This is a genomic window from Pseudomonas sp. GL_103 (assembly GCF_057835175.1).
The window spans coordinates 3362435-3593120 of record NZ_CM174420.1 but is presented as its reverse complement, the minus strand read 5'-3'; the positions used below and the strand labels follow the sequence as shown (position 1 = coordinate 3593120).

General features: G+C 59.9%; 181 protein-coding genes, 1 tRNA gene, 7 pseudogenes and 2 riboswitches (2 of these 191 cut by a window edge). Of the genes and pseudogenes, 83 read left to right on the top strand and 106 right to left on the bottom strand.

Annotated elements, in window-relative coordinates:
* Positions 1–427: the end of an OprD family porin gene (locus AC3IP0_RS16140; protein ID WP_489327813.1), read on the top strand. 881 nt of this gene lie to the left of the window's left edge; the window shows 427 of its 1308 coding nt (coding positions 882–1308); the start codon falls outside the window, past its left edge; its stop codon occupies positions 425–427.
* A 73-nt stretch (positions 428–500) separates the two neighbouring features.
* Here the strand turns inward: AC3IP0_RS16140 and AC3IP0_RS16135 are convergent, their stop codons facing one another.
* Positions 501–989 carry a MarR family winged helix-turn-helix transcriptional regulator gene (locus AC3IP0_RS16135; RefSeq protein WP_489316109.1) on the bottom strand — a complete coding sequence of 163 codons (489 nt, stop codon included), beginning with the start codon at positions 987–989 and terminating at the stop codon, positions 501–503.
* A 214-nt stretch (positions 990–1203) separates the two neighbouring features.
* Between AC3IP0_RS16135 and AC3IP0_RS16130 the strand changes: the two genes are divergently transcribed.
* The 4 genes from AC3IP0_RS16130 (at position 1204) to AC3IP0_RS16115 (ending at position 6790) form a co-directional block, all read left to right on the top strand.
* Positions 1204–2034 carry a p-hydroxycinnamoyl CoA hydratase/lyase gene (locus tag AC3IP0_RS16130; RefSeq protein ID WP_046038330.1) on the top strand — a complete coding sequence of 277 codons (831 nt, stop codon included), beginning with the start codon at positions 1204–1206 and terminating at the stop codon, positions 2032–2034.
* Positions 2035–2117: 83 nt separating this feature from the next.
* On the top strand, positions 2118–3566 hold the full coding sequence (locus AC3IP0_RS16125) for an aldehyde dehydrogenase (RefSeq protein WP_489325283.1): 1449 nt from the start codon (positions 2118–2120) through the stop codon (positions 3564–3566).
* 90 nt (positions 3567–3656) lie between these two features.
* A complete protein-coding gene (locus tag AC3IP0_RS16120; RefSeq protein WP_489325282.1) occupies positions 3657–5540 on the top strand; it encodes a feruloyl-CoA synthase in 1884 nt (627 codons plus the stop codon).
* Between the two features lie 8 nt (positions 5541–5548).
* Positions 5549–6790, top strand: coding sequence for a thiolase family protein (locus tag AC3IP0_RS16115; RefSeq protein WP_489327812.1), 1242 nt, complete (start codon positions 5549–5551; stop codon positions 6788–6790).
* Between the two features lie 382 nt (positions 6791–7172).
* Here the strand turns inward: AC3IP0_RS16115 and AC3IP0_RS16110 are convergent, their stop codons facing one another.
* From AC3IP0_RS16110 to AC3IP0_RS16065, 10 genes are all read right to left on the bottom strand, one after another.
* Positions 7173–8204 carry an IS110 family RNA-guided transposase gene (locus tag AC3IP0_RS16110; protein WP_489325280.1) on the bottom strand — a complete coding sequence of 344 codons (1032 nt, stop codon included), beginning with the start codon at positions 8202–8204 and terminating at the stop codon, positions 7173–7175.
* Between the two features lie 145 nt (positions 8205–8349).
* The gene (locus tag AC3IP0_RS16105; RefSeq protein WP_489316106.1) at positions 8350–8775 is read right to left on the bottom strand and encodes a GNAT family N-acetyltransferase; all 426 of its coding nucleotides are present in this window, start codon (positions 8773–8775) and stop codon (positions 8350–8352) included.
* 403 nt (positions 8776–9178) lie between these two features.
* Positions 9179–10312 carry an aminotransferase class V-fold PLP-dependent enzyme gene (locus AC3IP0_RS16100; RefSeq protein ID WP_489325278.1) on the bottom strand — a complete coding sequence of 378 codons (1134 nt, stop codon included), beginning with the start codon at positions 10310–10312 and terminating at the stop codon, positions 9179–9181.
* 252 nt (positions 10313–10564) lie between these two features.
* Positions 10565–12781, bottom strand: a complete 2217-nt coding sequence (locus AC3IP0_RS16095) for a DUF3604 domain-containing protein (protein WP_489325276.1) — start codon at positions 12779–12781, stop codon at positions 10565–10567.
* 39 nt (positions 12782–12820) lie between these two features.
* Entirely contained in the window at positions 12821–13819 is a 999-nt protein-coding gene (locus AC3IP0_RS16090; RefSeq protein ID WP_489325274.1) for a HupE/UreJ family protein, read from the bottom strand.
* Positions 13819–14721, bottom strand: coding sequence for a peptidyl-prolyl cis-trans isomerase (locus AC3IP0_RS16085; RefSeq protein WP_489325272.1), 903 nt, complete (start codon positions 14719–14721; stop codon positions 13819–13821). The genes AC3IP0_RS16090 and AC3IP0_RS16085 overlap by 1 nt, the downstream gene beginning before the upstream one ends.
* 245 nt (positions 14722–14966) lie before the next feature.
* The gene (locus AC3IP0_RS16080) at positions 14967–16139 is read right to left on the bottom strand and encodes a helix-turn-helix transcriptional regulator (protein WP_489325270.1); all 1173 of its coding nucleotides are present in this window, start codon (positions 16137–16139) and stop codon (positions 14967–14969) included.
* Positions 16140–16269: 130 nt separating this feature from the next.
* Complete coding sequence (gene cysN, locus AC3IP0_RS16075) at positions 16270–18162, bottom strand: sulfate adenylyltransferase subunit CysN (protein ID WP_489325268.1); 1893 nt, start codon at positions 18160–18162, stop codon at positions 16270–16272.
* Positions 18162–19229, bottom strand: a complete 1068-nt coding sequence (gene cysD, locus AC3IP0_RS16070) for a sulfate adenylyltransferase subunit CysD (RefSeq protein ID WP_489325266.1) — start codon at positions 19227–19229, stop codon at positions 18162–18164. The genes cysN and cysD overlap by 1 nt, the downstream gene beginning before the upstream one ends.
* A complete protein-coding gene (locus tag AC3IP0_RS16065) occupies positions 19171–19641 on the bottom strand; it encodes an SRPBCC domain-containing protein (RefSeq protein WP_489325264.1) in 471 nt (156 codons plus the stop codon). The genes cysD and AC3IP0_RS16065 overlap by 59 nt, the downstream gene beginning before the upstream one ends.
* Before the next feature lie 209 nt (positions 19642–19850).
* On the opposite strand from AC3IP0_RS16065, the gene AC3IP0_RS16060 reads away from it, so the two are divergent.
* From AC3IP0_RS16060 to AC3IP0_RS16030, 7 genes are all read left to right on the top strand, one after another.
* Positions 19851–20966 carry a DUF1214 domain-containing protein gene (locus AC3IP0_RS16060; protein WP_489325262.1) on the top strand — a complete coding sequence of 372 codons (1116 nt, stop codon included), beginning with the start codon at positions 19851–19853 and terminating at the stop codon, positions 20964–20966.
* On the top strand, positions 20963–22132 hold the full coding sequence (locus AC3IP0_RS16055) for a sulfotransferase family protein (protein ID WP_489325260.1): 1170 nt from the start codon (positions 20963–20965) through the stop codon (positions 22130–22132). Before AC3IP0_RS16060 ends, AC3IP0_RS16055 begins: the two co-directional genes overlap by 4 nt.
* A gap of 32 nt (positions 22133–22164) precedes the next feature.
* Positions 22165–22953 (top strand): SDR family oxidoreductase, encoded by a 789-nt coding sequence (locus AC3IP0_RS16050; RefSeq protein ID WP_489325258.1) that lies wholly within the window; start codon positions 22165–22167, stop codon positions 22951–22953.
* Positions 22954–22965: 12 nt separating this feature from the next.
* Positions 22966–23934, top strand: coding sequence for a DHH family phosphoesterase (locus AC3IP0_RS16045; protein ID WP_489325256.1), 969 nt, complete (start codon positions 22966–22968; stop codon positions 23932–23934).
* Positions 23935–24123: 189 nt separating this feature from the next.
* Complete coding sequence (locus AC3IP0_RS16040) at positions 24124–24945, top strand: ABC transporter substrate-binding protein (protein WP_046038301.1); 822 nt, start codon at positions 24124–24126, stop codon at positions 24943–24945.
* On the top strand, positions 24942–25787 hold the full coding sequence (locus AC3IP0_RS16035) for an amino acid ABC transporter permease (protein WP_489325253.1): 846 nt from the start codon (positions 24942–24944) through the stop codon (positions 25785–25787). Before AC3IP0_RS16040 ends, AC3IP0_RS16035 begins: the two co-directional genes overlap by 4 nt.
* 34 nt (positions 25788–25821) lie before the next feature.
* The gene (locus tag AC3IP0_RS16030) at positions 25822–27219 is read left to right on the top strand and encodes an LLM class flavin-dependent oxidoreductase (RefSeq protein ID WP_489325251.1); all 1398 of its coding nucleotides are present in this window, start codon (positions 25822–25824) and stop codon (positions 27217–27219) included.
* Between the two features lie 46 nt (positions 27220–27265).
* Here the strand turns inward: AC3IP0_RS16030 and AC3IP0_RS16025 are convergent, their stop codons facing one another.
* Entirely contained in the window at positions 27266–28438 is a 1173-nt protein-coding gene (locus tag AC3IP0_RS16025; RefSeq protein ID WP_489325249.1) for an acetyltransferase domain-containing protein, read from the bottom strand.
* An 891-nt stretch (positions 28439–29329) separates the two neighbouring features.
* Between AC3IP0_RS16025 and AC3IP0_RS16020 the strand changes: the two are divergent.
* Positions 29330–29443 (top strand): annotated as a pseudogene (locus tag AC3IP0_RS16020) (tetratricopeptide repeat protein); the annotation flags it as partial.
* A gap of 314 nt (positions 29444–29757) precedes the next feature.
* On the opposite strand, the gene AC3IP0_RS16015 reads toward AC3IP0_RS16020, so the two are convergent.
* Together AC3IP0_RS16015 and AC3IP0_RS16010 are read right to left on the bottom strand one after the other, a co-directional pair.
* Complete coding sequence (locus AC3IP0_RS16015; protein ID WP_489316090.1) at positions 29758–29976, bottom strand: GDCCVxC domain-containing (seleno)protein; 219 nt, start codon at positions 29974–29976, stop codon at positions 29758–29760.
* 7 nt (positions 29977–29983) lie between these two features.
* On the bottom strand, positions 29984–30214 hold the full coding sequence (locus tag AC3IP0_RS16010) for a heavy-metal-associated domain-containing protein (protein WP_489316089.1): 231 nt from the start codon (positions 30212–30214) through the stop codon (positions 29984–29986).
* 76 nt (positions 30215–30290) lie between these two features.
* Between AC3IP0_RS16010 and merR the strand changes: the two genes are divergently transcribed.
* The 4 genes from merR to AC3IP0_RS15990 all read left to right on the top strand — a co-directional run bounded on the left by merR (position 30291) and on the right by AC3IP0_RS15990 (position 32412).
* A complete protein-coding gene (gene merR, locus AC3IP0_RS16005; protein ID WP_489316088.1) occupies positions 30291–30689 on the top strand; it encodes a mercury resistance transcriptional regulator MerR in 399 nt (132 codons plus the stop codon).
* Between the two features lie 188 nt (positions 30690–30877).
* Complete coding sequence (locus AC3IP0_RS16000) at positions 30878–31264, top strand: YkvA family protein (RefSeq protein WP_489316087.1); 387 nt, start codon at positions 30878–30880, stop codon at positions 31262–31264.
* A gap of 514 nt (positions 31265–31778) precedes the next feature.
* Positions 31779–31937, top strand: coding sequence for a hypothetical protein (locus tag AC3IP0_RS15995; protein WP_489325247.1), 159 nt, complete (start codon positions 31779–31781; stop codon positions 31935–31937).
* A 220-nt stretch (positions 31938–32157) separates the two neighbouring features.
* Complete coding sequence (locus AC3IP0_RS15990; protein ID WP_489316086.1) at positions 32158–32412, top strand: hypothetical protein; 255 nt, start codon at positions 32158–32160, stop codon at positions 32410–32412.
* Positions 32413–32755: 343 nt separating this feature from the next.
* On the opposite strand, the gene AC3IP0_RS15985 is transcribed toward AC3IP0_RS15990, so the two are convergent.
* Positions 32756–33652, bottom strand: coding sequence for a serine hydrolase domain-containing protein (locus AC3IP0_RS15985; RefSeq protein ID WP_489316085.1), 897 nt, complete (start codon positions 33650–33652; stop codon positions 32756–32758).
* A 531-nt stretch (positions 33653–34183) separates the two neighbouring features.
* Between AC3IP0_RS15985 and AC3IP0_RS15980 the strand changes: the two genes are divergently transcribed.
* On the top strand, positions 34184–34534 hold the full coding sequence (locus AC3IP0_RS15980) for a BON domain-containing protein (protein ID WP_489316084.1): 351 nt from the start codon (positions 34184–34186) through the stop codon (positions 34532–34534).
* A gap of 318 nt (positions 34535–34852) precedes the next feature.
* On the opposite strand, the gene AC3IP0_RS15975 is transcribed toward AC3IP0_RS15980, so the two are convergent.
* The 4 genes from AC3IP0_RS15975 to gfa all read right to left on the bottom strand — a co-directional run bounded on the left by AC3IP0_RS15975 (position 34853) and on the right by gfa (position 38682).
* A complete protein-coding gene (locus tag AC3IP0_RS15975; protein WP_489316083.1) occupies positions 34853–35956 on the bottom strand; it encodes a polyamine ABC transporter substrate-binding protein in 1104 nt (367 codons plus the stop codon).
* 166 nt (positions 35957–36122) lie between these two features.
* Positions 36123–37016, bottom strand: a complete 894-nt coding sequence (gene puuE, locus AC3IP0_RS15970) for an allantoinase PuuE (RefSeq protein ID WP_489316082.1) — start codon at positions 37014–37016, stop codon at positions 36123–36125.
* On the bottom strand, positions 37016–37888 hold the full coding sequence (locus AC3IP0_RS15965; RefSeq protein ID WP_489316081.1) for a GNAT family N-acetyltransferase: 873 nt from the start codon (positions 37886–37888) through the stop codon (positions 37016–37018). Before AC3IP0_RS15965 ends, puuE begins: the two co-directional genes overlap by 1 nt.
* 215 nt (positions 37889–38103) lie before the next feature.
* Positions 38104–38682 carry an S-(hydroxymethyl)glutathione synthase gene (gfa, locus tag AC3IP0_RS15960; protein ID WP_489316080.1) on the bottom strand — a complete coding sequence of 193 codons (579 nt, stop codon included), beginning with the start codon at positions 38680–38682 and terminating at the stop codon, positions 38104–38106.
* Positions 38683–39763: 1081 nt separating this feature from the next.
* Here gfa and AC3IP0_RS15955 point away from each other — a divergent pair.
* Entirely contained in the window at positions 39764–40057 is a 294-nt protein-coding gene (locus AC3IP0_RS15955) for a metal-sensing transcriptional repressor (RefSeq protein ID WP_038983794.1), read from the top strand.
* Positions 40058–40135: 78 nt separating this feature from the next.
* Here AC3IP0_RS15955 and AC3IP0_RS15950 read toward each other — a convergent pair whose 3' ends face one another.
* Complete coding sequence (locus AC3IP0_RS15950) at positions 40136–41452, bottom strand: MFS transporter (protein WP_489316079.1); 1317 nt, start codon at positions 41450–41452, stop codon at positions 40136–40138.
* 264 nt (positions 41453–41716) lie between these two features.
* Here AC3IP0_RS15950 and AC3IP0_RS15945 point away from each other — a divergent pair, with 264 nt between their 5' ends.
* The gene (locus AC3IP0_RS15945) at positions 41717–41869 is read left to right on the top strand and encodes a YHYH domain-containing protein (RefSeq protein ID WP_020797664.1); all 153 of its coding nucleotides are present in this window, start codon (positions 41717–41719) and stop codon (positions 41867–41869) included.
* A 48-nt stretch (positions 41870–41917) separates the two neighbouring features.
* Here AC3IP0_RS15945 and AC3IP0_RS15940 read toward each other — a convergent pair whose 3' ends face one another.
* From AC3IP0_RS15940 to AC3IP0_RS15915, 6 genes are all read right to left on the bottom strand, one after another.
* Entirely contained in the window at positions 41918–42370 is a 453-nt protein-coding gene (locus AC3IP0_RS15940; RefSeq protein ID WP_489316078.1) for a chromate resistance protein ChrB domain-containing protein, read from the bottom strand.
* An 83-nt stretch (positions 42371–42453) separates the two neighbouring features.
* Positions 42454–43809, bottom strand: a complete 1356-nt coding sequence (gene chrA / locus AC3IP0_RS15935; protein ID WP_489316077.1) for a chromate efflux transporter — start codon at positions 43807–43809, stop codon at positions 42454–42456.
* Entirely contained in the window at positions 43802–44746 is a 945-nt protein-coding gene (locus AC3IP0_RS15930) for a chromate resistance protein ChrB domain-containing protein (RefSeq protein ID WP_489316076.1), read from the bottom strand. Before AC3IP0_RS15930 ends, chrA begins: the two co-directional genes overlap by 8 nt.
* Positions 44747–45036: 290 nt before the next feature.
* Positions 45037–45894, bottom strand: a complete 858-nt coding sequence (locus AC3IP0_RS15925) for a TauD/TfdA dioxygenase family protein (RefSeq protein WP_489316075.1) — start codon at positions 45892–45894, stop codon at positions 45037–45039.
* Between the two features lie 195 nt (positions 45895–46089).
* Positions 46090–47133 carry an AraC family transcriptional regulator gene (locus AC3IP0_RS15920; RefSeq protein ID WP_489316074.1) on the bottom strand — a complete coding sequence of 348 codons (1044 nt, stop codon included), beginning with the start codon at positions 47131–47133 and terminating at the stop codon, positions 46090–46092.
* Positions 47134–47572: 439 nt separating this feature from the next.
* Entirely contained in the window at positions 47573–48610 is a 1038-nt protein-coding gene (locus tag AC3IP0_RS15915; RefSeq protein WP_489316073.1) for an AraC family transcriptional regulator, read from the bottom strand.
* Positions 48611–48721: 111 nt separating this feature from the next.
* On the opposite strand from AC3IP0_RS15915, the gene AC3IP0_RS15910 reads away from it, so the two are divergent.
* The gene (locus AC3IP0_RS15910) at positions 48722–49759 is read left to right on the top strand and encodes an alpha/beta fold hydrolase (protein ID WP_489316072.1); all 1038 of its coding nucleotides are present in this window, start codon (positions 48722–48724) and stop codon (positions 49757–49759) included.
* A 64-nt stretch (positions 49760–49823) separates the two neighbouring features.
* Here the strand turns inward: AC3IP0_RS15910 and AC3IP0_RS15905 are convergent, their stop codons facing one another.
* Together AC3IP0_RS15905 and AC3IP0_RS15900 are read right to left on the bottom strand one after the other, a co-directional pair.
* Positions 49824–50303, bottom strand: coding sequence for a 2,4'-dihydroxyacetophenone dioxygenase family protein (locus AC3IP0_RS15905; RefSeq protein WP_489316071.1), 480 nt, complete (start codon positions 50301–50303; stop codon positions 49824–49826).
* A gap of 108 nt (positions 50304–50411) precedes the next feature.
* Positions 50412–51284, bottom strand: a complete 873-nt coding sequence (locus AC3IP0_RS15900; RefSeq protein ID WP_489319787.1) for a TauD/TfdA dioxygenase family protein — start codon at positions 51282–51284, stop codon at positions 50412–50414.
* A 773-nt stretch (positions 51285–52057) separates the two neighbouring features.
* Between AC3IP0_RS15900 and AC3IP0_RS15895 the strand changes: the two genes are divergently transcribed.
* The 6 genes from AC3IP0_RS15895 (at position 52058) to AC3IP0_RS15870 (ending at position 60735) form a co-directional block, all read left to right on the top strand.
* Positions 52058–53308, top strand: a complete 1251-nt coding sequence (locus AC3IP0_RS15895; protein WP_489325244.1) for an OprD family outer membrane porin — start codon at positions 52058–52060, stop codon at positions 53306–53308.
* Positions 53309–53468: 160 nt separating this feature from the next.
* Positions 53469–54830, top strand: a complete 1362-nt coding sequence (locus tag AC3IP0_RS15890; protein WP_489325242.1) for a spinster family MFS transporter — start codon at positions 53469–53471, stop codon at positions 54828–54830.
* An 85-nt stretch (positions 54831–54915) separates the two neighbouring features.
* Positions 54916–55890 carry a cupin domain-containing protein gene (locus AC3IP0_RS15885; protein ID WP_489325239.1) on the top strand — a complete coding sequence of 325 codons (975 nt, stop codon included), beginning with the start codon at positions 54916–54918 and terminating at the stop codon, positions 55888–55890.
* A gap of 96 nt (positions 55891–55986) precedes the next feature.
* Positions 55987–57093 (top strand): NAD/NADP octopine/nopaline dehydrogenase family protein, encoded by a 1107-nt coding sequence (locus AC3IP0_RS15880; protein WP_489325237.1) that lies wholly within the window; start codon positions 55987–55989, stop codon positions 57091–57093.
* Complete coding sequence (locus tag AC3IP0_RS15875) at positions 57093–58091, top strand: 3-hydroxybutyryl-CoA dehydrogenase (RefSeq protein WP_489316066.1); 999 nt, start codon at positions 57093–57095, stop codon at positions 58089–58091. Before AC3IP0_RS15880 ends, AC3IP0_RS15875 begins: the two co-directional genes overlap by 1 nt.
* 1192 nt (positions 58092–59283) lie before the next feature.
* Complete coding sequence (locus AC3IP0_RS15870; protein ID WP_489325235.1) at positions 59284–60735, top strand: DUF1254 domain-containing protein; 1452 nt, start codon at positions 59284–59286, stop codon at positions 60733–60735.
* Between the two features lie 365 nt (positions 60736–61100).
* Here AC3IP0_RS15870 and AC3IP0_RS15865 read toward each other — a convergent pair whose 3' ends face one another.
* Together AC3IP0_RS15865 and AC3IP0_RS15860 are read right to left on the bottom strand one after the other, a co-directional pair.
* Positions 61101–63533 (bottom strand): SAM-dependent methyltransferase, encoded by a 2433-nt coding sequence (locus AC3IP0_RS15865; RefSeq protein WP_489325233.1) that lies wholly within the window; start codon positions 63531–63533, stop codon positions 61101–61103.
* 2 nt (positions 63534–63535) lie between these two features.
* Positions 63536–64267: a protein-L-isoaspartate(D-aspartate) O-methyltransferase gene (locus tag AC3IP0_RS15860; RefSeq protein ID WP_489325231.1), complete on the bottom strand. Its 732-nt coding sequence runs from the start codon at positions 64265–64267 to the stop codon at positions 63536–63538.
* A gap of 271 nt (positions 64268–64538) precedes the next feature.
* Between AC3IP0_RS15860 and AC3IP0_RS15855 the strand changes: the two are divergent.
* A pseudogene (locus tag AC3IP0_RS15855) lies at positions 64539–65968 on the top strand (IS1182 family transposase).
* 283 nt (positions 65969–66251) lie between these two features.
* Here AC3IP0_RS15855 and AC3IP0_RS15850 read toward each other — a convergent pair.
* The 6 genes and pseudogenes from AC3IP0_RS15850 to AC3IP0_RS15825 form a co-directional block, all read right to left on the bottom strand.
* Positions 66252–67307: pseudogene (locus AC3IP0_RS15850) on the bottom strand (alpha/beta hydrolase family protein).
* A gap of 289 nt (positions 67308–67596) precedes the next feature.
* Positions 67597–69024 (bottom strand): GGDEF domain-containing protein, encoded by a 1428-nt coding sequence (locus AC3IP0_RS15845; protein ID WP_489316121.1) that lies wholly within the window; start codon positions 69022–69024, stop codon positions 67597–67599.
* Between the two features lie 146 nt (positions 69025–69170).
* The gene (locus AC3IP0_RS15840; RefSeq protein WP_489316120.1) at positions 69171–70130 is read right to left on the bottom strand and encodes an alpha/beta fold hydrolase; all 960 of its coding nucleotides are present in this window, start codon (positions 70128–70130) and stop codon (positions 69171–69173) included.
* Positions 70131–70146: 16 nt separating this feature from the next.
* Positions 70147–71559, bottom strand: coding sequence for an NAD(P)-binding protein (locus tag AC3IP0_RS15835; protein ID WP_489316119.1), 1413 nt, complete (start codon positions 71557–71559; stop codon positions 70147–70149).
* 213 nt (positions 71560–71772) lie between these two features.
* Positions 71773–72214 (bottom strand): annotated as a pseudogene (locus tag AC3IP0_RS15830) (diaminopimelate epimerase).
* Between the two features lie 230 nt (positions 72215–72444).
* On the bottom strand, positions 72445–74163 hold the full coding sequence (locus AC3IP0_RS15825; RefSeq protein ID WP_489316118.1) for an ABC transporter ATP-binding protein/permease: 1719 nt from the start codon (positions 74161–74163) through the stop codon (positions 72445–72447).
* A 199-nt stretch (positions 74164–74362) separates the two neighbouring features.
* Between AC3IP0_RS15825 and fhuF the strand changes: the two genes are divergently transcribed.
* Positions 74363–75052 (top strand): siderophore-iron reductase FhuF, encoded by a 690-nt coding sequence (gene fhuF / locus AC3IP0_RS15820; protein WP_489316117.1) that lies wholly within the window; start codon positions 74363–74365, stop codon positions 75050–75052.
* A gap of 38 nt (positions 75053–75090) precedes the next feature.
* Here the strand turns inward: fhuF and AC3IP0_RS15815 are convergent, their stop codons facing one another.
* The gene (locus tag AC3IP0_RS15815; RefSeq protein WP_489325229.1) at positions 75091–76743 is read right to left on the bottom strand and encodes a cyclic peptide export ABC transporter; all 1653 of its coding nucleotides are present in this window, start codon (positions 76741–76743) and stop codon (positions 75091–75093) included.
* 309 nt (positions 76744–77052) lie between these two features.
* Between AC3IP0_RS15815 and AC3IP0_RS15810 the strand changes: the two genes are divergently transcribed.
* Positions 77053–79113, top strand: coding sequence for a TonB-dependent receptor (locus AC3IP0_RS15810; RefSeq protein WP_489325228.1), 2061 nt, complete (start codon positions 77053–77055; stop codon positions 79111–79113).
* Between the two features lie 318 nt (positions 79114–79431).
* Here the strand turns inward: AC3IP0_RS15810 and AC3IP0_RS15805 are convergent, their stop codons facing one another.
* The 5 genes from AC3IP0_RS15805 to AC3IP0_RS15785 all read right to left on the bottom strand — a co-directional run bounded on the left by AC3IP0_RS15805 (position 79432) and on the right by AC3IP0_RS15785 (position 89054).
* Positions 79432–81750, bottom strand: coding sequence for an arylsulfatase (locus tag AC3IP0_RS15805; RefSeq protein WP_489325227.1), 2319 nt, complete (start codon positions 81748–81750; stop codon positions 79432–79434).
* Positions 81751–81974: 224 nt separating this feature from the next.
* Entirely contained in the window at positions 81975–84338 is a 2364-nt protein-coding gene (locus tag AC3IP0_RS15800) for a LuxR C-terminal-related transcriptional regulator (RefSeq protein ID WP_489325225.1), read from the bottom strand.
* Positions 84339–84741: 403 nt separating this feature from the next.
* Positions 84742–86115, bottom strand: a complete 1374-nt coding sequence (locus AC3IP0_RS15795) for a DUF1329 domain-containing protein (RefSeq protein ID WP_489325224.1) — start codon at positions 86113–86115, stop codon at positions 84742–84744.
* A 35-nt stretch (positions 86116–86150) separates the two neighbouring features.
* Positions 86151–88031: a DUF1302 domain-containing protein gene (locus AC3IP0_RS15790; RefSeq protein WP_489316062.1), complete on the bottom strand. Its 1881-nt coding sequence runs from the start codon at positions 88029–88031 to the stop codon at positions 86151–86153.
* A 114-nt stretch (positions 88032–88145) separates the two neighbouring features.
* On the bottom strand, positions 88146–89054 hold the full coding sequence (locus AC3IP0_RS15785) for a LysR substrate-binding domain-containing protein (protein ID WP_489316061.1): 909 nt from the start codon (positions 89052–89054) through the stop codon (positions 88146–88148).
* A gap of 148 nt (positions 89055–89202) precedes the next feature.
* Here AC3IP0_RS15785 and AC3IP0_RS15780 point away from each other — a divergent pair, with 148 nt between their 5' ends.
* Genes AC3IP0_RS15780 through AC3IP0_RS15770 form a run of 3 tightly spaced genes read left to right on the top strand, consistent with a single transcriptional unit; the run spans position 89203 to position 91728 of the window.
* Entirely contained in the window at positions 89203–90291 is a 1089-nt protein-coding gene (locus tag AC3IP0_RS15780) for a 2Fe-2S iron-sulfur cluster-binding protein (protein ID WP_489325222.1), read from the top strand.
* A gap of 5 nt (positions 90292–90296) precedes the next feature.
* Positions 90297–90803, top strand: a complete 507-nt coding sequence (locus tag AC3IP0_RS15775; RefSeq protein WP_489316059.1) for a hypothetical protein — start codon at positions 90297–90299, stop codon at positions 90801–90803.
* Positions 90804–90837: 34 nt separating this feature from the next.
* Positions 90838–91728, top strand: coding sequence for a sterol desaturase family protein (locus tag AC3IP0_RS15770; protein WP_489316058.1), 891 nt, complete (start codon positions 90838–90840; stop codon positions 91726–91728).
* A 117-nt stretch (positions 91729–91845) separates the two neighbouring features.
* On the opposite strand, the gene AC3IP0_RS15765 is transcribed toward AC3IP0_RS15770, so the two are convergent.
* Positions 91846–92547 carry an EthD domain-containing protein gene (locus AC3IP0_RS15765; RefSeq protein WP_489316057.1) on the bottom strand — a complete coding sequence of 234 codons (702 nt, stop codon included), beginning with the start codon at positions 92545–92547 and terminating at the stop codon, positions 91846–91848.
* Between the two features lie 282 nt (positions 92548–92829).
* On the opposite strand from AC3IP0_RS15765, the gene AC3IP0_RS15760 reads away from it, so the two are divergent.
* A complete protein-coding gene (locus AC3IP0_RS15760; RefSeq protein ID WP_489316056.1) occupies positions 92830–93036 on the top strand; it encodes a hypothetical protein in 207 nt (68 codons plus the stop codon).
* A gap of 4 nt (positions 93037–93040) precedes the next feature.
* On the opposite strand, the gene AC3IP0_RS15755 is transcribed toward AC3IP0_RS15760, so the two are convergent.
* Both AC3IP0_RS15755 and AC3IP0_RS15750 read right to left on the bottom strand, forming a co-directional pair.
* On the bottom strand, positions 93041–93676 hold the full coding sequence (locus AC3IP0_RS15755) for a response regulator transcription factor (protein ID WP_102672425.1): 636 nt from the start codon (positions 93674–93676) through the stop codon (positions 93041–93043).
* Positions 93677–93686: 10 nt separating this feature from the next.
* Positions 93687–95960: a PAS domain-containing sensor histidine kinase gene (locus tag AC3IP0_RS15750; RefSeq protein WP_489316055.1), complete on the bottom strand. Its 2274-nt coding sequence runs from the start codon at positions 95958–95960 to the stop codon at positions 93687–93689.
* A gap of 230 nt (positions 95961–96190) precedes the next feature.
* Here AC3IP0_RS15750 and AC3IP0_RS15745 point away from each other — a divergent pair, with 230 nt between their 5' ends.
* From AC3IP0_RS15745 to AC3IP0_RS15735, 3 genes are all read left to right on the top strand, one after another.
* Positions 96191–97813: an acyl-CoA synthetase gene (locus AC3IP0_RS15745; protein ID WP_489325220.1), complete on the top strand. Its 1623-nt coding sequence runs from the start codon at positions 96191–96193 to the stop codon at positions 97811–97813.
* A 118-nt stretch (positions 97814–97931) separates the two neighbouring features.
* Positions 97932–99704, top strand: coding sequence for an acyl-CoA dehydrogenase C-terminal domain-containing protein (locus tag AC3IP0_RS15740; protein WP_489325218.1), 1773 nt, complete (start codon positions 97932–97934; stop codon positions 99702–99704).
* 86 nt (positions 99705–99790) lie between these two features.
* Complete coding sequence (locus AC3IP0_RS15735) at positions 99791–100747, top strand: LysR family transcriptional regulator (protein ID WP_489325217.1); 957 nt, start codon at positions 99791–99793, stop codon at positions 100745–100747.
* Here the strand turns inward: AC3IP0_RS15735 and AC3IP0_RS15730 are convergent.
* The 10 genes from AC3IP0_RS15730 to AC3IP0_RS15685 all read right to left on the bottom strand — a co-directional run bounded on the left by AC3IP0_RS15730 (position 100729) and on the right by AC3IP0_RS15685 (position 113342).
* Positions 100729–101406: a TetR/AcrR family transcriptional regulator gene (locus AC3IP0_RS15730; protein ID WP_489325215.1), complete on the bottom strand. Its 678-nt coding sequence runs from the start codon at positions 101404–101406 to the stop codon at positions 100729–100731. The two genes, AC3IP0_RS15735 and AC3IP0_RS15730, sit on opposite strands and share 19 nt — an antisense overlap.
* Entirely contained in the window at positions 101403–103031 is a 1629-nt protein-coding gene (locus tag AC3IP0_RS15725; RefSeq protein WP_489325213.1) for a methyl-accepting chemotaxis protein, read from the bottom strand. The genes AC3IP0_RS15730 and AC3IP0_RS15725 overlap by 4 nt, the downstream gene beginning before the upstream one ends.
* 66 nt (positions 103032–103097) lie before the next feature.
* Positions 103098–104249 (bottom strand): acyl-CoA dehydrogenase family protein, encoded by a 1152-nt coding sequence (locus AC3IP0_RS15720; protein WP_489325210.1) that lies wholly within the window; start codon positions 104247–104249, stop codon positions 103098–103100.
* Positions 104250–104267: 18 nt separating this feature from the next.
* On the bottom strand, positions 104268–105356 hold the full coding sequence (locus tag AC3IP0_RS15715; protein WP_489325208.1) for an enoyl-CoA hydratase/isomerase family protein: 1089 nt from the start codon (positions 105354–105356) through the stop codon (positions 104268–104270).
* A 2-nt stretch (positions 105357–105358) separates the two neighbouring features.
* Complete coding sequence (gene mmsB, locus AC3IP0_RS15710; RefSeq protein ID WP_489325206.1) at positions 105359–106249, bottom strand: 3-hydroxyisobutyrate dehydrogenase; 891 nt, start codon at positions 106247–106249, stop codon at positions 105359–105361.
* Between the two features lie 89 nt (positions 106250–106338).
* Positions 106339–107847 carry a CoA-acylating methylmalonate-semialdehyde dehydrogenase gene (locus AC3IP0_RS15705; RefSeq protein ID WP_489316046.1) on the bottom strand — a complete coding sequence of 503 codons (1509 nt, stop codon included), beginning with the start codon at positions 107845–107847 and terminating at the stop codon, positions 106339–106341.
* Positions 107848–107950: 103 nt separating this feature from the next.
* Positions 107951–109654 (bottom strand): AMP-binding protein, encoded by a 1704-nt coding sequence (locus AC3IP0_RS15700; RefSeq protein WP_489316045.1) that lies wholly within the window; start codon positions 109652–109654, stop codon positions 107951–107953.
* A gap of 288 nt (positions 109655–109942) precedes the next feature.
* Positions 109943–111193, bottom strand: coding sequence for an OprD family porin (locus AC3IP0_RS15695; RefSeq protein ID WP_489325204.1), 1251 nt, complete (start codon positions 111191–111193; stop codon positions 109943–109945).
* Positions 111194–111366: 173 nt separating this feature from the next.
* Entirely contained in the window at positions 111367–113016 is a 1650-nt protein-coding gene (locus AC3IP0_RS15690) for a cation acetate symporter (protein WP_489325202.1), read from the bottom strand.
* Positions 113013–113342, bottom strand: a complete 330-nt coding sequence (locus tag AC3IP0_RS15685; protein ID WP_489316042.1) for a DUF485 domain-containing protein — start codon at positions 113340–113342, stop codon at positions 113013–113015. The genes AC3IP0_RS15690 and AC3IP0_RS15685 overlap by 4 nt, the downstream gene beginning before the upstream one ends.
* 388 nt (positions 113343–113730) lie before the next feature.
* On the opposite strand from AC3IP0_RS15685, the gene AC3IP0_RS15680 reads away from it, so the two are divergent.
* Together AC3IP0_RS15680 and AC3IP0_RS15675 are read left to right on the top strand one after the other, a co-directional pair.
* Entirely contained in the window at positions 113731–114681 is a 951-nt protein-coding gene (locus tag AC3IP0_RS15680; RefSeq protein WP_489319786.1) for a LysR family transcriptional regulator, read from the top strand.
* 306 nt (positions 114682–114987) lie between these two features.
* Positions 114988–117111 carry a TonB-dependent receptor gene (locus AC3IP0_RS15675; protein WP_489316041.1) on the top strand — a complete coding sequence of 708 codons (2124 nt, stop codon included), beginning with the start codon at positions 114988–114990 and terminating at the stop codon, positions 117109–117111.
* On the opposite strand, the gene AC3IP0_RS15670 is transcribed toward AC3IP0_RS15675, so the two are convergent.
* From AC3IP0_RS15670 to AC3IP0_RS15615, 12 genes and pseudogenes are all read right to left on the bottom strand, one after another.
* Positions 117099–117605 (bottom strand): thiol-disulfide oxidoreductase DCC family protein, encoded by a 507-nt coding sequence (locus AC3IP0_RS15670; RefSeq protein WP_489319785.1) that lies wholly within the window; start codon positions 117603–117605, stop codon positions 117099–117101. The genes AC3IP0_RS15675 and AC3IP0_RS15670 overlap by 13 nt on opposite strands.
* Before the next feature lie 51 nt (positions 117606–117656).
* On the bottom strand, positions 117657–117863 hold the full coding sequence (locus AC3IP0_RS15665) for a co-regulatory protein PtrA N-terminal domain-containing protein (RefSeq protein WP_489316040.1): 207 nt from the start codon (positions 117861–117863) through the stop codon (positions 117657–117659).
* A gap of 83 nt (positions 117864–117946) precedes the next feature.
* Positions 117947–118600 (bottom strand): hypothetical protein, encoded by a 654-nt coding sequence (locus tag AC3IP0_RS15660; RefSeq protein ID WP_489316039.1) that lies wholly within the window; start codon positions 118598–118600, stop codon positions 117947–117949.
* Between the two features lie 279 nt (positions 118601–118879).
* Positions 118880–119158, bottom strand: a complete 279-nt coding sequence (locus AC3IP0_RS15655; protein WP_489325199.1) for a DUF2790 domain-containing protein — start codon at positions 119156–119158, stop codon at positions 118880–118882.
* A gap of 257 nt (positions 119159–119415) precedes the next feature.
* Positions 119416–119538 carry a hypothetical protein gene (locus tag AC3IP0_RS15650; RefSeq protein WP_489325197.1) on the bottom strand — a complete coding sequence of 41 codons (123 nt, stop codon included), beginning with the start codon at positions 119536–119538 and terminating at the stop codon, positions 119416–119418.
* Positions 119539–119626: 88 nt separating this feature from the next.
* A complete protein-coding gene (locus AC3IP0_RS15645; RefSeq protein ID WP_489325196.1) occupies positions 119627–123862 on the bottom strand; it encodes a DUF5801 repeats-in-toxin domain-containing protein in 4236 nt (1411 codons plus the stop codon).
* A 196-nt stretch (positions 123863–124058) separates the two neighbouring features.
* A complete protein-coding gene (locus AC3IP0_RS15640) occupies positions 124059–124952 on the bottom strand; it encodes a LysR family transcriptional regulator (protein WP_489316035.1) in 894 nt (297 codons plus the stop codon).
* An 81-nt stretch (positions 124953–125033) separates the two neighbouring features.
* Positions 125034–126059 carry an alpha/beta hydrolase gene (locus AC3IP0_RS15635; protein ID WP_489325195.1) on the bottom strand — a complete coding sequence of 342 codons (1026 nt, stop codon included), beginning with the start codon at positions 126057–126059 and terminating at the stop codon, positions 125034–125036.
* 81 nt (positions 126060–126140) lie between these two features.
* Positions 126141–127211, bottom strand: coding sequence for an alpha/beta hydrolase (locus AC3IP0_RS15630; RefSeq protein ID WP_489325194.1), 1071 nt, complete (start codon positions 127209–127211; stop codon positions 126141–126143).
* Between the two features lie 2 nt (positions 127212–127213).
* Entirely contained in the window at positions 127214–127999 is a 786-nt protein-coding gene (locus tag AC3IP0_RS15625; protein ID WP_489325192.1) for a carboxymuconolactone decarboxylase family protein, read from the bottom strand.
* A 75-nt stretch (positions 128000–128074) separates the two neighbouring features.
* Positions 128075–128566, bottom strand: coding sequence for a (R)-mandelonitrile lyase (locus tag AC3IP0_RS15620; protein ID WP_489316031.1), 492 nt, complete (start codon positions 128564–128566; stop codon positions 128075–128077).
* Between the two features lie 40 nt (positions 128567–128606).
* Positions 128607–128702 (bottom strand): annotated as a pseudogene (locus tag AC3IP0_RS15615) (flavodoxin); the annotation flags it as partial.
* 547 nt (positions 128703–129249) lie between these two features.
* On the opposite strand from AC3IP0_RS15615, the gene AC3IP0_RS15610 reads away from it, so the two are divergent.
* Both AC3IP0_RS15610 and AC3IP0_RS15605 read left to right on the top strand, forming a co-directional pair.
* Positions 129250–130272: an IS110 family RNA-guided transposase gene (locus AC3IP0_RS15610; RefSeq protein WP_489315948.1), complete on the top strand. Its 1023-nt coding sequence runs from the start codon at positions 129250–129252 to the stop codon at positions 130270–130272.
* A gap of 287 nt (positions 130273–130559) precedes the next feature.
* On the top strand, positions 130560–130910 hold the full coding sequence (locus AC3IP0_RS15605) for a DUF6124 family protein (RefSeq protein WP_489325191.1): 351 nt from the start codon (positions 130560–130562) through the stop codon (positions 130908–130910).
* Between the two features lie 145 nt (positions 130911–131055).
* Here the strand turns inward: AC3IP0_RS15605 and AC3IP0_RS15600 are convergent, their stop codons facing one another.
* From AC3IP0_RS15600 to AC3IP0_RS15580, 5 genes are all read right to left on the bottom strand, one after another.
* Positions 131056–132795 (bottom strand): dipeptidase, encoded by a 1740-nt coding sequence (locus tag AC3IP0_RS15600; RefSeq protein WP_489325189.1) that lies wholly within the window; start codon positions 132793–132795, stop codon positions 131056–131058.
* A gap of 160 nt (positions 132796–132955) precedes the next feature.
* On the bottom strand, positions 132956–133255 hold the full coding sequence (locus AC3IP0_RS15595) for a hypothetical protein (protein ID WP_489325188.1): 300 nt from the start codon (positions 133253–133255) through the stop codon (positions 132956–132958).
* A gap of 167 nt (positions 133256–133422) precedes the next feature.
* A complete protein-coding gene (gltS, locus tag AC3IP0_RS15590; RefSeq protein ID WP_489325187.1) occupies positions 133423–134637 on the bottom strand; it encodes a sodium/glutamate symporter in 1215 nt (404 codons plus the stop codon).
* Between the two features lie 224 nt (positions 134638–134861).
* The gene (locus tag AC3IP0_RS15585; protein WP_150723586.1) at positions 134862–135422 is read right to left on the bottom strand and encodes a lipid-binding SYLF domain-containing protein; all 561 of its coding nucleotides are present in this window, start codon (positions 135420–135422) and stop codon (positions 134862–134864) included.
* Positions 135423–135751: 329 nt separating this feature from the next.
* On the bottom strand, positions 135752–139078 hold the full coding sequence (locus AC3IP0_RS15580) for an Ig-like domain-containing protein (RefSeq protein WP_489327810.1): 3327 nt from the start codon (positions 139076–139078) through the stop codon (positions 135752–135754).
* Between the two features lie 733 nt (positions 139079–139811).
* On the opposite strand from AC3IP0_RS15580, the gene nirB reads away from it, so the two are divergent.
* From nirB to AC3IP0_RS15560, 4 genes are all read left to right on the top strand, one after another.
* Entirely contained in the window at positions 139812–142373 is a 2562-nt protein-coding gene (gene nirB, locus AC3IP0_RS15575; RefSeq protein ID WP_489316026.1) for a nitrite reductase large subunit NirB, read from the top strand.
* Positions 142373–142765, top strand: coding sequence for a nitrite reductase small subunit NirD (gene nirD, locus AC3IP0_RS15570; RefSeq protein WP_489325185.1), 393 nt, complete (start codon positions 142373–142375; stop codon positions 142763–142765). The genes nirB and nirD overlap by 1 nt, the downstream gene beginning before the upstream one ends.
* Positions 142766–142866: 101 nt before the next feature.
* The gene (locus AC3IP0_RS15565; RefSeq protein WP_489316025.1) at positions 142867–143307 is read left to right on the top strand and encodes a CBS domain-containing protein; all 441 of its coding nucleotides are present in this window, start codon (positions 142867–142869) and stop codon (positions 143305–143307) included.
* A 94-nt stretch (positions 143308–143401) separates the two neighbouring features.
* On the top strand, positions 143402–145021 hold the full coding sequence (locus tag AC3IP0_RS15560) for a methyl-accepting chemotaxis protein (RefSeq protein WP_489316024.1): 1620 nt from the start codon (positions 143402–143404) through the stop codon (positions 145019–145021).
* A gap of 173 nt (positions 145022–145194) precedes the next feature.
* On the opposite strand, the gene AC3IP0_RS15555 is transcribed toward AC3IP0_RS15560, so the two are convergent.
* Positions 145195–145282, bottom strand: a tRNA-Ser gene (locus tag AC3IP0_RS15555).
* Positions 145283–145405: 123 nt separating this feature from the next.
* Here AC3IP0_RS15555 and AC3IP0_RS15550 point away from each other — a divergent pair.
* On the top strand, positions 145406–146077 hold the full coding sequence (locus tag AC3IP0_RS15550; RefSeq protein WP_057714309.1) for a Bax inhibitor-1/YccA family protein: 672 nt from the start codon (positions 145406–145408) through the stop codon (positions 146075–146077).
* Between the two features lie 60 nt (positions 146078–146137).
* Here the strand turns inward: AC3IP0_RS15550 and AC3IP0_RS15545 are convergent, their stop codons facing one another.
* Positions 146138–146467 carry a YceK/YidQ family lipoprotein gene (locus AC3IP0_RS15545; protein WP_489316023.1) on the bottom strand — a complete coding sequence of 110 codons (330 nt, stop codon included), beginning with the start codon at positions 146465–146467 and terminating at the stop codon, positions 146138–146140.
* Positions 146468–146523: 56 nt separating this feature from the next.
* Positions 146524–146961, bottom strand: coding sequence for an Lrp/AsnC family transcriptional regulator (locus tag AC3IP0_RS15540; RefSeq protein WP_046038550.1), 438 nt, complete (start codon positions 146959–146961; stop codon positions 146524–146526).
* Between the two features lie 136 nt (positions 146962–147097).
* On the opposite strand from AC3IP0_RS15540, the gene AC3IP0_RS15535 reads away from it, so the two are divergent.
* On the top strand, positions 147098–147991 hold the full coding sequence (locus AC3IP0_RS15535) for a DMT family transporter (RefSeq protein WP_489319783.1): 894 nt from the start codon (positions 147098–147100) through the stop codon (positions 147989–147991).
* A 15-nt stretch (positions 147992–148006) separates the two neighbouring features.
* On the opposite strand, the pseudogene AC3IP0_RS15530 reads toward AC3IP0_RS15535, so the two are convergent.
* Positions 148007–148703 (bottom strand): annotated as a pseudogene (locus AC3IP0_RS15530) (hypothetical protein).
* 68 nt (positions 148704–148771) lie between these two features.
* Complete coding sequence (locus tag AC3IP0_RS15525) at positions 148772–150397, bottom strand: NADP-dependent glyceraldehyde-3-phosphate dehydrogenase (RefSeq protein WP_489325184.1); 1626 nt, start codon at positions 150395–150397, stop codon at positions 148772–148774.
* A gap of 265 nt (positions 150398–150662) precedes the next feature.
* On the opposite strand from AC3IP0_RS15525, the gene AC3IP0_RS15520 reads away from it, so the two are divergent.
* From AC3IP0_RS15520 to AC3IP0_RS15510, 3 genes are all read left to right on the top strand, one after another.
* The gene (locus AC3IP0_RS15520) at positions 150663–151049 is read left to right on the top strand and encodes a c-type cytochrome (protein ID WP_347907022.1); all 387 of its coding nucleotides are present in this window, start codon (positions 150663–150665) and stop codon (positions 151047–151049) included.
* Between the two features lie 22 nt (positions 151050–151071).
* Positions 151072–152466: a D-arabinono-1,4-lactone oxidase gene (locus tag AC3IP0_RS15515; protein ID WP_489316021.1), complete on the top strand. Its 1395-nt coding sequence runs from the start codon at positions 151072–151074 to the stop codon at positions 152464–152466.
* A gap of 74 nt (positions 152467–152540) precedes the next feature.
* Complete coding sequence (locus tag AC3IP0_RS15510; protein ID WP_489319782.1) at positions 152541–153749, top strand: DSD1 family PLP-dependent enzyme; 1209 nt, start codon at positions 152541–152543, stop codon at positions 153747–153749.
* 100 nt (positions 153750–153849) lie between these two features.
* Here AC3IP0_RS15510 and AC3IP0_RS15505 read toward each other — a convergent pair whose 3' ends face one another.
* Complete coding sequence (locus AC3IP0_RS15505) at positions 153850–154794, bottom strand: SphA family protein (protein WP_489316020.1); 945 nt, start codon at positions 154792–154794, stop codon at positions 153850–153852.
* A gap of 208 nt (positions 154795–155002) precedes the next feature.
* On the opposite strand from AC3IP0_RS15505, the gene AC3IP0_RS15500 reads away from it, so the two are divergent.
* The 11 genes from AC3IP0_RS15500 to AC3IP0_RS15450 all read left to right on the top strand — a co-directional run bounded on the left by AC3IP0_RS15500 (position 155003) and on the right by AC3IP0_RS15450 (position 165647).
* Complete coding sequence (locus AC3IP0_RS15500) at positions 155003–156043, top strand: AraC family transcriptional regulator (RefSeq protein ID WP_489316019.1); 1041 nt, start codon at positions 155003–155005, stop codon at positions 156041–156043.
* A 90-nt stretch (positions 156044–156133) separates the two neighbouring features.
* Positions 156134–157021: a Dyp-type peroxidase gene (locus tag AC3IP0_RS15495; protein WP_489325182.1), complete on the top strand. Its 888-nt coding sequence runs from the start codon at positions 156134–156136 to the stop codon at positions 157019–157021.
* 16 nt (positions 157022–157037) lie between these two features.
* Positions 157038–158006, top strand: a complete 969-nt coding sequence (locus AC3IP0_RS15490) for a Gfo/Idh/MocA family protein (protein ID WP_489325180.1) — start codon at positions 157038–157040, stop codon at positions 158004–158006.
* Between the two features lie 219 nt (positions 158007–158225).
* On the top strand, positions 158226–158978 hold the full coding sequence (locus AC3IP0_RS15485; RefSeq protein WP_489316016.1) for a GntR family transcriptional regulator: 753 nt from the start codon (positions 158226–158228) through the stop codon (positions 158976–158978).
* Positions 158975–160705: a fumarate reductase/succinate dehydrogenase flavoprotein subunit gene (locus AC3IP0_RS15480; protein ID WP_489325178.1), complete on the top strand. Its 1731-nt coding sequence runs from the start codon at positions 158975–158977 to the stop codon at positions 160703–160705. The genes AC3IP0_RS15485 and AC3IP0_RS15480 overlap by 4 nt, the downstream gene beginning before the upstream one ends.
* A gap of 24 nt (positions 160706–160729) precedes the next feature.
* A complete protein-coding gene (locus AC3IP0_RS15475) occupies positions 160730–160975 on the top strand; it encodes a 4Fe-4S dicluster domain-containing protein (RefSeq protein WP_008050632.1) in 246 nt (81 codons plus the stop codon).
* A gap of 256 nt (positions 160976–161231) precedes the next feature.
* Complete coding sequence (locus AC3IP0_RS15470; RefSeq protein ID WP_489325176.1) at positions 161232–162638, top strand: ABC transporter substrate-binding protein; 1407 nt, start codon at positions 161232–161234, stop codon at positions 162636–162638.
* A 138-nt stretch (positions 162639–162776) separates the two neighbouring features.
* A complete protein-coding gene (locus tag AC3IP0_RS15465) occupies positions 162777–163565 on the top strand; it encodes an ABC transporter permease (RefSeq protein WP_489325174.1) in 789 nt (262 codons plus the stop codon).
* Positions 163565–164413: an ABC transporter ATP-binding protein gene (locus AC3IP0_RS15460; RefSeq protein ID WP_489316013.1), complete on the top strand. Its 849-nt coding sequence runs from the start codon at positions 163565–163567 to the stop codon at positions 164411–164413. The genes AC3IP0_RS15465 and AC3IP0_RS15460 overlap by 1 nt, the downstream gene beginning before the upstream one ends.
* Positions 164410–165372: a HEAT repeat domain-containing protein gene (locus AC3IP0_RS15455; RefSeq protein WP_489325172.1), complete on the top strand. Its 963-nt coding sequence runs from the start codon at positions 164410–164412 to the stop codon at positions 165370–165372. The genes AC3IP0_RS15460 and AC3IP0_RS15455 overlap by 4 nt, the downstream gene beginning before the upstream one ends.
* Complete coding sequence (locus AC3IP0_RS15450) at positions 165369–165647, top strand: DUF971 domain-containing protein (protein WP_489325171.1); 279 nt, start codon at positions 165369–165371, stop codon at positions 165645–165647. The genes AC3IP0_RS15455 and AC3IP0_RS15450 overlap by 4 nt, the downstream gene beginning before the upstream one ends.
* A 69-nt stretch (positions 165648–165716) precedes the next feature.
* On the opposite strand, the gene AC3IP0_RS15445 is transcribed toward AC3IP0_RS15450, so the two are convergent.
* From AC3IP0_RS15445 to AC3IP0_RS15420, 6 genes are all read right to left on the bottom strand, one after another.
* The gene (locus AC3IP0_RS15445; protein ID WP_489316010.1) at positions 165717–166436 is read right to left on the bottom strand and encodes an AAA family ATPase; all 720 of its coding nucleotides are present in this window, start codon (positions 166434–166436) and stop codon (positions 165717–165719) included.
* Positions 166436–167179 carry an ABC transporter permease gene (locus tag AC3IP0_RS15440; protein WP_489316009.1) on the bottom strand — a complete coding sequence of 248 codons (744 nt, stop codon included), beginning with the start codon at positions 167177–167179 and terminating at the stop codon, positions 166436–166438. The genes AC3IP0_RS15445 and AC3IP0_RS15440 overlap by 1 nt, the downstream gene beginning before the upstream one ends.
* An 11-nt stretch (positions 167180–167190) precedes the next feature.
* Positions 167191–168396 (bottom strand): YcaO-like family protein, encoded by a 1206-nt coding sequence (locus tag AC3IP0_RS15435; protein ID WP_489325170.1) that lies wholly within the window; start codon positions 168394–168396, stop codon positions 167191–167193.
* Between the two features lies 1 nt (position 168397).
* Positions 168398–169189, bottom strand: coding sequence for a nitroreductase family protein (locus AC3IP0_RS15430; protein WP_489316007.1), 792 nt, complete (start codon positions 169187–169189; stop codon positions 168398–168400).
* Positions 169170–170051 (bottom strand): McbB family protein, encoded by an 882-nt coding sequence (locus tag AC3IP0_RS15425; protein WP_489325168.1) that lies wholly within the window; start codon positions 170049–170051, stop codon positions 169170–169172. Before AC3IP0_RS15425 ends, AC3IP0_RS15430 begins: the two co-directional genes overlap by 20 nt.
* Before the next feature lie 78 nt (positions 170052–170129).
* Entirely contained in the window at positions 170130–170312 is a 183-nt protein-coding gene (locus AC3IP0_RS15420; protein ID WP_414872959.1) for a hypothetical protein, read from the bottom strand.
* 478 nt (positions 170313–170790) lie between these two features.
* On the opposite strand from AC3IP0_RS15420, the pseudogene AC3IP0_RS15415 reads away from it, so the two are divergent.
* The 5 genes and pseudogenes from AC3IP0_RS15415 to AC3IP0_RS15395 form a co-directional block, all read left to right on the top strand.
* Positions 170791–170886 (top strand): annotated as a pseudogene (locus tag AC3IP0_RS15415) (gamma-butyrobetaine hydroxylase-like domain-containing protein); the annotation flags it as partial.
* 165 nt (positions 170887–171051) lie between these two features.
* Positions 171052–171669, top strand: a complete 618-nt coding sequence (gene lexA, locus AC3IP0_RS15410; protein WP_347906995.1) for a transcriptional repressor LexA — start codon at positions 171052–171054, stop codon at positions 171667–171669.
* Positions 171669–172286 (top strand): translesion DNA synthesis-associated protein ImuA, encoded by a 618-nt coding sequence (gene imuA, locus AC3IP0_RS15405; RefSeq protein ID WP_489325166.1) that lies wholly within the window; start codon positions 171669–171671, stop codon positions 172284–172286. Before lexA ends, imuA begins: the two co-directional genes overlap by 1 nt.
* Positions 172287–172293: 7 nt before the next feature.
* The gene (locus tag AC3IP0_RS15400; RefSeq protein WP_489325163.1) at positions 172294–173709 is read left to right on the top strand and encodes a Y-family DNA polymerase; all 1416 of its coding nucleotides are present in this window, start codon (positions 172294–172296) and stop codon (positions 173707–173709) included.
* Positions 173685–176783, top strand: a complete 3099-nt coding sequence (locus tag AC3IP0_RS15395) for an error-prone DNA polymerase (RefSeq protein WP_489325161.1) — start codon at positions 173685–173687, stop codon at positions 176781–176783. Before AC3IP0_RS15400 ends, AC3IP0_RS15395 begins: the two co-directional genes overlap by 25 nt.
* Before the next feature lie 120 nt (positions 176784–176903).
* Here the strand turns inward: AC3IP0_RS15395 and AC3IP0_RS15390 are convergent, their stop codons facing one another.
* From AC3IP0_RS15390 to AC3IP0_RS15360, 7 genes are all read right to left on the bottom strand, one after another.
* Entirely contained in the window at positions 176904–177566 is a 663-nt protein-coding gene (locus AC3IP0_RS15390) for a flavin reductase family protein (protein WP_007973324.1), read from the bottom strand.
* 12 nt (positions 177567–177578) lie between these two features.
* Positions 177579–179066, bottom strand: a complete 1488-nt coding sequence (locus AC3IP0_RS15385) for an amidohydrolase family protein (protein WP_489316000.1) — start codon at positions 179064–179066, stop codon at positions 177579–177581.
* Positions 179063–180259: an amidohydrolase family protein gene (locus AC3IP0_RS15380; RefSeq protein ID WP_489315999.1), complete on the bottom strand. Its 1197-nt coding sequence runs from the start codon at positions 180257–180259 to the stop codon at positions 179063–179065. The genes AC3IP0_RS15385 and AC3IP0_RS15380 overlap by 4 nt, the downstream gene beginning before the upstream one ends.
* A 166-nt stretch (positions 180260–180425) precedes the next feature.
* Complete coding sequence (locus AC3IP0_RS15375) at positions 180426–181493, bottom strand: extracellular solute-binding protein (RefSeq protein ID WP_489315998.1); 1068 nt, start codon at positions 181491–181493, stop codon at positions 180426–180428.
* A gap of 16 nt (positions 181494–181509) precedes the next feature.
* The gene (locus tag AC3IP0_RS15370; RefSeq protein WP_057714357.1) at positions 181510–182298 is read right to left on the bottom strand and encodes an ABC transporter permease; all 789 of its coding nucleotides are present in this window, start codon (positions 182296–182298) and stop codon (positions 181510–181512) included.
* On the bottom strand, positions 182295–183212 hold the full coding sequence (locus AC3IP0_RS15365; RefSeq protein ID WP_489315997.1) for an ABC transporter permease: 918 nt from the start codon (positions 183210–183212) through the stop codon (positions 182295–182297). Before AC3IP0_RS15365 ends, AC3IP0_RS15370 begins: the two co-directional genes overlap by 4 nt.
* A 1-nt stretch (position 183213) precedes the next feature.
* A complete protein-coding gene (locus tag AC3IP0_RS15360; protein WP_489315996.1) occupies positions 183214–184299 on the bottom strand; it encodes an ABC transporter ATP-binding protein in 1086 nt (361 codons plus the stop codon).
* A 140-nt stretch (positions 184300–184439) separates the two neighbouring features.
* On the opposite strand from AC3IP0_RS15360, the gene AC3IP0_RS15355 reads away from it, so the two are divergent.
* The 3 genes from AC3IP0_RS15355 (at position 184440) to AC3IP0_RS15345 (ending at position 187874) form a co-directional block, all read left to right on the top strand.
* A complete protein-coding gene (locus AC3IP0_RS15355) occupies positions 184440–185129 on the top strand; it encodes a GntR family transcriptional regulator (RefSeq protein ID WP_489315995.1) in 690 nt (229 codons plus the stop codon).
* A 226-nt stretch (positions 185130–185355) separates the two neighbouring features.
* The gene (locus AC3IP0_RS15350; RefSeq protein WP_489315994.1) at positions 185356–187467 is read left to right on the top strand and encodes a hybrid sensor histidine kinase/response regulator; all 2112 of its coding nucleotides are present in this window, start codon (positions 185356–185358) and stop codon (positions 187465–187467) included.
* Positions 187468–187640: 173 nt separating this feature from the next.
* Positions 187641–187874 carry a hypothetical protein gene (locus AC3IP0_RS15345; RefSeq protein ID WP_223514375.1) on the top strand — a complete coding sequence of 78 codons (234 nt, stop codon included), beginning with the start codon at positions 187641–187643 and terminating at the stop codon, positions 187872–187874.
* A 275-nt stretch (positions 187875–188149) separates the two neighbouring features.
* On the opposite strand, the gene AC3IP0_RS15340 is transcribed toward AC3IP0_RS15345, so the two are convergent.
* From AC3IP0_RS15340 to AC3IP0_RS15320, 5 genes are all read right to left on the bottom strand, one after another.
* The gene (locus AC3IP0_RS15340; RefSeq protein ID WP_489315993.1) at positions 188150–189229 is read right to left on the bottom strand and encodes an SMP-30/gluconolactonase/LRE family protein; all 1080 of its coding nucleotides are present in this window, start codon (positions 189227–189229) and stop codon (positions 188150–188152) included.
* On the bottom strand, positions 189226–190371 hold the full coding sequence (locus AC3IP0_RS15335; RefSeq protein WP_489315992.1) for a sterol desaturase/SRPBCC family protein: 1146 nt from the start codon (positions 190369–190371) through the stop codon (positions 189226–189228). Before AC3IP0_RS15335 ends, AC3IP0_RS15340 begins: the two co-directional genes overlap by 4 nt.
* Before the next feature lie 106 nt (positions 190372–190477).
* The gene (locus AC3IP0_RS15330) at positions 190478–191341 is read right to left on the bottom strand and encodes a LysR family transcriptional regulator (protein WP_489315991.1); all 864 of its coding nucleotides are present in this window, start codon (positions 191339–191341) and stop codon (positions 190478–190480) included.
* Positions 191342–191480: 139 nt separating this feature from the next.
* Positions 191481–191795: an SCP2 sterol-binding domain-containing protein gene (locus tag AC3IP0_RS15325; RefSeq protein WP_007976511.1), complete on the bottom strand. Its 315-nt coding sequence runs from the start codon at positions 191793–191795 to the stop codon at positions 191481–191483.
* Between the two features lie 64 nt (positions 191796–191859).
* Entirely contained in the window at positions 191860–192570 is a 711-nt protein-coding gene (locus AC3IP0_RS15320) for a histidine phosphatase family protein (RefSeq protein WP_489315990.1), read from the bottom strand.
* 201 nt (positions 192571–192771) lie between these two features.
* On the opposite strand from AC3IP0_RS15320, the gene sohB reads away from it, so the two are divergent.
* Positions 192772–193794 (top strand): protease SohB, encoded by a 1023-nt coding sequence (gene sohB, locus AC3IP0_RS15315; RefSeq protein WP_489315989.1) that lies wholly within the window; start codon positions 192772–192774, stop codon positions 193792–193794.
* Between the two features lie 143 nt (positions 193795–193937).
* Here the strand turns inward: sohB and AC3IP0_RS15310 are convergent, their stop codons facing one another.
* Positions 193938–194525, bottom strand: coding sequence for a hypothetical protein (locus AC3IP0_RS15310; RefSeq protein WP_489315988.1), 588 nt, complete (start codon positions 194523–194525; stop codon positions 193938–193940).
* A 293-nt stretch (positions 194526–194818) separates the two neighbouring features.
* Here AC3IP0_RS15310 and AC3IP0_RS15305 point away from each other — a divergent pair, with 293 nt between their 5' ends.
* Complete coding sequence (locus AC3IP0_RS15305; protein ID WP_489315987.1) at positions 194819–198697, top strand: dermonecrotic toxin domain-containing protein; 3879 nt, start codon at positions 194819–194821, stop codon at positions 198695–198697.
* Between the two features lie 51 nt (positions 198698–198748).
* On the opposite strand, the gene AC3IP0_RS15300 is transcribed toward AC3IP0_RS15305, so the two are convergent.
* Both AC3IP0_RS15300 and AC3IP0_RS15295 read right to left on the bottom strand, forming a co-directional pair.
* On the bottom strand, positions 198749–199243 hold the full coding sequence (locus AC3IP0_RS15300) for a DUF934 domain-containing protein (RefSeq protein ID WP_489315986.1): 495 nt from the start codon (positions 199241–199243) through the stop codon (positions 198749–198751).
* Positions 199227–200885 carry a nitrite/sulfite reductase gene (locus tag AC3IP0_RS15295; protein WP_489315985.1) on the bottom strand — a complete coding sequence of 553 codons (1659 nt, stop codon included), beginning with the start codon at positions 200883–200885 and terminating at the stop codon, positions 199227–199229. The genes AC3IP0_RS15300 and AC3IP0_RS15295 overlap by 17 nt, the downstream gene beginning before the upstream one ends.
* Before the next feature lie 523 nt (positions 200886–201408).
* Between AC3IP0_RS15295 and AC3IP0_RS15290 the strand changes: the two genes are divergently transcribed.
* On the top strand, positions 201409–202494 hold the full coding sequence (locus AC3IP0_RS15290) for an ABC transporter substrate-binding protein (protein WP_489325158.1): 1086 nt from the start codon (positions 201409–201411) through the stop codon (positions 202492–202494).
* A gap of 6 nt (positions 202495–202500) precedes the next feature.
* Here the strand turns inward: AC3IP0_RS15290 and AC3IP0_RS15285 are convergent, their stop codons facing one another.
* Entirely contained in the window at positions 202501–202719 is a 219-nt protein-coding gene (locus AC3IP0_RS15285) for a DUF2970 domain-containing protein (RefSeq protein ID WP_347906962.1), read from the bottom strand.
* 263 nt (positions 202720–202982) lie between these two features.
* On the opposite strand from AC3IP0_RS15285, the gene AC3IP0_RS15280 reads away from it, so the two are divergent.
* Positions 202983–209549: an NEL-type E3 ubiquitin ligase domain-containing protein gene (locus tag AC3IP0_RS15280; RefSeq protein WP_489325156.1), complete on the top strand. Its 6567-nt coding sequence runs from the start codon at positions 202983–202985 to the stop codon at positions 209547–209549.
* Positions 209550–209668: 119 nt separating this feature from the next.
* Here the strand turns inward: AC3IP0_RS15280 and metH are convergent, their stop codons facing one another.
* Complete coding sequence (metH, locus tag AC3IP0_RS15275; protein ID WP_489315982.1) at positions 209669–213379, bottom strand: methionine synthase; 3711 nt, start codon at positions 213377–213379, stop codon at positions 209669–209671.
* 156 nt (positions 213380–213535) lie between these two features.
* Here metH and AC3IP0_RS15270 point away from each other — a divergent pair, with 156 nt between their 5' ends.
* Complete coding sequence (locus tag AC3IP0_RS15270; protein ID WP_489325154.1) at positions 213536–215845, top strand: fatty acid cis/trans isomerase; 2310 nt, start codon at positions 213536–213538, stop codon at positions 215843–215845.
* 189 nt (positions 215846–216034) lie between these two features.
* Entirely contained in the window at positions 216035–216619 is a 585-nt protein-coding gene (gene nfuA / locus AC3IP0_RS15265) for a Fe-S biogenesis protein NfuA (protein WP_007912592.1), read from the top strand.
* A gap of 143 nt (positions 216620–216762) precedes the next feature.
* On the opposite strand, the gene cobM is transcribed toward nfuA, so the two are convergent.
* From cobM to AC3IP0_RS15245, 4 genes are all read right to left on the bottom strand, one after another.
* Complete coding sequence (gene cobM / locus AC3IP0_RS15260; protein WP_489325152.1) at positions 216763–217509, bottom strand: precorrin-4 C(11)-methyltransferase; 747 nt, start codon at positions 217507–217509, stop codon at positions 216763–216765.
* 83 nt (positions 217510–217592) lie between these two features.
* The gene (locus tag AC3IP0_RS15255) at positions 217593–218006 is read right to left on the bottom strand and encodes a cobalamin biosynthesis protein (protein WP_489315979.1); all 414 of its coding nucleotides are present in this window, start codon (positions 218004–218006) and stop codon (positions 217593–217595) included.
* Complete coding sequence (locus tag AC3IP0_RS15250) at positions 218003–218710, bottom strand: CbtA family protein (protein WP_489315978.1); 708 nt, start codon at positions 218708–218710, stop codon at positions 218003–218005. The genes AC3IP0_RS15255 and AC3IP0_RS15250 overlap by 4 nt, the downstream gene beginning before the upstream one ends.
* Positions 218711–218721: 11 nt before the next feature.
* Entirely contained in the window at positions 218722–218913 is a 192-nt protein-coding gene (locus AC3IP0_RS15245; RefSeq protein WP_223542775.1) for a CbtB domain-containing protein, read from the bottom strand.
* Positions 218914–219034: 121 nt separating this feature from the next.
* Positions 219035–219260: riboswitch (cobalamin riboswitch) on the bottom strand.
* A gap of 180 nt (positions 219261–219440) precedes the next feature.
* A riboswitch (cobalamin riboswitch) is annotated at positions 219441–219653 on the top strand.
* Between the two features lie 103 nt (positions 219654–219756).
* On the opposite strand from AC3IP0_RS15245, the gene cobW reads away from it, so the two are divergent.
* From cobW to AC3IP0_RS15225, 4 genes are all read left to right on the top strand, one after another.
* Positions 219757–220827 (top strand): cobalamin biosynthesis protein CobW, encoded by a 1071-nt coding sequence (cobW, locus tag AC3IP0_RS15240; RefSeq protein WP_489325149.1) that lies wholly within the window; start codon positions 219757–219759, stop codon positions 220825–220827.
* A 3-nt stretch (positions 220828–220830) separates the two neighbouring features.
* Complete coding sequence (gene cobN, locus AC3IP0_RS15235; protein WP_489325148.1) at positions 220831–224694, top strand: cobaltochelatase subunit CobN; 3864 nt, start codon at positions 220831–220833, stop codon at positions 224692–224694.
* A gap of 46 nt (positions 224695–224740) precedes the next feature.
* Positions 224741–225748 carry a magnesium chelatase ATPase subunit I gene (locus AC3IP0_RS15230; protein WP_489325147.1) on the top strand — a complete coding sequence of 336 codons (1008 nt, stop codon included), beginning with the start codon at positions 224741–224743 and terminating at the stop codon, positions 225746–225748.
* A 119-nt stretch (positions 225749–225867) separates the two neighbouring features.
* Complete coding sequence (locus tag AC3IP0_RS15225) at positions 225868–226413, top strand: vWA domain-containing protein (protein WP_489325145.1); 546 nt, start codon at positions 225868–225870, stop codon at positions 226411–226413.
* Between the two features lie 148 nt (positions 226414–226561).
* Here the strand turns inward: AC3IP0_RS15225 and AC3IP0_RS15220 are convergent, their stop codons facing one another.
* On the bottom strand, positions 226562–227785 hold the full coding sequence (locus AC3IP0_RS15220) for an NADH:flavin oxidoreductase/NADH oxidase family protein (RefSeq protein ID WP_489325144.1): 1224 nt from the start codon (positions 227783–227785) through the stop codon (positions 226562–226564).
* A 76-nt stretch (positions 227786–227861) separates the two neighbouring features.
* Between AC3IP0_RS15220 and AC3IP0_RS15215 the strand changes: the two genes are divergently transcribed.
* The 4 genes from AC3IP0_RS15215 to AC3IP0_RS15200 form a co-directional block, all read left to right on the top strand.
* The gene (locus AC3IP0_RS15215; RefSeq protein WP_489315972.1) at positions 227862–228266 is read left to right on the top strand and encodes a MerR family transcriptional regulator; all 405 of its coding nucleotides are present in this window, start codon (positions 227862–227864) and stop codon (positions 228264–228266) included.
* Between the two features lie 267 nt (positions 228267–228533).
* A complete protein-coding gene (locus AC3IP0_RS15210) occupies positions 228534–229382 on the top strand; it encodes a transporter substrate-binding protein (RefSeq protein ID WP_489315971.1) in 849 nt (282 codons plus the stop codon).
* 51 nt (positions 229383–229433) lie between these two features.
* Positions 229434–230096 carry an amino acid ABC transporter permease gene (locus AC3IP0_RS15205; protein WP_150756924.1) on the top strand — a complete coding sequence of 221 codons (663 nt, stop codon included), beginning with the start codon at positions 229434–229436 and terminating at the stop codon, positions 230094–230096.
* Positions 230097–230104: 8 nt separating this feature from the next.
* A protein-coding gene (locus tag AC3IP0_RS15200; RefSeq protein WP_150723636.1) for an amino acid ABC transporter permease crosses the window boundary here: on the top strand, positions 230105–230686 show its 5' portion. It continues 81 nt past the right edge of the window; the window shows 582 of its 663 coding nt (coding positions 1–582); its start codon is at positions 230105–230107; its stop codon lies off the right edge, out of view.

Genomic DNA, 230686 nt, shown 5'->3' with positions numbered 1-230686 from the left:
CGGCGGGCACCGGGTGAGCCTCGGCTACATGCACGCCAGTGGCGACACGGCGACGCCGTACATCTCAGGCACCGAGTTGATGGGCATGAGTGAGCTGACCATGAGTTCGGACTTTCTCAATGCGAAGGAGCGCACCTGGCAGGCCATCTACGACTATGACTTCGTCGCATCCGGCGTGCCCGGGCTGAAGGGGCGGTTGCGTTATGTGCGCGGCGACAATATCGAGTTGGCCGCTTTCAATGCCGAGGACCGCAAAGAGCGCGAGTTTCAGATGGAGCTGGGTTATGTGATTCAGAGCGGCCCGCTGAAAAACGTCGGTCTGTTGGCGCGCAAGTCGATCTACCGCAATGACTTCCCGGCCGGCGCGGCATTCCGCGATGAAAACCAGACCCGCTTCCTGGTGCTCTATACCTTGCCGATCTGGTAAGCCCGGGTCCTTCGACGTTCTCCGCCGGCCGTCCCTTTTTTTGTGGGGAGGGGGGCGTGCCGGCAGCGTGCGTTCAGTCCTGGTAAACCTTTCTCAGCAAGCGCAGCAGCTCCTCGCGCTCTTCGCCGGTCAGCGATGAAGTGGAGTCGAAATCGCTTTGCGCGGCGATCTGCTTGAGCTCCTTGAGCAAGGTTTCGCCGGTCTTGCTCAGGAAGATTCCGTAGGAGCGTTTGTCCGGCTTGCAGCGCACCCGCACCGCCAGCGCGCGGCTTTCCAGTTTATTGAGCAGCGGCACCACCTGCGGCGGCTCGATGGCCAGGGCCCGGGCCAGGTCGGCCTGCATCAGCCCCGGATTCTGGTCGATGATCGCCAGGGCCGAGAACTGCGCGGGGCGCAGGTCGTGGGCTGACAGGCGACCGATCAGGTTCTGGAACAGTTTGAGTTGGGCGCGCCGCATCGCGTAGCCGATCAGGTCATCCAGTGCCGAATCCAGCGGTGCCTGCATCTCGGCGGTGGCGGACGGGGACTCGCTCAGGTCGGCGAGGGGAGAAGGCTTGGCCATTGCGGGTGAATCCTGAAGAGGTGGAGGTTAATAAGTGTATCTAGTTTGCCGGGGTTGGCCGCTGATAGCTATGCCCGTCGTTCATGGCGGTAGGGTCGGAGGATATTTCCGGGTGGGTAAAAAAATGGTTAATTCGATTAATAGTTAATTGACATAACTATATCGATCCTTTAGTTTCCAGTCATCTTCAAGCCAAGAACAAGAGAGCATCGCCATGAGCAACTACGAAGGTCGCTGGACAACCGTCAAGGTCGAGATCGAAGAAGGCATCGCCTGGGTCATTCTCAATCGCCCGGAAAAACGCAACGCCATGAGCCCGACACTCAACCGGGAAATGATCGATGTGCTGGAAACCCTGGAGCAGGATCCGGCGGCCGGCGTGTTGGTGCTGACCGGTGCCGGCGAAGCCTGGACCGCGGGCATGGACCTCAAGGAATACTTCCGCGAAGTGGACGCGGGCCCGGAGATCCTCCAGGAAAAGATCCGCCGCGAAGCCTCGCAATGGCAATGGAAACTGCTGCGCATGTACACCAAGCCGACCATCGCCATGGTCAACGGCTGGTGCTTCGGTGGCGGCTTCAGCCCGCTGGTGGCCTGTGACCTGGCGATCTGCGCCGACGAAGCGACCTTCGGCCTCTCGGAAATCAACTGGGGCATCCCGCCGGGCAACCTGGTGAGCAAGGCCATGGCCGACACCGTGGGCCATCGTCAGTCGCTGTACTACATCATGACCGGCAAGACCTTCGGTGGGCAGAAAGCCGCCGAGATGGGCCTGGTCAACGAAAGCGTGCCCCTGGCGCAACTGCGTGAAGTCACCGTGGATCTGGCGCGCAACCTGCTGGAGAAAAACCCGGTGGTGCTGCGTGCGGCCAAGCACGGCTTCAAGCGCTGCCGCGAGCTGACCTGGGAACAGAACGAAGACTACCTGTACGCCAAGCTCGACCAGTCGCGCCTGCTCGACACCGAAGGTGGCCGCGAGCAGGGCATGAAGCAGTTCCTCGACGACAAGAGCATCAAGCCCGGTCTGCAGGCCTACAAGCGCTGAGACTGATCGCCGGGTGCCTGTCCGCCCCGGCGCGCTGTATCGCTCGAATGCATTCCCGATAAAGACAATAAAGAGGAATCACCATGCTGGACGTGCCCCTGCTGATTGGCGGCCAGTCGCTGCCTGCCCGCGACGGTCGGACCTTCGAACGCCGCAACCCGGTGACCGGCGAACTGGTATCGCGGGTGGCCGCCGCCACCCTGGAAGATGCCGATGCCGCGGTGGCTGCGGCCCAGGCAGCGTTCCCCGCCTGGGCCGCCCTGGCGCCCAATGAACGTCGCAGCCGTTTGCTCAAGGCCGCCGAGCAGTTGCAGGCGCGCAGTGCCGAGTTCATTGCAGCGGCCGGTGAAACCGGGGCCATGGCCAACTGGTACGGTTTCAACGTGCGGCTGGCGGCCAACATGCTGCGTGAAGCGGCGTCGATGACCACCCAGATCAATGGTGAAGTCATCCCCTCGGATGTGCCGGGCAGTTTTGCCATGGCCCTGCGCCAACCCTGCGGTGTGGTGCTGGGTATCGCCCCGTGGAATGCCCCGGTGATTCTCGCCACCCGCGCCATCGCCATGCCGCTGGCGTGCGGCAACACCGTGGTGCTCAAGGCTTCGGAGCTGAGCCCGGCGGTGCACCGGTTGATCGGCCAGGTCTTGCAGGATGCCGGGTTGGGTGATGGCGTGGTCAATGTCATCAGCAATGCCCCGGCGGATGCCGCGGCGATTGTCGAGCGACTGATCGCCAATCCGGCGGTGCGGCGGGTCAACTTCACCGGCTCGACCCATGTCGGGCGTATTGTCGGCGAGCTCTCGGCGCGCCACCTCAAGCCGGCCTTGCTGGAGCTGGGCGGCAAGGCGCCGTTGCTGGTGCTCGATGATGCCGACCTGGATGCGGCGGTAGAGGCAGCGGCCTTCGGCGCGTACTTCAATCAGGGACAGATCTGCATGTCCACGGAACGACTGATCGTCGATGCCAAGGTCGCCGACGCCTTTGTCGAAAAGCTGGCGGCCAAGGTCGAGACCTTGCGCGCCGGTGATCCCGCGCGGGCGGATTCGGTGCTCGGATCGCTGGTGGATGCCAGTGCCGGAACGCGCATCAAGGGGTTGATCGACGATGCCCTGGGCAAGGGCGCGCGGCTGGTGGTCGGCGGGCAACTGGACGGCAGCATTTTGCAGCCGACCCTGCTCGATGGTGTCAACGAGACCATGCGCCTGTATCGCGAAGAGTCCTTCGGCCCGGTGGCGGTATTGTTGCGCGGGGAGGGCGATGAAGCGTTGCTGCGCCTGGCCAACGATTCCGAGTTCGGGTTGTCGGCGGCGATTTTCAGCCGTGACACCGGGCGCGCCCTGGCGCTGGCCCAACGGGTCGAGTCGGGCATCTGCCATATCAATGGCCCGACCGTGCACGACGAAGCGCAAATGCCCTTCGGCGGGGTCAAGTCCAGCGGCTACGGCAGCTTTGGCGGCAAGGCGTCCATCGAGCATTTCACCCAGTTGCGCTGGGTCACCTTGCAGCATGGACCGCGGCATTACCCGATCTGAACAGCAGAAATAACAATAAAAAAGGCTGCAGCCACCACCATGCCCATTCGTGCGGCTTGGTGGTAGCGTGCCTTGATGGAGAACAAGCACGTGAGTTCCGAATTCAGATCGCAACCCCACACCGAGGCCGGCGCGCCGCGCTACCGTCACGTGTCCATCGGTCGCGCAGCGGTCGAGGTGACAGAGCAGCAGGGCGCGTTGCACATGCGTTCCCTGGAGCCATTGGCCGACTATCCGCCGCGATTGCTCGACCGTCTGGTGCATTGGGCCAAGGTGCGTCCCGAGCAGACCTTTATCGCCGCCCGCCAGGCCGACGGTGACTGGCGTCGGGTCAGTTACGCGCAGATGCTCGACAGTGTCCGGGCCATCGCCCAAAGCCTGTTGAGCTACGGTCTGTCGGCAGACAAACCGCTGGTGCTGCTCTCGGGCAACGACATCGAGCATTTGCAGCTGGCGTTCGGCGCCCTGTATGCGGGCATTCCCTACTGCCCGGTGTCGCCTGCCTATTCGCTGCTGTCCCAGGATTTCGCCAAGCTGCGGCACGTCTGCGACCTGCTGCAACCCGGCCTGGTGTTTGTCAGTGATGCCGCGGCCTACCAGCGTGCCATCGAGGCGGTGCTGCCGGCCCAGACGCCTTTGATCACCGTGCGTGGCCAGGTCGCGGGGCGTCGCCAGGTGAGCTTCGCCAGCCTGCTTGAGCAGCCGGGCGGAGCCGAAGCCGAAGCCGCGTTTGCCGGCACGGGGCCGGACAGTATCGCCAAGTTCCTGTTCACCTCCGGCTCAACCAAGCTGCCCAAGGCGGTGATCACCACCCAACGCATGCTGTGCGCTAACCAGCAGATGCTGTTGCAGACGTTTCCGGTGTTCGGCGAAGAACCGCCGGTGCTGGTGGACTGGCTGCCGTGGAACCACACTTTCGGCGGCAGCCATAACGTCGGCATCGTGCTATACAACGGTGGCAGCTTTTACCTGGACGACGGCAAGCCCACGGCGCAGGGGTTCGCGCAGACCCTGCGTAACCTCAAGGAAGTGTCGCCCACCGCCTACCTGACCGTGCCCAAGGGCTGGGAAGAACTGGCGTCGGCACTGGAGCAGGACGCGGAGCTGCGGGAGATCTTTTTCAAGCGCATCAGTCTGTTTTTCTTTGCCGCGGCCGGTCTGTCGCAAAGTGTCTGGGATCGCCTCGACCGGATCAGCGAACAGCACTGCGGCGAGCGTATCCGCATGATGGCGGGTCTTGGCATGACCGAGGCTTCGCCGTCTTGCACCTTCACCACCGGGCCATTGTCCATGGCCGGTTATGTCGGCCTGCCGGCGCCCGGTTGTGAGGTGCGCCTGGTGCAGGTGGACGGCAAACTGGAAGGGCGCTTTCGTGGGCCGCACATCATGCCCGGCTACTGGCGGTCACCGCAGCAGACCCTCGAAGCGTTCGACCCGCAGGGCTTCTACTGTTCCGGTGATGCGCTAAAACTCGCCGACCCGCGCGATCCGCAATCGGGGCTGATGTTCGACGGGCGCATCGCCGAAGATTTCAAGTTGTCATCCGGGGTGTTCGTCAGCGTCGGGCCTTTGCGCAGCCGTGCGGTGCTCGAAGGTTCGCCCTATGTCCAGGACCTGGTGGTGACCGCGCCGGATCGTGAATGCCTGGGAGCACTGGTCTTTGCGCGGATGTTTGAATGTCGACGACTGTCAGGGCTGGCGGCCAGTGCCAGCGACACTGAGGTGTTGGCCAGCGCGCCGGTACGAGAATGGTTCGCCGACTGGTTGCAGCGGCTCAATCGCGAGGCCACGGGCAATGCCAGTCGCCTGGAGTGGATCGCCTTGCTCGACGAGCCGGCGTCCATCGACCGGGGGGAAATCACCGACAAGGGCTCGATCAATCAGCGTGCGGTATTGCAGTGGCGCGCGGAGCAGGTCGAGGCGCTGTATCGCGGGCTCGATCCGGCCATCCTGCGCGCCGGGGCGAAGTCGTGAGCGAAGCCCTGAACACAGGCGGGCAGTACTCGGCCTTTGCCGATGCGGCGATTTTCGATGCGGTGCGAACGCCGTGGGTGGACCTCGGTGGGGCACTGGCCGAGGTGTCGCCGATCGACCTGGGCATCAAGGTCGGGCGCGAAGTACTGGCGCGCGCGCAAGTCGATCCGCTGGCGGTAGACAGCGTGCTGGCGGGGTCGATGGCCCAGGCCAGCTTCGATGCCTACATGCTGCCACGGCACATCGGCCTCTACAGCGGCGTGGCGCAATCGGTTCCGGCACTGGGGGTGCAGCGTATCTGCGCCACCGGTTTCGAACTGCTGCGCCAGGCCGCCAGGCAACTGGATGACGGCGTGCAATTGGCCCTGTGCGTGGCCACCGAATCGATGTCACGCAATCCGATTGCGGCCTATACCCATCGAGGTGGCTTCCGCCTTGGCGCGCAAGTGCAGTTCAAGGATTTTCTCTGGGAAGCCTTGTACGACCCGGCCCCCGGGGTGGACATGATCACCACCGCCGACAACCTGGCACGGCGTTATGGGCTGAGTCGCGAAGCGGTGGACGCCTACGCCTGTGCCAGTCATCAGCGGGCGTTTGCAGCACATCAAGCGGGCTGGCTGGCACCCGAGATCGTTGCCGTGGGGCATCAGGTGTTTGAACTGCAAGGCTATCAGCCACGGGGCATCCGCCTGTCACGCGGTGTCGACACGGTGAGTGAAGACAGCCACCCACGGCCCGGAGACATCGCGGCGTTGGCCCGGTTGCGCAGCGTGCACGAAGGCGGGGTGCAAACCGCCGGCAACAGTTGTGCGGTGGTCGATGGCGCGGCAGCGGCCCTGGTCGGGCGCGCTTCGGCCTGTCGGGATACACCGTTGGCCTTGTTGCGGGCCAGCGCGGTGGTCGGGGTGGCGCCGGAGTTCATGGGCATTGGTCCGGCTCCGGCGATTCGCCTGCTGTTGCAGCGCAGCGGCTTGAACCTGGAGCAGATCGACCGCTTTGAAATCAACGAAGCCCAGGCCGCCCAGGTCCTGGCGGTGGCTCAGGAACTGGAGCTGGATCGTTCGCGTCTGAACGTCCAGGGTGGTTCGTTGGCACTCGGCCACCCCTTGGCCGCCAGCGGCTTGCGTCTGGTGCTGACCCTGGCCCGACAACTGCGTGAGCACAATCTGCGTTACGGCGTCGCCGCGGCCTGTGTTGGCGGCGGGCAGGGCATGGCGCTGTTGATCGAGAATCCGGCCTGGCGGGCCTGAGGTTTCGTCGGCTGACGGGCAATCTGTGTTTTCCGGTAATGACCGGTTCTGGCCGAGAGGTGACATGCGACAAACAGGTGTTTTTGCATCTCACGCGCATGTGATCAACGTCCGTATATGGACTCCTCCTCATTGCAAGCCCCTTCGCTTTGGCCCCCGTGCCGACTGCACACGTATATTCGGCCTCTGACTTCGGCATCGATTCGATGCAGGGCCATGATGGGCTATTCGCGCGTCGGCTCCCAATCGCTTCTACGTGCTTTACGCACCTGGACATTTGAGGGTTTTGCCGACGCCGGTTCGACCGGTTTGCCATCGTTCGGGTTGCTTAGCAATCTGGGTAGACGGTTTGTTTACTCGCTGGACGTGACGGTTTGGTAGATCAGGCCGCAGCCCGATCCGGTTGGTAATCGGTCCCGTTGCGCAGCATCGCCCAAGCCATGCGTGCGGTTTTGTTGGCCAGCGCGATAGCGGCCACATTGGGATGTGATCGCTCGGCCAAACGAACAGCCCACTGGCTGAGCCGATCGTCTTTGGATTTGGCTGTACGCAGGGCCGAGCGTGCACCGTGGATCATCAGTGTTCGCAGATAAGCATCGCCACGTTTGCTGATGCCAAGTAGCCGATCTTTACCACCGGAGCTGTGCTGCTTCGGCGTCAGTCCCAGCGAAGCGGCCAACTGTCGGCCATTAGCAAACTGACTGGCATCACCGATGGCAGCAACGAGCGCGGTGGCAATCATCGGGCCGACACCACGCAGCTGTTGCAAACGGACGGTCGTTGGCTCACTTGCCGCGATCGTAGATATCTCGCCATCGAGTTCGCTCACGCGTTCATCAAGTACGCGCAGGTCGTCCCACAAGCCATTCAGAAGACGACGAAAGCGTGCCGTCAAACCGTTATCTGCATCTTCCAACCAGCACGGTATTGCGCGACGCAGCATCAGTATTTCCTTCGGCGCAACGAGGCCGTACTCGGCGATCAGCCCACGAATCTGATTGGCTTTGGCCGTCCGCTGTTCGATCAAGCCGGCCCGGATGCGATGCGTCGCCTGGATATCTTGTTGTTCGATGGTCTTGACGGCGACGAAGCGCATGCTGGGGCGACTCATCGCTTCGCAGATCGCCTCGGCATCGTTGGCGTCGTTCTTGTTGCTCTTGACGTACGGTTTGACGAACTGCGGCGCAATCAGCCTCACCCGAAATCCACGTGCTTGTAGTTGCCGCGCCCAATGGTGCGCACCGCTACAACTTTCCATGCCGATCTCACAGCCCGGTTCGATCTTCTCCAGCACCGTTTGCAGCCAGCGATCACGAGGTAAACGTTGTCGCCAGACTGGCCGCTCATGACAATCCACGCCGTGGATCTGAAACACGTTCTTGGCCAGGTCGACCCCAATGCGCATAAGCTTCATATGTGGACTCCTTCTCACTGTTGACTGTGGTTCGCACTTTCAGTCTGGCACTCAAGATGCCGAGGTGAGGAGGAGTCCATCCCATTGCTTCTGGCCGATTGTGGTCCCCAACGAAAGCAGCTATCGGGCCAAGATCAAAACGCTGTCAGCACAACGACTTCTGGTAATAGAGCCGGATATGTCCCGGTGGATAGTCTGCCAGGCGTCCGAATTCGGAGTAGCCAAGTTTTTGATAAAAACCGGGTGCCTGAAAGCTGAAGGTCTCCAGCCAGATACCAGTGCAGTTCTTTTTCTGAGCGATATCTTCGGCCATGCGCATTAGCCGTTCTCCGATACCTTGGCCACGCATCGACTCGGGAACGCTGACAAGATCAATGAGCAGCCAGCGATATGAGATCTTGCCGTATAGCCCGCCTATAACTTCGTTACTGTCAGGGTCTCGTAGCAACAGGGCAAATGTTTCATGGGCGTCGTCCCCACCGTTGGCCAGATTATGTGCCAGTAACGGAGTCAATATTCCTGACCGCTCTGCTTCAGTCGCATTTTCCGAAAGCTGGATTTCTACAGACATGTCGCTCTCCCTGAGCTATGGGTAACTGGGTCAACAAGGTAGTCCATTTCTGTCGCCCCATGGTGAATCAGTAAATGCATCAATCGTCCGTTTTTTGATGGGCTGAATGACTGCTCTGACCGATTTTTTCCTGTCACCACCGTCCGCCTTGGGTCGATCCAAGTCATGCAGCCGCCGATCATCCGCCCCGTGAAAGGCTTCGTTGGAACCCTTTTCTGATAGCGCTGAAGGGCGCACGTGTCAGTAAGACGCATGCACGGGCTTTCCCTTATGGTTCTAACATGACGTCCGGGCGACCAGCGTCATGTTCGTCGAAGATCATCGCCATGGGCCGGCAGTGCCCAGGGCAGGATGCCTTCCTGGAATTCACAAGTTCGGTATGTGCTGCGGGCAAGATGAGGGCTTAGTTAACCATCACCTCGTCCAGTGCCTGCTCGAGGGTGCTGACCGTGCGCTCGATATTGTGCAGCTTTTCGAGTCCGAACAGACCGATGCGGAAGGTCTGGAAGTCGGCCGGCTCGTCGCATTGCAACGGCACTCCGGCGGCGATCTGTAGGCCGTGGTCGGCAAATTTCTTGCCGCTCTTGATGTCGGCATCATCGGTGTAGCTCACTACTACGCCAGGGGCCTGAAAGCCGGCTGCGGCCACGCTTTTGATGCCTTTGCCGGTCAACATTGCGCGCACCCGATCGCCCAGAGCCTGTTGTTCGCCGCGGACCTTGTCGAAACCGTAGGCTTGCGTCTCTTTCATCACTTCGTTAAATCGCGCGAGGGAATCGCTGGGCATGGTCGCATGGTAGGCATGTCCGCCCTGTTCGTAGGCCTGCATGATCTGAAGCCACTTTTTCAGGTCGCAGGCGAAGCTGCTGCTATGCGTCTGCTCGATGCGCTCGAGGGCCAAAGAACTGAGCATCACCAGGGCGCAGCAAGGGGAGGCGCTCCAGCCTTTCTGCGGTGCGCTGATCAGCAGGTCGACTGCGCATTTGTGCATATCAACCCAAAGCGTGCCTGAGGCGATGCAGTCCAGCACGAACAGGCCACCCACCGCATGCACGGCGTCGCCGACGGCCCGCAGGTACTCGTCGGGCAGGATAATCCCTGATGAGGTTTCAACGTGGGGAGCGAAGACAATCTGCGGCTTCTGCGCTTGAATGGCTGCCAGCACTTCGTCCAGAGGGGGTGGGGCGTAGGCAGCCTGGCGACCAGTGTCGACCGGTCGGGCTTTCAGCACCGTGGTGGCCGCCGGGATGTTGCCCATCTCAAGGATCTGGCTCCAGCGATAACTGAACCAGCCGTTGCGTATCACCAGGCATTGCTGGTCGGTGGCAAACTGTCGCGCCACCGCTTCCATGCCGAATGTGCCGCTGCCCGGGACCACCGCAACAGCCTGGGCGTTGTAGACCTGTTTCAGAGTCCTGGAAATGTTCTTCATCACGGCTTGAAATGACTGCGACATGTGGTTGAGCGAGCGGTCGGTGTAGACCACTGAGTACTCGACCAGCCCCTCGGGATCGATACTGGGATATAGCTTTGACATGGGGTGACTCCTTTGGCAGAGATGTCAGTGGCATCGACCCTGCCCTAAGCCTTGGCAAATGACAAGATTGCTCGGGATTGAACTGCGACTTCTGTCGAGCGGCAGGCATCATCAGGTCGATTACTGGACGTAGCAATGCTCGCAGGTGGCTGCTGAGTTGTGGGAGGGTGGGCCTTAAAGGTTCCTACCTCCTTACGTTCGGTCGATAACGACCAGTTACGAAGGGCGGCAGCCGGCCAGAAGGCTTCGACGCTACTTGACCTCCTCAACCTCATAATTCACATAGCCGAACTCGTTGCTGCGAGCCGCCATGTATTTGCCGTTTTGCTCGAATACTGTGGCCTCGAAGGGTGTACCGCCGAGTGTTGTCACTAGATGCCCGTCCTTGATTTCATATTTGGCCGGTACGCCAAACTGGCCGTCATGCAGCATGTTCAGGTATTCCCCTTGCGTCGGTGGCTTGCCATCGACGCTGGTGACCAGGCGTTGGCCTTCTGTGCCATAGACGATCTCGAACGTCTGGCCGGTGACGGTATTGCGCACCTTGATGGTTTTGCCTACCACGTAGGCTTGCAACTGCTCGTTAGTGAGCACTTTGGCGCCTTCGGTTTTCAGCTGGTCGATGGTTTTTCCAGCAGCGACAAGCTTGCTGTCCTCAACTGTCGGCGTGTACCAGATCGGCGAAGTCCAAGCACGTTCCTGGACGGTGGCCGAGACGTCGGCCGGTGGCGGTACTTGCAGTTTGGCCGCGTCATAGGTGCTCCAGCGCGGGGTCGGAATCTGTAGCACGCGAGCGTAGTAGAACGCGTGCTGGGCCGGATCGAAATCCGGATCGACCCAGACTTTTTTCAGCTCGGTGGCACCAATGGTATTGGTGTAGGTCGCCTTGGAAACATCGACCGTGGAGCCCACCGGTGGGACTTTGCCGCTGGCCTGGTCCGGTTGGCGATCACCGGACCAGGCGACGTCGTAGACCTTCTCGAAGGTCTGGCCGTTTTTGGCCCAGCCCTTGATGATCTGGATTCGGTCTAGGTTGCCATCGTCGACATCCTTGACCGCCCACACCACGAAGGACGGCGTCTGTTTATCCTGTTTTGCCGGCAAGTCGCCGCCCATGGGAACGCCCTTGGCGTAGGCGGCATGCACCCAGTCTTTTTCATTCCACAAACTGCTGTCGAAGCCCCAGCCACCAAACATGCGCACGGGGATGCGCACGCCGCTGGTGCCATAGACTTCTTTACGCTTCATGGCATCGAAGATCGATTCACGGGTGTTTTCTTCGGCCCAGACACCGGCCAAACCGGAGGTGCTGGTTTGCAAGGCCAACAAGCCCGAGTTCTGTTTGCCGGAAAGACGCGCCGCCGGGGTGCTGTCGGTAAAGCCGTGGGAGCCGAAGTTGTAGCTCTGCGAATAAGGAATCACCCCATTGTGCGAGTCGCTGGCGCCGACCACGCCCATTTTGTAAGGGTTGTATCCACGAGCCTGCTGCAAAGCCATGCCGTTTTGCCAGGCTTGCCTGATGTAACTGCCATTGAGTTTCGACGTGCTGTTGTCGATGCCGAGCAGGAAACTCATGATTTCATAATTGGCAAATTCGTCTGTCGGCGACAGTTCGGGGTGGGTTTCCGAGGTGCCCTTTACCTGATGAATTTCGGTGAGGGATTCATTGCGCATCCGCGTCTCGGCCCAGGCGGCATCGATGGGGCGGCCACGGTCATCTACGTCCACCGGAAACATCAGGCCGTTGCTGAGGTTGGCATTGTGGGAGATCGCCAGCACCTCGTTGCCTTTTTTGCGTTGATCGTCCATCCAGCCCCACAAATCCTCCGGCTTGTCCGAATCGAGGGCAGTGAAGGGCATGTCCGGCACCTTCTTCGAGTCGCGGAAAAACACATTGCGGTGCATGTTTTGATTGTTGGGGGCTGAGGTCCATTCATAGGCGACAAACGTGGTGAACTTGCCGGGCTTGTAGTACTTGTCGGCGATGGCGATGTTCTGCTGCCAGATGTTGCCGGCAACCTTCGGATCAATCAGCTCCTTGATCGGGTGGCTCAAGCTGCCGGCGATCCATTTGAACACCCGGTTGAAATCTTCCGGGGTTTTGACAATCAGCTTTTGCGCGATGGGCAGCTTGCTGAAGTCTGACTTCGGATCGTTGGCCAGGGCGATCACGCCCACGTATTCCGAGTGGTCGGTCACGCCATGGAAATCCAGCGGGCGACCCTTGAGTTGCACTTCAAACCCCATTGGATGCTTGATCGGCATCCCAAGTGAGAATTGGTACGTCTGCTCGGGATCGACCTGGTGGTTGCCGATCAGGTAGGCATCGATCGACCAGGAGCTGTGCGAGTGCGTCTGGCCAAAGTAAACCTCGCGATCCGGGTTGCCCTCTGCCAATGCCAGCGTGCTGACAGTTAACACGGCGCAACCGAGCAGTGTTGGCGCGGTGAAGTGTGTAGGGGTTTTCATATTCCACGTCTCCGGAATACGGCAATGACAGGGTGCAACTCAGGACAGGAAACTCGAGACTCTTTCGAAAAACCAGAAGGCAGCCAGCGTGCCCAACCCGTAAGAAGCAATCGGTCGGGCATACAGGACTGCAGGCCGTGGCAGTCGACAGCGCAGCAGCAGTGCGCGCAGGCTCAACACGACGGCGACGAACATCAGCTGGCCGATCTCGACGCCGACATTGAAGGTGAACAGCGCCAGCGGCAGGTCGCGCTGCGGCAAACCGATTTGCGCCAGCGCACCGGCAAAACCGAAGCCATGCAACAAGCCAAAACAGAACGCCACCACCCATGGCCACTGGAGGGTGAAACTGGTTTCGTCACGGTTCTTGCGGGCGATTTCCACTGCCAGCAACAGAATGCTCAGCGCAATCGTCGCTTCCACAGGAGGGCCGGGCAGCCGCACCGCACCCAGTGTAGCGAGTGCCAGAGTGACGGAATGGGCGAGGGTGAATGCGGTGATGGTCTTCACCAGTATCCAGCCATTACCCACCAGCAGCAGGAGACCGAAGACGAACAGCAGGTGATCGAAGCCCCCCAGGATGTGTTGGATGCCATGAACCAGAAATGCACCGGCCACCGAAAACGCTCCCGGCGTGGCAGCGATCTCTATCCAGGGCTGCGCAGGGTGGACGAGGGTGGTCGTCAGGCTGCCGTCCAGGCGCGACACACGCACCAGCACATCGGTGATGCTCGCTTGCAGGCCGATGAATGCAATACGTTGCCCGACCAGTCCTGCGGGGCCGGCATCAATGACCCGACGCTCGATCAGTGAATCGTTCAGTTCGCTTTCCACGGGCTCAACGACAGTACGCACACCTTCGGCAAACCGGAGCGCAATCGGCAACCGCATGCCTGAAAGCACCGGCGTGCGCCAGAGTACGTCATAGCGCCCGGCGGCCGTTTCGTTGAGTTCCAGGTAAGCGGGGCGCGACTCATGGGCCATGGCCGTCAGCCCCACGAACCAGAGCACCAACAGCAGCCATACCGTGCACCGCATCACGGCTGCTCCTTGTGTGTGGCGGCAACCGCACCGGCGGAAGCAGGTACCATCACCACGACCTCATAGCGTGCTTTCAGTGCATCGAAATTTGCGCGTTTCGATGCGCTGCGTTGTTCGGACAACCAATCGGACTTGACCTGCCGGGCCACGGCTTCGAAGGGCGGAGGAGGTGATTTGGCCAGTGCATCAATCCACACCAGATGCCAGCCAAAACCCGACTCCACAGGCCCCACCCACCCCCCCGGCGTTTGCTTGAACAATGAAATGGCGAACGTTGAACCAAAGACCCGTGCCACCTGATCCCGGGATTGTTCCGAGTAGGCGTTTTTAAACATAAAGGCATCGCCTTCACCACTGTTCTTGTCAGACAGCCCACTGAGTGCGGACTGAGCCTGCGCTTGCGCATCCGCACCACGTTTGTCGAAGGCGAAAAACAAATGATGGAAGGTCAAAAGTGGCGGCGGGGCATATTGGTCCTGATGCTGGATATACCAGGCCTCAAGTACACCGGGTGCCGGTTCGCGAAGTGACGCTACATCCTCGGCGAGGAAGTCCATTTTTTGTGCCAGTCGGCGGCGAATAATAGTGTCGTCTTTATCCAGGCCAAGTTTCAGTGCTTCGCGATAGAGGATTTCCTCTTTCACATATTCCTCAATCAGGCCCTGCAACTGTTGCTCCGATGCGGGTCGCTGCCATCGTGCCAGCCAGGAAATCGCGATCCGCTGAACAACTTCAGGGGTGATTTCGATGCGTTGCGGATCTTGATCAAGGGTTGAACGGTGTAAACCTCCGTACAACACAAAGAGTGCAAAGCCGGCGATCAGAAAGTGCAATAGCGGCTGGCGGAGGCATCGCTTGATTAACGAAAATCGAGATTCTTTCGCTTCGCAGAAGTTCATGACTTATTGCCCCACGCCATACTGCGAATGGTTTTCGCAGCAGAATGGAGTATTGCTGCTGCATCGGAACTTTCCACCAAGGCTAATCACGATAAGCACTATGGCTTAGTAGCAATCGGATTAACCAATTCCCCAAGGCCGTCCAGTCTTCTTTCTATACAGTCCGGGACGGAGCGCATGTCGCCATTTTCACCCGTCAGCGTGTCTTCCGGTGCAACAGGTTGGTGCGGGCTGCGATATGACCGCTACCCCAACGACGCCACGCTATTGAGCAAAGTCTTGACCAGTTGCGCCTGGCGCGTGGCGCCAGTCTTGGCGAACACACCGCGCAAGTGGGCGCGCACGGTGTTGCGCGAAACCCCGAGCGCCTCGGCCGTCTCATCGAGGGTCTGGCCGTCCATGACCAGCATGGCCACTTCGGTTTCCGTGCGGGTCAGTTGGAACAAGCTGCGCAGCAGGTCCCGCGAGGCTTGTGGCGAGTCGGCGGGATCGCGGATGAACACCACCACTGCCGGGCGTCGGGCGCTGTTGTGGGTCTGGTAGTTCATGGCTATCGGGCGCAGCAGCAGGTTCAGAGGCATCTCGCCACTGGGCCGCGACAGGGTCAGGACTTGCAGGTCGTCGAGGCCGCGCGGGCGCTGTTTCAACACCGCCTGGATGGCCTGCTGCAGTGTGCGGTTTTCATGGCCGGCGAAGGCACAGAGCTTGTCGTGCTTGCACTCCAGGCCGTCATGGCTGTCGAACAGGCGCTGGGCGGCACGGTTGCAGCGCATCATCCGGCCGTTCTCGTCGAGGATGGCCGTACCTACCATCAGGCGGTCGATGGTGGCCGCGTAGAGCTGGCGTTCGGCATCCAGTTGATCCACCGCCGAGTGCAGGTCCACCGCCTGTTGCAGGTGCGGCAACAACAGGCGGATCAGGTTGATCTGCACCGGGGTGAAGGCTTCGCTGGCGTGGTCGCGGCAGGCGAACAGCGCGCAGTGCATGCCGGCGGCGGTGCGCATGTTGGCCACCAGCACATCGCGCAGGTCCAGGGGCTGCAGGTAGTTGCGGTAGAAATCGTGGGCCAGCCAGGCCTCTGTGCCGAGCACCTGGTCGGCACTGGCCACCTGGTCTGCGGGCCAGTCGAGGAACGGGCAGATCGAATAGAAGTGCTCGCTGTAGGAGGGCTCGCCGGGCAACAGGGCGCCATGCACCGAGGCGTTGACGATCAGCCCGGGGCGTTCATGGTCGGGGTTGCGCAGCACCAGGGTGAAGAAGCTGACGGCGAAGCGCTGGCGCAGGGCTTCGAGCAAACTGGCCCAGGGCGTGGGCTCCAGCGTGCCGTGGTAGACCAGCCCGAGCAGGCTGCTGAGCTCGGCAGAGGGGATGTCGATGCTGGCGTGTAGGTCCGGGCAGGTGGAAAAGGGCAGGGTCATGCGCGCCTCTTTGGCTGCGTGTTGTCATGGACGAGTATCGACCGGGGTCACGACGGCAAAATCGTCCGTTTGGCCTAGGCACTGACGGGCGCAGCGCATGCCCAAGAGGCAAGGCTGCGCCCGGTGGCCGTTACAGCGCCAGCAGGGCTTCGACAATGCGTTCGGCGGCGGCCTCGGCAGACTCGTGCTGGGTGTCGATATGGATATCCGGCGCCACCGGCGGCTCGTAGGGCGAGTCGATGCCGGTGAAGTTCTTCAGCTCACCGCGCCGGGCCTTGAGGTACAGGCCCTTGGGGTCGCGCTGCTCGGCCAGGGCCAGCGGCGCATCGATGAAGATCTCGAGGAAGTTGCCGTCGCCGGCCAGGCTGCGGGCCATGTCACGCTCGGCACGGAACGGCGAGATGAACGAGACCAGGGTGATCAGCCCGGCATCGAGCATCAGCCTGGCTACCTCCGAGACCCGGCGGATGTTTTCCACCCGGTCGGCTTCGGTAAAGCCCAGGTCGCGGTTCAGGCCATGGCGCACGTTGTCGCCGTCGAGCAGATAAGTGTGGCGGCCCAGGGCATGCAGCTTGCGCTCGACCAGGTTGGCGATGGTCGACTTGCCCGCGCCGGACAAACCGGTAAACCACAACACCCGTGGCGACTGGCCCTTGAGCGCGGCGTGGGCTTCGCGGTTGACGTCGATGGCCTGCCAGTGCACGTTCTGCGCACGGCGCAAGGCGAAGTGCAGCATGCCGGCGCCGACCGTGCGATTGCTCAGGCGGTCGATGACGATGAAGCCCCCGGTATCGCGGTTGTCGGCATAGGCATCGAAGGCGATCGGCCGGTCCAGGTGCAGGTTGCACACGCCAATGCCATTCAGCTCCAGGGTCTTGGCCGCCAGGTGCTCGAGGCTGTTCACATCGACCCGGTGCTTGAGGTTGGCGCAGCTCATGCCGACGGTGCGGCAACCGATCTTCATCAGGTACGGGCGGCCCGGCAACAGGGGCTGTTCGTCCATCCACACCAGGGTCGCTTCGAACTGGTCGGCCACTGCCGGTGGGGCGTCGGCCAGGGCGATCACGTCGCCGCGGCTGATGTCGATCTCGTCCTTGAGGGTCAGGGTCACGGCCTGGCCGCACAGGGCTTGCTGCTGTTCCCCGGCGCTGCCAAGGATGCCGGTGATCTCGCTCAGCTGGCCCGAGGGCAGCACGCGGATGCGCTCGCCGACGCGCACGCTGCCGGCCACGACGTTGCCGCAGTAGCCACGAAAATCCAGATTGGGACGGTTTACCCACTGTACGGGCAGGCGGAACGCTGCCTCGACTTGTCGAGCCTGCTCCAGAGGGACGTTCTCCAGATGCTGGAGCAGGGTCGGCCCCTGATACCAGGGGGTGTTCGCACTGGCTTCGAGCATGTTGTCGCCACGTAGCGCAGAGAGCGGGATGCACTGGATATCATGCAGGCCGATCTGCGCAGCGAAGGCGCGATACTCGGTTTCAATGCGTTCGAACACCGCTTGTGAAAAACCCACCAGGTCCAGCTTGTTGATGGCGACAACGACCTTGCGAATGCCCAGCAGCGACACCAGGTAACTGTGTCGGCGGGTCTGGGTCAGCAAGCCTTGGCGGGCGTCGATGAGGATCACCGCCAGGTCGGCGGTGGACGCGCCGGTGACCATGTTGCGGGTGTACTGTTCGTGGCCGGGGGTGTCGGCGACGATGAACTTGCGCTTGTCAGTGGCAAAAAAGCGGTAAGCCACATCGATGGTGATGCCTTGCTCGCGCTCGGCGCTCAGGCCGTCGACCAGCAGGGCGAAATCCAGTTCGTCGCCCTGGGTGCCAAGTTTTTTCGAGTCGGCCTCGAGCTGGCCAAGCTGGTCTTCGAACAGCACCTTGGATTCATACAGCAGGCGGCCGATCAGGGTGCTCTTGCCGTCGTCGACACTGCCACAGGTGATGAAGCGCAGTAGCTGCTTGTTCTGCTGTTGTTGCAGGTAGGGCGTCAGGTCGCCATTGCGTGCATCGGTGATCGCGTTCATCAGAAATACCCCTCTTGTTTCTTCTTCTCCATGGACCCGGCCGAATCGCTGTCGATCAGCCGGCCCTGGCGTTCCGAGGTGCGGCTGACCAGCATCTCGCTGATGATCGCCGGCAGGTTGTCGGCGTCACTGTCGATGGCGCCGGTCAGCGGATAGCAGCCCAGGGTGCGGAAGCGCACCTTGCGCAGTTCCGGGGTTTCTCCGGGCCGCAGCGGCAGGCGTTCGTCATCGACCATGATCAGCGTGCCGTCACGGCGCACCACCGGGCGCTCCTTGGCGAAATACAAGGGCACGATGGGGATCTGTTCCAGGTAGATGTATTGCCAGATATCCAGCTCGGTCCAGTTCGACAGCGGGAATACCCGCAGGCTTTCGCCCTTGCGCTTGCGGGTGTTGTACAGGCGCCAGAGTTCCGGGCGCTGCTGCTTGGGGTCCCAGCGGTGCTGCTCGGAGCGCAGGGAAAACACCCGCTCCTTGGCCCGCGACTTTTCTTCGTCGCGGCGGGCACCGCCGAAAGCTGCATCGAAACCGTAGTGGTCCAGGGCCTGCTTCAGGCCCTGGGTCTTCCACACATCGGTGTGCACGGCCGAGCCGTGGATGAAGGGATCGATGGCCTTTTCCACGCCTTCCGGGTTTATATGCACCAGCAGTTCCAGGCCCAGGCGTTCGGCGGTCTGGTCGCGAAAGGCGATCATTTCGCGAAACTTCCAGGTGGTGTCCACGTGCAGCAGGGGGAAGGGCGGCTTGCCCGGGGCGAAGGCCTTCATCGCCAGGTGCAGCATGACCGCGCTGTCCTTGCCGATGGAGTAGAGCATCACCGGGTTTTCACACTCGGCCACCACTTCGCGGATGATCTGGATGCTTTCCGCTTCCAGCCATTGCAGATGAGTCAACATCGGATACCTCCTCGTGTTCTGCCGGGATTGGCGCCGGCTGAACACCACGGTAGGTAAAGCACCGCCGGTGCCTCTTCGTCTGCTCGGACGAAGAGGCACCGGCGGTTGAAGGTCACGCGACGGACGCGTACAGCGTCTCGGCTCGGATCTTGAGGGCGTGGGCAACGGCATCGAACCCTTGCTTGACCCAAGCGCCATGATCGGTCATGACCTGGTCGGCGGTGGCGCCGAGGAACTGGTCGGTGGTGTGGTAGCGGCAACTGGCCGCGCCGGTGTGCTCGATGTGCTGCTCGCGACGGGCAGCGTCGGGATTGCCGGCGTTGGCATACATCTCCCAGGCGAGTAACCGGTGAGGCTCGCAGTCCGCCAGGTACTCGATCACGTGCAGCAGTTCGCCTGGCCGCCCCGGATTGGTCAGGAACAGGTTGACCGGTTCGCCCAATTGCAAGCTCGACTCGACCTTGACCGTGTAGGGGTTCCACTGCGGATAACGCACCAGGTCGATCAGTACCGACCAGACAAATTCCGCCGGTGTGGCGATGTCCACGGTCACTGAACGGACCAGATTTTTCTCTGCGGTCATGGGTAACTCCTCTGAGGATGATTCCGCGCCGCGAACTGCGGCGGGAAGTAAGCCATGGGCTCAGGCGCGATCCTCGCCACTCTTGGTGGATGGCTCCTCGTCCGTGCGGACTAGCAGGCGATTTAGTCCGCTTGGACGAAGAATCGGCACGCTGGTGCTCCCTAAGGTCACTGGCAGCGGCGGACTTTCCGCCAACAGAGGAGACCGACATGGTTACAGACAGGATCGATCAGGAGGTAGTCAGCGGCGAAAGCTGGAACCTCTTCTGTGAGCAACTGCGGCGTAGCGGCGAGCAAATATTGCGCGCCGAGGCTCCGGCCGACGTGCAGACCCGCGCCGAAGGATTTCGCTATCTCACGCGTTTGCTGCGCATTGCGCTGGAAATGCACCTGGAATTTGCTGATCCGGACTTCCCGGGCTTCATCACCCCATCCCATGAAACCGCGAAAATTGGCGCCGACAACCCCGATAACTTGTATAGCTATGCGCGCCTCAACGGCGCGCACGAGTACCGGGTCAGCGGCCAGCGCGGCAGTGTTGCCTACCTCAGTTTCGGTTCCCAGAAGGGGGGCTATGAGACGGATGGCAAGATGATCCAGACCGGCTTTCTCGATGCAGGAATGTTGCAGTCGGATGCCGAAGGCAACTTCGAAATCATCCTCAGCCAGCACCGGCCTGGCATCGGTAACTGGCTGCGGCTCGAACCACAGAGCAATGCCCTGATTGTCCGCCAAACCTTTCTGGACCGTAGCAGCGAGCAGCCGGCACAACTGCGCATTGAACGCCTGAATGCCCGTCAGACACCCGAACCGCTGGATGCGCCGCGCTTGCAACAAAGCCTGCAGCGGGTGGGAAGTTTCGTCGAGAACACCGCGCGGTTATTCGCCGACTGGGCTCAGGGTTATCAGAAGCACACCAATCAACTGCCCGCCGCCGACCAGGCACTGTGCCAGTCGGTGGGGGGCGACCCGAACATTTTCTATTACCACTCTTACTGGGCTCTGGCTGATGACGAGGCATTGCTGATCGAGGTCGATCAGGTGCCCGACTGCGATTTCTGGAATGTGCAGATCAACAACTACTGGATGGAGTCGCTCGACTACCGCTACCACCGCATCTGCCTGAACAAGCATTCGGCGCAGCTTGCGGCGGACGGCAGCCTGCGCATGGTCCTCAGCCACCGTGACCCGGGTCTGGCGAACTGGCTGGAAACTGCCAGCCATCCGCATGGCACCCTCTGCCTGCGATGGGTGGGAGCAAAGCAACCGGTGCAGCCAACGACACGCGTGGTCAAACTCAATGATCTGAAGGAGCTTGTGCGATGAGTGCCGATGACTTCGCCCTGGATACCTTGCTGGCTGAAGCCTGCGCACGTGCCGGCGGCCTCGACGATTTCGGTCCCGGCGATTTTCGCCAGGGCCTGGTGGTGCTGGCCGCCGCCCTGGAGAAAGAAGCGCGGCTATCACTGTCGGGGCGCGGACTGTTGCGTGAAAAACTGCTGGCGCAACTGGTCAACCGCCTGATCATCGAGGATCACTGTCGGCGTCACCCGGAAATCCTCGAACTGCAAATCAACGACCCGTTGGTGATCGTCGGCCTGCCGCGCACCGGCACCACGCTGCTGCAACGCACCCTGGCGGTGGACCCGCAATTCAGCAAGGCGCAGTGGTGGGAAACCCGCTACCCGGCGCCCCTGAGTGGGGAGACCCTGGAGCAGCCGTTGCAGCGCCTCGGCCGGGCGCGCGCCGAAGTGACGGCGATGATCGAGTTTCTTCCGCAGCTGCTGGCCATCCACCCACTGGACGCCGAGCAGCCCGACGAAGAGTTCATGTTGATGGAGCACTCGTTCCTCTGCGCCATGGACTCCTACGTCAACGTCCCCAGCTACACCGCCTGGCTCGACCGGCAGGACCAGACCCAGGTCTACCGTTACCTCAAGCGCTGCCTGCAGTTCCTGCAATGGCAGCAGGCACGCCGTGGCATCGCCCCCGGCCGGCGCTGGTTGCTCAAGAGCCCGCAGCACCTGCATACCCTGGAGCTGTTGTTCGACGTGTTCCCCGGGGCGCAGGTGGTGCTCACCCATCGCGAACCGGCCAGGACCATTCCCTCGCTGGCCAGCTTCATCCATACCCTGTGGCAGCTGTACAGCGACCAGGCCGATGCCGAAGCCGTCGGCGAGCAGTGGAACCGGCGCATGGCGCGGGCCTTGCGCCATGCCATGGCGGTGCGCGAGGGCATGCCGGCCGAACGCTTTCTCGATGTGCAGTTCGAAGACACCCTGGCCGCGCCCCAGGCCGTGGTCGAGCGCATCTATCGCTTCGCCGGCCTTGAATGCACGCCAGAGGTTCAGGCAGCGATGGGCAAATGGTTGTCCGCCAACGGCCGGGAAAAACGCGCTGCCCATCACTACAGCCCTGACCAGTTCGGCCTCAGCGACGCGCTGCTGCAACGTGACTACGCCGAGTACCGCGCCCGGCATCTGCAAGCCTGAGCCTGTCCCAAAACAATAAGAGGATTCATCCCATGCTGCTTAAAGACAAAGTCGTGATGGTCTCGGGCGTCGGCCCCGGGCTGGGTATCAAACTGGCCCTGGAGGCCGCGCGCGAAGGGGCGCGGGCCGTGGCCATCGGCGCCCGCGACATGGGCCGCCTGCTTGAGGCGCAACAGCGCATCAAGGCGGTCGCCGGGCATTGCCAAGTGCTGTGCGTGGCCACCGACATCACCGATGTGCAGGCCTGCAATCGTTTCGCCGAAGCCACCCTCGAGCAATTCGGCCGTATCGATGCGCTGATCAACAGCGCCTTTTCCCATGGCGGTTTCCAGGCGGTGGACGAGGCGGACAACGACCCGCTGCGCGAGGCGCTGGAGGTCAACCTGCTTGGCTCGCTGAACATGAGCCGCGCGGTGCTGGCGCCCATGCGCGCGCAGGGCGCGGGGGCGATCGTGATGATCAACACCCTGGGGGTGCGCAAGCCGTATCAGGGTGGGGCGGCCTATGCCGCGTCGAAAAGCGCCCTGGCGGCCAGCGTGCGCTACCTGGCCAGCGAGCAGGCGGCCCACGGTTTGCGGGTCAACGCTCTGGCCTGTGGCTGGATGTGGGGCGAGCCGGTGCAGGCCCTGGTACGCCAGACGGCTGCCGCCCGGGGAGTCAGCGAAGAACAGGTGCGCGCCGAGTTCAGTGCCGGCATCCCTGGCGGGCGCATGCGCAGCGACGAGGAGTGCGCACGCGCTGCGTTGTTTCTGGCTTCGGACTACGCCAGTGCGATCAATGGCGCGCAACTCGATGCCAACGGCGGCGAAGTCATGTACTGAGGAGCAGGGCAGATGAACACAATCGATCACTGCGCCTTCAACGGCGATGCCGACGGTCTCTGCGCCCTGCAGCAGTTGCGCCTGGCGGGCGAACTGAGTCCGCAGGTACGCCTGGTCAGCGGGGTCAAGCGCGACATCGAGTTGTTGCGCCGGGTCCAGGCCGGGCCCGGCGAGCGGGTCACGGTGCTGGACGTGGCCCACGAGCAGAACCGCGAGGCCACCCGGCGCCTGCTCGACGCCGGCGCCCGGGTACGCTACTTCGACCACCACTTTGCCGGCGAACTGCCGCGGCACCCGGCATTCGAGTCTTTCATCGACACTGCCGCCCAGGTGTGCACCAGCCTGCTGGTCAACACCTATCTGGACGGGCGTCATCACCGCTGGGCGCTGGCCGCCGCCTTTGGTGACGGCCTGGCCGGGCCGGCACGGACGCTGGCGGCGCAGCATGGACTGGACAACGATGAAGTGAAGGCCCTGGAGGAGTTAGGCCTGCTGCTCAACTACAACGCCTATGGCGACAGCCTGTCGGACCTGCACTTCGAGCCGCTGGCGCTGGCCGCCGAGCTGCTGCCTTACCACGACCCGCTGGATTTCATCCGCCACAGCGCAAGCTTCACCACCCTGCGCATCGGCCACGCCGCCGACATGGCTGCAGCCGCAGGCCTTGAACCCTGGCACGAGGGCCGGGGCGCGCAGCTTTATCGCCTGCCCGCGCAACCCTGGGCGCGGCGGGTCAGTGGCGTGTTGGCCAACCAACTGGCGGCCGGTGCGCCGCGCAAGGCGATCGGCTTGCTCAGCGCCAGGGCGGACGGTGACTGGGCGTTCAGCCTGCGGGTACCGGAAGAGGCCGGACTGGCAGCGGATGCCTTCTGCCGGCAGTTTCCAACGGGGGGCGGGCGCAAACGTGCTGCCGGGATCAATCGTCTGGCGGACGAGCAGTTGAAGGAAGTCGCCGCACGCCTGCTCGATTGCTATCGATGAAGAAAGAGCAACGCCCCGAACGGATCGGTCGGGGTGTTGCTTGCCACCAAGCGTCAGCGGTGCAAGCGCCTGGACCGCTGGATCCAATATAGCTTGAACGCAGTCTTATATTCCATAAATGAAGTACAAAGTATTTTAATAGTGCGTTTTAATCTATTCAGCATTTTGAATCGATTGGAGCACTTGTCTGTGAACACTAAGGCGCTTTTACCTTTTGGCTTGGCATTACTCGCTACATGCTCGACGGCTTTCGCGGGCGCCACTCTGGATCGCGTAACCAGCAGCGGGGAGCTGACCGGCGTTCTGATGGAAAGCTATCCGCCATTCTCCTTTCTCAATGAACAGAACCAACTGGACGGGTTTGACGTGGATGTCGCCAAGGCCGTTGCGCAACGGCTAGGGGTCAAGTTGAAGCTGCAGACACCGTCCTGGGATGTCATCGCTGCCGGACACTGGAACGGACGATATGACATCTGCGTCTGCTCGATGACCCCGAGCAAGGCACGGGCCGAAGTGTTCGACTTCCCGGTGGAGTATTACCAGTCCCCGGCCGTGATCGTGGTGAATGCCAAAGACAAGGACATTGTCACAGGCAAGGATCTGTCAGGTAAAAAAGTCGGTGTGATCAGCGCGTCGACCTATGAAGCCTATTTGAACAAGGATCTGGTGATCGAGGGCGCCGAGGACAAGCCGTTGAGTTATCCATTCGAAAGCGTCCAGGTCGCGCCCTACGACAACGAAACGGTAGCCTTCCAGGATCTGGCCTTGGGCACGGGCGTGCGCCTGGATGCCATGGTCACCAACCTCATCACCGCTCGCGAACGCATCGCCCAGGATCCTCGCTTCAAAATTGCCGGCGACACGCTGTATGCAGAGCCCAACGTGGTAGCGATCGAAAAGGGCGATCCGCAATGGAATGCCAAAGTCACTGAGGTCGTCACCCAGCTCAAGGCCGACGGCACATTAAGCAAGATTTCACAGAAGTGGATCGGTGCCGATATCAGCCAATGACAGCCCTCAATCCACACCCGGCCAAGGCGGCTGTCGCCCCCGAAACCCAGACGCGTCGTTTCAGCCCGCTACTGGGTTTTCGCACTCGCCTGTATTTGACCTGGGCAGTGCTGTTCGGCCTGTGCGTCATGTTTTTCATGAGCTTCGATCTGAAGTTCTCGATCATTGTGCAGAAGTTGCCCAACCTGGTCGGCCTGCATTTGGGGCCTGACGGTTTCTTGCAGGGCGCCGCGCTGACGCTGTTTTTGTGCTTCTGCTCGATCTGGCTTTCGTTGCTCCTTGGCTTCGTGACGGCGTTGGCGCGCCTGTCTCGCAGTGCAGTGGCTTTCGGCATTGCCAGTTTCTATGCGTCTTTTTTTCGCGGTACTCCGCTGCTGATCCAGATCCTGCTGATCTACCTGGGTCTGCCGCAGTTGGGTGTTGTTCCTGGCGCCATCAGCGCGGGGATCATTGCGCTGTCGCTCAATTACGGTGCCTACCTCAGCGAGATTTTTCGTGCCGGCATCATGGCTGTAGCACCCGGACAGCGCGAAGCGGCGATGGCTCTGGGTTTGAGGCCTGCGGCAACGTTTCTGCACATCGTCCTGCCGCAAGCCATGCGCACGATCATTCCCCCGACAACCAGTCAGTTCATTTCAATGCTCAAGGACTCCTCGTTGATATCGGTGATGGGCGTCTGGGAAGTGATGTTCCTGGCGCAGTCGTACGGTCGCTCGTCCTACCGCTACATCGAAATGCTCACCACCGCGGCCGTTATCTATTGGCTCCTGTCCATTGGACTGGAGTTGATACAGAACCGTCTTGAACGCCACTACGGCAAGGGCTTCAAGCATCAGCACTGACCCGCCCGTTTAATGACTTTTTACAGGTACTACGATGTCCGATCCAAAACCTCTGTTGTTTGCGTTATACGAGCAAGCCAGTGTTGGCTGTGGCGGCGCACCAAGCCTCTGGACGCATCCGGCAGACGAGCGACTGACCATCAACTCGCTGGGCTACTGGTCGAACCTGGCACGCATCGCCGACCAGGCTCATCTCGACATGCTGTTTTTTGGTGATGTGCTGGGCTTCTACGATGTGTTCGGCGGCAATGCCGACGCGGCCATGAAGTGGGCGGTGGAAGCACCGGCCAACGATCCGTTGATGATCATCCCGGCATTGGCCGCCGTGACGGAAAACCTCGCCTTCGGTGTCACAGTGACCACCAGTTACGAGCATCCTTTCACCCATGCCCGGCGCTTCAGCACGTTGGATCACCTGACCAATGGCCGGGTCGGGTGGAACATCGTCACCTCCTACCTGACCAGCGCCGCCCGCAACTTCGGCCTGGAGCAGATGATCAAGCACGATGATCGCTATGAACGCGCCGAAGAATTTCTCGATGTGGTCTACAAACTCTGGGAAGGCAGCTGGGCAAACGATGCCGTGGTGGCCGACAAGTCTCGCCAGGTCTATGCCAAGGGCGATCGCGTGCGACCGATCAATCATGTTGGCGAGCATTATCGGGTGGCCGGGCCGCATTTGACGTCCCCGTCACCGCAACGCACACCCTTGCTGATCCAGGCCGGTTGGTCAGGCCGTGGTCGTGAGTTTGCGGCCAAGCACGCCGAACTGATTTTCATCGCCAAGTCCAACCCACTGGAAATTCGCCAGGGACTGGAAGATATATGGACGCAGGCCAGGGCACGGGGGCGTCACGCTGAAGATGTTAAATCATTGACGGTACTGCGCATCGTCACGGCCAGGACCGAGATCGAAGCCCAACGCAAATATGACGAACTACAAAGCAACTATCACTTGCAGGCGCAACTGGTGAGTTATGCCGGTGATACCGGTATCGACATCAGCCGCTACGCGGACAGCGACGCGTTGTCCACTCACACCGAAGGCATGACTTCTTATGTGATGCGTCCCGATGGCAGTGGCAAGCCCCTGACCGCCGGCGATGTCAAACAGCGCTTTGCCAACGTCACTCGGGGCAGTGATCTGATTCTGGTGGGAACCCCGCAACAAGTGGCCGATCGCATCGAAGAGCACGCCCGTATTTCTGGCACCAGCGGCTACATGCTCAACCCGTTGATCAGCCCTGGCAGTCTTGAGGACTTCGTTGAGTTGGTCATTCCTGAACTGCAAAAACGTGGTTTGTATCGTACCCAGCCACAGAGCGGTACTTTCCGTTCGCGGTTACGGGACGATGGCGCTAACCATTTACCGGATTCTGCTTACGGCGCCTCATTCCGCTTTGATAAAGCTTTTCAGGACGGGACATCTTGAAAAAAAGGGACTCTCCAGGGGCCCCTTTATTGAGCAATTGTCCTGATCAGAAGTATTTGAGCCATCTGATATCGCGACGGCGTGCCTTCAATGCCGCGAACCAGCGCACGGGTAAATACAGGGATAAAGCCAAGAGCACCGCCGTCAGCCACACAGCCAAAATGCTGTCGAAACCGAAAAAAACTCCCTGGTTCAATCCGAACAACGCCACGCTGACCAGATACAGTGCCTTGAGTACGTAAAGGTGGAGCAAGTAGAAGAACATCGGCGCCGCGCCAAAGACTGCCAATGCATTGACCCACTTGCGTTGTCGGGCCCGTTCCAGGGCACGAAGCAGTAACAGGCCCATGCCCAGCGTCAGCGAAAGGAACAGCAGGGAGGGTGGGTATTTTGTAATGTTGAAGAAGCTCATGAGGGTTTGCGTGATGCCTTCATGGGCGACCCAATGCGCCTCGCCATAACCATTGACCGCTCGCAGTGCGATAAATCCGATCAATGTCCCGGCCCCTGCAAGCAGCAGATTACGTTGACGCTGCGCGGCCAAAACCTGGCCAGCAAACCAGGGGCCGATACTGTATCCAAGGGCGATCACACCGATCCACGGCAGTACAGGATACGAGGTGCGCAGACGCAAGCTGTCGGAGAATTCGATCCAGCCGCGATCATGCAGAATCGCCCAAGGTATATGCATGGGCGAACCCGTCGCGAAGTGCACATTATCCAGCAGGTTGTGCCCGGCCACGATCACCAGACCCAGGCAGCACAGCATGGACCTGGGTAACCAGACCAGTCCGGCCAGGGCAATCATGCAGATGCCAATGGCCCAGATCACTTGCATGTAGATGGCCGTAGGCGGGAACTGAAAGGTCCAGGCGAAATTCACCAGGGTGAACTCCAGCAGTACCAGGAACAGACCGCGCTTGAATAAAAAGGCTGACACATCGCCCTTGCCCTGGTGCCTTTGGCCATACAGGTAAGCGGAAAGTCCGGTGAGCAGTATGAAAACCGGCGCACACAAATGAGCAAGTGTGCGGCTGAAAAATAGCGCCGGCTCGGTGGACTCAATGTCCATCGGGTCTGCTAACTGACGGTGCAAAAAGAACGTTTCGCGCACGTGATCCAACAGCATAAGGAGGATTACCAATCCCCTCAGGGCATCAATGGACAGCAGGCGTTGGTTCAAGCTTGTGATGGGTGGGATGTGAGTAGACGTTGTCATCGAATGTCGCAAGCAGGGAGTGGATGGCTCTGCCAGTGGCGACTGACAGCTCATGTTTATGTAAGATATAACATAACATGTATGCCTGCTTCGTGGGCATTCGCATGGGGTGGCTGATTCGGTGTCATCGGCACGTCGAGGAGGGCGGCGTTTGCATGTTGCCTTCAACGTCGGCGAGGAGGGCGAAAGCGAGGCGCCCGTATCTCGTCGACGTTTTTAGCCTGCGGGGCGTCGCACTAGCGACGATAGTAGCGGCGATCGTCCTCGTAGCGGTACCGCATGGCCCGGTCCTGGTGGCGCTCCCAATCACGGCGGCGTTCGGCTTCTCGGCGGGCTTGCTCTCTGCGCCAGTTATCTCTATGCCAGTCGTCCCGGCGCCAATCGTCCCTACGAGAGTGCCAGCGGTCGTCATGCCAGTATCGGTCGTCATGGGCAAGCAACGGCCCTGGCTGCTTGCCGGCCATACTGGCCAAGGTCGGCCAAGGGTTGCCGGCAGCCTGGACCGGAACCTGAACTACCGCGACTTCAGGTGCCAAAACAGGGGTTGGGGTCTTCATCTGTGTGGCTGATGCCGAGCCCACTGCCGCGAACGCGAACAGGCCGAAGAGCACCATCCGTGGGTCATGGAATTTCATGAGCGAAGACAACCTCTGATTGATTTCTGGACGTGTGGCCATCCGGCTGCGGGGGAGCCTGCGAGTTCGCGCTTAGCGAGCGGATGTGCCTATCCACATAGACCGATAAATAGGGAAAAGTTCTAGGGGCCGCTGCTTAAATAGCTAACTGCGTCAGTGCGCGGCCCCTTTGAGGTTTGCTGGCTTGATGGCTGCTCCTGGCTGTTTTCTACCCTGCGTCAAGTGCAGCAACAGATCATGCTTAGATGTTGGGGGGGGGAAATGCCGAATCTGGTTTCCTGATCGTTCGCCGGGGCATCAGCCTGCACCCGGCAAATGCAAGAAGTTGCGATATCGGGTTCCCTCAGGGGCCTACCTGGTGCGCAGTTGAGTTTCTGAGTGTCCACTTCTGGCTAGGGGGGGCCGTCGACCGGTTGAATCCACAACCCTTTGCAGTCACTCCCCCAACGACTGCGATCGGGACAAAGCTACCTGTCGAAAACGGTATCAAATGCGGATTGACCGACCGTCACCAATTGGATCAAAGCCAATACAGGAGCGCAATGGTATACAACCAGCCGATGCTGAGGGTGATAGTCAGGTAGACCACCACGAGCACCAGAGAGTGATTCCACATGACACTGACCTCCCATAACCACGGTTTGAGGCGCGTTAGGGGCGTCTGATAAACCGAATAAACTTAGGTCAAGCCGTACCACAGCATCCGCGCTGCTCCTGAATCGGCGGGCACTTCACCGTGCCAAACGAACAGAACACACAGCAGTCACCGGGGTTCGGGCGTAGCAGGGTTTTGCAACTGCCACATTCGTAGAAGAACTGGCAGGCATCCGTGGGCATGGCTTCCTGCTTGGCGAAGCCGCAATGCGGGCAGGTCAACACGGATTCGAGGATGACGGCGCTCATGGTTGCCTCACTTGTGCACGGTGGAGGGATAACCCGCCTTCGTCGTCGCCTTGGTCAACGCCTCAGGATCGGCTGTATTGGGGGCATAGGTGACGATGGCCATTTTCTCGGCGAAATTGACCTTGACGATACTCACGCCGGACAACTGCTCCGGCGAACTCTTGACCGCGATCGGACAGACCGGACAGGTCATGTTCTGAACGTCGAGCCTGACGGTTTCCGCTGGAGCCTGAGCCATCGTTTTCTCCATTGAATCGATCTAATCTAGAGTCACTCTACACTCCGTACCCGGGTACAGAATCAAGGGGCGTGTGATGGCGACAGGGCTGAGTATCGGCAAGTTGGCGGAAGCTGCCGGGGTGAACATCGAGACTATTCGCTATTACCAGCGACGTGGCTTGCTGGATGAGCCACCAAAGCCGCTCAGCGGTTATCGATGCTATCTACCGGAGCAGGTCAAACGGCTGCGCTTCATCAAAAGGGCGCAGGCGCTGGGATTCACGCTGGATGAGGTGGGCACATTGCTGACACTTGATGCGGCCTGCACTTGTCGCGAGACTCGGGCACTGGCCGTGCACAAGCTGGCCCTGATCGAGCAAAAGATGGCCGACCTTGCCGCAATGCGGCAGGTGCTGGGCGGACTGGTGCAGGAGTGCGATGCAGGCGACGGCGGGGCAGCTTGCCCTATCATCGATGTGCTGAACAGGGAGTGATGCCTGGTTGCAGGGCGTCATGCACAGGTGTCAGGCCAGCAACCCGTGCAGTGCAATCGTAAGGCCGCTCGCCAGAGGTCAGGAATGACCGCTTGCCTGTCGGGAAGGGCTGCAATCGACCCGGAGCAGTCAATCACCTAAGGCGCTACTCTTGCAGGCACGCTCCTTCAGGTGCTGAAAATTACGACATGAAACGCATACTTGATCGTTTACGTGGCTGGGCCAGAAAGCTAAAGCGGCAAACCATGGTTCTCTGGTTTTGCTATCAGCATCCGCATACACCCTGGTTACCCAAATGGATTTCGGTTTTTGTTGTGGCGTATGCGCTGAGTCCAATCGACCTCATTCCTGATTTCATTCCTGTGCTTGGATACCTGGACGACGTGATAATTTTGCCGCTTGGCATTCTGCTCGCTATACGGCTGATGCCAGCGCAGGTGCTCGAGGACTGTCAGCTCAAAGCGAGTGAGTGGGAGAAAAACCATGTTAAGCGGCCAGTGAACAGGTTTTCTGCAGTGATCGTTGTATTAGTTTGGCTCGTTGCTGTGAGTACTTTGGGGGCTTACTTCCTCTGATTAGAAGTAGGCTCCCCCACTGAGCGGTCTTGTTTCAATGACTCCTGCTGGCCGATTTCTGTCTTCTACGATCGGCTGAAACCGACTGAAGCGGCCCTTCTCGACCAGTTAAATCCACGTCGCCTCAGGGCAAACAGTTCCTACCAAAAGCGGTCGGTGAAACAGGGTCGCTACTCTCGCCATGAATGGGGTACTACACCCCACCCAGCCAGGCGTTCACCACCAAATTTGAGGAATATTCCCCTCGCCCTTTCTCTCGCTTGAACCTCTCAGACGCAGCTTGTTAATTCATTTGAATTTTTTCTTCGCCCTTTTGAAATGGCTCATTAGTTGCACCGCCCTTGGTACCCGCAACAGCTGTCGTCCCGGACATCAAGGAGACGGCGGGGCTCGCCGGATTCGGCATGACGCGAGGGGTGAAAAATGAAACGAGCGACACCACCGAGCAGTTCCATCGCCTTGCTGCCCAAGTCAAGCCCGTGGTGCGAGTTCCACGCAAATGTGAGGATGGGTGATGGCTTCTACTAATAGATCAATTGCTCGAATCACCAAGCGGCCGATGCCCCTTTACAAGCAACTTGCTGAGTTGGGCCTGTTGTTTATCGCATTGGTGATGACGCTGGCGTTGTCCGTTGTACTGGCGATGGAGTTGACCCTTGGAGCAGTGCTATGACGAGTCCGGTAAAAGTGGATGAGAGCCCCGCTGATTGTATTGTCTTTAGACGAAGCACGCGCAGTGATCGGGGCCAGCCTGAACATCGATACTGCGCAGCTAAAAGTGTGCCGTATCTGGCCCGACAACTGACAGGTTGGTCGACAGAGGTACGCTCTGCGTGACTTTGGCCAAGCGAGTACCACTGCGTTACGAATAACGTACTGAAAGGAACCCCGCCATGCCGATGATCGACAGCGAACACCTCAAGCCAGGCCTGCGCCCGGTACAGATAGCCGAAGCAGCTTGGTATGAGGCATTGGTGGCCCGCGAAGTCGCCGCTCCCGAAGATTTACCCGCCGCCCGTGAAGCGGCCGATAGGGCACTCAAAGCGTATACCGATGCCTGCGTGGAGTTGTATGGCTATATTCAAAGCACGGTGCAAAACGCCGAAACGGAGGCCGTACAAAAAGGTAGCCCAGTATCCCGAACCTAGGGCCGAACAGAAGGTGCTGCTTCAGGGGGGAGCCTGCTGAGGACTTGTGCTTCAAAGTTCACCCCGCGCTGGGCAGCGCACGAAACGAGGGATGCGGATTGATCGAACCGGGAGGAATCTGCGATGAGTATCCAAAATCGCAAACTCACAGATTTCATCTTGAAGGCCGGCCCGTTTGAGGCTACGCATCGGTTTCAATGGGCTTGAACTTCACTACCTCCTCGCCAAACCATTCGTTGATTCGATCAAGATTGAATGACCGCTTGTGGCCGACTGTTGCCTCGCGAAAGGCAGCCTTCCAAAGCGGACACTCGAAAAAGCATCAGGCAGGCCCTAACTGGATTTAGGCGCCTTCAGCACCCTCATGTAAGGCTTGCATCAATCTTCGAACGACGCGGGCTTCGACGGCGCCTTCACTGGCGCCCGTCTCAAAACCAGCGCAACAGGCTGATGCGTTGCCATCGCAGATACGGTAAACGGCAATGACACTGCCAGGCCCGCAGCCTGTGTGTCCGCATAGGGTAAAGCCACCTTCAATCGAGCCCTGCATCAAACCAAGGCCATATCCCGGTGTAATCCATGGGCGCCCTGGAATCGGGCCGCCCAATGTTTTTGCTGTCTGCATTTCCTGGAGCAAGCCTGGGGGGAGGAGGTGTCCGGCGAGAAGTCGATCCAGGAATAGCGCTGCTTGCGAAATTGGGCCGATCAGCAAGCCGTGATATACCCAGGCGGGGTCATAATTTGATGTGTTTCCAAGGTGGGAATCTTGTAAGTCTGCTCGCGTTTTAGCGAAGCGAACGCTCGACAGACCCAAAGGCGTCAGTGCACATCGACTCACTGCCTCTTCAAGCGCCAGATCAGTTACCCGTTCAATAAGCCTGCCTATGAGAAAGTAGCCTACATTCGAGTAACGCCATCCGGTTCCGGGGCTATATCGAAGCCGAGCACCATCAAGGCGTTGCATCATTTCACCTGCCGACCAAGCTGCCTCATTGTTAGCGACGGCGGCGTGATAATCCGCAAGTTCGCCATAGTCAGCGAGGCCTGCCTCATGCCGCAATAGCTGGCGCAACGTGAAAGGTTGGTCAAGGATCGGGTCATCCAATCCGACCAGCCCATCACGCACCAACGATAGGGCGGTCGCGGCCAAGGCTGTTTTCGTAAAGCTCCACCATGGCGCCATCAGTTCCGATCGGTCAGCCGTTAGTGACTGACCATTCGATACAAGTGAACTCAGCATTGACTTCCCTGGAATTTTGAACGGATCGACAGCTCAACAAGATATCCCATTCAGCCTTATCCTGAGACTGTTGGGCCTGTTGTACTGTTTGAACGGCTGCTATTGACCGATTCTGTTGAAAAAGTCGGCCATGGTTTGCGCATCAGAAAAGTACGCGCCCGAGATTGAAATCTTTACTTTTGGCAGAGGCTTCCGGACTCGGATTTCACGTACCAGCGCGCAAAAAAGGCGTTTTCACCAGCCAATGAGCAGGCAGTTTGGGCGGACCGACTTTTTCAACAGAATCGACCGATTGTGGTCTGCTAAGTGCTCTGTAGGTGTTGCGCCTGGCACAGAGCGACCAAGGCGGACGTTCACGGGGACAGCGCTCTGACCGCAGGCAACGGCCGTACTATAATTAATTTCTGTCAATGTTTGCGTGGTGAGCGCTCCAAAACGAATCAGGTATCCATAGCGTTCACCTGAAAGGCAGAGGGCGGCACAGCAAATGGGATGGACAGTACGTCTGATTACGCGAGAGAGGGTTCAGCCATGAAAATTCACTCTTTCCAGCATTACTCTCATGGTCTGGAAATGGCCGTTCACGATGCATGGATTACCGCCAAGGTGAAGTCGGCCCTGGCATTTTCCGATCCGGCCCTTAGCCTGCATATCAATGTCAAAACCCATGCGGGCATAGTGGGGTTAAGCGGCCGCGTCAACACTCATAGACAGTGTGAACAGGCCATTGGGCTGGCCCGTTCGGTTCATGGTGTCGCCGAAGTCGATGCCAGCGACTTGCAGACCCATGTGTTCACGCCAGGGAGTTTTCCAGAAGCGCCCAACGCCGAAGAGAGCACTGAGCGCCGGCCACAATCGTCAACAAAGATGGACGACAAATGATAATGGCAACTTTGTAAGCGCCGCGCTCCCAGTCGGGAACCGAGGGTGGAGGGAAGCTGAATGCCTGTGTGCCCCAGAGTGAATCGCCCATGGTTTCGTGGACATTTCCGACTGGCTGTAATGGCCGATAGCTGCCCGTCGTGAATGGCGGTTTCCGCCCCGGCCAACCGGCCTGACGCAAGGTGTAGAGCAAGGTGGCGGCATTTAGCCCTGGCAGCGTGCCGATTGCCCTTGGTGGTATCGGCAGCCAGCAAGACATTGATGATGGCTTCTTCTACAGACTTCGGTCGCGGCCAGAAATAACTCGCTGATGTCGGCTCAGTTGCCGTTCTTGATATTGCTCCAGGAGCGCGTACGGATACGATCCACCGCATGGGACTGCGGTTGCAGGGTGAACAGCGTGGCTATCACCTGCGCAGAGGGGTAGATGTTCGGGTTGTCTTGCACCTCGGCCGAGACCAGCGCGTTCGCGTTTTTGTTGGCGTTGGCGGTGAGCGCCAGATCGGTGGCAGGCGCAATCACTTCCGGGCGCAGCATGTAGTTGATGAAGGCCAGCCCATGCTCCGGGTGGCTGCCGTCTTTCACCAGTACCAGGTTATCGGACCACAGCGGTGCACCTTCGACGGGGATACTGTATTCGATTTTCACGCCTTTTCCGGCTTCGTTGGCGGCTTGCTTGGCACCGAACACCGCGCCGGACCAGGTCAGGGCCACACAGATATCGCCATTGGCCAGGTCGCTGCCGATCTTCGACGAATTGAAATAGGTGATGTACGGGCGCAGCTTCAGCATCAGCGCTTCGGCTTTTTTGTAGTCATCGGGGTTGCTGCTGTTGGGAGGAAGACCAAGGTAGTGCAGGGCGATCGGCATGATCTCGGCGGGCGCGTCCAAAATTCCCACCCCACATTGACTGAGTTTGGCCAGGTTCTCCTCCTTGAACAGCAGGTCCCATGAGTGCACCGGTGCCTGCTCACCGAGGACGGCGCGGACCTTTTCAACGTTGTAGCCGATCCCGTCGGTGCCCCATAGGTAAGGTACGGCGTACAGGTTGTCAGGGTCGTTCGCGCGAAGCTTTTCCAAAAGCACCGGGTCGATGTGTTTCAGATTGGGCAGTTGGCTGCGGTCCAGCTTCTGCAAGGCTCCGGCCTTGATCAGGGCGGGGAGGATGAAGTTACTGGCCACCACCACGTCATAACCGCTATGGCCGGTCATCAGCTTGGCTTCCAGTACTTCGCCGCTGTCGAAGGTGTCATACACAGGCTCAATACCCGTGTCGCGCTTAAAATCCTGAAGGGTGGTCGGACCGATGTAGTCGTACCAGTTGTACACATGCACGGTGGGGGCATCAGCTGCTGCGGTGGTTATCCAGGCCGACAGACAGGTGCTGATTCCGAGGTTCAAAGACGAGCGGTAACGACACAATGTGACACTCCTGGCCTGCTTCAGGACCATGATGTTCGGGAGAGGACAGGTTAGTGATGCAGGCCGTAGCGGCCTATTACCAAGGTGGGTTACTCGAAAGGGGTAGTGATTGGAGGGTGATGTTGATACACCCGCGTGGCTCAGGCCGTTCCGAACCACTCACCACTCAGGCGGGGAATTGGGCTATCCAGTGCCTGGCAATCTCTTCGCGCCGGCAGATCCACACCGCGTCGTGGCCTTGCACGTAATCGAGAAAACGCGCCAGCGCCATTGCACGACCAGGATGGCCACTGATCCGCCCATGCAGGCCGACGCTCATCATCTTCGGGTGTTGCGCGCCTTCCAGCCACAGCAGGTCAAAAGCATCCTTGAGCAGCTGGAAGAAGTCTTCACCGCAGGCGAAACCATTGGGCAGCAGATAGCGGGCGTCGTTGTTGACCAGTGTGTAAGGGATCACCAGGTGGGCGGGCGTGCCTGGGAGCCAATAGGGCAGATCATCGTTGTAGGCGTCCGAGCTATAGAGAAACCCGCCTTCCTCACGCAACAGGCGGCGGGTGTTCTGGCTGACCCTTCCTGTGTACCAACCCACGGGGCGTTTGCCGCAGATCTGCTCGATCACGTCGAGGGTGAGGCGAATATGGCGCCGCTCCTGGTCTTCAGGCATGTCGCGATAGTCCAGCCAACGGTAGCCATGCCCGGCAATCTCATGCCCGGCAGCGCAGAGCGCATGGCCAATCGCCGGGGTGAGTTCCAGTGCCCGGCCGACGGCGAAGGCGGTCAGCGGCAGGCCCCGGGCGCTGAACAGCTCAAGAATGCGCCACACACCTGCGCGCGATCCGTATTCGTACATGCCCTCGACGCTCAAGTCCGGTTCCCCCACACGCGGCGGGCGGCCCGGTAGCTCGTGAAGCCAGGCCTCCGACTGGGCATCGCCATTGAGGATGCATGACTCCGCGCCCTCTTCGATGTTGAGTACGAACTGGACCGCGACGCGCGCCTCACCGGGCCATCGCGGGTGGGGTGGGCAGCCGCCATAACCGATGAGGTCGCGAGTGGACATCAGCCCAGCTCGAAGGTCGTGACGCCGAACACACGTTCGTGCGCGATCGCCGGAGGAGGGCCGAGGTACATGCGTGCGCAGCCGAAAACCTCGATCATGCCCTGTTGGTGCACGAGCGCCATCGCGGCGGGGTTATTCTCCGGGGCATCGAGAAACAGCGGGCCACCCTCGGCAAAATCCGCCAGGCGCGCGTAGAGGGCATTGGCTGCCAGGGCGTCATCGGCGAACAAGGGGCCGATCTTGTAGCCTTTCCGGCAGCGCCTTACCACGCCATAGCCGTTTAGCCGACCCTCGCGCCGGCAACCCACGGCGAGTGCATCGGCCTGGGCTATCCACCCGCTCAGGAAGCTTGCGCGCGCGGCGGGGAAGCAGGTGCGGTCGTAATCGACAACCTGATCGAACGGGAAGGTGGCCAACGGGACAATGTCCTGGCCGTCTACCTGCGAGGTCGTCGGGCGTTCGGTGAGATTGGCACGAAAACGCATGTTGCGATGGGAGAAGACGAAACCACCCTTGGCGTAGTAGTCCTGCATCGCGAAGACGCCGTCCATGCCGATGCTCGCGCCTGGGCGCAGGCGGGCGAGCAGTCGCTCGCGGCGTGCGTGCCAGAGGGTATTGCCCAGGCCTTGACCGCGATACTCAGGCCGGACGATGAAAAAACCCATGAAACCGAATTCGCCATTGTAGGAGGTGATGGCACCGCCGCCGATCAATTCGCCGCCCTGGTACGCTGCGATGAAGGCGGCAGGGTCCGTAGCCCAGAACAGCTCGGCATCGTGAAGGCCGGGATTCCAACCCTCACGGGCAGCCCAATCGACGAGCTCGTCCAGCTCGGGACGGGTCATGTTGCGTATGACCAGCTGATTCGACACCGCGAAGTTCTCCTCAGTCGCTAATCGAGCGTGTGGTCCATCCCCACTCTGAACCCTTTCGGTATAGCTTCAACCCGAGTATTGATCCAGGTCGTCACGTCACCTGCAGGCGCCTGGCCTGCCCGCGGCGCAGCTTTCGCGGGCAAGCGGGGGCGCACAACATCAAAGGTGAATCGCAGCCGCGGTCCGGAAAAGAAACCGCGGCGACCGATCAATCAGGCGGCGGGGAGCAGGCCTTTCTGTTTGGCGACATGAGTCGCCAGTGCGTCCATCAAGTCCGGGGACAGGCAGTCATAGGGTTCCAGGCCCATCGAGCGCAGGCGCTCGCGGATAGCCTTCATTTGCGTTGGCGGTGTGCCGGTTTCGATGATGGAGGACACGAACGCCGCGAATCCCGGCGCAGCCCATCCGCTCTGTGGCGAAAGCTCGGTGTGGACGAAGTCCAGGCCATAAAACGCATGGTCCTTGTTTTCGATGCGCCCAAAGAGATGGGCGTGACACTGCTTGCAGGCGTGGCGCTGGATGGTGGCGGATTCGTCGACAATCGCCAGTTTTTCGCCGTGGGCAATGACGCTGACCTTATCTCGAGGCACCACGGCGATGACGGCGAATGTCGCGTTTTGTGGTTTCCAGCATTTGCTGCAGCCGCACGCGTGGTTATGCAGGGTTTGTGCGTCGATCTTGACCTCGACCTTGTCGGTCGCACACAGGCATTGCAGGGTGCCACCTGTGAAATTCGCGGCGGCGGGTTGGATACCCTTGTCCAGTGCAGGGTGAAGTTGCAAGGTACTCATGCTGGCGTCTCCGTTTCAGGGTGTCAGACAAAGGTGCCTGGGGCTGTGCCCCAGACCGGTAGTTCATCGGAACTCGATGACGGCGCGGATCGATTTGCCTTCATGCATCAGATCGAACCGCGGCGGATTTCGAAAAGGACACAGTGCATAAACGAGCGACCTCCTTCGGTGCGACCGGTCGGTTACCCAGATCAAGAATAGTCTGCGATGACGCCTCGAGTGCGGCCAGGGCCAGCGCAAGGGCGAGTGTGCCGAATTCAGAACGCCGGCGTGAGCCAGGCGCGTATCCCAGTTGAACATATCAAGTGTGTTTTCACACAGCCTGGACCCATAGCGGACATGCTGAACGGCCACTACGGTGTCGGCAATCCCAGTCGATGTGCTTCGTCGCTCACATTCATCTTTGCGCCCTTGAGCGCCGGCTGATGGCCGAGCAGGCGGGTGGCAGGTTCCAGGCTGTCATCCGCAGGCACGAGTAATGCCTGCAAGCTCTCTGGATCGATAACACCCCAGTTTGATAAATCGAAACAACCGCTACCGCTGCATACGGCTTGGTAGACGATTCGTGGGGCGCTGCTCGCGCCTGTGTCGCACGTGCCTCCAATGAAATCGACGTTGCTGTACCGTAGGAGTGTCGAACGCGGACCTCGTTCTACACGCAGTATGACGTCAGCGCCTTCAGTCGATCGTAATGGCAGGGTCGTGTCGACACTCATAGTGACTGTGGCTTTACCACACTGGAAAACTTGTTCGGCCAGAACCGATTGAGAAGCCATTGTGAGCAGGAGGGAAAAGGCGGCGATCCGTAGCATGCTGGTAGCTCAGAAATATACAAAAAACGGATGCTAGCAAACCTGTCTGTGTACCAGATGGAGTCCACACACGCCCAAGGGTTTTCAGGTCTGCTACTGGCCGATTGCTGCCTGTCGTGAGGGGGCACAGTAGACCCATAGCTGCCTGTCGCAGTAGCCAGAAATTGATCGCCCAGATTAATACCCATGTGCAGACGGATACTGGATTGCTTGCATCCTCCATGGGGGGATAAGATTCGCGTTATTCATGAATCGCGAAGACTCAAATTATGAGTGAGCACGAACACAGCCATCCCCACACCCACCAAAGTCACGAAGCGATCATCAAGCGTCTCAAACGGGCGGACGGCCATTTACGCGGCATCATCACCATGATCGAAGAGGGGCGTCAGTGCGTGGACATCGCCCAGCAGCTGCATGCTGTTGAAAAAGCGGTGTGCCAAGCCAAGCGCACGCTCATTCAGGATCACATCGATCACTGCCTGGAGGACACCGTCTCGGCGTTGAACAATGGTGAGCGCGCACCACTGGAAGCCTTCAAGCAGATCACCAAGTACCTCTAGGTCTGCCATGCCCGCGCTACAAGCGCTACGGTTTCTGGTCTGAAGACTGACCAACCAGCCTTGGCAAATCTTAGGGACTTACGGTCGTCTATCTGGCCATCGGCGATGCTGATCATCGATCACGTACGGGTGTTCGTGATCCACACCATCCTGCCCGTCGAGGTGAGTGTGATCGACCGGCAGGTTCTCATGGGTGTGTTTGATCGACTCTTGGTCATGCGCAGGACGCCAGATCACGATACTGACCACCAGTGCGCAACCTGCCACGACAGCGAGCCCAACAAACGACGCCGTGAGGCTGATGTTGGCACCCAGCCATCCCGCCAGCGGGTAGGTAATCAACCAGCAGGCATGGGACAGTGCAAATTGGGCGGCAAACAGTGCCGGGCGATCTTCGGCATGTGCCGAGCGACGCAACAGCCGACCGCTCGGGGTCTGGGCCAGGGAATAGCCCACGCCGAGTACCATCCACAGAGGCAACAGGAAGTTGTAGGTGGTCAGGTTGATGCCAATTGCCAAGCCTGCGACCAGGATTCCTCCGCCAGACAGCATGGCTGTCCGGTCTTTGATGTCTTTCAACAGCCGAGGCAAGACCAAAGCCGCGATCATCGAGCCGCCTCCAAACGCGGCCAGCGCCAATGCCGTAGAACTTTGCGGTAGAGCGAAGCGCGACTGTACCAGCACGACTGTGTTGACGATAACCATGGCGCTGGCGGCCGCAACCGTCAGATTCAGAGCCAGCAGCCCTCGCAGCCGGGGCGTTGCCAGGAATATGCACATGCCACGGGTGGTTCGTTCGTAGATGCTGCGTCGTGGTGTTTTCTTCGCCTTTGGCAGTAGCACTGTGCCGACCAAGGCCGCTGAGGCAAGGAAACCAATGACAGTGCCTGCGAACAGGTTGTGGAAGCTGATCACCGTCAGCAACGCGGCGGCGAGCATTGGGCTGGCGACACTTTCAAGATCGTAGGCCAGACGCGATAGCGATAAGGCGCGGGTGTAGTCGTCTTCATCCGGCAGGATGTCAGGGATGGTCGCCTGGAACGTCGGGGTGAACGCCGCCGAGGCCGACTGAAGGACGAAAATCAGCACATGGATTTGCCAGACCTCCGTCACGAACGGCAGAGCCAACGCGACCAAGGCTCTTACTAAATCCAGCGAGACCAACATTGTTCGCCGGGGTAGACGTTCTGCAAAAGCCGCTGCAATCGGCGCAACGCCGATGTAGGCCGTCATTTTGATCGCCAACGCTGTACCGAGGACAGCGCCCGCTTGGGCGCCTGCAAGATCGAATGCCAGTAGGCCTAGCGCGACAGTGGCAAGACCAGTCCCTACAAGTGCAATCACCTGGGCCAGGAAGAGGTGACGGTAGGTTCGGTTGGCCAGGATTTTCAGCATGAGAAATCTCACATGAAGAGGCGAACGCCCATCTGGTTGTCGAGCTTTACTCGAAAAAGAGAGCGACGAGTTTCTCGTTTATAGATGTTTTGTATCCCCCCTAGGGGGATATAAAGCCATCCTAAACCAGAGGCAGGGACAGCTCAAGAAACAGGCGCTCAGCCGTTCATCGAATGTCAGGGAGAGAGTAAGGAAGTCACTTGTCCAGTGAAGGCAATTAGCCATACGCTGCGAAGCGTGAGAGGTCTCACGGATGTAAAAAACATGAGCATGGAGCAAGCCCTGATGAAACTGTCTGCCATTTTGATCGCCGCTTTACTTTCGATTACGTCCGTTGCTGCCTTCGCGCACAGCGGCGGTACTGATTCAAAAGGTTGCCATCGCAACCATAAAACGAACGACTACCACTGCCACTAAACGGCAAAAGCCCAGCTTGAGGCTGGGCTTTGATGCAAGCTGGCTTTCTCACATTTGTGGAGGCCAGTTATGCGATTCACCTTGGCATTCCTTGCACCATGCATAGAGTGCGTCGTACAGGATCAGTCCATGCGCAAGCATTTCATGATCATCGGAGTATCGCTGCGACAGTCCCAGTGAGATGGCGTACAACCCAGCCGATTGCGGAGTCAGATCCAGGCGGGAGGTATCAGCTCCACGGACGATCCTGGCCAACTGCTGCAAAGCGGGCTCACTGAGCTGGTACTTTTTCAGAAAAGCGTCGAAGCTGCACAGCTCGCCCTCATGAGTCAGTTCTACGCCGGGAATGTCGTAGGGCGCAGCGTCTTTCTCCGCCGCTAAACGCAGCACGTCACCACTGGGCACGTATAAAAACTCGGGCTGCGGATCGATAAAGCGAGCGATCAGCCAGGGACAGGCGATGCGGTCAATCTTGGGCCGTTCACGGGTAATCCACCTCATGGAACACCTCCTGCCTAGCTCGGTAGGCTGGGTGATCTGGCGAGCCCGGTGCCCGCCAAAGACTGTTAATCCACTCGTACGGTCTAGCGCAGCAGATGTACTGCCAAACCGACGAGCGCGCAGGCCATCAGGACCTGGATGACGCCTCGCTTGAAGCGGAACAAGGCAATCGCCGCTGCAATGGCGATCAGTGCAGAGGGCCAGTCGAGGCTGCCGCTGAAGCCTTTCGGCCAAAGTACGTGATAGCCGAAGAAACACGCCAGGTTAAGGATCACACCGACGACGGCCGCCGTAATGGCGGTGAGCGGTGCGGTGAATTTGAGTTCGTTGTGGGTCGACTCTACCAGCGGGCCACCCGCAAGGATGAACAGGAACGAGGGCAGGAAGGTGAACCAGGTCACCAGGGCGGCGGCCACAGCTCCCGCCAGAAATACTTGATCGGCGCCGAATACTTGCAAGACATAGGCTCCGACAAAACCGACGAAAGCCACGACCATGATCAGTGGCCCCGGTGTGGTTTCTCCTAGAGCCAGGCCGTCGATCATCTGCGTCGGCGTTAGCCAGCCATAGTGACCGACCGCGCCTTGGTAGACATATGGAAGTACAGCGTAGGCCCCACCAAAGGTCAGCAACGCGGCCTTGGTAAAGAACCAACTCATCTGTGTCAAGGTGCCTTCCCAGCCAAAGAGGGCGGTCAAAATCCCCATTGGCAACGCCCACAGTGCGGCGCCGATCAGTGCGAGCGGCACCAGTTTTAACCAACTGAATCGGGCATGCTCAGGGGATGGCGTGTCGTCATCGATCAACGCCGGGCCATAAGACTTTTTGGCGGCGCTATGGCCGCCAGCTCTGAACTTCTCGGGCGCCAGGCGTCCACCGACATAGCCGATCAAAGCTGCACCCAACACGATCAGCGGGAATGGGACATTGAACGCGAAGATTGCGGTAAATGACGCCGCCGCTATTGCCCACAGCCAATTATTCTTCAACGCCCGAGAGCCGATTCGATGGGCCGCCTGCACCACGATAGCTGTCACGGCGGGCTTGATCCCATAGAAGAGTCCGGCCACAACGGGCACTTCGCCGAAGGCGATGTACATCCACGACAGAGCAATCAGGATAAACAGTGAGGGCAGTACAAACAAAGCACCGGCAATAACTCCGCCCCAGGTTCGATGCATCAGCCAACCGATGTAAGTCGCCAATTGTTGAGCCTCTGGCCCAGGCAGCAACATGCAGTAATTGAGGGCATGCAGAAAGCGTCGTTCGGAGATCCAGCGCCGACGCTCCACCAGTTCCTGGTGCATGATCGAGATCTGTCCGGCTGGCCCGCCGAAGCTGATGAAACCCAGCTTCAACCAGAACCAGAAAGCCTCACGCAAACTGATCGGCTTTGGCCTCGACAATTCCTCTACAACCGGTGCGAAAACCTTATTCATTGGGTTGTTCCTCTTTTACAAACCCGGCGAGCAGGCCGTCGAAGATGGCACTCGCGGCAGCCAGCAGATGGTCGTCGTGGGGAATGGTTTCGCGCAGACCAGCCAGTACACGTTCGATGCCAGCAGCCTCCACCGGCTGAATGCCCCCGATATCGAGGTAGTGCACCAATGCGGCAATCCGGTTCAGGCCTGGCTCCTGAAGTTCAAAACTGGCTTGCAGGGTTTCGAAGGTCACGCGGTTGCCGACATGACTGAAGGTCGCATCATCGAAGTCAAAACCCAGTGCATCTACCGGGCAGTCCTGTGGCGTGTTCAGCCAGAGGATCTGAGCATGGGGGTCAATGAAGCGGCGAATTAACCAGGCACACGCCAGCCGGTCGACCCAGGGACGCTTACGTGTTGCCCAGATACGGCCCTGATAGTCGCCAGGATTGAGTGCCGCTATTGGTTGGTTACTGCTGTGTGGCTCATCCGGTGACAGGGCTCTACTGACCGCCGTCTCTAGCTCCTGCAACGCCGAATCGATCTGCTGCTTCGGCTTGCCTGGGAAGTAATCGATGCTTACCAGTTGATCGTAGGCTTTGCGCAGCTTACGAATTTGTTTGGTCGTCGCCAGCGCATTTTCAGCATTCAGCTGTCCACGGCATTCTTCGATCTCCGCACGAAGCTTGCCGTAGTCATCGCTACGGTCGAACCACTCGACAAAGCGCTCACCATCAGGATCGACGACGGGCAGGACGAACGCGGTGCCATTGATGGCAAGGATGTCACGCTCTACAGACGCCAGCACTTCACGACAGAAACCGGTGTCAGGCAACAGGTAGGCGCCATCGCGCAAGACCGCAGCACCTGAAGCTTTCAAGGCACGCCAAGCTCGCATGCGTTCGGTGGCATTCGCGGTGGGTAGGCCTAGAATCAAAGTCAGCCATTTTTTCATGTAGAGATCGCAACTTATTATGTAATAGGTATTACATTATCTCTGTTTTGCATGTTTGGAAAGCTGTCCTTGAGAACCGAGGATTTTGGCAAGCATGGATGGCGACGCTGGGATAGGCGCAAACAGCGCCCATACGCGCGCGATGGTGACAGTGCCAAAAGGCAAATCAATGCGCTCTAGGTATTGGGGTTACAGGCAGCTTTTGGCCGATTGATGCCTGTCGGAAAGGGCTGCAATCAACCCAAAGGAGACGCTCAGCAGCATCCCCGGGCCCTGGGCCGTTTTACTGGTCAGTAGGGTTTATCGCCGATAATGGCCGCGCGTTCCATCTTGCGATGGCAGGGTGGATAGTCCATCACTGCATAGTGCTGGGTGCAGCGGTTGTCCCATATCGCCACGCTGTTTTTCTTCCAGCGCCAACGGACCTGGTACTCGGGGTTGTAGGCCTGGCTAATCAGGTACTTCAGCAGGTCGACGCCTTTTTGGTTGTAGTCCTGGCCGACACGGACACGTCCCTGGCTGTGGTAGTTCACGAAATGCGTAGCGTAGGCATTGACGAACAGCACCTTCTCGCCCGTTTCGGGATGGGTACGCACCACCGGATGCTCGGCATCCGGGTATTGCGCCTTCATCGCCAGGCGCTTCTCCTTTGGCATGGCGGCGGCAAAGGAGGAATTGAAGCTGTGGTTGGCGATCAGGCTGTCGATATCCTGCTTCACATCTATGGGCAGGTTGTCATATGCCAGCACCATGTTGGCCCACATGGTGTCGCCACCGGTCGGGGGGCATTCGATGCAACGCAGTACAGCGCCCATCGGAGGCGATTCACGCCAGGTGGCATCGCAGTGCCACGCATTCTCGTAGCGATCCGCCGGATTCTCCGGGGTCTTGTAGATTTGCACGAGACCGGGAGCTTGCGGATGGCTGGGGAGCATCGGATGGGTTTCAAGCTGGCCGAGGCGCATGGCAAATGCTTCGTGATCGCGGCGCGAGAGCTTGTCCAGATCCTGGTCGCGCAGGAACAGCACCTTGTATTTCAATAGTGCCGCGTAAATTTCATTGAACAAGCCATCATCGCGAACTGCGTCACCCAGGTTCACGTTGTGCAGTTCCGCGCCGATGGCACAGGTCAGTTGTTCGACTCGCATGGCGTCTCCGTTTCGATGCTTTATCGCCGGACCGTGGGCGGGGCAGGTGAAATCGTGCCTTGATACACGGTGGCGTTTTTTATTGTTGATCCAGTCTTTGCGGGTTCGGTAAGTGGGGGTACGCGTGCCCGGCATACGCTCTTGCCCGATCAGCAGAGCGATTGCGGTCCCATGGTAGATTGCTCGATAGCGACGTCATGGGCATTGCGGGACAAACTCTTCGCGTATTGGGACAGCGGACTGTTTCTGCGCGCTGCGCCACACCGCCGGCGGCATGCCGAACTGGTTGATGAACCAGCGGGTAAAGGAGCTCGCCATGGAGAAGCCGAACATGTCGGCAATGTGGCTCAGCGAGTGATTCGGGTTTTCCAGATAACGCAGTACCAAGGCACGGCGCACATCGTTGATCAGGTCGCTGAAGGCACAGCCGTGGTCCTTGAGGCGACGTTGCAGGGTGCGCACGTTCATGCCCTGGGACTGGGCGATCTGCTCTATGGTGGCGCGGCCCATGGGCAACAGCAGGTAGATGGCCTTGCGCACTTCGAACAGCGTCGAGGTGCTCTTGGGGCTTTGCAGCGAGTCAAGGTAGCTCCGGGCATGACGGGCCATGGTCGGGTCGGCATTGAGGTTGATCATGTCGAGGCTGGCGACAGGGCAAACGATGCCATTGAACTCGCTGCCGAATTCCAGGTTGCAGCCGAAGACGCGTCGATGCAGGTACAGGTTGTCCGGCGGCTGGTGCATGAAGTTGACGCTGTAAGGGCGCCAGTGCGAGCCGAGCAGGGCCGAGCACAGACCGAACGTCACGCCGATGGCCAGCTCCGTGGCCTGGCGACTGGGCATCGGCGACTCGGTGACCATCTCTTCACGAATGATCACCATCTTGCCGCACTCTTCAACGAAGATGGCCAGCGAGTCGTTCATCAGATGACGGTAGCGCACCATCACCTGCAGCGCTTCGCGCAGGGTGCGTTGATGGCTGAGCAGCAGGCTGACCACGCCGAAGTCCGAAAACTGGCGCGACTCGGCCATGCTCAGGCCGAAGGTCTGGCAACCGCTGGCGATGGCCGAATCTTCCAGCAGACGCACGGCGGCATCGATGGGAATGCGGGATTCGGGGTCTTGCAGCTGAGCCTTGTTCAGGCCTGCGACTGCCATGACGTCGAGCGGGTCGAATCCCAGGTCCTGGGTAGCTTCCAGGTATTTGGTCAAAACGGCAGCGCGAACAAGCGTGGGCATCTGTAGGACTTCCCTCGGCTGATGGTGACGTTTCATTGAAAATGTGTTGCGCGATCAGGCGCTGGTCTGATGACGTCTGCGCTGCTTCCGGGGCGATCCCGGTGGAGGACTGCAAGTAGCGCGATCAGATCCAGGATCGTATTTTTTGCATCACCATCGAATTGGTTGCTGGACCCGAATTCACGAACCGCTGGAGCCATCAAGGACCCAGGATCCTGGGCGGTCTACGTGTATCCGGCAGGTGTTGTGGCCCCCATCAACGGAGCAGGGGCCACTGACCCATAGTAGGTTGCACGAGAGTCATGCTATGAGCATTACGGGACATAATTTTCGCGTATTGGGACGCTGCGCAGGGATGGCGGGGTCAGATACGTCGGGTGTGCGACGCTCAGGCAATGTGGCTGGCCAGCAGGCTTGAGTCGCCCATGAATCTGTTTTTTTACTCAGGCGACAGGGGGCCGGATGCCGTCTTGCTCGCTCGGTAGGAGACGGCCCAAGCCGAGGGTGTCTTGCCAAAACGGCTGCGGAACCAGCGTGAAAAGTCACCGGCAGAGGAAAAGCCCAGGAGTTCGGCGACCTCATACAATCGGCGCTTGCTGTTGGCCAGATACTCTTCGGCGAGTTCGGCGCGTACAGCGTTGATGATCGTCGTGACACTCTCTCCCTCGGCCGCCAGGTGTCGGTTGAGGGTGCGTCGGTGCATCCCGAGATGCTGGGCCACGCCATCGACAGAGCACAGTCCGCTTGGCAGCAGCATCTTGACGATCTGGCGTACCCGCTGCGCCGGTTCGTCGCGCAGGTTGGCCAGCTGCATGTCCAGCGATCGCTTCACCTCGCGATGCAACGCGGGGTCGGCCGTGGGAATAGGTATGTCCAGATCGCGCCGACGGCAAACGATGGCATTGAATTCCTGGGAAAACTCGATATTGGTACCCAACACGCGCTGGTGCACTTCGAGGCTGGAAGGTCGGTCGTGAGTGAAACTGACCCTTACCGGCCGGAAGGCATGTCCGCTCAGGATGCTCAACGTGCGAAGCATTATACCGGTTGCCTGTTCAATCGCCTGGCGCCAGACGCCACGATGGCCCTGCATGTTCACACCCACATGCAGCAGGGTCAGGTCGCCTGCATCCTCGAGCCACAATTGCACGCCGGCGTTATGCAAGCGCGTATAGCGAAAGCACGATTGCAACGCTGCGCGAAGTGTTGGCTCTTCGCGGATGAGCAGCGCGAGCATGCCAAAGTTGGAAAGGTGCCTGGTTTCCGCGAGCAGCAGTCCGAAGGCCTCCTGGCCGGACAGGCGGGCTGACTCCTCCAGCAGCCAGCCTACCGAATCGCTGCTGATCATGATGTTCGGATCATCGAGGACACTGGCCGGTAGCCTGGTCATGCGCAACATGCGAAATGGATCGAGCCCCACTGAACGGGCAACCAGCTCAAAGTCGGTAAGGCTGGCGCTTCGCGTCAAGGTATACATGCTTGGCCTCGTGTCCCAGTTTCACCAGATTGTGTCCCGGGAAGCTTAGTGCAGGACACCTGCCCAGGGCTACCTTCACGCCGACAACGACAACAAAGATGGAGGTAGATAATGGACACGCGCACCGCTACAGGTATCGGTCAGCCGCTCGCGGCAAGGGCGCAGGTGGACGCCGACGACCCTGATGCATTCAACCACTGCTTTGCCGAACTCAATGGCATTCGCATGCATTACATCGACGAGGGGCAAGGTCCTCTCGTCATCCTGCTGCACGGTTTTCCTTACCTTTGGTACATGTGGCGGCGACAGATCGCGGCGTTGGCCGAGGCCGGTTATCGAGTCGTGGTCCCTGATCAACGGGGTTTTGGCCAAACCGATCGCCCCGATGCCATTGAAGCCTATGACATGAGCCAGGCCGTCGGCGACATGGTGGGCTTGATGGCGACCCTGGGCGAAACATCCGCGGTGATCATCGGGCACGACCTGGGCGCCTGGGTGGCCCAGGCGGCGGCCATGCTGCGGCCGGATCTGTTCCGTGGCCTGGTGATGCTCAATACGCCGGTGCCACCGCGCGGCAAGGTCAAGCCAACCACAGGTTTGCAGGCAATGGCGAAGGGCAGGGTGTATCACCACCTGTATTTCCAGCAACTCGACAAGCCGGACCGCGAGTTGGCCTGCGATCCGCGCAAGACCTTGCGCAGCGTCTTCTACTCGATCTCCGGCAGCGCTGTCGGGGCTGAACGCTGGCGCCTGTTCGTCGAGCCTGGCGAGCCCATTATCAACGCGTTCACTGAGCCGAAGGGCGAGTTCCCGTCATGGCTGAGCGCGCGGGCGCTCGACTACTACGTCGCTGAATACACGCGCACAGGGTTTACCGGTGCCTTGAACTACTACCGCTGTCGCGACCGGAACTGGGAGATCACCGCGTTTCTCGACGGTGCAGTGGTACGCCAGCCGAGCCTGTTCATTGGTGGTGCCGCCGACCCTTCGCTCGAGCCGCTCGAAATTCGCGGTCTCTACGAGCAACTCGACACCTATCTACCCGGACTGCAGAAGAAAGTGCTGCTACCCGGCGTGGGCCATAGCGCCGCGGAAGAAAGCGCCGATCAAGTCAATGAATTGCTCCTGACGTTTCTCGAGCAGTTCTAACGATGGGGGGCGAGCGCCCTGGTGTGCTCGCCCCGATTCGCGCTTTCGCGACAATGACTGTTTCTCAGTTGAAGGCCGTCAGGTCTTTCGGCGCGATGTCATGCTGCTCGCAATAAGCCAGATAGCGTTGCAACCCGGTCTTCCAGTTTTCCAGTGCGACGATATTGTCGTTGCCGTCCAGGAACGCGAGATCGCCATTAACCTGAACCAACGTGAGCACATATCCGTCTGTGCTTCCCGTGCTGACGACTTCCGGTGTGTGAGTCGATCCGGCAGTCTCATACACGACACTGCCAGGGCCGGCGATCCAGTCATGCTCCTTGTATTTCCATTGGCCTTCGATCGTGTAGACCATCACCGTACCCGTGTGGTGGTGCTTGGGGAGTTGCATGTCGATCGGCGACTTCATCATGACGATCCATTCACCGCGGATCGGGTCAAGCTTGAAGTACTTCAGCAGGACGTTTTCCGCATAGGGCGTAAAGGGTATCCACGGCAGCGATTCGCCATCGATGACGGCGGTGTCGACGTGTTCGTAGAGCATGTCATTTCTCCAATGATGCGGTTCAGATCGAATATTCGTCGGCGGCCAAGACCGCCCGACTATTACTGCTGGTCGGGTGCCCCGGTTGCTCTGGGGAGACTGTTCGGATCAGGTGAGCGGGGTACCCGCGAGGGTCGCGCGCAGCATCTTTCTGGGTGCATTGCCATAGTCAGCCACCGCGTAGTGCTGGACTTGCAGGTTGTCCCACATCGCAATCGTGTTGGTTCGCCACTTCAGGCGTACCTGGTACTCCGGAATGGCGGCCTGAGACGTCAGGTAGTTCATCAAATGATGAGCCTCCGGCATGAAGTCCTGGCCGTAGCGGATATCCTCGAAGTTGAAGAAATTCGAGAAGTGGGTCGTGAACGCGGAGTTGACGAACAGCACCTTTTCGCCTGTTTCAGGATGAATAAGCACAACCGGGTGTTCAGCAGCGGGGGTCTTCAGGGCCATCGCGTGACGTTCTTCGCGGGGCAACTGGGCACCAAAGGAGTGCTCGGCACTGTGTTTTGCGAACAGACCTTCGATCCGTTGCTTGATGGTGTCGGGCAGGTTTTCGTAAGCCATCACCATGTTGGAGAACAGAGTGTCGCCGCCGGATTCAGGACCCTGTTCGCAGCGCAATATCGCGCCGCGAGGCGGCGCCGGCTTGAAAGTGACATCGGTGTGCCAGAGGTTTTCGCGGCTGGCCTTTTCGACAAAGGTCTTGGGCTTGCTCGGGTCAAGGTTGCGGTACAGCATCAACAGCTTGTCCGCTTCCGGGTGGCTCGGCGCCAGCGGATGGCCTTCCAGTTCTCCGAATTGTGCGGCGAAGTGCTGTTGCTCCAGGGGGGTGATGTCCTGGTCGCGGAAGAACAGCACTTTGTGCTTCAACCACAGCGCCCTGATTTCTGCGATCAGCTCGGGATCCTGGGCAGCGTCGGCCAGGTTGACGTTGCTGAGCTCGGCACCGATGGCGGGGGAGCAAATCTGCACCTTGATCGAATGCTGGCGCACTGACGACCGGATAATTGCGGGTGCCGAGGGGGTGAGGGCTGAAGGAGCGTCTTGGGTTGCGGCGACTGTTGTCATTGTTGTCTCCAATCCGTGCGTGTGCACATCCGGTATAGGTAGCGGGTCCCTGCCAGAGGGGCAGAGATGCCGGTCCAATAGTAGGTGTCGAAGGTGCGATGTCATGGGCATGGCGGGACAGTTTCTTCGCATACTGGGACACTGGAGGGGAGGAGAACGAACAAAATTGCTCGCAGGCTGCAGTACACAGGCGGTCTGCATCAGGCTGCGCAATTGGAGAATCGCCTGCGCAATCGGGGAGGTTGGCAGGCAGTGCAATCGCTAGTTTAGGGCCCATCCAACAACAAGACCTCGCTAAAGGAAGGCTTATGCAATTCAGGCTTGCCATCTCCCACTGTGTGCCCTGCGCTTTTGAGTCGACTAAGGGAAACCTTTAGCCGGATTGAAGATTTCCCCCCAACGGATGCTGTTCATCTCGATATCGGCGCGGCGCCTGCTGACTTACCTTGGGTAGACAAGAGGCGCGTCGTCTTGGCGGACTGTTCCATTGAGCCCGCCTGGCGTTTTACCCCATAACAACAATAGGCCTGACAATGCTCGAACCCATCGTTCTTTATATCCCTGATGCAATCCACCTTCCTGCGCAAGAAGGCTCGGTGTTCGGCTGCCGGCATTTTTAGTTTTTAGTTCGAATCTGCTCCTATAAATACAGTGCCCAGCACATACAGATGTGGAGAAGTTAGATGTATCAGGTAAAACAATCTTGCCGTGGGCTCGGTATTGCCGGCGTGTTGGGAATGATCTGTTCGCCATTGGCAGCCTATGCCGATGTTATTGATGACAGTCACTTGAAAGTGGATACGCGCAACTTCTACTTGCACCGTAACTACACCAATAACAATGCGCCGGTTTCTGAAGTGCATAGTTGGTCTCAGGGTTTCGATGCGCAGTTTACTTCCGGTTACACCGACACGGCCCTGGCGATCGGTCTTGATGTGGATGCGCAGTGCGCAGTGCGCCTGGATTCATCGGGCAATGACGGTTCGCTGCCGTACAGCGTCCGTGACCAGCAGACGGCCGATGACTACAGTCGCGCCGGTGCAACCTTGAAGATGCGCTACAGCAAGACCGAGTTGAAGGTGGGCGACCTTCGCCCACAACTACCGGTGGCGTACGATGACACCAGTCGGCAACTGGATACGATCTATCAAGGGGCGGTGGTCGAGTCCAGGGAAGTCGATGGTTTGACGATGACCGGTGGCCGGTTCTGGTCTGCCGTGACACGGGAATCTTCCAACCACGAGAAACTGTACAAGTTTGGCTCCACCGATAATCTCGACAGTGACGGCCTGGACTTCGGCGGCGCAACTTACGACATTACCAAGAACCTGCAAGCCAGTTATTTCTACGGCGTATTGCACGATATTTATCAGCAGCACTATTTCGGCCTGATGCATATGGCTGACTTGGGTAATGGCTACAAGCTTAAAACCGACTTGCGCTACTTCAATAACAATGAAGATGGCAATGCCTTGAACGGTGAGATCGACAACCGCTCCTACGGTGGCTTGTTCACCTTGCTCAAAGGCGCCCACATGTTTGGCCTCAGTTACCAGCGCATGCTCGGTGACAGCGTGTTCCCGACGATGAACGGTTTTATCCCGCAACCTTACCTGGTGCACTGGTCGTCACTGGGGTTTGTCCGCCCGGATGAAAAGTCCTGGGGGGCGCGCTACAGCTATGACTTTGCCGGGATGGGCATGCCGGGGCTGAAGCTCTACACCCGCTACATCAAGGGTACCAACTGGGACCGTGGCAACAACCTGAGCGACAACCAGGAAAGCGAACGCTTTCTGGGGCTCAGCTACGTGGTGCAGAGTGGGGCGCTGCAAGGCCTGGGGCTGGACCTGCGCAACATCGACGTGAAACAGAAGTACGGCTACGACTACAACGAATTCCGTGTCGCCACGACCTACACCTGGAAGTTCTGGTAAGCCCAGTCCACCCAGGGATTGACCCCATAACAATAAGAGGCCTGACCATGTTCGAACCCTTTGTCCTTTACATCTGCCCCGCAACTTCCCAGTCGGTGTGCTGTGCACCGTCACCCGGCGCGCTGCGCCCATGAGCGGATTCCAAGAGGAGCAAACACTAGTGAATATCCAGGTCGATAACGCGGTCCTGCAGCAGCAGAAGAAGAAAACCTACATTTACGAGTGGTACGTGGTCGGCTTGTGCATGATCGCCTACATCTTTTCATTTGTGGATCGGCAGATCCTGGCGTTGATGATCGAGCCGATCAAAGCCGACCTGCAGATCAGCGACACCCAGTTCAGCTTGCTGCACGGGCTGGCCTTTTCGTTGTTCTATGCGTTCATGGGCATGCCCATCGCTTATCTGGCCGACCGTTTCTCCCGACCGAAGATCATCGCCGTCGGCGTGGTGTTCTGGAGCCTGGCGACTGCAGCCTGCGGTATGAGCAAGAACTTCCTGCACATGTTCCTCGCCCGCATTGGCGTCGGCGTCGGCGAAGCGGCCCTGTCGCCCTCGGCCTACTCGATGTTCAGCGACATGTTCCCCAAGGAGAAACTCGGCCGCGCAGTGGGCATCTACTCGATCGGTTCGTTCGTCGGTGGTGGCCTGGCCTTCCTGGTGGGCGGCTATGTGATCGCGATGCTCAAGGACATGAACACCATCGAGGTCGCCTTTCTCGGCGCGATGAAGGCCTGGCAACTGGCGTTCTTCATTGTCGGCCTGCCCGGTATCGTGGTCGGCCTGTTGATCTGGCTCACCGTGCGCGACCCGGCGCGCAAGGGTCTGCAGGTTGATGCGCAGGGTCGGGCGAAGAAGGTCGCGATGAGCGATGGCTTGCGTTTCCTCGGCCGCCACCATGCCACCTTCACCTGTCATTACCTGGGCTTTTCGTTCTACGCCATGGCCCTTTTCTGCATGATGAGCTGGAGCCCGGCGCTGTATATCCGCAAGTTCGGCCTGTCGCCAATGGAGGCCGGCTACATGCTCGGCACCGTGCTGTTGGTGGCCAATACCGCCGGGGTGTTGTTCGGTGGATGGCTCACCGACTACCTGGCCAAGAAAGGTCATCAGGACGCTGCCATGCGCACCGGCGTCATCGGTGCCCTCGGCATGGCGGTACCAGCCGTGCTGTTCCCGCAAGTCGATCAACTTTGGCTGTCGGTGACGCTGTTGGTGCCAGCGATGTTCTTCGCCTCGTTCCCGATGCCGGCGTCCACTGCAGCGATGCAGATCCTCGCGCCGAACCAGGTACGTGCGCAGGTCTCGGCGGTGTTCCTGCTGATCAGCAATCTGCTGGGCCTGGGCCTGGGCACCACGCTGGTGGCGCTGTTGACCGACCGCTACTTCGGATCGCCCGCGGCGGTAGGTTCGTCGATGTCGCTGGTGATCTGTGGCGCGTCGGCGTTGACCGTACTTCTACTATGGCGTGGTTGCCGTCATTTCCGCGAAAGCTATGCCCGTGAGCACCCGACCCGGGCCTGATTGGTCATAGTCCACGATCGGCGCCCCGGCCTCGCTCCCTTTGAAGGGCGCGGGGCCGAGGTGCTCCAGGTCAGGAGAATCCTTGATGTTGAATGATGTACACCTGCTGGAACGGCACAGCCTGCTCAGCTCGGCCGATTACCGCGAGATCAAGGATAAGGTCAGCCAATACCTGTGCCCGCACAGCTTCAACGTGCTGCGTGACGAGCCGATCTACACCCGGCTCAACGGCGTTTTCTTCGGCGATTCGGCGCTGTTCGACCTGCGCTATGGCGCGCCGGTGGAGATCACCATCGGCGACATTGCCGATCAGTACCTGTTCCGCATTACCTTGCAGGGGCATTGCGAGGTGGCCCACGGCCGGCGCAGCGCGGCGATGCAGTCGGGCTACCTGAGCGTTTCCTCACCGTTCGCGCAGAGCCGCATCGTCACCGATGGCGAGTGCCGCAACCTGATCCTGCGCGTCGACCGTGATGCCCTGGAGACGCAACTGCAACGCCTGCTCGGCCGCAGTCTGCGCCAATCGGTGATCTTTGATGTCAGCGTCGACCATCTGGGCGCCGGCGTCGTCAGCCTCTATCACACCCTGGACTACATCTGCCGGCTGTACGGCAGCGGCGTGGACGGTTCGCGTCTCGCCAGCGGCCTGTCTGAATACCTGATGCAACTGCTGCTCACTCAATTGCCGCACAACTACTCGGCGGATCTGTTGATCGATTCGCGCGCGCCGCTGCCGCACCACGTAAAAAAGGCCCGTGACTACATCGAGGAACACCTCGACGAACCGATCAGCCTGGCGACCTTGAGCGAACTGTGCGGCGTCTCGGTGCGCACCTTGCAGAATGGCTTCAACCAGTTCCTCCAGCAGGCGCCGGTCGAGTACATCCGCGACCGTCGCCTGGCGGTGATCCACGAGTCGCTGAAACAGGGCAGGGCTGGTGAAACCGTCACCGATATCCTGTTGCGTCACGGCATCAACAGTTTCGGGCATTTCTCCAGCGCCTATCGGCAGCGCTATGGCTGCCTGCCGTCGGACACTCTGCGGCGGCAGAAGCATTGAGACTCCTGCGCAATCCGTCATTCGGCTGCGCAATCGGATGAGTCTGTGGTGGTGCGGCTCGATAGGATCGAGTCTCTAACAAAAAGGAGTATCTGCATGAATATTACCGTGCTGGGTGGTGGTCACGGCTGTTACGCCGCTGCTGTCGAAATGGCTGAAAAGGGGCACCAGACCCGCCTGTGGCGTCGAGACTCCGCCGCGCTGAAGGAACTGCTGGCCATCGGCAGCCTGACCATCAAGGACTATCAGGGCACTCGCAAATTGTCCGTCGGAAAGCAAGGCGACAAGCTGTCGTTCACCGACGACCTGGCCGAAGCCCTGGGCGATGCGAAACTGGTGATCATCCCGCTGCCGTCGACCTCCCACGAAGACCTGGCCAAACATGTTGCGCCGCACCTGCACGACGGTCAGGTGGTGTTCCTGCCGCCGGGCACTTTCGGCAGCTTCGTGTTCGCCAAGGCCATGGCCGATGCGGGCAACCGGAGCAAGGTCGCCTTCGCTGAAACCGGTACGCTGCCGTACCTGGTCCGCAAACACGGCGCCAGCGACCTGGTGATCAGCGGCTACGCCACCCGCCTGCCGACCGGCGTATTCCCCAGCAACCTGTCCGAGCATGCTTTCGCGGTACTGCGTGAGGCCTACCCGAGCGTCGAACCGATTGAAGACGCCCTGAGCGGTGCGTTGATGAACGCCGGCCCCATCATTCACCCGCCGCTGATCATGATGAACGCAGGTCCCCTGGAGCATTTCGAGGCCTGGGACATTCACAACGAAGGCACCCAACCGTCGATTCGTCGCGTGACCAACCAGCTCGATGCCGAACGCATGGCCGTGCGCGAAGCACTGACCTACGGCGCGCCGCATTTCCCGCTGGCCGACCACTACAACTCCACCGAAGGCGACGAGTGGATGTACGGTCGCGGTGCCCACGGCAAGCTGACCGACAGCGGCGACTGGCGCGAAGACATCGACCTGCAGAAACATCGCTACATGCTCGAAGACACCCGCCTGGGCCTGTCCTTCCTGGTGTCCGTCGGCCGCTGGGCCGGTGTGCCGACCCCGGTTGCGCAGGGCCTGTTGAGCATTGCTTCGGTCGTCGCCGGTCGTGATCTCTACGCCGAAGGCCGCACCCTGGAAAACCTCGGTCTGGCCACGCTGAGTCGGGCGCAGATGACCGAACTGCTGACCAAGGGCTACAACTGATGAACGTCGCGCTGCCCCAAGTCAGCGTGGTCGGCGCCGGCCGGATGGGCGAGGGCATTGCCCTGGCGTTCATCCATGCGGGCCTGCCGGTCACCCTCATCGATATCAAGGATCGCGCCGAGGATGAGCGGCGCGGCTACTTCGAGCGTGTGCGCAACAACATCCGCAGCGAATTGCAGATGCTGGTACGCCTTGGTGTGCTTCAGCCGGAACAGGCGGACATCGCACTATCCCGGTTGACGCTGCAATCCAGATCCCAGGCCGCAGAGGCATTGCGCCGGTGCGACCTGGTGTTCGAAGCGGTGCCAGAGGTCATCGCGGTCAAGCAGGAGACCTTCGCCTGGGTCAGCGAGCACGTCCCGGCGTCGACCATCATCGCGTCTACCACCTCGACTTTCCTGGTCACCGAGTTGAGCGAAATGGTCAGTGAGCCCCAGCGCTTCGTGAACGCGCACTGGCTCAATCCCGCGTACCTGATGCCGCTGGTGGAAGTCAGCCGCAGCGAAGCGACCTGCCCGCAGGTGGTCGAACGGCTGCTGCAACTGCTCAAGCGCATCGGCAAGGTGCCTGTGGTGTGCAACCCGGTGGCTGGCTACATCGTGCCGCGCATCCAGGCATTGGTCATGAACGAAGCGGCACGGATGGTGGAAGAGGGCGTGGCCAGCGCGGAAGATATCGACACCGCAGTGCGCGTCGGCTTTGGTTTGCGCTTCTCGGTGCTGGGCCTGCTTGAGTTCATCGACTGGGGCGGCGGCGACATTTTGTACTACGCCTCGCGCTACCTGAGTGGAGCGCTGTCACCGCGCTTCGAATCGCCGCAAGTGATCGCCGACAACATGCAAAACGGCCGCAATGGCTTGCGCGATGGCCAGGGTTTCTACGACTACCGTGACATGGACGTGGACGCCTACAAGCAACAGCGTCTGGGCGACTTTGTGCGCAAGCTGGAGTTGTCGGGGTTGACGCCTGCGTTCGATGGCGCCTTGAAGCAGGTCTGAGCATCAGGGCCCGGAGGCTGGGCCCTGACTACACGAGATTTCAGCGGGTGCCTTCACCTGCTCGATAGCGTAGAAGTGGATTGCCCATAGTGGACGTTGACGGGTTGCAGGCTTTGCCGTTGTCCGAATGGCTGTTTCTGGCCGGTTTCTACCTGTCGCGAGAGGCAGAAAGCGACCCATAGCTGACGTTGGGTATAGGTGCAAACATCAGCAAACGTTACCTATCGGTGTTTCCCAAAGCTTGGGCTCCTAACGCCTGCTAAAGGCTTGTCGATCTGTGGCTGCCAATCTCGGCGAAGGACTTATAAGAATCTCGGGTGGTTGCAGTCAGTACATAGAGCGGAATACCTGCTCTGAGTTTTACGCTTCACACTCAGCCTCTGCATCCGCTCGCGTTGGAAATGACCCGGGAAGGCGACACTTTTCCTTGTTGTCAAAAATGCTAAAGCACACAAGGTGCCATGCTGGAATAGAAACGGGCACCAATACGTACCGATCCCGTTTCCGTAGGTATCGCTGGAACGACAATATATCTCGGTACCATGTCGTCACCTATATATTGGCCCCCACTGTATGGTTTAGCGGCAAGTGGCTAGTGCATCAAATCTTCCCAGTGGAAATCGATGGGTGGTTGGTTAGCCTGCTGAACGATTTAGCCAATCTGTTGCATCGACCGGTTGAATCCACAACCCATAGCGGTCTTTGGCGGACCTCAAGAGTTAATCTCTGGCTGTCCGCATTTGGCTGCTGATCACGATTGGCTGCTCTCGAAGCCAAATGGTCCGTAACGGCGGCGCGTAAATATTACGGAACTGAATCTGAGCTGCTCAGCTGCGCAAGGGGATGCTGGCTTATTGTGATCTACACTCCTTGGGCGTGTGAGTTGGCGCTTCGCCACAGGATTTACTCAGTCGCTAAGTAAAGAGACAGACCTGAATTTCAGTGGGTCGCGGTCTGGGTGGGGGCACGCCAGTCGATCAGCAAAAAACCTTGTCTGGCAATCGTGTATCAGGCGAGTTCGACAACACCTGGATTGAAGCCCTGATCGCCCACCTGACCTGGCACTACTGAAAAAAGTCGGGAGGGTTTCAAGCATTCAAATTATTTCACCGTGGCCATGAACGCTCACGGTGCCAGCTTGCTCAAAACTAACGAGGTGGAAATGAACAGGAAGTCTAACCGGGGCTGGACAATGGCTGCGGCACTCGTCGTAGTGGGTTCAACGCTTTTTGCGGGGTGTGCGAGCAAGAACGATCCGATCACGCAGGCAGACAAGACGGATGTGACCAAGGGCGTACCCGCGCCGAGTCTCGAGCAGACCAAGGCGATCGCCGAGGAAGGCTTTATTTACGGCTTACCGCTGGTCATGAACTACGCCGTGATGAACGAATATGCTGTGGACAAGGGCGGCCCGCAATACAAGGCGCCGTTCAACCAGATCAAGAACGAGCCTCGCGTCTACACCTACCAAGACACGGCCATCATCACTCCGAACAGCGACACCCCGTACTCGTTTGTCTGGCTGGACCTGCGCGCGGAACCGATGGTGATCTCGGTGCCGGCAGTGGACAAGCGGCGTTACTACTCGGTGCAGATGATCGACGGCAACACTTACAACTACGGTTACATCGGCAGCCGTGCCACCGGCAACGAGCCAGGCCAATACATGGTGGTCGGTCCCGATTGGAAAGGCGCGCCCCCTCCCGGTATCAAAAAAGTCTTCACCTCGACCACTCCCTTCGCCGTGAGCGCCATTCGGACTCAGCTCTACAATGCCAAGGACATGCCGAACGTCGAGAAGGTGCAAGCGGGCTACAAGGTCCAGCCGCTGTCCGCCTTCCTCCATCAACCCGCGCCACCCGCTGCGCCGAAGATTGATTTCGTGCCGGCTACGACGGAAGGCATCAAGGCCAACTTCTTCGAGTACCTGTCGGCCGCGATGGAGTATGTGCCGCCATCGGCTGACGACCAGGAGATCCGGGCCAAGCTGGCGAGCATCGGCATAGGCCCCGGTCGCAGCTTCGAATTTAAGGACCTCTCGCTCGAGCACAAGGCCGTGGTCCTGCTCGGGATGAAGGCCGGTGACGAGAAGGTCGACAAGTTCCTCGCGAGCGGGACGAAGATAATCAACGGCTGGAACGTCGGCGCGTACTTCGGCGACCAAACGTTCTACAAGGCCGACTGGCTGAAGCGTGCCGGTGCCGCGAAAGGCGGCCTCTACGGCAACGACGCCGTCGAAGCGATGTATCCCAACACGCGCACCGACGGCACCGGCCAGACGCTGGATACCAGCAAGCGCAAGTACACGCTGACTTTCCCGGCCGGCAAACTGCCGCCCGTCAACGCCTTCTGGTCGGTGACCATGTACGACGGCAAGAGCCAGCTGCTGGTCAAAAATCCGCTCAACCGTTACCTGATCAATTCGCCGATGCTGTCGGCGATGAAGAAAAACACGGATGGTTCACTGACGCTGTACATCCAGAAAGACTCCCCCGGCAAGGCCAAGGAGGCCAACTGGTTGCCGGCGCCTGACGACACGGTCTTTCTGGTAATGCGCCTCTACTGGCCGAAGACCGCACCGCCTTCGATTCTTCCCGCTGGCAACGGCAGCTGGCAGCCACCGGCGCTGGTGGTCACGAAGTAAACCCTGCGGCCCATTGCTGACACTCGCCGTAGGTCGGTGTCGGCTTGTGCTGCCTTTTTGCCAAAAGCAGCCAATCATGAAGGGCTGCTTCTGGCCGGTTTCTGCCGGTCACCACTGGCAGCTATGGGATGAAAGCCACCACTGATGACTCGACTGCGTCGGCCAAAACCAATTGCCTGCGACACGGAACCTCTCATTTTTGGCATAACGCACACGTCCACATTTTCAAATGTTTAGCTTCGAAGCAGGAAAGGCGTCACCCTCGCTGATCGACACGGCGAGACGTGTGAACTGCGGTAAGCGGCGTTCCAACAGGCCATTCGTCTCACCAGGGTCTGTTGACGTTTCGCTCCGAACCGCCGCGATCAGGGAAACGCGACCGCCGCCGCGAGATACAGCAGCAACGCCAGCAGCAACACCACGGTGAAGCCCAGGTGGATCGCCAGCAGGGTCGCCAGCACGGCCGCCACCACCGATACGCTGGCGTTGATGCCCCAGGCGATCGGCACCAGTGCTTCGGCGCGCGCGGAGACGCGCCCGAGTCCGAGCGGAAACGGCATGCCCATGGCGAACGCCAGCGGCGCTACCAGCGCGGCGCAAATGCCGAACCTGGCGAGGGTCCGCACCGGCGCCAGCAACTGGAACAACGGGGGCAGGGCGATCAGGTAGAGCAGGGCGATCACGCAGATAGCCAGGACTGGCCGCGCGAGCGGATGACGGGGCACCACCCCAGCTCCAACGTCCCCCCGCCGCCGGCCGGAGTAACGGCTGCCGAGGCCAGCGAAGATCAGGAACGCGCTGAGCGTTACCGCCACCGAATACAACGGGTGGCTGAGGAAAAGGGTGAACTTCTGGATGAAGGCGATTTCCACGAACATGAAGGCGAAGCCGATGGCGGCGAAGTAGGACACGACCCGAAGTTCGAACCTGGCCAAAGCCGCATTCCGAGAGCGCCGCTGGCGCCGCCGCGCCACCCATAGCGGCGCCAGGATCAGCAGCACGGCGGCCACGCTGGACTGCAGCAGCGTGGCGATCAGCACCGGATAACCCCACTCCAGCATTGACAGGCCGCCCTGTTCCTTCAGCGCCAGCAGTTCCGGCAGCGAGCGCCACTTGAAGAAGTGGAAGAAATACGGCCGGTCATCCAAGGTCGGACGCACGTCGAACTTGTAGCGTGCCAGGAACTCCGCGCGCTCGCCGGACAGCAGGGCCTGCGCCGCTTCGAAGAACCAGGGCCGGTCGAGCAGGTTGTAGCGGTTCGCCTCGGCCACGGTCATCCCGGGGTAGTAGGCCAGGTCGAAGGAGCGCGCTCGGCAGAACTCCCGCAGCACGGCGATGCGGGCGTCGTCGAAATCCCTGTTGCTGACCAGCAGCGTCGCGGTCTTCCAGCCGCGGATCATGACGATGCGGCGCGCCGCGCTGGCCTGTCCGTCGCGCTCGATGGCCGCGGCCGCGGTGGCCAGCAGCCTGGGAACATCGCGGGGCGGCAGGGTGACCCAGCGGGTTATGGCCAACAGGCCGCCGGGCGCGAGATGGCGCAGGTACTCGGCGAAGGCATCTACCGTGTACAGGTAGTTCTCGGACAGCGCATGCAGGCCGCCCGAGGCGGTGCCGAAGGAGTCCAGCAGGGCGATCTGGATCAGGTCGTAAGGCTCGCCGCGCGAAGCCACCAGGCCGCGCGCCTCGCCGATCAGCACACGGACGTTGGGCGCGCTGTACGGCTTGCCGGAGAAGTCGGCGAAGCGGCGCTGGACCAGATCGATCACCTGCGGGTTCAGTTCGATGGCATCCACCGCGCTGGCGCCGTGGTAGATCGCCTGCAGCACATCGGCGCCGGCGCCGCTGCCCAGCACCAGCACGCGGGGTTGGTGCTGCAGGTGATAGGGCAGAGCCGAGGTCAGGTAGTCCAGGTAGGCGAGCGGCCCGCGGCGCCCGTCATAGCGGTTCAGCACGGAAAGGCCGTCGCCGTCGGTGAAGATGGCCAGTTGTGCGGGCGGTTCCTGCGTCGCGTTGAGGCTTAGGCCCGGCGCGTGGCGCAGGGGAATGGTCGGGCTGTCGACGACCGTGATCAGGCCCAGCGGACTCCAGGTCTGGGCGATTGCGCGCGCATCCTTGATACGCAGCGTCTGGCTCAGTTCCTTGTACTCGGAGGGCGACAGGGCGATCCAGCGCTCGGGCACGCCGGCCGGCACCACGACTGCCGCCGCCAGCAGCAACGGCGCGAGCCAGTGCCTATGCCCCGTGCAAGCCATGGCGGCCAGCGCCCCGGCGGCGATGCCGGTGCCGCCCAGCAGCCGTAGCGCATCGACGGGCGTCAGGGCAAACAGCGCGGCGATTATCGCCAGGCTGCCCACGCCGGCGCCGAGAATGTCGAAGGCGTAGATCCGATGAATCTGTTCCTGATAGCAGGTGAAGGTCAGGCAGATGCACACCGCCGCGCAGAAGAACGGCACGAACAGCAGCAGGTAGATCATCAGCAGGCGCGCGGACTGCCGCGCGTCCCAGAGGATCTCGAGGGGATTGAACGGAACCTGCTGGGCCAGGCTGAAGCAGGCGATGGCGCTCAGCCCGAACAGCACCGCGCCGCCGATGAACACGCCGTGGAATCGCGGCGCCAGCACAGGCCGCGCCAGCGCCACGGCGGTGCCGGCAGCGCCGTAGCCGAGCAGCGCGACGCTGATCATCATGTAGGCGAAATGGTGCCACTGGATGATCGAAAGCAGTCGCAGCAGCAGCACCTCATAGCCGAGCGCGGAGGCAGACAGCAGCGCCAGGGCGAGCAATGGCGGCGAATGCATGCTCAGCCGCCTCCGACCAGCGGTACGAAGCGCACAGGCAGCACCTGCCGGGTGGACACGCTGCCATCGCCGGCCTTCTCGATCAGCAGCAGGTACTGGATCATGAACGGCGCGCCGACCGGGATTACCATCCGTCCGCCGGTCTTGAGCTGGGCGATCAGTGGCGGCGGCACATGGCTGGCGGCGGCGGTGACGAGGATGGCGTCGTAAGGCCCGTGCTCGGGCCAGCCGTGGTAGCCATCGCCCAGCCGGGTCTGCACCTTCGCATATCCCAGCCGGCCCAGGCGCTCCCCGGCCTGCACTGCCAGCGGCTCGATGATCTCCATCGTGTAGACCGCCTGCGCCAGCTCGGCGAGGATCGCCGCCTGGTAGCCCGAGCCAGTGCCGATCTCGAGTACCACGTCGCCGGGCCCGACCTGCGTCAGGTCGGTCATCAGGGCGACGATGTAGGGCTGGGAGATGGTCTGGCCGTAGCCGATCGGCAGCGGGCGATTCTCGTAGGCGTAGGGCACCTCGTCGGGCGGGACGAACTTATGGCGTGGCACCTTGGCCATCGCGGCCATCACCGGCGCGGCAAATTCGACCCTGCCGGTTTCGTCGCGGGTGACGGACGACAGGTTGGCGATCTCCCGCACCATGGCGTCGCGCAACGACGCGAACGGATCGTCGGCATGCAGGCCGGCGGATGCCAGCGCCAGAGCGATGGCAGGCGCCAGGATGCGCGTCAGGAGCATCACCGGCTTCACAATGACTTCTCCGCCTGAGCAATAGTCGAATCGTATGGCCGGCGGGCCGGCTCGGCAAGCCGGGGGTGCCGGCGACCAAACCAGGCTGCGGCGACTGCCTGAGAAAATATCGCAACCCGTAACTGCACTGATAGCACCAAGCCAGTTCAAGCGGTGATACAAAAGTGAATGCGATTGTCAGCCAGTGGCCCAGAGTGTGTAAAAACGCCTCCGCGAACCCTTGCGATGATTTCTGAGGATTTCATCGCAGGGATCGCCCATGAAGCGCTTCATCCAAGGTGAACATCGAGGCCAAGGCACCTTACTTCCCGAGAGCCTCGACGACTACGTCAGCGATACCAATCCGGTGCGCGTAGTCGACGTCTTTGTCGACGAACTCGACCTGGGCAAGCTGGGTTTTGAAGGCGTCATTCCAGCCGATACTGGCCGGCCTGCTTACCACCCAGCGATCTTGCTGAAGATCTACATCTACGGCTATCTCAACCGCATTCAGTCGAGCCGGCGCCTGGAACGAGAAACCCAACGCAACGTCGAGCTGATGTGGCTGACGGGGAGATTGATGCCGGATTTCAAGACCATTGCCAACTTCCGAAAAGACAACAGCAAGGCCATCCGAGGCGTCTGTCGTCAGTTCGTCGTGCTCTGTCAGCAGCTCGGATTGTTCGGAGAAAACCTGGTTGCCATCGACGGCAGTAAATTCAAGGCCGTCAACAACCGCGACCGCAACTTCACCAGCGCCAAACTGAAGCGGCGAATGGAAGAAATTGAATCGAGCATCAACCGTTACCTGACGGCACTCGATACTGCTGATCGGCAAGAACCAACAACTTCCGAGCCCAGTGCCGTGCGGCTGGAAGAGAAAATCGCCAAGCTCAAAACTCAAATGAAAGAGCTTCAGGCGATCGAAATTCAGCTCAATGAATCGCCGGATAAACAGGTCTCACTGACCGATCCAGACAGCCGCTCCATGATGACGCGTGGCACGGGAATCGTCGGCTACAACGTGCAGGCAGCGGTCGATACTCAGCACCATTTGATCGTTGCGCAAGAGGTGACCAACGTCGGTTCCGACCGCGATCAACTCAGCTCGATGGCCAAGCAGGCGCGCGAGGCGATGGCGTCAGATACGTTGTCGGTAGTGGCTGACCGAGGTTACTTCAAAGCGAACAGATCCTGGTTTGTCACGATGCAGGCATCACCGCCTATGTGCCCAAGCCGATGACCTCTGGAGCCAAGGCTGAGGGGCGTTTCAATAACGATGCCTTCATCTATGACGAGGCAAAAAACCAATACATTTACCCGGCTGGAGAGGCGCTGATCTGGCACTACTCCTACGTTGAAAAAGGCCTGAAGTTGCATCGTTACTGGAGTTCGAAATGCCAGGGCTGCGCGTTGAAAGCACAGTGCACACCGAGCACGGAACGACGAGTTCGGCGTTGGGAGCATGAAGCCGTATTGGAGGAGATGCAGCTTCGGCTGAGCAAAGCCCTGGAGATGATGCGAGTCCGAAAACGGACGGTTGAGCATCCCTTCGGGACGCTCAAACAATGGATGGGTGCGACGCACTTCCTGACGCGAAAGCTGGTCGGGGTAAGTGCGGAGATGAGTTTGAATGTGCTCGCCTACAACATGAAACGGGTGATGAAAGTCATCGGTGCTAACGGTTTGATGAAGGCGCTGTCGGCATAAAAAAGGCTGATTTTGGCCCATCCCAGAGGCTGTAAAAACAGCATTGACGTGTTCCAGGTCGCGACCGATGCGGCCCGCAGTATTGACCGTGCGATCGCTCGGTCAACGAACCTCGATGATCCAAGATGATGAGGCCATGAGCGTTTTTACACACTCTGGGCCGAAAGCAGCCGTCCACGAATGGCCGCTTTCGGCCCAGCTCTCATCCCGGGCCAACGATCTGAGAGATTGCGTGGGCACCTGCGGCGTTTTCGTTGAGTCGCGGCAAGTCAGTACTATCAGATTACAATCTGTCTTTTTTGTAGCCAGGTGATTGCGCCAGAAACTCTGCTATCAGTGATGTAACTTGCTGCTGAATCAACCCACGAGCGCGACCGTTATCGCCATCCCGGCAAATGATGCCATCGCCTGGTACTTCTGCTTCGAGCAATGACTGCGCGCCAGGTTTGCACATCGACATGAAGCTGAAATGGCTTGCGTCGCTGATCTCGACGTAATGGCTTGACGCCGCAGGCAGGCGTTTGGCCAGGTTGGCAGACTCCAACTCAGCGGGAAGTTCGCGCGACGGTACGCCGGCAGCGATCACCAGAGCTGGTACAGGCAGCGCGGCCAGGCTTTCATTGGTTAGGCCCCGCGAAAGGCCCAGGTCCAATGTAACCACAGCAGTGACGCGTTTATCGCGCCAATCGGCGGCCAGCGCGGCCTTTGATTCTGAGGTGCTTGCGGGGTTTATCTGTCCGTAAACCGTGCAACTGGTTAACTGCGGGTGGGCTTTGCAGTCATGGGCGAAACGGTCTGGATCGAAACGAGCACCGGCGATCTCCAGGGCGGTCCAGCCGCCGAGTGAATGGCCCACTACTGCAATTCGGCCATTGGCGACCAGGCCAAATTTTTCAGGTTAAGTCGTGACCCTATCAATGACTCGACGCAGATCAACGGGCCGCTGCCATAACTGCGCAGCTGCTTGAGGGCTGCGGTCATGGGTCGTGGTGCCAGGGTGATTGATTGCGGCGACGATGTAACCCTTATGGGCTAAAGAACTGGCAAGCCAAATCTGGTTGCTCCAGTTACCCCTGTATCCGTGGGATAGCACCACCAATGGATGTTCGCCGGCAGATGGCGGCGCGTTACGAACGGCAGAAGCACCGACAAACACCGTACTATCGGCGATCAGTTGCGTGGCTGCGGTAGTTGCACTCGGGTACCTAACAACCATCTCCAGTGCGCGGTCATTGTGCGAATCCGGCAGTGTGGAAGATTGGAAACCGACGGGGTTCTCGTCAGCAAATGCGATAGTTGTCAGCCAAGCCAACAACAGGGCGCCGAAAGCTATTTTCAATGTCGTTTCTTCCTTGATTAGACAAGTGCATAGCACCTGACCCCGCCGTAAGGCGCATCCACCTTCCTACGGAGTCGAAATTAATGTGGTTGCATATAAGCACGGACATTAAAGCCCAGATTCGAACCGCCGCGCATAACTTTCATCGTTAACTCTATTCGCGGTCTTAGCAAGACGGCTGACGTCCGCTTTTTGCGTCTGACATTGCTCACAATGTGCCGGGCTGATGCTCAGTAGAGCGCAAAACCGGGTATCGGTGCCGACGCTTTCAGCGACTTCGAGACGATGGTCAGGGCATAGGTTGGAGGCTGGTTATGAAGGTCGTGACCACACGGTTACGGCCTTCGTGTTTAGCGTGATACAGGCGTTGATCGGCTGTACGCAGAATTGCCTCGATGGTGTCGCCATCGCGACCGTATTGCGATACGCCGATGCTCACTGTGACCACGGTTGACCGCTGCAGGCCATGAAAAGAACTATTTGCAACGGTGCTTCGCAGACGCTCAGCGATTTCGTGCGCGCCTTCAAGTGAAGTCTGAGGTAGCAGTATCATGAATTCTTCTCCGCCCACTCGGGCTACGCCGTCATACGGCCGGATCGAATCGAGGCATTTCTCCACGAAACTCTTCAGGATGTCATCGCCAACCTGATGCCCGAAGCGATCGTTGATGGACTTGAAATTATCCAGATCGAGTGCCAACACGGAGAACGGTGCACCTCCGCGTTTGGTCCGGCCAATTTCGGCTTCGACCCGCTCCATGAACCGACGCCGATTATCAGCGCCAGTCAGCGGGTCGGTGGCCGCAAGGTGCCCGAGTTCCTGATTGGTGCGCTGGAGTTCCTGTAGGGCGCTCTCGGTATACGCCATCGCTTCGGCAAGACGCACCATCAACTCCTCTTGGCTGTAAATCTTCGAAAACGACCGCGTGGTGAGGAACGCTTGCACTACCCCATAGCTCAACATGAAGAATCCACCGGCGAAGATCGCGTGAGCGAGCCACCACATATGGTTCCACGGACGTGCAAGGATGAAGGCAAGAGAGGACAGCGCGAACGCGGTGATCGAGATGATAAAAATTGTCATCAGCGGCGAACGGATACGGCGCAGCAGGAGTATTGTCACGGTCAATGTGGAAAGAACGAGGGCACCACCCTCCATCGAGAGGCGCACCGCGAGATTGCCGGCGATCGGCGAATTCGCGACGTACGCGACTGCCACGTCAACCACCAGGAACAGTACTGTCCAGGTCAACCACGGACGGGCCTTCATTCGTTGGTCCGCGGCATCAGGTGGGCGGTGGTACGACAGCATTGCGACTAACAGCAGAATCGACATGACCAGTCGAGAGGCTGGTCCATAAAGCAGGAAGAGCCAGATATTGTGGTGTGCTTGCCCAGTGAACGCACCATGCAACGCGTAGATCAGTACAAAGCCGAGAAATCCAAGCGTCATCCATCGCAGCAGCGGATCTCCCGATGACTGATAGCAGCGCCACGTTACGTAAGTAACAAACAAGCCTGCCAAGGTGGCTGTCATGATCGCAATTATATGGAACAGGTGATTCTCGAATATAAGCGTGGGGTCCTGAAAAAAGTATAAGTAGCCAATCAGATAGGCCGGAACAAACGCAAATCCTGCGAGCAGCAAGTAGGTGTAAACCTTGACCATGAGGCGAACGGCTTCAGGTGGCTCGTCGGTGGCGATGAGATTGCTCATGGTTCCCTCCAGTCTTGAATCCATACAGCCAACACCGGTCCGGTGTTGGCGCCGCCTGCATGCCAACGGTCCCTCGCATCACTACGCAAATATGGGATGGACCGTTCTATGGCATTTCAATTATGGATAAAAATTTAACCTTCTGATCAAAGTTTTTTCAGGAAGTCCAGTAGCAGCTCATTGACCTCTGTCGCGCGCTCTTGCTGTATCCAGTGGCCGGCACCTTCGAGGATATGACATCCGCGCAGTTCCGGCAGTGTCTGCGCGAAGGCTTCGATCTGCCTCGGGGAGCTCGGAAACTTCAGCACGCCGTCGCGGCTTCCGGCAATGAACATCGACGGCTGCCGGATAATGCAACCGCGCCAAGGTGCCAGCAGTGCCCATGAGCGCGTCATGTTGCGGTACCAGTTCAAGCCGCCGCGAAATCCGCTGCGGGTGAATTCGCGGGTGTAGTAGGCAATATCCTCGAGGCTTAGCCAGGCGGGCAGGGTTTGTGGCTCGATCATCGCGCCCAGGAAGCCCTGGCCCGGCTGCAGCCGGCCGAAAACCGGCCCATCGGGCCCGTCACCCGAGCCACTGAAGTAGATGCGCCGGATCGACGACTCGACGTCCCTTTCCAGCTCGGCCTCGGCCACACCCGGTGTCTGGAAATACTGGATGTAGAAGTCGCTGATACCCCGCGAGGCAAGCGCGCTCAGGAGCTCCACCCGCCCCGGTGGCGAGAAGGGAACGCTCATGCCGACCACTGCGCGGAACAGATCGGGTCGCATCAATGCTGCGCTCCAGGCCACCTGCGCACCCCAGTCATGGCCGACGATCACGGCTTGCTCTTCGCCGAGTGCGTTGACCAACTCGACCATGTCGCCTACCAGGTGGAGCGTGGTGTAGGCGTCGGGTTCGGCCGGCGCATCTGTGCCGCCATAGCCGCGCATGTCGGGCGCTACCGCTTTGTAGCCGGCGGCCGCCAGCGCAGCAAGCTGGTTGCGCCACGAGTACCACAGCTCCGGAAAACCGTGGCATAGCAAGACCAGCGGGCCGGACCCCTGGGTTGCTATCTGCATGCGGATGCCATTGATGTCGAGCAGTTCGAGGTGTGGCTCGTTCATGTGCGCTTCCTGCGATTCAAGCGATGGACCCCAGCAACCGTGGCAAACTCGCCAGAGCCTGCTGCCTGCTGACAGAGAGCCGATGCAGCTGTGCCAGTTTCTCGGTGTCGGTTTCTTGCAAGCCCCTGACCACCGCCGTCATAAAGTACAAACGCGACTGCTTGATCCAGCGGGCGAGGCCTTCATGCTCTCCCCAGCGTAGTTGGTTACCCAGGTAGACCGCCCAGATTCTGATCCAGTCCGTGGGGACGTGAGGCGGGGGGACCATCATGCACAGCGCGTTCATTTGCGCTTGATCGACCAGGTGGCTTTCCACATAGGCGATCAAGGCCGCGCTGAACACGGGTTGGCAGCTGCTTACCATCAACAGGTTGATCTTGCCGCCGTCGAACACCTTCATTTCAGGGAGTGTCGGGATGGCACTGGCGCTGCAATCAATGTGCAGAGCATCTGGGCTCGTGGCGATGCTGCCCTGCTCGAGCACGATGCGCGTTGGCTCGATAACGCGAACTCTCCCCAGGCGCACAATGTTGTCGATGCGTCGTAGCTCGCGCAATTCCGCTTGAGTGACGGTGGCGCAGCGGTAAGCAGTGGGTTCGACGGAGGTATCCATGCGCAAGAGCTGGCCCGCTGCCTCAAGCCTGGAGAACAGGTCCGGGATCGAGTCTGCGGCTGCGATGGCCTCGAACTGTGCCGTGAGGCCGCCGATTGTTCGTTCGAAGCTGTCGAGGCCGGGTTGCATGTTGGCCCGGTCGATCAACCACGGATCGTTCGGCATGATCCAGCAGATTGTTGCGGGCGCAACACCGTTTTGCAGCAACCACAGGCAAGCGTCGATCCCGGTCTTGCCCGATCCCACCACTACGTAGCTGGAGTATGGGTGCCGGATTTTCGGCAAGTCGTTCAGTGGCACGCATTGCACGCCGGGTTCGACCCTGTACCTGGGCGGGTGGGTCGAGGGAACTGCTGTCTGGGCATGGGTGGCGTCCACCACCTTTTTGTACACCCGGACCTGATGGTTTACGCCGTTGACGAGCGAGGTAAACCGGTGGTCGTCAATGCGGTCGCCGGTGTAGTTGCACATGGGGAAGTAACGGACTCGACCTGACGGCAGAAACTGCTGATTCATCACCTGGTCGAAGTAGCTCATCACCTCGGCGCCGGAGGCTAGCTCATACAAGCCCTCGTTCAGTGCCGTCGTGTCTTTCGTGCCGCTGCCCAATTCGCGTGAGTTGACGCCATAGCAGGTCGAGGGCTGGTGCAACCGTACGAACGGGTAGGCATCATTCCAGTGCCCTCCAGGTCGTTCGTGTCGATCCACCATCACGATGCGTGCATTCGTTTCCTTGAGTAGCGTATCGACGAAGGCCATGGCCGTCGCGCCAGCACCGATGATCAGGTAGTCGGTTTCGATCGGATTTGCGTCCATATGGTTGCACCTTCCTGAAGGTTGCCCCTTCAACTTCCGTAGATTAGCCACCTATGTCGCGCGCAATAGAACGAATGCTCCTCACCCACATAACCAATGGAATTAATGGCTGCAGCCTGAATGTCCATACTCAAGTCGGCATGCGCGAAGAAACTTCCAGCTAATCGGCCTGGATTTCAGTTAATTGGTAGTCAATGACCGCGCGGTAGAAAATCAAGCTTTCAACAGAGTATCCGCGATGACTCCTGAAAAAGTCGTCTCTACCGGCCCGGTGAGAAAGACTGATCCCGCGCCATCCCATTGAACCGTTACAACTCCGCCGTCACATTCAACATCAACGCAATTGTCTAACAAACCACGACGAATTCCGTTAACCGCGGCGCCACAAGAGCAGGAACCTGAACCCAGCGCAATACCACCCCCGCGTTGCGCTGCCGCAAGCGTCCAGCGTTGAGCCATCTGCATTCCAGAACATCAACCGGGCATCCGCATCATCGCAATCGAGCACCACCGCGAGTTGATTGAAGCCGACTCCCCGGTTCCGATCTCCCATTCGCCGAGCCATATTGCTTGTGATTGGATTGGGTGAGTTTCGCGAGTCCACAATAACGAAATCATCGCCATTGGCGTGCACTTTATGAAAGCTCAGCGGCATAAATAGACCTGGCGGCGAGACATGTGATGAATTGACGTTTTAAAGAGATCTATCCCTCTTCGCATGGCTTTTGCAAGCTGTGTGAAAACTCATAAGGCGAATATGTTTGGCAGACTGGACACATCGTTGTGTTTGATTCGTCACTGGCTGCTTCTGGCTGTGCTGCCTGTCGAGAGAGGCAATTAACGACTATCTATAGACGTTCAGTCGTTGATCGCACAGTAGTCCCCTCAGGACTGGCATGTGGCGTCGCCAACGTGAATCTTTCGATACTCCCACTGAGACTCGCTTTGCAACTCCAGGACTTGCCAATGAAAGCGCTCCAGCGAGGCATTGTGGCCGACGCTGATCAGGATCGACTCTGGGAGTGTTTGTTTGAGCAACTGATAGCAGCGCGCCTCGTTCACTGAATCCAGCGCCGAACTACTCTCGTCGAGGAATAGCACCGCGGGGCGGGTCATCAGCGCCCGTACGAAGGCACAACGCTGCAATTCGCCAATGCTCAGAGTCTGCGCCCAGTCAAGTTCCTGATCCAGGTGTTCGCTCAGGTGTTGCAGGCCGACTTGCTGCATGGCCGAGCGCAGAGCAGCTTCTTCTTCGTGATGGGGCGGATGGGGATACCAGAGCGCCTCTCGAAGGCTGCCCAGCGGCAGATAGGGTTTTTGCGAAAGTGTCAGGATCCGCTCACGGTTGTAGGAGGTGGAGCCGCTAGCATGGGGCCAAAGTCCTGTGACCGCACGAATCAGGGTCGACTTGCCATAGCCGGACGGGGCATTGATCAACAGGCTGTCGCCGGGTTGGAGTGAAAGATTGAAGCCTGTGAGCAAGCGCCGGCCATTCGGCAACCAGATGTCCAGGTCCTTGATATGGAAGCCTTTGGACTGTTGCCCAACTATAACCTTCGACTTGACCTCGACGTTATCCAATCGTTCCTGGAAACCGACCAGCCGGTCGATCACCGATTTCCACTCGGACAGTTCCGGGAACACACCCACCAGATAAGCAATGGCCGCATGCACTTCGCCGAAGGCGGCGCTTATCTGGGTCAGGCGGCCGAGTGGGAATGCGCCGGCAAAAAACTGTGGAGCCATGATGAACATCGGAATGACTGTGGCGCTGCGCAAGTAGAAGGTCGAATAGCCCATGACCAATTTCTGTTTTTTTACCAGCGCCCAGAAGTTCTCCAGCGCCGCCTCCAGGCGTTGATTGAAACGGAGGTTTTCCACGGTTTCGCCTTGGTACTGAGCGACCGAATCGGCATTTTCCCGCAGACGCATCAGCGAGAACCGAAAATCCGCTTCTCGCCGCTGTTGCATGAAATTGAGTCGTGGCAATGCGCGCCCCAGCCAGAACGCGAAGCCCGTGCCCAATAGCGCGTAAACCAGGGCAATCCATACCAGCAACCCCGGAATGACCAAGGATTGGCCGGCGAACGGAATACTTACCAGGCCGGAAGCCTGCCAGAGGATATGCAGGAAGGAAAACAGCGACACCACCGACGTCAACAGTCCCAAACTTAATTTGAGCGATTTGATGATGAATAGATCGATGTCCTCGGCGATCCGCTGATCGGGGTTGTCGACGTCGGCCCCGGACAGCTTCATTTTCTGGTAACGCTGGCTATCCAGCCATTGACCGAGCATGTTTCGCGTGGCCCAGCGGCGCCAGCGCAACGTCAGCTTTTGCTGGAAGTGAAACGCGGCCACAGTAAAGGCGGCGGTACCGATTTGCAGCAGGATGAACTGCAGGCCTCCCAGGAGGAAACCTTGGTAGTCCTTGTCCTGCAAGGCATTGTAAAAGTGCAGGTTCCAGAAGTTGGTGAGGATATTGATCCCCACCAGGCACAGGGTCATCAGCACGGTAGCCAAAAGTAGCAGCAGGGCCGGATACTTTTGTTCGGATACCCAGAAAGGCCGTGCGAGACGCCAGAAATTGCGGAGTGTGTGCATGGGGTCCTGGGGAGCCTGGTCGCTGACGACGTTGAGTTTGCAAGGAAGGGGAGATAGGATTGGCCAATGCTAATCGTTTGCATTAATTAGGGAAAGTCGCGGGAGACCCGTTATCGAATTCCCAGAATGGCTTAACCAGACTTGGCCGCCGATACAGCGGGTAATCTGTAATGATCCTGGTGATCAGCCTTCCATACTCTTGAGCCGAGTTGCCGACTCCGCCCAGCTTCAACCACTACTGACCCGGTTCGCCCTGCTGTATCCAGGGGTGAACCGCGCAGCCGTGGTTTCACAGTGGTCGATGAACTATATGAGCATCATCCTGCCGGCTGCCTTGGCTTGTGTTCTCACGCGTCATTACGCGATCGACTTCTGGGGTGAAGAGACTGTGCTGTTGCACGATGACGGTCAACCACAGTCACTGGGACTGGCCGCCCGTTTACCGACCCTGCCCCCCGAAGACCGTGCAGCCTACTGGTCGCGGTTGATCCACGAGCATCTGGCCCCGCTTTTCACCACCCTGGCCACCGCCGGTGGCCTGGCCCCGAAAATATTGTGGGGCAACATGGTCGCCATCTGGGACGGTGCCTTCGCAAGAATGGATGCCAGTTTGTCCAGGGACGGATTCGCCCAGGCGCACCAGTGGCTGGAGTCGGCCACGGTGAATGACGGGCGCCTGAAGTTGCGGGGGCTGCAATGCATGGTCGAGTCACCTGCGCCGCAGATTTGTCCCCAACTTCCATTGCGTCGGCATTGCTGCCTGCATTACCAGTTGCACGCACCCATTGAAGGCGAGCTACCAGTGCTATGCGAGTCCTGCCCCAAGCTGCATCGTTTGCCTGTGGCAGAACAGGTGAGTTACCTGCACTACATCTATGAGGACGGTTGAGCGACTCAACCGTGCCATCGTTTCTTTACACCGCTTCTTTACGGACAGACCTTGGCCAGTGGCGGTGAGTCTGCATCGGCGCGCGGAGTGATGTCGCTGAGCATCCCGTTTTCGATACGGATCAGTCGGTCTGCCAGGCCAAAGTACGTATCGTCATGGGAGATAACGATCACCAGTTTGTCGCGCGCGCGCAGGTCCGACAGGATCCTGTTGTAGAAGAAGTGCTTGAACACCGGGTCCTGGTCGGCCGCCCACTCATCGAACAGGTAGCAAGGACGGTCCTCCAGCCAGGCACTGAGCAGGGCCAGGCGCTTGCGTTGTCCGGTGGACAGCGCCAGGGTTGTCAGTTGTCCATCCTCGATACGCACCTTATGGTCCAGTTGCAGGTGAATCAGATACTCCTGTGCCTGCTGCACCCGTTGCGGGTCATCGCCGTTCAATAGATCTTCGAACAGACAAAAGTCGGTAAAAATCGCCGAGAAGTGCTGCCGGTAATGATGATTTTTGCTGACCGAAGACACTTGCTCGTCGAGTACGATATCACCGCTCTCCGGTCGATACAGGCCAGCCAGCAACAAAGCCAGGGTGGTCTTGCCGCTGCCGTTGCCGCCGGTGATGAACACCACTTCGCCTGCATTGAGGGTGAGGTCGATGGGGCCAAGGGTGAAATGACCGTCCTCGCGTTCGCGGTAGTAGGTATGGATGACTTGCCGGCAGACCAGGCTGCGAACCTGGGGCCGGGGGATCGTCTCGATGGTCTCGCGGGCGACTTGCAGCTCGCCTTCCAGGGCGCGGATCTTGTTCAGCGCGACGCTGGCGCGACCCAGGGTGGGCAAGGCATGCATCAGCTCCGATAGCGGGGTAATCATGTAGAGGATGGTCAGGATGTAGCCGGTGGCCAGACTGGCACTCAGGTCGATGAAGTGCGGCGCGGCGAACAGCACTACGCCGATCAGCATGTAGAACACCGCATTACCCCAGTTGAGCACGACAGCGTAGATGCTCATGCCGCGCACGAAATCCCGACGGTATTGCTGGCTTACGGGCAGCAGCAGGCGAGTGAAGAAGTGTTGTCGACGCGGGTGGTTGAGCTGCAGTTCCTTGCTGCCGTCGGTCAGCAGTCGGTATTGATCGAACAACTGATCCTTGAGCTCGCGAGCGCGGGCGATCGATGCTAGTGCCTGGCGTTGCGGCCAATTGAAACTGAGGCTGCCCAGGACGATCAGCACTAGCGTCAAGCCGAGCAGCGGCAGACTTAGCCAGCCCAGATAAGCCAGGCAAGCGGCGATGATCCCGGTGTTGACCAGCATGATTGGCACCAGCTCAACCGCCTGGCTGATGGTCTGCGTATCGTCGGTCAGCATGGTCAGAAGACGGTGCTTGCCCAGGCGTTGCAATTGCGCGTAAGGCGTATCGATCAGTTTGGCACTCAGGTGCAGGCGCATATCATGAACGGCGCCCTGTCCCAGTCGCAGCAGGCTAACGTCGGATATCACCCGCGACACGGCGACCAACACAATCAGAGCGGCAAAATACAGACCCTCTGCGGGACGTAGCTGATCAAACACTTCCAGGCTGTGGTTGATGATGGCAATCAGGCCCGCCGCCGCCAGCCCACAGATCAAACCAGTCAGGGTCGCGATCAACAGCGCGCGCCATGAGCGTTTGGCCATGAGTATTAGCAAGTCCATTTCAAACCGCTCCGCAAGTGATGAGGGCCTCAAGGCGCGAAACCCGTTGCCGCTGCAAGGTTTCCCATCAGCTTAACCGCGGCGAGTGAAAAGTCACCCACTCTGAGAATCAGGCAGAAGACGTCCCCAAAATGCTCGACACGATTTGTATTCGCTTTGATACAGGGCGGCACATTAAATGCAAATGAGACGGTTTATCAATAGTGTTTGTTTAAGCATTACGTTAGATTAGACTGCCGTCATCTGTAGGAAAGCGGCCTTCTAGACGTAAGAAAAAAACACAAAACATCTGTCGCAGGGGAGCGGGGCGTGAATTTCAAAAAGAATACAATTGCGTTGACTGTGGGGTCGGCGGTTTGCCTTTCCAGCAGCGTATGGGCGGCCGAACAGTCAAACACGATGGAAATCGCTCCGATCACGGTGACGGGTGAAAAAATCAACCGCACCCTGGAGCAGACCCAGTCCAGTGTCGTGGTAGTGACCGACAAGCAGCTGCGCGAGAAGGAAGACCATGACCTGGTCGATGTGTTCGCCCGAACGCCGGGTGTCTACAACCAGTCCGGCAACGAAAACTGGGGTATCCGCGGTGTGCCGGTGTCCGGTTTCGATGACCAGGGCCCGGCCACGCTCAACGGTGCGGTCTCGGTATTCGTCGACGGTGCCGTGCAGCCCAACCGTGCACTGACCCTCAGCCCGATGCCGCTGTGGGACGTCGAGCAGGTCGAAGTGTTCCTCGGCCCGCAGTCCACCACCCAGGGCCGCAACTCGCTGGCCGGTGCGGTGGTCATCCAGACCAAGAATCCGACTTTCGTACCGAGCCTTTCGGCGCAGGCCAATACGGGCAACTACGGTGAAAGCGGAGGGGCGCTTGCCGGTGGTGGCGCGATCGTCGATGACAAGATCGCCGGCCGTATCGCTGTGGATTACCAGGACGGTGACGGTTATATCGACAACGTTGCGCTCGACAACGACGCCAACCCGACCCGCACCTACAATGCCCGCGGCAAGCTGCTGATCCTGCCGAACGACGATCTGGATGTACTGCTGACTTACGCCCATGGCGAAAGCCGCAAGGGCGATAACTCGGTCATGCGCGAAAACGGCAAGGTCCGTTACTACGACGTGTCGTCCAACACCAAGGCGTACGACAAACTCAAGCAAGACACTGTCAGCGCCAAGGTGGATTACCGCCTGGACGATAACTGGTCCGTGACCAGCCTCACGGCCAATACCGACTCGGACTACGACGCGCGTCTGGACTTCGACCAGACCGCCGTTGATAACCAGGTCGTCCTGCGCAAACAGGACGGCGAACTGTTCAGTCAGGAGCTGCGGCTGAACTACGCCGGCGACACGGTGAAGAGCTTCGTTGGTGCCTACTATGGCCACAACACCAACAACTTCCATGACCGGTTGTTGTTCGACGACGAACTGTTCGGTACCTCCAAAGGTGATACCAAGATCGAAAACAAGGCGGTGTTCGGTGAAATCAACTGGACCTTCGTCCCGCGCTGGACATTGATCACCGGCTTGCGCTACGACCACGAGAAGAACGACACCGACATCGAGCAGGACGACTTTTCCAGCCCCGGCAAGGTCAGCAAGTCATTTGATGCCGTGTTGCCGAAACTTGGCATCGACTATGAACTGGCCGCGAACCAGTACATGGGCTTCATGGTGCAGAAAGGCTATCGCGGCGGTGGCGTCAACGTTCGCGCCGGTGGCGGTCACGAGGCGTACGATCCGGAATACACCACGAACTACGAGTTGTCCTACCGCGGTTCGTTCTTCGACCAGACCCTGCGTACCCGCGCCAACCTTTACTACACCGACTGGAAAGACCAGCAGGTCAGTGTGCTGGAGCCGAACACCGAGTTCCTTCAGGTGTTCAACGCCGGCCGCAGTGACATCAAGGGCCTGGAAGTCTCCGTTGAAAAAGACTTTGGCGAACAGTTGACCCTGACCGCCGGTGCCTCCGTGACCGATGGCAAGTACAAGGACTTCGTCGCGGCGGATGGCCGGGACATGGGCGGCCAGGACTTCCTCTATTCGCCCAAATACAAGATGGCGTTGGGCGGTACCTATCGCTGGAATGATCGTCTGACCCTGAACACCGATGTCATTTACCAGAGCACCTCGCCGTCGGAGTATGAGTTCGATGACATTGGCCAGGTCATTGATGAGCGCAAGGCCGACGCCTACTGGCTGACCAACTTCAACGCCGAGTACAAGATCACCAGGAACGTCGCAGTGTCCGGCTACGTGAAAAACGCCTTCGACAAGGAATACATCACCAACAATCGCAGCGGCGACATCATCGATGTCGGCGCCCCGCGTACGCTGGGATTGGTCCTGCGTTACGACATGTAAACCCATGGACGCGGGGGAAGGAATCCCCGCGTCCGGTTTCAAGGTTGTCTTTACCATCAAAAGAGCAAGATTGGTGCAGTGATGCGAACAATCTGTCGGTGGACAGGCATTCTTGAACGGCTGCATTTGGCCGATTGCTACCTGTTACGACAGGCTGCAGACGACCCATAGCTGCCTCTCATGAAGGGCGGCTATCGACTGTGGGTTCAACTGGTCGATGCAACAGATTGGCTAGATCTTTTAGCGGTTGGATTTTGGACGATAGCTCCCTCTCTATGAAGCGGAGCTATCGGTCCAGTGCACAGACTGTGCAACCAATCATTTAAGGTCGATGGTCACCGTCTTGATCTTGCCAGTGAAAGCGTTGTCCCACGGGGCGTAGTCCTTGGTGACTGGGGAGAATGCATCCTTGCCAATGTCGGCGGTTTCCGCGGCAAGCGAATACAGCGAGCCCATGGTTTTGTCGATGCGGCCCTCGCCGACCTTTTTGCCGTTGACCTTGATGGTGCCCGTAGCGCCCTTGTGTAGGCCGCCACCGTCATAGTCAAAATCAAACTCCAGGTCGACTTTGCCAGTGGGGAGCTTTTCCGATCCTTCGATGGTGTACATCTCACGCGCGAGCCAGTTGTAGACGTACTTTGGCTTGCCATCTTTCACGTAGAAACTCCAACCACCAAACTTGCCGGCCTGAGACAGAATCACACCTTCGGCCCCTTGTTCGGGCACTTCGATGTCGGCCTTGATGGTGTACGACACGGCTTTGGTGTTGATGAAGCTGTTTTCAGTCATGCCTGGCATGCCGGGATACAGCGTTAACGATTTTCGCCCGAACATGAGGTCAGGGCGGCCGGCTACTTCAGGGTTCAAACGTTCGGCTCGACGATCGTCCAACGGGAAAACATTGTTCTTGCTGGCCTCTTGGATAAACAGCGCTTTCATTTCCTCGACTTTTTCCGGGTATTTCGCCGCGAGATCCGTAGCCTGACCGAAGTCCTCACGTACGTTGTACAACTCCCATTTGTCCTTTGCGAAATCGTCAGTACGGTTCTTCGGCTCCCACAACACGGTGTGCACTACCGCCGCCAGCCAACCATCGTGGTAGATGCTCCGGTTGCCCGCCGTCTCGGTGTACTGCGTGGTATGCCGTTCTTTGGCGTTGGCGTCGTCGAATGCATACCGCATGCTGGTACCGGGCATCGGCAACTGCTCGACGCCATTCACCACTTTCGGCTCCGGGATTCCGACCGCGTCCAGAATCGTCGGCACGACGTCAATCAAATGCGTGTACTGGGTGCGGCGTTCACCCTTGGCTTTGATGCCTTTGGGCCAATGCACCACCATTCCGGCGATGTTGCCACCGCCGTGGGCAAAAGTGATGCCCCAGGTTGCCGGTGTCGAACCGGCCATGGCCCAGCCAACCGCGTAGTTGGGGTAGGACTCCGGTCCACCGTACTGGTCCAGGCGCGATAACAGGTAAGGTACGTCTTCCGGAGCACCGTTGAGTGCCGACCATTCGACAAAGGTGCCGTTGATGTCACCGACGACCGACCCGCCGTTGTCACCAAAGATGTAGATGAACAGCGTATTGTCCAGTTCGCCCAGATCACGAATACCCTCGACCAAACGCCCGACCTCATGGTCGGCACTTTCAGTCAGAGTGGCGTAAACCTCCATCTCCCGGGCGAACACTTTTTTCTCGTCGGCCGACAGGGTGTTCCACCGTTTAACGCTTTCGGGGTTTTCGGCGAGTTTGGTGCCAGGGGGCATGATGCCCATTTTGATCTGTCGCTCCAGCGTCTTTTCACGCAGCACATCCCAGCCTTCGTCGAACTTGCCTTTGTAGGGATCGCGTGCCAGCCAATCTTTAGGCGGTGTATGCGGGGGGTGGCTGGCACTCTGCGCGTAGTACATCAGAAAGGGCCGATCCGGTGTCAGGGAGTGGGTGGTCTGCACCCACTGAATGGCCTTGTCGGTGATGTCGGTATTGAAGTGATAGTTCGGATCGCGAGGCGTGCCGATAAGCGTGGTGCCATCGATCACGTTCGGGCTGAGCGAGGATTGTTCACCGGCGATGTAGCCGTAGAATTTGTCGAAACCGCTTCGGGTCGGCCAACGGTCGTATGGCCCGCTGACGTTGACTTCGTTGTCGGGCACTTCATTGTTTTTGCCGAAGTAGGACGTCACGTATCCCCAGTTCTGCAAAATGGTGCCGATGGTGGAGATGGTTGGTGGTCGAATGCCGGTGTCTCCGGGGTAGGAGGTATTCGTGCCGGTGACTCCGGCCATGCTGTTCTGATGGCTGTTCCGCCCGGTCAGTAGCGCTACGCGACTGGGCGAGCAGAGCGGGTTCACATGAAAGTCGGTGAAGGTCACACCCTCTTTGGCCAGCATGTCCATCGTCGGGGTATTAATTGCCCCGCCCATGGTCGAAGGGTCGGAATAACCGGCCTGATCCATCAAAACGATGACAACGTTCGGCGCGCCTTTGGGTGGTCTGACCTGAAAACGTTTCGGCGGGGGCACCTTACGCCAGTCCATTTCGGTAATCGGTGCTGCCTTCGGCGGTTGGATTGGCAACACTTCGCCAACTTTCCCGGGCAGTGCTTCGACCCCGATCACTTCGACCGCAAAGGTCATTTGGCTGACGCCTAGCGTCAGCATTAGCCCACATGCAGCGCTCAGGGGCTGACGGAATTCCTTTCTCATACCTGATCTCCGAATCAATTGGATATCAACATAAGAACTTATGGAACTCTCCGGTTGTGGAATTCCATCAAATCAGAAAGGAGAGTAGTTGGAGGTCAATCCGGAGCAGAAATGATCGGATGAGTGGTGCATTTTTAGCTCCAGAATGAGACGCCTTAGACGAGTAATCCTATCGCCTTGGCTTGTGCGACTGCCTGTGTACGACGCTCTACTCCCAGTTTAAAGTTGATTTTCCGGGCATGGGTTTTCACTGTGTGTAGAGAGATAAACAAACGCTCACCCACTTCCTGGTTCGATAAACCTTGGGCAATTAATCTCAGCACCGTTAATTCACGATCGCTGAGTGTTGCTTGTAGCGTCGGCTCAACTGGACGTCTCGAAACTTCGGACTGCAGGAAGAGGTCGGGCTGTCGCTTCTGCAGGGACTGTAGCGGGGCTGGCCACTGCAGGCGCTGGGCAAACCTTTGGGCGTGCATCAGCGCGAACTGAGCTTGCTTGTAATTACTCAATGCGTGATGGTTTTCCGCTAACTTGAGACTGCAGAAATAGGCCAACGCAAATCGCCCGCTGTCCTGTGCGAGTCTGTGTAACCGGGTCAGTCGCTCAAGTGCGGCCAGTGTCGCTCCAGTTCGCCAGTCTGCTTCGGCCAGGAGCAGTTCAATTTGTTCGGGTAGTTCTGGAAAACCAGGTGGCGGCAGTTGCCTGCGTGCCTGCCATTGATGTTGCTGCCAATGAGCTTGAGGTTGTTCGCTCAGTCTCTCGAGCGGTATCGAGCCTGGTGTTGACTGCAATTGGAGCTTGGCTCGCATGAGTGCCAACGGCATGGCATACAGGTGCTCATCCACGTGTAAGCATTGCAGGTGTCGCTCCGCTTTTGTCAGCCGGGAAAGCGCCTGAAGCAAATGGCCTTGCATGGCATCAATTTCGGCCAGACCAAGATGGCCTGAAAAAGCCTCTCGGCTATTACCAAGCTCCGCCCCCATCACGCCTTTCAACAACAAATCCTGTGCTTCGCAGTGACGGCCCAGGCGAAGGCTTACGTGACCGCGGGCGATGTGCAGATGCGCTTGCAGCAGACCGGCGTTCCCTGGCAGGGCATCGATCAATCCTTGCATGTGCTGTAGTGACAGATCCGCGAGGTTCAACTCGCCTCGACTCGTAAGCAATTGCGCGCGATCCAGTTCCAGTTGTGTTTCGAACGCTAGACTGTTTTGTTCTCGTGCCTCTTTAAGCGCCTCATGGTTAAGCGTTTCGGCGTCGTGAAGTCGTGCCTGGGCGAGGGCGATCCGGGTCAGGGCCGAGCGGCACAATAGCCGCTGTGGCCAGGCCGTGCCTGGTAATTGCTGGAGTGCAGTAGATAGCTGCTCTCTGGCGGATGACCCATGTCCACTCATGTAGGCCAGGTAGCCCTGCAACAGTTGTGATTGAGTGAGCAGTTCATGTGGTCCGCTGCTTGCGTTCAGGGGCAAGAATCGTTGCAGCAGTTTCATTGACTGCCTGGCTTGATCCAGGCATCCCGCGAAGAGCAGGGCCCAACTGAACAAGATGATCAACTCGGGTGAGTCGGCCACCAGGTCTGCCGGGATCCGTGTGCGCCAACCCATCAGCAGAGCGACTTCAGGGCCCATCATCAATTGTTCCAGGCGCAAGTGCCGGAGAAAGCCCACCGCCAGGTCTGGACGCCCGGCTTTGAGTGTATGTTCCACTGCCAGATGGGTCTCACCCTGGCTCGAAAACCATTGGCCGGCACGCAGGTGAATGATTGCAGCCGACTCGGTGCAAGGCCCTCCTGCCAACAGGCTGGCGACGGGCCGTAGCAGTCGTGACCATTGAGCGCGCGACGTTGTGGACGGGATGGTTTGAATGAACAGACCCTGACTACGCAAGGCCTGGAGTAATCGCTGGCCTTCGCCTTTCCCCAAAAGATGATCGCAAAGCGCCTCGTTGAATTTTGGCAGAAGTGCCAGTATCTGCAGTGCGTCACGCAATTCATCGGATAAGGGGGCCAGTACTTCACTGAATATGTAGTCGTGCAGTAAAGCCGCCACCTTGAGTGGTTCATCCTGATTGCCGAGCAGTTGCAATCGAACTCCTGCACACCAACCGGAAGTCACCTCAAGCAAGGCCTCACGCGTGCCGCTCGAATCCTTCCAACCGCTTTGGCGCATCAGCAATTCGATTTCGGTGGGCTGAAATGCCAATGCCTGGCCATCCAGCTCAAAAAGCTCGCCTTCAAGCAGTAGTCGGTACAGATTGATCAAGGGGCGGCGTCGGCACGTCAACCACCAACGAATGGCAACAGAGCTGGCAGCCAACAGCCGATCAAGCAAGGCATCGAGCTCAGCCGTCGGCTGGCGTGGCCAATCATCGAGCATCAGCCAAAGCGGCTGACTGTTTTGTTTCAATGCCACGAGGACCTGGCTTTCGCTGCTTCCTTGTGCCAATCCCAATGACAATGCCAAGCGTTCGATCAGGTGCGGCGCGCCGATCGTTAGGCCCTCTAGCGGTATCCAGATCAAGCGAGTCGTGCCTGGGCAACGTCCAAGACACTCACTCACCAGTGTTGTCTTGCCGCTACCGGCAGGTGCACAGAGCAAGCGCAGGCGAGCGTTGCTGGCCAGCAAGGTTTCGACCAGTGCCGGGCGGGGGATGGGGCGAGAGGAGGGTGATCGCCCGGGTGCTATCTGGTCGAGTGTGAAGGGCTCAAGGCAGACGGGGCTTGAATGCAGGGCTCGCATGTTGGTTCTCTCGATTTTCTTGTTGTAGTACAAACCGGTGCTGGACAGCACGAGGGCTGATTTGCCGGACAGCGACACTACAGCAGGCGAAGAACCACTAAAAATTTATAAATGCTGGCTCTGATATCATAAATACTGATATCGGAAGAAGCGCCAGCCCCTGTGCGGGGCTGGTGCAAGGGGCTCAGCGTATACCCGCGCTGCGCAGTGCCGCCGGGGTGTATTCCGAGGCCGAAGCCTTGAAGCCGAATTCGTAGCTGTGTTTCTCCTCGTTTTTCATGCCGAGCACGACATACCGGCCGGCGATCAGGTCATACAAGGCTTCCACGGTATACCCCGGGACCTTGTGATCGTAATACTGTTGGGCGTGCCCTTCGGCTACTCGCCACAGTTGACCGCGGCCATCGTAATGATCGACCTCTGAGAGCTGCCAGGTGTCTTCATCGAAGTACAAATGACGCTTGCCATAAATATGCCGTTCGCCGGGCTTGAGCGTTGCCTCGACTTCCCAGACCCGGTGCAACTCATAACGGGTCAGGTCCTGGTTGATATGCCCAGCCTTGATCACGTTGTCATATTTCAGCGTTGGGGAATCGAGTTTGTAGCTGTTGTAGGGAATGTACAGCTCGCGCTTGCCGACAAGCTTCCAGTCGTAGCGGTCAGGCGCACCGGAGAACATGTCGAAGTTGTCCACTGTGCGCATGCCATCGGCCGCGGTGCCAGGGCCATCGTAGGCAACCTGTGGCGCGCGTCGTACCCGGCGCTGGCCGGAATTGTAGACCCATGCCAGACGCGGTTCCTTGACCTGGTCGATGGTCTCGTGGACCAGCGTGACGTTCCCGGCCAAGCGTGCCGGTGCAGTGATTTGCTGCTTGAAGTACAGCAGCACGTTGCTGGCCTGCGCCGGGTCCTGATCAGTGATTTGTGCGGGTGTCGCGATCTCATCGTCCAGGGTGACCAGCGAATAGTCGCCATTGGTCTGAGGGGCCGCTTGAGTAATCGTGCGGCGTAAATTGCCGCCACGGTAGCGAGTGATGTGGTTCCACACTACTTCCACACCGTTTTGCGGTACGGGGAATGCGTAATAGCGGCTGTCGCTGAAATTACCCAGCCCGTTGCCACCGCCAATGGTGACGGTGCTTAACGCACTCTTTTTGGCAGCGTCATACACCGCTTGTGGCACAGCCGCCGTGCGGTGGCTCGGATATACCGGGATCTTGTAGCTGTCCGGGTAGCGCTTGAACATCGCCAGTTGTCCGTCGGTAAGCTTGTCCTTGTACTGCGGGGCATTGCTCGCGGTAATGATCAGCAAAGGCTTTTCATTGGCGAACGGATCGGCAAGAAAGCCTTTGCTGTCCACCGCTCCGGCATTGATCGGCAAACCGCCGGTCCATGCCGGGATCGAGCCATCAGAGTTGCCGGCTTTCTCGGCGCCCAGTGGCGTCAGCTTGCTACCCAACTGTTCTGCTTGTTGCGGCGAGACCTGGGCCATGACGGCGCAGGAGAGCAGGGACAGTATCAACGCACCGGTGTGCAGTGTGATCTTGGTTGTTTTCATAAACGGTTGTCCTGGGAGTGATCCGGGCTGTTTTGTTAGAAGTTCACGCCGAAGCTGAGTGAGGTGAAATCGCGATCGACCGAAGTGTTGTATTTGCCGTCGAAGAAGTCGGTGTAGGACAGGCTCGCGGTGTAGGTGTTGCGGTAGTCGGCGTCCAGGCCGAGGCTGACGGCCTTGGCCCCTTCGTTGAACTGACCGTTCGGGCCGTAGCCATGGACGTCGTGGGACCAGGCTACGTTGGGTTTCAGGTTGATTCCGGCAATGACGTTGTTGTAGTCCCAGATCGCGCGCGCGCGGTATCCCCAGGAGGTACTGGTGGTGTAACCGTCGTTTTCGCAAAACGTTGTCAGGTTCTTGCCATTGGCACCCACCGTACCCAGGTTGAGTTGGCGGCAGGTGTTGATGGTTCCGCCCGCACTTGCCGGCAATGACCCCTGGCCGAATACCGGGTCACGGCCATAGCGCGCCTCGGAACTGCTTTCCAGCCCACCCACATGCACCACCCCGACCTCACCGACCAACGTCAAGCGCTCGGCGCCCATCACCTGATCGAAGAAGTGGGTAAAGGTGGTCTGGAACTGGGTCAGTTCCTTGCGGCGATAACCATGCAAATCCTGCCCGGGGGAGACATCGAGCAGTGAGGCGTTAGGGAACACCGGTCCGCCGAGCGGGCCGACCGCCGCAAACAGAATGTCCTGGGTATTCAGTTGCACGGGGGCGTTGGGTCGATAACTGATCTCGCCTTGCCAGGCGGTTCCGGTGGGCAGCGTGGTGGAGAAGCTCAGGCCGTACAGGTGGATATCTTCCGGATACTCGAGGAAGTACTGGGAGTTGGCCGCGACCGCCACCGGTTGCAGCGCGGCGGCGGGCCCGGTGAGAACCGCCCGGGCGGCGTTGTAAACCTGTTGATTGGCCGCCGTGGCACTCAGGAACGGCTGACGGCTGTGATAGTTCATGTAGTAGGCGCCGAACTCGGTATCGAGCGCATCAGACATGTAGCGCAGTGCGACACCGTATTGGCCACTGTCCCGGGCATCCCGGTCCGGGCCACGGGGAACCCGCACACCTTCCTGATCGATATCGGCGCCAAAGAATCGCTGCAAGGCCGCCAACCCGCCCGCCGGGATTGCCGAGCGAGGGGCCAGAACCCGCAAGTTGTCAGTGCAGCCGTCGGCCACCACGTCCGGCTGGGCGAAGAAAGTCCCGCAGTTGTCCACTACGGTCTGGTCCCATTCCAGCTGATAGAAGGCCTCGGTCGACAGGTTCTCACTCAGGCTCTGGGACACATAGAACATATTGACCGGAATCAGCCCTTCCTTGACTTCGGCACCGGGACGGCGGAATGCCGCGGCATCCACCGGGTTGATCGAGTTGATGCCGTTCTGGATGAAGGTGCTTTCGCCCCAGCTGACGACTTGTTTACCCAGTCGCACCGAGCCTGGTTGTTCCGCGATTTGATAGTTGTGATAGACAAACGCATCGAGCAGTTGCGCTCCGGAAGACTTCGCAGCCTCTTTGCGGCCGCTGTTTTCTATGTCCTTGAACGGCCTGTGTTCGTCCTGAAGCTCGAAGTCGTACCAGTATTTCCCGCGCAGGAATACGCCGGAATCGCCGTACTTGAGTTCGAGATCGTGGATACCCTTGAAAATTTTCGAGAAGGTCTCGCCCTTCTTGAAATTAAGGTGCGAGTCGTCAGAAGTCTGCGCCAGACCGTCGCCGCCGTTGTTGCCACCGATCAAGTCACGATCAGGGTTGGCCGTCGACCAACTGGCTCCGACGGACAACGAAGAGTCGAGGGTCCCTTCGATTTCCCCAATGTTGAAACCAACGGCATAGGACTGACCACAAAATGCCAGGGGAACGGCAATTGCCAGCGTGTGCGGTCGAAAACAGGCATGCTTTGTTTTTGTTTTCATGCAGCTCTCCGGTTGTGTGGAAGGGGAGCCGCAACTTAATAGCCATCAGAGGACGTCGGTAAGCGTCGGAAGTGTGATTTGCCTCATCCCAAAGAGTGATCCGTGTGAATGTGCTCACAACCGCGCGCAGATATTGGCGATGCCGGTACGTAACCACTGGTGTGCGGGATCGTGTTCGAAACTTTGGTGCCAACTGAGATGAATGGGGATTTCCAGGCCCTCGAGTGGGGTCTTGAAACACTTCAGGTAGTGCAGCTCTGAAAAGGTCCTGGCCATGCGTGACGGCATGGTGCAGACCACGTCACTGCCGGCGACGATCCACGGCATGCTGAAGAAACTGTGGACACGCAAATAGTGCTCACGGCTTAACCCGAGATCTTCCAGGTGCCGTTCGACCGGGCGCAGGTTTTCAGTACTCGGCCATTCCAGGACCAGATGTTTGAGCGCCAGGTATTGTTCGAGCGTCAGGCGATTGCCCACTAACGGATGGTCGCGACGCACCATGGAATAGAGTTCTTCCTTGAGTAGCAACTCGCTGTTGAACGCCTCACCCGGCATCGGCTCGGTCCACAGGCACAGGTCGATTTTGCCGTAGCGCATCTTTTCCTTCAGTTCGCCCTGCATATGGGTTTCGATATTGATTCGAACGTTGGCGCCGATCGCATCGAGCCAATGCATGAGCGGTGACAGCAAGACCACCTCGCCGTAATCCGATAGCACCAGATTGAACACGCGCTCACTGGAGGTGTAGTCGAACTCCGCGCCTTGGGTCAGGGTGGCGATGACCATATCGAGAATCTTGCGAATGGGCTTTGCAAGCTCTTGTGCCCGTGGCGTGGCGCGCATGCCATGACCGGTACGAACAAACAGATCGTCTTTCAATACATGTCGCAGACGTGCAAGCGCATTGCTGATTGCTGGCTGGCTCATGCCGATCCTGTCCGCGGCCCGGGTCAGGTTCTGTTCGGCCATGATGGCGTCGAACACGGTCAATAGATTCAGATCGACACTGCGCAGATTCATCGCACTTGTCCTTATCGAATGGAAAAAGAGGGAGATACGATATCGGTAGAATGTATATCAGTCTTACCGATTATCCATTTTTATTCATTCGGCAGGCGCCGTACAGTTCTTCACAGGCTCCATTACAAGAACAATCAGGTACGCCGTCATGTCGACTCTCAAAGCCATTGAAGTGGTTCCCGAGGTGCAATCCGATTTACGTCTTCGTGTCTCGGGAACTGATCAACATGCAAGCCTGCGCCAAGGTGAAAGCCTGCTGAAGGCGAGCTTGCGCCAAGACATCAAAATTGCTCATCTGTGTCTGGTCGGTGATTGCGGCTCCTGCCGCTGTCGGCTGGTCAGCGGAAAAGTGCGCTTGAAAAAAGACATCTCCCAACACGTGGATAACCAAGCCTTGGCGCGCGGATACCTGTTGGCCTGTCAAGCCGTTGCGCTCAGTGATATCGAACTGGCGGTGCCTGGCCTTTCTCCCGCCGAGGAAGGCTTGGCGCTGTCAACGTTCACGGGCGCCATTCGCTCCTGCGAAAAGCTCAATCACGATATCTGCAACCTGGTCATCGATCTCGATTCGCCGCTTGCCTACAAGGCCGGACAGTACGCTCAGCTCACCGTGCCGGGCCATCCAGACCTGGCCGAGGCTCCACGTTGCTATTCCTTTGCCCAGGCACCGCAGGCCAATGGGCAACAGCAAGTCGAATTTCATGTGCGACGGGTTCCGGGTGGCACTTTCACCGAGTGGTTGTTTGCGGCAGACCGTCGCGGGCAGGCCATTTGCCTGACCGGTCCTTTAGGTGACTTTGGTCATCGTCCAGACCAACGCCCCATGGTGTGCGTCGCCGGGGGCAGTGGGTTGGCGCCCATCAAGGCGATCCTCGAGGGACTCCAACAGCGCCACACCGGGCCAGACGTGACGCTGTTCTTCGGGGCGCGCAGCGAGGCGGATTTGTATTGCCTCGAGGAACTCAAGGCACTGGAGAAATCCTGGCCCGGCCCCGGTCGCTTGTTGTTCGTGCCCGTGTTATCGGCATCGCCACCTGGGTCGACATGGCGCGGGCTCACCGGCTTTTGCGGCGAACATCTGGCCAGCTACAGCAGCCTCGCCGACAGCTCGTTCTACCTGTGCGGGCCACCGAAGATGATCGACTCCATCCTGAACGTCCTCCACGGCGTGGTGGAGGAGAAACATATTCACTTTGACCGCTTTCTTGATCGCTCAACGCTGCTAACCGACGAGTAATAACAATGAAAATTCAAAACTCCCGAGCCCTGTTGCTGACCGTTCTTCTGGCTGCATCCAGTCACGCCTTGGCTGCTACCCCGGCGGTGAATTTCGATCTGGGGGCGGTCATCAAGCACCACGCCGAAGTGGCGGCTGCGGATGGCAAATCGAACATGAGCTTTTTCGCCGAAGGCGCCGGAAAAATGCAGGTGCAAGGCGAGGACGTGCGTTTCTACGTCAGCTGCAATGGCCTTGATCGATATGCCTCGAAGAAGCTGGTAGATGGTGTCGCCGACTGCGAATTCATCTCCACCAAAGGCGGAAAAGTCTACGCCCATTTTCAGAAAGTCTTTGCCGCCAATGGTGACTGGCAGCAGCGTGGCCACTTCGTGTTCAGTGGCGGCAGCCAGGATTTCGCCGGGGTCGACGGGAGCGTGCCGGTCTATGTCAGCGTCAATCCACCGGCGGTTGGCAAGTTAGTGTTCTTTGTCGAAGGCGGTCCGGGCAAGGACCAGGTTTCAGTCAACTGACCTTAAAAAAGAGAACAATGTCATGACGCTAGACATGCAAATCGGACTGAGTGCTTTCGCCACCCTGCTACTGCTGGACATTGCCAGTGGGCAATTCAGGAAACAGCGCATTTTCAGCATGAACGAACTCGGTACCAGCCTGCTCAGTATTCTTACCCTTTTTGCGGTCCGGGCAGGGCAGTTTGCGGGGTTGAGCTATCTATTGATGCATTGGCTGCCATCTGCTCAGGGGCTGCTCGCTGATTTCAATCCCGTGCCGGTTTTTGCGGTCGCAATGCTGCTCGACGACTACGGTAATTATTGGGTTCATCGCCTGGGCCATACGGTCAGTTGGATGTGGAGGCTGCACAAGCCACATCACACGCCAACTCACCTGAACATATTGGCAGCGATGCGCAATAACTGGCTTTTCTATCTGTTGATACCCAATACCACTACTGCAGCATTGTTGTATTTTCTCGGTGCCGTAGAAGCCTCGGTTGCGATCATGTCGCTCAAGCTGGTGGCCGTCTATCTGCAACACACCGGTACCCGCTGGGATCTTTGGCTGCGTCGCTCACTGCCGGGGCGGGCGCTGCTGAACGTATTGGAAAGGATTTTTGTATTGCAAGACTACCACCACGTCCACCATGGTCTTGGCCGTTTCGGCAATGCATCAGCCAACTATGCCAACGTGTTCGTCTTCTGGGACTACATTCACGGCACGAGCATGGGTAATCCGCATCAACTGCAGGACGCCTACGGCCTTCCTGTCGGGGTTAAGGTCGAGCCTTGGTATGTGCAGCTTTGGTGGCCTTTGTTTGGTACGCGACTGAGGTCCAGTCAGCCTCCTTCGATATCACTACCCACCGTTTCGGAAGCAGAACTGGCATGTGCAGCCGCAGTGATCATTACCGCCAGCGGACACGCTATTGCAGTGAATTAGCGTGAGTGGGGCAGATCTACACCACTTTTGCTTCGGGGGTGAGCGGTTTACATGCGCAAAGCGCTTCAGGATCGATGGCCTGGATTTTCCGGCTTCACGCATGACGGTTTCCCGGCGCTACAGGCAGTACTGGCTGGTGGGCAGCACGTCGATCCTGTCGAAATCGATGAAGCGGCTGCAACTGTCCATCATCGCGGCCAGGTTGCGCTGGAATTTCGCTTCGTCACCCGCCGCATCGAAAAAGGCCATGGGATCGGTCATGGCCGCTGGCGGAAAACATTCCTCGACTATGGCATCGATCCGTGGGGCGCCGTGCGTCAGTGCCGACACCACCAGGTTTTGCACGTACTGGAAGTTGGCTTGCGTGTCCACGGCCACCGCCGTGTGATGGTTGCGCCAGATGTCCAGCCAGGCCTCGGGGGTCAGGCGTGGAGGGCGGGTCAGCAGGGCCAGTTGGGCAAACCCGTGGGTACGCTCACCGGGGGTTGAAGGGAAGCGAGTATTGGCGATGGCGACCGACTCGCAGACCAGGTAGGCGGCCATGCGCGCCGTTGCCGCGCTGATCAACTGGTCGAAAGGGCGACGAGCCGGGCCGTTGGCACTGTCCAGCCACAGCGACAGGCTGCCATCGGGCAATGGTCGGTTGTTTTCCTGGCGCAGGCCGGCTGCTGGCTGCACATCGGCATCGGCCAGGTTCAATTGCACACCACGGGCACCGAGTGCCTGCAATTGCCCGGCGACCTCACTGCGCAGGCGATGGGCGAAGGTATCAGGACTGACTTGAGTATCACGCCACAGCAGATAGATGACTTTTTCCATAGCTATCAAGCTCCTCGTTGCGGTTGATGGATGGGGCCACGATCGTGCTGCCTGGTGCATCCGGATGACCGAAAATCCCTGGCGTCATAGTCAATCAAGGTCAGCCCCGGGTAATACCTCAAACAGACTATTGACCCACACTATGAGGGCAATGGCTGACGCTTCTGGTTCGGGCTCGGCGCCGGGCAGCCCTGGAGAACTGCAGCTAAGCTTTCTTGCGCCGGGGCGGCAGTGGAAGTGTTGCCTTGGGATGGTCCATGTCTGGCAAGGGAGCCCCCCGTCATGAGTGCCGAACAGCGTCATTACAGTCCGCCGACCCTGCTGGTGGTCGATGACACGCCCGATAACCTGATGGTGATGACGGATCTGCTCAAGCTACAGGGGCTGGCTTCAGACCCGCGGATGACCGAGCGGTTGCTTCGGGTTGTGCGGCAAGCGGAGTGCTTCGATTTCGATCAGACGCTGGAGTTGCTTGAAAACCTGTCCTGAGGGATCAACGCAACTTCAGCGGATCGACCATCTGCGCCGCGATGGCCATGCCCACCAGGTCCGGCAGCGTGTTGGCCTGCATGCGTTTCATGACGCGCGCGCGATACAGATCAACGGTTTTCGCACTCACGCCCAGTTGCTCCGCGATTTCGCGGGTGGTGTAACCCTGCACCAGTGGTAACAGGATATCGCGCTCGCGCGGGGTCAAGGTCAGCAAGCGCGCCTGCAAGGCTTCGTGGCCCTGGTTGCCCGAACGGTTGGCGGCACAGTTGCTGAGCGCCTGTTGCACGCTGTCCAGCAACAGCTGTTCGTTGTAGGGCTTCTCGATAAAGTCATGGGCACCGGCCTTGAACGCGCGCACCACGATCGGCACATCCGCATGCCCGCTGACGAAGATGATCGGCAGGTTCAGTTGGCGCACACGCATTTCTTCCTGCACGTTCAACCCGCCCATACCGGGCATGCGAACGTCCAGCAGCACACAGGCATCGAGGCTTGCATCGCAGGCATCGAGGAACGCGACGCCACTGGTAAACGGCAAGGCCTTGAGCCCGACCGACTCCAGTAGCCAGACCGTCGATTCGAGCATGCCCTGGTCATCATCGACCACGTACACAACGTGCTCCGTTACACCTGCCATTACCTGATTCCTATTGTTGTTGTTTTGTTGGGCCGGCAAGCGGCAAGCGGCAACACATCAGCAGCCCGACAGGCTGGCGCCGGGCATTCAGTTCGCCACCGAAACCTTCGATGATGCTGCGGCTCATGGACAGACCGAGCCCCAGGCCATCAGCCTTGCTGGTGTAAAACGGGGTAAATATCTGTTCCAGTTCCGGCTCGCTGACGCCCGGCCCCTGGTCTCGCACACTGATTTCCACGCAGGCGCCACTGCCATGCTCCACGGCCATCACGATCAGAGAGGGTTGCCCGGGATGTTGCTCACGGTTGGCGTCGATGGCATTACGCAACAAATTGAGCAGCACCTGTTCCAGCAACACGCGGTCGGCATAAACGGGTGGCAGATTATCCGGCAGTCGATCCTCGATTGTCACTTGGCAATTACTCGCCTCCCAGGCACACAAACGCACGGCTTCGCGGGCGACGTCGGTCAAGTTCAGCGCCTGCATGCGACGCTGTCCCTTGCGCAAAAAGGAGCGTAACCGCCGGATCACTTCGGAGGCGTGGGTGGCGTGATGGGTAATGCGTTCCAGGCCTTGGGTCACTCTGGCAGCGGCCTGGGGATTGGAATCCAGTGTCTGTAGATAGCGCTGGCTTGCATTCGCATAATTGACCACGGCAGCCAGCGGCTGGTTGATTTCGTGGGCGATCCCCGAGGCCAGTTCACCGAGAGTGACCAACCGTGCGGTATGTGCCAGTTCGTCCTGATGACGGCGCTGTTGCACTTCCCGCAGTTCGCGCTCGGTCATGTCGCGCGCGACCAGTGAGTAATAACGCTCGCCGCCGGCGGAACGGTGCGCCAGCAGTACCAGCGACACCGGCACCGATGTGCCGCCGCCCGGTGGTTGCAACCGCGCATCGGTGCTCCAGACACCGTCGCGCTCGGCGAGTCTCCAGCCATCGCGTTGCAGGCGCGCAAGGTCGCCGCTTGCGAACAATGCGGCCAGGGCCGGCATGGGTTGTTGCTCATCAATCCCGAGGATGCGTCGCGCGGCTGGATTGAGGTAAGTGACCTGGCCCTCGGGAGCGATGAACAACACCGGGTCGATGTTGGCCTCGACCACTTCGGCCAGGCGTCGCTTGTTCTCCTCGGCCTGCACCCGGGCCGTGATGTCCCGGGATATGCTGACGATTTCGACCACCGCCCCGGTGTAGGTTTCGCGGATCGCCCGGCTGGCGGTTTCGAACCACAGGTAATGGCCGTCGCGATGGCGAATGCGATAGGTCATGGTGTGATAGCCATCCTGCTCCAGCGCATCGCGCGCGCGCTGCACCAGAGCGGCCAGGTCCTGGCCATGAAACAGGCCCTGGGCCATTTGCCCGCGCAACTCTTCGGGCCAGTAACCGAGCAAGGTCCAGGACGCCGGTGATGCATCGATAACGCGACCTTCGGGGGTGTGACGGGATATCAGGTCAGTCGTGTTTTCGATGATCAGTCGGTACAGCCGTCGTGCGGTGGCCGCTTCACGCTCCGCCAGCACTTGCGCCGTGGCGTCGCGGCAACGGGCGAGCACTCGGTTGTCCTGGGGATCGGGAATGAACGTCCAGATCAGGATCTGCGTTTCAAACTGAGCCTCGACACCTTCGACGGCACGTTGCTGGTCCAGGCATGCACGCACCAGCACCCGATGATTGACCGGTAAAAAGCCCAACACATCGGTCAGTGACTTCTCGGCGAGCAGCGCCATTAGTGCCGCGTTGAACTCCAGCGGTCGACCTTGCGCATCGAGCAACAGGCTCGGTTGTGGATCGTGGCCCAGCAGCGGCGAACCACGCAGCATGCCGTTGACGCTGCTCAGCAGCGTCGTCAGCAAATCCTGCACCCAGCCCAGCCAATCGAGACTCACGCCCTCGCGCACTTCCACCAGCAACAAGCCCGGCTGCCCAGGCTGCAAGGCCAGATCAAACACCTGGCCATGGCTGATCGCGGCCCGGCGCAAACGGCCGGACAACCAGCAATCGAGTTGACGGACTTGAGCCAGGTCCAGGCGGCCTGCCTCGACCAGATGCTCGAAGAGCAACTGGTCGCTGGCCAGCGCCGGGTCGCCAAGTCCCGGCGGTAAATGCTGGGCGGCGCCCTCATGGCTGTAGATCCGCGCATTGGGCTGCCAGCTCAGGTAAACCGCCCGCTGCACCTCAGGGCAATCCTGCAGCGCCCGACACAACGCATCGGCCCGGGCGGCCAGAGACACACCCTCGCGCTGCAGGCGCAACCAACTGTGCAATCGAACGGGCGTCAGGGTCATTGCAGGTCCACTTTCTCAGGGAAACCAAGCATATACCAGCCTTGGAGCGTTGGCGGCATTGGTTTGGAGTTAAAAGAAGTTGATATAGAACAAATACTATACTACGTAGGTTTTACTTCCATATCAAAAGCAGGATGTTATATAAAGTCATCCGGACTTTGAAGGTGACCCCGGCGACTACGCTGCAAGGTCAACCATAGAGCTAACAATCAGCCATCGAGTACCCGCACATGTCTATCTATGACCAAGGCCTGGGCCCTTCGGCCGTCAACCACATTGCCTTGTCTCCGCTGAGTTTCATCGAGCGCACCGCCAGCACTTATCCCGATCACCTCGCCGTCATCCACGGTTCGATTCGCCGCACCTGGGCGCAGACCTACACCCGTTGCCGACGCCTGGCCTCGGCGCTGGCCGGTCGCGGTATCGGCAAGGACGACACGGTCGCGGTGATGCTGCCCAACATTCCCGAGATGCTTGAAGTGCATTTCGGTGTGCCGATGATCGGCGCCGTGCTCAACCCGCTCAACGTGCGCCTCGATGCCGAGGCGATCGCCTTCATGCTGCAGCATGGCGAGGCCAAGGTGCTGATTACCGACCGCGAGTTCCATGATGTGATCCAGGCGGCGCTGGGCATGCTCGATCACCCGCCTTTGGTGATCGACGTCAATGACCCGGAATACGGTGAAGGTCAGGCCGCGAGCGACCTGGACTACGAAGCGCTGTTGGCCGAAGGCGACCCGGCATTCGACTGGCAATGGCCGGGAGACGAGTGGCAGGCCATTTCGCTGAATTACACTTCAGGTACCACCGGCAACCCCAAGGGCGTGGTCTACCACCATCGCGGCGCTTACCTGAGCGCATTGGGCAACCAGATGACCTGGGCCATGGGCAACCATCCGGTGTACCTCTGGACCCTGCCGATGTTCCATTGCAATGGCTGGTGCTACCCATGGACCATCACCGCACTGGCAGGTGTGCACGTTTTCCTGCGTCGGGTCGATCCACAGAAAATCCTCACGCTGATCCGCGAGCATCAGGTCACTCACCTGTGCGGTGCGCCGATCGTGCTCAATGCACTGGTGAACATGCCCGAATCAGCGAAAGCGGCCATCGATCACCCGGTCAATGCCTTGGTCGCGGGCGCTGCGCCACCGGCAAAAGTCATCGGTGCCGTCGAAGAGATGGGCATCGAGGTCACTCACGTGTTTGGCCTGACCGAAACCTATGGCCCAGTGACGGTCTGCGCCTGGCACGCCGAATGGGATGAGTTTTCTCTGGAGGAGAGGGCGCAGATCAAGTCGCGACAGGGCGTGCGCTACCCGACGCTCGAAGGCTTGATGGTCGGCGATTGCACAACGCTGGAGCCAACCCCGCGTGACGGCCAGACTATCGGTGAGATCTTCCTGCGCGGTAACACCGTCATGAAGGGCTACCTGAAGAACCCGACCGCCACTGCCGAAGCGTTCGAAGGCGGCTGGTTCCACACCGGTGACCTGGCCGTCTGGCATCCCGATGGTTACGTCGAGATCAAGGATCGGCTCAAGGACATCATCATCTCCGGCGGCGAGAACATTTCCACCATCGAACTCGAAGGCGTGCTCTATCGCCACCCGGGTGTGATGGAAGCAGCCGTGGTTGCCCGTCCCGATGAAAAATGGGGCGAAACGCCCTGTGCGTTCGTGACCTTGAAGGCTGATCACCAGGACGTTCGCGAGGCTGACATCATCAGTTTCTGCCGTGAGCATCTGGCCGGATTCAAAGTACCGCGCACCGTGGTCTTCACGCTCTTGCCAAAGACTTCCACCGGCAAGATCCAGAAGTATGTGTTGCGCGACCGGGCCAAGGCGCTCTAACCCGATCTGACATTGCATCCATAGAGCAGCAGGTGTTTGACCTGCTGCCGCGGGTTCGTGCAGGCCGAATTCGGCTGTGCCCTGCCCATGACACAAGCGTCCCAACGAGGTTTCCGTTATGCCCGAATTCAAAGCCCCGCTACGCGACATGCGCTTTGTGCTGCACGAAGTGTTCGATGCCCCGGCCATGTGGGCACGCCTGCCAGCCTTGGCCGACAGCATCGACACCGATACGGCAGACGCCATTCTCGAGGAGGCGGCAAAAGTCACCTCGCACCTGATTGCGCCTCTCAATCGCAGCGGCGACGAAGTGGGCGCGCAGTGGCATGAGGGGCGGGTCACCACCCCCATCGGTTTCAAACAGGCTTACGCGACCTACATCGAAGGCGGTTGGGTGGGACTGTCCGGCAACCCCGGGTTCGGTGGCATGGGTATGCCGAAAATGCTGGCCGTGCAGTTCGAAGAGATGCTCTACGGCGCCAACTCAAGTTTTGCACTGTATTCAGCATTGAGTTCCGGTGCTTGCCTGGCGCTGGACGCCCACGCCAGCGACGCTCTGAAAAGCCTCTATCTACCACCGATGTATGAAGGCCGCTGGGCCGGCTCCATGTGCCTCACCGAGGCCCATGCCGGTACCGACCTCGGGCTGATCCGCACCCGCGCCGAACCTGAGACTGACGGCAGCTACAAGGTCACCGGCAGCAAGATTTTCATCACCGGGGGCGATCAAGACCTGACCGAAAACATCGTTCATCTGGTACTGGCCAAACTGCCGAACGCGCCTGCTGGCCCGAAAGGCATTTCGCTGTTTGTCGTGCCGAAAGTCCTGGTCAATGCCGACGGTTCCCTCGGCGCGGCCAACGCGGTGAGTTGCGGTTCGATCGAACACAAGATGGGCATCAAGGCCTCGGCCACCTGCGTGATGAACTTCGACGGCGCCAGTGGCTGGCTGGTCGGTGAGGAGAACAAAGGCCTGGCGGCGATGTTCACCATGATGAATTACGAACGCCTGTCGATTGGCATTCAGGGCATCGGCTGCGCCGAGGCGTCCTACCAGAGCGCCGTCGCCTATGCTCGCGAACGCATTCAAGGTCGGGCTCCTACCGGTGCCTTGGCCCCGGACAAACCGGCCGACCCGATCATCGCTCACCCGGATGTGCGGCGTATGCTGCTCGGCATGAAAGCCATGACCGAAGGCGGTCGCGCGTTCGCCAGCTATGTCGGGCAACAACTGGACCTGGCGAAGTTTTCCGAGGATGCCAGCGAGCGCGATAACGCGCAGATCCTGGTTGCGCTGCTGACGCCTGTGGCCAAGGCGTTTTTTACCGACACCGGCCTGGAAAGCTGCATCAACGGCCAGCAGGTTTTCGGCGGCCATGGCTACATCCGCGAATGGGGCCAGGAACAATTGGTCCGTGATGTGCGCATTGCCCAAATCTACGAAGGCACCAATGGCATCCAGGCGTTGGACCTGCTCGGACGCAAAGTGCTGGCCAACGATGGCGTCGCGCTACGCCTGTTCGCCCGGGAAGTCCGCCACTTCGCCCTGCACCACGAAAGCGCCTATGGCAGCGAACTGCTGAAGGCCCTGGAGCGCCTGGAGGGCCTCAGCAACTGGCTGCTGGAGCGGGCCAAAGCCAACGCCAACGAAGTCGGCGCCGCCTCCGTGGAGTACCTGCACCTGTTCGGCTATGTCGCCTACGCCTACATGTGGTCGCGCATGGCTGCCGTGGCCCGGTCCAGACTCGACCGGGACCCGCCGTTCTACGCTGCCAAACTGGCCACCGCCGAGTTCTACTTCGCCCGCCTGCTGCCACGGACCCTGAGTCTGGAAGCCTGCATCCGTGCCGGCAGTGCGCCACTGTACGGCCTTGCTGACGAACAGTTCTGACGATTGAGTGTTGCGCGGCGCCTTGCCACTCCCTGGGCCCGCGCTTTTTATTCACTGGCCCTCTCAAAGTACGGCAGGAAAGCCTGATGAATATGCAAACAAGTACAACGCAAGGTCACTTGAACTGGGACGACATGCGCTTCTTCCTCGAGGTCGCCCGTGCCCGCACCGCCAGCGGTGCAGCCCGCCGCCTGGGGGTGGACTACACCACGGTAGCGCGACGCATCCGCGCCCTGGAGCAGAGCCTGGGCGCCATGTTGTTCGAGAAATCGCGAACCGCAGGCTTCGTGCTGACCGTGGAGGGGCAGCGACTGGTCTGCCACGCCGAAACCCTGGAAAGTACGCTGCTGGTAGCCTGCGAGCAGGTTTTCGGCACCACCGGCGGGCTCGCCGGGCACCTGCGCATCGGCTGTACCGAAGCCTTCGGATCCTGTTTCATCGCCGCGCAGATGAGCCACTTCCTCGAGCACTACCCGCATATCTCGGCGGACATTTTGCCGGTCCCGCACTTCGTCAACCTGTCACGGCGTGAGGCGGACATCGCGATCACCCTGGAACGGCCCGAGCGCGGTCCGTACGTGTGCTCGCGGCTGTGCGATTACCGCCTGCGTGTGTATGCGACACCGGAGTACCTGGCCAGTCATCCCACGATTGGCTGTCGCGAGGACCTGGCCAGTCACCCGTTCGTGACCTACGTCGATGACCTGGCCTTCAGCTTCAAGCTGCTCTACCTGAACGACCTGATGCTCGGCGCGCGCAGCCGCCTGCGCAGCACCAGCGTGGTTGCCCAGTACCATGCGGCACTGGAAGGGCGCGCGCTGGCGATCCTGCCTTGCTTCCTCGCCGGTCCCGACCCGCGCCTGTGCGAGGTGCTGCCGGGTGAAGTGGAGGTCACCCGCCAGTTCTGGATGTACTACTGTGAGGACCTGCGCAACCTCAAGAGGATTACCCTGGTGGCCGACTACCTGCGCACCTGCGCGCAGCTCAATCGTCCGCTGCTGATGGGCGAGTCACACAAGATGGCCTACCTGCCGTCGCCGTGAACGACTGCCGCCAGGTCTGCGGTCTCGGTTGCCTGCAATGCACCCTGCAGAGTACTAATCACCATCTCATGCAACAGCTTGCGGCGTGCTCCAATGCCGGCCTTGGGCTCCCGAAGCCAGGCCGGCAGTTGATTGAGCAGGGAAACGATGCCGCTTACGGTCGCGCGCCGGGTGGCGCCAGCCGGTTTACCGGTGAGTTGCTCTATGGCCTCCACCAGATGCTCCTCGTAGCGTCGGCGCAGGGTCAGAATCGAGGCTTGCTGTTCGCAGCTCAGACAATGGAGGTCGTACTCAGCCAGGCGGAAATGCGCGGCCATACGTTCGTGGAGCCGCAGGTGCGCCTCAAGCAGGCCGTGCAGTCGTACAGTGGGGGCGGATTTGCGCCGGGTCACCAGGCTGGCGCCGTCAAGCAACGCTTCGTAGAGCTCCTCGATCAGTTCAAACAGCAGTGCTTCTTTGCTATCGATGTGGTTGTAGATGGAGCCGGCGGTGATCCCCAGACAAGTGGCCAGGTTGCGCATGCTGACTCGACTGAAACCATGTCTGGCGAACAGCTCGACCGCCTTGTGCCGCGTTTCCAGGTAGCGCGTGTTGCGCTCTTCGTCGACAGGCACCGCAAAAAGGGATTTGGAGGGCTGCATGTTGCTCATCCACCTCATACGCGAAACTGCCCCAATAGCCGATTGAGCTGACCCGCAAGTTGGCCCAGTTCCTGGCTCGCCTCGTTGGACCGGTCCGCTGCCTGGGCACTTTCGTTGGCCAGAGAGGCGGCGCGGGTCACGTTCTGGTTGATGTCTTCGACAACGTGTGACTGCTCCAGGGTGGCGCTGGCGATCGAGGCGTTCAGTTCAGTGACATTGCGCAGTGCGCCGAGTACCTGGTGCAGGCTTTCAGCCGTTTGGTGGGCCTGTTCCACTGTTTGTCGAGCGGCCAGGCTGCTGGCATTGATGACATTCACCGCGGCTTGCGAGTTGCCGTGCAGGCGCTCGATCATGTCCTGGATTTGCGCGGTGGACTGCTGGGTGCGCTGGGCCAGCAGGCGCACTTCGTCTGCTACCACTGCGAAGCCGCGACCCTGTTCGCCAGCGCGCGCCGCCTCGATGGCGGCGTTCAGCGCGAGCAGATTGGTCTGCTCGGCGATGGCGCGGATCACTTCCAGCACGCTGCCGATCTGGGTGCTTTCCTGGGCCAGGCTCTGGATCACCTCTACGGCCTGGCCGATGGTATCGGATAGCTGGTCGATCTGGAGCAGGCTGCTGTCGATGTTGTGCTGACCCCGACGTGCCTGCTCTTCGGCCTGGCGAACTTCGTTGGCCGCGTGCTCGGCGTTCTTGGCCACCTCCTGCACGGCGTAGGAGACCTCGTGGATGGCGGCGGCCACCAGCTCCATCTGTTGTGATTGCTGCTGGCTGTGGTTGTGGCTATCGGCGGCGATTTCGCCGAGCGACTTCGAAGCCTGGTCGAGGCTGTCAGCGGACTGTATGGACTGGCCGATCACGCCACGCAGCTTGTTGGTGAACACGTTGAAGTGGCCGCTCAAGTCGGTCAGTTCATCGCGCCAGCGGTTATCCAGATTGCGGGTCAGATCGGCTTCGCCGCTGGCGATGTTCTCCATGGCATCGACCACCCGCGCCAGTGGCGAGGCGATGCTGCGGGCAATCAGCAGGATCAGGGCACTGAGCAGCAGGGCGATCGTCAGCAATATGACGAAGGCCTGAATCAGCTGGCGGCGGAACTCGACTTGCACGTCGTCTATGTAGATGCCCGAGCCGACAATCCAGCCCCAGGGCTTGAACAATTCGACGTAGGAAACCTTTTCTACCGGCGCGTCGGAACCCGGCTTGGGCCAGCGGTAGTGCACCAGGCCTGCGCCATCGCGTTTGGCCGTGGTGACCATTTCGTCGAACAGCGCCTTGCCGTCCGGATCGAGTGTGCCGGCCATGCGCTTGCCCTCGAGCCTGGCATTGGGGTGCATGACCATTCGCGTGTCGAGGTCTTCGAGCCAGAAGTAATCCTCGCGGTCGTAGCGCAAGTCACGCATGACCGCGATGGCCTGCTGCTGCGCCTGCTCACGACTGAGACCCTGGCTTTCCAGGCTTTGGAAGTGGCGCAGGATGCCGCTGGCGGTCTCGACCACGTGGCGGGTTTTCAGCGCCTTGGCCGTATAAAGGTCGCCATGGCTCTGCTTGAGCATCAGTCCGGCGAGAATCATCAGCATCAGGATGGATGTCAGCAAGATCAGCCACAGACGGCAACTAATGGAAATATTGCGCAAGCCGAACATGGGCAACTCCACAACGGGCAAGACAGGGAAATGCCGGACGCGGCAGTCGCGTCCGGCGGGAGGGGGTCAGAGCGCGTAGTGGCTCAGTTCGCGGGCGATCAGCAGGCGCTGGACCTCGCTGGAGCCTTCGTAGATCTGGGTGATGCGCGCGTCGCGGTAGTAACGCTCCACCGGGTAGTCCTCCAGGTAGCCGTAGCCGCCATGGATCTGCATGGCGCTGGAACACACGCGCTCAGCCATTTCCGAAGCGAACAGCTTGGCCTGGGAGGCTTCGGACAGACACGCTTGCCCGGCGCTTTTCAGGCGCGCCGCATGCAGGATCAGCAGGCGGCTGGCGTTGAGCCGGGTGTGCATGTCGGCGAGCAGGTTGGACACGCTCTGGTGCTCGATGATCGGCTTGCCGAACTGGACGCGTTCGCGGGCGTAGCCCAGGGCAGCCTCGAAGGCGGCGCGGGCGATTCCCAGAGCCTGGGCGGCGATGCCGATGCGGCCGCCTTCAAGGTTGGACAGGGCAATGGCCAGGCCCTTGCCGCGTTCACCCAGCAGGTTGGCCTCGGGGATGGTGCAGTCGTTGAGGGTCACCGCGCAGGTATCGGAGGCCTTGATGCCCATCTTGTGTTCGCTGCGGTCGACCACGAATCCGGGGTTGTCGGTGGGTACCAGGAAGGCCGACAGCCCCTTTTTGCCCAGCTGCGCATCGGTGACGGCGAAGACGATGGCCAGCCTGGCGCGCTTGCCGTTGCTGACGAACTGCTTGGCGCCATTGAGTACCCATTGGCCGTCGCGCAGTTCGGCGCGGGTGCGCAGGTTGTGCGCTTCGGAGCCGGCCTGTGGCTCGGTCAGGCAGAAGCAGCCGATCGCTTGACCACTGACCAGCAGCGGCAGCCAGCTGTCCTGTTGCGCGGGGGTGCCGTATTTCAGCAGGGGGCCGCAGCCAACCGAGTTGTGAATGCTCATCAGCGCGCCGAGGGCACCGTCGCCGGCCGAGATTTCTTCGACGGCCAGGGCGTAGGCCACATAGTCGGTGTAGCTGCCACCCCAGGTGTCCGGCACGACCATGCCCAGCAGCCCCAGCTCGCCCATCTGCGCGACCACGGCGTCATCGATCCAGCCGGCCTTCTCCCAGGCCTGGGCATGTGGCGCGACTTCGCTGCGGGCGAAGTCGCGTGCAATGTCGCGGATCATGCGTTGCTCTTCGGTCAATTCGATATCGTGCATTGCAAAGTCTCCTGCCGATCAGGCGGTGCGTACGGGCTTGCCGCAGGCGCGTTGAAAATCGTTGAAGAAGGCTTGCACCCGGGCAGGTACCAGCTCTGCCAGGGTTGGCGGGTTCCAGCGTGGGCGCTTGTCCTTGTCGATGATCAGGGCGCGCACACCCTCCATCAGGTCGCCCTTGTCGAACCACTGGTAGTCCAGGTGCAACTCAAGGGCGAAGCACTCGGCCAGGCTCAGGTAGCGACCACGGCGCAACAACTCAAGCGTCGTGGCCATCGCCAGTGGCGAGCGGCTGTCGAGCAGTTTCACCGTCTGCTCGGCCCAGTCTCGCAGCTCGGGGCGTTGTTCGCGCTGCAGCGCGGTACGAATGGCCGGGACATCGGGCAAGGCGAAATACTCGTCGATCGCCTGGCGACAGGCCTTGAGCTCGGACCCGGCAAGACGCTCGGTGGCCATGTCGGCAAGCAGGTCCTGCAAGTCTTCGTCGGGCGCAGCGGTCCAGTTCAGGTGGTCGAGACAGGCATCCAGCTCGGCCAGCCGTTCGCTGGGCAGGTAGTAGTCGGCAAGGTTCGCATAGAGGGCATCGGCGGCCCGCACCTGGCAGCCGGTGATACCCAGATAGGTTCCCAGTTCTCCCGGCAGGCGCGGCAGGAAATAGCTGCCACCGACATCGGGGAAAAAGCCGATGCCGACTTCCGGCATGCCCATCCGCGTGCGCTCGGTGATCACCCGCAGCGAGGCGGCCTGGGCCAGGCCCATGCCACCACCGAGGACGAAACCATCCAGCAGCGCCAGCACGGGCTTGGTGTAGCCATGCAGGTATTCGTCGAGGGCATACTCTTCCTCGAGGAACAGCTCGTGCTGGTTGTCGCCGGCCTTGTAGCTGTCGTACAGCATGCGAATGTCGCCGCCGGCGCAGAAGGCCTTTTCACCGGCGCCACGAATGGTCACGGCGACGATCTGCGGGTCCTGTTCCCAAGCCCACAGGTGCCGGCAGAGCAGGCGCACCATGGGCAGGTCCAGGGTGTTCAACGCGCTTGGCCGATTCAGTGTCAGGTGGCCGACGCGGTTGCGTACGCTGGCCAGCACCGGGGCTTGCTGCTCGCTCATGCTCAGGCTTCCCCGCGGAACAGTTTGATGATGGCGGAGAAGTCCAGGCCGCCGTTACCTTGCAGGCTGAAGGTCTGGTACAGCTGCTGGGCTACAGCACCGAGCGCGACCGGTTGACGCGCGTGCCTGGCCGCTTCGGTGGCCAGGCCCAGATCCTTGAGCATCAGGTCGCTGCCAAAGCCGCCGCTATAGCCGCGTGAGGCCGGCGCGTTTTCCAGTACACCCGGGAACGGGTTGTTGACCTCCGAGCTCCAGCAGCGACCGCTGGAGGTATTGATGATCCCGGCCAGCACCTTGGCGTCCATCCCGAGGGCTACACCCAGAGCCATGGCTTCGGCGACGCCGACCATGGAGATGCCAAGCAGCATGTTGTTGGCGATCTTGGCCACCTGGCCGTTGCCTGCTGCGCCGCAGTGCACGATGTTCTTGCCCATGGCCGAGAGGATCGGCAAGGCCTGGTCGAACACGCTGTCCGGGCCGCCGACCATGAAGGTCAGGGTGCCTGCCGCCGCGCCGCCGGTGCCGCCGGATACCGGCGCGTCGAGCATCGGGTTGCCTTGGGCAAGGGCATATTTGGCCACCTCGCGGGTGCTCAGCGGGTCGATGGTCGAACTGTCGATCAGCAACACGCCTGGGCCGATATTGGCCAGCAGGCCGTCCTTGCCGCGATAGACCTGCTTCACGTGGTCGGCGGTCGGCAGCATGGTGATGATCAATTCAACCCTGGCCTTGGCCACGGCGGCGGGCGAGTCGGCGGCGCTGGCGCCGGCCTCCACCAGGGCGGCGACCGCCTGGGGGAAGGGATCAAAGACGGTCAGGCTGTGGCCAGCCTTGAGCAGGTTGCGGGCCATTGGGCCGCCCATGTTGCCGAGGCCGAGAAATCCGATATGCATGTTGGCTACCTTTTACGATAGGGGGCAGTGGCGCAGGAAATCCTGCGCGCGCTTGTCGTCGGCCGGCGCTGGGCGCCGGCCGGCAAAGGTCATTTCAGGGTGATGGTGGTGTTCACCGCGCCGCCGGTGTCGTCCTCGTCGAACCAGCGCTGGGTGATCGTCTTGGTCTGGGTGTAGAAGGTCACCACTTGCTTGCCGTAGGGACCCAGGTCGCCCAGCTTGGAGGCGCGCGAACCGGAGAAGGAGAACAGCGGGACCGGTACCGGGATTGGCACGTTGATGCCTACCTGGCCGACGTCGATCTCTTCCTGGAAGTGACGCGCGGCAGCGCCGGAACGGGTGAACAGCGCCGTGCCGTTGCCGTTCGGGTTGGCGTTGATGATCTCGATCGCCTCGTCCAGGTTGGCGGCGTGCATCACGCACAGCACCGGGCCGAAGATCTCTTCGCGGTACACGGACATTTGCGCGGTGACACCGGAGAAAATGGTCGGGCCGACGAAGTTGCCGTCCTGGTAGCCCGGCACACTCGGGTTGCGTCCGTCCAGTTCGAGCCTGGCACCTTCTTCGATGCCACTGGCGATCAGGCCGTTGACGCGGTCCAGGGCGGCGCAGGAAATCACCGGGCCGATGTCGGTGCCCGGTTCGGTGCCGCCATTGATCTTGAGGGTTTTGGTCCGTTCGATCAGGTCCGGCAGCCAGGTTTGCGCTTCACCCACGAGGATCACCACCGGCAGGGCCATGCAGCGCTGACCGGCTGCGCCGAAGGAGGCGCCCAGCAGGTTGTTCAGGGTCTGCTGCCGGTTGGCATCGGGCAGGACGATGGCATGGTTCTTCGCGCCCATCATGCATTGCGCGCGCTTGCCGTTCTGGGTGGCGCGGTTGTAGACGTGGGTGCCGACCTTGGTCGAGCCGACGAAGGACACGGCCTTGATGTCCGGGTGGTCGCAGATCAGGTTCACCGCGTCGACGCCGCCGTGGATGACGTTGAGTACACCCTTGGGTACACCGGCCTCCAGCGCCAGTTCCACCAGGCGCATGGTCACCAGCGGGTCCTGCTCGGACGGCTTGAGGACGAAGGTGTTGCCGGTGGCAATGGCCATCGGGAACATCCACAGCGGGATCATCGCCGGGAAGTTGAACGGGGTGATGCCGGCACACACGCCCAGCGGTTGCAGCAGGGTGTAGGTGTCGACGCCGTTGGCCACGTTGTTGGCCAGTTCGCCCATCTGCAGGTTGCCGATGCTGGCGGCGTGCTCGACCACTTCCAGGCCGCGGAACACGTCACCTTCGGCATCAGGCAGGGTCTTGCCTTGCTCGGCGGTCAGCAGGGCGGCCAGTTCCTTGATGTTCTCGCGGATCAACTGCTGGTACTTGAGGAAGACACGGGCACGGGCACCGATCGGGGTCTTGCGCCAGGTCTTGAAGGCTTGCTTGGCGCTGGCAACGGCGGCGTTCATTTCCTCGGCGGTGGCGAAGGGGACGCGGGCCAGGACTTCCTGGGTGGCCGGGTTGACCACGTCGCGCCACTGGGTGCTGCGCGATTCGACGAATTCGCCGTTGATGAGAAGCTTGACGCTGGGAATGATGGAAGAGGTCATTTACGGGTCCTGCCTGCTTTCTTTAGGTCGAATGAGGCCCCTCGGCGTGGTTGGCCGAGCGGTCGGGTTTGGATTTGGGAGGGCCGGCGTGCCGGCCCGGGGTTCAGCCCTTGAGTTGCGGGAAGTCTTCTTCGAAGTATTCCTGCGGGCCACGTGCGTCGCCCTGGCGACGCTGCATTTCCATTTGCCGCAGTTCCACCCGGCGGATCTTCCCGGAGATGGTCTTGGGCAGCTCGCTGACAAATTCGATGCGCCGTACCCGCTTGTAGGGCGCCAGGTGCTCGCGGGCGAACGCGAAGATGCTGCCGGCCAGTTCGTGGCTGCCCTGGGCTTCATGGGCCAGGATCAGATAGGCCTTGGGCACTGCCAGGCGCACCGGGTCGGGGCTTGGCACCACGGCCACTTCCATTACCGCCGGGTGCTCGATCAGCGCGCTTTCCAGCTCGAAGGGGCTGATGCGGTAGTCGGATGCCTTGAACACGTCATCGGCACGGCCGACAAAAGTGATGTAGCCCTCTTCGTCGATCTGTGCGGTGTCGCCGGTGCGGTAGTAGCCGTCGCGCATCACTTCGGCGGTCTTTTCCGGGCTGTCCTCGTAGCACAGCATCAGGCCGAGCGGGCGCACGTCCAGCGGCAGGGCCACTTCGCCTTCGTTGCCCGGCACGCCATCAGGGTCGAGCATGGTCACCCGGTAGCCCGGCAGCGGACGGCCCATGGACCCCGGCTTGAGCCGCTGGCCAGGCGTGTTGCCAACCAGGGCGGTGGTTTCCGACTGGCCGAAGCCGTCGCGCAGCAACAGGCCCCAGGCATGCAGGATCTGCTCGATGATCTCCGGGTTGAGCGGCTCACCGGCGCCCACCAGTTCACGCAGGCGCAGGCGAGTCTTGTAACTGGCAAGGTCTTCCTGGATCAGCATGCGCCACACGGTAGGCGGCGCGCACAGGCTGGTGACGCCGTAGCGTTCCAGCACGCCGAGCAGGGCTTGTGCGCTGAAGCGTGCGGTGTTGTGGATGAAGATGCAGGCACCGGCATTCCAGGGTGCGAAGAGGCAACTCCAGGCGTGCTTGGCCCAGCCCGGGGACGAAATGTTCAGGTGCAGGTCGCCCGGCTGCAGGCCAATCCAGTACATGGTCGAGAGGTGGCCGACCGGGTAACTCTGGTGACTGTGCAGCACCATCTTCGGCTTGGAGGTGGTGCCGGAGGTGAAGTACAGCAGCATCGGGTCGGTGGCCAGTGTGCGGCCCTCGGTTTCGAACTGCTCGGAATGTTCGCTGGCGGCGCTGTGCGGGGTCCAGCCGGCGGGGGACGGACCGACGCAGATGCGGCTGCAGCCTTCACCCAGCCCGACGAACTTGTCGACATGGGCGCTACCGACCACCAGGTGGGAAACATGGCCACGCTCGATGCGGTCGCGCAGGTCATCGGGGGTCAGCAGGGCGGTGGCGGGAATGACGACGGCGCCGAGCTTGAAGGCGGCCAGCATGGTTTCCCACAGGGCGACGTCGTTACCGAGCATCAGCAGGATGCGTTCGCCGCGGCGTACGCCCAGGGCACGCAGGTGATTGGCCACCTGATTGGAGCGCGCGGCCAGTTGCTGGAAGCTGTAGCGTTGTTCGCTGCCGTCCTCTTCGACGATCCATAGGGCATTGGCGTGGTTGCCCTCGGCCATGGCGTCAAAGTAATCCAGCGCCCAGTTGAATTCGCTCAGCTGCGGCCAGCGGAAGTCACGAACGGCGGTGGCGTAGTCGGTACGGTGGGCCAGCAGGAAGTCACGAGCGGCCAGGAAGGGTTGGCAGTTGTTGTTCATTGGAGTCTCCCGAGACGCGCGCGGGTACCTGAAAGTGGGGAGACGACGGCAAGCAAGGATGGCTTCACGGTGGGTGCCCTGTTTATTTTTATTGGGACTGACCTGGTTCATGACCAGGCGGTTGAATCGAGTATAGGCAGGCATAAATCAAATAAGAATGCTCAAAAAGTCCCGTGCGTTGTGCAAAAAAACACAGGCTTGCGGCATCCCTGATGCACACGAAATGCACAAGGCGGGCGCTGCCCGCACCGTCAAGCGATGCAAACAGCGCCCGCCTTGTGCGGGTACTTACCAGAGCGCCAGGGTATAGCTGAGGATCAGGCGGTTTTCGTTGAGATCGTTACCGAAGTGGGCGGTGCGCACCGTAGCGTTGCGCCACTTCAGACCGATGTTTTTCAGCGGGCCGCTCTGCACCACGTAGCCGATGTCGGTGTCGCGCTCCCATTCGCGGCCGTCGGGCTTGCCGACGCCCAGATCGATGCTGTCGCCGGACAGGTAGCGGGTCATGAAGGTCAGGCCGGGAATGCCCAGCGCCACGAAGTTGTAGTCGTAGCGCGCCTGCCAGGAACGCTCGTCCTTGTTGGCGAAGTCGTTGATCTGCACGAAGTTGACCAGGTAGGCGTCGCTGCCATTGACGTAGGCAAAGCCGGTGTCGCCGCTCATGCGTTGGTAGCCGAGACCGAAGGCATGGCCGCCCAAGGCATAGGTGAACATGGCGCCGAAGGCGTTGTTGTCAATGTTGCTGTTGCCGTCGTCGGTGGAGCGGGCGTAGCGCAGGTCGCTCTTGAGCGTCTGGCCTGCGCCCAGCGGCAGTACGTGGACCAGACTGAACTGGTGTTGGTGGTAGAAGTCGTCCAGGCCGCCGTAGTTGTAGCCCGTGTTCAGCCGCTCGTTCCACTGGTAGGCAAGGCCGGCGAAATTGAAGGCGTCGCTGCGGGCCTGGCCACTGACAATGCCCTTGGCGCCGGTGGTGGTGATCGCCATTTTCTCGTAGTCCGAGGAGTCGCGCTGGTTGACCCGATCCACGCGCCCCGCATCGAAGCTCAGGCCTTTGATCTCCTGAACGTTCAACTGGCCACCGCGAAATGTTTGCGGCAACAGGCGCGAGTCGTTGGCCAGCAGTACCGGCAACTTCGGGGTCAGGGTGCCGAGCTTGAGCACGCTGTTGGACGCTTTGAACTTGGCCGTCAGGCCCAGTTCGCCATACTCGTCCTTGGCGCGTTTGGGCGGCTCGTTATCGCGCTTGAGCAAGCCGGAGCCGGAGCGATCCGGACTGGAGTCGAGCTTGATGCCGAGCTGGCCAAGAGCATCGATACCGACGCCGATCATGCCTTCGGTATAACCGGATTCGTAGCGCAGCAGGAATCCCTGGGCCCATTCTTCTTGCTTGGACTGGGCGGCATTTGCCTGGCGGAAGTCGCGGTTGAAGTAGAAGTTGCGCGTTTCCAGCCTGGCCGTGCTGTCTGCCAGGAAGTCGGCGTGAGCCTGTGCGGCGAGGCCGCTGCCGGCCAGGAACAGGGTGAGGGTGGTAGGTTTCATTGGTTGCCTTTTGTTGTTTTTGTTGTCGACGAGCCGCTCCCGCGCCGTTTGGAGTTGGCGATGGAAGGGCGCTTTTGGGGTGTCCTGCGCCGAGCGGCGCAGGTCGGGCGTAAAAAAGCGCGAAGCAAAGGAGCGGACTCGCGCTCGGGGCGTCTGCCCCCAAAAAAGCAGCCTCAGTGACTGCTGGCCATGGCAGCTCCAAGGCCGGTCTGGGCACGGACGAACTGGTCGGCATAGGCGGCGCGTTCGCGGTCGGCGCGTTCGCTGCGGTCAAGCCTGGAAGCGACCACTATGACCAGGAAGGCCAGTGGCATGGAGAACAGCGCCGGCTGGTCGTAAGGGAAGAGCGCCTGGGCATGCCCCAGTACACCAACCCACACCGACGGCGAACCGATCACCAGGGCCAGTGCGCTGATCAGGCCAGTCAGGCCGCCATAGAGGGCGCCGCGGGTGGTCAGGCCGCCCCAGTACATGGCCATGATCAGTACCGGGAAATTCGCCGAGGCGGCGATGCCGAACGTCAGGCCAACCAGGAAGGCGATGTTCTGGCCCTCGAACAGAATGCCGAGGGCAATCGCGACGATGCCCAGGCAGATGGTGGCGATGCGCGACACGCGCATTTCCTTTTTCTCGTCGGCGCAGCCCTTCTTCAATACCGAAGCGTAAAGGTCATGGGAGATGGCCGAGGCACCGGCCAGGGCCAGGCCGGCCACCACTGCGAGAATGGTGGCGAAAGCCACGGCAGAGAGGAAGCCGAGAAACAGGTTGCCGCCCACCGCCTTCGCCAGGTGCATGGCCACCATATTGCCGCCGCCAATCATGGCCCCGCCGAGCTTGCCATCGACGTAGAACTGAGGATCCGTGCCGACGATGACGATGGCGGTATAGCCCAGGACGCAGACCACCAGGAAGAAGAAGCCGATGAACACTGTGGCGAACAGTACGGATTTACGCGCCTCCTTGGCATTGGGCACAGTGAAGAAGCGCATCAGGATGTGCGGCAGGCCGGCAATGCCGAAGACCAGTCCAAGGGATAGGGACACCGCGTTGATCGGATCGGCCAGCAAGGTGCCCGGGCCCATGATCTGCACGCCGCTGGCATGCGCGGCCACAGCCTGGGCGGCCAGCGTCTCGAAGCTGAAGTCGAAGCGACTCAGGGCCATCAGCACCAGGGTAGTGCCGCCCGCCAGGAGCAGGACCGCCTTGGTGATCTGTACCCAGGTGGTGGCGAGCATGCCGCCGAAGATCACGTAGACCAGCATCAGCAGTCCGACTACCACCACCGCCGTGCGGTAGTCGAGACCGAACAGCAGTTTGATCAGTTGACCGGCACCGACCATTTGCACCACCAGATAGCAGCACACCACGGTCAGCGATCCGAGGGCGGCGAAGCTGCGCACGCGGGTTTGATCGAGGCGGTAGGAAACGATGTCGGCGAAGGTGTAGCGCCCCAGGTTGCGCAAGCGCTCGGCCATCAGGAAAGTGACAATGGGCCAGCCGACGAAGAAGCCGATGATGTAGACGAAGCCGTCATAGCCCTTGGCGAAGACCAGGCTCGACAGGCCCAGCAGAGTGGCCGCCGACATGTAGTCACCGGCGATGGCCAGCCCGTTCTGGAAGCCGGTGATACCGCCACCGGCGCTGTAGAAATCGGCGGCGGAGCGGGTGCGCCGTGCCGCCCACCAGGTGATCAGCAGGGTGGCGAGGACGAAGACGAAAAACATGCCGATGGCGTGCACGTTGAGCGGTTGCTTCTGCGCAATGATGGGCTCGGCATGGGCCAGCACAGGGCTGAGGGCGAGAAGGGCGGACAGGCGTTTCATGCGCGGGACTCCTGCAGGATCTGCGAGCTGAGTACGTCGAAGCGGGTGTTGGCGCTGTGCACGTACCAGGCGGTGAGTAGCCAGGACAACAGGATGATCGTCACGCCGACTGGCATGCCGAGGCTGAGGTGGCTGCCGTCGTACAGCGGCAGGTGCAGCCAGGCAGGGGCGAAAGCCACCACCATGATGAAGCTGTAGTAGATAGCCAGGACCGCGCCGCTCAGTGACCAGGCCAGCAGTGCACGCTGGCGCGCGAGGCGCTGGAACTTGGGGTTGGCCCTGACCAGTGCACAGGTCTGGACGTGGTTCGGATGGTCGGTCGTCATGGTGAGGCTCCGCATTTCTAGTTGTTTTTGTTGTTCGGCCTTTTGAGGGGCGTACGGGTACCCGGGCAGCGACCCGATGCGGGACGCCACCTGAATGCTGATGTGCTGGAGTTATTGCCGCCCGGATGACCTTGCGGTGGAGAGAAGGCGGTGCAGGAGGGCGGGCCAACGGCAGACGAGAATCGTGGCCGCGATTGCGCTGTTGCGCAGCTGCTTGTGTCCGGCGTGCAAGCCGGTGTTTATCCATGCGCTCATGCTGTCAGCCCTCGATATTTATTATTGGGGTGGGGGGCTTTCCTGGCCTGAAAACGACGCTGGCCAAGTTGGGTGAGATGCGAGTATATAAGTGCATATTTCCCATATGTATTGGCAGAAAAGCCCGATGGATATGCAAAAACGCACAACGCAGAACCCACTGAACTGGGACGACTTGCGTTTCTTCCTCGAAGTTGCCCGTGCTCGCACCGCCAGCGGTGCGGCCCGCCGCCTGGGAGTGGACTACACCACGGTGTCGCGGCGCATCCGCGCCCTCGAGCAGTGCCTGGGCGCACTGCTGTTCGAAAAATCGCGAACCGCGGGTTTTGTCCTGACCGTGGAGGGGCAGCGTCTGGTCGGCCACGCCGAATCCCTGGAAAGTACGCTGCTGGTAGCCTGCGAGCAGGTTTTCGGCACCACCGGGGGGCTCTCCGGGCACCTGCGCATCGGCTGTACCGAAGCCTTCGGGACCTGTTTCATCACGGCGCAGATGAGCCACTTCCTCGAGCACTACCCGAACATCTCGGCGGACATTTTGCCGGTCCCGCATTTCATCAACCTGTCACGGCGCGAGGCGGACATCGCCATCACCCTGGAGCGGCCCGAGCGCGGTCCCTATGTGTGCTCGCGATTGTGCGACTACCGCCTGCGCCTGTATGCGACGCCGGAGTACCTGGCCAATCATCCGCCGATCGGCTGTCGCGAGGACCTGGCCGGCCACCCGTTCGTGACCTACGTCGAAGACCTGGCCTTCAGCTTCAAGCTGCTCTACCTGAACGACCTGATGCCCGGCGCCAACAGCCGCCTGCGCAGCACCAGCGTGGTGGCCCATTACCACGCAGCCCTGGAAGGGCGCGCGCTGGCCATCCTGCCTTGTTTCCTCGCCGGCCCCGATCCCCGTCTGTGCGAAGTGCTGCCGGATGAAGTAGAGGTCACGCGTCAATTCTGGATGTACTACAGCGAAGATCTGCGCAAGCTGAAGCGGGTCACCCTGGTGGCCGAGTACCTGCGCGCTTGCGCGGAACTGAATCGCCCGCTGCTGATGGGCGAGTCACGTGTGATGGGCTATCTGCCGTCACCCTGAGGGGCGGCGCAGACATTTGCCGTCACCGTGTCTACTGTCTGCCCCGATGACGTTTTCTGTCGAAGACGACTTTGCCGGCAGATCGTTGGTGGCACATTGCCGACCGTGAGAGGCTGAGCTGTAGCCGCCTGCCATGAGCGTCAGAGATTGAGCTGTAACGGCCCGAGGCTTGATGTCCGGACGGAGCGCTTCTGTCGACCAGCTATTAAATTGAGACAATCGTTCTGAGTAGTGTATCGGAATGATATGTATTTACTTACAAAAATAATCGTTATTATTCGCGCCATAATTCACACAAAGGTGTCCATGGTGGCTCGATCGCGCATTTACCCAGCCTCTCTGTCGTTGCTGGGCGTTCTGGTTGTACCTGACTTACAGGCAGAAACGCAGCCTGCTCTAACCCTACCGGCAACCGCTGTGAACAGTGAGTACAGCGAGCAGAGCTACATGTCGACCGAGAGCAGGAGCGCGCTGAAGATCGATGCCCCGCTACGGGATATCCCGCAAACCGTCAACGTGGTTCCCCAGAGCGTCATCAAGGATCAGGGGGCTCAGTCGATGGAAGACGTGCTGAAGAATGTCCCCGGTATCGGCCTGTCCAATGGTGACGGCCAGCGCGACCAGGTGACCATCCGTGGTTTCAGTGCCATTGGCGACATGTACATCGACGGCATTCGCGACGATGCGCTGTACTTCCGCGATCTGTCCAACGTCGAACGGGTGGAAGTGATCAAGGGGCCGGCGGCGGTGCTCTATGGCCGGGGCTCTTCGGGTGGACTGATCAACAGCATCAGCAAGAAACCCAATTTCGCTCCCAAGCAGGAGGTCGGCGTCAGCGTCGACAGCGAGGGCGAAAAACGCACTCAGTTCGATGCCGGTTGGGCCGATCAGCAGCAAGGCGATAAAGCCTTTCGTGTGACAGGTGCGCTGGAGAACAGCGACACCTTCCGGGATGACGGCTACATCGACCGCAAGGCCATCGCGCCTTCGGCCTACTTCAAGCTCTCGGATGATCTGGAACTGAACCTGGGCGCCAGCTATCTGTATGACAAGCGCCTGATCGACTTCGGCATCCCGGCACGAGGCGACCGACCGGTCGATGTGGACCGCGACAAGCGCTTCGGTGCCGCCGACCCGGATGATGACTACACCCGCAGCGAAGTGTTCTCGTTCACGGCTGGTGTCGACTACCGGATCAACGACGATTTCAGCCTGAGCAATACCAGTCGTTACTACCACTACGATCTGGATCGCAACAACACACTCGCTGACTCCAGCCCGACACGTTTCGTCACTGCTCCCAATGGTGAACTGCTGGTAAAACTCAACCGCGGCAACGTGCAGCGCAAGGAAGACGGGTGGTTCAACCAGACCGAACTCAAGCAGCGCGCCGTGCTTGCCGGGATGAACCATAACCTGCTCTATGGTGTGGAACTGGGGCGCCAGGTGAAGGACCAGTCGGTATTCAGCCAATCCAATGTGGCCAGGGTGCCGGTGTACCGTGATGCTCTGGTCGACGTGCCGTTCCAGGCCAACCGGCAAACCGCCAAGGGTACCAATACCCAGGACACCGCCGGCTTCTACATACAGGACCTGATCGAACTGGCACCAAAGTGGAAGGCTCTGCTGGGTGTGCGTTACGACGTGTTCGACCAGGAGTACGCCGATGACCTGACGCACAGCGAGCTGTCCCGCACCGATACGACCTGGAGTCCGCGAGTCGGTCTGGTCTACCAGCCTGATCAAGTGCAGTCCTATTACGTCTCGGTGAGCCGTTCCTACCAACCCTCCGCCGAGATGTTCGCCCTGAGTACGACGAACCAGGATCTTGAACCAGAGGAGACCACCAACTTCGAGATCGGCGGCAAGTGGGACCTGCTCGACAATCGCCTGGCGCTGACGGCGGCGCTGTTCCGCCTGGAACGCACCAATATGAAAACCAGCGATCCGGCGAATCCGACCAAACTGGTGCTTGCGGGTGAGCAGCGCACCGATGGCCTTGAGCTGACCGCCAGCGGGCAGTTGAGTGACAAATGGCAGGTCTATGCCGGATACGCCTTTCTGGATGCCGAGATCACCAAGTCCAACAGCTTTACCAACGGTGTAGCCAACGAAGGCCAGGTACCCACCTTGACGCCACGCCACAGCGCCAACCTGTGGCTGGTGCGTTCGCTGACGCAAACCTGGCGTGTGGGCATGGGGGCCAACTATGTCGACGATCGCTATACCGCGCTGGATAACAATGTGGTCATGCCGGCTTATACAACCGTGGACGCCGCACTGCTGTACAACGAGCCGAAATGGGACATGGCCCTGCGTCTGCGTAACGTTTTCGACAAGGACTATTACGCTTCGGCGCATGGTTCGGTGGATCTGATCACACCCGGTGCCCCACGGACGCTGGAGCTGAGCACCAACTATCGCTTCTGAGTACGGACCTGAAGAGCAGGCGCCCGACAATGTCGGGCGTTTGTTTGGGGCGCTTTCAAAAAGCGCTGTTCATGATCAGGATCCGGCAACAGGCAGGTGTCGTATTTCCCGAAGAGCCGGTAACGATTCAGCGCAATGCGGTCGTATGCCCAATCTCGAAGTTTGCGAGGGAAGATACGCAGCAGATTCACCAGGCGCCAGCGTGGGGGAAACCGGGTGATGACTTCGAAAAATGCATCCGAACGCTTCCAGTAGTGTCGGTCGCGGATCACCGCCATGGTGTCGAATTGATCCATGGGCAAACCTGCCCACGCGAGCAGAGCCTGCCCCTCGGGTGACTGAACCGCCGCCAACCGCAGGCGCCGCTGGCGGTCATGGCGAATCAAGAACCTCACCCAGACATTGCACAGCTTGCAGACACCGTCGAACAAGACCACCGTCTCTCCTGGTTCAAGCAGGGGCGCGGGTGAGGGGCGGATTTGCGAGGCTGGCATTTGAGGCTTGAGGCTGCACATTTCAGTTAGCCGGGGGGCGCGCTACTCAGATCAGCTTTTGGCGCGATCGGTCGCCTTGGCTTTGCTTTCAGCGACAGCGCCTTCAGTCTTCTGTTTCTGTGCCACCTGGTAGGTTTCCATCGAGACTTTCCGGGCCGACTCCATGCGTGCAAAGGTCTTATCACCACCACCTGTTGCCATCGCCAGAGAAGAGGCGGTCAGGGTGGCGACTACGAAGAGGGCTTTCATGGATTTCATTTGGGTATCCTCAAGTGAGATTTAGTTAATAGATAACAGCAGGATTTATTCGCAAAACTGGAACTTCCTTGTTCAAACTGGCTTCACCATCCAGCCAGGGCGGCGTTTCCTGGTGACCAGGTGCCTTGCTCCTTGCGCTCTTCAGCGTCTCTGCTTTTTGCCCAGGCAGTGAGCAGTACCATCGCCCCGAAACCGCCGACGATAAGTACCGGATAGGCTGCCAGCAACTCCACCAGCGAGTACTTCCAGGCCAGCGGACGACCAACACCCAGCATGGCGGCATAGAACCACGACACGCCAGAGAGGGCGCCGGAGAACAGCGCCAGCATGCGCAGGCTGAAGGAAAGTTTGAGTAACGAACCGGCTTTTTTCAGCGCCGGCAATACAGCGCTATGCAACAGGTAGCCGTTAAAGGTCAACAGCACAACGATGCCGATCTTGGCTTGCAATTTGGGATTGAGGAAATACTCCATCCCCTTGCCGGCATAATCGATCCCGATAATGCCAATGCCCGTAATCCAAAGCGCTACAAGTGCAAGCGATACGGTTTTTTGAAGGCTTTCCATGTGCGCGTCATCTTGGTGGCCTGACGCATCCCCCTTCAGGAGTTGCTTGACCATTGCAATGTCACTGGTCAAGACCAGCCCGATTGCCACGCAGCAGGCGATAAGATGAAAATATACAACGCCCAAACGCACATATTCCACGGTGGACGAAGAGAACATACTAAGTTCCATGGTTACCTCTTGGTTTCAATAGTGAATCAATATTGCTCGCGGCACGGCTTAATTGGAGTTTGCCGTTGCTGGTTGCAATCAAGATTCAGCAATTATTATCAATTAATCTTGCGACATTACGCCGCCAAGATAACGGTGAGTTTCTCGAATGAACTTTTAGTCATTCGATCATGTCCATTTTCAGGTAACAAAAAACATCATCCGCACTGAGTGCATATGAGGTTTAACTTCCGCTTCTGGGGTGGGCAGTCGAGGCCCGGAACTCTATTGGCGAGTGGATCAGACAATACTGGCGGGATTGGCCGGGCTTCCGCCCCATTCGAGGAAACGGATCTTGTGAACCTCGCCCTCGCTGTCTTCGTAGACCAGGGTCACCGGTACTACGCCGGTCTTGTCGGATGTATCGGTGCGCTGCAGCACCTGTTTCACATCAATGTCCATCCCATAGTGGTAATCGACGGCTGAGACATGCGCGCCGGGCTCTTGCAGGCCGTTCTGGTCGAAGACGCTTGGTGCGAGACTGGAAATCACGGCACTTACTATTGTGGCCATGCTCATTAGGCTGTACCTCTGCTGAAGTTCGCTTGACGGGGACCTAATGTGACATGTCTTGAAGGTGAAGTTCACTTTACCGCGACGAACGCGCCCGTTTGAAAAGCCTGTAGTGGCTGCAAACTCCCGGCAATTCCCCGCGCTTGACGCCTCTCGACCATTCGTCCTTTAAACCCCGTATTTGTTGGCCAAAGTCAGTTTTTTGAGGGAGGTCATGACATGTCATGACGGATTTTCACGCAAGGTGAATCAGTGCTTTGAATTCAGTCGGCTGAGTCCGAGTGATCACGAACGCCTGCATTACTCAAGTCCATCTGGTACTGGAAAAACAACAGGTAGCCGAACAAGTTGTGGCACGGTTCGCTGCTCGCCAGTTCACCGCGCATGCGATCATCCGAATTTCGTATTGGGACTGCAAAAAGAATGCGAGGGTGGTTTCCTAGGCCACCCTCGCATCCGTTCACGCGCAAAGCCTCAAGCGCTGCCAAAAAAGATGTCGGTACTCTGGATATGGGCCCCGACCAGGGTGATGGTCGTTGTTTGTCCGCCAGCCTCGGCAACCGTCACGACGCCGTCTGCTCCGGTGTTGTCGATCGATTGGACAACGGCGTTCGGGTCGCCGTTGAGCACCAGCTTGTCTTGCACACCAGCGCCCACATCGAAGCCGGTAACCTGATACAGGTTCTCATTGACTGACAGATCGATGTTGAACGCATCCTGCTCACCGATCGTGCCCACCAGCGTGAAGTCGAAGGCTGCGTTGGCCGGCTCGTTGGCGAACAGGTTGGCATCAAACGTACTCGTCGCCGAGTCCCCGTCCTTGTCCGTCAGCGTCGCGTTGAATGCCAACCGGACATCGCTGGCCAGACTCTCGCTCTCCTGAATGAACTGGATCACCGGGATCTTGATATCGCCCCGGCCCATCGTCAGCTGAACAGCGTCGATCAGTGACGTACCCTCCTTCTGGACGAGGAAGGACACCTGCCCGCCAGCCTCCGGCGTCAGGGTGTTCACCTCGACTTGGTTCGAAAACGTGCCATCGGCGTAGTAGATCCTGTAGTACAGGTCCTCGGTCGCCGTGTTGTAACCCGCCACGGAGTTGTCGATGAAGACCTTCATTGCCGTCAGCAGGCTCTCTGGATTGATGACGAAACTTTCATCGGCGGCGCTGATTGCCGCCAGGTTATCTCCCTGGAAAACGTTATTGGCGACGCCGATGCCGGCCGTGCTGACGTTCATGGCCCTCGGGTCGATGTACGACGGTAGAGGGTTGGTCTGTAGCGTGGCTTCGGTGGGGTCGGGTGCTCCGAGCCCGATGCCGGTCAGGATGTCCGCAGTCGACGCCAGCGCCTTCGCGGAAAAGAACACAATCTCCTCGGAGGCCGAAGGAATAGCCGGGTTATTCGTTTGAGGAATCAACAATGTGCGCACTGGGTCCGGGCCGCCGGCAGCGAGCGAGCCGTCGGCACTGCTGAGCACGATCGTCGAACTGAAGCCTTGCGCCAGATCCAGTGCATAGCGACCATCGGCATAGGCGGTCAGCGTGTAGTCGACGGTGGTATTCGCCGTTGCACCGTTGTTGTCGAAATCACCGGTCAAGGTTCCCGCGAACTGGTACGCGCCATTGGCATCCGGTGACAGCGCCAGCTCGGTGAGCGTGCCGCTCCCGGTCGTGGTCGTGTTGTCGGGCCTGACGAGGGTGAACTGGTTATTGACCAACGAGATATCGAGACCAGCCGCACCCAGCCCGTCGGCTCCCGTCGCCATGTTCCAGAACCCGGATTGCGCAAGGACGCTACCGGTCCCGATCAGGTTGCCGAAAGCGAGTGCCGGGCCGTCGTCCTTGAACACCAGGTTCTGCCCGATGTTGAGGGTCGCCAAGGCACTGTCGCCATCCCCGTCGGTCTTGATCCCTGTCAGCGTCACCAGGTTGTCCGAGGTCAACGTCTTCGAATCATCGGGATTGGTTGGGTCGGAATGCACCACGGCGCGGATCTGGTCGAGCGTGACGCTGCCATTGGCGGCGACGCTGACCGTGAACACCAGCAGATTGCCCGTGGCCGTGCGGCCCTCGACCACGGTGCCATTGAGCGACAGGTTCACCGCCTCGCCCGAGGCTGTGTCCGTCAGTCCGGAAGCTCCGGCCACCACGCCCAGCGCATAGGTCAGGGTGCCGGCATCATCGGCGCCAAACGCCGAGCTGAAGTTGGCGGCAAAGCTCTGGGTATCGTTGGTCGCCAGTACCGTCTCGTCCACCGTCAGCGTCGGCTCCGTGCCGGTGGTGGTGATGCTTGGTCCGTCGTCCTTGAACACCAGGTTCTGCCCGATGTCCAGCGTCGCCTGGGCACTGTCGCCCTCCTTGTCGGTAATGGTCGCGGTCAGCGTCACCAGGTTGTCCGAGGTTAACGTCGTCGAATCATCCGGATTGGTTGGGTCGGGATGCACCACGGCGCGGATCTGGTCGAGCGTGACGCTGCCATTGGCGGCCACGCTGACCGTGAACACCAGCAGGTTGTCCGTGGCCGTGCGACCTTCGACCACGGTGCCATTGAGCGACAGGTTCACCGCGTCGCCCGTGGCCGTGTCGGTCAGCCCGGAGGCTCCGGCCACCACGCCCAGAGCATAGGTCAGCGTGCCGGCTCCATCGGCGCCAAACGCCGAGTCGAAGTCGGCGGCAAAGCTCTGGGTATCGTTGGTCGCCAGTACCGTCTCGTCCACCGTCAGCGTCGGCTCCGTGCCGGTAGTGGTGATGCTTGGTCCGTCGTCCTTGAACACCAGGTTCTGCCCGATGTTCAACGTCGCCTGGTCGCTGTCGCCCTCCCTGTCGGTAATGGTCGCCGTCAGCGTCACCAGGTTGTCCGAGGTCAGGCTCGTCGAATCATCGGGATTGGTTGCGTCGGGATGCACCACGGCGCGGATCTGGTCAAGCGTGACGACACCATTGGCGGCCACGCTGACCGTGAACACCAGCAGGTTGTCCGTGGCCGTGCGACCTTCGACCACGGTGCCATTGAGCGACAGGTTCACCGCGTCGCCCGTGGCCGTGTCGGTCAGCCCGGAGGCTCCGGCCACCACGCCCAGCGCATAGGTCAGGGTGCCAGCCCCATCAGCACCAAACTCTGAATTGAAGTTGGCGGCAAAGCTCTGGGTATCGTTGGTCGCCAGTACCGTCTCGTCCACCGTCAGCGTCGGCTCCGTGCCGGTGGGGCTGATGCTCGGTCCGTCGTCGTCGAAGATCATCCGGGAGCCGATTTCGGTGGTCGTAACAGAGGCTTTGACCAGCGTGAAACCACCGACATCAAAGTCGGCGTGGTTATTGCCTTTGGCGTCGAGGGCCGCCCCGTTCTCGACGAGCACGCGGTTGTGATCCGCCGTAGTGGTGTACTCAATCTGGTAGCCGGCTTTAACGCCGGTGATGGTTGCAACCCCTGCAGCAGTAAAGCTGATGGAAATGGCGGGATCATTCACCGAGCCGTCTGAATTCTCGATCACCAGCCCGGTGCTCTTGTTGATGACGCGCACATTGGTGATTGCAACCGGTGCATCGCCCGCGTATCCGTTGATGAAATTCGCGCCCGGTTCAGCAGCGGTGCTGAATGCGCTGATTTTTACGATAGCGCTCTTGCCGCTTTGCAATTGCACGATGTCGAAATTGGCCGACTTCGTGTTGTAGACGTCGGTAAAGTCGATGTCGGATTCTAGATCTGCTTCGTTCTGATCCAGGTTGGGAACGGTCACATCCTGCCTGGCACCCGTGACGAACGAAAAGCGAATGCCCTCTTGTTCCACAATCATCTGATTGTTGGTGCCGAAGGTGGTCGGGCCACCCGCCTGGCTGGTATTGATCGTGTCGCCAGTGTTTATGTTGACGCCGCTTGACTGGTCTGCGGGGTCCTTTCCGGTGGCAATGATGGTGGGATCCGTGATCCGCGTGACACCATCGACAATTTCAGTTTCCGGGTTCAATTTCGTGAACATCAGGAAGAGGTTCTGACCGGAGGGCGCATTGGCCAGGCTGAATACCAAATCCTCACTGGTTCCGATGAAAACCTTATCCAGCAGATTGAGCGAATCATCGGCGTTCGTACTATCTGGATGACTGAGTGGTTGGTATTCCACGACCCAGATCTTGCCGCCCGTGACCGGCGAACCGGTTTCTTCAATGTAGGCAGCGAACACGATCGCGCCAGCCGGGCCACCGGCTCGACCCAAAACGATGTTGTTGTCGCTCGTATCGGTATAGAGAAGGATGCTGGTGCCATCGAGGGTATCGAGTCCGCTGTCCAGGCCATCGAGCGGTGCGCCTGAGCTGTCGGTGAAGCTGATATCGGTAATGGTTCCTCCGGGCGCGGCGGTGACGGTGAATGCATCGCTGCCGGTGTTGTCCGCGGCACCGGTATAGCCACTCAAGGCCGCACCCGTGGCGGTGCCTGCCCCAAGTCCGGCCAAACGCTCAGCGAAGGTCGGGGGCAGGGACGCCAGCAGAATGTCGTTGTCGTCAGCGTCCCCCGCAGGGGATGGCGTGGAAGTGGCGTTCTGCAACCCCGCCGTTTCGTCCAGGGTCACGTTCTCGCCGGTCGCCACGACGCCCAAAGCGTTGGCGGTAACCGAGGTTGTCACCAATGACTCGTTGAGATCAGTGGTGAGGGGCTGGGTGAATAGAGCGATCTGATCGTTCGATGACGATGAATTTTTTTTGACAGTAGCCATGACATTCTCCAAAGCAGTTGCAGTCACCAAGGCCTGACCGCGGACCTTTTTTTCTGGTACATGCCACAACTATGGATAAACGCCGGGCGATATACATCGGCCGATACTCCCAGGCGGGGTGGGAGATTCAGACTACCGAGAGGGGGGGAGACGGGATGACGCGAAGGAACGGAACCGCATATCCGCTTGTGACGACTCAGTGCTTGTAACGCAGCGCGTCCACCACTACGCCGAACGCTGAAGAGTGTTCACGGCGGTTGGGATAGTAAAGGTGGTAACCGGCAAAAGGCTGGCACCAGTCTTCGAGTACCCGCACAAGGCTACCGTCGGCAAGCTCCCTGGCGACCATATCTTCTGGGAGAAAACCCAAGCCGCATCCCGCGACGGCAGCGCGCAGGATCGGTACGCTGCTATTGAACGTCCATTGCCCTTCGACGCGTGCCTTGAGTTCGTGACCGTCCTTTTCGAAATCCCATTGCATCAGGCTCCCGTGGGTGGGCAGGCGCAAATTGATGCAGTTTTGCGCGGCCAAATCCCTTGGCTCTTCCGGAATTGGCCGCTGTTTGAAGTATTCGGGAGACCCCACTACCGCGATGCGCAACGAGGGGCCGATCGGCACGGCGATCATGTCCTTGGCCACCTGGTCTCCCAGGCGCACGCCTGCGTCGTAACGCTGCGCGACGATGTCGGAGAGGGCGTAGTCGACGGTGATTTCGACCTTGATGTCCGGGTAGTCGGGCAGCACCTTCAACAGCTTGGGCCAAAGGATGTTGTTCGCCGCATGTTCGGAAGCTGAAATCCGCACGTTGCCGGCCGGGGTGTCGCGAAACTCGCTGACCGCGGCCAGTTCAAGTTCGATTTCGTCGAAGCGCGGCGCCATGGACTGATACAGCCGTTGACCGGCCTCGGTAGGGGATACGCTGCGCGTGGTTCGGGTCAGCAGGCGAACGCCGAGCCTGGTTTCGAGAGCACGCATGGTGTGGCTCAAGGCGGACTGCGAGACGCCCAGTTGTGCGGCGGCGCGAGTGAAGCTGCCTTCGCGGGTAATGACCACGAAGGCTTGCAGATCATTGAGGTTGGCGCGAGACATTGATGAGAACCTCTCATGCGGAGCGCGGGATTATTCCATGTAATCAGGTTCCGCATGGATGCGCGACCCCCAACGAGCCCATCACAGGGTTCTGGCGAAGAACGGCGTCAACTTGCCGAGTGCAGCGTCCACATACTTGGGAACCCAGTAGGTTTCGATGTGCGTTGCGCCGTCGATGATGAACAACTCCTTGTCTTTCGTACCGGTGGCCTTGGGGAACGCATCCTGGGTCATGTACAGGCTGTCGGCCTTGCTGCCGGCGATCATCAGCAATGGCTGATTGATCAGTTCGATCTGGTTGGTGGCATCGAAGCGCATCAGATCCAGCAGGCTGCTGGTGGTGTATTTGAAGGTCGAGTCAGGGTGGGCATGGGTCTTCCAGTAGTACTCATAACCCTGGCGATACAGCTCGAACGGCAGTTTGGCGATCTGCTCGTCGGTGAGGTTGGCATCACCGGAATAAAGCACCGCGCCGCCGGCGGCTTCCTGGGCGCGGGCGGCGGAAGCCTGTTGCAGACGTTGCTCGATAGTGTCCAGTTGCGAGTCGTTGTAGCCATTGCGACGCACCCGGCCAGAGTTGAACATGCTCACCGTCGCCACCGACTTGAATCGCTTGTCGGTTTGCGCCGCGGCCAACGAGTAGCCACCGCCACCGCAGATGCCGAGCAGACCCAGACGCTTGCCGTCGACGCCGGCATACTGGGTGATGAAGTCCGCCATGCCGTGGATATCCTCGATGCGGTACGCCGGTTTGTCGATGCTGCGCGGCTGTCCGCCACTTGCACCTTGATACGCGGCATCGGCGGTGATCGTGATGTAGCCTTGTTCAGCCAGTCGCTGGGCATAAAGACCGGCGACTTGCTCTTTCACGCCGCCATTCGGATGTGCCACCACCACCGTGGGATAGACCTTCTTCGCATCGTAGTTGGCAGGGGTGTAGACGTTGGCAGCGATGTCCAGGCCATTGAGCTTGTAGCTGACCGGGTGGATGTTGACCTTGCCGGGCTCGTTCTTGGTAATTGCACCGTCGTAAGCCAGGGTGAACGGGTTCTTTTTGTAGTCGGCGGCACCGGCCTCGCCAGCAGACATACCGACCATGGCGGCCATCAGCGATGGCTTTCAGAATTGTGTTTCTCATCAGAGTCTCCGGAGCATTAAAAGGGTGCGTTTGAAAGTGTTCTGAAGCCGTCAATCCAGATGCTTTTCGGTCAGAAACCCGGACACCAGGTCCGCGATCTGCACGTTGTTCAGATCCGACATGGGGAAGTGGGTATTGCCCTTGATGCCAATCTCCGGCAAGTGGATCAGCCTCACGTCACCGCCATGCCGGTTGACGGCGTCGCGCCAAAGCCGGGCCATGGTGAGTCGGGCGCGCCAACTGTCCTGGGCGGGCAGGTCGACGGCCTGCTCCGGGATGTTGTCGCCGTAGAGGATCAGGATCGGTATGCGCGTGAGCGCCATGAACTGATCCATCGGCACCGCTGCGCCTTGTACCGTGTCGAACGCGCTGGAAATCGGCGCGGGTACTTCACCCTGCGCGAAGACGAAGCTGCTGCCCGGCTCGAAGGCCACGATGGCCTTGACCTTGTTGTTCTTGATCGCCGTCAACCAACCCGGTCCGCCACCCTGCGAGTGAGTGAACAGGATGCCGGGGCCGATTTTGTCGAAGACCGCCGACACGCCATCGGAGACCACGTTCATGTCGAACGGCCCGGTGTTCGGCGTCATTGCGCGGAAGAACTGGTCGCGCGTTTGCGCATCCCGGGCAACCTGCACACCTTCGAAATAGTCGGGCCACAGGCCGATGCGGAACTGGTTGAACCAGAGCTGCTCGTCCGGGACAGGCTTGACCGTTGCTTCGACCATGCTGCGGCCGGCATCGCCACGACGCGGCTGGTCGATCAGATACACGCCGAACTGGCGGCGCAGAAAGATGTTCTGGAAGCCTTCGCGGCCATCCGCGGTGGTTTCCCAGGTCTTGGAGAACTGGCCGGCGCCGTGCCACATGACGATGGGCAGTTTTCGCGCATCGACCGGGATCTGGTAGAAGGTGTAGGCATGGTCGCCGTGGTAGGTCTGGCCGTCTGGTGTCATGGGCTTACGCGGATTAAACGTGCCCGGTGCGGTGGTCATCGTCCCGCCGGCGGCAAAGCTGCCTTGCTCCTGAATCATCAACGGAGCGGCAGCATTGGAATGGTTTGCACAGGCGGCAAGCACGCTCAGCAGGGTGATGTTAAGCAGGTTTTTTCCAGTCTTCATGTTCAACCTCCCGAGGCAGCAAGTGCCTGTGTCAGGGCTGTGCCTGCACGTTTGGCGGATTGTTCATCGCCGTGCTCGGCCAGTACCTCGATGACCTGGCGCAACTGTTCCACGCTCAACCCAACCCGCAGGCTTGCCCGCATGTGCGAGCGCAACTGCGACTCCACACCCGGCGTTGCGGCCAGCGCGCCGACGGTCGCCAGCTCGCGGCTTTGCCAGTCGAGGTTGTCGCGCTCGAAGATGTCGCCGAACAGGTGGGTTTGCAGGAACTGGTTGATGACCGGGGCGAAATCGAACACCGGCCCTTTGACCGTACCGCCCGAGATAAGGGTTTGATTGGCCGTTCCTGCCGCAAGCAATGCCTCACCGGTTGCAATGGCACGGCCAGGTTCGCGTCCAGGCTCATCGTGGATGCCACGCTGTTTGCGCGCTTGCACCACCGTCATCAGTTCATTCAACGCATTGAGGCTGCGGGGGAAGCCGACATAGGCGTAGAGCTGCACCAGGATTTCCCTGGTCTCGCTGACCGTCAGGCCGGCGTCCAGGCCTTGGTTCAACGCAGCGTTGAGCAGAGGCATGTCGCTGGTCGCCATGAATGCTGCGATCAGCGGAATGGCCTGTTGCCTGGTCGACAGCGTTTGGGCCGCAGGTTGTGTGCTGGTCATGGGTTGCGATGCCTCGGCTTTCTGGGTGGCAAAACCCGACACCGACCCGAGGCCCAGACACAGGGCTATCAGCGCGGGGAGGGGGCCGGTCTTGCGATGTGCGATCGGTGTGTCAGTGGTCATCGTGGAAGGCTCCATCCATTGCTCATCACTGCCTTGCGGGCGGTGTTCGGGTGAGGTTTGATCTACAACAAACAGCTACATGCCCTGCGCGGGCGATTGACCTTCGTACTGCGCATCCGAAACTTTTTCCGCCCAGGTGACAGCCTTGCCGTCCTCGGCTTCGGCGATTGCGATGTGAGTCATTCCGTTGGTGGCCGTCGCGCCGTGCCAGTGACGTGTTTGCGGCGGGATCCAGACAATGTCGCCCGGACGGATTTCCTGACGTGGGGCGCCCTCTTGCTGCACGTAGCCGACCCCGGCGGTGACGATCAGCGTTTGCCCCAGCGGATGGGTATGCCAGGCCGTGCGTGCACCGGGTTCGAAGGTCACGGTGCCACCGCCGATGCGGGCAGGGGAATCACCCTTGAACAGGCCATCAACCCGAACCGTGCCGGTGAAGTTTTCTGCAGCGCCCTTGACGGAGGGCTGGGAGCCGGCGTGGGTGATGCGGATCTCGTTGGAGGCCTGGGCGCTGGTTTCTCCAGCCATGAGGGATAAGGCCACCAATGGGGCGATCAAGGGATTCATCAATGTTGCTCCTAAAGGCGGGTTAGCCAACTGCAAGGCAGCCGCCGTGGGTGTTGAAGGGGATGATGGTTTTCGCGCTCAGGTCGTGGGCCGTCGGGAACGAACGCACGACGGGCGGCGTGGTTTCACCCCAAACTCCCGCTTTTGATGGTCAGGCTGCACGTCATTGGTATCGGCTGGGTGCAGAACCGTTGGGGAAACAGTAAGCGAGCTAACGGATGAGCACTAGACGGTAAATCGGCAAGGGTTCATGAGGTTTGTTCATCAATCCGGGCAAGCGCGCCATGTCACCCAACATCGCCGGAGAACGTTTGTTTAAAGGCGTTTAAGGTTACTTCATGCAAGCTACAAGACCTTGCGCCGTTGCCTACGGCTACGCCAGAATCCGCCGGCTTGTGCGCCTTGGGGGCCATCGGTAACTTGATTCGTGTCACTGCTCATCAGTGATCGGGTTTAGTCGCCCGATGGTTTCACGAAGCGTATTTGCATCCAGACAGTCAGGTCATTTCATGCCTGCACTTCATGGTAGCTGTGCGCAGGGCGCCTTCGGGCGCGCCGGTTTCGTGTCTCCCCGGTCGACTAACCTGCGTACAGCTGCCACCCTAATGAGATGGTCAGCCCAGTACGGGAGCATCGGTAAATCTAAACTTACCGGGGTTCTCACTGACTTGCGGAGACCTCTCATGGACATCTTGGACTTGCTTGGCCTGGATATTGGAAAAAGCACTTTTCATCTCATAGGGCACGACGCCAAAGGCAAGGAAGTACTGCGCAAGAAATTCAATCGCAGCCGCTTGCTTGAGTTTGCCGCAAGGCTGAAGCCCTGCACCATAGCGATGGAGTCTTGTGGCGGTTCACACTGGCTTGCCAGGAAGCTCTTGTCCTTCGGTCATCAAGTGAAATTGATCGCGCCGCAGCATGTAAAACCCTACGTCACCGGCAACAAAAACGACTACATCGACGCTGAGGCAATCTGCGAAGCCGCATCCCGTCCTAAAACACGTTACGTCGCCATCAAAACCGTGGAACAGCAAGTGCTATCGACCCAGCACCGTCTTCGGGAGGCGTTGGTAGGCCATCGGACTCAAACGATAAATCGCATTCACGGGTTCTTGCTTGAGTTCGGGATCGCATTGCCTGCAACAAAAGCGGCTATGAATCAGGTTCACCAAATTCTGGACGACCCGGCCGCAGAGTTACCGCAACAGCTGAAGTCCTTTATTGAACATCTACTGGAAGAGATGAAACGGCTCAACGACGAGATTAAGGCGATTGACCGGAGTATCAAAGAGCAAGTGGACGCTGATGATGCGGGAACACGCCTGATGAGCATCCCCGGCATCGGCCCTATCATCGCTAGCGCGCTGCTGGCCGACGTCGGCGACGCTTCCAATTTTCACTCGTCGCGAGACTTCGCCGCTTCGCTGGGACTGGTGCCGAGGCAGTATTCAACAGGCGACCAAACCGTCCTTTTGAACATCAGCAAGCGCGGTGATAAATACCTTCGAAAGCTTATGATTCAAGGCTCGCGTGCAGTTCTTGTGCACATAGATAAACGTACGGATGCTTTGGGGACTTGGTGCAGAGACCTGCTGATACGAAAGCACCCGAATAAAGTCGCCTGCGCTTTGGCCAATAAATTGGCAAGGATCGTATGGGCTGTTTTAGCTCGCGGAGTCAGCTACAACGCACAACCCATGGCTTGATCGAAATTCCCTACCGGCTTTTGCGACGACAAGATGATGACGATAAACAGCTCAACCCCTGCATGAAAACCTGGTAAACGAGGCAGCTCTCGAAGCTGGCACCCTTTTAAGGACAGGCAGGAGCGACTACTCATCAAGGGCCAGGCGGCAAAACTGCCAACCATGAGCCCGGATACATTAGCGCAAGCATGCTTTACCGCTCATCGCTCGTGGTTGCAGGAGGTGGGCTGACCATACACTTGTTTAGTCGCAAGTCGGTGATGGCTCCATTTTTTGGAGACGGAAATATGTTCAAGGTAACGCCAAGCCCACCGGACGCCGATCCGGTCTCCCCGCATGAACCCGACTCAACCAGGCTCAACGAAGCCGCCCTCGATTTTCACATCCCCTCGATTGCCGATATCAAAGCCACACCGCGCACCCCCAGCAGCTTGTTCACCGTGGACCCGCAGGCGAGTTCCGAAACCTTGATGGTCTATCTGGTCGAAACCCTCGCGTCGGTCGATGTGATGGTGCATCAGTTGGTGGATCACCTGGACGGTGAGTCGCGCAATGCGCTGCTCGGGATTTCCAACAGCGTGATGCTGGCGGAGATCACGGCGAACCGGGTGCTGGATCAGATTGATCCGCCTGGTTGAAGGTAAAAAAGATCAAGAGATCGCAGCCTGCGGCAGCTCCTACGGGGATCGCGTAATGCGTAGGAGCTGCCGCAGGCTGCGATCTTCCGGGGTTTCACTGCAGTTCTGGAAGTAGACCCGCCAGAAGGGCGGGTCCGAAGGGGGATCAAAGTTTCGGCAATTGCCCGATGCGGCCCATCATCTCGGTCACGATCTGCAAGTCCAGCAGGAACTGCTCGGTGGTCTTGAACTCGTTGTCGTTGTGACCGGTGTATTTGACGTCCGGCATGGCCAGGCCGAATTGCACGCCGTTGGGCAGTTCATGCACGGAGGTGGCGCCGGCGGAGGTGCCGAACTTGTGTTCCATGCCGAGGTTTTCGCTGGCCACCGCGAGCAGGGCCTTGACCCATTCACCCTCGGGGTTGCGGTACATCGGCTCGGCAATCGACAGGTCGAAGGTTGGTGCGATGCTGGTCTTCTTGCTCCAGGCGTCCAGCTTTGCAGCGATTTCGGACTTGAGCACTTCCGGGGATTTGCCCTTCGGCACGCGCAGGTTGACCGCGAGTTTGAAGGCTTTGTCATCCATCCCGACATAGGTCAGGGAGGTGGTCAGCGGGCCCATGAATTCATCGGCAAAACCGATCCCCAACTTGCCACCCAGGTAATCCAGCCCCCAGTTGTCGGCGGCGTAGCGGGCGGCGTCCGTGATCTGGTTGTGCTTGAGCGCGACCTTGCCGTCGAGGCCATTGATGAAGTCGAGCATCCTGGCCACCGGGTTGACGCCGGACTCGGGCTCGGAGGAGTGGGCGGACACACCGGTGACCGTCAGTTTGACGTCCTTGCCGTCGACCTTGGCGGCGACCTCGAAATTGCCGCCGTTGCGCTTGGCATACTCGGTGCCGGCCTTTTGCAGGCTGGCGGCGAGTTCGGCGGGCTTGTCGGTCACCAGGGTCGCGACCGATGTCGACGGAATCTGGTTGGTGGCCAGGCCGCCGGTCATCGAGGTGATTTCCGCGCCTTTGCCTTGCGCGGCGCGCTTGGCGAAGCTGGCCATGACCGTGCCGTAGCCTTTCTCGGCGATCACCACCGGGTAGCCGCCATCCAGCGCCAGGTTGTAGTTGGGCGTCGGGTTGCGTTCGAAGTAGTAGGGGATGGCGTCGCCCGTGGTCTCTTCGGTGGTGTCGACCAGCAGCTTGAAGTTGCGGGCCAGCGGCAGCTTCTCTTCCTTGATGATCTTCATGGCGTAGAGCGCCACCACGATGCCGTTCTTGTCATCCTCGGTGCCGCGGCCATACATGCGATCGCCGATCAGGGTGACCTTGAACGGGTCGAGGCGGGTGCCGTCCTGCAGCACCCAGTTTTCCGGCGTCACCGGCACCACATCGGCATGGGCGTGGATGCCCACGACTTCATCGCCGCTGCCTTCCAGGGAGATCTCGTAGACGCGGTTGTCGATGTTGCGAAAATTCAGGTTGAACGCCTGGGCCAGGCCCTTGATCTTCTCGGCAATCTTGAGGAATTCGGGGTTGTCGTGCTGGGCCACCCCGTCCACGTTCACGGTCGGAATGGCCACCAGTTCCTTCAAGGTTTCGGTGGCCGCGCTGCCGTATTTCACCCGGGCATAGAGGCCAAGCAAACGATGGATTTCGTTTTGCTGCTCAGCGCTAAGCGTCTTGTTGTCGAGGAAGGCACGGATGGCTGGGCCGAGGTCGTCGGTCTTGGCGATATCGCTCTTGGCCAGACTTCCCAGGAACTGCCTGAAATCCTTGACCGACGCATCACTGAAGGTCTTGAGGATGGTCGCGCTCTGTTGCGGGGTGATGTTGGCGTGGGCAGCAGTGGTGAACGACGAAAGGCTGGCGAGCATCAGGGTGGTCGCAGCCAGGTGCTTGAGGGAAAAATCCATTGCTGGGGGCATTCCTTTGCAGGCGGTTTGTAAGAAATATCTGATCGGTCGATCAGAAACATTTCAAAACTAACACCGCGAGCGTGTGAAACGGGAGCCCCTGAAGTGGGATCTGTCGCACAGAAATGCAAAAGCGGCGCAGAAATGAAAAACCGCTCTATCAATGCTTACATTCCGCCATCACCACTTTGCAGGTATCTGGCGTACCACCGGATCGGCCGGCATAACGTATGCAATTACTCAGGGATTTCTGGCGAGCCATTTCCAGGGTGTCGCCCCAGGCGAGACCGCCTTCGCCGACAGTGGGGAGTGCTTTTGCATAGCAGGTCGAGCCGGTGCTGGGGGCTGAATAGCGAGCAGTGGTGGCTTTGCCTGAGCATCCGGCTGTCAGCGCTAGATTGACGGCGAGCAGGGATAGCAGGATCCATGACGAGCATTGTCGCGCAGTGTGTCCCGTCATCCCGGTTCCCCTGTAGCAAGAGGCGTATTAGAGATCGTACCTGGCCAGATCAGGGCTGGGGCACACTCTTACTCTGAGCCTATCCTTGCTGCATCGATCCTGCTGCTCCTTTCGTCCGCTTTCCTGAGTTCGGTGTGTCTGGCCGTCCGAGAGCCGGGCTGAGGTCACTACAGACCACTGAACATGCTGATGATCACGGCATTGACCAGGTCAATGAAAAAGCCACACACCAGCGGCACGATCAGGAAGGCCTGGTGCGCTGCGCCGTATTTCTGCGTCACGGTCGACATGTTGACGATGGCCGTCGCCGTGGAGCCGAGGGCAATCCCGCCGAATCCGGAAGCGATCACGCTGGCTTCGTAATTGCGCCCCATAAAGCGGAAGACCACAAAGTACGTATAAGCGACCGTCAGCAGTATTTGCAGGGACAACGCGCACAGAATGAACATCAACGCGCCGTTGAGCTGCCATAGCTGAAGCCCCATCAGGGCCATGGTCAAGAACATGCCCAGACAGATATCGGAGATCAGCGACAGGCCCAGGCTGGCGCCGCTCCAGGTTTTCAGTCGTTGATCACCGACAAAGGCCAGAACGAGGTGGTGAATGACGATGCCCGCGAACAGGCAGCTGACAAATTTGGGCAGGGTGATGCCGGCATCGACCAGCAGCAGGTTGAGTCCATAGCCGAGCATCAGGGTCAGGTTGAGCCACATCCAGGCCCAGAGCACGTCGTAATAGTCCAGCGCCTTGCCCGGTTGTTGCTCGAGAATGCCGACTTCCAGTTCCGCATCCCTGGACGGCGTCAGTTGATAACGGCGAATCAGCTGGTTGGCAATAGGGCCGCCGATGACGCAAGCGGCGATCAGGCCGACAGTGTTGCTGGCGATGCCCAGCTCATGCGCGTTACTGATTCCCAGTTTTTCGACGAAAAGCGGTGCCCAGGCCAGGGTGGTGCCCACTCCACCCGTGAGGGAAATGGAGCCCACCATCAAGCCCGCCTTGGGATCGAGTCCAAAAACCTCGGCCACACCCATGCCCAGCGAGTTCTGCAGCAGAATGAACACAGCGGCGAGTAACAGCAGGATCAGCAGCGGGCGCCCACCCTTGAGCAGTTGGCGCATGTCCGATTTCAAGCCAATGCCGGCAAAGAAATAGAGCAGCAGGGTGTCGCGAACTTGCAGATCGAATTCGATCTGGATATTCAGGCCGAAGTACAGCAAGGACGTCACCGCCGCACAGACGAAACCGCCAACTACCGATTCGGGGATACAGTATTGGCGCAGAAAGGTGTTGTGCTGGACGAGGGTCTTGCCGAGGAAAAGCAGGAGAATGGCGAGGGTAAAACTCACGAGGCTGTGAACCTGGAAGAGCTGTGAAGTCATTTAAGGCCTACCTAAAAACTGGAAAATCATTATCAGGATTCGCTCGTTCAATGTTTAGACCTGTATCAATGAACGGTCGAAACAGCCTTGCTCGTCCAGATGGCTTCCCAATCGTCAGGTGCGTCTGTGCGCCAGGAGTGAGGACAGCCTAGCCTAAGCGGGAAAACCCATCCGGGTTGGCATAGGCCGCCATCACGCTCCCGATGGCCAGTCAGGCGGTGACTTCAGCGCTTGATCAGAGAAATCTTCGTTCCCTCGATACTGACCCCCGCCATTAATCCTTGCTGGTCGAAGATGAATGCGTAGGCGTCGTCTTTCAGCGTCGAGCTGGACAGGTTCTTCGCAACCCCTTCATCCACAAACACAACTGTTGGCCCTACACCGATTTCCCAGCCCTTGGTTTTGGCTACATAGTCCACGGCTTTATCGGTCATCAGGAAAACCACATAGCCGTACGACTGGGCGCCGGCCTGCAGCCCCCATGACCCGCTGACGGAGTTGTAGTAGTTCTCGACTTTCGTGCCCTTCATTAGAACGCCTTCACCATAGCTGCCGCCAAACACGAGTCCCGCCTTGATGATGTTCGGGAAAACCAGCACCGCCTTGGCTTGGTGCGAGATTGTTTCGGAGAATGGATTGGTCTTGTAGAGCGTTTGCAACGCTTGTCGAGCGTCGGCATTCAGATCCTCGGCAGTGGCCGCTGCGGCATTGTTCAGGAAGCCAGCCGATGCCAATGTTGCAATCGCGAGGAAGAACGAGAGGAAGAAGCGCATTGATTGAGTCATTTGCGTACTCCGCTGAGGGAACAGGGGGATGAGAGCAGCGGCAAGTGCCTGTGTCACGCAGGAACCGAACCCACTGAGGTTATCCGGCGCACCCTGAAATGTGTGAATTGCAGGCATCGCTCGTGAATGAAGTCGGCCTGCGGCCACTGATCATTTGCGCTGCCTTCAGCTGTTATGACCATTGCGTAATGGACGGGTTCGTTGTCACTACTGCTTCTGGCCGATGATTTCCCGTTGCACGGGGTTTATCCAGGGTCTGGGCTGAAGTGGGGGGGGGCTTGTAGCAAGAGGGCTCAATGAAGCCCTCATTGCTAAAGCCAGGTTTTAACTCAGTTCGCCTTTATCGGCACCGTCACGGTTTTGCCGAAGGCCGATTTGATGGTCGCCGTCGGGCTGGGCGACGGGCCACTGCCGGCGGTCGTCACCGCTATATTCCAGCGCGCGCCTGTAGGCGTCAGCGTCAGGATGGCGGCGCCAAGGTTCACCGTACCGGTTGTGGTCGTGGCAGTCGCCGTGATGGTATTGCCCGTGCCACGCGAGGTGGTGCCGGACAGGACCCAATAGTAGCGGCTGTTGCTGCGGGCGGTGACGGTAGCGCTGGTGACGATCAGGCTCTCGTTGACCGCTGCCGAGACCGCCACGGACACTGTCGCCGGTTCCGATTCCGCGCCCTTGGCATCGGCGGCCTTATAGGTAAAGGTCGCGGTGAACGGCGCGGGGACCGTGGCCGGTGGTGTGTAGATCACGCGCACACCATCGGTGCTGACCACGCCCTTGCCGGAGTCCGGTTGCTCCAGACCCACCACTTTAAGTGGCACGTTACCGTCAGGGTCGGTGTCGTTGGCCAGGACGTTGATGGGCAGCGGTTGGCCGTTGTTGCTGACGGCGCTGTCGGGGTTGGCGATCGGTTTTTGGTTATCGCCTTCGTTATTGGTACGGGTATCGCCAGTGCGGAAGGTCGGCAACGCGGAGGAATTGACGTAGGTGACGCCGTCCCAGCCGGGCAGGGGCGCTGGCATCAACTGGAACTGGCCGGGGTGCTCGATATCCCAGCGCAGCAACATGGACGTGTCCTCGTGCTGGGTGTTGTGGCAGTGCTCCATGTAGGTCCCGGCGAATTCCCGGAAACGGATCGCCATTTCCACGTCCACCGAGCTGTCGATGCCATCGCCGATGCGATAGACGTCCTTGCGGGCCCATTTTTCCCATTCCGGCGGCGGGTTGCCATCGCGGTGGAGGACGATCCCCTCTTCGAAGTGCACGTGCACCGGGTGGTTCCAGCCGTTGCCGCCGCTCTTGATTTTCCACACCTCAAGGGTGCCGTCGCCGGAGAACCCGGCAGGGGTCGGGCCGTTGGCCAGTTGCGGAGCGGCGCTGATGATTCGAGGGTCCATGGGGAAGCCGAATTGACCACCGTCGGTCTTGATGGTCCAGGGGGCCTCGTCGGTGCCGTCGGAGCGGCCGAAGATGAACTCGCGATGCCGCGCCACCTTGAGCTTGGCCTGCATCGCTGGGTCGTCGCGGTTGATGGTCAGCGGGATCATGGTCTTGCCGGCCGGTTTACCCGGCTTGGCGGGTTCGTAGTCGGCGGGGTTCATGCTCACGTCCTGGCCAGAATAAGGCTGGACCACCATCTGCATGAACTTGCCCACCGCCGGGTCGCCGCCGTCCCATTCCAGCCCTTTGCTGCCCAGCTTGAGCACCGCCTTGTACGTCCCGGACAGGACATCGGCCAGGCTCAGCAGTGTAGCCTCCGGCCCCTTGCCGTCGTGGTGCTCCATCAGGTTGACGAAGTACAGCTTGTCGCCGGTGTTGATCCCGTTTTTCGCGAAGTTGACGATGATGTCGTAACGCTCGGCAATGCCCATGGTGGGCAGGATGGCGTTGTGATTCTGCATGTCACCGTTACCTTCCAGGTCCATGCTGCCGTCGAACGGCACGGCGTGTTCCATGAGGTTGCCGTCGTTGGCGATCAAGTGGAACGGCACGCGGGTATAAGACAGGCCGGAACCGGCCGGGCCGGGGAATTCGCCGCCGGTACCGACGACTTCACGCACCAGCGCGAACCTGAAGTAGCGTGACACCGAGCCATTGAGAATGCGGAAGCGATAGCTGCGCGCGCGCACATTCAGGCGCGGCTGGTACTGCCAGTTGACCAGGACCTGATCGCCGAGAAAACCGTCGGTGTTGAACGGGTTGAACCACAGCTGGCCAGTGGCGTCCCAGGCCTTGTCGGCAATCATCAGGTTCACATCGTAGTCACGGTTGCCCCAGGGCAATGCCGAACCGCTGGGCAGGCGCAGGTTGACGCCGTCTTGCAGCGCTTCGTTACCGCGATCCAGGGCGCTGTAGTAATTCATCATCACCGCGTTGCCCTTGTAGACGTTCTGCGCGGTGAAATCGACCATGTGGTCGTGGAACCAGTGGGTGCTCATGGTTTCGCGCCAGTCGCCACGGATCTTGATGCTGCCGTTGTCGCACGTCTTCAGGCCTGGAGTGGCATCGTTGACGAACAGGGTTTCGCCCGGGGCGCAGGGGAACGCTGCACGCGGATCCTGAGCGCTGGTGTTGATGGTGTCGTAACCGGCCAGTTGTATCGGCCAGCGATAGTCGTAGTACTGCCCCGGAAAGAAAAACGCACCGGAAAAGCCATCGCTTTCGGCCGGGGAGTGGCCGTTGTGTTCGTGGGTGGTGAGGGTGTGCAGGCCAAACCCCATGTTGGCCGACGGATCGATCGGCAGGGCGTTGTAGTGGCGCATCAGCGCGGCTTGACCGTAACGCACCATCAACAGTTTTGGCGGAAAGGTGCCGTCGAAGGTCCAGAGCGCCTTGTGGTTCTGAATCGGCATGTTGGGGTGAAAACGAACATTTATGCCTTTGGTGGTGCCCGCAATGACCGGGGTGTTCGAGGTCTGGTTGTAGAGCCCGCCAGGCCCGAACTCACCGACGGCGTAGTTGTGCAACTGTCGGCGGTCGCGCATGCCGCTGTTGAGCTGGGCGCCCGCTTGAGCGGTTTTGAAGCCAACCTGTGGGTAAAACTCGTTCCAGCGCTGGTGCGACCAGCCTTTTCCTGGCGGACGACCTTCGGCCGGCGAGCCGACCGGATGGCGGTTGAGGAAGGCTTCGATCTGCGCTTTCCACGGGTTGCGGTCCAGCACGTTGGAAAATTGCGACGGAAACGGGAACAGCCCCGGCTGGCGCATGAAGGCTACCAGCGCCGTGGGCGACGGGCCGCTGCGGGCGATGTTGTTCGGGTCCTGGGTGGGCGCCGGGCCGACAAGCGGAACCGGGAAGGTCAGGGGCGGTGCCGGCAGTGTCGGGTCGAGTTTTTCCGTGCCGAATTCTTCGAACAGCAGCAGTTGCTGCGTGTACGGCTGGGCCCCGAACAATGGGCTGGGCTTGCCATTGGTGGGGATTTTGAAGGATGTCTGCAGGGCTGGAGGCAGCACGTTATCAGCCGTTGGCGTGGTGCGGGTGCCAAAAACGCCATTGGGCAGGGCGATGGAGCCCTGGTTGACGGGTGGCATGGCCCGTATGGCAGCCGCCGCGGCATCGAGGTCGGCCGGCGGGTTGCTAAACGCCGAGGGGTCCGTCGGTGGTGGCGGGCCGAAATCATCCAGCGGTACGGCGTTGACAGTGGTCAGGGTAAGGAGCATCGCATAGGGCAGTGACCTGCGCAGCAAGGCGATGGAGCTGCATGGTAGTGTCGCGCGTTTCATTTTTTCACCCCTCGCGTCATGCCGAAGCTGGCAAGCCCCGCCGTCTCCATGATGTCCGGGACGACAGCTATTGCGGGTATCAGGGGGTTGTGCAACTAATGAGCCACTACCATGGAGGGAAGAAAAAGTTCAAATTAATTAGCAATTTGTTTCTAAATATTACATATGAGAGTAGGGGGGAAGTGGGGGATATTCCTCAACTTAGGTGGTAAACGCCCCCGTTGAGTGGGTGTAGTGCCCCATTTATGGAGAAAGCAGTGAGATCGCACTGTACGTGCACTTTTATAAAGCGCCATGCGTCACAACGTGCACCAGTCGGAAGCGCCGAAAGTCGGCTCATACTTGCCGAAACTCGCCTGGACAGCAGTCGCCGTGACAATCTCCATAGCTAAAAAGCCAGTGTTTTCAGATAGTTGAAGTCTGTCTGTCGCAGACTGGCACAAAGGCTGCAAGGCTGATATCAGGTCCACCTGGAGAGCATTCGTGTGGACAGCCCCCTCGGTCAACGACGATCGATTGGCCGAACAGGTCGTGGGCAGCATCGGTGGATCAGGCATAGATGCCTGGTTTCAACACCGCAAAAGAACAGGCAAAGACGCCTGGAACCGAAAGGTTTCAGGCGTTTTTTTTTGCTTTTAAAACCGTGATTGGCTCGGGCTGGGTGCTTTCTATGAATTCCAATGTTGCCACGTTGAACAAGATGCAAACGCTGATCGTGATCGGTAATGGCATGGTCGGACATCATTGTGTCGAACAGCTGATCGAGCGGGGAGCGCTTGGGCACTATCGGCTGCACGTCTTCAGTGAAGAGCCGATGCGTGCCTATGACCGTGTGCATCTTTCCGAGTACTTCTCCGGCCGTGATGCCGAGTCGCTGGCGCTGTCCGATGCGTCGCTTTACCAGACGCCCGGCGTTACGCTGCATTTGGGTGTGCCGGTATTGGAAATCGACCGCGTCCGTCGCCAGGTGGTCACCTCGCAAGGTTGCGTCCCGTATGACAAATTGGTCCTGGCCACCGGTTCTTATCCGTTTGTTCCACCAATCGAAGGCGCCGAAGGTGAATCGCGCCTGGTCTATCGCACCCTGGAAGACCTCGATGCCATTCGGGCTGCGGCGGCCAATGCCCGGCGCGGCGTGGTGGTCGGCGGTGGCTTGCTGGGCCTGGAAGCCGCGAACGCGTTGAAGAGCCTGGGCCTTGAAGCCCACGTGGTGGAGTTCGCGCCGCGTTTGATGCCGGTACAGCTCGATGACCTCGGTGGCCAGGCGCTCAAGGCGCAGATCGAACGATTGGGCGTCGGTGTACACCTGTCCCGCGCCACTCAATCGATCAGTGCGGGCGAGCAGTACCGCTATCGCATGAATTTCGCCAATGACGAATTCCTCGAAACCGACCTGATCGTGTTTTCCGCCGGTATCCGCGCGCAAGACGCGCTGGCCCGTCAATGCGCGCTGGAGATCGGTCCGCGCGGTGGCGTGGTGATCGACGACACGTGCCTCAGTTGCGACCCGAACATCTACGCCATCGGTGAATGCGCTTCATGGAACGGCAGCCTGTTCGGCCTGGTCGCGCCGGGCTACCAGATGGCGCGCAGCGTCGCGGCCCGTCTGTGCAACGAAGTCGCCGAGCCGTTCACCGGTGCCGACATGTCGACCAAGCTCAAGCTGTTGGGGGTGGACGTCGGCTCCATCGGCGACGCCCACGGCAACACCCCGGGCGCGCGCAGCTATCAATTCATCGACGAAACCAGCGCCAGCTATCGCCGCCTGGTGGTGGATGCAAGTGGCAAACACGTCCTGGGTGCAGTGCTGGTCGGTGACAACAGCTATTACGACACCCTGCTGCAATACATGCAGAACGGCATCGCCTTGCCGTCGGAACCGGCCAGCCTGATTCTGCCGTCCACCGAAGGCGCGCCGACCCTGGGGCCGGGTGCGCTGCCCGAGTCGGCCACGGTGTGCTCCTGTCATAACGTCACCAAGGGCTCCATCTGTTCGGCCATCGATGGAGGCTGCACCGACCTGGGCCAACTCAAGTCGCAGACCAAGGCCTGCACCGGCTGCGGCGGTTGTGCCGGCCTGCTCAAGCAAGTCTTCGAGCATGAGCTGATTGCCCGTGGCGTCAGTGTCGACAAGAGCCTGTGCGAACACTTCGCCTACACCCGCCAGGAGCTTTATGCGCTGGTACGGGTAGAGGGTGTGATCACCTTCGACGAACTGTTGGCCAAACATGGCCGTGGCCACACCGGTTGCGACGTCTGCAAACCGGCGGTGGGCTCGATCCTCGCCTCGTGCTGGAACCAGCCGATCATGGACACGTCGCTGGTGCCGTTGCAGGACACCAACGACACCTTCATGGCCAACATGCAGAAAAACGGCACCTATTCGGTGGTGCCACGCATCGCCGGGGGCGAGATCACCGCGGACAAGCTGATCGCGATTGGCGTGGTGGCGAAGAAATACGACCTCTACAGCAAAATCACCGGCGGGCAGCGCATCGACCTGTTCGGCGCCCAGTTGCATCAGTTGCCGGACATCTGGTCCGAGTTGATCGAGGCCGGTTTCGAAACCGGGCACGCCTACGGCAAATCGACCCGCACAGTGAAGTCTTGCGTCGGCAGCACCTGGTGCCGCTATGGCGTGCAGGACAGCGTGAAAATGGCCCTGACCCTCGAGGATCGCTACAAGGGACTGCGTTCGCCGCACAAGCTCAAGTTCGCGGTCTCCGGTTGCACCCGTGAGTGCGCCGAGGCGCAGAGCAAGGACGTGGGCGTGATTGCCACCGAGAAAGGCTGGAACCTCTACGTGGCCGGTAACGGCGGCATGCGCCCGCGCCACGCCGAGTTGTTCGCCACCGACCTCGATGACGCCACCCTGATCCGTTACATCGACCGCTTCCTGATGTTCTACATCCGCACCGCCGACAAATTGCAGCGCACCTCGGTCTGGCGCGAGAGCTTGGAGGGCGGCCTGGATTACCTCAAGGACGTGATCATCAACGACAGCCTGGGGCTTGGCTCTGAGCTCGAATCGCAGATGCAGCTGGTGGTTAACCGCTACGAATGCGAATGGGCCAATGCCCTGAAAGACCCGGAAAAGCTCAAGCGCTTCCGCACCTTCGTCAACGATCAACGCCCGGACCCGGACATCCATTTTGTTCAGGAACGCGGTCAGCGCCGGCCGATCATGGCCTCTGAACTCCACCTTATCCCTGTCATCGAGGAGATTGCCTGATGAGCCAGTCCGATACCCAGCGAGCCTATTCCAGTTCCTCCCTGTCCCTGGTCAATTCAGATGCCTGGCAAGCGGTGTGCAGCCAGGAGGACCTGGTGAGTAACTCCGGCGTCGTCGCCTGGCTCGACGGTGCACAAGTGGCGCTGTTCTACTTGCCGGATGCCGAAGGCAAGACCCTCTATGCCGTCGATAATCATGACCCGCAGTCGGGGGCGAATGTCATCGGTCGCGGGCTGATCGGCAGCATCAAGGGCGATCTGGTGATTGCCTCGCCACTCTACAAACAGCATTTCCGCCTTGAGGACGGCAGTTGCCTGGAGTATCCGCAGCAGCGCCTACGGGTCTGGCCGGTGCGCCTGAACGCAGGCCAGGTGGAGGTCGCGGTGGCCTGACCACATGGATTTCGCCGGGGTCTGAGCGCTCATTCAATTAATGATGTATGCCAGGCTCCGGCGGAGTCGATGATCAATGACAAACAGTATCGGAGGCTTGTATGAAAACAGCCGCACAACTGCTGAAACTGAAGGCCGTGCAGAACCGGCGGGTGCATAGCATCGCGCCAGACCAGATGGTGCTGGAAGCGTTGAAGATGATGGCCGAAAAAAACGTTGGTGCCCTACCCGTCATAGAGAAGGGGCAGGTGGTCGGCGTTATCAGCGAACGCGACTATGCGCGCAAGGTCGTTCTACAGGGACGCTCTTCGGTCGGTACGCCGGTCCGGGCCATCATGAGCGCACCCGTCGTGACAGCAGACAGTCAGCAGAGCATCGAGCGTTGCATGGCGGTCATGACCGACAGTCATCTGCGCCATCTACCGGTGGTGGAGGGCGACCAGTTGATCGGCCTGTTGTCGATTGGTGATCTGGTCAAGGAAGCCATCGTCGAGCAGACCGAGCTGATCCGGCAACTGGAACACTACATTCGCGGACATTGAAACGACCGGGGCAGGGTGGATCGAAAGCTGGTGAGTACATGAAGTTTTCAGATGTGCCAGGCGTCGGGCGGGAATTGATCAGGGAGCATAGGACATGGCCAGGTTGAACACGGCACAACGTATCGTCATCGGCTTTGCAATTGCGCCGGTGGTACTGACAGGCCTGGTGTTTTATGCGTTGCACGATCTGGCAACGCTAAAGGAACAGGCCATGGTCATCGTCAAACGGGACTGGCCGAAAATCGATCCGATCATGGTCATTGCCACGGGTGTTCGTGACAACGCCAGGAACACCCGGGACTTGCTGATCGACAAAGACAATCAGCAAGTGCAGGAGGCCATTGATGCCACCAAAAAGCGCATCAGCCTGGCACTGAAAACCCTCGAACCGCTGTTCGACCTGCCGGAAGGCAAGGCCGCCTATGCCGCCCTGAAAAACCATCGCGAGGCTTACGTCGACGCATTCACCCAAGTGCAGGTGTTGATCCGGCAAGGCGCTTTCGATGCCGCGATGGCGCAGTTGAAACAGCACGTCGTCCCCGCCGAACAACAGGTTTATAAAAGCCTGGACGCCTTGATGGCGCTGCAAGGGCAGATCTTCGCCGATCGTGAAAGATCGGCGCAGGCCCTGTACGACGAAGCCTGTCTGAACATGTTGGGATTGCTTGGGTTCTGCCTGGCCTCGGTCATCGCCGCGGCGGTCATCGTGACGCGCAGTGTCACCCGGCCCTTGGGTGGAGAGCCCGATGATGCCGCGCGGGTATTGAGTCAAATCGCGCAGGGCGACCTGACGATTCAAGTGCCAGTCAATGCAAACGCCGGCGGCAGCGTGATGATGAACATGCACCAGATGCAGCAAAGCTTGAACGCGATGGTCAAGCACATCGCCGTGTCGGTCGATCAGGTGGCCAGTTCGTCCGAAGAACTGAGTACGGTCAGCAGCCAGACCAGCAGCAGTTTGCAGCTGCAGGGCCTGGAGATCGAACAGGCTGCGGCGGCGGTCAATCAGATGACGGCGGCCGTCGACGAGGTCGCACGCAATGCCGTCAGCACCAGCGAGGCGTCCCGAGTGTCCGAGCAAACCGCACGACGTGGCCGTGAGCAAGTTCAGGAAACGGTGGCCTCGATAGGTGCGCTGGCGGACGGCATGATGGATACCTCCGAACGTGTTCAGCAATTGGCCGGACGTGTGCAAGACATCAGCGCGGTGCTGGATGTGATTCGCAGCATTGCCGAACAAACCAATTTGCTGGCCCTCAACGCAGCGATTGAAGCGGCTCGTGCCGGTGATGCCGGACGGGGTTTTGCGGTGGTCGCCGATGAGGTGCGGGCACTGGCCCATCGCACTCATGTGTCGACCCAGGAAATCGAGCAGATGATTGGCAATATTCGGCTCGATACCGGGCACGCGGTGACCGCCATGCAAAGCAGCGGTCAGCTGGTGCAGACGACCCTGGAAGTCGCGCAGCGCTCCGGCGAGGCGCTGGAGGAGATCACCCGGTCGATCTCGCAGATCAATGAACGCAACCTGCTGATCGCCAGTGCCACGGAGGAGCAGGCCCTGGTGGCGCGTGAGGTGGATCGCAACCTGGTGGGCATTCGTGACTTGTCCGAGCAGGTCGTGCTGGGTGCCCGACATACCCACGCAGCCGGTCAGGAGCTGGCGCAGATGGCAGGGGCACTGCACCAGACGGTGGGGCGGTTTAAAATCTAGGTAGATTGCCTCGGCGCTTCAGAAGTACAGGGACAAGAGGCCATTCGAAAAACCGGCCGCTGGTCGACAAGCTATGCTTCATCCAGGACGTGGGCTGAAGTGTGGGCTGGCAGGTTTTTCCAAACCCCAGAAACGACAAAGCCCTGAATAATCAGGGCTTTGTCGTATAAAGATGGCGGAGGCGATGGGATTCGAACTCATGGACCTGTTACAGTCGACGGTTTTCAAGACCGTTGCCTTAAACCACTCGGCCACACCTCCGTTTGCGTTGCGGGCGCCATAATACCTGAATGAAACACACTGTCAAACTCTCTGCATAGCTTGTTACAGAGCGTCTGTTATGATCTTTGCGACTGAACGTTTCAAACCAACAGGAGTGTCGCCATGCGCGAACAGGATTACGCAGTTAATAACAGCGTGCAGGCTGAGCAGCTAGAGGTTAGCCGCGTCCTGCGCAACACATACGGCTTGCTCGCCCTGACCCTGGCTTTCAGCGGTGTGACAGCCTACGTTGCCCAGCAGATGCATGTTGGCTACCCGAACATTTTCGTGGTGCTGATCGGCTTCTACGGTCTTTTCTTCCTCACCAACAAACTCCGTGATTCGGCCTGGGGCCTGGTGTCGGCATTTGCCCTGACCGGTTTCATGGGTTTCCTGCTTGGCCCGATCCTCAACCGTTACCTGGGTATGCAGGGCGGCGCTGAAGTGGTCAGCTCGGCTTTCGCGATGACGGCGCTGGTGTTCGGCGGTCTGTCGGCGTATGTGCTGATTACCCGCAAGGACATGAGCTTTCTCGGCGGTTTCATCACGGCAGGCTTCTTCGTGCTGCTGGGTGCGACGCTGGCGAGCCTGTTCTTCCAGATCAGCGGCCTGCAACTGGCGATCAGCGCAGGTTTCGTGCTGTTCTCCTCGGTCTGCATTCTGTTCCAGACCAGCGCCATCATTCATGGCGGCGAGCGTAACTACATCATGGCCACCATCAGCCTGTATGTATCGATCTACAACCTGTTCGTCAGCCTGTTGCAGCTGTTCGGCATCATGAGCCGCGATGACTGATCGTCGGCCTTGAACTAAAAAACCCGCTCAGGCGGGTTTTTTATTACCTGAAATTCAGGGTCACTCCACAATGACGATGCTGCCATCGGCTTGCTGGCGGTAGATGGTGTAGGGCAGCAGCAAGGTGTCCATCGCCCCGGACACGACCACGTCGAGCAGTACGATAGCGGGGGCGGGGCCATGTACCTGCGCATCCCGACCGTCTTCGAGGGGCGCGTTCAGGTAGCAGAAGTCGTAGGTCACGCCGCTGTAGATTCGCGGTACCGCGCCGCAATAACTCTTTTGTTCCCGAAGGCTTTTTGAGGCCACTTCGTCACTGCGCACAACCGTCTGAATCGTGCCGCAACCCGCCAGCATCGTAGCCACCAGTAGCATTGCCTGAGTTTTCATGCCGTCAATCCTTCGCCGGAAAGCATCAATCTACGTCAGTCTGAAATAAATATCACTTACGCCATGGGTGGCAACCGGCGCTTGACCGGGGTTTTCTTGACGATCGCCGTATTGGTTTCAGCGTGGGTGTTGAGGCGGTCGAGCAGGGTGTCCAGTTGTTCCATCGAACGCACATGCAGGCGCGCAATGAAACAGTCGTCGCCGGTGACCTTGTCGCACTCGGTGAATTCGGGAATGGCCATGATTTGCCGTTCCACTTCCTGCAATTGCCCCGGCAGCGGGCGAATACGCACGATGGCCTGGAGTTGATAGCCAAAGCATTTCGGGTCGATTTCAACGGTGTAGCCCTTGAGCACGCCTCGCTCTTCCAGGCGTCGCAGGCGCTCGGCAACACTGGGGGAGGACAGGCCGCTGATCTGCGCCAGGGCCTTGAGCGAGCGTCGCGAGTCTTCCATCAGGGCCGTGATCAGCAGTTGGTCGATGTCATCGGTCATGGCGAAACCCTCTGTTAGGCATTTTTTAAAAATAGCCTTTATAAAAAAGGCAGATACCGAGTTTAGCCTGCTTTTTGCTCTGGAGTAGCGCCTGGGTGCATTGGCATACTTTGGCCACAAACACAGGAGTCTGATGATGGACAAATCCCTACGCCGCGGTTCGTTCGAAATGACGGCCGCCATGCTGATCTCCGGCACCATCGGCTGGTTCGTGCTGGTGTCCGGGCAACCGGTGCTGGATGTGGTGTTCTGGCGCTGCCTGTTCGGTGCCGGCACCTTGCTGCTGATTTGCGCGGCTTTCGGCTTTCTGCGCCCCGGCATTCTGACCCGCACTACGTTCCTGCTGGCGGTGCTCAGCGGTGTGGCGATTGTCGGCAACTGGGTGCTGTTGTTCGCGTCCTATTCCCGGGCGTCAATTGCCATCGGCACCGCCGTCTATAACGTCCAGCCGTTCATGCTGGTCGGGCTGGCGGCTTTGTTCCTCAACGAAAAGATCACCGCGCAGAAACTGACCTGGCTGGGCGTTTCGTTTCTCGGGATGCTGGCGATTGTCAGCGCCCATGGCAGCCAGGGCGAGAGCGGCAGCGATTACCTGATGGGCATTGCCTTGGCCTTGGGCGCAGCGTTTCTCTATGCGATTGCCGCGCTGATCATCAAGCGTTTGACGGGCACGCCACCGCATTTGATCGCGCTGATCCAGGTCAGCACCGGCGTGTTGTTGCTCGCGCCATTCGCGAATCTTTCCGTATTGCCGCAGGCGCCGAGCGCGTGGGCCAGCCTGGTGACGCTGGGTATGGTGCACACCGGCGTGATGTACGTGTTGCTGTACGGCGCGATTCAAAAACTGCCGACGGCGTTGACGGGCGCACTGTCCTTCATCTACCCGATTGCGGCGATTTTCGTCGACTGGTTTGCTTTCGGCCATCGCCTGGAGCCACTGCAATGGATCGGAGTCGCGGCGATTCTGCTGGCCGCTGCCGGCATGCAACAAGGCTGGTCGCTGAAGTTTCGGCGCACGGTGACGCCGTAACCCGCGACCCGGGCGTCAGATGTTCCAGCGCGGCGCGCTCTTGGCCAGGCGCTGGCGCATCTCGCCGACGTTGGCGGTCAGTTGTTGAGTCAACAAGCGATACCCGTCCAGGGTGTTGTAGACCGGCGCATCGAGGCTGACAAGCGGCACATCCACGGGGCGATTTAGCCGCTGGGCGGCGCCTGATTTCAACGCCCGGGCCATGCCGATCAATTGCACGCGAATCTGCCGATGCTCGGCTTTCAATGCCGTTTGCATCAGCGACATCGCCTCGGGGTCATTGGCATCCGGTCGGGTATTGCCGAGGATTTCCAGGGTGCTGACGCACATGCGCAGGTTGCGCTGGAGGGCATCGAGCTCGGTCATGGAAATCTTCACTTCCTTGGACACCGAGGGCATCAGTGAGCGAAGTTGCACCATCGCCGTGCCCCGCAACGATGAACACGGTAATCGCCGACAGCAGCGCGGTGTACCCCCTTGCCGATGGCGTGATACGAGAAAAACCCGCAGACCACCGACATCGCGAAATAGGTCAGCCAGGGCATCCCGAGCCAGGTCTGTTGTGCCACCAACACCAGGCCGTCACCGACGCCCACTCACCGTGGGGCAGGTTGATCCCGGTGGTCAGCAGGATCGTCGCCAGCAACCCGAGCGACACCCGCACCGCGTGGATCACCCGGGCATGGCGGTAGCGCCGGTACGGGTCCAGCAACGGACGCAGCAGTCGGCGCAGCAAGGGTGGCAGTCGATGAGCTCTGGATGTACTCAGGCTGGCTCTCCTCAGAAGATGTAGTCGGTGGTCAGGAAGCTCGAACTGCGGCCGCTGATGATCTCGCTGATCAGGTCCTTGTTGGTCTCCTGGAATTTGGTGGCCACCAATGTACGTATCGAAAACACCCGCAGTGCGTCATGGACCGACAAGGTGCCTTCGGCCGAGTTCTTGCGACCATTGAAGGGATAGGTGTCCGGGCCGCGCTGGCACTGGGCATTGAGGTTGATGCGCCCGACCTGGTTGGCGAAAGTGTCCACCAGCCGGCCGACCGCCACCGGGTTGGTGCCGAAGATGCTCAATTGCTGACCGAAGTCCGACTCCAGCACGTAGTCGATCACGGTATCCAGATGACGGTACGGCACGATGGGGATGACGGGACCGAACTGTTCTTCCTGATAAACCCGCATCTGCGGCGTGACCGGGTACAGCACCGCCGGGTAGAAGAACGACGCACGAGCCTCGCCACCGTTGGGGTTGACCACCTTGGCGCCTTTGCTCTCGGCGTCCGCCACCAGTGCATGCAGATAGTCGACCTTGCCCGATTCCGGCAGTGGCGTCAGGGCTACGCCAGTTTCCCAGGGCATACCGGGTTTGAGGTTGGCGAGCCGGGCATTGAATTTGTCGATGAAGGACTCGACCACGTCTTCGTGGACAAACAGGATCTTCAACGCCGTGCAGCGCTGGCCATTGAATGACAGCGAGCCGGTCACCGCTTCACTGACCGCGTTGTCCAGATCCACTTCCGGCAGGACGATGCCCGGGTTTTTCGCATCCAGGCCCAGCGCTGCGCGCAAGCGGTGGGGTTTCGGATGGAGTTTTTTCAGGTCACTGGCGGCCTTGTTGGTGCCAATGAAGGCGAAGATGTCGATCTTGCCGCTGGCCATCAGTGCACTGACGGTCTCGCGGCCGCTGCCGTAGATGACGTTGATCACCCCGACCGGGAAGCTGTCGCGGAAGGCTTCCAGCAGCGGGCGAATCAGCAGCACGCCGAGCTTGGCCGGCTTGAACACCACGGTGTTGCCCATGATCAGCGCCGGGATCAGCGTGGTGAAGGTTTCGTTCAACGGATAGTTGTAAGGCCCCATGCACAGGGCTACGCCCATCGGCACGCGACGGATCTGGCCGAGGGTGTCCTGTTCCAGTTCGAAACGGCTGGAGCGGCGGTCGAGTTCTTTCAGCGCGTTGATGGTGTCGACGATGTAGTCGCAGGTGCGGTCGAACTCTTTTTCCGAGTCCTTGAGGTTCTTGCCGATTTCCCACATCAGCAACCTGACCACGGCGTCGCGCTGCTCGCGCATGCGCCCCAGGAAGGTTTCGACGTGCTGGATGCGTTCGGCCACGCGCATGGTCGGCCACAGGCCCTGGCCGCGGTCGTAGGCGCGGACGGCGGCGTCGAGGGCGGTCAAGGCGGTGTCGGCATCCAGCAGCGGCGTGCTACCGAGGATCACCTGTTCGTCGCCATTCGGGCCTGCCAGGTACACCGGGCTGCGGACCTGGGCCAGCGGCCCGTTCCAGGTTCTCAGTTCGCCATCGACCAGGTACTCGCGCTGCTCGGTCTGGCCATCAAGTCGGTACTTTTCCGGGATGTCGGCGGGGTTTGGGAACAGGTTCTGAAGAATATTGGCTGTGGTCATGTCGCTACCCCTCTGGATTGGCTGATGCACTGATGAATCGTTTTAGCAGACCTCAGCAACGCTTGTCATGACTCATCTCAGCGTTTTGCCGCACAGGTGATGTCCGGGGGTTTTATCGGTGCCTTCCGTCATGGCCTCAGAAGCTCCCCTTGTTGGCCCCCAATGCCCTCAATGCGCCCGCGCGGGGTGCCTTAATGTTGACTCTCCTTGATCACAACAAAAAAAGCTGCACCCGGCTGGCCGGGCAGCCAATGAGAGGACAGCCATGCGGGCGAGCCGATTAACTGAAAAGCCTAGCCTTTGTTTGGCCTTGGCGGGGTGTGTCTTTGCGGCGTTGCTTGCAGGGTGCGGCGAAGAGCCGAACAACCCGCCGACCCGCAGCGAAGCGGGCGCCGCGAGGCCCGCCGACGCCGAGCTGGCGCAGGTCTACGACAACAGCTGCAAGCTGTGCCATGCCAATCCGGCGGCCGGGGCGCCGCTGACCGGCGACATCAAGGCCTGGCAACCACGGGTACTGCAGGGTGCCGACACGCTGCTCGACCACGCGATCAACGGTTACAACGGCATGCCGCCGATGGGCATGTGCATGCAGTGTTCGCAAGAACAGTTCCTGGCGCTGATTGCCTTTATGTCCGGCCAGCAAATCCAATAACAAGAACGGCAGGGTGCGATTCATGACGATGGACCTGACACGGCGTCAGTTGTTGCAACGGGCGAGCGTCATTGGCGCCTTTACCGCGCTCGGCTCAACACCGGCATTGGCCGAGCTGCTGCGCGCGCCACGCCTGATTCCCTGGCGCAACTGGTCGGGCGGCCAGAGTTGCCTGCCGGCGGCGCGGCTGGCGCCCAAGAACCTGGATGAGTTGACGCAAGTGGTGCGCCAGGCCCCCGGCAGGATTCGGCCGGTGGGCTCGGCGCACTCCTTCAGCGCGCTGGTGCCCACCGACGGCACCTTGCTGTCGCTGAGCTATTTCACGGGTTTGCTCGATCACGATGCGAAAACGCTGCAGGCCGAGTTCGCCGCCGGCACCCCGATGTCACGCATGGGCACGCCGCTGAAGGACATCGGCCAGGCCCTGCAAAACATGGCTGACATCGATTACCAGACCCTGGCCGGCGCGATCTCGACCTCGACCCACGGTACCGGCAAGCACTTTCAATCGTATTCGGCGCATGTCTGCGGCATGCAGCTGGTGACCGCCAGCGGCGAGGTGCTGGACTGCGACGCCAACCGCCATCCGGAAGTGTTCAACGCAGCCCGGGTATCCCTGGGGGCGTTGGGCGTGGCAACCAAAGTGCGCCTGCAAAACCGCCCGGCGTATCGCTTGCGGGAGCGCCAATGGATCGCCAAAACCGAAGATTTGCTGGAAGACCTGGACAAGAACACCCGGGAAAACCAGCACTGGGAAATGCTCGTGGTGACCCATTCCGACTACGCCTTGTCGATCGCCCTGAACGAAACCACCGACCCGGCCACACCGCCGATGCCGGCGGATGAGGAGGGCGGCAACGAGTTTGTCACGCTGATCGAGAAGATCGACAAATACGCCAGCGACTTCCCGGACCTGCGCCGCACCATGCTCAACAGCCTGCGCCACCTCGCCAGTTTCGATGACCGGGTGGGTGACTCGTTCGACATCTACGCCAATGTGCGCACGGTGCGTTTCAACGAAATGGAATATTCCGTGCCGGCGGAATACGGCCCGGCCTGTTTGCGCGAGATCCTCAAACTGATCCAGGACAAGGACCTGCGCACCTGGTTTCCGATCGAGTACCGGTACGTCAAGGCCGACGACATTCCCCTGAGCATGTTCGAAGGCCGCGACAGCTGTTCGATCTCGGTCCACCAGCATTACCAGATGGATCATCACAACTTCTTCGCCGCCATCGAGCCGGTTTTCTGGAAGTACAACGGCCGGCCGCACTGGGGCAAGTTGCACACCCTGAACGCGAAAAACCTGCAGCCGCTGTACCCGCGCTGGCAGGAATTCATCCAGGTGCGGCAGGCGCTCGACCCCAGCGGCAAATTTCTCAACGCGCATCTGTCTTCCATTCTGGGGGTGAGCTGATGGCCGTCAATCGCCGCAATTTCTTGCTTGGCACCGCGGGTGTCGGCGCCTTGTTGGTGGGTGTCGGGGCGTGGCTGCGGCCAGGTGACCGAGGCGCGCCGTACAGCGATTACTTCCGTACGCTGAACCACGAACTCAAGGACCACGGCCCGATGCGACCGGTGATGCTGATCGACCTTGATCGACTGGATCACAACATCGATGTGGTGATGCAGTCGGTCAAGCGCGCCGGCAAGCACCTGCGCCTGGTGGAAAAATCACTGCCGGCGCCCGGGCTCCTGGCCTACATTGCCAATCGCGTCGGCACCCAACGCCTGATGTCGTTTCACCAGCCCTTTCTCAATCATGACACGGTGCAGTTTGCCAAGGCCGACATTCTGTTGGGCAAGCCGCTGCCGGTACGTTCGGCCGAGCTGTTCTATCAGTCGCACAAGGGGCCTTTCGACCCTTCGAAGCAATTGCAATGGTTGCTCGATACGCCACAACGCCTGCAGCAATACCTCGCCCTGGCTCAAGGGCTGGGCACGCGAATGCGGGTGAACATCGAACTGGATGTCGGGCTGCATCGCGGTGGCGTCAGCGACCTTGGCGTACTCGGGCAGATGCTGGCGCTGATCAGCCAGCACCCGCAGCACCTGGAATTCGCCGGGTTCATGGGCTACGACCCGTTCGTGGGCATGGGCGTGCCGGGGATTCTGGGCTCGCCCGAGGAGCTGTTCGCCAAGGTGATGGTGATTTACCACCGCTGCGTCGATTTCACTCGTCAGCAATACCCGGGTTTGTGGCACGAAGGGCTGACCCTCAATACGGCCGGCAGTCCGAGTTATCGCATGCATGAGCACGAACGGCTCAGCAGCGAAGTGTCGGTGGGAACGGCGATGCTCAAGCCCACTCACTATGATTTGCCGTCACTGGTGGAGCATGTGCCCGCCGCCTACATCGCCACGCCAGTGTTGAAAAGCACCGGGGCTGTGAGCATCCCGGCGCTGGATGACAAGTCCAGGCTGTTTTCCTGGTGGGACACCAATCAGCGCGAGACGTATTTCATCTATGGCGGTAACTGGATGGCGGAGTTCGAATCGCCAGCGGGGTTGCAGAGCAATGGCGTGTATGGCCGCAGCTCGAACCAGGAAATGGTCAATGGTTCGGCGGCGGTGGGGCTGACGGTTGAGGACCAGGTGTTCCTGCGGCCGACCCAGACCGAGTCGGTGTTGCTGCAGTTCGGGGATTTGCTGGTGGTTCGGGGTGGGAAGATTGTGGATAGCTGGGCGGTGTATTCCTGAATGATTTTCAGGGGATGTGCCACCGCCATCGCGAGCAGGCTCGCTCCCACAGGGGAATGCATTCCAAATGTGGGAGCGAGCCTGCTCGCGATGGGGTCAGTCAAAACGCATAGGGAATACTGACCTTTGCCCAAAGCATTTCCCCTTCAGGCCGGTTTTCCACGTCGAATTCCTTGGCCCAGCGAATCTCCGCGCTGGCGTATTTGAGAAAGGTCCAGTGCAGCGCCGGACCAATGGCAAACACCTGCCCGCGCACCCCGTCGTTTACGTCCTGGCCATTGAACTGCACGGTGTGGCCGAACTGTTTGTCGTCGGTGGTTTGCTTGAGGTAGTAGCCGTTCAACCCGAGCATCAGGTCGTCGGTGATCTTGAAACTGGCGGAATAGTCGAAGTGGAAAATCTGCCCCGACTTGTAATCGGTGTCCTTGTTTTTCTCGTTGAAACTGTAGGTGGTCTTCATCGACACCTCGGTTCTGTCCGTCGGCAGCCAGGTGAAGGAGAACAAGGGTTTGTAGGTGTAGAAGTTGTTGCTGGTGTTGGCCAGGCGATCAACGCTGTATTCGCCGGTCGGCACGGTGACTTCAATGGCGGCGCCGAGGGTCAGGTTTGGGCCCATGTCCCAGAGAATGATCGGCGCGACCGTGGTGTCGCCCATGCCTTCGCGGGTGTCCTGCAAGCCGAACACCGAGACCTCCTGCTTGAGCCAGGGCTGCGCGATGTAGCCCGCCAGCCGGCCGCCCAACACTCGCACCGGGCTGAGGTAATCCAGGCGCGGAATGACCGCCGTGGACTCGATCTCGACGTTCGGCACCTTGCCGCCGAGCGAGCTGATATTGAGCTTCGTGGCTTTGTAGTGGTTGTAGTAGAGGTTGAACGCAACCATGTTGTCCGGAAGGCTGTCGGGCGAAAGCGGCAATATGAAAAAGCCGTCGGTGCCGGTGCCGATGTTGTCCACGCCAGCCTCGGTGGCCAGTGCCGGTTGCAGGGCGCAGACGCCGGCCAGGCCAATGACCAGTAGGGGAAGTGTCGTGCGGGTCGGGATCATGGGTGTACTCATTATTATTGTTAGCGGGCTGTCCGGCATCCATACGAGGGCCGCAACATAGAAATAAGCTGTCTGCGCCCTGCAAGGCAGGGTATTGGCGGCCATTTAGGGGGACTTCTGCGGACAGCCTTTGAACCCTGTGCTAACTTCCTTCGACATAACCGGTTACAAAAATAAGAATGCAGCTCGACCCGGAATGTATGGCCCCATGCAAATGAAAGTGACCGATCCCACCTTTGAACTGGCGCTGGTGTCGCCGTTTCTCCTACAGACCCTGGCCGGAGTCGCCGAGCAAAAAGGCATCCACCCCGAGAGCCTGTGCCGAGGGCTGGGTTTTACCTTTGAAGACCTGCAGGACCCGGCGCAGCGTATTTCCTATCGCCAGGCCGTGGCCATGATTCAGCGCGCGCTCAAGGCCTTGCCCAATCAGGGGCTGGGCTTGTGGGTCGGCGCGCAGAATGTGCTCGGTACGCTGGGGTTGTTGGGGCATGTGTTGTCGCTGTGCAAGACCCTGCGCGATGCCTTTGAACTGGGCATCCGTCATCAACACACCTCTGGCGGCATTGTCGTGTCGAGTGTGGAGGAGGCGGGGGATCGGGTGTTTATCGACGTTGAATGCCGCTTGCCGTTCGCCGACGTGCAGTTGTTCGCGGTCGAGGAGTTTTTCGCCAGCCTGTTGGTGTACGGCCGGGCGCTGGTCGGGGCGGATTTCAAGCCGATGGCCGTGGAGTTCATGCATGCCGCGCCGGACTATCTCGGCGAATATTCGCGCCTGCTGGGGCCGGACGTGCGTTTCGGTTGCCTGCAAAACCGCATGGTGATCGAGGCACATTGGCTGGGCGTTCACTTGCCCAATCACCATTCCCTGGCCCTGCGTCAGGCCGTGAAACTGCTCGAACTGGAAGCCGCGCAGGTGCACCAGAAAATGGATCTGATCCAGGCCGTGGAACGGGCGATTGCCCGGGACCTGACCGAGGGCAGTCACATCGAGAAAATCGCCGGCGACCTGAACATGAGCAGCCGCACCTTGCGCCGCCGCCTCACCGAACACGCGCTGACCTTCGAAACGCTGCTGGAACAGGTGCGCCAGGCCCGCACCATGAGCCTGCTGGCCAACCCGGACATGTCCATCGAACGCATCACCGAAGAAGTCGGCTACAGCGACGTGCGCAGCTTTCGCCGGGCGTTCAAGCGCTGGACCGGCATGAGCCCGAGTGCGTTCCGCAACGAAAGCCCCAGCGTGGTTTGATCTTTTGTGGCGAGCGGCTTCTGTGGCCTCTGACGGCACACAAACCCTCGTACTCCGGTTAAACTCTGTGCTCTTTTTCAAGGAGTTCATATGAGCCATTACCAGCCGGGCATTCTCGCCACCCCCGTTCCGCCTCAAGCCCGCCATATGTTCTTCGCCCTCGAATCCGTCGAAGCATTGCCGGTCGCACTCGACAACTTGATGCAACTGGTGGACGGGAAGTCGGCTGTCGTCGGCTTCGGCGAATCCCTGGTCAAGGCTCTGAATGGGCAGATCGAAGGCCTGCGTACTTTTCCGGCGTTGACTGGCGTCGGCGTCGACAATCCGTCGACCCAGCACGCGCTCTGGTGCTGGCTGCACGGTGCAGACCGTGGCGAATTGCTCAACCGCAGCAACGCCATCGAAGCGGCACTGGCCCCGGCGTTGCGTCTGGTGCAGATGAACGAAACCTTCCGCCATATGACCGGGCATGACCTGACCGGCTTCGAAGATGGCACCGAGAACCCCCACGACGCAGCGGCCGTGACCGCCGCCCTGGTGGGTGAGGGCGCGGACGGCACGGTGGGTGGCAGCTTTGCCGCGATCCAGCAGTGGCAGCATGACTTGAAAGGTTTCCATGGGCTGTCGGCGGATGAAAAAGACAACATCATGGGCCGCCGCTTGAGCGATAACGAAGAGATCGACGACGCGCCGGTTTCCGCCCACGTCAAACGCACCGCCCAGGAAAGCTTTGCGCCCGAGGCCTTCGTAGTGCGCCGTTCGATGCCGTGGATCGAAGGTGACCGCGCCGGCCTGATGTTCCTGGCCTTCGGTTTTTCCCTCGATGCCTTCGAAGCTCAACTGCGCCGCATGAGTGGCCTGGAAGACGGCATCACCGACGGTCTGTACCGCATCAGCCGTCCGATCACCGGTGGCTATTACTGGTGCCCGCCGCTCAAGGACGGTCGACTGGACCTGCGCGCATTGCGTATCGGCTGAGCAGCAAGGAGAGCCTATGAACCTGGTGCGCTGGGGCATGATCGGTTGTGGCAGTGTCGCTGAACGAAAAAGCGCGCCGGCCTTCTACAAGGCGCCCGGATCGGCGTTGGTGGCGGTGATGGGCCGGCGCCTGCAAGCCGTCACCGACTACGCCGCGTGCCACGGCATCGCTCGGGTCTATACCGATGCACAGGCGCTGATCAACGATCCCGAGGTCGACGCGGTGTACATCGCCACGCCGCCCGACAGCCATCACGCTTATGCCTTGCAGGTGGCCGCCGCCGGCAAGCATTGCTGCGTGGAAAAACCGATGGCGCTGAATGCCGGACAAAGCCGTGAGATGCAGCAGGTGTTTGCCGATGCCGGGCTGCACCTGTTCGTGTCCTATTACCGACGTTCGCTGCCACGCTTCCGGCAAGTGCGGCAATGGCTGGAGGAAGGGCGGATCGGCGAGGTCCGGCACTTGAGCTGGACCCTCACCAAAGCCCCGTCGGCAGCGGACCGCAACGGCGCCGATAACTGGCGCACCGACCCGGCGATTGCCGGTGGTGGCTACTTTGCCGATCTGGCCAGCCATGGCCTGGACCTGTTTCAGTACCTGTTCGGCGATATCGTCGAAGTCGCCGGGTTCACCGCACGGCAGGCCGGTTTGTACGCGGCCGAAGATGCCGTCAGCGCCACTTGGCGGTTTGCCAGCGGGGCACTGGGCATGGGTTGCTGGAACTTCGTTGCAGACCGTCGCGAAGACCGGGTCGAAGTGATTGGCAGCAAAGGCCGGATCACTTTTTCAGTGTTCGACGAACACCCGATCGAGCTGCACGCCGATGAACACCTCAGCCTGACTATCGAGCATCACGCCCACATTCAGTGGCACCACGTCCTGGGCATGAATGCGCATGTTCGTGGCGAGGCGCAGCACCCGGCGGTGGCCGAGCAGGCGCTGAAGACCGATTGGGTGATGGACCGGATTCTCAAGCGCAACTAGTACCCTCCGGCCACACAATTCTCCTGTGGGAGCGAGCCTGCTCGCGAATGCGGTGTGTCATTCAACATATGCATCACTGGCATGACGCCTTCGCGAGCAGGCTCGCTCCCACATTCAGGATTGCGTAGCGCATCTAACCTTATGCGCATTCGGTATTTCTCAAGCGTGTCATAACCTCTCTAAGATCACGTCATAACTCGTTATAACAAGTGATCTGCCATGACCGATAACGTTCTATCCCTGAGCAGCGTCCCGTTGCACACCCAGCTGCGAGACGTGCTGCGCGCCCGCATCCTCGACGGCGAATACCCGCAAGACAGCCAGATGCCTTCCGAAAGCGAGCTTGGCGCGTTGTTCAAGGTCAGCCGCATCACCGTTCGCCAGGCCTTGGGCGACCTGCAAAAGGAAGGGCTGATCTTCAAGATCCACGGCAAGGGCACCTTCGTCGCCAAGCCGAAAACCTTCCAGAACGTCAGCACCCTGCAAGGCCTGGCCGAGTCCATGACCGGTCGCGGCTATGAGGTGATCAACCGCCTGCGCAGCTTCAAGTTCATTGCCGCCGACAAGCTCGTCGCCGAGCGTTTGCAGGTGGCCGAAGGCGAGGTCGTGGCGCAGATCAAACGGGTGCGCCTGATCAATCGCGAGCCGATTTCCCTGGAGGTCACTTACTTGCCCAAGGCCGTTGGCGAGCGCCTGGAAAAAGCCGACCTGGTCACCCGTGACATTTTTCAGATCCTGGAAAACGACTGCGGCCTGGTCCTGGGGCACGCTGACCTGGCCATCGATGCGGTCCTGGCCGACAGCGACCTGACTCGGGCGCTGAGCGTCGAACCCGGCTCGCCGATCATGCGCATCGAACGCTTGACCCACGATGTCGACGGTTGGCCGCTTGACTTCGAACACCTTTTCTACCGTGGCGATGCCTTCCAGTACCGCCTGCGGATCGACCGGCAAAAAGGGGAGCAGGCATGACGCGCAGCACGTTGGAGCAGGAATACGACATCGTTGTCATTGGCGGCGGCACCGCCGGCCCCATGGCGGCGATCAAGGCCAAGGAACGCAACCGCGACCTGCGGGTATTGTTGATCGACAAGGCCAACGTCAAGCGCAGCGGCGCGATCAGCATGGGTATGGACGGCCTGAACAACGCGATCATTCCCGGTCACTCGACGCCGGAGCAGTACACCAAGGAAATCACCATCGCCAACGACGGCATCGTCAATCAGGCCGCGGTGTACGCCTATGCCACCCACAGCTTCGAGACCCTCTCACAACTGGACCGCTGGGGGGTGAAATTCGAGAAGGACGAAACCGGCGACTACGCGGTGAAGAAGGTTCACCACATGGGCGCTTATGTGTTGCCGATGCCGGAAGGGCACGACATCAAGAAAGTCCTCTATCGGCAGTTGAAACGGGCGCGGGTGAGCATCACCAATCGCCTGGTCTGCACCCGATTGCTGACGGATGAAGAGGGCGCGGTCAACGGCGTGATGGGCTTCGATTGCCGTACGGCTGACTTCCATGTGATCAAGGCCAAGGCGGTGATCCTCGCCTGCGGTGCGGCCGGACGCCTGGGGTTGCCGTCTTCGGGCTATCTGATGGGCACCTACGAAAACCCGACCAATGCCGGCGACGGCTATTCGATGGCCTACCACGCCGGGGCCGAGTTGGCGAACCTGGAATGCTTCCAGATCAATCCGCTGATCAAGGACTACAACGGCCCGGCCTGCGCCTACGTCACCGGCCCCTTGGGTGGCTACACCGCCAACAACAAGGGCGAACGCTTCATCGAGTGCGACTACTGGAGCGGGCAGATGATGTGGGAGTTCCATCAGGAGCTGGAAAGCGGCAATGGCCCGGTGTTCCTCAAGCTCGATCACCTGGCCGAGGAAACCATCCAGAACATCGAAGAGATCCTGCACAGTAACGAGCGTCCGAGTCGCGGCCAGTTCCACGCCAATCGCGGCACCGACTACCGCACGCAGATGGTCGAAATGCACATTTCCGAGATCGGTTTTTGCAGCGGGCATTCGGCGTCGGGGGTGTGGGTCAGCGAGAAGGCCGAGACCTCGGTCAAGGGCTTGTATTCGGCGGGGGACATGGCTGCCGTGCCGCATAACTACATGCTCGGCGCGTTCACCTATGGCTGGTTCGCTGGCAACAACGCAGCGGATTTTGTTGCCGGGCGTGAATTTTCAGCACTGGATGCGCGGCAGATCGAAACCGAAAAACAACGGGTCTACGCACCGCTGGATCGCGAGTACGGCCTGCCACCGGCCCAGGTCGAATACAAGCTGCGACGCTTCGTCAACGACTACCTGCAACCGCCGAAAGTGACCAAGAAGATGCAGATCGGCCTGCAACGCTTCAGCGACATCCAGCGCGACCTCGACCAGATCAAGGCCCACAACGCCCACGAGCTGATGCGTGCCATGGAAGTCAGCATGATCCGCGACTGCGCCGAGATGGCCGCCCGGGCTTCATTGTTCCGCGCCGAAAGCCGCTGGGGGCTTTACCACCATCGCGTCGATCACCCGCAACGCAACGACCGCGACTGGTTCTGCCATTGCCACCTGAAGAAAGACGAAAACGGTTTGATGAGCAGTTTCAAGAAAGCCGTCGAGCCCTACATCATCCCGCTGGATGCCGACGAGATGCAGGCCTACGACCGGCTGCGGGTCGGCGCGGATGCCGCCTGAGCATCACTCAAGAGAGACCGTGAAATGGCCTATCAAGCCCAGGAAATCTTCTTCCGTTCCAACGCCCCCGTCACCGTCGACGAGGACAAATGCATCGCCCACAAAGGCTGCACCGTGTGCGTCGACGTCTGCCCGATGGACCTGCTGGCGATCAACCCGGCCACGCAAAAGGCCTACATGGCGTTCGATGAATGCTGGTACTGCATGCCCTGTGAAAAGGATTGCCCGACCGGGGCGGTGAAAGTCGAGATCCCGTACCTGCTGCGCTGAAACACAGTCCATGTGGGAGCGGCGGTGCGACGATTCGACTTGCTCGCGATGAGGCCGGCACAGCTGGCATCTCCATTGACTGAAAGGACGCCATCGCGAGCAAGCTCGCTCCCACAGTGGAACGGGGCCAGCTCAAATAATATTTAAAGCCATCCGGCCACCACCGGACGCCTGATTCAAGACACCCCTCGTTTCCCACCGCGCCCTGATCGTGGCGGAGACGAACATCCAATAAATGATTCGAGGGGAAACACTCATGATGTTGCGTGCAGCTTTGGCCGGTCTGGTACTGGCTTCATTCACCCTGTCGGCCTCGGCCGAAACCATCCGCATTGCCATCGGCACCCAGGACACCACCATCAACTGCGCCGCCGGCGGATTGTTGATTCGCGAACTCGGGCTGCTGGACAAATACCTGCCCCACGATGGCCCCTATAAAGATGCCCAATACGAGGTGCAGTGGAAAAACTTCACTAGCGGCGCCCCCCTGACCAACGAGATGGTGGCCGGCAAGCTCGACTTCGGCGCCATGGCCGACTTCCCCGGCGCGTTCAACGGCGTGGCGTTCGAAACGGCGGGCAAGCACAGCCTGTTCATCAGCGTGCTGTCGGGCAGCATCAAGGGCAGCGGCAACGGCATCGTGGTGCCAAGCGCATCGGGCGTGCAGTCCCTGGCAGAACTCAAGGGCAAGACCATTTCCGTGCCGTTCGCTTCCACCGCCCACGGCATGCTGCTGCGCGCCGTCGCGGCCCAGGGCTGGGACCCGCTCAAGGACGTGAACATCATCGCCCAGCCGCCGGAAGTCGCCGGCTCCGCTTTGCAGGCCGGCAAGATCGATGCCCATGCCGACTTTGTGCCCTTCGCCGAACTGTTCCCCAGCCGGGGTTTCGCCCGCAAGATTTATGACGGCGCCCAGGCCAACGCGCCGACCTTCCACGGTGCGCTGGTCGATCAGGCCTATGCGAAGAAGTACCCGGAAATCGTCGTCGCTTACCTGCGGGCGAGTATCGAAGCCAACCAGTTGCTGGCGGCTGAGCCGGAGAAGTACAGCGAGTTGATCGCCAAGGTCACCGGAGTCGATGCCGAGGTCAATTACCTGTTCCATGGCCCCCTCGGTGTGCAGACCCGCGACCTGAGCTGGAAGCCGGAATACCGTCAGGCCGTGGGCACCGCCATCGATACCCTCAAGTTGTTGAAAAAGGCCGATCGCGGTCTGGATCTCAACACCTTCATCGACGACCAATACATCCGCGCCGCCTTCAAGGCCTCGAACCTCGACTACAGCGCGCAACTGGCCAGTTACGGGCAGACGCCGCTCAAAGCCGTCGATGCCGCCAGCGGCCAAGCCATCACCGACTTCATCCACGTGGCGGAAATCTGGGTGCGCGGTGAGCCGAAAGTCCGCCAGTACGCCTCGGCGGAGTCGGCATTTACCGCGCTGACAGCGCTGAAACAGGAAGGCAAGAACATCCGCGCGGTGTACGCCCAGGCCAGCGACAACGGGATCAAGTTGCTGGCGGATCAGGCGTGGTTTGCCACCGACGGGAAAGGGCGGCTGAGCGCGTTCCTGCTCAAAGGCCAGGCCCAACAGTTCGCCACGGCGCAGGGCGGCAAGGTCCTCGACTTTACCGATGCCACTGCGCAGGCCGTGGCTGTTCGCTAATCCCAAGCACCCCCTCGGGCAAGTGTGGGAGCGGGCTTGCTCGCGAATGCGGTTCAACATTCAACATCTGAGTTGACTGAAACACCGCTTTCGCGAGCAAGCCCGCTCCCACAGGGTCCAGGGTTCAGAGGAATAATTGTGTACCGATCCTATTCACGCTGGATCCCCAGAGCCGCATCCTTGCTGCTCTGCCTCCTATTCTGGCAACTCGCCGCCAGCCACCACTGGAACCTCGGCCTGGTGACCTTCGCCAATGTCCCGACACCCGTGGCGGTCATTGAAGCCGCCCTCGGCCTCGGCGACTCGGGCAAGCTCGCGCAGCACCTGGGCAGCAGCCTCGGCCGGGTATTCGCCGGTTACCTCGCGGCGCTGATCATCGGCGTGGCCCTGGCCCTGGGCCTGGCCATCGGCCGCTCGAAATGGGCCGAAGATCTGTTGTTGCCGCCCCTGGAAGTGCTGCGCCCGATCCCGGCGGTGGCATGGATTCCCCTGGCGATCCTGATGTTTCCCTCGTCGGAGCTGTCGATGGTGTTCATCACCTTCACCGGCGCACTGTTCCCGATCCTGCTCAACACCGTGCACGGCGTCGAAGGCGTCGACCCACGGCTGATCGCCTCGGCGAAAAGCCTCGGGGCAGGACGCCGGGCAATCCTGCTGGAGGTCGTTCTGCCGGGTGCCGCGCCCAGCATCATCACCGGCCTGGCCATCGGCATGGGCACCTCGTGGTTCTGCCTGGTGACGGCGGAAATGATCTCCGGCCAATTCGGCATCGGCTATTACACCTGGGAGTCCTACACCATCCAGAACTACGCCGACATCGTGGTCGGCATGTTGCTGATCGGCGTGCTCGGGATGGGCAGCAGCCTGTTGATCAAGCGTCTGGGCGGGTTGTTCACGCCTTGGCATCGAACGCGAGGAAAAGCCTGATGAGCGTTTTTCAACACCTGGAAGGGCGTATCGATATTCGCGGGCTGTCGATCAGCCTGGGCGAGGGCGACACTGCTTTCGAAGCTGTGCAGGGACTCGACTGCCAGATCGAGCCGGGGCAGTTCGTATGCATTCTCGGGCCGTCCGGTTGCGGTAAATCGACCTTGCTCGGCGCCCTGGCCGGCCACCTGCAACCGCGCACCGGCACCTTGAACGTGGATGGCGCGCCGGTGTCGGGCCCATCGCCCCAGCGCGGCATGGTGTTCCAGCAGCACACGCTGTTTCCGTGGCGTACGGTGCGTGACAACGTGGCGTTTGGCTTGAAAATGCAAGGCATCGGCAAGGCCGAACGGCACAAGGCGGCGGATGAAATCCTCGCCCTGGTGGGCCTCGAAGGTTTTGCCGGGCGTTGGCCCGACCAGCTCTCCGGCGGCATGCAGCAACGGGTGGAAATCGCCCGGGTGCTGGTCAACCGTCCGCGCCTGTTGCTGATGGACGAACCCTTCGGTGCCCTCGATGCCCTGACCCGATTGAACATGCAGGAACTGCTGCTGGACATCTGGACGCGCATCCGCACCACCGTGGTGTTTGTCACCCATGACATCGACGAAGCGCTGTTCCTCGCCGATCGCCTGCTGGTCATGAGCTCGCGCCCCGGGCGCATCATCGAAGACCTGCGCCTGGACTTCCCCCGTCCTCGCAGCACGGAACTGATGACCCGCCCTGAATTTTCGCAACTCAAGCGCCATTGCCTTGAACTCCTGCGGCACGAAGACGGCCGGCAACTGCCGCGTCTCAACCCGCTCGGACTTCCCCTTGAAAACAAACTGCCGCGGTTTGCCCTATGACCTCACTATTCGATGTAACCGATAACGACGACATTCTTGTCCTGCAACCGCGCCTGACCGATGACGACCCCGGCGTGCGCCGGATCGCGCTGATCGAACTGGCCGATCTCGAGGAGCCGGACGGCTTGCTGTGGTTGATCGATCGGCTGGCCGAAGACCCGACTGCAGAGGTTCGCGCCGAAGCCGCGCGGTTGCTGGAAGCCTGGGAGGACGAACCGGTGGTCGAAGCGTTGTGCCAGGCCCTGACGGATCCATCCCCGGCGGTGCAGGTGGCCGCTGCGCAAAGCCTCAGCCTGCTCAAGAGTGAGGCGGCGGGCCGGGTCATCCTGCCGTGGACCGGGCACGCCGACAGCGGCGTGCGCATCGCCGCGTTCAGGGCGTTGCGCGAGTTGCGTTGCCCCGATGCCGCCGCTGCGGCGGCCCGGGCACTGGACGATGAAAGCGCCAGCGTGCGCCGCGAGGCGGTGGGCGTGCTCGGCTGGCTCAAGCAACTCGATGCCTTGCCAGCCTTGGCGCGGCTGGCCAGCGCTGACCCGGACACCGAAGTGCGACGCGCCGCCACCGGGGCGCTGGGCCTGGCGTCTGACGCGCAGGTGCTGCCGGCCCTGCGCCAGGCCTTGCGCGACGCTGCCTGGCAAGTCCGCGAAGAAGCCGCCACCACCCTGGGCAAGGTCGGCCACCTCGACGCCGGCCCGGCCCTGATCGACGCCTTGGGCGACGATTACTGGCAAGTGCGCCTGCGCGCCACCCGCAGCCTCGGTCGCTTGCGTTTTGTACCGGCGCTCGAAGCGCTGATCGACACCCTCGGCCACCGCATCAGCAACCTGCGCAAGGAAGCCGCGTTGGCCCTGGGCGAATTGAACGACCCACGGGCCATTGCGGTATTGCAGGACGCACAAGACGACGGCGACCCTGAAGTGCGCAAGGCCGTGCGCATTGCCTTGAGTCAACTGCAATGAACCCGCTGGCGATTGGCAATTCCCGCAGCAAACAGCAGTTGCGCCTGAACTGGCCGGATGGGCGCGAACAGGTGTTCGAACATGCTGATCTGCGCCGGCAGTGTCCGTGCTCGCAGTGCCGGGCGTTTCGGTTGCGGGGGATGGCGCCGTTGGTGGATGAGCGGGTTCAGGTGATCGAGTTGCACTCGCAAGGGTATGGCCTGCAACTGGTCTTCAGCGATGGGCATGAGCGGGGGATTTATCCGTGGGCTTATCTTGCTGGACTTACCGACTGAATCGAACTCCATTCCTCATCGGGAGTTGTCGCGGTCTGCGGCAGCTCCCCCGTGTGCGCTTCCAGTTGCTTATGTTACGAATACAGGTTCAGTAACGGCTCGGATAAACGCATCGTCCACAGTCTTTACTCCATACTTTTGCATGAACTCACTACCATTGGCAAAGCGATTGAAGCGTTGCTGGCTAATCATATAAAAATAATCACAATGGTTAATTACCTCATCAACATTGTGCGATGAAACCAGAATGGCGGTGCCCTCCCTGGCGGCGCCGTGAAGGCATTGCCAAATATAGCTACGAAACTCTGGATCTACACCGGCAGTAGGCTCGTCTAGAATCACGAAGTCTGCAGAAATTGAAAGAAGAGAGAGAGTAAAGAACCAGCGTGTCTCTCCGTAGCTGCATAGCGATGATTTTTTGTTCCATATGTCTTGATATCGATCAACTATCGCAGGGCTCCACGCACTTAGTTTTCTCAGGGTTTTATCTTGTGTCATGGGCTCGCTTGATGACAGTGCAGTCACCATTTTAAAAATGTCACGCATGCGCAGCGGTGGGGGAGTGGAGATGATTTGAGAAAGGTATAAAAAGTGACTGAAGTCGTTTTTTATGAAGCCGGACTTTGCTTTTTTAAGGTCACAGACGATATCGAAAAAAGTTGTTTTTCCAGATCCATTGGGCCCCAGAATGCCGACAATGTCTCCTTGAGCAACCTCAAGAGATGCCTGGGTCAAGAGGGGGTTGTCTGGATAGGAGAAGTCAATGCTCTGCGCCGTGAATTTTTTCATCAGTATCGGCTCCATACGGGATTGATTCTTAGGTGCTTGAACGTTCTGTGCAGTACTGAAATAAATAAAAGAATTATTGCTGTCGTGATGAATTTGTTGGATTCAAGACCTTGTTCCATTATCTGGCTAGCAAGTGTCAGTGGGTTTGCGAGGTTCAAAGCGTCGGTGATGGGGTTTGATCTGCTGGCACTCATTACACCGAGAATCAGCATGCAGAACGAGAAAATGGAAAGCAAAGTATTCGAGTTCTGAAAGTTGATCGGTAGCAATGAGAATGCAGCCCCGAAAGTGCAAAACATGATAAAGCAGATGTAAAAGCGTAGTGCTATATTCAATAGTTCATTGAAGGCATGGTTTCCAAATGGGAATTTGGTCGTTAAGTAAAAGGTTGCACAATAAGATATCGATATTAACGAGTAGGCAATGAAGTGCGATAAAAGAAAAATCAGTTTCGATTCCTTGGAGTAAATAAATGATCGGGTGAATCCGCTTTCCCTTCTTCCGATTATGTAAAAGGCGAATCCAAATAATGCGACACTTGAAGAGATGTAGGCATAAAACCATGCCGAAATCGTAATGTAGTTGCTCGAAAAATAGTTGGGGTCTTGTCTGGTTGCTGCAAAAAAGTAGAACATCGCACAGGGTGATATCATGATCCAGAACAAGGCGATGGGTTCTTTTAATTGTTCTTTCATGAATATGGACGTTAGGGTGAGAACTCTGGGCAGAATATTCTTAGTCATGATTGGTTTCTCTATGGGAATGGAACCATTGTTTCTTTTCTTTCATTGTATATTTTGAAGCGAAAGGAGCTTGAATAATCGTTAATTAAGTTTATGTTTGCTGAGTTGTTCATGTGCATAAATAATGATGGCGAAGTGAATTTGCAGAATGTGTAGTTGGCTCCATCTATTTTGGTTGTTTTTATATAGAGGTATCCTTCGAGGTTTTTGTTTCTCAAACATTTAATCAGATTTTCAGTATCCAATTTGCAGTGTGGGCTTTTGTTGTGTGAGGTTTGTGGGTAGTAATTTAGTTGTGAAGTTATTTCTTCGAACGTTTTATAGTGATTGCACTTTACGAAGTGGCGGATATAGGAGTCCTTAAGAGAGTCCGGGTTGCCGTGTAAAACGCTGAATAAATTCATGAATCGAAATGTTTGCCATAGCTCTAGAATAGACTTGTTCAATGCTTCTGCTCGATTTTCTGAGTAAGACATTCCTGCGCAGTAGTGAACATTTCTATCTGGGTCATTGTTTCCATAAACTGTTAACAGGCAAACTCCTGGGAAATTTTCATCAGAAATGTCAATTGTTAATAGTTGTCCTGATTTTATAAGTGCATTGTATAGGCCATATGAGGGGAGTGTTTTTATCGTGGTTAATATCTCGGCCGGTTTGATCGTTCCTGTACATTGCTTGGTTAGCCAGAATCGAGTGAGAAATTGGCGTTCTAGTGATTCTTTAATTGAACCAAGAACGGCGAACTCTGGATTCCAGTGAAAGCTGCATCCACAAGTGTCACGGCTTGGATAGATGTTGTCGTCGTCGCTGTTATGGTGGGTCAGAGAGATACATACAGTCGGAATTGAGCAGCATGAAAAATCAGAAATGCGTATGGCTGAATTCATGTTGAATTTGCGACTTGCAAGGTTTGCTAAGTCTATGTTTTTCATATCGGTTTGACTGAAAGCTTTAATGAATTTTTCGGCCTCTTTTGGCGTAAGAGTATTCTCTAAGGTCGAAAAGCTGTCGGGTAATATTTCTAAATAGAAGTGACGCCTCTCGAAGTATTCGCCTAGAGCTGTTTTTATTGATGTTGAACTTGTGCCAATCCCTGAGCCTATTGAGTTCCATTGATCACCAATCTCCGTGCAAAAAGGGAAGTCGAAAATACATGGGGGTTGGCACCACATTTCCGCAGGTAGTGAGGGATCATTGCTGTAACTTGAAATTTTCAATTTAGCCTCCTATCAAGTGTACACATGCAGGAAAAAATAGAGTTGGATTCAATCCGATGGCCTTACACAGCATGTTGTCGGTGTACCCAGACCATTGACGGCTTTTGATATTTAAATGTTTGCACTGAAGATCTACTAGCATATATATTGATCCGGTTTCCATTAGCGCTAATCTGTACCCGCGATAACGATATTTGACTAACGTTTTTGGCATATACATTACATAAATTATAGCTAAACTGGGGTTTCCAATTTTGCTTCCCATGGGCAAAATGGCCTCTTTTATTAAACTGGCGTCGTAACTTCCCTGTATTATTTCAAATTTTCTTGAGTGTGGTAGTAGGTGTAATACTTTTTCAGGACATGGCCATGTATTTTTAGGAGATAGGGAGCAACAGAATATCTCTACCGAATATAGTGCTCCTGCACTAGGGTATCCTCTTTTATAAGTGTTTTCGCCAGTTCTTAATAGTGGGCTGATTAATTGCTTTATTGACTCGAATGTTATGTCTCGATCGTCGAAAAAATCGCATGATTGATTTCGATGTAAAGGGCTTGTAGGCTCTAGTGCTTCGAGTGTCACCCCTTTCGTAGTGATATCCATATCGGGATATAATTGCAGTTCGTTACCTGTTAGATCTGAAAGTAGCTGTGGTGGAAGGTTGTGCAGTAAGGAAATGTTTTGAACGCAGTCATGGATGGTGAAGTTGCCTTTGTTGTGGAATTCCAGGGTATCCTCAATGACTTTCTGATCGAGGAATTTCAGATAGTAATCATGTGGAATATTTTTCATGTTTAGATCTCAGGCAGGTACAGGAATGCCAGTGAGGGCTCAATTCTTCCGTAATCAGTCCGCTGTTTAAATCTACAGTCATTGATGAAAGAGAGTTGTCTTGGTATCTGAAGCCTTGATTATGCTCCGTATGGAGTTTGATTTTTTTTGTCAGAGCACCTAATGCAAGATTTCTCTGCAACAAGCTTAGGTTTGGCGCAGGTATCGTAATGTTTCGGTCAACACAAAAATTCAACAAGGCAGACCAGGAATTTCGACTTTCGTTGATTTTTTCATAATTCAATTGTCTCTCTACAAGGCAAAAATGGCAGGGATTTCCAATGCTTGGGATGTATGGTTGACTTATACGAAAAACATCTCCGCTTAAGTACGCTATTGAGATGGCACTGCTCGGAGACGAGTCTGCTAAACAAAAGTATAGATCTTTAAGTTTTGAGTAGTTGTATTGCATGCAAATTATTTTAATTAGAAGTGCATTGCCTCTGGCTCGGTCAATTAAGGAATCTATATCGCTCACTATTTCGTGATCGAATTTTACCTCTTGATCAATGATTGCTTCGAATTCTTCTCGGTTGCTCCAGTCATGTGCTATTAATACTTTTTTGAAGTGTATCTCCGATGGTTGATTTTTTAGTCCAATGGCGAAATTCAAGAACGTATAAGTTTCTTTTAGTGGTGGTTTTTGGGCGGATACCACCTTGTCGAATAGTGCTTTTGATATTTTGGGTGATTGTTGTTTTTTTAGCTCTTGCAGTACGATTAATAGTTTTTTTGAATCGGTTTTTGATGCTCCATCGGTAGATATTATTAGTGATTCATTTGGTAGGTTTATAATGTCAAATTCTGAAAATATCAGTTGCATTTATCTCCTCCTAAAGGACCTTTCACTTTGAAAGATCCTTTTAACTTTGAAAGTTAGCAGAGAGTTTTACTATCTGTTTCAACTACATACCTCTACAGCCACCGGTGCCACCACCGCCAGTGCCTCCTGCACCGCCACAGCCACCATTTCCCCCACCACTACCACCGCTGCATCCGCCACCCCCACCACATCCACCGCTGCCCCCGCAACCTCCTGCACTTCCGGAGCCACCAGCGACTTGCGGATTGGGGCTCGATCCAACATCATTTCTAAAATTGAATAGCACTTTTCCAAGTTCGTTGTTTTTCATTTTGTTTTTACTCGTTGTGTTTGCCACTTGATATTAAGTGGTGTTGCAAGGATTAGTTGATTTTAGTGTTGGGTGCAAGTGAGAGGATTTTGTGATGTAGGGGTGGTCCTACATCTTTTTAAGATGCGTCCTACATGATGTTAGGAGCCTTGGCGGTTTGGTTTTGTTTTAGTGTGGATGATTTACAGTGCGGGACTGTGGAATTCCTTTTTGAATCTGTATTTTAGTTTTCGGCAAGTAGAAATGATCTTGCTATGTTGAGTAAAATATTTCTGTAGGAGTAAATGTGCGTTTTGCACTTTTTTTATGGATTTTTATTTTCTTCAGATGCTAATTTTTTTAGAAAGGCGACGAACGGTAGACCTTATTTTTTGATCGTCCGTTTTGTTCGAGTAAGGAGTGCTTGGTTTTACATCAGCGGGCTATCGAGTTTCACGCCAGGGGTATGGCCTGCAACTGGTCTTCAGCGATGGGCATGAGCGGGGGATTTATCCGTGGGAGTATCTGGCGCAACTCACCCCTTGAATCACTGAAATCCAGTGTGGGAGCGAGCTTGCTCGCGATGAGGCCCGGTCAGTCGACACACATGTTGAATGAAAGACCATCGCGAGCAAGCTCGCTCCCACAGGTTATCGGTTCTGCCATCGGATGATTGACGGCCCTTGCCAGGAAAAAGCCAAAAGAGTACAAATGTACTCCATGACGACTCTGACTCCCCGCCGTACCGCCATCCTGACCTTTATCCGCGATCGCATCGCCGAGCACGGTCAGCCTCCGAGCCTCGCCGAGATCAGCGAGGCGTTCGGTTTCGCCTCCCGCAGCGTGGCGCGCAAGCATGTGCTGGCGCTGACTGAAGCCGGGTTTATCGAGGTCAACCCCCATCAGGCCCGGGGCATTCGCCTGCTCGGGCAGCCGCCGCGTCCCGAGTTGCTGGACATCCCGGTGCTTGGTCGGGTGGCGGCTGGTGCGCCGATCGGTGCCGATGCCGAGGTGCACAGCCGCTTGCTGCTCGATCCGTCGATCTTCTCGCGGGTGCCGGACTACATGTTGCGGGTGCGGGGTGATTCGATGATCGAGGACGGCATCCTCGACGGCGACCTGGTGGGCGTGCACCGCAGCCCCGAGGCCGTTAATGGCCAGATCGTGGTGGCGCGGCTCGACGGCGAAGTCACCATCAAGCGCTTCGAGCGGGTCGGCGATGTGGTTCGCCTGCTGCCACGCAACCCGGCCTACCAGCCGATCATTGTCGAGGCCGACCGGGACCTGGCCATCGAAGGCGTGTTCTGTGGCCTGGTGAGGCAAGGCTGATGGGTGCCGTCGTTGCGCTGGATACGCTGTTCAATGGCGGCCAGCTCTGGAAGGGCCGGCCTGCGCCACCGGCTGCCAGCCCGCAACCCACCGGGCATGCCGCGCTGGACGCCGCATTGCCCAGCGGTGGCTGGCCGGAGGCGGCGTTGACGGAGATCCTGTTGGCCGGGCAGGGCGTGGGCGAGCTGCAACTGGTGTGGCCGACGCTGGCACGGCTGTCGGCGGCGGGCGAGCGCATCGTGCTGGTGGCGCCGCCTTATGTGCCGTATCCCCAGGCGTGGCAGGGCGCCGGGGTCGATCTGCGGCAGTTGTCGATCATCCAGGCCAGCGAGCGAGATGCGCTGTGGGCCGCGGAACAATGCCTGCGTTCGGGCAGTTGCGGGGCGGTGCTGTGCTGGCCGCACAAGGCCGATGACCGCGCCTTGCGCCGCTTGCAGGTGGCGGCGGAAACCGGCCAGACCCTGGCCTTCGCCTATCGCCCCCTCGGTGAAGCGGTCAACCCTTCGCCGGCGGCCCTGCGCATTGCCATCGATGCCCGGCCGGCACAACTGCGCGTGCTCAAGTGCCGCGGCGGCCTGGTCCGTTCGGCGCCGATTGCCTTCGCCGTGGGGCATTGAGGTTGCCATGCGCTGGGTCTGCATTGTTTTCCCGCAATTGGCGCTGGACGCGGTACTGCGTCAGCGCGCCGATCCCGATGAACCCCTGGCGTTGCTGACCGGCCCGGCCCAGCGCCGGGTGCTGCAGGCCGTCAACGGTGCGGCGCGGGCGCTGGGTTTGCGTCCCGGCCAGTCCATGAGCGTGGCACAGGCCTTGAGCAAAGGCTTTGTCACGGCCGAATACGACGCCGCTGAAATCGAACACTGGCAGCAGTTTCTCGCCGCCTGGGCCTATCGCTTCAGTTCCCAGGTCAGCGTGCATTACCCCCGGGCCGTGGTGTTCGAGATCGAATCCAGCCTCGGCCTGTTCGGCGCCTGGCCGCAATTCGAAGCGCTTTTGCGCCGTGAGCTCGGCGAACTGGGGTTTCGGCACCGCATCGTGGCCGCGCCCAACCCGGTGGCGGCGCGGGTGCTGGCCAACGCCTATGACGGTCTGGTGGTCCCGGACGATCAAGCCCTGCAGCATCACCTGGGGCAAATGCCCGTCGACCGGATCGGCCTCGAAGCACCGGTCGCCACGGCCTTGTCGCGCATGGGCCTGCGCACCTTGAGCCAGGTGCAGGCGTTGCCCCGGCATAGCCTGGCCCGGCGTTTCGAGGCCCAGGTGCTCAAGCATCTGGATGCCCTGTCGGGGTCGCGGCGGCTGGCGCTGGCGTTTTACCTGCCGCCGGACCGCTTCGATGTGCGTATCGAGCTCAATTTCGATGTGCAGTCCCATCAAGCCCTGCTGTTTCCGTTGCGCCGGTTGACCGGCGACCTGTCGGCGTTCCTCTGTGGTCGCGACAGCGGCGTACAGCGTTTCGACCTGCATCTGGAGCACGCCGGGTTGCCGGACACGCTCATCAAGGTCGGCCTGCTCAGCGCCGAGCGCGATCCGGCGATGCTCTTCGAACTGGCCCGGGGGCGGCTGGAGCAAGTCCAGGTCGAGGCGCCGGTGCGCGGCTTTCGCCTGCGCGCCGAGGATTTGCCGACCTTCGTGCCCCAGCATCAGGAACTGTTCGACGATCGCCCGCAGCAGTCCTTGCCCTGGGAGCAACTGCGCGAACGCCTGCGTGCGCGGCTGGGGGATGACGCGGTGCATGGCCTGCGCTTCCAGGCCGATCACCGCCCCGAGTGCGCATGGCGGGCCAGTGCCGACAGCCAGGCCTGCGCGGTGCCGGCCGCGGTGAAACGGCCGGGCTGGCTGCTGACTGAGCCGCTGGCGGTGCATCAGGGCTCGGCGCGCATCCTCATGGGGCCGGAGCGTATCGAGTCCGGCTGGTGGGACGGCGACGACGTACGCCGTGACTATTACCTGATCGAAACCCGTGCCGGTCAACAGGGCTGGGCCTACCGGGCGGTCGGTGAGGACGGCCCGCTGTGGTTGCAGGGCTGGTTCGCATGAGCATCGACTATGCCGAACTGCACTGCCTGTCGAACTTCAGTTTCCAGCGCGGTGCCTCCAGTGCCCTCGAACTGTTCCAGCGCGCGAAAAAGCAGGGTTATCAAGCCCTGGCGATCACCGACGAATGCACCCTGGCGGGCATCGTTCGCGCCTGGCAAGCGGCGAAGTCCGTGGAGTTGCCGCTGATCATCGGCAGTGAAATACGCATCGAGAACGGTCCGAAACTGGTGCTGCTGGTGGAGAGCCTCGAGGGCTATCAGGCGCTGTGCCGATTGATCACCCGCGCCCGGCGCCGCACGCAGAAAGGCCAGTACCAGGTGCTGCGCGAGGATTTCAGCGAACCCTTGCCAGGATTGCTGGCGTTGTGGGTGCCGGATGCTGTCGATGCCTTTGAACAGGGCCACTGGCTCAAACAGGTCTTCGCCGAGCGCCTGTGGCTGGCGGTGCAGTTGCATCGCGGTCAGGACGATGCCCGGCGCCTGAACGATCTGCTGACCCTGGCCAGAGAGTTGCAGATTCCGCCCGTGGCCAGTGGCGATGTGCACATGCACGCGCGCGGCCGGCGCGCCTTGCAGGACACCATGACCGCAATCCGTCATCACCTGCCGGTGGTCGATGCCGGGTTGCGCCTGCATCCCAACGGCGAACGCCATCTGCGCAGCCTCGGCGTGCTGCAGGCGCTTTATCCGCCCGACCTGCTCGCAGAAACGCTGAACATCGCCCGGCGCTGCACCTTTGATCTTGGCCAGTTGCGTTATCAATATCCTCGCGAACTGGTGCCGCAAGGGCACTCGGCCACCTCATGGCTGCGTCATTTGGCCGAGGAAGGCATCGAGTGGCGCTGGCCAAAAGGGCCGAAAAGCGAAGTGCTGGTGCAGATCGACAAGGAGCTGCAACTGATCGCGGAGCTGGGCTATGAAAGCTATTTCCTGACGGTCCACGACATCGTCCGCTTTGCCCGCCAGCAACAGATTCTTTGTCAGGGTCGTGGTTCTGCCGCCAACTCGGCGGTGTGCTTTGCCTTGGGGATCACCGAAATCGATCCGGATCGCACGACACTGTTGTTCGAGCGTTTTCTCTCTAAAGAGCGCAATGAGCCGCCGGACATCGACGTCGATTTCGAGCATGAACGCCGCGAGGAAGTCTTGCAGTACGTGTTCCAGCGTTATGGCCGGGCCCGGGCCGCGCTGACGGCGGTGGTCAGCACTTACCACGCCGCCGGTGCGGTACGGGATGTGGCCAAGGCACTGGGCTTGCCGCCGGACCAGATCAACGCCCTGGCCGATTGTTGCGGTCACTGGAGCGATGAAACGCCTCCCGTTGAACGCCTGCGTGAAGGCGGTTTCGACCCCGAAAGCCCGGTGCTGCGCCGGGTGCTGAGCCTGACGGGGCAGTTGATCGGCTTCCCCCGGCATTTGTCCCAGCACCCCGGCGGTTTCGTGATTTCCGAGCAGCCGCTGGACACTCTGGTGCCGGTGGAAAATGCCGCCATGGCCGAGCGCACCATCATCCAGTGGGACAAGGATGACCTCGATGCAGTGGGCCTGCTCAAGGTCGATATCCTGGCGCTGGGCATGCTCAGCGCGATTCGCCGATGTTTCGATCTGCTGCGCCGGCACCGGGGGCTGGACTTGAGTCTGGCGACCATCCCGTCCGAAGATGCGGCCACCTACGAAATGATCGGTCGGGCCGACACCATCGGCGTGTTCCAGATCGAATCCCGGGCGCAGATGTCGATGCTGCCGAGGCTCAGGCCGAAGACGTTTTACGATCTGGTGATCGAGGTCGCCATCGTTCGACCGGGGCCGATCCAGGGCGGCATGGTGCACCCGTACCTGCGGCGACGGAACAAGGAAGAACCGGAGGCGTATCCGTCACCGGAACTGGAGGTGGTACTCAAGCGCACCCTCGGCGTGCCGCTGTTTCAGGAACAGGTGATGCAGATCGCCATTGTCGCCGCCGACTACAGCCCCGGCGAGGCCGACCAGCTACGTCGTTCCATGGCCGCCTGGAAACGCCACGGCGGGCTAGAACCGCACAAGGAACGGCTGGCCGCCGGGATGAAAAAAAACGGCTACACCGCCGAATTCGCCGCGCAGATCTTCGAGCAGATCAAGGGCTTTGGCAGCTACGGTTTTCCCGAGTCCCACGCGGCCAGTTTTGCCTTGCTGACCTACGCCAGTTGCTGGTTGAAATGCCACGAGCCGGCGGCCTTCGCCTGTGCGCTGATCAACAGTTGGCCCATGGGGTTCTACAGCCCGGACCAGATTCTGCAGGACGTTCGGCGTCATCATTTGCAGGTTCGCCCGGTGGACGTGCGCGCCAGTGACTGGGATTGCAGCCTGGAGCCGATGGCCGGTGCGCAACCGGCGATTCGCTTGGGGCTACGCATGATCAAGGGTTTTCGCGAGGACGATGCCCGACGCATCGAGACGGCACGCTCCAAAGGCGCGTTTGCCGACATCGCCGACCTCGGCGAACGGGCGCGACTCGATGCCCGCGCCCAGGAGCAACTGGCCGATGCCGGCGCGTTGCGTGGCTTGGCTGGCGACCGGCATCGGGCACGCTGGGAAGTGGCCGGGGTACAAAAGCAGCTGGGTTTGTTCGCCGGCCTGCCGAGCCTGGAGGAGGATGTGGTGTCGTTGCCCAGACCCACCGTGGGCGAAGACCTGCAAGCCGATTACGCCAGTGTCGGCACCACCCTCGGGCCGCATCCTTTGGCCCTGTTGCGCGGTGAGTTGAGGGCGCGGCGCTGCCGCAGTTCGAAGGAGTTGCTGGACGTCGAGCACGGTCGGCCAGTCAGCGTTGCCGGGCTGGTCACCGGCCGACAACGCCCGGCCACCGCCAGCGGCGTGACCTTCGTCACCCTTGAGGACGAGTTCGGCAACGTCAACGTGGTGGTATGGCGCGACCTGGCCGAGCGGCAGCGCCAGGTGTTGGTCGGCTCGCAGTTGCTTAAGGTCGATGGGCGCTGGGAGAAGGAGGGTGAGGTCCGGCATCTGATAGCTGGACGGTTGAGTGACCTGAGCCCGTTGCTCGATGGTATTACTGTGCGGAGCCGGGACTTTCACTAACGCTGCAACTCCTGTGGGAGCGAGCTTGCTCGCGATAGCGGTGTATCAGACACATTAATATTGAATGTGCCGACGCCTTCGCGAGCAAGCTCGCTCCCACAGGGTTTGTGTTGGTGCCTGCTATTTGGCCAGCGGCCAAAACCGCTCCCCACCCCCCGGCGCGTCCGTCCAGGCCTGCAACGAACGTGTCGGCAAGTCGAAGTAATCCCGCGTGCGCGCATAGCCATGCCCGCCCATGCGTCCGATCGCATCCAGCCCCAACTGATCGATGTACAGGGTTTTCGGATCGATCAGTTCGTCCCGCACATGGGCCATTAGCACTTCGCCGAAGATGATCTCCCGGGATTGGCCTATGGACAGCGCCATCATCCGCCGGCACTCCAGCGCCACCGGGGCTTCGCCGATGCGCGGGCATTTGACCGTGGTGCCGGGGATGGCGGTGAGGCCGGCGGCGGTCAATTCGTCGAAACCGGGGGCGAAGGGCACGGCGCAGACGTTCATGGCTTCCACCAGGGCATCGCTGACGATGTTCACGGTGAATTCCTGGTTGAGTTGAATGTTGCGAGTGGTGTCCTTGGGGCTTTGATCGCCGTAGTTTTCCACGCCCAGGGCGAGGATGGGCGGATCGGCCGACAGCGCATTGAAGAAGCTGAACGGCGCCGCGTTGATCCGGCCTTCGCCGTCGACGGTGGTGACGAGGGCAATCGGCCGTGGCACGACGCTGCCGATCAGGATCTTGTATTTGTCCCGTGGGCTCAATGTGCTGAAGTCGAAGCTTTGCATGGGCAGAAATCTCTAGAGAAGTGGATCAATCGCGCTCAGTGGCGCCTGTGCGCTGTAGTCGTCGGCGAACGGGATGGCTGGCTGGAACAGGCTTTTCCAGTCCGGTTGGCCAAAGGCCCGGTCGCTGTGGCTGCGCATCAGTTTTTCGAATTGGCGTTGGGCCTGGCGTTGCAGGGCGGGGTAGTCGATGCCCTCGACCTGGCCATCCTGCATCACGCAACGGCCGTCGATGTAACTGGCGATACAGTCGTCGCCACGGCCGGCCAGCACCAGATTTTTCAGAGGATCGAATAGCGGCCCCAGGTGCATCCCCCGCAGGTTGAACACGGTGATGTCAGCCTTGCACCCCGGTGCCAGACGGCCGAGATCGTCGCGGCCCAGTGCTTTGGCGCCGCCGAGGGTCGCGGCGTTGTACAGGTCCAGGGTGCTGGTCAGCTCGCTGCCACCCTCCATCAGGCGAGCGATGTTCAAGCCTTGGCGCATGTTGTCCAGCAAGTCCGCCGGCCAGGTGTCGGTGCCGAGGGCGAAGTTGATGCCCTTGGCCCGATAGCGGCCAAACGAATTCAGCGCCTCGCCGTCCCGGGCAAATACCACCGGGCAATGCACCAGGCTCGCGCCGCCATCCACTACCCGTTGCAGGTCGTCATCGCCTCGGGTGTAGATGCCATGGGGCAGCAGGCTGCGCGGGTTCAAAAGCCCAAGCTGCTGCAGCCAGCCCAGTGGCGAGGTGCCGCGCAGTTGCTCGACCATCGCCACCTCACCGAGGCCCTGGCAGCAATGCAAACGCATCGGTGCGTTAAGTTCCCGGCTCAGCGCGGCGGTGCGTTGCAGCAGCGCCGGGGTGCAGGTCTGGATGCGATCGGGCAGCAGCGCGCCGCGAATCAGGCCGTTGTGCGCGCCGTCGAAATCCCGGAAAAACCGTTCGGCGGCATCGAGGCCGGCCATGCCCCGGGCTTCGTTCCAGTGGTGCGCCAGGGTTCCATCGGCCTGCCAGAAGCTCATGCCGCTCATGTAGCAGGGACCGAGGTAAGTGCGCAGCCCCAGTTCGGCCGCCACGCCCGCCACCGCCGCAAATTCGTCGTAGGTCTCGGCCCACTCGCGGTAATACATCGAGGTGATCGGCATGACCGTGGTGATGCCGTTGCGGATCAATTGGGTGAAGGCGTAGCGGTATTTGAAGACTTCTTCTTCGGGGCTGTAGCTTTCCCGCGATCCACGCGCCAGATACTGCGCCGACCACATCCGGCCCATGTCGCGCTCGTCGCCGTTGTCCAGGGTCAGCACCGTGGAATCGAGATCGCCCAGGGCATCCAGATCGATGAAGCCGGGGCCGATCAGCGCGTTGCCGTAATCGATCCACTGATCCACCGGACCCGGATAACTGCGTCCGACAAATTCAATGCGCGCGCCTTCGAACACCACTTCGCCGTCGCGCCATAGCACATGCTGCGCGCCGTCGAAACCAACCACGCAACTGGCGCGCAAGCCGATGCGCTTCACAGACGGCTGTCCAGCAAGCGACCACCCGCAGCAATCAATTGACCCGCGCGATAGACCTGACGCAGCGGCCGCGAAACCACCGCTTCACCCAGTGTTTGTACCGGCATCAACAGAAAATCTGCCGGCTGGCCGATCTCCAGGCGATTGGCTTCGCAACCCAGCGCCTGGGCGCCGTTGACGGTCGCCGCCTCGAACGCCGCCGCCAGTTCTTCGTCCTTGTTCAAATCGAAACGGAACGCCAGCAGCATCGCCCGCTCCAGCATGTCGCCGTTGCCCATGGGCGACCAGGCATCACGAATGCCGTCGGAGCCCAGGCACACATTCACACCGGTTTCGCGCAGGGCCAGGAACGGTGGCACCGCGCAATCGGCCGGGGCCGAACTCATCAGCGAAATACCCAGTGTCGCCAGGCGCTCGGCCACCGGTTTGACCTGGCTCCACGGCAACATCCCCAGACAATACGCATGGCTGATCATCACCCGGCCCTGGCGGCCGAAGCGCTCGGTGTAGTCGGCGATCAGGGCGATCTGCCACAAGCCCAGCTCACCCTTGTCGTGCAGGTGGATGTCGACGCCACGGTCGAACTCGCTGGCCAGTTTGAACACGAAATCGAGTTGTGCGATGGGGTCGTTGTCGATACCGCACGGGTCCAGACCACCGACGTTCTCCACGCCCAGGGCCATGGCTTCGCGCATCAGTTCGGCGGTGCCGGGGCGGCTGATCAAACCAGTCTGCGGGAACACCACCAGTTGCAGGTCGATCAGGTCGCGGTAGTTTTCACGCAGTTGCTGCATGGCCTCGACATGCCGCAGGCCGAATTCCGGGTCGATATCGACGTGGCAGCGCATGGTCAGTGAGCCCCGGGCGATGCAGTTTTCCAGCAGGGCGCCGGCTCGTTGCGCGATGGGCGCGGTGACTTCACGCAGGATGCGCCGTTCATTGGCGATGTAGTCCTTGAGGGTCGGACCGGCGCTGTTGGGGTGCCAGGGTTGGCCCCAGAGGGTTTTGTCCAGATGCACGTGGCTTTCCACCAGGGCGGGGGTGAGCAACTGGTTCTGGCCGTCGATGTCGGTGGCGAGCAGCTCGGTGGTCGAGGCCGGGCGGCGTTGGGCGAACCGACCGTTTTCGATCAGCAGGTCTTCGGCGGCGCCGCCGTAGGGGCGCACGTTGCGTAGCCAGCGGGGTTGGGTCATACAAACCTCATTCAAGTTTTCTAATCAGCGGCGTTCGGGCGGGCCTCATCGCGAGCAAGCTCGCTCCCACAGGGTTTAGGGGTGTTCACAAAATGTGTGATCAGCACAAATCACTGTGGGAGCTGGCTTGCCTGCGAAGGCCGCGACTCGGTTTCAAGTCAGACGATCAGCCCTTGAGCTTGGCCCAGATCCGGTCCTGCAGCTCCCGCGCCTTGTTACTGCATTCCTTCTCGGGACGCAGGCGCGAGGCGAATTCGTCGGGCATGTTGATGGCGTCCATCACTCGCCACTTGGCATCGATCAGCTTGTCGCTCTGGATGCCGTTGTCGTAGGCGATGGCGTTGGACACGGCGGCGGCGTTTTCCGGTTTCATCATCCAGTCGATGAAGATCTTCGCGTTGCCGGGGTGTGGTGCGCTTTTCGGTACGGCGAAGTTGTCCTGGAACATCGCCAGGCCTTCCTTCGGATACACGTATTTGATGGTGCTCTTCTGCAAGGTGGCCCGCGCTGTAGAACCGTTCCAGTTCTGCATCATGATCACTTCACCGGAGGCCATGCGGTCGACGGTGTTGTCCGAGCTGTACATCTTCAGGAAGGGTTTCTGTTTTTGCAGCAGTTCGAGGATGCGCTTGGCGTCCTGCGGGTTTTCGCTGCACTCGTCAACATTCAGGTAATGACTGGCGGCGTTGATCACGCTGCTGGAGGTGTCGAGGGCCGCAAGCTGGCCTTGCAGTTCCTTGCGCGGCTCGAAGAACTCTTTCCACGAGTCGTCGAGCTTGCCGCCGGGCACCCGGGCGCTGTCATAGGAGAACCCGGTGGTGCCCCACAGGTACGGTGCCGAGAACTTGCGCCCCGGGTCGAAGCTCGGGTCGCGGAACGCCGGTTTGACGTACTGGAAGTTGGGCAGGGCCGAGGCGTCGATTTCCAGCAGCAGGTCCTGGTTGATCAGGGTGCGCATGATCGATTGCGACGGCACGATCACGTCATACGCCGCGCCGCCGGCCTGCAACTTGGCCAGCAGGGTTTCGTTGCTGTCGTAACCGTCCATGGTGACCTTGATGCCGGTCTCCTTTTCGAACTTGGCCAAAAGCTCGACCGGGTAGTAGTCGGTCCAGTTGTAGAAGAACAGTTCCTTGGGCTCGGTGGTCTGGGCGCCGAACGCAGTGAGCGCGGTGAAGCAACTCAAGGCCAGACCGGCAATGGCGAAACGGATGCTTTTCACTTTCTTGCTCATATAGAAGTCTCCAGGCTTATTGTTGTTTGCCGCGCTGTCCCAGCCAGAAGGCCAGCACCACCAGCACGATGGAAATCACCAGCATCAGCGTTGAAATCGCATTGATCTCCGGCGTCACCCCGGCCTTGATGGCCGAGAAGATGTACACCGGCAGGGTTGTCGAACCGGGGCCTGCGACGAAGAAGGTCATGATGAAATCGTCGAGGCTGACCACGAACGCCAGCACCGAACCGGACAACACCGCCGGCCACAGCAGCGGCAAGGTCACCCGGCGAAATACCTGCCACGGGTTGGCGTACAGGTCGTTCGCCGCTTCCAGCAGGCTCTTGTCCAGGTCGTTGAGCCGTGCGCGGATCGGCAGGTAAGCGAAGGGAATGCAGAAGCCGATGTGGGCGACGATCACCGTCAGCAGACCGAGCTTGATCCCCAGCGCCATGAACAGCAGCAGGGTGGCCACGGCGGTGACAATTTCCGGCAGGATCAACGGCAGGTTGATCCCGCCCTCGACCATTTTCTGTCCGTAGAACGGCCGGTAGGTCGCCAGCGCCGCGAGCAGTGCAATTGCCGTGGCACACACCGTGGCGATGCTGGCGACGATGATCGAGTTCAGTGCGGCGGTCTGGATCGACGGGTTGGCCAGGATTCGTCCGTACCAGTCGAACGAGAACTCGGTCCACACCGTCGCCGAGCGGTTGGCGTTGAAGCTGTAGGCGATCAGCACGAATATCGGCAGGTACAGATAGGCCAGCATCAACAGGCTGACTTCGCGGGTCAGGGGTAGTTTCTTCAGGTGCAGGGCGATCATGCTTGGGCTCCTGGGCGTTGGGTCTTGGCGGCATTGCGGCTATAGAGGGCGTAGAACACCAGGGACAGCAACATGATCCCCAGCAACAGGAACGACAGCGAACTGCCCAGCGGCCAGTTGCGCGCGGTGCCGAACTGCTGCTGGATCAGGTTGCCGATCATCAGCGTCTTGCCGCCGCCGAGGATCGCCGGGGTAATGAAGGCACCCAGGCTTGGCACGAACACCAGCAAGGCACCTGCGATCACCCCCGGCATCGACAGCGGCAGGATGATCCGCCGTAGTGCGTGCCAGCGGTTGGCGCCCAGGTCGTAGGCGGCTTCCACCAGGCGCCAGTCGAGTTTTTCCAGGGTCGAGTAGATCGGCAGGATCATGAACGGCAGGAAGCTGTAGACCAGGCCGACGCTGACCGCGAAGTCGTTGTAGAGCAGGGTGATGCCTCCGGCTTGCGGGAACAGCGCGTTGAGGCTCTGGGCGACCCAGCCGTGTTCGCGCAGGATGATCAGCCACGCGTAGTTGCGGATCAGCAGGTTGGTCCAGAACGGGATGGTGATCAGCAACACCATCAGGTTGCGCCGACGGGGTGTCAGGCTCGACATCCACAGCGCCACCGGAAAGCCGAACAGGAAACACAGGACCGTGGTGCCACCGGCCTGGAACACCGAACGCAGCAGCGCCTGGGCGTAGACCCAGTTCAGTTCCAGTTCACCGTCGAAACCTTCCTGGAAAAACAGTTGCACGTAGCTTTGCAATTGCCAGTCGGCCTGCCAGTCGACGCCGCCATAGACGTTGCGTGGCAACAGGCTGATGTAGCCCATGATGCCCAGCGGAATGGCGATCAGGGCCAGCAGGGTCAGAACCACCGGGCTGAGCAACAGCGCACGGTTGAGGGCCGGGGAAGTGCTGCTGACGCTCATCTCAGGCCTCCATCAACAGGCAGGCGTGGGGCGGCAGGTTGACCGCGACGCGATCGCCCACCACCCGCCCGTGGTTCAGGCCTTCGTTGTTCTCGCGCAGCATGACCTTGATGTCGTTGTTCAAGCGGCATTGATAGAGCGTGGCCGTGCCGACATACAGCACGGCCTCGATCACACCGCGCAGGTGATGCGGCTGCGTCGGCTCGACCAGTTGCGAACGCTCGGGGCGGAACGCCAATTGCACGCTGCTGCCGTCAAAGCCCTGGGCCGGGCAGGGGATTTCCACTGGCATGCCATTGGGCACGAAGAGCTTTTCGTTCTGCTGGCCACGTTTGATATGGCCGGGAAGGAAGTTGATGTCGCCGATGAACTGCGCGACGAACTGATGCTGCGGACGCTCGTAGATTTCATTGGGCGTGCCGATTTGCAGGATCTTGCCGGCGGACATCACGGCGATGCGATCGGACAGGGTCAGGGCTTCTTCCTGGTCGTGGGTGACGAAAATGAAGGTGATCCCGGCTTCTTTCTGCACGCGTTTGAGTTCGACCTGCATTTCCTTGCGCAGCTTGAGGTCCAGGGCCGACAGCGGTTCGTCCAGCAACAGTACTTTGGGTTTTGGCGCCAGGGCCCGGGCCAGAGCCACCCGTTGCTGTTGGCCGCCGGACAGTTCGGCCGGTTTGCGCCTGGCCAGGTGCTGCATTTGCACCAGTGCGAGCATCTCATCGACCCGCTGCGGGATCAGTTTGCGATCAAGGCCCTGCATCTCGAGGCCGAAGGCGATATTCTGCGCAACACTCATGTGTGGAAACAGCGCGTAACTCTGGAACACCGTGTTGACCCGACGCTTGAACGGCGGCAAATCGTTGACCGGCTCGCCCGCGAGGCGGATCTCACCGTCGCTGACATGCTCGAAGCCGGCGATAGTGCGCAGCAAGGTGGTTTTGCCGCAGCCGGAGGGGCCGAGCAGGGTGAAGAATTCGTTGTCGACGATGTCCACCGAGACGTTATCGAGGGCTGGTGCCAGCCCCGGATCGTCGGAATATCGTTTTGAGACGTTTCGCACTTCGATTGCTGTTGGATGACCCATTATGGTGCATTCCTCTAATTATTGTATGCAAAATCTGGATGCAATTTAGAAATACCCGGATTAATCTGCCCGTGCAAGCCCCTTTTTCAATGGCTGTTCATTCGCCAGGGTCGGTTGCACAGGGCGCAAGGAGTTGATGAATGACGGAAAAGAAACTGGAAACCACGGTCGACCGCGTCTACCAAGGGGTTTACGAGGCGATCAGCAAGCGTTCGTTGCGTCCGGGCATGAAGCTCGGCGAAGCCTCTTTGGCCGAGCTGTTCAATGTCAGTCGCACGTCTGTCCGGGCCGCGCTCAAGCAATTGGAGGCCGACGGACTGGTCACCACCGAGCCCAATAAAGGTGCGTCGGTGTCGTTGCCCAGTGACGAAGAGATCCGCTCGCTGTTCGAAACCCGGCGCCTGGTCGAGATCGGCATCGTCAGCGAACTGTGCCGTCGTCGTGATACGGCGGTGACCCAGGACCTGCGCGATCACTTGCTGCTGGAAGATGAAGCGCATCAGAGCGGTGATCACGAACGGCTGATTCACCTGCTCGGCGAGTTCCACATCAAACTGGCCCGCAGCCTGAACAACCCGGTGTTGCTCGACTGGTTCCAGAAGCTGATTTCCCGGGCGTCGCTGTACGCCGCGGCGCTGGATGACGACAGCCACGAGGCCTGCCGCGACGACGAACACCTGCGGTTGATCGAGTACATCGAAGCGGGCAACCAGAGCGCGGCCATCGAGCTGACCTGCATGCATTTGAATGGCATCGAGAAGGCCATTCTGGATGTCGCGGCCACGCTGAAAAGCAGTTCCAACCCGCTCAAGCACTTGATCGAGGTGTAGTGCACGGTCTTTCGGTTACTGAGGACTAAATTGTGGGAGCGGGCTTGCTCGCGAAAGCGGTGGCACAGTCAACATCGATGTCTTCTGACACACCGCCTTCGCGAGCAAGCCCGCTCCCACAAGGGATCTCCAGTGGCCCGCGAGAATCAGCTATACCTCTATGAAACGAATAGCGTGCAGGATGCTCGAAACAGACGGGTGCAACTTACCGGGATAGAGCCAGCCGATGCAGTTTCTAGAGGATAGCCACGGGTGCTCCGGGTGGAACGGCGAAATGGCCGGGCGAATTCGTGCGTTCGACTGGAGCCTGACCGAACTTGGCCCGCTCGATTCATGGTCCAGGAGCCTTGGCAGCGCGGTGCAGTTGATGCTCGCGTCCCCGCTGCCGATGGTGATGCTCTGGGGCCAGTCCGGGTACATGATTTACAACGACGCCTACTCGAAGTTTGCCGGTGGGCGTCATCCGTACCTGCTCGGCTCTGCCGTGGAACTGGGTTGGCCGGAAGTCGCCGAATTCAATCGCCACGTGGTCGACACCTGCCTGGCGGGCGGCACCTTGTCCTATCGCAACAAAGAACTGGTGCTGCTGCGTGACGGAGTTCCGGAAGATGTCTGGATGGACCTCTATTACAGCCCCGTGGCTGACGATGACGGACGTCCGGCCGGGGTCATGTCCATGGTGGTGGAAACCACGGAGCGGGTGATATCCGAGCAACGGCGACAAGTGGCGGAAGACGCCTACCGCGCCGACAACGAACGGGTACGCCTGGCGCTGAACGCCGGTGCTCTGCTCGGTTCCTTTGTCTGGGACATCAAGGCCAATGTGTTGTCGGGTGACGAGCGCTTCGCTCGCACGCTCTCTTATCCACCCGGGCAAGACCTGCAAAACCTGTCCCAGGAAATCGCTGAAAGCCGGATCCATCCGGATGACCGTAGTTGGGTTCAGGAACGACTCACACTGTCGGTCGAAACGGGCGAGTCCTACAACGTCGAATACCGGATCCAGCGCCCCGACGGCAGTTACCTCTGGGTACTCGCCAGTGGATGTTGCGAGTTCAATGAGCAGGGTGAGGCGTTTCGTTTCCCCGGCGTGCTGATCGATATCCACGAGCGCAAGACCGCTGAAGAGTCCCTGCTCAAGTTCACCCGCAACCTTGAACAGCGGGTGGCCGATGAGGTCGAGGCGCGGCTGGCGGCGGAAGAGCAACTGCGCCAGTCACAGAAACTCGAAGCCATCGGCGGCCTCACCGGCGGTGTGGCCCATGACTTCAACAACCTGTTGCAAGTGATCGCCGGCAACCTGCACTTACTGGCGCGCCATGAGCCGGGTAACGCCAATGTGCAGCGCCGGGTCTCGGCGTCGATCGCTGCCGTCGAGCGCGGTGCCAAGCTGTCCTCGCAATTGCTTGCATTCGCCCGTCGCCAACCGTTGTCGCCCGCGGTTTTCACTTTGCGGCAGATTTTCGATGGCCTGGCGGAGCTGTTGTTGCGCGCCCTGGGTGAAACCCTTCAGGTTCACATGGCGGCACCCGAAGACTCCTGGAATGTGTTTGTCGATCGCAATCAACTGGAAAACGCCATTCTCAATCTGGCGATCAATGCCCGTGACGCCCTTCAAGGCGAAGGGAGGATTGACCTGTGCGCGGAAAACATCGTCCTTGATCGCAAATTTTGTGCTGCAAAGGGCATTTCCCCCGGGGACTATGTGCGGGTGTCCGTGACGGATACAGGCGTCGGCATGCCGCCGCAGGTGCTGGCCCAGGCATTCGAGCCGTTCTTCACCACCAAGGCTGACGGGCAGGGCACCGGCTTGGGTCTGAGCATGGTGTTTGGCTTCGTCAAGCAAAGTGGCGGTCATATCGAAATCGCCAGTGACGTGGGGCGGGGGACCCGGGTGCAGTTGTACTTCCCGCGCACTTTGCGCGCGGCACCCAGCGAAACGCCGGGCCCTGATGTACCGCAACGGGGCGGGCACGAACGCATCCTGGTGGTCGAGGACAATGAGGCCGTGCGGGTGTCGGCGGTGGAGTTGTTGCGCGAAGAGGGCTATCAAGTCCTCACGGCCACCAACGGTGACGTGGCCATGCAAATGTTGCTGGAAGGGCTGGCGGTGGACCTGATATTTACCGATGTGGTCATGCCCGGCCTGATCAAGAGTTCGGACCTCGCGGCCTGGGCAAAAGTGCAGGAGCCACCGGTGGCCGTACTGTTCACCTCGGGGCATACCCGCGACATCATCTCGCGCAATCACCAGCTCAGCTCCGACACCCACCTGTTGAGCAAACCCTACAATCCCGAAGCACTCAGGCAGATGGTGCGCATGGTGCTCAACGGCTGAAACCGCTGGAGGCGCTGGCGCAGGCAAGGTTTTTATCACCTGTGCGGCCGGACGACGAACGGACGCCGCTGGTCTGACAGGTGGTCGACAGAACGGGCTAACCGAGGCCATTCTGATAGTTGGTGAACGCAATTGATCGCGTTTCGCTGCCGATCAACAAACGGAGGTGTTCCATGCCGGTGCCCCATGACCTTTATCAGGATCTGAAACGCTCAAAGGAAGAAGTCCAGCAGAAACGCACCAAGGATCCGTTACTGGATTCACTGCTTAACAAGTATTCCCAGGCGGATGCCGAAGTGGTGAAAGCAGAGGAGGCCAAGTCCAACGATGACACCGTAAGGAAACTCAAGGAGGCTCGTCTGCTGGTCAAGGACAAGATCGTCAAGCAACTTGGCGCGTCGTCCTGACCCACCAGCCTGCCACCGACGACCGGTGGCTGAACAGTTGAAATGGCACAAAAAAAACGGCACCTCGAATGCCCAGAGACCGCTGTTACGGCTCACAACGAGGTGCCTCATGACCCAGCCAAAATATCCCGGTGAACTGAACGCTGTCCCATGTGGGAGCGGGCTTGCTCGCGATAGCGGGCTGACAGGCAATGCATGTGTTGACTGACCCGGCGCCATCGCGAGCAAGCTCGCTCCCACATTGGTTCTGCGGTGAATTCAGACAGGTGGACTGCTCATTGCAATGCCTTGCTTAACGGCAATCGCACCATGTTCTGCGCTTTCAGCGAACCGAAGTACAGCCAGTCCCCATACTCGCGCACCGTGGTGATGGGGGAGTAATTGTTTTTGCTGCCGTCCTGCAGATTGGCGATCACTTTGCCATCAAGGTCCAGGCCCAGGGCAAATCCGCGTTTTTCCACGGGCTTGGGCAAGACAGTCATGGCCCGCACGATCATCTTGCGTACCAACGGATGCGCCGCCGTGGCGTCGAGCAAGGGGTTTCGGGGGGCATAGAGTGCCACCCAGAAGCGGTCGCGGCCATTGAACGACAGGTTGTCCGGCAGCCCCGGCAGGTTGTCGATAAACAGGTCATGGGTGCCGGCCTTCGGACCGCTGAGCCAATAACGGCTGATGCGGTAGGCACCGGTTTCATTGACCAGGACATAGGCATCGTCCGGTCCCAGGGTCACGCCGTTGGCAAATTCCAGCTTATCCAGCACAACCGAGGTCTTGCCGGTCTGGAAGTCGTAGCGCAGCAGTCGACCGTCGCCGCCGTGTTCGATCACGGCCTCACCGTCGTGGCCATAGCCGAAGCGGCTCGAAGCATCGCTGAAATAAGCGTAGTGACCAGGTTTGTCGATAACCACATCGTCGGTAAAACCGAAGGGAACGCCGCCGGCTTCTGTGGTCAAGGCCACCAGACGCCCCTGGGCGTCGAGGGATAACAAGCCTTTGACGGCATCGGCGATCACCAGCAGACCATTGGGATGCCGGGCCAGGCCCAGTGGCCGGCCACCGGTAACGGCCAGGAGTTTGGTGGTCTTGCCGTCCAGGCTCGTGCGGATCAGGCGACCGTCGTGCAGGCCGGTGATGAGCGTGTCGCTTTCCAGCAACAAGGCTTCCGGCCCGTCGATGTCGACGGCACCGACGCGTTCCACCCCCTTTAGCCGCTGATTGTCGGCGTAGATTCCGCTGGTGAGGGACGGCGCAGGTTGTGGTGTCCAGGCCACCGGTCGCACCTTGGTCGGCATCAGCAACAGGAAGGCGCCGATAACGACGATGGCCAGCAACAGACATTTGAAGGTTCTGCTCACGCGCCGACCCCCGTCGCCGCCAGATACTTCTGCGCCATGTCGCGCAACGCCAGCATCGACGCCGCCGATTCCCGATCGATGCGCCGTTTGAGCAACAACCGATTGGCAATCCGCATTGTCAGGCCGCTGAATTGATACTCCAGGGTGCGGACGAAGCGTGTGTCCTCGCCTGTGGCATCGCATTCATAGGTCACCATCAGCGACAGCCCGTGATCACCCCGGGCCTCAGCGCTCCAGCGCCGCCCGGGCAGGTACTCCGCCACCTCCCAGCGCAAGTGCCCGTCGCGCCCGCCGGCACGGATGTCTTCCTCGAAACGTGCGCCGGCATGCAACGGGCCTTTTGGCCCGTCGATGCGCAGTGACGATGGATGCCATTGCGGCCAAAGGGTCACGGTGCTGGCGTAGGCAAGTACCTGGACCGGGTTTCCGGTAATGACAATCTGATGCTGCATGCGGGTCATGGGCGTTCTCGTCGGGTTGAGCGGCTCAGGTTTCGGCTCCCAATAGAGGGTGCCGAACAGGTAGTCCATCAGCGGGAAAACGATGTTGAAATTACGCTCCTGCATCAATTCGCGGCGGTGATGCAGTTCGTGCAGCCGGCGCATCTGGCGGATCCACGGCAGCCGTGTGAGCAGGTTGCGCGACGGCAGGTGCTCGCAGGCATGGAACACTTCGTAGGTCAGGTAACCGAGGACAAGAAGGCCGCCGACCAATCCGGCGACGTTGGTATTGATGTGCTTGAGCAGCCACCAGAGGGGCAGGGCGACGGCGAGGGTGTGCAGCACGATCAGCCACGCCGGAAACAGGATCACCCGCCAGTCGCGGGCGCTGTCGTAGGTCATGTGGCCGGGGGTGAAAAAGCTGTGGTGGTCGACGGCGTGACGGGCATAAAACAGCCGGGCGAAGGTCTTTTTATGATGTCCCAGGTGGCGATGCACCATGTACACGCCGAGGTTGAACAACAGCAGCGTGACCGGCACCGCCAGCCATTCCGCTGGCCGCACCTGATGTACGTTGCTCCAGAAAGCGCTGATCGCCACTGCCCCGAACACCAGGACAAACGCGCCATGTAGCCAGGGGTTGTAGAGCGGATGAATGTCGGCGCGGTAACGGCTGCGGAATCCTTCGGTGGTCTGCCTCACTGCAATCACCTGTCGTTTTTGTTATCCCTTTCAGATTAGCCGATCCCGGTGACTTGACGGACCGAACCTTGAGGACACAACGGCCATGATCCGGTGCAAACCGGTCTCAGGTCAGCGGATCCCAGCGCTGCGACCAGTCTTCGTCGGAGTCGATGACCTTGCGCAGCAGGTCGAAGGCGTGTTGCAGCGTCGGCGAGTCATGATCGCGCGAGTAGACCAGATAGGTCGGGTAGCTGAATTCCGGCGCCTTGGGCACCCGTTCCAGGGCGCCGCTTTGCAGATAACTTTGTACGACACGGGTGCGGAAGTAGCCACTGCCGCCGTTTTCGAGAAGGTACTGCAAGCCCAGCGGACCGAGATTGAAACTCAGCGCAGCCTTGGCTTTTTCCGGCAGCGCGGCGTCGTGCTGGCGCCGGAAATCAGCGCCCCAATCGATGTACACGTAAGGATCGGGCTTGTCGGCCTGGCGCACGAGAATCAGTTTTTCTTCGAGAATCTGCTCGACCTGCAGACGCGGCCAATACTCGGGCTGATACACCAGCGCGGCATCCAGAACGCCCAACTCCAGTTGCCGCAGCAGGTTTTCACCGTCGCGGATTTCCATGCGCAGGGCGTGGCTGGGGATGTTCTTGCGAATTTCGCCGGCCCAGCCGAGCATCAGCGGGTTGCACAGGCTCACCTCGCCACCGATGTGCAGCACATCGCGATAACCCTCGGGCAACGGCAAATCACGCCGCGCGGCTTCCCAGGTTTGCACCAGTTGATTGGCGTACACCACGAACGCTTCGCCGTTGGGCGTAAGGCGGGCGCCGGCACGATTGCGCACGAACAGGGTGCTGCCCAGCTGGCTCTCGAGTTTTTGCACCCGCGCGGTGATCGCGGTCTGGGTTACATGGAGTTTTTCCGCAGCGGCAGCCAGGCTGCCATGGCGGACGATTTCGAGGAAGGTTCGGGCGAGGTCGATGTCCATGGGGTGGCCGGTGTGGGGAGTGCGGACATTGTAAGAGCACCACAGAAGCTGTGGCGAGGGGGCAAAAACGACGAATCCCGCCACTAAGGGCGGGATTCGTTTGCGGCAGGCACGCCCCCGAAGTTCGGGAGCCAGGTGCTTACGACGGGAACAGTTCGGACAGTTTCATCGCCAGCATCATGTCGCCTTCAGCGCGCAATTTGCCGCCCATGAACGCTTGCATGCCGTCAGTCGAACCGTCGACGATGCCTTCCAGGGTTTCGCCGTCCATCACCAGGGTCACCTGGGCGTCCGGGTTCTCGCCTTCCTGCAGTTCGCAGGTGCTGTTCTTGACGATCAGCGAGAAGTTCTTGGTGTCGTCGATGCGGAAACCGAAGACCAGGTCCAGACCGGCGGCAGCGGCTGGGTTGAACTTGGCTTTCATTGCTTGTACGGCATCAGCTACGGAGGTCATGGTTCGATCCTTTCTTGGGTAATAAGAGCTGGGTGATTACAGCCAGGGTCACAATAGTCCGGACTCAGCGAAACGTGATGAGTTCCGGGGCCTTCAACAGTTGCAGGTGCGCATGACTGTTGAAGGAAGCCAGGGACACCTCGCGACCACGAAACTTAAGCTGGTTGAGCGAGGTGTTGACGATTTGCCAGTTCAATTCAAAGGCCTGCCGGGCAGGCATTTGCGTAATCAGGTGGAGCAGGGCGGTGATGGTGCCGCCAGACGTGAACACGGCAATTTTCTGGGTGTTGTCGGCCTGGTCGAGGATGCGATACAAGCCGGCCTGCACCCGTTCGACAAACCCCAGCCAGCTTTCCAGACCTGGTGTGTCATAGGTGCCGGCCAGCCAGCGCTCGATGATCAGGGCGAAGATACGCTGGAACTCACCGCGGTTTTGCGCGGCGTTGCGCAGGATTTCCAGGGCTTCGGGTTCGTCCGGCAGCATGGCCGGCAACAGCGCGCGGATCACCGCATCGGCGTCGAACTCGTTGAAGGCGGAGTCGGTTTCCAGCAGCGGCACTGGCAGGCCCGCCGCGGCGAATTGCTCCAGCGCGCTGTTGGCTGTGTGCTGCTGGCGGCGCAGGTCTCCCGCCAGGCAGCGGTCGAAGCTGATCCCCAGTTCGGCCAGGTGCCGGCCAAGGATTTCAGCCTGACGAATGCCGGTCGGCGACAGGACGTCGTAGTCGTCTGCACCGAAGGAGGCCTGGCCATGTCGAATCAAATAGATGCTGCCCACGTCCGCGTCTTCCCGGTACGTTGAAGGTTTGGCGAGGTTATGAGGATGGCGGTGTGCTGTCAATGAAAAAACATACGCTTGTTTGAAATGCCCGTTACAGGCCTGTTGCCAGAGCTTTCACGGCTGGTCGCAAGGTCGGCGCATGGGTATGCTGGAGGTATCCCGCGCGCGTTCAAGCCGCGCATCGTTTGAGGAGTCCCCGTGGAGTTTTTTTCCGAGTACGCCATATTTCTGGCCAAGACCGTGACCCTGGTGATTGCCATTCTGGTGGTCCTGGCCAGTTTTGCGGCCTTGCGCAGCAAGGGGCGGCGCAAGTCGTCCGGCCAGTTGCAGGTTAGCAAGCTCAATGATTTCTACAAAGAGCTGCGCGAACGCCTGGAGCAGACCTTGCTCGACAAGGACCAGCTCAAGGCCTTGCGCAAGACCCAGGCTAAAACCGACAAAAAGCAGAAGAAAAAACCCGAGGCCAAGTCCCGGGTGTTCGTGCTGGATTTCAACGGCGATATCAAGGCATCGGCCACCGAAAGCCTGCGCCACGAAATCACGGCCTTGCTGACCTTGGCCACACCGAAGGACGAAGTAGTGCTGCGCCTGGAAAGCGGTGGCGGCATGGTTCACAGCTACGGCCTGGCCTCCTCGCAACTGGCGCGTATCCGTGAGGCCGGCGTGCCCTTGACCGTGTGTATCGACAAGGTCGCGGCCAGCGGTGGCTACATGATGGCGTGCATTGGGCAGAAGATCATCAGTGCACCGTTCGCGATCCTCGGCTCGATTGGCGTGGTGGCGCAGTTGCCCAACGTCAACCGCTTGCTGAAAAAGCACGACATCGACTTCGAAGTGCTGACCGCCGGTGAATACAAGCGCACCCTGACCGTGTTTGGCGAAAACACCGAGAAGGGCCGGGAGAAGTTCCAGCAAGACCTGGACATCACCCATCAACTGTTCAAGAACTTCGTGTCGCGCTATCGCCCGCAACTGGCGATCGATGAAGTGGCCACCGGTGAAATCTGGCTCGGTGTCGCGGCGCTGGACAAACAACTGGTCGACGAACTCAAGACCAGCGATGAATACCTCGCCGAGCGCGCCAGCAAGTCCGAGCTCTATCACTTGCATTACGCCGAACGCAAAAGCCTGCAGGAACGCATCGGCATGGCCGCCAGCGGCTCGGTCGATCGCGTGCTGCTGAGCTGGTGGAGCCGTTTGACCCAGCAACGCTTCTGGTAATTATGCGTTCAATCGGATAACCGCCATTGCCCGCTTTTGTACCATGAACGGTTAAAAGGCCTTGAACGATGTCATGCAGGCAATGTTCAAGGCCTTTTTTTATCGAGACTAAAACCTTAAGGTGGCTGGTGTTTATCCGTTGCTCAGTGCTGCCATGTTATTTTTGGAGTTCGGACAAGACGGTTTCTGACATTCCAACCCAGGATCCTACCATTATCGCCATAAGTGGCCGTCGCTTTGATCAGCGAGTCGACGTCGGCAAAGCGAATTTCATCCATAGCGCTGATCATTCCTTTTTTCAGATAAACACTATCGTCATCAATCGATATTGGAAACGCCACATGTCTTGACGAGAAAGGATCAAACTGAAACTGGAAACTATATTTGCGGTCGAGCATAAACATCCCGGGTTTATTGAGTTGTTCTTGTAATGTAGTCGGGAGATCAGGATATGAAGACCATGGCAGCTCGATGCTGTCCATCATACCAGGAACCTGTTTAAAACCATTTGACTCCAGAGCATCAAGCAGGCTCTCGAGGCTCTTGAAACGAACATGATCAATGTTTGGCCATTCTTCGTGTTCAATATAGATAATAGTGTTGTCAGTCTTGATGGGGGTGTAGCCAATATCGCCATTGGTATCGCAGTATAAAATGGCGAGATAACTAAAGTTTTCTTCTTTCCAAAGTGTTTTGAATGCGGAGTTGCGGGCCTCATCGGAAATATACATCGTGCAAAATCCTTTTGCGGTTAGTTAGGTTTTTAAACTCTATCGCGAAAGATTAGAAAGCTGCGCGGGGAATGTATTGCCGGGATTTTCAAGTTTTAAATTATTGTTGCGTTGCGGTTTATCTGGTCGGTCAGTTAGTTTGACTTGTGTCCCGTTTTTTTGCCTGCGAATTTTTACCCGATGTCCTCCACGGCCCGGCGAAATCTCTGTAGGCAGCAGGCGACCGTTCCTGCTTTCGGCAAGGCCGCGGCTGGTTATGTTGGTGTTCCAAAAACAGTTGCCATGGAATGCACATGAATGACCATCAGACACCGCTTCATTCCGAACCTGCGCCGCTGCGCGAAACACTGGAGTCTGTGGTGAGCGCGGCTTTGCCGCAGTCTCCCGAGCAGTTCGGTGCACAGCTGATCAAGGAAAAGTGGGGGCAAGACATCGACCCGCAAAACGCCCTGTTGGTCACTCTGGATTACCGTTACCGCGGGCACTCGCCGCAGGACGGTATCGAGCAAGGCCAGGTGGCAAACTCGCAAACCCTGGTGCAGGCGTTGCTGGCGAACTACCAGACCGTTGGTGACGGGCGTTTTGCCGAAAGCCTATTGGGTTTGTTCACACCGCCCGATGTCGGCCCGTCCATTCGCATCGTGGAGCATGTCGATGAATTCGCCGACCACGGCAATGGCAACCACCACACCTATGAAGGCATCTATCGCCGGACTGCGCCCCAGGTGTACGGGCCGGCAACGCAAATTACCCTGAGGCCGGCGGCGTTCAAACAGTGGGTATGGGATCTGGATCTGCAGACCCGCTATCAGGCTTACCTTGATAGCGCCTGGCCCTCCGATAAGCGAATCGTCCAGGCGGCGCCTTTCGACCTGAGAACCTCGACCAGGGCCGCCTTTATCATGAGCGCCTGTCTGCAACATCAGGAGGGCAGTTTGAGTCAGGAAGGCCTGGCCCTGGCCATGCAGGCCGTCGGTTTGCCAGCGGAGCAGGCCTGGAGTGCGTTGACCATCGATCAGGTGCAGGCGCCCACTCGCGTCAATGCGCCGATCGAGGTCGGGCGGCTGACGATCTATCGCTACACATCGAACGATATCTGGTGTTACCGCCACCGCCGCAGCGGCCGGGTCTTGTTGAATATCCCCGGCAACTCCTCACCCTTGCATGAATTCGCCGACTTGCCGCACCTGCGCCAATGGATCGTGGCTCAAGGCCAGGTTGCCGCCACACGGCAAGCGCTGGTCGCGCATTTTGCCGAGGACGATCGTGAAGACGGCACTTTCCATGCGGGTGTGTTGACGGCGTTGGAGGGCATGTCGGTCTACCCGAGGGAACACTGGCTGACAAAGAACGCGGGGTTCTTCAACAACGACGGTTTCTGGGACCCGCAGGACTACATCGACCTTGAGCGTGCGCCAGCCGACACCGACCCGTTCGCGCAACTGGTGCTGACCATGAAGCAGGCCTCCATGGCCAGCGTCAAAACCATCCGTGACGATGCCCAGGTCAATCGCGACAACCTGAGCGCAGTGGTGGAACCGCTTGTGCAGTGGATCAACCGGCTCGGGCCTTTGGCATTGTTCATTCCGGGAGGTGAGGGCGTCCTGGTGCTGGCTGGGCTGATCGACGCCGGTTACGGCCTCGACCAGGCCATCAACGGTAAAACACCGGGGCAGCGCTCCGAGGGCGTGACGCGCACGGTGTTCGGCTTGCTCAATGCGCTCCCGCTGGCCGGGGCGGTGGCGGCACTCAAGGGCGAAGAAAAAATCGCCGGAACGCTGCACGAGCCGGGGGGAGAGCCGCATCCCGAAACGCCGGTCCAGCCCATACCCGGATCGGTTTCGGCACCGGTGTCGACACGTGTGGAGCTGATGCGAGGCGTTTGCGCACCGCTTGCGGCCTTCAGTGATGAGGTATTGGCGCAGATCGCCCGGGTCAGCACGGTCGACGACGATATGCTGCGCCTGATGCAGACCGGTCGCGCGCCGACGCCGATGCTTGCCGACACCATCACTCGTTTCAAGCTCGATCAGGAACTCGAAGCCGTCGCCGATCCGCAAGCACGAGCCGGATTGTTCAACGCCCGCTATCAGGCGCTCCAACACTCGGACCAGGATTGGATTCGCCTGTTTCAGAGCGAATACCAAGGTTTGCCGAAAAGTGCCGTGGAGCAGATCCTCGATCGTTCGGGGGTCGACATCGATCGGCCCGTCGACGCTGACGAGGCCCTGCAACTGTTCAAACGCCTGGATAACAAGGCGCGCGAGTATCAGCAGCATGTACGACTCAACCGGGCCTACGAGGGCCTGTACTTGCGTTCGGTCAGCCATCCCGATTCCGATGTCCTGGCGTTGCATTCACTGCACCGCCTGCCCGGTTGGCCGAAAGGCTTGCGCATCGAAGTGCTCGACAGGTCAATCAGTGGCCGGGGCCTGGACCGTTGCGGCCCGCTCGATTCGGCGGATTGCCGGCGCTTGATCAAGGTCGGTGACCGCTGCCGGTATACCACGGTGGCGGCTACCGACGGCGAGGGTTCGGATCTGTTTGCCGCGCTGGTCGATCTGTTGTCAGGGAAGGAACGCGCGGCGATGTCGTTAAGCTCGCCCGACTCGGCCAGCCAATTGCGCCTGCGCATTGGCGGGCACGCCTTATCTCGCTCCGAGCTGATACTCGGCTTGAATCGAATGGATTCGCGGTTGCCCTTCGAAGCCAGGGGATTGCGCGGCGGCGGCTTTCCGAACACGCCACAGGGCGCTGTGCTGGCTCACGAAATCATGCGCATGCAGGTCAAGGATCTGTATCCGGAATTCACCGATGCCCAGGTGGACGAGTTGCTCCTGATGGCAGGTGCCCGGGCGCAAGCGCTGGTGGATCGCCTGACTCTCGAAGTGCGGCAGTTGCATGCCGATCTGCGCCACTGGGTCGACCAGACCGTGCTGGATGTCGATGACATGGACGTGGATTTTCTGGCGGTGGGCGATGACGCCGCAGCGGGCATGAGTCCTCAGCAGGTGGCGGCGTACAATGTCGAACTGCTGCAAACCGTGATCGATAACGAGCGTGAAACGCGAAATGAACTGGGCGACGAGCTGATGAGCATCTGGCAAAAATGCCCGCCCCAGATCAATCGAGTCATGTCCGGCGAGGTGTGCTGCGGTTACAGGCTGGACCTGGGGTACGAGGACTTCCATCGCTTGCCGACAATGAACGTTCGCTTCAATGAAGTCGTCGAGCTTTCGATGCAGGGCCTGCACCTTATCGAACGCGAAAGCCTGAACGCATTTCTCGAAAGCTTCCCCAATCTGCACTCCCTGAACCTGGAACGCGTGGATCTGCGTCGGCTCAATGCAGACGATGTACTGGAGGGGGTATTGCCTCCACCGGTTCGGCAAATGACTCGACTCACAACGCTCAACCTGAGGTCCACCTTTCTTCAGCTTCAAGAGAACACGGCTTCGCAGTTTCGTGATCTGTCGAGCTTGCAAACGCTGGAGCTGAGTGACAACCCGTTGACTGTTCCGCCCGTGGTATTGGGGATGAATGAGTTGCGTGTGTTGAACCTGAGAAACACCGGGATCAGCCGTTGCCCGATTGGCATTGCCGATCAGCCGTACCTCACCTCGCTCGACTTGCGAGGCAACCGGATCAGCCGGGTTCCTTACGCGACCCTGATTCAGGCGGTCTCCCGGGATAGGGTGAAACTGTGGGGTAATCCGCTGACGGATGAAGAGACGTTGTTGCGTCTGGTGGATCATCGCGAACGCACCGGTATCAATCTATGGCTGAGTGAGCCGGGTGCCGATTATGGCAGTGCGACGCCCTGGCTGGAGGAGGGCGATGAAAGTGTGCGCGAGGCGCGGCAACAGATCTGGCAACGATTGGCCGTCAAACCATCGGGTAGTACGTTGCTCCGGGTCATGGATGGATTGAGCCTGACGGCGGATTTCCAGGTCGGCTATCGGTCCCTGCAGGCGCGTGTGTGGCGCTTGCTGCAGGACGCGGATGCGTCAGAAGAGTTATGGGGCTGGTTGCGGCAGTGTGTCGAAACGCGGATGGGCGATGCGCAGAATCCGTTCCGGTTGTTCGTGGTGCTGGAGGATCGAGTCCGGCTGTACCGTGATTGGGTCGCCATGGGGCGGCCGATGCCGCTGGCCGACTATCCGCTGTTTTAGCGGGGAGGGTGGAACGCCTTGAACCCCGGGCCGGGGTTCAAGGCGTGACGGTCAGCGACGACGGAACAGTGGCAGCGGTTCGTCGGTAGCGGCCTGGTAGGTCACCGAGAAGTCCCTGAGGCCTTCAAGGGCTTCGTGCGGATCTTTGTCGGCGCGAATGGCGAACGCGTCGAAACCACAGCGATGCATGTAGAACAACTGGTCACGCAGCACGTCGCCAATGGCCCGCAATTCGCCCTTGAAACCGTAACGGTCGCGCAGCAGGCGGGCGTTGGAGTAGTTGCGGCCATCGGTGAATGCCGGGAAGTTCAGGGCGATGACCTGGAACTGCGCCACGTCTTCGCCTATTTCCTCGGCTTCTTCATCGGCGTCCAGCCAGATGCCCAGGCCGCCATCGCGGGCCAGGAGCATGCGGCTGTGTTCGCGCCACAGCTGCAACGGCACGATGAGGTCGTCGCAGTTGCTGATCTCGTCGATGTTGAAATCCTTGGGCAGCAGGTGCCAGGTCTCGTCGACGACCGCGTTGTTCTTAATGATTCGCTGCATAGACACGCTCCTTGAAGAGGTCGATGCCAATACGCTGATAGGTGTCGATGAAGCGTTCGTCTTCGGTACGTTGTTCGATGTACACGTCGATCAGCTTTTCGATCACGTCAGGCATGGCTTCCTGGGCAAACGACGGGCCGAGGATCTTGCCCAGGCTGGCGTCACGGCTGGCGCTGCCGCCGAGGGAAACCTGATAGAACTCTTCGCCTTTCTTGTCCACTCCGAGGATGCCGATGTGGCCGACGTGGTGGTGACCACAGGCGTTCATGCAGCCGGAGATGTTCAGGTCCAGTTCGCCGATGTCGAACAGGTAGTCCAGGTCGTCGAAACGGCGCTGGATCGATTCGGCGATCGGGATCGACTTGGCGTTGGCCAGGGAGCAGAAATCGCCGCCCGGGCAGCAGATGATGTCGGTCAGCAGGCCGATGTTCGGCGTGGCGAAGCCTTGCTCGCGCAACTCGCCCCACATGGCGAACAGCTTGTCCTGCTCGACGTCGGCCAGGATGATGTTCTGCTCGTGGGAGGTGCGCAGTTGACCGAAGCTGTAACGGTCGGCCAGGTCGGCCACGGCGTCGAGCTGTTTGTCAGTGATGTCGCCCGGTGCAACGCCGGTCGGCTTCAGGGACAAGGTCACGGCCACATAGCCCGGCTTCTTGTGGGCCAGGGTGTTGCGCACGCGCCAGCGGGCGAAGCCCGGGTGTTGCTGGTCGAGCTCGGCCAGGTCGGCGGCCTGGTTTTCCAGGGCCTTGTAGTCCGGGTCGACGAAATGCTTGGCGACGCGCTGCACTTCGGCTTCGGTCAATGTGGTCTGGCCACCGCGAAGGTGCTCCATTTCCGCATCGACTTTCTGCGCGAAGACTTCAGGCGTCAGCGCCTTGACCAGGATCTTGATCCGCGCCTTGTACTTGTTGTCTCGACGGCCATAGCGGTTGTAGACCCGCAGGATGGCGTCGAGGTAGCTCAACAGGTCTTGCCACGGCAGGAATTCATTGATGAATGCACCCACCACTGGCGTACGGCCCAGGCCGCCGCCGACCAGCACACGGAAGCCCAGCTCGCCAGCGGCGTTGTGCACCGGCTCAAGGCCGATGTCGTGGACTTCAATGGCGGCACGGTCGGAGGTCGAACCGTTGACGGCGATCTTGAATTTGCGCGGCAGGTAGGCGAATTCCGGGTGGAACGTCGTCCACTGGCGGACGATCTCGCACCATGGGCGCGGGTCGATCAACTCGTCTGCAGCGACACCGGCAAACTGGTCGGTGGTGACGTTGCGCAGGCAGTTGCCGCTGGTCTGGATCGCGTGCATCTGCACGGTGGCCAGTTCAGCGAGAATGTCCGGAATGTCTTCCACGGCCGGCCAGTTGAACTGCACGTTCTGCCGGGTACTGATGTGGGCGTAGCCCTTGTCGTAGTCGCGGGCAATCCTGGCCATCATGCGTATCTGACGCGAAGTCAGCTGGCCGTAAGGCACGGCGACTCGCAACATAGGCGCGAAACGCTGGATATAAAGGCCATTTTGCAGGCGCAGGGGGCGGAATTCTTCTTCGCTCAGCTCGCCTGCCAGATAGCGTCGGGTCTGATCACGGAACTGCTTGACGCGGTCCTCGATGATCCGCTGATCGTATTCGTCGTATACGTACATATAAGTCCTGTTCTCAGGCTTGGGCCGGTCGGAAACAGCGGCGTTTTTTGGCTTGCTGGCGTCCGATAAAACCTCGGCAATTCTGCGCGCACGGCCGCGCACTCCCTACGGAGCCGGGGCAAGATACCAGTTTGCAGTTATGCGTAAAAGTGATGTTTGAGCATATGTAAAGAACCAAATCGCCTAATGAGAATCGTTGTTGCAAAGACCCTGTTTGTGATGCGGGCAATCGTCGTCTTTACTCTGCTCGAGTCTTTATGCAATCACCGATAAAACCGACAAGAGGCGATGCAATGAGCAACCCAACCAAAGCACGGAAAAGCGATAGCACCGTTGATGCATGGGCAATTTTGTTCCTGATCATTCTGGTCGTGGGGACGGCGGTTTTCTGGGTCAGTCATCAGTAAGCGACACCGTCCGGGCCCGGTTCCGACGATTGTCTGACAAAAACCGGAAAAATCGCCGTTTTACGGACGTTCGCTGGCTATAATGCGCGGCGAATTACCGGGGGCTCGGACGACCAATGTTGAAGTTTTTGTGTGGCGTATTACTGACGCTGGGCATGGTCGTGGGGCCTTGTGCCCAGGCGGCGTCAGTGCTGTTCCTGAACCCGGGAACTCCCACGGAAGCTTTCTGGATGAGTTACTCGCAGTTCATGCAGGCCGCGGCGACCGACCTGGGGATGGACTTGCGCATCCAGTATTCCGACCGCGTCTCCGAAAGCACCCTCCGCCAAGCTCGCGAAGCCCTTCAAGGCCACCATCGTCCCGACTACCTGGTCTTCGTCAACGAGCAATACATCGCCCCCGAAATCCTGCGGCTGGCCAAGGGCAGTGGGGTAAAGCTGTTCATGGTCAACAACGCCCTGACCCCGGATCAGATGAAGCTGATCGACGCCCGGCCTGACAAGTACCCCGATTTGCTCGGCAGCCTGGTGCCCAACGACGAGGAGGGCGGCTACCTGATGCTCAAGGAGCTGATCCGACAGCACGGCCCGGTGGCCCCCGGCCAGACGATCGAATTGCTGGCCTTTTCCGGTTTGAAGATCACCCCGTCCGCGCAATTTCGCGAGAAGGGCTTGCGGCGTGCCTTGGCCGAGCACCCCGAAGTGCGTTTGCGGCAGTTGGTGTACGGCGGCTGGACCCGGCAACGTGCCTGCGAGCAGGCCAGGTTGCTGTTCAAGCGCTATCCGCAGACATCGCTGGTCTGGGCCGCGAATGACGAAATGGCGTTCGGTGTGATGCAGGCGTATGTCGAAGCCGGAGGTGTACCAGGAAAAGGCGTGCTGTTCGGCGCGATCAACACTTCACCCGTGGCGTTGCAGGCACTGCTGGACCGTCGCCTGAGTGTCTTGCTGGGCGGGCACTTCAGCCTCGGTGGCTGGGCGCTGGTGCAATTGCATGACTACGATCAAGGCGTGGACTTCAGCCAGTACGGCGGCCGTGACCGACAGATTCCGCTGTTGCAACTGATCGATCGGACACAGGCCAAGCGACTGCTGGCGATGGGCGCCGCGCAGGACTTCGGCGTGGATTTCCACAAACTCTCGGCCAAGGGACGTCCCGCGTCCTGGCGTTACCCGTTCACCCTGCAAACCCTGATGCACTGAGTCCCATCAAACCCCGGCCAGCAGCAGCACCAGCTTGACGATGCCGAACAGCGTCAAGGCAAACACCGCCGTGAACACAATCCCCAGAATCACGAAATGACTCGGCTTGCCGTGAGTGAAATCACGGGCCCGGTTCTTCCCGCTCTGCACCCCGAACGCCGCCGCCATGACGCTGTGCAGCATTTGCCAGAAGGTCGGCGGCTTGTTATCGGCCGGATCGTCCATAAATCCCTCGTCTGAAAGTGGGTGCACACAGCATAGCCAATCTGCCGATTCGTGCCGTGGCTGCCTGAAACGCTTTGTCTCGCCTTTTCGAACTTGCGGTAACTATGTACCGCAGTTGTCCGGGCCTTGGGTGGTGTCCTGTCGCTCCATTTACCAGGAGAGACAGTATGAGCATTTCATCCCGCACTTCGCCCCCGACGTCGACGGTGCAGTCGCCTACTGAAGGTTCAGAATCCAAGCCGTTGCTGCCAGGAAAAAGCAGCATGCACAGTGATTCGCTTGAGCGCATGACCCCCGATTGGTTGATCAGCGCGACGTCCCCTAGGCGCGCAGCGATCAAAGATAGCGCAACACCCCTGCCGGGCTGGTATGTGCACGCATCCGGCGTGCAACAGCAGGCACTGAGGGCAAGTTTCAACGCCAGTTTTATCTCGCAGTCCCGGCTGGACCAGACGATGTCCGCGCTGCACGATGCCGAAACATTCGCCGGGCCGATTTTGGCCAAGGCTCTCAAGGACAGGTTCTCGATCGACGTCGACGTCAACAAGACCTGGGTGTGCCTGCGGCGTCCCCTGGAGGTTGGCGTGTTCGATATCGAAGTCACGTCTTTCGAGGTGTTGAAGCTGTCCTTGCTCCAGGCGGCATTGCACAACTTCGAGGCCTCGGAGTGTGAAGAAGGGGCCTTCCACCGTGGTTCAGGGTTCGTCGTCGAAACGCCTACCCCCGGTATATTCCAGGATGTTGCGCTGGGCATGACGGTCAGGCAGTTCTTGTCGCTGTGCCGAACGCTGGATATCGGAGCGCAGTATCAAACCTGTGTGAACGGGTTTTTCCAGCCAGCCGATACGCGGGCGCAAGCCAACCTGCGCGAGCAATTCATCGACAGCCAGAAAACCGCAATGAGGGCGGCAGCCGACCTGGCGTTGTTGAAAAAGGACATCGAACCGCAAGACTACTCGATGATCCTTTCGGTCATTGGCGGGGAAGTCCATCCCCGGATGGGCGACAGACAGGTCTGGTTCCGCGATCTCATCTTGATGAAGCGCCGGATGACCGGCTGTGTGGTGTTCAGCATCAGCGAGCAGTATCGCTACACCAGCGATTTCATCGTCTACATTCCCCATGATCCCGAACATCCGCTCAAGCGCTACACCTCGGCGCAGTTGCGTGACGAATTCAAGCGCCAGTTCACGGCCGGCAATTCACGGGCCGCAAGCAATGGCAGGCCGACCGCACACCAGCGTTTTTTCAGTCAGTTCGTGGCCTACGCCGACCGCCCTTACTATTTCAGCCAGTTCACCCGCAAGGCGGCGGACGCTCCGAGCGGTCCATTGCATTCCTTCTGGGTCAAGGTCGCCCAGTACATTCCGCCGATCTCCACATTCGTCGGTATCAAGGAGCTGCCCCCTGAAACCCAGGGCAAGCGCGAACCGGTGGAAGACCCTTACCTCGACCCAATGGGTACAACGCGCAATGGCGTAGCCGGAATCTGGTCCGCCAATACCGATCTGTGGACCTATCTCTACGAGCAAAACCGCGCCAAGGTCATCGCCGATGCGCGCAGCCATGCGGTCCCGACCGCCGAAGTCGATGCAAGGGTTCGGGCGGCAAAGCTCAATCACCTGCTGGAAATCGGCATGCTGGGCTTGAACATGGTGTCGATGTTCGTACCGGTGCTGGGCGAGATCATGCTGACGGTGATGGCCGGGCAATTGCTGTACGAATCGTTCGAAGGGGTTATCGAGTGGAGTGAGGGTGATCGCGTTGCTGCCAAGGCGCACCTGATCGATGTCGCGGAAAACCTGGCGTTGATCGCGGCGATGGCGGGGGCCGGCAAGGTGCTCGGCAAGATAGCGCCGGTTGCACCGGAGCCCGTGATCGAAGGGTTGGACGCCATCAAGCGCCCCGATGGGGCGACACGGCTGTGGAAACCCGACCTGAAGGCCTATGAGTGCAACGTTGAGCTGGGCGATGACATCACCCCCAATGCCCTGGGACAGTTTCGTGCGAACCGCAGGACTTACTTCCGCCAGGCGGGCAAGGTGTATGAGATCACCTTTGATTCAACGCTGAAAAAATGGCGCATCAAGCATCCATCCGATACCGGGGCCTGGCGGCCGATTCTCGAACACAACGGCCACGGTGCCTGGCGCCATACGCTGGAACGTCCTCTTGAGTGGGACCGACTGACTCTGTTGCGGCGCATGGGCCATGGGACCGAGGCCCTGACTGACGAACAACTGCTCACCATCGCCGATGCCAGCGGTACCAGTGACAGTGCCCTGCGCAAGATGCACCTCGATCATCTGCCTCCACCTCCCGGGCTGGCCGAGTTGTTGGCGGCGTTCGAGGCTGGCCCAGGGAGCACCGAGGCGGTCAAGGGGCCGGTGGCGATGCTGCGGCGTGCTTGCCCGGGGCTGAGTGAATCCGCTGCCAACAGGGTGTTGCTCGATGCCAATGCCGAGGAACTGGCGCGGTGGCAAACGACGCGACGGATTCCCTTGAACATGCTTGAAGAGGGCCGTTGGTATGCACGGCAAGGGCGCGTCAACCAGGCTTTTGCCGGGTTGCTTCTGGAACGTATGGCTTCGGGGGACAGCCGATGGCTCGCCCTGCATTCCCTGGAAAAACTGCCGGGCTGGTCCGACAACGTGCGCCTGGAAGTGCGCGACGGTCACGTCGAGGGGCCGCTGATCGATGGCATTGGCAGTCAGACTGCCGTCACGCGCAAATACGTGGTCAAGAAAGGATCGGCCTACCAGGCGTTTGATGAGCGCGGTGAGGAGCTCAACGGCATTCCTCGAGGTGAAGATAATTTTTACCCGTCGATCATGCATGCCTTGCCCGACGCGGCGCGCCAGGCGCTGGGTGTTCCCCATGTGGCTCAGGGCAGCCAGTTGCGCACGGCAATCATCGACTATGCCGTCGCCCATCGTGGCGAGCTGGTGCAACGCCTGGAGACACGCACCGGTAAGCGTGCGACGTTCAAGCCTCCGGTTCGGGTCAACGAACGGTTGGTGGGGTACTACGCCAGCGGGCGCGGGCAAGGGATCAACCCTTCGCTGGCAACGCGGGTTCGGGATGTCTATCCGGCGCTGACCGAACAGCAGGCCAACGGATTTGTCCTGGCGCAGCTGCGTGCGGGAAAAACCGATGCGCAGATTTACGGTTTGTTGCAGGCCCGCCTGCGCGAGTGGGAGACGCTTGAGTCGACGCTGGATCATTGGGTTGGCGAGCCATCGCCGAGCTCTGCCCTGGAGCGCATGCTGGGCGGCAAGGCTTCGGTTGCGCAGAGTCTCAAGGATAGCTGGCGCAACTCGCCGTTGGCCGCAGAGCAGGCGCGCTTCACATTGCTTGACCTGACCTGTGATGAAGCGCTGCCTTCGTTGTCGGCGGATTTCTCCCATGTGCGTGATCTGTACGTCCGGGGCCGGTGTATCACCGATGCCAATTCCGATGCGCTGTTGGCGAATTTTCCCGGGTTGAGAAAGCTGCGGATCAACGCCACGGGCAACCAGTTCAGCAATGTTCCCGAGGTCATCGGCACGATGCTGGAACTCACGGATCTGAGTCTGTATTCAGCCACTCCCTACGCCGCCGACATGCCGACGAGGCTGAGCGCGTTGACCAGGCTTGAATACCTCAATGTCTATTGTTCGGGGTTCACGCCGATTGCGCTGGATGTCAGCCAGTTGCGCAATCTGCGCCGGCTGGAAGTGCTTGCACCTTCGTTGTTCGAATGGCCCGCCGGCGTGCTCGAGCTGCCGCAGCTTGAGCGATTGAACCTTAAGGATACCGGGATCAGAACCCTGCCCGACGGCATTTTCAGCGGGCATGAAAAGCTCTGGTCCGGACTGTCGCTGGACTGGTCGAATTTCCTTCGTGAAAATTTCCGGCCAGCGTATGAGTACGCCAAAAGGCAACCCCCACACCTTGTTGATCTCGAGGAAATGGTCAGGGATTACAGCAAGGGTGAGTTGAGACGCCTTGGCGAGGGCATCGAAAAGAATCACGAGGCCTTGTTCAATCGGTTTGTCGAGCAGTGGCAGGACGCCGAGGCGAGGTACGGAGCGATCGAAGCCTTGAGTGAGCAGCACCATGTACTCAACCGCAACCTCAACGACTGGTCCTATCGTGCGCTTAAACTGTCGACAGCGATCAACGAAATAACAGGTCGGACGTTAGCGGCAAATTCCCTGAGAGCCTGCTGGCGCAACGGCGTATTCAAGCGCTACGGCGCTACGGCCAATGCCTCGGTGCTGGACTTGCCAAATCTGGGGCTGAGTGATTATCCCGAGCTGCCGGCCGGTGCTTTCCCGGAGGTGCAAACGCTGTATTTGAGGGGGAGTAAGGCGCCAACAGCACAGATTCGCGGCTTCATCAGCGGGTTTACCGAACTTCAAACACTCGACTTGCGTAGTTGCGGCTTGACCGAAATCCCCATCGGCCCCGAGGATCTCGGAAAATTGACTCAGCTGGATCTCTCCAATAACGGGATTGTTGTCGATCCGGGGGTTCAGAAAGGTCTCGATGGGTTGCAGGCGCTTGAGTATCTGGACCTGAGCACTAACCCCCTGAACACCCTGGACGTCAGCGCAATGACTCGCCTCAAGGCCTTGAACCTGCGCACGACTGAGCTGCGGGAGTGGCCGGCAGGCGCCCAGGATTTGCCGGAGTTGACCTGGCTGGACTTGCGCGACAGCAAGATTTCCGAGCTGCCGGTGGCGGTGCTGGAAAATGAGGTATTGCTCAAAACCAATCTCGGCGGTTCGCCCTTGACCCCTCAGGCTGGTGCAATGCTCCGGACCGCCTGGCAGCGAATAGAAGTTGCCAGGGTGTTGCCAGAGGGTGCCCTGCAGCGGTTCGCCACGGAGCCGATACCGCTTGCTTTTCCGCCGTCCGAGAGTGGGTTTTCCATTGCGCAGCAATTGCTGGCGCTGCCTGAGATTCCGGCGGGAGAAGGGGCTGAGGTTTTCACAAGGCGTCTGCAGCGTTTGAGGCCGACACTGGCGGATGATGAAGCCTTGCAAGCGCTGGAACAGATGCGCGAGCGCGGGGCGACCGAGGTGCAAATCAGCGAGCGCCTGGCCGGTTGGGAGCAGTCCTTCGAAGCGCTTACGCGCCAGTTGAACGGCTGGATCTTTACACGGGGAGTTGACGGCACAGGCTGGATGATGTCTTCAAGCATTCGCAGGCTGGGCGCCTTGCGCATCCTCGAATGCTGGCGCGAAGGCCTGACCGGCGTGGAAGGTGCTGCCAATACCGTTTTGGATCTGAGCGGCTTGCAACTGGGTGATCTCCCAGAGATGCCGACAACGTTCGAGCACGTCGGCAGGTTGAACCTGACCGGTGTAAAACTGACCCGGACAGGCTCCGACGGGTTCCTCGCCGCCTTTACCCGGCTCAAGACCCTGGAACTCAGTGGCAATGGGCTGGTGGCAATACCCGAGCCTGTCCAGCACATGGATATGCTTGAACGCCTGGACCTGTCTTCGAACCGGCTGAACGATCCCGGACACGTAATAGCCTCCCTGAGTAATTTGGAACGGCTGACGTGGCTGGATCTGGGTTACAACGAGCTGGACTCCTTTGACATGAGCGCTTTCGAGGCATTGGTGACGCTAGATTTGCGCAATAACATTCTGACCCAGTGGCCGCAGGGCACGCTGGATGCTAGTCGTCTCAGAGTCCTGAATCTGAGCCGCAACGTCATTACAACGGTTCCCCTGCAGGCCCTGGATGGCAATCACAACGTCCTGATGATTGGTGTCGATCTGAGCGACAACAACCTGGCCTCCGAGAGTCTGGAGCGGTTGCGGGTTTATCGTGAAGCGGGCGCCCGCGATGTTGTACTGGGGATCTCGAGCTCCGAGCTAGATGAATTGATTGATGATGCTGACGACGACAGTGACGGCTTCGAATTGGATGAAGAACTCCCTGAGGTTGAGCCTGACTCCGCGCAAAAGGCCCCTTGGCTAGCCAATGCGCCTGCGGAGGAACAGGCCGGTAAAAGCGAAATCTGGAATCAGCTGGCGGCCGAGCCGGACAATGCTGCGTTCTTTCATTTGCTCTCGCGATTGCAGGACACCCGGGAGTTTCGGGTGGCCAAAGCCGACTTGACGCGAAGAGTCTGGACAGTGATGGAGGCCGCGGCCAGCAACAGCGAACTTCGGGAAGTCCTGTTCGCCAGTTCGAGTACCCATGGCACCTGTGTCGACGGGCGAATCCTCACGTTCAGCGGCCTGGAAAGCAAAGTATTCACCCACAATGCCTTGCTCGACATTCCGCCTGGAGGCTTGAGTGTGAAGGGCCAGGCACTGCTGAAACTGTCCAGGCAGCTGTTCCGACTGGACAAGATCGATGATCTGGCGACCAAGGCCGCGGCTCAAACCGGGGAGGATGAGGCCGAGGTGCGCCTGGGCTATCGAATCGGCCTGACGGAGGGCTGGGATGACGGCCTGATCCTGCCGGGTCAGCCGAAACACATGACGTATGCCTCGGGCGTCACGCGGCAACAACTGGCGGACGCGCGCGTGGAAATCGTCAATGCGGAGCGGTCCGACGGGTTTTTCGAAGACTTGATCCAGCGCGACTATTGGGTGAGTTATCTCAAGGAGAAATACCCTGAAGTCTTTCGGTCACTTGATGAAGTGGAGAGTCAGGGAGGGGAAGATGATGGGGTTGAGAGCGCCGATGATGCCGCATTCATGAGTCAGCTTTTCGAACTGGCGGCGGCGCGCAACGCGAAGATGATCGAGCTTTCCCGCAAGGAGGTTGCGGAGCTTGCGGGTGAAGAGCCGCAACCTGGGACATCGGCCTTGAACAGCTAAATCAGCCGCTGGACAACCAATGTGGGAGCGAGCTTGCTCGCGATAGCGGTCTATCAGTCAACATTAATGTTGAATGTTACTCCGTCATCGCGAGCAAGCTCGCTCCCACAGTGGGTCACTCAGTTGTCGTAACCCAGGTTCGGCGCCAGCCAGCGTTCGGTCACGCTCAGCTCCTGGCTTTTACGCGAGGTGTAGCTCTGCACCTGGTCCTTGTCGATCTTGCCCACGGCAAAGTATTGCGCCTGCGGGTGAGCGAAGTACCAGCCGCTGACCGCTGCCGCCGGGAACATCGCGTAGTGCTCGGTGAGGAACACGCCGCTGCGGCCGGCGCGCATTTCCTGGGCTTCAGGATCGAGCAGGGCGAACAACTGGGCTTTCTCGGTGTGGTCCGGGCAGGCCGGGTAGCCCGGTGCCGGACGGATACCGCTGTACTGCTCCTTGATCAGCGCCTCGTTATCGAGCGTCTCGTCTTTTGCGTAACCCCAATGTTCTTTACGCACCTGCTGGTGCAGCCACTCGGCGCAGGCCTCGGCCAGGCGGTCGGCCAGGGCCTTGACCATGATCGAGTTGTAGTCGTCGCCAGCGTCCTGATAGGCCTTGGCCACTTCTTCGGCGCCGATCCCCGCGGTGGTGATGAAACCACCCACGTAGTCAGTCACCTCACTGTCCTTGGGCGCGACGAAGTCGGCCAGGGAGAAGTTCGGCTTGCCGTCGGTCTTGATGATCTGCTGGCGCAGGTGATGCAGCTTGGCCATTGGCTTGCCGTCATCGCCATAGAGCTCGATGTCGTCGTCATGCACCTGGTTGGCCGGCCAGAAACCGAACACCGCGCGAGCGCTGATCAGCTTCTCGTCGATCAGTTTGCTGAGCATTTCCCGGGCATCCTTGTACAGCGAGGTGGCGGCTTCACCGACCACTTCGTCCTGGAGGATGCGCGGGAACTTGCCGGCCAGGTCCCAGGAGATGAAGAACGGCGTCCAGTCGATGTACTCGGCCAGGACGTTGAGGTCGATGTTGTCCAGCACCCGGGTGCCGGTGAAGGTCGGTTTGACCGGCGTGTAGCCCGCCCAGTCGAATTGCGGTTTCTTGGCGATGGCCGCGCCATAGCTCAGGCGCTCGGTGCGGGCGCTGCGGTTGGCGGTGCGCTCGCGAACCTCGATGTAATCCTGGCGGGTTTTCTCGACGAAACCGGCCTTGAGTTCCTTGGACAGCAACTGCGTCGCCACGCCCACGGCGCGGGAGGCGTCGGTGACGTAGATCACCGCATCGTTGCTGTACTTGGGCTCGATCTTCACCGCCGTGTGCGCCTTGGAGGTGGTGGCGCCACCGATCATCAGCGGCAGGTGGAAGTCCTGGCGCTGCATTTCCCGGGCGACGTGGACCATCTCATCCAGCGACGGAGTGATCAGGCCGGACAGGCCGATGATGTCGCACTTCTGTTCCTTGGCCACTTGCAGGATTTTTTCCGCCGGCACCATCACGCCGAGGTCGACGATGTCATAGCCGTTGCAGCCCAGCACCACGCCAACGATGTTCTTGCCGATGTCGTGCACGTCGCCTTTCACCGTGGCCATCAGGATCTTGCCCTTGGCTTGCGGCTTGTCGCCTTTTTCCAGTTCGATGAACGGGATCAAGTGAGCCACGGCCTGCTTCATCACGCGGGCGGATTTCACCACCTGCGGCAGGAACATTTTGCCGGCGCCGAACAGGTCGCCGACGATGTTCATGCCGGACATCAGCGGGCCTTCGATCACTTCGATCGGGCGGTTGAACGACAGACGTGACTCTTCGGTGTCTTCAACGATGTGGGTGGTGATGCCTTTGACCAGCGCATGCTCCAGACGCTTGTTGACGTCCCAGTTGCGCCACTCTTCGGTCTCGGCTTCCTTGACGCTGCCGTCGCCCTTGTACTTGTCGGCGATGGCGAGGAGGGCGTCGGTGCCTTCCGGGGTGCGGTTGAGGATCACGTCTTCCACGGCATCGCGCAGTTCCAACGGGATCTGGTCGTAGATCTCCAGTTGCCCGGCGTTGACGATGCCCATGGTCAGCCCGGAGCGGATCGCGTACAGCAGGAACACCGAGTGGATTGCCTCACGCACCGGGTTGTTGCCGCGGAACGAGAACGACACGTTGGACACGCCACCGGAGGTCAGCGCATACGGCAGCTCGTCACGGATGTAGGCACAGGCGTTGATGAAATCGACGGCGTAGTTGTTGTGTTCTTCGATGCCGGTGGCGACGGCGAAGATGTTCGGGTCGAAGATGATGTCTTCCGGCGGGAAGTCCACTTCGTTGACCAGAATGTCGTAGGAACGCTTGCAGATTTCCTTCTTGCGCGCTTCGGTGTCGGCCTGGCCGGCTTCGTCGAAGGCCATCACCACCACCGCGGCGCCGTAGCGCTTGCACAGCTTGGCGTGATGGATGAACTGCTCGACGCCTTCTTTCATGCTGATCGAGTTGACGATGCCCTTGCCCTGGATGCACTTGAGGCCGGCTTCGATCACTTCCCATTTGGAGGAGTCGATCATGATCGGTACGCGGGAGATGTCCGGCTCGCCGGCAATCAGATTGAGGAAGGTCACCATGGCCTTCTTCGAATCGAGCATCCCTTCGTCCATGTTGATGTCGATCACCTGGGCGCCGGCTTCGACCTGCTGCAGGGCGACTTCCAGGGCTTCGGTGTAGTTGTCTTCGCGGATCAGGCGGGCGAACTTGGCGGAACCGGTGATGTTGGTGCGCTCGCCGACGTTGACGAACAGCGAGTTGCGATCGATGGTGAACGGCTCAAGGCCCGAGAGGCGGCAAGCTTTCGGAATGTCCGGGATTTCCCGCGGCGCATAACCGGCCACGGCCTTGGCGATGGCTTCGATGTGGCCCGGTGTGGTGCCGCAGCAGCCGCCGACGATGTTGAGGAAGCCGCTTTGAGCGAATTCTTCGATGACCTTGGCGGTTTCCGATGGCAATTCGTCGTACTCGCCGAATTCGTTTGGCAGGCCGGCGTTCGGGTGCGCGGAAACGTGGGTGTTGGCCTTGTTCGACAACTCTTCGAGGTACGGGCGCAATTCGCGGGCGCCGAGGGCGCAGTTCAGGCCGACGGAAATCGGTTTGGCGTGGGCCACGGAGTTCCAGAACGCTTCGGTGGTCTGGCCCGACAGGGTGCGGCCCGAGGCGTCGGTGATGGTGCCGGAAATCATGATCGGCAATTCAATGCCTAATTCCTCGAACACGCCTTGTACGGCGAAGATCGCGGCCTTGGCATTGAGGGTGTCGAAAATGGTTTCGATCAGGATCAGGTCGGCGCCGCCTTCGATCAGGCCTTTGGTGGATTCGGTGTAGTTCTCCACCAGCTCATCGAAGGTCACGTTGCGGTAGCCGGGGTTGTTCACGTCCGGGGACAGCGAGCAGGTGCGACTTGTAGGACCGAGCACGCCGGCAACGAAGCGCGGCTTGTCCGGGGTTTCCAGGGTCTTGGCGTCGGCGACCTTGCGCGCCAGGCGAGCGCCTTCTACGTTTAACTCATACGCCAGGCCCTGCATGCCATAGTCGGCCAGGGAGATCTGGGTGGCGTTGAAGGTGTTGGTTTCCAGAATGTCGGCGCCGGCGTCCAGGTAGGCTTTTTCAATGCCGCCAATCACGTCCGGGCGAGTCAGTACCAACAGGTCGTTGTTGCCTTTGACATCGCTCGGCCAGTCAGCGAAGCGTTTGCCACGGTAATCCTGCTCTTCGAGCTTGTAGCTCTGGATCATCGTGCCCATACCGCCATCGAGAATCAGGATGCGCTCTTTGAGGGCGTGCTTGAGAGCTTGAAGGCGAACACTGCGATCGGACATTTGGACTACTCGGTAAGACCATGACGAAGGGCCGGGATGATAGCAAACCTGTGCGCTTTTAGAGCATGACTCGATTTTGCATGAATATCGTTCATGTTGGTAAGGATGACAGACCGGTAGAATCGCGGCGTTTTTTCAGGATTCGGGACCAGGGACATGTCGTATCGCTTCGTCATCGGCACATTGCTGCTGTTTTTAAGCTGGGGCGCCACGGCGCAAGGCCCGGCGATTCCAACTGCCAGTTCACCGTCTATTTCCTACAGCCGTGACATTCAGCCGATCTTCACTGAAAAGTGCGTGGCCTGCCACGCCTGCAACGACGCCGCCTGTCAGCTCAACCTGGGCAGCGGCGAGGGCGCAGCGCGTGGTGCGACGAAAGTCCCGGTTTATGACGGTGACCGCACTAAAGCGGTGGCACCGACCCGACTGTTCTATGACGCCTCCGGCAAACAGGCCTGGCAGCAAAAGGGCTTTTATTCGGTACTCGATACCCAGGGCAGCCAGGCTGCACTGATGGCGCGGATGCTGGAGCTTGGCCACAAAACCCCGTTGCAACCCAACGCGAAGCTGCCGGAAGACATCGTCCTGGGCCTGAACCGGGAAAACATGTGTGCCATGCCCGCGGAGTTCGACGGCTACGCCGCCAGGCATCCGAAGGAGGGTATGCCACTGGCAGTGACCGCCCTGACCGACCAGCAGTACCAGACGCTGCAACGCTGGCTGGCGGCAGGCGCGCCGATTGATCAGCAGGCTCTGGCGCCCAGCGCCAGGGAAGCCTTGCAGGTGGTGCAATGGGAAAACCTGCTCAATTCGCCGGGCGCCCGGGAAAGCCTGGTGGGGCGCTGGCTGTACGAGCACTGGTTCCTGGCCCATCTCTACTTCAAGGACGGCGAGCCTGGGCATTTCTTCCAGTGGGTGCGTTCGCGCACCCCGACCGGCCAGCCGATTGACCTGATCAACACCCGTCGCCCGAACGATGATCCGGGCACGCAGTTCTACTACCGGTTGTGGCCGGTGCAGGGCGTGATCGTGCACAAGACCCACATCACCTATCCGCTGAGTCCGGCGAAGCTGGCGCGGGTCAAGAGCCTGTTCTACAGCGGCAACTGGCAGGTCGACGCATTGCCGGGCTATGGGCCGCAGAGCCGGGCCAACCCGTTTGCCACTTTCGAAGCGATTCCGGCCCAGGCGCGCTATCAGTTCATGCTCGATAACGCCGAGTACTTTGTGCGCACCTTTATCCGTGGGCCAGTGTGTCGTGGTCAGATCGCCACGGACGTGATCCGCGATAATTTCTGGGCGTTGTTCCAGGCGCCCGAGCACGACCTGTATGTCACCGATCCGAACTATCGCGGGCAGGCCACGCCTTTGCTGGCGATGCCGGGGCAGAACGATGATGTCGGCAGCGTCCTCAGCCTGTGGCACGACTACCGCGACAAGCGAAATGAATACGAAGCCTTGCGCCGGGACAGCTACGCCGACGAGCCTGCGCCGAGTTGGTCGACCCTGTGGGCCGGTAACGACAATGCGTTGCTGAGTATCTTCCGCCATTTCGACAGCGCTTCGGTAACCAAAGGCCTGATCGGCGACGTGCCGCAAACGATGTGGCTGTTCGACTATCCGCTGCTTGAGCGCACCTACTATCAACTGGCAGTGAACTTCGATGTGTTCGGTAACGTGTCCCACCAGGCCCAGACGCGGCTGTATTTCGACCTGATCCGCAACGGTGCCGAGCAGAACTTCCTGCGCCTGATGCCCGCCGACTCCCGGGATGACTACCTTGACGATTGGTATCAGAACAGTGGCAAATTCAAGATGTGGCTGGACTACGAGACCATCGACGACGACAAGCCGACCGCGCTGAATCTGAACCCGGCTGATCCCAAGCGTGACTTTGCCAATCAGTTAATGGCCCGATACGGCGACCTTAATGCCAGGCCCGACCCGATCAATCGCTGCGACGGCGCTTACTGTTCGCGGCCGAACATCGACCCGGACCTGCAAAGTGCCGAGCAGGCATTGAGCCGTCTGACTTCGCGGCCGGCCGCCGGGCTGAAGGTCATCGACCAGTTGCCGGAAGCCACCCTGCTGCGTATCGAAACCACCAGCGGCAAGCGTGAGGTCTACAGCCTGTTGCGTAACCGTGCCCACAGCAACGTGGCGTTTTTGCTCGGCGAATCGCTGCGCTATCAGCCGGGGCTGGACACCCTGACGATTTTCCCGGGTGTACTCAGCAGCTACCCGAACTTCATGTTCAACATCCCGGCCGGGCAAGTACCTGCGTTTGTGGATGCGATGGAAAGCGCCAAGGACACCGACAGCTTCGAGAAAATCGTCGAACGTTGGGGAATACGCCGCAGTCATCCGCAATTCTGGGCTTACTTCCATGACCTGAGCCGCTACATCCACGAAAACGATCCGGTGGAAGATGGCGTGCTGGACATGAATCGCTACGAGAACCTCTGAAACACTGGGCCCTCCTGTAGGAGCTGCCGCAGGCTGCGATCTTTTGATCTAAAAAACAAATCAAGAGATCGCAGCCTGCGGCAGCTCCTACAGGGAGAGATCATCGGGATCTTTTCCCGACAAAAATACTAGGACTTTGTCCGGCGCGTTGATTGGCGTAAACTGCGCCCAAGCCTGCGAGGAGTTTCCATGACCGCTATTACCATCACTGACGCCGCCCACGATTACCTGGCTGATCTGCTCTCCAAGCAGAACACCCCGGGCATCGGCATCCGCGTCTTCATCACCCAGCCTGGCACCCAGTACGCCGAAACCTGCATTGCCTACTGCAAGCCGGGCGAAGAAAAACCCGAAGACACCGCGCTGGGGCTCAAAAGCTTCACCGCGTACATCGACCACTTCAGCGAAGCCTTCCTGGACGATGCCGTAGTCGACTACGCCACCGACCGCATGGGCGGCCAACTGACCATCAAGGCGCCAAACGCCAAGGTACCGATGGTCAACGCCGACAGCCCGGTCAACGAGCGCATCAACTACTACCTGCAAACCGAGATCAACCCGGGGCTGGCCAGCCACGGCGGTCAGGTCAGCCTGATCGACGTGGTCGAAGACGGCATCGCTGTCCTGCAGTTCGGCGGTGGTTGCCAGGGCTGCGGCCAGGCCGACGTGACGCTGAAGGAAGGCATCGAGCGCACCTTGCTCGAGCGTATTCCCGAGCTCAAAGGCGTTCGCGACGTGACCGACCACACGCAGAAAGAAAACGCCTACTACTAAGGTGTTCGCTGCGAAACGAAAAAACGGCGCCCCGTGAGCGCCGTTTTTTTATGGGTGAAGTATAAAAGATCGCAGCCTTCGGCAGCTCCTACAGGTGTACGCATTCTCTTGTAGGAGCTGCCGAAGGCTGCGATCTTTTGTTTTTAAGGGCGATAGAGATGCGCATGCCCCGTGCGATACAGTGACGACTCACTGAAATGATCGCTGCCCAGCACCCGACCCACCAGAATCAACGCTGTACGACGAAAGCCCTTGGCTTCAACCTTCCCGGCAATATCCTCGAGCGTGCCCACCACCCAATCCTGATCCGGCCAGCTCGCGCGGTGAACCACCGCAATCGGGCAATCGGCGCCGTAATGGGGCAGCAGTTCCTCAACGATCTTCGCCAGGTGATTGACCCCCAAGTGAATAGCCATGGTCGCGCCGTGCTGCGCCAGGCTGGAGAATTCCTCTCCGGGTGGCATGGCGGTTTTGTCGGCGTAGCGAGTCAGGATTACGCTCTGCGAAATATCCGGCAGCGTCAGTTCTGCGCCCAAAAGCGCGGCACACGCGGCTGTTGCAGTCACGCCGGGCACGATCTCGAACGCGATGTCCAGCTCCCGCAGATAGCGAATCTGCTCGCCAATGGCGCCATACAGGCTCGGATCGCCGGAGTGCACCCGGGCCACATCCTGGCCTTTGGCATGGGCGCTCTTGATCAGGTCGATGATCTGTTCCAGGTGCAGTTCGGCACTGTTGACCACTTGTTCGGCACAGTGACCTTCCAGTACGGCAGCAGGCACCAGAGAACCGGCATAAATGATCACCGGGCAGCTGCGAATCAGCCGCTGGCCCTTGACGGTAATCAGTTCGGGGTCGCCGGGACCTGCGCCAATGAAGTAGACGGTCATCGTCGGTTCCTGTGGGGAAAAAGAGGTTGAACAGGGCTTCAGATGAAGAATGTTCATGATCAAAGGCGGGGATTATCGGTTTTTTACGCAGCGCCGGCCAATGCCAGGGTTGCCTGGGCGTATTTTTGTCGTGGAATCAGCAGTTTTGCCGGGCCCTGGGCCAGTAGTTCAGCCAGGGCCAGTGCGGCGCTTTCCGCCACGCCGTAGCAACCGGTGCGTTCAAAGGCTATTTGCGATTGATGACTGAGTTGCTGCTCATAAACGGCCAGTTGTTCACTGCTGAAATACATCAGTTCCAGGCCAAGTTGCTGAGCCAGTTCGATCAGCGCAGGTTCATCGCGCTTCGAATCGATGCTGGCCAGCGCCTTGATTTCATGACGAGCAATCTGGTGCGCCTCCAGTGCCTGATCGAGCAGCGCCAGCAACGTGCTGACGGGGCAGCCGCGCTGGCAGCCCAGGCCGACCACCAGGGTCGGCGCTGTGCTGATATCCGTCATGCGTGGTATTGACCATCGCTTTTACGACGGAACAACCAGGCGCTGATCAGGCCCAGGGCCAGCCAGAACGCCACGTTGGTCAGTTGCGAAGCGATTTTGAACCGGGTTTCCAGCGCTTCTGGAGCGAGCATCGAATGCACCTCCGGTTGTGGCGCGCCAATCACATGGGGAACGGCGAGGATCGCCGCACCCAGGACTTTCATCAGCCAGTGACGGCTGAACACGATCAGCGCGATACCGACGGCGGTGGAGGCGGCGGTACCGATCCACCACAGTTGCCGTTGTGCCAGGTCGGCGGCGGCAGTGCCTGGCAATTCAGGTGGCAGGCCGAGGGTCGGCGCGAGCACGAAGGTCGCGTAACCGGCCAGGCCCCAGAGCAGGCCCTGAGAGGTTTTGGTCGGCGCACGCAAGGTGTACAGGCCGGCCAGCATCAGGGCGAAACCGACGGCCACTACCAGGTTGCCGCCGGTGGTCGACAGCACGCGCTGCCAGCCGTCTTCCGGCTCCCAGGCTTGTGCATCGTGAGTGTGGGCAGCCGTCGCACCGTCGGCGTGTTCATGCATTTCAACCGCGGCCGGTTCGGATTTTTCGTAGGTCTCGGCCTGCAAAATCAGCGGGGCGACCCAGAAGCTTTGCAGCAGGGTCAGCAACAGGGCGGCCAGCAGCCCGGTGAAACCTGCGGTTTGCGCAATACGCTTGATCATGTCGACAGCTCTCAATGGCACGGGAACGCGGAGCTGTGACGGGTATCGTGGGCGGCGTTGTGCACCGCTTCGATGTGCGAAAAACCGGCGAAATACACCAGGCACGCGCCCAGGATCGACGCGCAGACGGCGACGGTCAGACGTTGGGTCAGGGTTGAGGTGGTGCTCGCGGCTGTGTGTTCGGCGCTGCTGATGATCGACATGGCGTTTCCCTCTGGTCTGTCAGCGGGGAATAAGAGCGCACGCAAAAAACCGCACGACCAGGCGCGCAAGGTTTCAAACAGCGCCCGCCCACCGCGGGTTTGTTGGTTCAGTGACCGTACTGGTCACTTCGTGTTGCGGGCCGGTCTCCGGGCTCACGAGGGGCAAAGGCCTGGGCCTGAACCTGAAAGCATCACCTTCCCATGCCCTGGAGGCACAGTGGATCTGACGCTTCACTCGCTTACCGTTGCGGGGGCAGCACCGGACTGACATGGCTTAAGAGTAAAGCACATGATTCACCGGTTTCCCGTTTCACCCTGTGAAGGGCACCCGTAACAAGGTGTGTAGGAGAGCATGGGCGGGGGTTGGGCGTCAATTGGCAAGGGTTCTCACTTGAGGCTGAATGATGCCCGGCTCTTTGTAGGAGCTGCCGAAGGCTGCGATCTTTTGATCTTGTTTTTAAAAGGGAAATCAAATGATCGCAGCCTTCGGCAGCTCCTACAGTGATTGACCGGTCTTCCCACCATGCGTAGCCTTGCGCTTTCGAGGTTCTTCGGCGTTTGTCGAAGCTAAGAAGGGAACGCGGTCGATGCCGCGGCTGCCCCCGCAACTGTGAACGGTGATGTTCGTTGCCACGCCACTGCAGGCTCAATCCATGAGGCCGGCGGGAAGGCGCAGCGAATGCCAGGCTCAAGGCCGGCACACCGTCAGCCAGGAGACCTGCCTCGTCACAGATTCTCACTTTCAACCGGGCGGGGTGATCCGGTGGCGAACTCTTCAGGCACGCGCGTCCGCGTTGCCGGTCGTCGTCCTGTATGCCCGCCACATTAGCCATAGGGCATCCGATGAAAACACTGGCCAAACTCCCCGTCACCATCGTCACCGGCTTTCTCGGCTCGGGCAAGACCACGCTGCTGCGGCACATGCTCGACAACGCCCAGGGTCGCCGCATCGCGGTGATCGTCAACGAATTTGGCGAGTTGGGCATCGACGGCGAAATCCTCAAGCAGTGCTCCATCGGTTGCACCGAAGAAGAAGCCAGCGGCCGTGTCTATGAGCTGGCCAACGGCTGCCTGTGCTGCACCGTCCAGGAAGAATTCTTCCCGGTGATGCGCGAGCTGGTGGCCCGTCGCGGCGATCTGGACCACATTCTCATCGAAACGTCCGGTCTGGCACTGCCCAAGCCGCTGGTGCAGGCCTTCCAGTGGCCGGAAATCCGCAGTGCCTGCACGGTGGATGCAGTGATCACCGTGGTCGACAGCCCGGCCGTGGCCGCCGGCACCTTTGCCGCGTTCCCGGATCAGGTCGACGCCCAGCGCAAACTCGACCCGAACCTGGACCATGAATCGCCGCTGCACGAACTGTTCGCCGACCAACTGGCCAGCGCTGACCTGGTGATCCTCAACAAAGCCGACCTGATCAACCCGGCGGACCTGGCCCGCGTGCGCCTGGAAGTCGCCGAGGAATTGCCGCCAGCGGTGAAAATCATCGAAGCCAGCAGCGGTCGCCTGCCGCTGGACGTGCTGATCGGCCTGGGTGCCGGCTCCGAAGAACATATCGACAGCCGTCACAGCCACCACGACCATCATCACGATGGCGACGACGATCATGACGACCACGATCACGACGCTTTCGATTCGATCTCCATCGAACTGCCGCAAGCCGACGAAAGCCTGCTGCTGGATGCGCTGACCCAACTGGTGGTCCAGCACGGCATCCTGCGCGTCAAAGGCTTCGCCGCCATTCCGAACAAGCCGATGCGCCTGCTGATCCAGGGCGTGGGCACGCGTTTCGACAAGCATTTCGACCGCCAGTGGGGTGCTGAAGAAGCGCGAGTCACCCGTCTGGTGCTGATCGGCCAGGCACTGGACGCCACTGTTCTCGAAGCGCAATTGCGCGCCGCGCTCAGCGTGTAAGCCATGCACCTGCTCAGGACCCAGCCCGGCGGTTTCGTGTCGGATGACAACATTGCCGACCTCGGACAAACCCCCGCCGAACTGGTGGTCCTGTGCAGCGGCGATTCCAGCCTGGCGCTGCTCGCCGAAGCGGCGCAGCAGTTACCCGACGATTACCCGAGCGTGCGCCTGGCCAACCCGATGCAGGTGCAGAACCATGCCTCGGTCGATTTGTACGTCGATGAAGTGCTGCGTCACGCCAAGGTGATCCTGATTTCGCTGCACGGCGGCATCGCCTATTGGCGTTACGGCATCGAGCGCCTGGTCGAGCTGTCGCAGCGCGGAGTGCAGGTAATTCTGGTGCCGGGTGATGATCGCCCGGACCCGGAGCTCAGTGACCTGAGCACCGTCGGTGCCGAGGATCGCGACCGGCTCTGGCAGTTTCTGCGCCAGGGCGGCATGGGCAACGCCCTCGATTTCTTCCGCTGCCTGGCCAACCGCTGGCTGGCCCGTGATTACACCTGGGGCGAGCCGCAAACCCTGCCACGCACGGCGATATACCATCCGCACAAACACTGCGCCGCGCTGAGCGACTGGCGGGCCGACTGGCACGCCGATCAACCGGTGGCGGCGGTGCTGTTTTACCGCTCGCATTTGCAGGCGGCGAACACCGCTTTCATTGATGTTTTTTGCCAGCGCTTGCAGGCCGCGGGGTTGAATCCGTTGCCGATTGCGCTGGCCAGCCTGAAGGAGCCTGGTTGTCTTTGCGTGGTCGAGGACTGGCTGGATGAGGCCAGCGTATCGGTGATCCTGAACACCACCGGCTTCGCCCAATCCAGTCCTGAAGCACCCCATCTGCGCCCGTTTCGCCGCAATATTCCGGTGATCCAGGCGATTTGCGCCCAGGACAACGAACCCGGTTGGCGCGCCAGCGAACAGGGGCTTGGCCCTCGTGATCTGGCGATGCACATTGCCTTGCCGGAGCTGGACGGACGCATCATCAGCCGCCCGATCAGTTTCAAGGACCTGGCGTGGCGCAGTGAGCGCAGTCAGTCGGATGTGGTCTGCTACCGGCCACAACCGGAACGCATGGATTTCGTCGCCGAGCTGGCGCGGCGTTGGGTCGATCTGGCGCGGGTGCCTAATGCTGAAAAACGCATTGCCTTGATTCTTGCCAATTACCCGACCCGCGACGGCCGCATCGGCAACGGCGTCGGCCTCGATACCCCGGCCGCCGCGCTGAATATCCTGCGGGCGCTGCATGCCGAAGATTATCCGTTGCCGGCTGAATTACCGGACAGCGGCACCGCACTGATCCAGCAGTTGCTCGGCGGCGTCAGCAACGATCTCGAAACCCTCGACCTGCGTCCGTGCCAGCAAAGCCTGGGCATGGATGATTATCTGGCGATGTTCAACGCACTGCCCAAAGCCAATCGCGCGGCTGTACTCGAACGTTGGGGCACACCGGAAAACGACCCGATGTGCCGCAGTGGACGGATGATGATCGCCGGCCTGCGTTTTGGCCTGACCTTCGTCGGCATTCAGCCAGCGCGGGGTTATCAGGTCGATCCGAGCGCGGTGTATCACGACCCGGACCTGGTGCCGCCCCACGGTTACCTGGCGTTCTACTTCTGGCTGCGCAACACCTACGGCGCCCACGGCGTGATCCACGTCGGCAAACACGGCAACCTCGAATGGCTGCCGGGCAAGGGCGTCGGGCTCTCGGAAAACTGCTGGCCGGATGCTTTGCTCGGGCCCCTGCCGAACATCTATCCGTTCATCGTCAACGACCCGGGCGAGGGCGCCCAGGCCAAGCGGCGCACCCAGGCCGTGATCATCGATCACCTGATGCCACCGCTGACCCGCGCCGAAACCTACGGCCCGCTGCGCAACCTCGAGCTGTTGGCCGACGAGTATTACGAAGCGCAACTGCTGGATCCGCGTCGTGCCCGAGAGTTGCAGCGCGACATCTTGCAACTGGTGCGCGACACCCACATCGACCGTGAACTGCAACTGGACGAACAACTCGACAGTGATGCCGACGCAGCGATCTGGTTGCCGCGACTCGACACTTATCTGTGCGATTTGAAAGAGTCGCAGATCCGCGACGGCCTGCATGTATTCGGCGAATCACCCACCGGGCGCTTGCGCATCGATACTTTGCTGGCGTTGTTGCGCATTCCACGGGGTGATGGCCGAGGCGCGCAGTCGAGTCTGCTGCGGGCATTGGCCAAGGCCTTCGGGTTGGGGTTCGATCCGCTCGATTGTGCGCTGGCCGAGCCTTGGGCCGGGCCGCGTCCCGAGCCTCTTTTGCTTATCAGCGACGAGACCTGGCGTACGGCGGGGGATACTCGCGAGCGCCTGGAACTGTTCGCCGCGCAGTTGATTTCGGACGCGTTGAATAACCCCTGTGGGAGCGGGCTTGCTCGCGAAAGCGTTGGGTCAATCGACATAAATGCTGAAGGATCAACCGCCTCGTCGGAACGCCGCCCGGAGACAAGCCCGCTCCCACAAGGGGCCGACTGGATCGAGGTGCAAGCCATCATCGACAACCTGCGCGAGGTGGTCGCTCCACGTCTGGACGCCTGCGGTCCGGCGGAAATGCGCGGATTGGTCGATGCCCTGAGCGGTCGCTTCGTCCCGGCCGGTCCCAGCGGCGCGCCGAGTCGCGGTCGCCTGGACGTGCTGCCCACCGGGCGCAATTTCTATTCGGTGGATGTGCGCAACCTGCCGACCACCACGGCGTGGCGCATCGGTTTCCAGTCGGCCAACCTGATTCTCGAACGGCACCTGCAAGACCACGGTGATCATTTGCGCCAGCTCGGCCTGTCGGTGTGGGGCACCGCGACCATGCGCACCGGCGGCGATGACATCGCCCAGGCCATGGCGCTGATGGGGGTGCGCCCGGTCTGGGCCACCGGCAGCCAGCGGGTCGATGATTTCGAGATTCTGCCGTTGAGTTTGCTCGACCGTCCGCGGGTGGACGTGACCTTGCGTGTGTCCGGTTTCTTCCGCGATGCCTTTGCCAATCTGATTCGCTTGTTCGACGCGGCGGTGCAAGCAGTGGCCGACCTCGATGAGCCGGATGACCTCAATCCGTTGTCGGCCAAGGTACGCGCCGAGCGCACAGCCCTGCTGCAGTCAGGGCTCGATGAAGACGCTGCGCGACGTCAGGCCGGCTGGCGGATTTTCGGGGCCAAGCCCGGTGCCTACGGCGCGGGTGTGCAGGGCGCCATCGACGGTCGCCTGTGGCAGAGCCGCGAGGACCTGGCCGAGGTCTACCTCAACTGGGGCGGCTACGCTTACGGCGGTTCCGACGAAGGCACCACTGCCCGCGAACAGTTCAGCCAGCGCCTGAGCCAGGTACAGGCGGTGCTGCAAAACCAGGATAACCGCGAGCACGATCTGCTCGACTCCAACGATTACTACCAGTTCCAGGGCGGTATGCTCGCGGCGGTGGAAAGCCTGAAAGGCGAGGCGGCGGCCAGCTATCATGGCGACCACAGCCAGCCGGATCTGCCGAAGATTCGCACCTTGAAGGAAGAGCTGAACCGGGTGATCCGCTCCCGGGCGGCCAATCCGAAATGGCTCGAAGGCGTTAAACGTCACGGCTACAAAGGCGCGTTCGAAATGGCCGCGACGGTCGACAACCTGTTCGCCTTCGACGCCACCACGCAGTTGATCGACGATCACCAGTACGCGTTGCTGGCCGACGCCTATTTGCTCGACCCGGACACCCGGGATTTTGTCCGTGAACACAACCCCCATGCCTTGCGCGACATGACCGAGCGCATGCTCGAGGCGCAACAACGGGGGATGTGGAAGGAGCCCGGCGAGTACCGCGAGGCGCTGGAGAATTTGTTGCTGGATATAGAAGAAGACGGCTAATCACCGCAATCCCTGTGAGATCACCGACCATGACCGAGATAAAACAATGACCGACACCCCGCATTTCCCGCTCTCCGCCGTGGTCGGCGCCGACGATTTGAAACTGGCCCTGTACCTGACCGCCATTGACCCGAAAATCGGCGGCGTGCTGATCGAAGGCCCGCGGGGCATGGCCAAGTCGACCCTGGCCCGCGGTCTGGCGGACCTGCTGGCCAGCGGTCAGTTCGTCACCTTGCCGCTGGGCGCCACCGAGGAGCGCCTGGTCGGCACCCTCGATCTCGACGCGGCGCTGGGCGAAGGTCGCGCGCAGTTTTCCCCCGGCGTACTGGCCAAGGCTGACGGTGGCGTGCTCTACGTCGACGAGGTCAATCTATTGCCTGATCACCTCGTTGATCTGCTGCTCGATGTGGCTGCCAGCGGCACCAATCTGGTCGAGCGTGACGGCATTTCCCATCGGCACTCGGCGAAATTCGTGCTGATTGGCACCATGAACCCGGAAGAGGGTGAGCTGCGTCCGCAATTGCTCGACCGATTCGGCTTGAACGTCGCCCTCGGAGGGCATACCGCGCCCGTCGAGCGCGGTCAGATCATCCGTCGTCGCCTGGATTTCGACAGCGATCCGCAAGGTTTCTGCGCCGAATGGGAGTCGGCGCAGGCGTCTCTGCGCGAACGTTGCCAGAACGCACGCAATGCACTGGCAAGCATTCCCCTCGACGACCAGGCTTTGGCACACATAACCGAACGCTGCTTTGCTGCCGGGGTCGATGGATTGCGCGCCGATCTGGTCTGGCTGCGTGCCGCACGGGCTCATGCCGCCTGGCGCGGAGCGAACGCCATCGCCGAGGAAGATATCGATGCAGTTGCCGAGTTCGCCTTGCGCCATCGTCGTCGCGAGCACTCACCACCGGCTTCTGCGCAATCCCAAGCGGCGCAATCCTCCGAGCCACAGAACGCCAACCCGGGCGAAGGACAGGGCCAATGGGGCGAGTTGCCTGCCCAGGCGCTCGCGGTCGGTGCACGACGTGAAGTGCCGAACTGGCCAAAAAAGCCCTAGGCATTCGCCTTCGCTGCGACGCGGGGGCGAATGCCAGACCCCGAGCCGGGCGCCTGGACCACGGCAAACTAGGCAAGCGTCACGCAGCCCGCAGCGGCTCGGTCAACTGGCCCGGTACCTTGCTCAATGGCCGGCCGCGTCAGCGCGACGATTTGTTGTTTCAACTGCGTACTCGTTCGCCTCATGAACTGTGGCTGGTGATCGTAGACGCTTCCGCATCGACTCGCCGTCATCAGGCATTGAGCGATGCCAAGGGCTTGCTGGCGCAGTTGTTCGACGATGCCTATCGCCAGCGTGCGCGTCTGGCCTTGCTCACGGCCAGCGGTTCTGCACCCAAGTGGCAGGTGCAGGGATTGAAGGCTTCCAGCGGATTACGCCAGTGGCTCGATGGTCTTGGCGCCGGGGGCGGTACGCCGTTGCTGGCCGCGTTGGGCGAAGCGGGGCAATGGCTTGCGGCACGGCAAAAGCGTTTTCCGGCAGAGCAGCAGCGGTTGCTGCTGGTGACCGATGGCCGGCTGAAGGACTGGCCGTTGTTGTCGACACTGGAGTGCCCGGGTTTGCTGATCGACATCGAGCGCGGGCCGATTCGGCTCGGGCGCAGCAGGGTGTTGGCGGCGCAGTTGCAGGCCGAGTATCGGCATATTGACGAACTGCTTCCTGGCTGAATTCTCCTTTGCCCGGGCCGGCCTCTTCGCGAGCAGGCTCGCTCCCACAATTGATCCGGTTGGAACACAAACTTTGTGATCACGCAATAACCCCTGTGGGAGCGAGCCTGCTCGCGAAAGCGGTGTACCAGCCAACTTCAAACTTGAATTACTTGCCCATCGCCTGCCGATACTGCCGGGTGCGCTTGCCAATGTAAAACCGGTCGAGAATCAACGCCCATAGCGCCGAGACTTCAGGTCGGGTTTTGCGCCCACGACTCAAGCGATGCAGCTGTAACTTGACCACCGCCATGCTCGCCAGCGCCGCCAGGGGCTTGCGCTTCCAGCGGATCGGCGGCAGCTGCGGATGACTGTCCTGGCCTTCGCGCCAATGCTTGACCAGGTGCGGCTCCACGGCCAGCGCAGTGCCGATACCGGCCATGGCGATGCCGCTGTCGAGCACCTGCTCGACGATTGCCAAACGCCGGATCCCGCCGGTCACCATCACCGGCATCCGCGCTGCGCTGGCCAGTTCACCGGCCATTTCCAGAAAGTACGCCTCCCGCGCCAGAGTCCGGCCGTCGCGCGCTTCGCCTTGCATGGCCGGCGCTTCGTAACTGCCACCGGAGAGCTCCAGCAGGTCGATCGCTTGTTCGTTAAGCCACAGGATCACTTGTCGCGCATCCTCGGCATCAAAACCACCGCGCTGGAAATCCGCCGAGTTGAGTTTTACCGACACGCAAAATTGCGGCGACACCGCCTGGCGAACCGCCTCGACAACGGACAACAGCAGGCGCGCACGATTTTCCAGGGCACCGCCCCATTGATCAGTGCGCCGATTGGTCAGCGGCGAAAGGAACTGGCTGAGCAGGTAGCCGTGGGCGGCGTGGATCTGCACACCGGTAAAACCGGCTTTCTCGGCCAGTGCGGCGCTGGTGGCGAAGCGTCGGATCACCTCCTGGATATCGTCCTCGCTCATGGGTTTGGGTTCGGCGAACATCTTCGAGAACTGGCCCAGATCCAGCGCAACTGCCGACGGCGCCAAGGCTTGCTGGCCGAGGTTGGCCATGGTCTGGCGGCCAGGATGGTTGAGCTGCACCCAGAAATGCGCACCGCCGGAGCGGCCGACGCTGGCCCACTGGCGGAAGCGCTCCAGGTGGCGCTCGTCTTCCAGCGCTACACCGCCGGGGCCGGTCATGGCGCGACGGTCGATCATCACGTTGCCGGTCAGCAACAGGCCGGCTTCGCCCTCGGCCCAGGCCTGATACAGGCGCAACAGCGCCTGGTCGGGCACCTGATCGGTATTGGCCAGGTTTTCTTCCATCGCGGCTTTGGCAATGCGATTGCCGATGGTCTGGCCGTTGGGCAAATTCAATGTTTGGAAGGGTGACATGCTTGACTCCTCGAAGTGATGAGCAGAGGCTAAGCTTAAAGTTAACTTTAATGTCAAGCGAACAAATGAGGCCCCTATGAAGATTGGTGAATTGGCACAGTTGAGCGGGTTGACCGCATCGCGTATCCGTTTTTACGAGTCTCAGGGCTTGATCCGCCAGGTCGAGCGTTCTTCCAACGGTTATCGGCGTTACTCGCAACAGGCGCTGCAAACCCTGCAACTCATCCAATGCGCACAACAAGCCGGTTTCAGCCTGGAAGAACTCAGGCAACTACTGCCGGATACTGTGACGGGCGCGTTCAAGCACGATGAGTTGATGGCTGGCTTGCATCGCAAGATCGAGCAGATCGAAGAGATGCAACGACACCTGGCCCATAGCAAGGCGCAGTTGCTGGGCTGGATCGACACCATTCAAGCCAGGCCCGAAGGCATGAGTTGCGATGAAAATGCTGAACGGGTGATGACGTCATTCAAGCATTAGGTCAGAACGGATTGCTCATCAGCTTACCGGCCCTCCACACGCCCGGTTGTGAACCAGATACCCGCCCTTTGTAGCCAACGGTAGCGGTCAGGGTTCCGTGCGTTTGGTAACGTTTTTTCCAGTTTGCAAGCATCCCCCTGATTCAAAACAAATTTCAATCTCGCTCACATTCCCTCCACATCCTGTGGCACACTTTCTGCTGTCTATTCCGTTGTTACATACAATGTTCCGGTATAGCGGAATAAACATCACCCTGGAGTGCTTGCCATGCATCGCCATCCTTCCTTGTTCAAAGCGTGTGTTTTTCTGTTCGCGGCTTCTGCCGCTGCCATGGGTGTAGCCCAGGCGGCGGACAGTAAGCTCGACAGCGTTCTGGCCCGCGGCAAACTGATTGTAGGCACCGGCAGCACCAATGCGCCGTGGCACTTCCAGGGCGCGGACGGCAAGTTGCAGGGTTTCGATATCGATATCGGGCACATGATCGCCAAGGGTTTGTTCAACGACCCAGGCAAGGTTGAGTACGTGGTGCAATCGTCCGATGCGCGGATTCCCAACCTGCTGACCGACAAGGTCGACATCAGTTGCCAGTTCATCACCGTGACGGCCAGCCGCGCGCAGCAAGTGGCGTTCACCCTGCCGTACTACCGCGAAGGTGTCGGCCTGCTGCTGCCGGCGAACAGCAAGTACAAGGAAATCGATGACATGAAAGCCGCCGGTGACAGTCTCACCGTGGCGGTGCTGCAAAACGTCTATGCCGAAGAACTGGTGCACCAGGCGCTGCCCAAGGCCAAGGTCGATCAGTACGACAGCGTGGACCTGATGTACCAGGCCGTGAACTCCGGCCGCGCCGACGCGGCGGCCACCGACCAGTCTTCGGTGAAGTACCTGATGGTGCAGAACCCTGGCCGTTATCGCAGCCCGGCCTACGCCTGGAGCCCGCAGACCTATGCCTGCGCGGTCAAGCGCGGCGATCAGGACTGGCTGAACTTCGTCAACACTACCCTGCATGAAGCCATGACCGGCGTTGAGTTCCCGACTTACGCGGCGTCGTTCAAGCAGTGGTTCGGTGTGGATCTGCCAACGCCGGCGATTGGCTTTCCAGTCGAATTCAAATGATCCCGTGAGAGTGGGGCGCCGATATGCGCCCCGCTCAAGGTACTGCTGACCATGAACTATCAGTTGAACTTTGCCGCCGTGTGGCGCGACTTCGACACCTTGCTGGTGGGGCTCGGTATGGGTCTTGAACTGGCCCTGGTGTCGATCGCCATCGGCTGCGTGATCGGCCTGATGATGGCGTTTGCCTTGTTGTCCAGGCATCGCGCATTGCGGGTGCTGGCGTCGGTGTATGTCACGGTGATTCGTAACACGCCGATCCTGGTGTTGATCCTGTTGATCTACTTTGCGTTGCCAAGCCTGGGGATCCGGCTGGACAAGATCCCCTCGTTCATCATCACCCTGTCGCTGTATGCCGGGGCGTACCTCACCGAAGTGTTCCGCGGCGGTTTGCTGAGCATTCCCAAGGGCCTGCGTGAAGCAGGGTTGGCCATTGGCCTGGGCGAGTGGCAGGTCAAGGCCTACGTCACCGTGCCGGTGATGCTGCGCAATGTGTTGCCGGCGCTGTCGAACAACTTCATTTCGCTGTTCAAGGACACTTCGCTGGCGGCCGCGATTGCGGTACCTGAGCTGACCTATTACGCGCGCAAGATCAATGTCGAGAGTTACCGGGTGATTGAAACCTGGCTGGTGACCACGGCGCTCTATGTGGCGGCCTGTTACCTCATTGCCATGATGCTGCGTTACCTCGAACAGCGTCTGGCGATTCGCCGATAGGAGCCCCCATGTACGAATCCCCCAGTTGGTTGCATGAGTTGTGGGTGGCGCGGGAAGTGCTGTGGCAGGGCTTTCTGACCAGTGTCCAGGTGTCGGTGCTGGCGATTTTGCTCGGCACGCTCGTAGGCGTCGTCACCGGTCTGGTGCTGACCTACGGCAAGTTCTGGATGCGCGCGCCGTTTCGTTTTTATGTCGATGTGATTCGCGGCACGCCCGTGTTCGTGCTGGTGCTGGCGTGCTTCTACATGGCGCCGGCACTGGGCTGGCAGATCAGCGCGTTCCAGGCCGGTGCACTGGGTTTGACGCTGTTCTGCGGCTCCCATGTCGCCGAGATCGTGCGCGGTGCATTGCAGGCATTGCCGCTCGGGCAGATGGAGGCGAGCAAGGCCATCGGCCTGACGTTCTACCAGGCCCTCGGTTACGTGCTGTTGCCCCAGGCGTTGCGGCAGATCCTGCCGACCTGGGTCAACTCGTCCACCGAGATCGTCAAGGCCTCGACCCTGTTGTCGGTGATCGGCGTGGCGGAATTGCTGCTCAGTACCCAGCAGATCATTGCCCGGACGTTCATGACCCTGGAGTTTTACCTGTTC

What these genes read in the sequence shown, in the direction of transcription:
- chrA (WP_489316077.1), bottom strand. Translation starts at nt 43,809, where the DNA reads ATGAATAAGGTTTTCGCACCGGTTGTAGAGGAATTGTCGAGGCCAAAG.
- AC3IP0_RS15370 (WP_057714357.1), bottom strand. Translation starts at nt 182,298, where the DNA reads ATGATCGCCCTGCACCTGAAGAAACTACCCCTGACCCGCGAAGTCAGC.
- AC3IP0_RS15735 (WP_489325217.1), top strand. Translation starts at nt 99,791, where the DNA reads ATGAATATGCAAACAAGTACAACGCAAGGTCACTTGAACTGGGACGAC.
- AC3IP0_RS16125 (WP_489325283.1), top strand. Translation starts at nt 2,118, where the DNA reads ATGCTGGACGTGCCCCTGCTGATTGGCGGCCAGTCGCTGCCTGCCCGC.
- AC3IP0_RS15755 (WP_102672425.1), bottom strand. Translation starts at nt 93,676, where the DNA reads ATGGCAGGTGTAACGGAGCACGTTGTGTACGTGGTCGATGATGACCAG.
- AC3IP0_RS15310 (WP_489315988.1), bottom strand. Translation starts at nt 194,525, where the DNA reads ATGTATATTTCCGATGAGGCCCGCAACTCCGCATTCAAAACACTTTGG.
- AC3IP0_RS15485 (WP_489316016.1), top strand. Translation starts at nt 158,226, where the DNA reads ATGACCGATAACGTTCTATCCCTGAGCAGCGTCCCGTTGCACACCCAG.
- AC3IP0_RS15675 (WP_489316041.1), top strand. Translation starts at nt 114,988, where the DNA reads ATGGTGGCTCGATCGCGCATTTACCCAGCCTCTCTGTCGTTGCTGGGC.
- AC3IP0_RS15250 (WP_489315978.1), bottom strand. Translation starts at nt 218,710, where the DNA reads ATGATCAAGCGTATTGCGCAAACCGCAGGTTTCACCGGGCTGCTGGCC.
- AC3IP0_RS15560 (WP_489316024.1), top strand. Translation starts at nt 143,402, where the DNA reads ATGGCCAGGTTGAACACGGCACAACGTATCGTCATCGGCTTTGCAATT.
- AC3IP0_RS15690 (WP_489325202.1), bottom strand. Translation starts at nt 113,016, where the DNA reads ATGAAACGCCTGTCCGCCCTTCTCGCCCTCAGCCCTGTGCTGGCCCAT.
- gltS (WP_489325187.1), bottom strand. Translation starts at nt 134,637, where the DNA reads ATGACTTCACAGCTCTTCCAGGTTCACAGCCTCGTGAGTTTTACCCTC.
- imuA (WP_489325166.1), top strand. Translation starts at nt 171,669, where the DNA reads ATGGGTGCCGTCGTTGCGCTGGATACGCTGTTCAATGGCGGCCAGCTC.
- AC3IP0_RS15295 (WP_489315985.1), bottom strand. Translation starts at nt 200,885, where the DNA reads ATGTACGTATACGACGAATACGATCAGCGGATCATCGAGGACCGCGTC.
- AC3IP0_RS15680 (WP_489319786.1), top strand. Translation starts at nt 113,731, where the DNA reads ATGCAAAAACGCACAACGCAGAACCCACTGAACTGGGACGACTTGCGT.
- AC3IP0_RS16090 (WP_489325274.1), bottom strand. Translation starts at nt 13,819, where the DNA reads ATGCGGTGCACGGTATGGCTGCTGTTGGTGCTCTGGTTCGTGGGGCTG.
- AC3IP0_RS15990 (WP_489316086.1), top strand. Translation starts at nt 32,158, where the DNA reads ATGCCGATGATCGACAGCGAACACCTCAAGCCAGGCCTGCGCCCGGTA.
- AC3IP0_RS15840 (WP_489316120.1), bottom strand. Translation starts at nt 70,130, where the DNA reads ATGAACGAGCCACACCTCGAACTGCTCGACATCAATGGCATCCGCATG.
- AC3IP0_RS16010 (WP_489316089.1), bottom strand. Translation starts at nt 30,214, where the DNA reads ATGGCTCAGGCTCCAGCGGAAACCGTCAGGCTCGACGTTCAGAACATG.
- AC3IP0_RS15215 (WP_489315972.1), top strand. Translation starts at nt 227,862, where the DNA reads ATGAAGATTGGTGAATTGGCACAGTTGAGCGGGTTGACCGCATCGCGT.
- cysN (WP_489325268.1), bottom strand. Translation starts at nt 18,162, where the DNA reads ATGAACGCGATCACCGATGCACGCAATGGCGACCTGACGCCCTACCTG.
- AC3IP0_RS15220 (WP_489325144.1), bottom strand. Translation starts at nt 227,785, where the DNA reads ATGTCACCCTTCCAAACATTGAATTTGCCCAACGGCCAGACCATCGGC.
- AC3IP0_RS16065 (WP_489325264.1), bottom strand. Translation starts at nt 19,641, where the DNA reads ATGACCGCAGAGAAAAATCTGGTCCGTTCAGTGACCGTGGACATCGCC.
- cobN (WP_489325148.1), top strand. Translation starts at nt 220,831, where the DNA reads ATGCACCTGCTCAGGACCCAGCCCGGCGGTTTCGTGTCGGATGACAAC.
- AC3IP0_RS15665 (WP_489316040.1), bottom strand. Translation starts at nt 117,863, where the DNA reads ATGAAATCCATGAAAGCCCTCTTCGTAGTCGCCACCCTGACCGCCTCT.
- AC3IP0_RS16135 (WP_489316109.1), bottom strand. Translation starts at nt 989, where the DNA reads ATGGCCAAGCCTTCTCCCCTCGCCGACCTGAGCGAGTCCCCGTCCGCC.
- AC3IP0_RS15230 (WP_489325147.1), top strand. Translation starts at nt 224,741, where the DNA reads ATGACCGACACCCCGCATTTCCCGCTCTCCGCCGTGGTCGGCGCCGAC.
- AC3IP0_RS15455 (WP_489325172.1), top strand. Translation starts at nt 164,410, where the DNA reads ATGACCTCACTATTCGATGTAACCGATAACGACGACATTCTTGTCCTG.
- AC3IP0_RS15980 (WP_489316084.1), top strand. Translation starts at nt 34,184, where the DNA reads ATGAAAATTCACTCTTTCCAGCATTACTCTCATGGTCTGGAAATGGCC.
- AC3IP0_RS15705 (WP_489316046.1), bottom strand. Translation starts at nt 107,847, where the DNA reads ATGACCTCTTCCATCATTCCCAGCGTCAAGCTTCTCATCAACGGCGAA.
- AC3IP0_RS15650 (WP_489325197.1), bottom strand. Translation starts at nt 119,538, where the DNA reads ATGCGCGGTGAACTGGCGAGCAGCGAACCGTGCCACAACTTGTTCGGC.
- AC3IP0_RS15775 (WP_489316059.1), top strand. Translation starts at nt 90,297, where the DNA reads ATGAAAATTCAAAACTCCCGAGCCCTGTTGCTGACCGTTCTTCTGGCT.
- AC3IP0_RS15600 (WP_489325189.1), bottom strand. Translation starts at nt 132,795, where the DNA reads ATGGATTTTTCCCTCAAGCACCTGGCTGCGACCACCCTGATGCTCGCC.
- AC3IP0_RS15400 (WP_489325163.1), top strand. Translation starts at nt 172,294, where the DNA reads ATGCGCTGGGTCTGCATTGTTTTCCCGCAATTGGCGCTGGACGCGGTA.
- AC3IP0_RS15595 (WP_489325188.1), bottom strand. Translation starts at nt 133,255, where the DNA reads ATGACGGGACACACTGCGCGACAATGCTCGTCATGGATCCTGCTATCC.
- AC3IP0_RS15910 (WP_489316072.1), top strand. Translation starts at nt 48,722, where the DNA reads ATGGACACGCGCACCGCTACAGGTATCGGTCAGCCGCTCGCGGCAAGG.
- cysD (WP_489325266.1), bottom strand. Translation starts at nt 19,229, where the DNA reads ATGCCGTTGCCCACGCCCTCAAGATCCGAGCCGAGACGCTGTACGCGT.
- AC3IP0_RS15930 (WP_489316076.1), bottom strand. Translation starts at nt 44,746, where the DNA reads ATGAAAAAATGGCTGACTTTGATTCTAGGCCTACCCACCGCGAATGCC.
- AC3IP0_RS15445 (WP_489316010.1), bottom strand. Translation starts at nt 166,436, where the DNA reads ATGAAAAAATTCACGGCGCAGAGCATTGACTTCTCCTATCCAGACAAC.
- AC3IP0_RS16110 (WP_489325280.1), bottom strand. Translation starts at nt 8,204, where the DNA reads ATGAAGCTTATGCGCATTGGGGTCGACCTGGCCAAGAACGTGTTTCAG.
- AC3IP0_RS15505 (WP_489316020.1), bottom strand. Translation starts at nt 154,794, where the DNA reads ATGATCCCGACCCGCACGACACTTCCCCTACTGGTCATTGGCCTGGCC.
- AC3IP0_RS15835 (WP_489316119.1), bottom strand. Translation starts at nt 71,559, where the DNA reads ATGGACGCAAATCCGATCGAAACCGACTACCTGATCATCGGTGCTGGC.
- merR (WP_489316088.1), top strand. Translation starts at nt 30,291, where the DNA reads ATGGCGACAGGGCTGAGTATCGGCAAGTTGGCGGAAGCTGCCGGGGTG.
- AC3IP0_RS15245 (WP_223542775.1), bottom strand. Translation starts at nt 218,913, where the DNA reads ATGTCGATCATCAGCAGCGCCGAACACACAGCCGCGAGCACCACCTCA.
- AC3IP0_RS15635 (WP_489325195.1), bottom strand. Translation starts at nt 126,059, where the DNA reads ATGGCCGCCATGGTCGGTATGTCTGCTGGCGAGGCCGGTGCCGCCGAC.
- AC3IP0_RS15660 (WP_489316039.1), bottom strand. Translation starts at nt 118,600, where the DNA reads ATGGAACTTAGTATGTTCTCTTCGTCCACCGTGGAATATGTGCGTTTG.
- AC3IP0_RS15700 (WP_489316045.1), bottom strand. Translation starts at nt 109,654, where the DNA reads ATGAACAACAACTGCCAACCCTTCCTGGCCGCTCGTGACTTCCTGCTG.
- AC3IP0_RS15255 (WP_489315979.1), bottom strand. Translation starts at nt 218,006, where the DNA reads ATGACGGATATCAGCACAGCGCCGACCCTGGTGGTCGGCCTGGGCTGC.
- metH (WP_489315982.1), bottom strand. Translation starts at nt 213,379, where the DNA reads ATGTCCGATCGCAGTGTTCGCCTTCAAGCTCTCAAGCACGCCCTCAAA.
- AC3IP0_RS16060 (WP_489325262.1), top strand. Translation starts at nt 19,851, where the DNA reads ATGGTTACAGACAGGATCGATCAGGAGGTAGTCAGCGGCGAAAGCTGG.
- AC3IP0_RS15270 (WP_489325154.1), top strand. Translation starts at nt 213,536, where the DNA reads ATGTCGTATCGCTTCGTCATCGGCACATTGCTGCTGTTTTTAAGCTGG.
- AC3IP0_RS15955 (WP_038983794.1), top strand. Translation starts at nt 39,764, where the DNA reads ATGAGTGAGCACGAACACAGCCATCCCCACACCCACCAAAGTCACGAA.
- AC3IP0_RS15985 (WP_489316085.1), bottom strand. Translation starts at nt 33,652, where the DNA reads ATGCTGAGTTCACTTGTATCGAATGGTCAGTCACTAACGGCTGACCGA.
- AC3IP0_RS15515 (WP_489316021.1), top strand. Translation starts at nt 151,072, where the DNA reads ATGACGATGGACCTGACACGGCGTCAGTTGTTGCAACGGGCGAGCGTC.
- AC3IP0_RS16030 (WP_489325251.1), top strand. Translation starts at nt 25,822, where the DNA reads ATGTCCGATCCAAAACCTCTGTTGTTTGCGTTATACGAGCAAGCCAGT.
- AC3IP0_RS15580 (WP_489327810.1), bottom strand. Translation starts at nt 139,078, where the DNA reads ATGCTCCTTACCCTGACCACTGTCAACGCCGTACCGCTGGATGATTTC.
- AC3IP0_RS16055 (WP_489325260.1), top strand. Translation starts at nt 20,963, where the DNA reads ATGAGTGCCGATGACTTCGCCCTGGATACCTTGCTGGCTGAAGCCTGC.
- AC3IP0_RS15380 (WP_489315999.1), bottom strand. Translation starts at nt 180,259, where the DNA reads ATGACCCAACCCCGCTGGCTACGCAACGTGCGCCCCTACGGCGGCGCC.
- AC3IP0_RS15815 (WP_489325229.1), bottom strand. Translation starts at nt 76,743, where the DNA reads ATGGACTTGCTAATACTCATGGCCAAACGCTCATGGCGCGCGCTGTTG.
- lexA (WP_347906995.1), top strand. Translation starts at nt 171,052, where the DNA reads ATGTACTCCATGACGACTCTGACTCCCCGCCGTACCGCCATCCTGACC.
- AC3IP0_RS15460 (WP_489316013.1), top strand. Translation starts at nt 163,565, where the DNA reads ATGAGCGTTTTTCAACACCTGGAAGGGCGTATCGATATTCGCGGGCTG.
- AC3IP0_RS15345 (WP_223514375.1), top strand. Translation starts at nt 187,641, where the DNA reads ATGCCGGTGCCCCATGACCTTTATCAGGATCTGAAACGCTCAAAGGAA.
- nirD (WP_489325185.1), top strand. Translation starts at nt 142,373, where the DNA reads ATGAGCCAGTCCGATACCCAGCGAGCCTATTCCAGTTCCTCCCTGTCC.
- AC3IP0_RS15770 (WP_489316058.1), top strand. Translation starts at nt 90,838, where the DNA reads ATGCAAATCGGACTGAGTGCTTTCGCCACCCTGCTACTGCTGGACATT.
- AC3IP0_RS15780 (WP_489325222.1), top strand. Translation starts at nt 89,203, where the DNA reads ATGTCGACTCTCAAAGCCATTGAAGTGGTTCCCGAGGTGCAATCCGAT.
- mmsB (WP_489325206.1), bottom strand. Translation starts at nt 106,249, where the DNA reads ATGCATATCGGATTTCTCGGCCTCGGCAACATGGGCGGCCCAATGGCC.
- AC3IP0_RS15895 (WP_489325244.1), top strand. Translation starts at nt 52,058, where the DNA reads ATGTATCAGGTAAAACAATCTTGCCGTGGGCTCGGTATTGCCGGCGTG.
- AC3IP0_RS15550 (WP_057714309.1), top strand. Translation starts at nt 145,406, where the DNA reads ATGCGCGAACAGGATTACGCAGTTAATAACAGCGTGCAGGCTGAGCAG.
- AC3IP0_RS16095 (WP_489325276.1), bottom strand. Translation starts at nt 12,781, where the DNA reads ATGAAAACCCCTACACACTTCACCGCGCCAACACTGCTCGGTTGCGCC.
- AC3IP0_RS15285 (WP_347906962.1), bottom strand. Translation starts at nt 202,719, where the DNA reads ATGGACGATCCGGCCGATAACAAGCCGCCGACCTTCTGGCAAATGCTG.
- AC3IP0_RS15280 (WP_489325156.1), top strand. Translation starts at nt 202,983, where the DNA reads ATGCACAGTGATTCGCTTGAGCGCATGACCCCCGATTGGTTGATCAGC.
- AC3IP0_RS15825 (WP_489316118.1), bottom strand. Translation starts at nt 74,163, where the DNA reads ATGCACACACTCCGCAATTTCTGGCGTCTCGCACGGCCTTTCTGGGTA.
- AC3IP0_RS15540 (WP_046038550.1), bottom strand. Translation starts at nt 146,961, where the DNA reads ATGACCGATGACATCGACCAACTGCTGATCACGGCCCTGATGGAAGAC.
- AC3IP0_RS15585 (WP_150723586.1), bottom strand. Translation starts at nt 135,422, where the DNA reads ATGACTCAATCAATGCGCTTCTTCCTCTCGTTCTTCCTCGCGATTGCA.
- AC3IP0_RS16015 (WP_489316090.1), bottom strand. Translation starts at nt 29,976, where the DNA reads ATGAGCGCCGTCATCCTCGAATCCGTGTTGACCTGCCCGCATTGCGGC.
- AC3IP0_RS15330 (WP_489315991.1), bottom strand. Translation starts at nt 191,341, where the DNA reads ATGGACATCGACCTCGCCCGAACCTTCCTCGAAATCGTCCGCCATGGC.
- AC3IP0_RS15480 (WP_489325178.1), top strand. Translation starts at nt 158,975, where the DNA reads ATGACGCGCAGCACGTTGGAGCAGGAATACGACATCGTTGTCATTGGC.
- AC3IP0_RS15520 (WP_347907022.1), top strand. Translation starts at nt 150,663, where the DNA reads ATGCGGGCGAGCCGATTAACTGAAAAGCCTAGCCTTTGTTTGGCCTTG.
- AC3IP0_RS15355 (WP_489315995.1), top strand. Translation starts at nt 184,440, where the DNA reads ATGACGGAAAAGAAACTGGAAACCACGGTCGACCGCGTCTACCAAGGG.
- AC3IP0_RS16085 (WP_489325272.1), bottom strand. Translation starts at nt 14,721, where the DNA reads ATGAACTTCTGCGAAGCGAAAGAATCTCGATTTTCGTTAATCAAGCGA.
- AC3IP0_RS15845 (WP_489316121.1), bottom strand. Translation starts at nt 69,024, where the DNA reads ATGAGCAATCTCATCGCCACCGACGAGCCACCTGAAGCCGTTCGCCTC.
- AC3IP0_RS16100 (WP_489325278.1), bottom strand. Translation starts at nt 10,312, where the DNA reads ATGTCAAAGCTATATCCCAGTATCGATCCCGAGGGGCTGGTCGAGTAC.
- AC3IP0_RS15525 (WP_489325184.1), bottom strand. Translation starts at nt 150,397, where the DNA reads ATGACCACAGCCAATATTCTTCAGAACCTGTTCCCAAACCCCGCCGAC.
- AC3IP0_RS15880 (WP_489325237.1), top strand. Translation starts at nt 55,987, where the DNA reads ATGAATATTACCGTGCTGGGTGGTGGTCACGGCTGTTACGCCGCTGCT.
- AC3IP0_RS15305 (WP_489315987.1), top strand. Translation starts at nt 194,819, where the DNA reads ATGAATGACCATCAGACACCGCTTCATTCCGAACCTGCGCCGCTGCGC.
- AC3IP0_RS15440 (WP_489316009.1), bottom strand. Translation starts at nt 167,179, where the DNA reads ATGACTAAGAATATTCTGCCCAGAGTTCTCACCCTAACGTCCATATTC.
- AC3IP0_RS15565 (WP_489316025.1), top strand. Translation starts at nt 142,867, where the DNA reads ATGAAAACAGCCGCACAACTGCTGAAACTGAAGGCCGTGCAGAACCGG.
- AC3IP0_RS15995 (WP_489325247.1), top strand. Translation starts at nt 31,779, where the DNA reads ATGGCTTCTACTAATAGATCAATTGCTCGAATCACCAAGCGGCCGATG.
- AC3IP0_RS15210 (WP_489315971.1), top strand. Translation starts at nt 228,534, where the DNA reads ATGCATCGCCATCCTTCCTTGTTCAAAGCGTGTGTTTTTCTGTTCGCG.
- AC3IP0_RS15655 (WP_489325199.1), bottom strand. Translation starts at nt 119,158, where the DNA reads ATGAGCATGGCCACAATAGTAAGTGCCGTGATTTCCAGTCTCGCACCA.
- gfa (WP_489316080.1), bottom strand. Translation starts at nt 38,682, where the DNA reads ATGAGTACCTTGCAACTTCACCCTGCACTGGACAAGGGTATCCAACCC.
- AC3IP0_RS15325 (WP_007976511.1), bottom strand. Translation starts at nt 191,795, where the DNA reads ATGACCTCCGTAGCTGATGCCGTACAAGCAATGAAAGCCAAGTTCAAC.
- AC3IP0_RS15670 (WP_489319785.1), bottom strand. Translation starts at nt 117,605, where the DNA reads ATGCCAGCCTCGCAAATCCGCCCCTCACCCGCGCCCCTGCTTGAACCA.
- AC3IP0_RS15490 (WP_489325180.1), top strand. Translation starts at nt 157,038, where the DNA reads ATGAACCTGGTGCGCTGGGGCATGATCGGTTGTGGCAGTGTCGCTGAA.
- AC3IP0_RS16000 (WP_489316087.1), top strand. Translation starts at nt 30,878, where the DNA reads ATGAAACGCATACTTGATCGTTTACGTGGCTGGGCCAGAAAGCTAAAG.
- AC3IP0_RS15725 (WP_489325213.1), bottom strand. Translation starts at nt 103,031, where the DNA reads ATGTTCGGCTTGCGCAATATTTCCATTAGTTGCCGTCTGTGGCTGATC.
- AC3IP0_RS15375 (WP_489315998.1), bottom strand. Translation starts at nt 181,493, where the DNA reads ATGAGCAAGAAAGTGAAAAGCATCCGTTTCGCCATTGCCGGTCTGGCC.
- AC3IP0_RS15885 (WP_489325239.1), top strand. Translation starts at nt 54,916, where the DNA reads ATGTTGAATGATGTACACCTGCTGGAACGGCACAGCCTGCTCAGCTCG.
- AC3IP0_RS15750 (WP_489316055.1), bottom strand. Translation starts at nt 95,960, where the DNA reads ATGACCCTGACGCCCGTTCGATTGCACAGTTGGTTGCGCCTGCAGCGC.
- AC3IP0_RS15760 (WP_489316056.1), top strand. Translation starts at nt 92,830, where the DNA reads ATGAGTGCCGAACAGCGTCATTACAGTCCGCCGACCCTGCTGGTGGTC.
- AC3IP0_RS15365 (WP_489315997.1), bottom strand. Translation starts at nt 183,212, where the DNA reads ATGAGCGTCAGCAGCACTTCCCCGGCCCTCAACCGTGCGCTGTTGCTC.
- AC3IP0_RS15905 (WP_489316071.1), bottom strand. Translation starts at nt 50,303, where the DNA reads ATGCTCTACGAACACGTCGACACCGCCGTCATCGATGGCGAATCGCTG.
- AC3IP0_RS15925 (WP_489316075.1), bottom strand. Translation starts at nt 45,894, where the DNA reads ATGCGAGTCGAACAACTGACCTGTGCCATCGGCGCGGAACTGCACAAC.
- AC3IP0_RS15205 (WP_150756924.1), top strand. Translation starts at nt 229,434, where the DNA reads ATGAACTATCAGTTGAACTTTGCCGCCGTGTGGCGCGACTTCGACACC.
- AC3IP0_RS15950 (WP_489316079.1), bottom strand. Translation starts at nt 41,452, where the DNA reads ATGCTGAAAATCCTGGCCAACCGAACCTACCGTCACCTCTTCCTGGCC.
- AC3IP0_RS16025 (WP_489325249.1), bottom strand. Translation starts at nt 28,438, where the DNA reads ATGACAACGTCTACTCACATCCCACCCATCACAAGCTTGAACCAACGC.
- AC3IP0_RS15470 (WP_489325176.1), top strand. Translation starts at nt 161,232, where the DNA reads ATGATGTTGCGTGCAGCTTTGGCCGGTCTGGTACTGGCTTCATTCACC.
- AC3IP0_RS15450 (WP_489325171.1), top strand. Translation starts at nt 165,369, where the DNA reads ATGAACCCGCTGGCGATTGGCAATTCCCGCAGCAAACAGCAGTTGCGC.
- AC3IP0_RS15805 (WP_489325227.1), bottom strand. Translation starts at nt 81,750, where the DNA reads ATGACCTTTGCGGTCGAAGTGATCGGGGTCGAAGCACTGCCCGGGAAA.
- AC3IP0_RS16130 (WP_046038330.1), top strand. Translation starts at nt 1,204, where the DNA reads ATGAGCAACTACGAAGGTCGCTGGACAACCGTCAAGGTCGAGATCGAA.
- AC3IP0_RS15475 (WP_008050632.1), top strand. Translation starts at nt 160,730, where the DNA reads ATGGCCTATCAAGCCCAGGAAATCTTCTTCCGTTCCAACGCCCCCGTC.
- AC3IP0_RS15865 (WP_489325233.1), bottom strand. Translation starts at nt 63,533, where the DNA reads ATGCATTCGCCGCCATTGCTCGCCCTGGCGCTGCTGTCTGCCTCCGCG.
- cobM (WP_489325152.1), bottom strand. Translation starts at nt 217,509, where the DNA reads ATGACCGTCTACTTCATTGGCGCAGGTCCCGGCGACCCCGAACTGATT.
- AC3IP0_RS15745 (WP_489325220.1), top strand. Translation starts at nt 96,191, where the DNA reads ATGTCTATCTATGACCAAGGCCTGGGCCCTTCGGCCGTCAACCACATT.
- AC3IP0_RS15785 (WP_489316061.1), bottom strand. Translation starts at nt 89,054, where the DNA reads ATGAATCTGCGCAGTGTCGATCTGAATCTATTGACCGTGTTCGACGCC.
- AC3IP0_RS15715 (WP_489325208.1), bottom strand. Translation starts at nt 105,356, where the DNA reads ATGAGCGAGCAGCAAGCCCCGGTGCTGGCCAGCGTACGCAACCGCGTC.
- nfuA (WP_007912592.1), top strand. Translation starts at nt 216,035, where the DNA reads ATGACCGCTATTACCATCACTGACGCCGCCCACGATTACCTGGCTGAT.
- AC3IP0_RS15290 (WP_489325158.1), top strand. Translation starts at nt 201,409, where the DNA reads ATGTTGAAGTTTTTGTGTGGCGTATTACTGACGCTGGGCATGGTCGTG.
- AC3IP0_RS15500 (WP_489316019.1), top strand. Translation starts at nt 155,003, where the DNA reads ATGCAAATGAAAGTGACCGATCCCACCTTTGAACTGGCGCTGGTGTCG.
- AC3IP0_RS15625 (WP_489325192.1), bottom strand. Translation starts at nt 127,999, where the DNA reads ATGACCACTGACACACCGATCGCACATCGCAAGACCGGCCCCCTCCCC.
- AC3IP0_RS15430 (WP_489316007.1), bottom strand. Translation starts at nt 169,189, where the DNA reads ATGAAAAATATTCCACATGATTACTATCTGAAATTCCTCGATCAGAAA.
- puuE (WP_489316082.1), bottom strand. Translation starts at nt 37,016, where the DNA reads ATGTCCACTCGCGACCTCATCGGTTATGGCGGCTGCCCACCCCACCCG.
- AC3IP0_RS15790 (WP_489316062.1), bottom strand. Translation starts at nt 88,031, where the DNA reads ATGAAAACAAAAACAAAGCATGCCTGTTTTCGACCGCACACGCTGGCA.
- AC3IP0_RS16080 (WP_489325270.1), bottom strand. Translation starts at nt 16,139, where the DNA reads ATGACCCTGCCCTTTTCCACCTGCCCGGACCTACACGCCAGCATCGAC.
- AC3IP0_RS15545 (WP_489316023.1), bottom strand. Translation starts at nt 146,467, where the DNA reads ATGAAAACTCAGGCAATGCTACTGGTGGCTACGATGCTGGCGGGTTGC.
- AC3IP0_RS15720 (WP_489325210.1), bottom strand. Translation starts at nt 104,249, where the DNA reads ATGCACGATATCGAATTGACCGAAGAGCAACGCATGATCCGCGACATT.
- AC3IP0_RS15610 (WP_489315948.1), top strand. Translation starts at nt 129,250, where the DNA reads ATGGACATCTTGGACTTGCTTGGCCTGGATATTGGAAAAAGCACTTTT.
- AC3IP0_RS15860 (WP_489325231.1), bottom strand. Translation starts at nt 64,267, where the DNA reads ATGCTCCTGACGCGCATCCTGGCGCCTGCCATCGCTCTGGCGCTGGCA.
- cobW (WP_489325149.1), top strand. Translation starts at nt 219,757, where the DNA reads ATGAAAACACTGGCCAAACTCCCCGTCACCATCGTCACCGGCTTTCTC.
- AC3IP0_RS15535 (WP_489319783.1), top strand. Translation starts at nt 147,098, where the DNA reads ATGGACAAATCCCTACGCCGCGGTTCGTTCGAAATGACGGCCGCCATG.
- AC3IP0_RS16050 (WP_489325258.1), top strand. Translation starts at nt 22,165, where the DNA reads ATGCTGCTTAAAGACAAAGTCGTGATGGTCTCGGGCGTCGGCCCCGGG.
- AC3IP0_RS15920 (WP_489316074.1), bottom strand. Translation starts at nt 47,133, where the DNA reads ATGCCCACGCTTGTTCGCGCTGCCGTTTTGACCAAATACCTGGAAGCT.
- AC3IP0_RS15390 (WP_007973324.1), bottom strand. Translation starts at nt 177,566, where the DNA reads ATGCAAAGCTTCGACTTCAGCACATTGAGCCCACGGGACAAATACAAG.
- AC3IP0_RS15915 (WP_489316073.1), bottom strand. Translation starts at nt 48,610, where the DNA reads ATGTATACCTTGACGCGAAGCGCCAGCCTTACCGACTTTGAGCTGGTT.
- AC3IP0_RS15730 (WP_489325215.1), bottom strand. Translation starts at nt 101,406, where the DNA reads ATGAGGTGGATGAGCAACATGCAGCCCTCCAAATCCCTTTTTGCGGTG.
- AC3IP0_RS15740 (WP_489325218.1), top strand. Translation starts at nt 97,932, where the DNA reads ATGCCCGAATTCAAAGCCCCGCTACGCGACATGCGCTTTGTGCTGCAC.
- AC3IP0_RS15300 (WP_489315986.1), bottom strand. Translation starts at nt 199,243, where the DNA reads ATGCAGCGAATCATTAAGAACAACGCGGTCGTCGACGAGACCTGGCAC.
- AC3IP0_RS15795 (WP_489325224.1), bottom strand. Translation starts at nt 86,115, where the DNA reads ATGAAAACAACCAAGATCACACTGCACACCGGTGCGTTGATACTGTCC.
- AC3IP0_RS15645 (WP_489325196.1), bottom strand. Translation starts at nt 123,862, where the DNA reads ATGGCTACTGTCAAAAAAAATTCATCGTCATCGAACGATCAGATCGCT.
- AC3IP0_RS15620 (WP_489316031.1), bottom strand. Translation starts at nt 128,566, where the DNA reads ATGAATCCCTTGATCGCCCCATTGGTGGCCTTATCCCTCATGGCTGGA.
- AC3IP0_RS15360 (WP_489315996.1), bottom strand. Translation starts at nt 184,299, where the DNA reads ATGGGTCATCCAACAGCAATCGAAGTGCGAAACGTCTCAAAACGATAT.
- AC3IP0_RS16105 (WP_489316106.1), bottom strand. Translation starts at nt 8,775, where the DNA reads ATGTCTGTAGAAATCCAGCTTTCGGAAAATGCGACTGAAGCAGAGCGG.
- AC3IP0_RS15640 (WP_489316035.1), bottom strand. Translation starts at nt 124,952, where the DNA reads ATGTCTCGCGCCAACCTCAATGATCTGCAAGCCTTCGTGGTCATTACC.
- AC3IP0_RS15940 (WP_489316078.1), bottom strand. Translation starts at nt 42,370, where the DNA reads ATGAGGTGGATTACCCGTGAACGGCCCAAGATTGACCGCATCGCCTGT.
- AC3IP0_RS16035 (WP_489325253.1), top strand. Translation starts at nt 24,942, where the DNA reads ATGACAGCCCTCAATCCACACCCGGCCAAGGCGGCTGTCGCCCCCGAA.
- AC3IP0_RS15870 (WP_489325235.1), top strand. Translation starts at nt 59,284, where the DNA reads ATGGCTGCGGCACTCGTCGTAGTGGGTTCAACGCTTTTTGCGGGGTGT.
- AC3IP0_RS15875 (WP_489316066.1), top strand. Translation starts at nt 57,093, where the DNA reads ATGAACGTCGCGCTGCCCCAAGTCAGCGTGGTCGGCGCCGGCCGGATG.
- AC3IP0_RS15425 (WP_489325168.1), bottom strand. Translation starts at nt 170,051, where the DNA reads ATGCAACTGATATTTTCAGAATTTGACATTATAAACCTACCAAATGAA.
- nirB (WP_489316026.1), top strand. Translation starts at nt 139,812, where the DNA reads ATGAATTCCAATGTTGCCACGTTGAACAAGATGCAAACGCTGATCGTG.
- AC3IP0_RS15495 (WP_489325182.1), top strand. Translation starts at nt 156,134, where the DNA reads ATGAGCCATTACCAGCCGGGCATTCTCGCCACCCCCGTTCCGCCTCAA.
- AC3IP0_RS15350 (WP_489315994.1), top strand. Translation starts at nt 185,356, where the DNA reads ATGCAGTTTCTAGAGGATAGCCACGGGTGCTCCGGGTGGAACGGCGAA.
- AC3IP0_RS15945 (WP_020797664.1), top strand. Translation starts at nt 41,717, where the DNA reads ATGAGCATGGAGCAAGCCCTGATGAAACTGTCTGCCATTTTGATCGCC.
- AC3IP0_RS16045 (WP_489325256.1), top strand. Translation starts at nt 22,966, where the DNA reads ATGAACACAATCGATCACTGCGCCTTCAACGGCGATGCCGACGGTCTC.
- AC3IP0_RS15630 (WP_489325194.1), bottom strand. Translation starts at nt 127,211, where the DNA reads ATGAAGACTGGAAAAAACCTGCTTAACATCACCCTGCTGAGCGTGCTT.
- AC3IP0_RS15765 (WP_489316057.1), bottom strand. Translation starts at nt 92,547, where the DNA reads ATGGAAAAAGTCATCTATCTGCTGTGGCGTGATACTCAAGTCAGTCCT.
- AC3IP0_RS15605 (WP_489325191.1), top strand. Translation starts at nt 130,560, where the DNA reads ATGTTCAAGGTAACGCCAAGCCCACCGGACGCCGATCCGGTCTCCCCG.
- AC3IP0_RS15685 (WP_489316042.1), bottom strand. Translation starts at nt 113,342, where the DNA reads ATGACGACCGACCATCCGAACCACGTCCAGACCTGTGCACTGGTCAGG.
- AC3IP0_RS15695 (WP_489325204.1), bottom strand. Translation starts at nt 111,193, where the DNA reads ATGAAACCTACCACCCTCACCCTGTTCCTGGCCGGCAGCGGCCTCGCC.